At 59.1% G+C, this 230,686-nt stretch carries 205 protein-coding genes, 2 tRNA genes and 2 pseudogenes (1 of these 209 cut by a window edge); 73 read left to right on the forward strand and 136 right to left on the reverse strand.

Features of this window, described 5'->3' with window-relative positions; genetic code table 11:
• Positions 1-179: 179 nt before the first annotated feature.
• Together KI810_RS00005 and KI810_RS00010 are read right to left on the reverse strand one after the other, a co-directional pair.
• Positions 180-473, reverse strand: a complete 294-nt coding sequence (locus KI810_RS00005; protein WP_214173441.1) for an addiction module antidote protein — start codon at positions 471-473, stop codon at positions 180-182.
• A 9-nt stretch (positions 474-482) separates the two neighbouring features.
• Positions 483-773 (reverse strand): type II toxin-antitoxin system RelE/ParE family toxin, encoded by a 291-nt coding sequence (locus KI810_RS00010; RefSeq protein ID WP_214173442.1) that lies wholly within the window; start codon positions 771-773, stop codon positions 483-485.
• Between the two features lie 159 nt (positions 774-932).
• Between KI810_RS00010 and KI810_RS00015 the strand changes: the two genes are divergently transcribed.
• Complete coding sequence (locus tag KI810_RS00015) at positions 933-1,202, forward strand: BrnT family toxin (RefSeq protein ID WP_214173443.1); 270 nt, start codon at positions 933-935, stop codon at positions 1,200-1,202.
• Positions 1,186-1,491 carry a BrnA antitoxin family protein gene (locus KI810_RS00020; protein WP_214173444.1) on the forward strand — a complete coding sequence of 102 codons (306 nt, stop codon included), beginning with the start codon at positions 1,186-1,188 and terminating at the stop codon, positions 1,489-1,491. Before KI810_RS00015 ends, KI810_RS00020 begins: the two co-directional genes overlap by 17 nt.
• A 309-nt stretch (positions 1,492-1,800) precedes the next feature.
• On the opposite strand, the gene KI810_RS00025 is transcribed toward KI810_RS00020, so the two are convergent.
• Together KI810_RS00025 and KI810_RS00030 are read right to left on the reverse strand one after the other, a co-directional pair.
• A complete protein-coding gene (locus KI810_RS00025) occupies positions 1,801-2,178 on the reverse strand; it encodes a HEPN domain-containing protein (RefSeq protein WP_214173445.1) in 378 nt (125 codons plus the stop codon).
• Positions 2,175-2,507 carry a nucleotidyltransferase family protein gene (locus KI810_RS00030; protein WP_214173446.1) on the reverse strand — a complete coding sequence of 111 codons (333 nt, stop codon included), beginning with the start codon at positions 2,505-2,507 and terminating at the stop codon, positions 2,175-2,177. Before KI810_RS00030 ends, KI810_RS00025 begins: the two co-directional genes overlap by 4 nt.
• A gap of 316 nt (positions 2,508-2,823) precedes the next feature.
• Between KI810_RS00030 and KI810_RS00035 the strand changes: the two genes are divergently transcribed.
• Positions 2,824-4,971: a fibronectin type III domain-containing protein gene (locus tag KI810_RS00035; protein ID WP_214173447.1), complete on the forward strand. Its 2,148-nt coding sequence runs from the start codon at positions 2,824-2,826 to the stop codon at positions 4,969-4,971.
• On the opposite strand, the gene KI810_RS00040 is transcribed toward KI810_RS00035, so the two are convergent.
• From KI810_RS00040 to KI810_RS00130, 19 genes are all read right to left on the reverse strand, one after another.
• Positions 4,965-6,599 carry a B12-binding domain-containing radical SAM protein gene (locus KI810_RS00040; RefSeq protein WP_214173448.1) on the reverse strand — a complete coding sequence of 545 codons (1,635 nt, stop codon included), beginning with the start codon at positions 6,597-6,599 and terminating at the stop codon, positions 4,965-4,967. The two genes, KI810_RS00035 and KI810_RS00040, sit on opposite strands and share 7 nt — an antisense overlap.
• A 151-nt stretch (positions 6,600-6,750) precedes the next feature.
• Positions 6,751-7,506, reverse strand: a complete 756-nt coding sequence (locus KI810_RS00045) for a sulfite exporter TauE/SafE family protein (protein WP_214173449.1) — start codon at positions 7,504-7,506, stop codon at positions 6,751-6,753.
• A 79-nt stretch (positions 7,507-7,585) separates the two neighbouring features.
• Complete coding sequence (locus KI810_RS00050; RefSeq protein ID WP_214173450.1) at positions 7,586-8,398, reverse strand: 4Fe-4S dicluster domain-containing protein; 813 nt, start codon at positions 8,396-8,398, stop codon at positions 7,586-7,588.
• Positions 8,395-11,001, reverse strand: coding sequence for a molybdopterin-dependent oxidoreductase (locus KI810_RS00055; protein ID WP_214173451.1), 2,607 nt, complete (start codon positions 10,999-11,001; stop codon positions 8,395-8,397). Before KI810_RS00055 ends, KI810_RS00050 begins: the two co-directional genes overlap by 4 nt.
• 104 nt (positions 11,002-11,105) lie before the next feature.
• Entirely contained in the window at positions 11,106-11,864 is a 759-nt protein-coding gene (locus KI810_RS00060; RefSeq protein ID WP_214173452.1) for an IclR family transcriptional regulator, read from the reverse strand.
• 195 nt (positions 11,865-12,059) lie between these two features.
• The gene (locus KI810_RS00065; protein ID WP_214173453.1) at positions 12,060-13,259 is read right to left on the reverse strand and encodes an aminotransferase class V-fold PLP-dependent enzyme; all 1,200 of its coding nucleotides are present in this window, start codon (positions 13,257-13,259) and stop codon (positions 12,060-12,062) included.
• Between the two features lie 29 nt (positions 13,260-13,288).
• Positions 13,289-14,440 carry a sulfate reduction electron transfer complex DsrMKJOP subunit DsrP gene (gene dsrP, locus KI810_RS00070; RefSeq protein ID WP_214173454.1) on the reverse strand — a complete coding sequence of 384 codons (1,152 nt, stop codon included), beginning with the start codon at positions 14,438-14,440 and terminating at the stop codon, positions 13,289-13,291.
• A 126-nt stretch (positions 14,441-14,566) separates the two neighbouring features.
• Positions 14,567-15,331: a sulfate reduction electron transfer complex DsrMKJOP subunit DsrO gene (gene dsrO, locus KI810_RS00075; protein ID WP_214173455.1), complete on the reverse strand. Its 765-nt coding sequence runs from the start codon at positions 15,329-15,331 to the stop codon at positions 14,567-14,569.
• Complete coding sequence (gene dsrJ / locus KI810_RS00080; protein WP_214173456.1) at positions 15,328-15,753, reverse strand: sulfate reduction electron transfer complex DsrMKJOP subunit DsrJ; 426 nt, start codon at positions 15,751-15,753, stop codon at positions 15,328-15,330. The genes dsrO and dsrJ overlap by 4 nt, the downstream gene beginning before the upstream one ends.
• Positions 15,746-17,365 carry a sulfate reduction electron transfer complex DsrMKJOP subunit DsrK gene (gene dsrK / locus KI810_RS00085; RefSeq protein WP_214173457.1) on the reverse strand — a complete coding sequence of 540 codons (1,620 nt, stop codon included), beginning with the start codon at positions 17,363-17,365 and terminating at the stop codon, positions 15,746-15,748. Before dsrK ends, dsrJ begins: the two co-directional genes overlap by 8 nt.
• Entirely contained in the window at positions 17,358-18,356 is a 999-nt protein-coding gene (dsrM, locus tag KI810_RS00090) for a sulfate reduction electron transfer complex DsrMKJOP subunit DsrM (protein ID WP_214173458.1), read from the reverse strand. Before dsrM ends, dsrK begins: the two co-directional genes overlap by 8 nt.
• 2 nt (positions 18,357-18,358) lie before the next feature.
• Positions 18,359-18,814 carry an RsbRD N-terminal domain-containing protein gene (locus KI810_RS00095; protein WP_214173459.1) on the reverse strand — a complete coding sequence of 152 codons (456 nt, stop codon included), beginning with the start codon at positions 18,812-18,814 and terminating at the stop codon, positions 18,359-18,361.
• A 6-nt stretch (positions 18,815-18,820) separates the two neighbouring features.
• Positions 18,821-19,138, reverse strand: coding sequence for a TusE/DsrC/DsvC family sulfur relay protein (locus KI810_RS00100; protein ID WP_214173460.1), 318 nt, complete (start codon positions 19,136-19,138; stop codon positions 18,821-18,823).
• A gap of 128 nt (positions 19,139-19,266) precedes the next feature.
• Entirely contained in the window at positions 19,267-19,554 is a 288-nt protein-coding gene (locus tag KI810_RS00105) for a hypothetical protein (protein ID WP_214173461.1), read from the reverse strand.
• 153 nt (positions 19,555-19,707) lie between these two features.
• Positions 19,708-20,928 (reverse strand): multidrug effflux MFS transporter, encoded by a 1,221-nt coding sequence (locus KI810_RS00110; protein ID WP_214173462.1) that lies wholly within the window; start codon positions 20,926-20,928, stop codon positions 19,708-19,710.
• Between the two features lie 248 nt (positions 20,929-21,176).
• Positions 21,177-22,526, reverse strand: a complete 1,350-nt coding sequence (locus KI810_RS00115; protein WP_214173463.1) for a class II 3-deoxy-7-phosphoheptulonate synthase — start codon at positions 22,524-22,526, stop codon at positions 21,177-21,179.
• Between the two features lie 45 nt (positions 22,527-22,571).
• Positions 22,572-23,384 (reverse strand): cytidylate kinase family protein, encoded by an 813-nt coding sequence (locus KI810_RS00120; protein ID WP_214173464.1) that lies wholly within the window; start codon positions 23,382-23,384, stop codon positions 22,572-22,574.
• 2 nt (positions 23,385-23,386) lie between these two features.
• Positions 23,387-24,673: an L-lactate MFS transporter gene (locus tag KI810_RS00125; protein WP_214173465.1), complete on the reverse strand. Its 1,287-nt coding sequence runs from the start codon at positions 24,671-24,673 to the stop codon at positions 23,387-23,389.
• Between the two features lie 9 nt (positions 24,674-24,682).
• A complete protein-coding gene (locus tag KI810_RS00130; protein WP_214173466.1) occupies positions 24,683-25,843 on the reverse strand; it encodes a hypothetical protein in 1,161 nt (386 codons plus the stop codon).
• Between the two features lie 309 nt (positions 25,844-26,152).
• Here KI810_RS00130 and moaC point away from each other — a divergent pair, with 309 nt between their 5' ends.
• From moaC to KI810_RS00150, 4 genes are all read left to right on the forward strand, one after another.
• Complete coding sequence (gene moaC / locus KI810_RS00135) at positions 26,153-26,635, forward strand: cyclic pyranopterin monophosphate synthase MoaC (RefSeq protein ID WP_214173467.1); 483 nt, start codon at positions 26,153-26,155, stop codon at positions 26,633-26,635.
• A complete protein-coding gene (gene mobB, locus KI810_RS17645) occupies positions 26,632-27,654 on the forward strand; it encodes a molybdopterin-guanine dinucleotide biosynthesis protein B (protein WP_425513883.1) in 1,023 nt (340 codons plus the stop codon). Before moaC ends, mobB begins: the two co-directional genes overlap by 4 nt.
• Before the next feature lie 233 nt (positions 27,655-27,887).
• Positions 27,888-28,292, forward strand: a complete 405-nt coding sequence (locus KI810_RS00145) for a PaaI family thioesterase (protein ID WP_214173469.1) — start codon at positions 27,888-27,890, stop codon at positions 28,290-28,292.
• Positions 28,293-28,305: 13 nt separating this feature from the next.
• Complete coding sequence (locus KI810_RS00150; RefSeq protein WP_214173470.1) at positions 28,306-29,547, forward strand: MFS transporter; 1,242 nt, start codon at positions 28,306-28,308, stop codon at positions 29,545-29,547.
• A 133-nt stretch (positions 29,548-29,680) separates the two neighbouring features.
• On the opposite strand, the gene KI810_RS00155 is transcribed toward KI810_RS00150, so the two are convergent.
• Entirely contained in the window at positions 29,681-30,598 is a 918-nt protein-coding gene (locus KI810_RS00155; protein ID WP_214173471.1) for a DMT family transporter, read from the reverse strand.
• Between the two features lie 78 nt (positions 30,599-30,676).
• Positions 30,677-32,248, reverse strand: coding sequence for a citramalate synthase (cimA, locus tag KI810_RS00160; RefSeq protein ID WP_214173472.1), 1,572 nt, complete (start codon positions 32,246-32,248; stop codon positions 30,677-30,679).
• Between the two features lie 523 nt (positions 32,249-32,771).
• Here cimA and KI810_RS00165 point away from each other — a divergent pair.
• Complete coding sequence (locus KI810_RS00165) at positions 32,772-33,053, forward strand: integration host factor subunit alpha (protein WP_214173473.1); 282 nt, start codon at positions 32,772-32,774, stop codon at positions 33,051-33,053.
• A 71-nt stretch (positions 33,054-33,124) separates the two neighbouring features.
• Positions 33,125-35,068 carry a sensor histidine kinase gene (locus KI810_RS00170; RefSeq protein WP_214173475.1) on the forward strand — a complete coding sequence of 648 codons (1,944 nt, stop codon included), beginning with the start codon at positions 33,125-33,127 and terminating at the stop codon, positions 35,066-35,068.
• A 123-nt stretch (positions 35,069-35,191) separates the two neighbouring features.
• Here the strand turns inward: KI810_RS00170 and KI810_RS00175 are convergent, their stop codons facing one another.
• The 5 genes from KI810_RS00175 to KI810_RS00195 all read right to left on the reverse strand — a co-directional run bounded on the left by KI810_RS00175 (position 35,192) and on the right by KI810_RS00195 (position 42,072).
• A complete protein-coding gene (locus KI810_RS00175) occupies positions 35,192-36,439 on the reverse strand; it encodes a TolC family protein (RefSeq protein ID WP_343213446.1) in 1,248 nt (415 codons plus the stop codon).
• 215 nt (positions 36,440-36,654) lie between these two features.
• Entirely contained in the window at positions 36,655-39,759 is a 3,105-nt protein-coding gene (locus KI810_RS00180; protein ID WP_214173479.1) for an efflux RND transporter permease subunit, read from the reverse strand.
• A 74-nt stretch (positions 39,760-39,833) separates the two neighbouring features.
• Positions 39,834-40,271, reverse strand: a complete 438-nt coding sequence (locus tag KI810_RS00185; RefSeq protein WP_214173480.1) for a DMT family transporter — start codon at positions 40,269-40,271, stop codon at positions 39,834-39,836.
• Positions 40,272-40,297: 26 nt separating this feature from the next.
• Entirely contained in the window at positions 40,298-41,461 is a 1,164-nt protein-coding gene (locus KI810_RS00190; protein ID WP_214173481.1) for an efflux RND transporter periplasmic adaptor subunit, read from the reverse strand.
• Positions 41,458-42,072, reverse strand: coding sequence for a TetR/AcrR family transcriptional regulator (locus KI810_RS00195; protein WP_214173482.1), 615 nt, complete (start codon positions 42,070-42,072; stop codon positions 41,458-41,460). Before KI810_RS00195 ends, KI810_RS00190 begins: the two co-directional genes overlap by 4 nt.
• Before the next feature lie 197 nt (positions 42,073-42,269).
• Here KI810_RS00195 and def point away from each other — a divergent pair, with 197 nt between their 5' ends.
• Genes def through KI810_RS00215 form a run of 4 tightly spaced genes read left to right on the forward strand, consistent with a single transcriptional unit; the run spans position 42,270 to position 45,522 of the window.
• A complete protein-coding gene (gene def / locus KI810_RS00200; protein ID WP_214173483.1) occupies positions 42,270-42,776 on the forward strand; it encodes a peptide deformylase in 507 nt (168 codons plus the stop codon).
• Complete coding sequence (gene fmt / locus KI810_RS00205; RefSeq protein ID WP_214174661.1) at positions 42,776-43,729, forward strand: methionyl-tRNA formyltransferase; 954 nt, start codon at positions 42,776-42,778, stop codon at positions 43,727-43,729. The genes def and fmt overlap by 1 nt, the downstream gene beginning before the upstream one ends.
• A gap of 49 nt (positions 43,730-43,778) precedes the next feature.
• Positions 43,779-44,498, forward strand: a complete 720-nt coding sequence (locus tag KI810_RS00210) for a DUF116 domain-containing protein (protein WP_214174662.1) — start codon at positions 43,779-43,781, stop codon at positions 44,496-44,498.
• The gene (locus tag KI810_RS00215; RefSeq protein ID WP_214173484.1) at positions 44,491-45,522 is read left to right on the forward strand and encodes a polysaccharide deacetylase family protein; all 1,032 of its coding nucleotides are present in this window, start codon (positions 44,491-44,493) and stop codon (positions 45,520-45,522) included. The genes KI810_RS00210 and KI810_RS00215 overlap by 8 nt, the downstream gene beginning before the upstream one ends.
• Here the strand turns inward: KI810_RS00215 and KI810_RS00220 are convergent.
• Entirely contained in the window at positions 45,509-46,006 is a 498-nt protein-coding gene (locus KI810_RS00220; RefSeq protein ID WP_214173485.1) for a Mut7-C RNAse domain-containing protein, read from the reverse strand. The genes KI810_RS00215 and KI810_RS00220 overlap by 14 nt on opposite strands.
• A 99-nt stretch (positions 46,007-46,105) precedes the next feature.
• Between KI810_RS00220 and KI810_RS00225 the strand changes: the two genes are divergently transcribed.
• Both KI810_RS00225 and KI810_RS00230 read left to right on the forward strand, forming a co-directional pair.
• Positions 46,106-46,438, forward strand: a complete 333-nt coding sequence (locus tag KI810_RS00225; RefSeq protein WP_214173486.1) for a DUF3147 family protein — start codon at positions 46,106-46,108, stop codon at positions 46,436-46,438.
• On the forward strand, positions 46,435-47,328 hold the full coding sequence (locus KI810_RS00230) for an NlpC/P60 family protein (RefSeq protein ID WP_214173487.1): 894 nt from the start codon (positions 46,435-46,437) through the stop codon (positions 47,326-47,328). Before KI810_RS00225 ends, KI810_RS00230 begins: the two co-directional genes overlap by 4 nt.
• Positions 47,329-47,342: 14 nt before the next feature.
• On the opposite strand, the gene KI810_RS00235 is transcribed toward KI810_RS00230, so the two are convergent.
• Both KI810_RS00235 and merA read right to left on the reverse strand, forming a co-directional pair.
• The gene (locus tag KI810_RS00235) at positions 47,343-48,140 is read right to left on the reverse strand and encodes a hypothetical protein (RefSeq protein ID WP_214173488.1); all 798 of its coding nucleotides are present in this window, start codon (positions 48,138-48,140) and stop codon (positions 47,343-47,345) included.
• A gap of 84 nt (positions 48,141-48,224) precedes the next feature.
• A complete protein-coding gene (gene merA / locus KI810_RS00240; RefSeq protein ID WP_214173489.1) occupies positions 48,225-49,631 on the reverse strand; it encodes a mercury(II) reductase in 1,407 nt (468 codons plus the stop codon).
• Positions 49,632-49,693: 62 nt separating this feature from the next.
• Between merA and tkt the strand changes: the two genes are divergently transcribed.
• From tkt to KI810_RS00255, 3 genes are all read left to right on the forward strand, one after another.
• Positions 49,694-51,724, forward strand: a complete 2,031-nt coding sequence (gene tkt / locus KI810_RS00245; protein ID WP_214173490.1) for a transketolase — start codon at positions 49,694-49,696, stop codon at positions 51,722-51,724.
• A gap of 89 nt (positions 51,725-51,813) precedes the next feature.
• Positions 51,814-52,527, forward strand: coding sequence for a Crp/Fnr family transcriptional regulator (locus KI810_RS00250; protein ID WP_214173491.1), 714 nt, complete (start codon positions 51,814-51,816; stop codon positions 52,525-52,527).
• Between the two features lie 145 nt (positions 52,528-52,672).
• On the forward strand, positions 52,673-52,927 hold the full coding sequence (locus KI810_RS00255) for a hypothetical protein (RefSeq protein ID WP_214173492.1): 255 nt from the start codon (positions 52,673-52,675) through the stop codon (positions 52,925-52,927).
• A 76-nt stretch (positions 52,928-53,003) separates the two neighbouring features.
• Here the strand turns inward: KI810_RS00255 and KI810_RS00260 are convergent, their stop codons facing one another.
• From KI810_RS00260 to pcnB, 7 genes are all read right to left on the reverse strand, one after another.
• Positions 53,004-54,074, reverse strand: a complete 1,071-nt coding sequence (locus KI810_RS00260) for a zinc-ribbon domain-containing protein (protein WP_214173493.1) — start codon at positions 54,072-54,074, stop codon at positions 53,004-53,006.
• 84 nt (positions 54,075-54,158) lie between these two features.
• Positions 54,159-54,338 (reverse strand): Rho termination factor N-terminal domain-containing protein, encoded by a 180-nt coding sequence (locus KI810_RS00265; protein WP_214173494.1) that lies wholly within the window; start codon positions 54,336-54,338, stop codon positions 54,159-54,161.
• 139 nt (positions 54,339-54,477) lie between these two features.
• Positions 54,478-55,683: a diguanylate cyclase gene (locus tag KI810_RS00270; protein WP_343213447.1), complete on the reverse strand. Its 1,206-nt coding sequence runs from the start codon at positions 55,681-55,683 to the stop codon at positions 54,478-54,480.
• Positions 55,684-55,751: 68 nt separating this feature from the next.
• On the reverse strand, positions 55,752-56,951 hold the full coding sequence (locus KI810_RS00275; protein ID WP_214173495.1) for an HD-GYP domain-containing protein: 1,200 nt from the start codon (positions 56,949-56,951) through the stop codon (positions 55,752-55,754).
• Positions 56,948-59,146, reverse strand: coding sequence for a HEAT repeat domain-containing protein (locus KI810_RS00280; protein WP_214173496.1), 2,199 nt, complete (start codon positions 59,144-59,146; stop codon positions 56,948-56,950). Before KI810_RS00280 ends, KI810_RS00275 begins: the two co-directional genes overlap by 4 nt.
• A 217-nt stretch (positions 59,147-59,363) precedes the next feature.
• The gene (locus tag KI810_RS00285; protein WP_214173497.1) at positions 59,364-60,287 is read right to left on the reverse strand and encodes a PLP-dependent cysteine synthase family protein; all 924 of its coding nucleotides are present in this window, start codon (positions 60,285-60,287) and stop codon (positions 59,364-59,366) included.
• 24 nt (positions 60,288-60,311) lie between these two features.
• Entirely contained in the window at positions 60,312-61,694 is a 1,383-nt protein-coding gene (gene pcnB, locus KI810_RS00290; protein WP_214173498.1) for a polynucleotide adenylyltransferase PcnB, read from the reverse strand.
• A gap of 33 nt (positions 61,695-61,727) precedes the next feature.
• Between pcnB and KI810_RS00295 the strand changes: the two genes are divergently transcribed.
• From KI810_RS00295 to KI810_RS00325, 7 genes are all read left to right on the forward strand, one after another.
• The gene (locus KI810_RS00295) at positions 61,728-62,222 is read left to right on the forward strand and encodes a hypothetical protein (RefSeq protein WP_246525097.1); all 495 of its coding nucleotides are present in this window, start codon (positions 61,728-61,730) and stop codon (positions 62,220-62,222) included.
• Between the two features lie 76 nt (positions 62,223-62,298).
• On the forward strand, positions 62,299-62,661 hold the full coding sequence (locus KI810_RS00300; RefSeq protein ID WP_246525098.1) for a nitrous oxide-stimulated promoter family protein: 363 nt from the start codon (positions 62,299-62,301) through the stop codon (positions 62,659-62,661).
• Positions 62,662-62,673: 12 nt separating this feature from the next.
• The gene (locus KI810_RS00305) at positions 62,674-63,411 is read left to right on the forward strand and encodes an ATP-binding protein (protein WP_214173499.1); all 738 of its coding nucleotides are present in this window, start codon (positions 62,674-62,676) and stop codon (positions 63,409-63,411) included.
• Between the two features lie 148 nt (positions 63,412-63,559).
• Entirely contained in the window at positions 63,560-64,162 is a 603-nt protein-coding gene (locus KI810_RS00310; RefSeq protein WP_214173500.1) for a peroxiredoxin, read from the forward strand.
• 59 nt (positions 64,163-64,221) lie between these two features.
• A complete protein-coding gene (locus tag KI810_RS00315; RefSeq protein ID WP_246525099.1) occupies positions 64,222-66,462 on the forward strand; it encodes a DNA polymerase domain-containing protein in 2,241 nt (746 codons plus the stop codon).
• Positions 66,463-66,643: 181 nt separating this feature from the next.
• On the forward strand, positions 66,644-67,051 hold the full coding sequence (locus KI810_RS00320) for an exosortase system-associated protein, TIGR04073 family (protein WP_214173501.1): 408 nt from the start codon (positions 66,644-66,646) through the stop codon (positions 67,049-67,051).
• 1 nt (position 67,052) lies between these two features.
• A complete protein-coding gene (locus KI810_RS00325; RefSeq protein WP_246525100.1) occupies positions 67,053-67,439 on the forward strand; it encodes an exosortase system-associated protein, TIGR04073 family in 387 nt (128 codons plus the stop codon).
• A 103-nt stretch (positions 67,440-67,542) separates the two neighbouring features.
• Here KI810_RS00325 and KI810_RS00330 read toward each other — a convergent pair whose 3' ends face one another.
• Positions 67,543-67,791, reverse strand: coding sequence for a hypothetical protein (locus tag KI810_RS00330; RefSeq protein ID WP_214173502.1), 249 nt, complete (start codon positions 67,789-67,791; stop codon positions 67,543-67,545).
• Between the two features lie 342 nt (positions 67,792-68,133).
• Here KI810_RS00330 and KI810_RS00335 point away from each other — a divergent pair, with 342 nt between their 5' ends.
• The 12 genes from KI810_RS00335 to gpmI all read left to right on the forward strand — a co-directional run bounded on the left by KI810_RS00335 (position 68,134) and on the right by gpmI (position 80,528).
• Positions 68,134-70,647 carry a TIGR03960 family B12-binding radical SAM protein gene (locus KI810_RS00335; RefSeq protein ID WP_214173503.1) on the forward strand — a complete coding sequence of 838 codons (2,514 nt, stop codon included), beginning with the start codon at positions 68,134-68,136 and terminating at the stop codon, positions 70,645-70,647.
• A gap of 181 nt (positions 70,648-70,828) precedes the next feature.
• Positions 70,829-72,340 (forward strand): Rne/Rng family ribonuclease, encoded by a 1,512-nt coding sequence (locus KI810_RS00340; RefSeq protein WP_214173504.1) that lies wholly within the window; start codon positions 70,829-70,831, stop codon positions 72,338-72,340.
• A gap of 103 nt (positions 72,341-72,443) precedes the next feature.
• Positions 72,444-72,743, forward strand: a complete 300-nt coding sequence (locus tag KI810_RS00345; protein ID WP_214173505.1) for a Rieske (2Fe-2S) protein — start codon at positions 72,444-72,446, stop codon at positions 72,741-72,743.
• A 90-nt stretch (positions 72,744-72,833) separates the two neighbouring features.
• On the forward strand, positions 72,834-73,142 hold the full coding sequence (gene rplU / locus KI810_RS00350; protein ID WP_214173506.1) for a 50S ribosomal protein L21: 309 nt from the start codon (positions 72,834-72,836) through the stop codon (positions 73,140-73,142).
• 31 nt (positions 73,143-73,173) lie between these two features.
• Positions 73,174-73,431, forward strand: coding sequence for a 50S ribosomal protein L27 (rpmA, locus tag KI810_RS00355; protein WP_214173507.1), 258 nt, complete (start codon positions 73,174-73,176; stop codon positions 73,429-73,431).
• A gap of 108 nt (positions 73,432-73,539) precedes the next feature.
• Entirely contained in the window at positions 73,540-74,559 is a 1,020-nt protein-coding gene (gene obgE, locus KI810_RS00360) for a GTPase ObgE (protein ID WP_214173508.1), read from the forward strand.
• A gap of 121 nt (positions 74,560-74,680) precedes the next feature.
• Positions 74,681-75,802 (forward strand): glutamate 5-kinase, encoded by a 1,122-nt coding sequence (proB, locus tag KI810_RS00365; protein WP_214173509.1) that lies wholly within the window; start codon positions 74,681-74,683, stop codon positions 75,800-75,802.
• A 246-nt stretch (positions 75,803-76,048) separates the two neighbouring features.
• Complete coding sequence (locus tag KI810_RS00370) at positions 76,049-77,305, forward strand: glutamate-5-semialdehyde dehydrogenase (protein ID WP_214173510.1); 1,257 nt, start codon at positions 76,049-76,051, stop codon at positions 77,303-77,305.
• Positions 77,306-77,467: 162 nt separating this feature from the next.
• Positions 77,468-78,118 (forward strand): nicotinate-nucleotide adenylyltransferase, encoded by a 651-nt coding sequence (gene nadD, locus KI810_RS00375; RefSeq protein WP_214173511.1) that lies wholly within the window; start codon positions 77,468-77,470, stop codon positions 78,116-78,118.
• The gene (rsfS, locus tag KI810_RS00380; RefSeq protein ID WP_214173512.1) at positions 78,108-78,494 is read left to right on the forward strand and encodes a ribosome silencing factor; all 387 of its coding nucleotides are present in this window, start codon (positions 78,108-78,110) and stop codon (positions 78,492-78,494) included. The genes nadD and rsfS overlap by 11 nt, the downstream gene beginning before the upstream one ends.
• Entirely contained in the window at positions 78,491-78,952 is a 462-nt protein-coding gene (locus tag KI810_RS00385) for a 23S rRNA (pseudouridine(1915)-N(3))-methyltransferase RlmH (protein WP_214173513.1), read from the forward strand. Before rsfS ends, KI810_RS00385 begins: the two co-directional genes overlap by 4 nt.
• 37 nt (positions 78,953-78,989) lie before the next feature.
• A complete protein-coding gene (gene gpmI / locus KI810_RS00390) occupies positions 78,990-80,528 on the forward strand; it encodes a 2,3-bisphosphoglycerate-independent phosphoglycerate mutase (protein ID WP_214173514.1) in 1,539 nt (512 codons plus the stop codon).
• A gap of 103 nt (positions 80,529-80,631) precedes the next feature.
• On the opposite strand, the gene KI810_RS00395 is transcribed toward gpmI, so the two are convergent.
• From KI810_RS00395 to lon, 14 genes are all read right to left on the reverse strand, one after another.
• Positions 80,632-81,051: a TraR/DksA family transcriptional regulator gene (locus KI810_RS00395; RefSeq protein ID WP_214173515.1), complete on the reverse strand. Its 420-nt coding sequence runs from the start codon at positions 81,049-81,051 to the stop codon at positions 80,632-80,634.
• Between the two features lie 110 nt (positions 81,052-81,161).
• A complete protein-coding gene (gene rimO / locus KI810_RS00400) occupies positions 81,162-82,505 on the reverse strand; it encodes a 30S ribosomal protein S12 methylthiotransferase RimO (protein WP_214173516.1) in 1,344 nt (447 codons plus the stop codon).
• A 51-nt stretch (positions 82,506-82,556) separates the two neighbouring features.
• Positions 82,557-83,042: a YajQ family cyclic di-GMP-binding protein gene (locus KI810_RS00405; protein ID WP_214173517.1), complete on the reverse strand. Its 486-nt coding sequence runs from the start codon at positions 83,040-83,042 to the stop codon at positions 82,557-82,559.
• Between the two features lie 107 nt (positions 83,043-83,149).
• Positions 83,150-83,851: a LolA family protein gene (locus KI810_RS00410; protein WP_214173518.1), complete on the reverse strand. Its 702-nt coding sequence runs from the start codon at positions 83,849-83,851 to the stop codon at positions 83,150-83,152.
• Positions 83,852-83,965: 114 nt separating this feature from the next.
• Positions 83,966-84,757 carry a LolA family protein gene (locus KI810_RS00415; RefSeq protein WP_214173519.1) on the reverse strand — a complete coding sequence of 264 codons (792 nt, stop codon included), beginning with the start codon at positions 84,755-84,757 and terminating at the stop codon, positions 83,966-83,968.
• Between the two features lie 63 nt (positions 84,758-84,820).
• Positions 84,821-85,309: a chemotaxis protein CheD gene (locus KI810_RS00420; RefSeq protein WP_214173520.1), complete on the reverse strand. Its 489-nt coding sequence runs from the start codon at positions 85,307-85,309 to the stop codon at positions 84,821-84,823.
• Positions 85,302-85,919 (reverse strand): chemotaxis protein CheC, encoded by a 618-nt coding sequence (locus KI810_RS00425; protein WP_214173521.1) that lies wholly within the window; start codon positions 85,917-85,919, stop codon positions 85,302-85,304. Before KI810_RS00425 ends, KI810_RS00420 begins: the two co-directional genes overlap by 8 nt.
• 36 nt (positions 85,920-85,955) lie before the next feature.
• Entirely contained in the window at positions 85,956-87,590 is a 1,635-nt protein-coding gene (locus KI810_RS00430) for a chemotaxis protein CheA (RefSeq protein WP_214173522.1), read from the reverse strand.
• A gap of 3 nt (positions 87,591-87,593) precedes the next feature.
• Positions 87,594-87,959 carry a response regulator gene (locus tag KI810_RS00435; RefSeq protein WP_214173523.1) on the reverse strand — a complete coding sequence of 122 codons (366 nt, stop codon included), beginning with the start codon at positions 87,957-87,959 and terminating at the stop codon, positions 87,594-87,596.
• A gap of 58 nt (positions 87,960-88,017) precedes the next feature.
• Positions 88,018-88,437, reverse strand: coding sequence for a chemotaxis protein CheW (locus KI810_RS00440; RefSeq protein WP_214173524.1), 420 nt, complete (start codon positions 88,435-88,437; stop codon positions 88,018-88,020).
• A complete protein-coding gene (locus KI810_RS00445; RefSeq protein WP_214173525.1) occupies positions 88,434-89,714 on the reverse strand; it encodes a methyl-accepting chemotaxis protein in 1,281 nt (426 codons plus the stop codon). Before KI810_RS00445 ends, KI810_RS00440 begins: the two co-directional genes overlap by 4 nt.
• Before the next feature lie 37 nt (positions 89,715-89,751).
• Positions 89,752-90,612, reverse strand: a complete 861-nt coding sequence (locus KI810_RS00450; protein ID WP_214173526.1) for a CheR family methyltransferase — start codon at positions 90,610-90,612, stop codon at positions 89,752-89,754.
• Between the two features lie 42 nt (positions 90,613-90,654).
• Positions 90,655-91,680, reverse strand: coding sequence for a thiamine-phosphate kinase (gene thiL / locus KI810_RS00455; protein ID WP_214173527.1), 1,026 nt, complete (start codon positions 91,678-91,680; stop codon positions 90,655-90,657).
• Positions 91,677-94,118, reverse strand: coding sequence for an endopeptidase La (gene lon / locus KI810_RS00460; protein ID WP_425513884.1), 2,442 nt, complete (start codon positions 94,116-94,118; stop codon positions 91,677-91,679). The genes thiL and lon overlap by 4 nt, the downstream gene beginning before the upstream one ends.
• A 288-nt stretch (positions 94,119-94,406) precedes the next feature.
• On the opposite strand from lon, the gene KI810_RS00465 reads away from it, so the two are divergent.
• Entirely contained in the window at positions 94,407-96,323 is a 1,917-nt protein-coding gene (locus KI810_RS00465; protein ID WP_214173528.1) for a tetratricopeptide repeat protein, read from the forward strand.
• Positions 96,324-96,459: 136 nt separating this feature from the next.
• On the opposite strand, the gene KI810_RS00470 is transcribed toward KI810_RS00465, so the two are convergent.
• The 3 genes from KI810_RS00470 to mqnB form a co-directional block, all read right to left on the reverse strand.
• A complete protein-coding gene (locus KI810_RS00470; RefSeq protein WP_214173529.1) occupies positions 96,460-96,921 on the reverse strand; it encodes a septal ring lytic transglycosylase RlpA family protein in 462 nt (153 codons plus the stop codon).
• Between the two features lie 131 nt (positions 96,922-97,052).
• Complete coding sequence (locus KI810_RS00475; protein ID WP_214174669.1) at positions 97,053-97,907, reverse strand: 1,4-dihydroxy-6-naphtoate synthase; 855 nt, start codon at positions 97,905-97,907, stop codon at positions 97,053-97,055.
• 28 nt (positions 97,908-97,935) lie between these two features.
• On the reverse strand, positions 97,936-98,697 hold the full coding sequence (mqnB, locus tag KI810_RS00480; RefSeq protein ID WP_343213448.1) for a futalosine hydrolase: 762 nt from the start codon (positions 98,695-98,697) through the stop codon (positions 97,936-97,938).
• Between the two features lie 282 nt (positions 98,698-98,979).
• On the opposite strand from mqnB, the gene gspC reads away from it, so the two are divergent.
• The 16 genes from gspC (at position 98,980) to KI810_RS00560 (ending at position 113,902) form a co-directional block, all read left to right on the forward strand.
• Entirely contained in the window at positions 98,980-99,852 is an 873-nt protein-coding gene (gene gspC, locus KI810_RS00485; RefSeq protein ID WP_214173531.1) for a type II secretion system protein GspC, read from the forward strand.
• 120 nt (positions 99,853-99,972) lie between these two features.
• Positions 99,973-101,856, forward strand: a complete 1,884-nt coding sequence (gene gspD / locus KI810_RS00490) for a type II secretion system secretin GspD (RefSeq protein ID WP_214174670.1) — start codon at positions 99,973-99,975, stop codon at positions 101,854-101,856.
• On the forward strand, positions 101,853-103,415 hold the full coding sequence (gspE, locus tag KI810_RS00495) for a type II secretion system ATPase GspE (protein ID WP_214173532.1): 1,563 nt from the start codon (positions 101,853-101,855) through the stop codon (positions 103,413-103,415). Before gspD ends, gspE begins: the two co-directional genes overlap by 4 nt.
• Positions 103,396-104,607 carry a type II secretion system inner membrane protein GspF gene (gspF, locus tag KI810_RS00500; protein ID WP_214173533.1) on the forward strand — a complete coding sequence of 404 codons (1,212 nt, stop codon included), beginning with the start codon at positions 103,396-103,398 and terminating at the stop codon, positions 104,605-104,607. Before gspE ends, gspF begins: the two co-directional genes overlap by 20 nt.
• Before the next feature lie 94 nt (positions 104,608-104,701).
• Positions 104,702-105,145, forward strand: coding sequence for a type II secretion system major pseudopilin GspG (gene gspG / locus KI810_RS00505; protein ID WP_214173534.1), 444 nt, complete (start codon positions 104,702-104,704; stop codon positions 105,143-105,145).
• A 226-nt stretch (positions 105,146-105,371) separates the two neighbouring features.
• Positions 105,372-105,929, forward strand: coding sequence for a pilus assembly FimT family protein (locus KI810_RS00510; RefSeq protein WP_425513885.1), 558 nt, complete (start codon positions 105,372-105,374; stop codon positions 105,927-105,929).
• The gene (locus KI810_RS00515) at positions 105,926-106,282 is read left to right on the forward strand and encodes a type IV pilus modification PilV family protein (RefSeq protein WP_214173535.1); all 357 of its coding nucleotides are present in this window, start codon (positions 105,926-105,928) and stop codon (positions 106,280-106,282) included. Before KI810_RS00510 ends, KI810_RS00515 begins: the two co-directional genes overlap by 4 nt.
• A complete protein-coding gene (locus KI810_RS00520; RefSeq protein WP_246525101.1) occupies positions 106,279-106,947 on the forward strand; it encodes a type II secretion system protein GspJ in 669 nt (222 codons plus the stop codon). Before KI810_RS00515 ends, KI810_RS00520 begins: the two co-directional genes overlap by 4 nt.
• Positions 106,944-107,870 (forward strand): type II secretion system minor pseudopilin GspK, encoded by a 927-nt coding sequence (gene gspK / locus KI810_RS00525; RefSeq protein ID WP_214173536.1) that lies wholly within the window; start codon positions 106,944-106,946, stop codon positions 107,868-107,870. Before KI810_RS00520 ends, gspK begins: the two co-directional genes overlap by 4 nt.
• The gene (gspL, locus tag KI810_RS00530; protein ID WP_214173537.1) at positions 107,870-109,195 is read left to right on the forward strand and encodes a type II secretion system protein GspL; all 1,326 of its coding nucleotides are present in this window, start codon (positions 107,870-107,872) and stop codon (positions 109,193-109,195) included. Before gspK ends, gspL begins: the two co-directional genes overlap by 1 nt.
• Complete coding sequence (locus tag KI810_RS00535) at positions 109,192-109,740, forward strand: general secretion pathway protein GspM (protein WP_214173538.1); 549 nt, start codon at positions 109,192-109,194, stop codon at positions 109,738-109,740. The genes gspL and KI810_RS00535 overlap by 4 nt, the downstream gene beginning before the upstream one ends.
• Positions 109,737-110,573, forward strand: a complete 837-nt coding sequence (gspN, locus tag KI810_RS00540; protein WP_214173539.1) for a type II secretion system protein GspN — start codon at positions 109,737-109,739, stop codon at positions 110,571-110,573. Before KI810_RS00535 ends, gspN begins: the two co-directional genes overlap by 4 nt.
• Positions 110,574-110,702: 129 nt before the next feature.
• Complete coding sequence (locus tag KI810_RS00545; RefSeq protein ID WP_214173540.1) at positions 110,703-111,437, forward strand: amino acid ABC transporter ATP-binding protein; 735 nt, start codon at positions 110,703-110,705, stop codon at positions 111,435-111,437.
• A gap of 155 nt (positions 111,438-111,592) precedes the next feature.
• Entirely contained in the window at positions 111,593-112,417 is an 825-nt protein-coding gene (locus tag KI810_RS00550) for an ABC transporter substrate-binding protein (RefSeq protein ID WP_214173541.1), read from the forward strand.
• A 74-nt stretch (positions 112,418-112,491) separates the two neighbouring features.
• Positions 112,492-113,199, forward strand: coding sequence for an amino acid ABC transporter permease (locus KI810_RS00555; RefSeq protein WP_214173542.1), 708 nt, complete (start codon positions 112,492-112,494; stop codon positions 113,197-113,199).
• 1 nt (position 113,200) lies between these two features.
• Positions 113,201-113,902: an amino acid ABC transporter permease gene (locus KI810_RS00560; protein ID WP_214173543.1), complete on the forward strand. Its 702-nt coding sequence runs from the start codon at positions 113,201-113,203 to the stop codon at positions 113,900-113,902.
• Between the two features lie 130 nt (positions 113,903-114,032).
• Here the strand turns inward: KI810_RS00560 and KI810_RS00565 are convergent, their stop codons facing one another.
• Both KI810_RS00565 and KI810_RS00570 read right to left on the reverse strand, forming a co-directional pair.
• A complete protein-coding gene (locus tag KI810_RS00565) occupies positions 114,033-114,707 on the reverse strand; it encodes a M48 family metallopeptidase (protein WP_425513891.1) in 675 nt (224 codons plus the stop codon).
• Between the two features lie 94 nt (positions 114,708-114,801).
• Positions 114,802-115,122 carry a helix-turn-helix domain-containing protein gene (locus KI810_RS00570; protein ID WP_214173545.1) on the reverse strand — a complete coding sequence of 107 codons (321 nt, stop codon included), beginning with the start codon at positions 115,120-115,122 and terminating at the stop codon, positions 114,802-114,804.
• A gap of 251 nt (positions 115,123-115,373) precedes the next feature.
• Between KI810_RS00570 and KI810_RS00575 the strand changes: the two genes are divergently transcribed.
• The gene (locus KI810_RS00575; protein ID WP_214173546.1) at positions 115,374-115,733 is read left to right on the forward strand and encodes a hypothetical protein; all 360 of its coding nucleotides are present in this window, start codon (positions 115,374-115,376) and stop codon (positions 115,731-115,733) included.
• An 80-nt stretch (positions 115,734-115,813) separates the two neighbouring features.
• Here KI810_RS00575 and KI810_RS00580 read toward each other — a convergent pair whose 3' ends face one another.
• The 16 genes from KI810_RS00580 to KI810_RS00655 all read right to left on the reverse strand — a co-directional run bounded on the left by KI810_RS00580 (position 115,814) and on the right by KI810_RS00655 (position 145,260).
• Entirely contained in the window at positions 115,814-117,304 is a 1,491-nt protein-coding gene (locus tag KI810_RS00580) for a hypothetical protein (RefSeq protein WP_214173547.1), read from the reverse strand.
• Entirely contained in the window at positions 117,231-119,795 is a 2,565-nt protein-coding gene (locus tag KI810_RS00585; RefSeq protein WP_214173548.1) for a hypothetical protein, read from the reverse strand. The genes KI810_RS00580 and KI810_RS00585 overlap by 74 nt, the downstream gene beginning before the upstream one ends.
• Positions 119,796-120,011: 216 nt before the next feature.
• A complete protein-coding gene (locus KI810_RS00590) occupies positions 120,012-122,711 on the reverse strand; it encodes an ATP-dependent DNA helicase (RefSeq protein WP_214173549.1) in 2,700 nt (899 codons plus the stop codon).
• Positions 122,712-122,991: 280 nt separating this feature from the next.
• Complete coding sequence (locus tag KI810_RS00595) at positions 122,992-123,300, reverse strand: hypothetical protein (RefSeq protein WP_214173550.1); 309 nt, start codon at positions 123,298-123,300, stop codon at positions 122,992-122,994.
• Positions 123,301-123,318: 18 nt separating this feature from the next.
• A complete protein-coding gene (locus KI810_RS00600; protein ID WP_214173551.1) occupies positions 123,319-124,614 on the reverse strand; it encodes an McrC family protein in 1,296 nt (431 codons plus the stop codon).
• Positions 124,615-127,068 (reverse strand): McrB family protein, encoded by a 2,454-nt coding sequence (locus tag KI810_RS00605; RefSeq protein WP_214173552.1) that lies wholly within the window; start codon positions 127,066-127,068, stop codon positions 124,615-124,617.
• 21 nt (positions 127,069-127,089) lie between these two features.
• Positions 127,090-127,377 carry a hypothetical protein gene (locus tag KI810_RS00610; protein ID WP_214173553.1) on the reverse strand — a complete coding sequence of 96 codons (288 nt, stop codon included), beginning with the start codon at positions 127,375-127,377 and terminating at the stop codon, positions 127,090-127,092.
• Positions 127,378-127,392: 15 nt separating this feature from the next.
• A complete protein-coding gene (locus KI810_RS00615) occupies positions 127,393-129,306 on the reverse strand; it encodes an AAA family ATPase (RefSeq protein WP_214173554.1) in 1,914 nt (637 codons plus the stop codon).
• On the reverse strand, positions 129,303-133,403 hold the full coding sequence (locus tag KI810_RS00620; protein ID WP_214173555.1) for an Eco57I restriction-modification methylase domain-containing protein: 4,101 nt from the start codon (positions 133,401-133,403) through the stop codon (positions 129,303-129,305). Before KI810_RS00620 ends, KI810_RS00615 begins: the two co-directional genes overlap by 4 nt.
• Positions 133,404-133,424: 21 nt before the next feature.
• Positions 133,425-136,754 (reverse strand): helicase-related protein, encoded by a 3,330-nt coding sequence (locus KI810_RS00625; RefSeq protein WP_214173556.1) that lies wholly within the window; start codon positions 136,752-136,754, stop codon positions 133,425-133,427.
• 256 nt (positions 136,755-137,010) lie between these two features.
• On the reverse strand, positions 137,011-138,246 hold the full coding sequence (locus KI810_RS00630; RefSeq protein ID WP_214173557.1) for a M48 family metallopeptidase: 1,236 nt from the start codon (positions 138,244-138,246) through the stop codon (positions 137,011-137,013).
• A gap of 28 nt (positions 138,247-138,274) precedes the next feature.
• Positions 138,275-139,567 (reverse strand): tyrosine-type recombinase/integrase, encoded by a 1,293-nt coding sequence (locus tag KI810_RS00635; protein WP_214173558.1) that lies wholly within the window; start codon positions 139,565-139,567, stop codon positions 138,275-138,277.
• 89 nt (positions 139,568-139,656) lie between these two features.
• Positions 139,657-140,049 (reverse strand): hypothetical protein, encoded by a 393-nt coding sequence (locus KI810_RS00640; protein ID WP_214173559.1) that lies wholly within the window; start codon positions 140,047-140,049, stop codon positions 139,657-139,659.
• Positions 140,046-141,044 (reverse strand): hypothetical protein, encoded by a 999-nt coding sequence (locus KI810_RS00645; RefSeq protein ID WP_214173560.1) that lies wholly within the window; start codon positions 141,042-141,044, stop codon positions 140,046-140,048. The genes KI810_RS00640 and KI810_RS00645 overlap by 4 nt, the downstream gene beginning before the upstream one ends.
• Complete coding sequence (locus tag KI810_RS00650; protein ID WP_214173561.1) at positions 141,041-143,080, reverse strand: site-specific integrase; 2,040 nt, start codon at positions 143,078-143,080, stop codon at positions 141,041-141,043. The genes KI810_RS00645 and KI810_RS00650 overlap by 4 nt, the downstream gene beginning before the upstream one ends.
• A complete protein-coding gene (locus tag KI810_RS00655; RefSeq protein WP_214173562.1) occupies positions 143,077-145,260 on the reverse strand; it encodes a hypothetical protein in 2,184 nt (727 codons plus the stop codon). The genes KI810_RS00650 and KI810_RS00655 overlap by 4 nt, the downstream gene beginning before the upstream one ends.
• Before the next feature lie 174 nt (positions 145,261-145,434).
• Here KI810_RS00655 and KI810_RS00660 point away from each other — a divergent pair, with 174 nt between their 5' ends.
• Complete coding sequence (locus tag KI810_RS00660) at positions 145,435-146,199, forward strand: hypothetical protein (RefSeq protein ID WP_214173563.1); 765 nt, start codon at positions 145,435-145,437, stop codon at positions 146,197-146,199.
• A gap of 84 nt (positions 146,200-146,283) precedes the next feature.
• Here KI810_RS00660 and KI810_RS00665 read toward each other — a convergent pair whose 3' ends face one another.
• The 5 genes from KI810_RS00665 to KI810_RS00685 form a co-directional block, all read right to left on the reverse strand.
• The gene (locus tag KI810_RS00665) at positions 146,284-147,000 is read right to left on the reverse strand and encodes a M48 family metalloprotease (protein ID WP_214173564.1); all 717 of its coding nucleotides are present in this window, start codon (positions 146,998-147,000) and stop codon (positions 146,284-146,286) included.
• 145 nt (positions 147,001-147,145) lie between these two features.
• Positions 147,146-147,517, reverse strand: a complete 372-nt coding sequence (locus KI810_RS00670) for a hypothetical protein (RefSeq protein ID WP_214173565.1) — start codon at positions 147,515-147,517, stop codon at positions 147,146-147,148.
• A 453-nt stretch (positions 147,518-147,970) separates the two neighbouring features.
• A complete protein-coding gene (locus tag KI810_RS00675; RefSeq protein WP_214173566.1) occupies positions 147,971-149,332 on the reverse strand; it encodes a DEAD/DEAH box helicase in 1,362 nt (453 codons plus the stop codon).
• 306 nt (positions 149,333-149,638) lie between these two features.
• On the reverse strand, positions 149,639-150,811 hold the full coding sequence (locus KI810_RS00680) for a sensor histidine kinase (protein ID WP_214173567.1): 1,173 nt from the start codon (positions 150,809-150,811) through the stop codon (positions 149,639-149,641).
• A 101-nt stretch (positions 150,812-150,912) separates the two neighbouring features.
• Positions 150,913-151,710 (reverse strand): DNA-binding protein, encoded by a 798-nt coding sequence (locus KI810_RS00685; RefSeq protein WP_214173568.1) that lies wholly within the window; start codon positions 151,708-151,710, stop codon positions 150,913-150,915.
• A gap of 319 nt (positions 151,711-152,029) precedes the next feature.
• Between KI810_RS00685 and KI810_RS00690 the strand changes: the two genes are divergently transcribed.
• Positions 152,030-152,296, forward strand: coding sequence for a MerR family transcriptional regulator (locus tag KI810_RS00690; protein ID WP_214173569.1), 267 nt, complete (start codon positions 152,030-152,032; stop codon positions 152,294-152,296).
• A gap of 51 nt (positions 152,297-152,347) precedes the next feature.
• Here KI810_RS00690 and KI810_RS00695 read toward each other — a convergent pair whose 3' ends face one another.
• The 24 genes and pseudogenes from KI810_RS00695 to KI810_RS00810 all read right to left on the reverse strand — a co-directional run bounded on the left by KI810_RS00695 (position 152,348) and on the right by KI810_RS00810 (position 182,060).
• Positions 152,348-153,145, reverse strand: coding sequence for an NAD(+)--dinitrogen-reductase ADP-D-ribosyltransferase (locus KI810_RS00695; protein ID WP_214173570.1), 798 nt, complete (start codon positions 153,143-153,145; stop codon positions 152,348-152,350).
• 75 nt (positions 153,146-153,220) lie between these two features.
• Positions 153,221-153,550, reverse strand: a complete 330-nt coding sequence (locus KI810_RS00700; protein ID WP_214173571.1) for a NifB/NifX family molybdenum-iron cluster-binding protein — start codon at positions 153,548-153,550, stop codon at positions 153,221-153,223.
• Positions 153,551-153,634: 84 nt separating this feature from the next.
• The gene (fdxB, locus tag KI810_RS00705; RefSeq protein ID WP_214173572.1) at positions 153,635-153,898 is read right to left on the reverse strand and encodes a ferredoxin III, nif-specific; all 264 of its coding nucleotides are present in this window, start codon (positions 153,896-153,898) and stop codon (positions 153,635-153,637) included.
• A 71-nt stretch (positions 153,899-153,969) separates the two neighbouring features.
• Positions 153,970-154,359, reverse strand: a complete 390-nt coding sequence (gene nifX, locus KI810_RS00710; protein WP_214173573.1) for a nitrogen fixation protein NifX — start codon at positions 154,357-154,359, stop codon at positions 153,970-153,972.
• Positions 154,360-154,374: 15 nt separating this feature from the next.
• On the reverse strand, positions 154,375-157,131 hold the full coding sequence (locus KI810_RS00715) for a bifunctional nitrogenase iron-molybdenum cofactor biosynthesis protein NifEN (protein WP_214173574.1): 2,757 nt from the start codon (positions 157,129-157,131) through the stop codon (positions 154,375-154,377).
• A gap of 147 nt (positions 157,132-157,278) precedes the next feature.
• Entirely contained in the window at positions 157,279-158,742 is a 1,464-nt protein-coding gene (nifK, locus tag KI810_RS00720; protein WP_214173575.1) for a nitrogenase molybdenum-iron protein subunit beta, read from the reverse strand.
• 186 nt (positions 158,743-158,928) lie between these two features.
• The gene (gene nifD, locus KI810_RS00725) at positions 158,929-160,368 is read right to left on the reverse strand and encodes a nitrogenase molybdenum-iron protein alpha chain (RefSeq protein WP_214173576.1); all 1,440 of its coding nucleotides are present in this window, start codon (positions 160,366-160,368) and stop codon (positions 158,929-158,931) included.
• Between the two features lie 71 nt (positions 160,369-160,439).
• Positions 160,440-161,309, reverse strand: a complete 870-nt coding sequence (nifH, locus tag KI810_RS00730; protein ID WP_214173577.1) for a nitrogenase iron protein — start codon at positions 161,307-161,309, stop codon at positions 160,440-160,442.
• Positions 161,310-161,477: 168 nt separating this feature from the next.
• Positions 161,478-162,623, reverse strand: a complete 1,146-nt coding sequence (nifV, locus tag KI810_RS00735) for a homocitrate synthase (protein WP_214173578.1) — start codon at positions 162,621-162,623, stop codon at positions 161,478-161,480.
• 345 nt (positions 162,624-162,968) lie between these two features.
• A tRNA-Glu gene (locus tag KI810_RS00740) sits at positions 162,969-163,046 on the reverse strand.
• 1 nt (position 163,047) lies between these two features.
• Positions 163,048-163,123, reverse strand: a tRNA-Lys gene (locus tag KI810_RS00745).
• Positions 163,124-163,191: 68 nt separating this feature from the next.
• Positions 163,192-164,484: an adenylosuccinate synthase gene (locus tag KI810_RS00750; protein ID WP_214173579.1), complete on the reverse strand. Its 1,293-nt coding sequence runs from the start codon at positions 164,482-164,484 to the stop codon at positions 163,192-163,194.
• A gap of 19 nt (positions 164,485-164,503) precedes the next feature.
• A complete protein-coding gene (locus tag KI810_RS00755) occupies positions 164,504-165,820 on the reverse strand; it encodes an ATP phosphoribosyltransferase regulatory subunit (RefSeq protein ID WP_214173580.1) in 1,317 nt (438 codons plus the stop codon).
• 184 nt (positions 165,821-166,004) lie between these two features.
• Positions 166,005-167,543 (reverse strand): FG-GAP repeat domain-containing protein, encoded by a 1,539-nt coding sequence (locus KI810_RS00760; RefSeq protein ID WP_214173581.1) that lies wholly within the window; start codon positions 167,541-167,543, stop codon positions 166,005-166,007.
• A gap of 167 nt (positions 167,544-167,710) precedes the next feature.
• Entirely contained in the window at positions 167,711-167,980 is a 270-nt protein-coding gene (locus KI810_RS00765) for a coiled-coil domain-containing protein (protein ID WP_214173582.1), read from the reverse strand.
• Positions 167,981-168,096: 116 nt separating this feature from the next.
• Positions 168,097-169,458, reverse strand: coding sequence for a histidine kinase (locus KI810_RS00770; protein WP_246525102.1), 1,362 nt, complete (start codon positions 169,456-169,458; stop codon positions 168,097-168,099).
• 577 nt (positions 169,459-170,035) lie between these two features.
• Positions 170,036-170,440: a methylmalonyl-CoA epimerase gene (gene mce / locus KI810_RS00775; RefSeq protein WP_214173583.1), complete on the reverse strand. Its 405-nt coding sequence runs from the start codon at positions 170,438-170,440 to the stop codon at positions 170,036-170,038.
• Positions 170,441-170,684: 244 nt separating this feature from the next.
• Complete coding sequence (locus KI810_RS00780) at positions 170,685-172,337, reverse strand: acyl-CoA mutase large subunit family protein (protein ID WP_214173584.1); 1,653 nt, start codon at positions 172,335-172,337, stop codon at positions 170,685-170,687.
• Between the two features lie 82 nt (positions 172,338-172,419).
• Positions 172,420-175,321, reverse strand: a pseudogene (locus tag KI810_RS00785) (ATP-binding protein).
• A 39-nt stretch (positions 175,322-175,360) separates the two neighbouring features.
• Positions 175,361-177,085, reverse strand: a complete 1,725-nt coding sequence (locus KI810_RS00790) for an acyl-CoA carboxylase subunit beta (protein ID WP_214173585.1) — start codon at positions 177,083-177,085, stop codon at positions 175,361-175,363.
• A 145-nt stretch (positions 177,086-177,230) separates the two neighbouring features.
• Complete coding sequence (locus tag KI810_RS00795; protein WP_214173586.1) at positions 177,231-177,794, reverse strand: helix-turn-helix domain-containing protein; 564 nt, start codon at positions 177,792-177,794, stop codon at positions 177,231-177,233.
• A gap of 239 nt (positions 177,795-178,033) precedes the next feature.
• Complete coding sequence (locus KI810_RS00800; protein ID WP_214173587.1) at positions 178,034-179,296, reverse strand: (Fe-S)-binding protein; 1,263 nt, start codon at positions 179,294-179,296, stop codon at positions 178,034-178,036.
• Positions 179,297-179,371: 75 nt separating this feature from the next.
• A complete protein-coding gene (locus KI810_RS00805) occupies positions 179,372-180,751 on the reverse strand; it encodes an FAD-binding oxidoreductase (protein ID WP_214173588.1) in 1,380 nt (459 codons plus the stop codon).
• A 52-nt stretch (positions 180,752-180,803) separates the two neighbouring features.
• A complete protein-coding gene (locus tag KI810_RS00810; RefSeq protein ID WP_214173589.1) occupies positions 180,804-182,060 on the reverse strand; it encodes a lactate racemase domain-containing protein in 1,257 nt (418 codons plus the stop codon).
• Between the two features lie 212 nt (positions 182,061-182,272).
• Between KI810_RS00810 and KI810_RS00815 the strand changes: the two genes are divergently transcribed.
• Positions 182,273-184,309, forward strand: a complete 2,037-nt coding sequence (locus tag KI810_RS00815; protein ID WP_214173590.1) for a sodium-translocating pyrophosphatase — start codon at positions 182,273-182,275, stop codon at positions 184,307-184,309.
• A 197-nt stretch (positions 184,310-184,506) separates the two neighbouring features.
• Entirely contained in the window at positions 184,507-185,385 is an 879-nt protein-coding gene (locus KI810_RS00820; protein WP_214173591.1) for a hypothetical protein, read from the forward strand.
• A 75-nt stretch (positions 185,386-185,460) separates the two neighbouring features.
• Here KI810_RS00820 and glgA read toward each other — a convergent pair whose 3' ends face one another.
• From glgA to hypA, 7 genes are all read right to left on the reverse strand, one after another.
• Positions 185,461-186,948 (reverse strand): glycogen synthase GlgA, encoded by a 1,488-nt coding sequence (glgA, locus tag KI810_RS00825; protein ID WP_214173592.1) that lies wholly within the window; start codon positions 186,946-186,948, stop codon positions 185,461-185,463.
• Positions 186,949-187,119: 171 nt separating this feature from the next.
• Complete coding sequence (gene hypE, locus KI810_RS00830) at positions 187,120-188,130, reverse strand: hydrogenase expression/formation protein HypE (protein ID WP_214174674.1); 1,011 nt, start codon at positions 188,128-188,130, stop codon at positions 187,120-187,122.
• A 198-nt stretch (positions 188,131-188,328) separates the two neighbouring features.
• Positions 188,329-189,420 (reverse strand): hydrogenase formation protein HypD, encoded by a 1,092-nt coding sequence (hypD, locus tag KI810_RS00835; RefSeq protein WP_214173593.1) that lies wholly within the window; start codon positions 189,418-189,420, stop codon positions 188,329-188,331.
• Complete coding sequence (locus KI810_RS00840; protein WP_214173594.1) at positions 189,417-189,647, reverse strand: HypC/HybG/HupF family hydrogenase formation chaperone; 231 nt, start codon at positions 189,645-189,647, stop codon at positions 189,417-189,419. The genes hypD and KI810_RS00840 overlap by 4 nt, the downstream gene beginning before the upstream one ends.
• Before the next feature lie 128 nt (positions 189,648-189,775).
• The gene (gene hypF, locus KI810_RS00845; protein WP_343213449.1) at positions 189,776-192,253 is read right to left on the reverse strand and encodes a carbamoyltransferase HypF; all 2,478 of its coding nucleotides are present in this window, start codon (positions 192,251-192,253) and stop codon (positions 189,776-189,778) included.
• Positions 192,211-192,969, reverse strand: coding sequence for a hydrogenase nickel incorporation protein HypB (gene hypB / locus KI810_RS00850; protein WP_214173595.1), 759 nt, complete (start codon positions 192,967-192,969; stop codon positions 192,211-192,213). The genes hypF and hypB overlap by 43 nt, the downstream gene beginning before the upstream one ends.
• 3 nt (positions 192,970-192,972) lie before the next feature.
• Entirely contained in the window at positions 192,973-193,305 is a 333-nt protein-coding gene (gene hypA / locus KI810_RS00855; protein ID WP_214173596.1) for a hydrogenase maturation nickel metallochaperone HypA, read from the reverse strand.
• Positions 193,306-193,508: 203 nt separating this feature from the next.
• On the opposite strand from hypA, the gene KI810_RS00860 reads away from it, so the two are divergent.
• From KI810_RS00860 to KI810_RS00920, 13 genes are all read left to right on the forward strand, one after another.
• On the forward strand, positions 193,509-194,927 hold the full coding sequence (locus tag KI810_RS00860) for a sensor histidine kinase (RefSeq protein ID WP_214173597.1): 1,419 nt from the start codon (positions 193,509-193,511) through the stop codon (positions 194,925-194,927).
• A 151-nt stretch (positions 194,928-195,078) separates the two neighbouring features.
• Positions 195,079-196,443, forward strand: a complete 1,365-nt coding sequence (locus KI810_RS00865; protein ID WP_214173598.1) for a sigma-54-dependent transcriptional regulator — start codon at positions 195,079-195,081, stop codon at positions 196,441-196,443.
• 158 nt (positions 196,444-196,601) lie between these two features.
• The gene (locus KI810_RS00870) at positions 196,602-199,166 is read left to right on the forward strand and encodes a glycosyltransferase family 1 protein (RefSeq protein WP_214173599.1); all 2,565 of its coding nucleotides are present in this window, start codon (positions 196,602-196,604) and stop codon (positions 199,164-199,166) included.
• A gap of 86 nt (positions 199,167-199,252) precedes the next feature.
• Positions 199,253-200,503 carry a BamA/TamA family outer membrane protein gene (locus KI810_RS00875; RefSeq protein WP_246525103.1) on the forward strand — a complete coding sequence of 417 codons (1,251 nt, stop codon included), beginning with the start codon at positions 199,253-199,255 and terminating at the stop codon, positions 200,501-200,503.
• 54 nt (positions 200,504-200,557) lie between these two features.
• Entirely contained in the window at positions 200,558-201,562 is a 1,005-nt protein-coding gene (locus KI810_RS00880; RefSeq protein WP_214173600.1) for a methyltransferase, read from the forward strand.
• Positions 201,563-201,570: 8 nt separating this feature from the next.
• A complete protein-coding gene (locus KI810_RS00885; protein WP_214173601.1) occupies positions 201,571-202,170 on the forward strand; it encodes an arylesterase in 600 nt (199 codons plus the stop codon).
• Positions 202,170-202,949: an acyl-[acyl-carrier-protein] thioesterase gene (locus tag KI810_RS00890; protein WP_214173602.1), complete on the forward strand. Its 780-nt coding sequence runs from the start codon at positions 202,170-202,172 to the stop codon at positions 202,947-202,949. Before KI810_RS00885 ends, KI810_RS00890 begins: the two co-directional genes overlap by 1 nt.
• Positions 202,950-202,952: 3 nt before the next feature.
• Positions 202,953-203,744 (forward strand): M90 family metallopeptidase, encoded by a 792-nt coding sequence (locus KI810_RS00895; RefSeq protein WP_214173603.1) that lies wholly within the window; start codon positions 202,953-202,955, stop codon positions 203,742-203,744.
• Positions 203,741-204,394 carry a lactate utilization protein gene (locus KI810_RS00900; protein WP_214173604.1) on the forward strand — a complete coding sequence of 218 codons (654 nt, stop codon included), beginning with the start codon at positions 203,741-203,743 and terminating at the stop codon, positions 204,392-204,394. The genes KI810_RS00895 and KI810_RS00900 overlap by 4 nt, the downstream gene beginning before the upstream one ends.
• Positions 204,395-204,402: 8 nt before the next feature.
• Complete coding sequence (locus KI810_RS00905; protein WP_214173605.1) at positions 204,403-205,119, forward strand: ComF family protein; 717 nt, start codon at positions 204,403-204,405, stop codon at positions 205,117-205,119.
• Between the two features lie 81 nt (positions 205,120-205,200).
• Positions 205,201-205,467 (forward strand): cytochrome c3 family protein, encoded by a 267-nt coding sequence (locus tag KI810_RS00910; protein ID WP_214173606.1) that lies wholly within the window; start codon positions 205,201-205,203, stop codon positions 205,465-205,467.
• 86 nt (positions 205,468-205,553) lie between these two features.
• Complete coding sequence (locus KI810_RS00915) at positions 205,554-205,823, forward strand: cytochrome c3 family protein (RefSeq protein WP_214173607.1); 270 nt, start codon at positions 205,554-205,556, stop codon at positions 205,821-205,823.
• Positions 205,824-206,058: 235 nt separating this feature from the next.
• Positions 206,059-206,526, forward strand: coding sequence for a hypothetical protein (locus tag KI810_RS00920; protein ID WP_214173608.1), 468 nt, complete (start codon positions 206,059-206,061; stop codon positions 206,524-206,526).
• On the opposite strand, the gene KI810_RS00925 is transcribed toward KI810_RS00920, so the two are convergent.
• Together KI810_RS00925 and KI810_RS00930 are read right to left on the reverse strand one after the other, a co-directional pair.
• Entirely contained in the window at positions 206,498-209,023 is a 2,526-nt protein-coding gene (locus KI810_RS00925) for a helicase C-terminal domain-containing protein (protein WP_214173609.1), read from the reverse strand. The two genes, KI810_RS00920 and KI810_RS00925, sit on opposite strands and share 29 nt — an antisense overlap.
• Before the next feature lie 212 nt (positions 209,024-209,235).
• Positions 209,236-209,508 (reverse strand): cytochrome c7, encoded by a 273-nt coding sequence (locus tag KI810_RS00930; RefSeq protein ID WP_214173610.1) that lies wholly within the window; start codon positions 209,506-209,508, stop codon positions 209,236-209,238.
• Positions 209,509-209,689: 181 nt separating this feature from the next.
• Here KI810_RS00930 and KI810_RS00935 point away from each other — a divergent pair, with 181 nt between their 5' ends.
• Positions 209,690-210,607 carry a helix-turn-helix domain-containing protein gene (locus KI810_RS00935; RefSeq protein WP_343213450.1) on the forward strand — a complete coding sequence of 306 codons (918 nt, stop codon included), beginning with the start codon at positions 209,690-209,692 and terminating at the stop codon, positions 210,605-210,607.
• Between the two features lie 271 nt (positions 210,608-210,878).
• Here the strand turns inward: KI810_RS00935 and KI810_RS00940 are convergent, their stop codons facing one another.
• The 22 genes and pseudogenes from KI810_RS00940 to KI810_RS01045 form a co-directional block, all read right to left on the reverse strand.
• Positions 210,879-212,288 carry an NADH-quinone oxidoreductase subunit N gene (locus tag KI810_RS00940; protein WP_214173612.1) on the reverse strand — a complete coding sequence of 470 codons (1,410 nt, stop codon included), beginning with the start codon at positions 212,286-212,288 and terminating at the stop codon, positions 210,879-210,881.
• Positions 212,285-213,775 carry a complex I subunit 4 family protein gene (locus KI810_RS00945; protein WP_214173613.1) on the reverse strand — a complete coding sequence of 497 codons (1,491 nt, stop codon included), beginning with the start codon at positions 213,773-213,775 and terminating at the stop codon, positions 212,285-212,287. The genes KI810_RS00940 and KI810_RS00945 overlap by 4 nt, the downstream gene beginning before the upstream one ends.
• The gene (gene nuoL / locus KI810_RS00950; RefSeq protein ID WP_214173614.1) at positions 213,772-215,631 is read right to left on the reverse strand and encodes an NADH-quinone oxidoreductase subunit L; all 1,860 of its coding nucleotides are present in this window, start codon (positions 215,629-215,631) and stop codon (positions 213,772-213,774) included. The genes KI810_RS00945 and nuoL overlap by 4 nt, the downstream gene beginning before the upstream one ends.
• 121 nt (positions 215,632-215,752) lie before the next feature.
• Positions 215,753-216,061, reverse strand: coding sequence for an NADH-quinone oxidoreductase subunit NuoK (gene nuoK, locus KI810_RS00955; RefSeq protein ID WP_214173615.1), 309 nt, complete (start codon positions 216,059-216,061; stop codon positions 215,753-215,755).
• A gap of 83 nt (positions 216,062-216,144) precedes the next feature.
• A pseudogene (locus KI810_RS00960) lies at positions 216,145-216,627 on the reverse strand (NADH-quinone oxidoreductase subunit J family protein); the annotation flags it as partial.
• An 84-nt stretch (positions 216,628-216,711) separates the two neighbouring features.
• The gene (gene nuoI, locus KI810_RS00965) at positions 216,712-217,242 is read right to left on the reverse strand and encodes an NADH-quinone oxidoreductase subunit NuoI (protein WP_214173617.1); all 531 of its coding nucleotides are present in this window, start codon (positions 217,240-217,242) and stop codon (positions 216,712-216,714) included.
• Positions 217,243-217,310: 68 nt separating this feature from the next.
• Positions 217,311-217,781 (reverse strand): ankyrin repeat domain-containing protein, encoded by a 471-nt coding sequence (locus KI810_RS00970; protein ID WP_246525105.1) that lies wholly within the window; start codon positions 217,779-217,781, stop codon positions 217,311-217,313.
• Positions 217,782-217,832: 51 nt separating this feature from the next.
• Positions 217,833-218,825 (reverse strand): NADH-quinone oxidoreductase subunit NuoH, encoded by a 993-nt coding sequence (nuoH, locus tag KI810_RS00975; RefSeq protein ID WP_214173618.1) that lies wholly within the window; start codon positions 218,823-218,825, stop codon positions 217,833-217,835.
• A 55-nt stretch (positions 218,826-218,880) separates the two neighbouring features.
• Positions 218,881-220,173, reverse strand: a complete 1,293-nt coding sequence (locus KI810_RS00980; protein WP_214173619.1) for an NAD(P)/FAD-dependent oxidoreductase — start codon at positions 220,171-220,173, stop codon at positions 218,881-218,883.
• A gap of 22 nt (positions 220,174-220,195) precedes the next feature.
• The gene (gene nuoG / locus KI810_RS00985) at positions 220,196-222,121 is read right to left on the reverse strand and encodes an NADH-quinone oxidoreductase subunit NuoG (protein ID WP_214173620.1); all 1,926 of its coding nucleotides are present in this window, start codon (positions 222,119-222,121) and stop codon (positions 220,196-220,198) included.
• A gap of 9 nt (positions 222,122-222,130) precedes the next feature.
• On the reverse strand, positions 222,131-222,700 hold the full coding sequence (locus KI810_RS00990) for a zinc ribbon domain-containing protein (RefSeq protein ID WP_214173621.1): 570 nt from the start codon (positions 222,698-222,700) through the stop codon (positions 222,131-222,133).
• On the reverse strand, positions 222,700-223,971 hold the full coding sequence (nuoF, locus tag KI810_RS00995) for an NADH-quinone oxidoreductase subunit NuoF (RefSeq protein WP_214173622.1): 1,272 nt from the start codon (positions 223,969-223,971) through the stop codon (positions 222,700-222,702). Before nuoF ends, KI810_RS00990 begins: the two co-directional genes overlap by 1 nt.
• Before the next feature lie 113 nt (positions 223,972-224,084).
• A complete protein-coding gene (locus KI810_RS01000) occupies positions 224,085-224,423 on the reverse strand; it encodes a DUF488 domain-containing protein (protein WP_214173623.1) in 339 nt (112 codons plus the stop codon).
• 97 nt (positions 224,424-224,520) lie between these two features.
• Positions 224,521-224,829 (reverse strand): c-type cytochrome, encoded by a 309-nt coding sequence (locus KI810_RS01005; RefSeq protein WP_214173624.1) that lies wholly within the window; start codon positions 224,827-224,829, stop codon positions 224,521-224,523.
• A gap of 48 nt (positions 224,830-224,877) precedes the next feature.
• Positions 224,878-225,210, reverse strand: a complete 333-nt coding sequence (locus tag KI810_RS01010; RefSeq protein ID WP_214173625.1) for a c-type cytochrome — start codon at positions 225,208-225,210, stop codon at positions 224,878-224,880.
• A 36-nt stretch (positions 225,211-225,246) separates the two neighbouring features.
• Positions 225,247-225,723: an NADH-quinone oxidoreductase subunit NuoE gene (gene nuoE, locus KI810_RS01015; protein ID WP_214173626.1), complete on the reverse strand. Its 477-nt coding sequence runs from the start codon at positions 225,721-225,723 to the stop codon at positions 225,247-225,249.
• 183 nt (positions 225,724-225,906) lie between these two features.
• Entirely contained in the window at positions 225,907-228,282 is a 2,376-nt protein-coding gene (locus tag KI810_RS01020; protein ID WP_246525181.1) for an NADH-quinone oxidoreductase subunit B/C/D, read from the reverse strand.
• Positions 228,269-228,706: an NADH-quinone oxidoreductase subunit A gene (locus KI810_RS01025; RefSeq protein WP_214173628.1), complete on the reverse strand. Its 438-nt coding sequence runs from the start codon at positions 228,704-228,706 to the stop codon at positions 228,269-228,271. Before KI810_RS01025 ends, KI810_RS01020 begins: the two co-directional genes overlap by 14 nt.
• Positions 228,707-228,755: 49 nt before the next feature.
• Positions 228,756-229,217: a thioredoxin family protein gene (locus KI810_RS01030; RefSeq protein ID WP_214173629.1), complete on the reverse strand. Its 462-nt coding sequence runs from the start codon at positions 229,215-229,217 to the stop codon at positions 228,756-228,758.
• A 28-nt stretch (positions 229,218-229,245) separates the two neighbouring features.
• Positions 229,246-229,662, reverse strand: coding sequence for a bacteriohemerythrin (locus tag KI810_RS01035; protein WP_214173630.1), 417 nt, complete (start codon positions 229,660-229,662; stop codon positions 229,246-229,248).
• Between the two features lie 48 nt (positions 229,663-229,710).
• Positions 229,711-230,178 carry a peroxiredoxin gene (locus KI810_RS01040; RefSeq protein ID WP_214173631.1) on the reverse strand — a complete coding sequence of 156 codons (468 nt, stop codon included), beginning with the start codon at positions 230,176-230,178 and terminating at the stop codon, positions 229,711-229,713.
• A gap of 52 nt (positions 230,179-230,230) precedes the next feature.
• Positions 230,231-230,686: the 3' portion of a glutamate synthase-related protein gene (locus tag KI810_RS01045; protein ID WP_214173632.1), read on the reverse strand. It continues 4,077 nt past the right edge of the window; only the last 456 of its 4,533 coding nucleotides appear in the window; its start codon lies beyond the right edge, outside the window; its stop codon occupies positions 230,231-230,233.

Here is a 230,686-nt window from a genome sequence, read left to right on the forward strand (position 1 = left end):
GGGTCAGGTGTGCCTTGGGGTCAGGTGTGCCTTGGGGTCAGGTGTGCCTTGGGGTCAGGTGTGCCTTGGGGTCAGGTGTGCCTTGGGGTCAGGTCTTGAAATATAAGTTTTGGAATTCCGGAAAAAAAGCAAAAAAGGGGATAGATTTATTTTCTGTCCCCTTTGCTGCCCTCACTATATTATCGAACTTCTGCGTGCAGTTTGAGTCCCAGGGCCGAAACGATTTTTAAAATCGTATCAAAACTTGGTACTCGTTCACCTGAAAGCGCCTTGTAAAGGCTTTCGCGGGAGAGGCCAGCATCACGCGCCACTTGAGACATCCCCTTGGCGCGGGCAATATCGCCCAGGGCCTTGGCAATGAATGCGGCATCGCCATTAGCCTCTTCAATGGAGGCTTCTAAATAGGCAGCCATTTCTTCCGGAGTGCGGAGATGTTCGGCAACGTCATAGCGACTGGTAACTGTTTTAGGCATTTTCGACTCCTATAGGTTCTGTGCGAGCCCGATTGCTGTCTTGATATCCCGGGACTGGCTTCTCTTATCACCACCGGCCAACAGGATGATCAATTCGCTACCGCGCTGGATAAAGTAAACGCGATAACCGGGGCCATAGTTTATTCGCATTTCAGAGATGCCTTCACCAACCGGCTTAACGTCACCTGCGTTGCCTGATGCAAGGCGCTCAATCCTGACCAGGACACGTGCTTTAGCCTGGATATCACGCATGTTGTCAAGCCAGTTGGCAAAAAGTTCGGTTTTGCGAATTTCAACCATGGTTAAACTGTAGCCCAATGGCTACACCATGTCAAATATAAAGTCCAGAATAAACACTCCCTGCAGATCATTGAGAATCGAAAAGCGTAGAGGAAATGAAGGTACCGCTGAACTTATAAAAATTTTGACTTCACAAATTAATGTATATACAATAAATCTGTGGCATACGAATGGGACGACAACAAGCGGGAAGCAAACCTTGCTAAACATGGCGTTGATTTCGCGGATGCCCAATGGTTCGATTGGTCTTGCGCTTATATCAAGCCCGACACCCGCAAAAATTACGGTGAGCCCCGTTACGTAGCAGTCGGCCCCATAAAGGGACGACTCCATGTCATGATTTTCACCACACGAAGCAGTGCAATCCGGATCATCGGACTTCGCAAGGCAAACCCCCGCGAGGAAAAACATTATGAAGAAAAAGCCTGAACATAGTACCCGGAAAGAGTTGGACGATGTGCGCATCCCTGAACTTACCGCGAAGGACTTCGCGGAAATGCGCCCGGCATCGGAAGTGCTCCCCGCAATCGTTTGCGAAAAGGCAGCTGCCGAACTCTTAAAAACCCGTGGTCGCCCGAAAGCCGACCAGCCTAAAAAATCAGTCTCGATCCGTCTCGATTCCGAAATAATCGCCTTTTTCAAGGCTGGCGGCCGTGGCTGGCAGAGCCGCATAGATGCCGCTCTCAAGGAATGGGTGAAAGAGCACAAAGCGGCATGATTGTGGCGCCCCCCCTCGCCACAAAACAACAAAAAACGCCGTGCGCCCCTTGATTCCAAGGCTGCACGGCGTTTCCCATTCAGCTTCACTTCCCCCTTCCGCACCTATTGCAGAAACGACTCCACCGGCCGGTTGAGAAAGTGTTCGTGCTTGAGCTTCAGTGCCGCCACGGCGGCTTCCCGCTCCTCCCCCTCCCCCATCGTCATGATCCGGTTTATCTCCGCCACGAACCAAAGGAGGGACAGATTTATTTTCTGTCCCCCTATGCTTCCCTCACTATAAGATTGCTGTCTTGATATTGGTATGCTTTTACGCAGTGAGATGATTTCTGACGGCTTCAAGAAGTTCGCGGGCTTCGCGAATTGTCTGTCGTGCCTTTTCTTCGCTGACGGCATTAATTGCACCATAGTCGCCGGCGTTACGCAGATCAAAGGCATCGAGGATGTAGCGGTGAAAGCGGTTGTCGAAAATGCCGGCCTTGACGAACTCCTTGCCGAAAGCGGCAATAACCGCTGAATGTTTGGAAAAGGAGAGGTCTCGACTCAGCAGCAGTGCTTCGATAGTGTAAAACATGGCATAGTATGCCCGGCTTGCACCAAAGTCGATATAACTGTCCTTGACCAGCAATTCAGCCGCACCGATGCTCTGCTCCGCCTTTTCCAGCAATTCCCGGACCGAATCGGTCATATGCGAACCCCTTCCCGATGCGCGTTCAGAATAAGGGGGGTTTTCTTGGAGCCATACATCTCATAATCCATTGGAATGACCGAAACGACGGTGTCATATTTCAGGGAAAGATCATGGACTACGGGGAGATACTGGTCGCGCTCCGCTTCGGGGTCACTCACCCGGTCCAGCAGTACGAGAAGGTCGATATCCGACCCTTTTGTGTAGTCGCCACGGGCATACGAACCGAACAGAATGATGTCCTTCAGTCGTTGGGCATAAATCGCGTGTAAACGGGATTTGGTTTCCGCGAGGGCTTTTTCAATTTTTTTCGGTAACCGTTTTGCCATGTTGACCTTTGATTTTCAGCTCCTGCCGAAGTTGATTGCAAGTATAGCAGCCAGTCCGGTGAAAATCCAATAATTACTTATAGGTAACGGTTATCTTATTTTGTGAATATAAAACCTCTCTTCCCTTGCCCCCACAACCAATTTATTATTTTATTTTTATTTAAATTTTATAATTAATATGCTATGGTCTGCAAGCTTAAGAGGACCAAACCAACAACATCAACTAACTGTTATCATTATGTATAAAGCAAAGAACATGGCCACGCCAACCAAAACTTAGAAACTTAGAATCATTTACCACTTAAGGGGAACATTAATGAAGAATAAACATGGCGGTTCATTTAAATCAATGCTTCTGAAGTACGCCAAACAAGTTATTGTTTTATTCTTATCAGTTGTATTTGTTGCTTTCCCATTCACCAAGACAGCCGTCGGGGCAGCTGCCCCGACCGCACCAATGAACCTTACCGCAACGGTTGCATCGTCAAAGCAGATTAATTTGACCTGGCAGGATCATGCCACAAACGAGGCATCTTACTATGTTGAACGAGCTCCGGCTCCGGCGGGCCCATGGAAGGTCATTGCCACCCTCAGTACGAATGTCACAAGCTACCCCCATTCTGATCTCACCCAAAACACCACATATTATTACCGGGTTCGTTGCAAGGCGGGCAACAGCTATTCCGGATACTCCAACATAGCAAATGCAAAAACTGCAACACTTGCCCCGCCTACCACCCTCTCCGCTACCGTAGTCTCTGCAACAAAGATTGATCTCGCGTGGGCTGACAATACACCCTATGAAGCCAATTACTTCATCGAAAGAGCCACTTCATCCGGCGGACCGTATAAACAAGTTGGCTCCGTGGGTACAAATGTAACGACCTACTCCAATACCCGTCTTACCGACGGAACTTTCTACCATTACCGTGTAAGAGCATATGATGGCACCAACTACTCGGAATACAGTAACGTAGTTAACCAAACGATTCGTACAATCGCCTCCTCAGCAGGGCCATACGGTTCCATTTCCCCTTACGGTACAACCGCTGTAGACAATGGAGCATCTCAGACTTTTGTCTTGAATCCGAATAATGGATACCATGTCTTAGATGTACTTGTGGACGGCATATCAGTCGGAGCAATGAACTCGTACACATTTGTCAATGTGACGGCAAATCATACCATTGATGCAAGTTTTGCTATCAATCCCAATACTATTAACGCTAAAGCTATCGGCAATGGCACCATTACACCAAGCGGGGGCATCAGTGTCAATACAGGAGCATCCGCAACCTTTACCATGGCGCCAGATACAAACTATCATATCGACGATGTGTTGATAGACGTTGTATCGGTTGGGCCTGTCAGTACCTATACATTCAACGATGTGACTACAAATCATTCTATTGTTGCACGCTTTGCAATCAACACCTACACAATAACCACCACTTCAAATTCAAATGGTGCCATCTCACCATCAGGCACGGTAAGAGTCAATTCAGGAACTGACAAGACGTTCACCATAACACCAATTACAGGCTCTCGTGTCATAGATGTGCTGGTTGACGGCGTTTCGGTCGGGGCCATAAGCACGTATACCTTCAAAAACATCAACGCTAATCATACGATATCAGCCAGTTTCACGGCCTCAAGCGGTAATGACGACACAAACATTTATTGTCAAGGCTTCGGTAGTTACATGGTTGGACCGAGCAACTTCGGCAATGGAATTATTGTTCCACCAGCGGGCACAAATGCAGTCCTGATCACCTCCCCATCAAACGGATCAACCATAAACGGAACTAAAACCATCGTTAAAGGCGCAATGGATACGACGGTACCGATACTCGGCGTAATTGTTCAAGTTATTAACACATCGGGAACCATCAACTATCCCGCCGAGGTAAATGGGACGTATTTCGCGTCCGAAGTACAACTGCCGGTGGACAACAGTACAATCAAAGTTATCGTCACGGACCAGAATAATGTACAGAATCAGGATAGCGTCACGGTGAACGCTACGACGAAGTCGGACGGTGTTACTCTTCAGGCCTCACCTAATACCGGTATCCCGACCTTAAAAATTAACAACCAGGCCACGCATGATGTTTCCCTAACTTCCTCAACAGGTTCTATCGCAAATCCGGTTTCAAGTTATTCGTGGGATTTTGATGGAGCTGGCACTAATAGCCTGACATGTTTCAGTCACTCGACTATAAAGGCAAGCTATGAACAGCCGGGATTGTATCTCACGTCGATTACGGTTACCGATACGGTAGGGACTACGTATACCGATACGGTGATTGTAAATGTACTCGACAAGACGGCAATTGATGCTCACCTTCAAGCCAAGTGGGGTGGGATGAAAAATGCATTGACTACGGGGAATACCTCAGCAGCCCTGAACTATATCCATCCAGGGAGTCGGGAAAAATTCAATCGCGCATTCCGCACCTATTGAAGAAACGACTCCACCGGCCGGTTGAGAAAGTGTTCGTGCTTGAGCTTCAGTGCCGCCACGGCGGCTTCCCGCTCCTCCCCCTCCCCCATCGTCATGATCCGGTTTATCTCCGCCACCACCTCCCGGTCCAGGACGGTCCGTATCCGCTCGGCCAGGGCCTGCTTGTAATCGTAGAGGCCGGACTTCTCCCGCTGGTCGGTGGAGAACCGCACGGTATCGAGGATGAGGTCAACGAGAGCGGCGTTGTCCAGGAGGTCGGTCTCGTAGTTGAGCCACTGGTGCCAGGAGGGCTGGGAGAGCCCGCCCACGTACTCTTCCAGGTTTTTGTAGAGGAGCTTGTAGCCGTGCTTTTCCGGGTCGTCGAACGCCGGGGAGCCGGGATCGAGGACGATGGGGCCGACGATGGGGCCACCCAGCGGCACGTCGACCATGCCGGCCGCCTGGGAGGAGCGGTCGATGGCGGAGAGTTTCTCCCATATCTCCCAGGTCTTCTTCACGTCGTCGGCGGTCTCCCCCGCCAGCCCGACGGAGAAGAAGGTGGTGACGGGGAGGCGGTACTTGTGGCAGATCTCCACGGTTCTCAGCAGCTCTTCGTTGTCATAGGGACGCCCCAGCCGCCGGCGCACCTCGTCCGAGCCGGTGTCGGGGCAGAGGTGGATCACCACCTGCCGGCCGATCTTCGACGCCTCCCGGATGAACTCCTCGTCCGCCGGGACGAGCAGGTCGAGGGAGAGGCGCTCGATCTCTACCTTCTCCTTGGCGAGGCCGGAGAGGAGCTCCCGCCAGTACTTCCTCCCCCCCATGCGGGGGTCCTGGTAGAGGCCGATGAAGTGGACCCCCTGGTCGTTGAGCTTCTTGATGTCGGTGATGATCTTCGCCGGGCTCCGGAAGGCGGGCTTCCCCATCCCCAGGTGGGTCTTGTAGGTGTAGGCCGAGCCGCCGCAGATGGCGCAGTTGTAGATGCAGCCACGGCAGACCGTCAGGCTCCAGCGGGGGGGTGCGTTGGGGGGATAGACGGAGGTCCCGGGGTCCAGGAGGTCGAACCGGGTGAACTCGAACTCGTCCAGGTCGGTGCTGGCCGGCATGAGGGGGGTAACCCGCACCTCCCCCTCCCCGGTCCGGTAGGTCAGGTTGGGGGTGTCGGTGATCCGGCCGTGCTGCTCATAGGCCCGCACGAACTGCAGGAGCGCCTTCTCCCCCTCGGCCCGGATGACGGCATCGACGAAGTCGTACTTCCGGATGATCTCCTCGTGGAAGCGGGTGGCGGAGAGCCCCCCCATGACGATGACGGAGCCGGGGTGGAACTTCTTGCAGAGCCGCGCCACCTCCAGGGCTCCCTGGGCGTGCTGCTGGAAATGGAGGCCGATGGCGATGATGGGGGCGGACAGGTTGCGGAGATGCTCCTCGGCGTCGAAGGTGGGGCTCGCGACCATCCGGTCCCCCAGGTTGTCCACCTTGGCCCGGTAGCCGTGCCGGTCCAGGTACTCGGCCATGCTGAGCATGCCGATGGGGACCTTGTTGAACTGGACCTGCTCCACCGAGGCGCCGAGGGCGCCGGGGAAGAGGGGTTTCTTGCGGAAATCGAAGACCGCCGGGGGATGGATGATGATGACGTCGTGGCTGCTCATGGGGCGGGACTCCTTGCACGTTACTGGTAAAAGTGTTCTCTACTCGACATCCCCCCTCCTTCCTCCCCCCTCCGGGGGGAGAACTCCTCGCCCTCCCCCAGCGGGGGAGGGATGGGTGGGGGTGTTGCTAAAGCACCGCGGCCTTCATCCCCTAGAAGAGGAGCTTGATGGCAGCGACGATCGTCAACGCCTGCACGATGTTCACGAACAGCCGCTGGGGGATATGCCTGACGACCATGATCCCCGCCACCGCTCCCACGACGGTTGCCGGCAGGAGGGTGAGATTGAGGAGCAGGGAATCGTGGTTGATCAGGCCGAGATGCCAGCTGAACGGCACCTTGAAGCAGTTGACGACGAAAAAGTACCAGGCCCCCGTGCCGATGAATTCCTGCTTCGGCAGATCCATGGCAAGAAGGTAGAGGGCCATGATGGGGCCGGCGGCGTTGGCCATCATGGTGGCGATGCCGGCCGCAACCCCCATGAAGAAAGCAAAAAAACTCCCGTGGAGGCGGGAGATGGTTTCAGCGCCGCTGTCGCCGGAGCGCTCGCGCCACTTTGCCAGCACGAGCATGGCGAGGATCAGGGTGCCGATAAGGGGGCGGAGTTCCCCGTCGGTCACGATGGAGAGGAGCCAGTAGCCGATGACGATGCCGACGAACCCGTAGGGGAGGAGGCGGAGCAGATGGGACCACCGGGCATGCCGGCGATAGTAGGTCACGGCGAAGAGATCGCCGGCGATCAGCATCGGAAGGATGATTCCCGTGGACGCCTTCGCCGGGAGCACCAGCGCCGCCAGGGGGATGGCCAGCACGGCGATCCCCGGCAGCCCCGTCTTGGAAAAGCCGATGACGAGCGCTGCCAGCACAAGAACACCCCAGTCGGTCATGGTATGGGCGGGAAGAACCATATCAAAAAATCTCCCGCTGCCGCAACGAAAAAACCGGGGCACGCGGCCCCGGTTTTTTTCTTGGCGATCGGTCCGGCGATTACAACAGCCTCATGGCGATGTCGCCCAGGTTGACGTCCTTTGTCGCGTTGAAGGCCTCGAGGGTCTTCTTCGTCCCGTCCTTCTCGATGGTGAGCGTATAGAAATACTCGCCGTCGGGCAACTCTTTGAACCAGAAGTCGCCGAAGTTGTCGGTCTCCACCTGGAAGGTCTGGTCGCTGTACTTGTCCTTCAGGGTGCAGGTAGCGCCGATGACGACCTCCTTCTCCACCGGATCGTAGACCGTGCCGGCGACGAACTTCTTCGGCCGGTTCAGGTAGTAGACCCGCCCCTTGCACTTATCGGAGGTAAACTCCGCCTTGGCGATCTTCTCCTGGAGGTCCGACTCCTCGCCGAAGGTGAGCGCTCCGGTGGGGCAGTTGTCCACGCAGCGGGGGATGTCCCAGCCGTCGTCCAGCAGGTGGGCGCAGCCGGTGCACTTCTGGGCGAGGTTGAGGTCCTCGTTGAAATAGATGGCGTCGTGCAGGCAGTAGTCGGCGCAGAGCTTGCAGCCGGTGCATTTCGCCGGGTTGATGAGGATCATGCCGTCATCCCGCCGCGTGATGGCCTCGAACCTGCAGACCTTCATGCACTCGGGATCGTCGCAGTGCAGGCACATCTTGGGGGTATAGGATATCTTGCACTTGGGAACGGTCCCCCTCACCTCCTCGTGGACCTTGACCCAGAACTGGCCGGTGTCCGGCTGCGGCTTGGCGTACGGGGCCCAGTCGTTGGCCACATGCTCGTCCTTGCAGGCAATCTGGCAACAGTAACAGCCGTTGCACCGGGAAAGATCAACTATGAATGCTTTCATTTCACACCCTCCTTGACGACCCACGCGTCGAACCGAAGTCCCGCATCGGAATCATATTTTCTCTCGAATGCCGCGGGGTTTTCCCGTCTCCACTCTTCCCACTCCTGGGCCGTGACCCTTCCCACCTCGACCAGGTAGCCGCTGGTGGCCTGGCCGACGGCGTTCTTCGAGGTGACGCCGTCGGGGGAGATGGTGTTGATGGCGCCGCCGCGGTCCACCTTGCCGGGGATGATCGGGTCGATCCTGGCGCCGTGGTCGATGTAGGCGACCCCCGGCCGGAGCCGCTCGGTCACGTAGGCGCCACCCAGGACGATGCCGCGCTCGTTGAATATCTTGATGATGTCGCCGTTCTTGATCCCCCGCTTCTCCGCTTCCGACGTATGGATCCAGATCGGCTCGTACTTGTAGCCATCGTGGCCGGTAACCTTCATGGTCGGGGCCTCGCGGGTCCAGGTGATGTCGTCGCACTGGGAGTGCACCCGCCACCGGCCGTGGTTGGACATGAGGAGCAGCGGATAATCCTTGGTCCTCGGGCTCGACAGCCGCTCGTCGTGCATCTCGCTCTTTTCGATCCACTGCGGGCTGGGTGGCCGCTCCTTGTCGTCGGGGAAGTGCTTGGCAAGGCGCTCGGAGTAGAACTCCAGCTTCCGCGAGGGGGTTCCCAGGGGGCTTTTTTCCGGGTTTTCCGCAAACCGGCTGAAGCCGGCGGGATCGCTTTCCCAGTCCTCGGCGGCGGAGTAGAGATAATACCCCTTCTCCTTGAAATCCTCCCAGGTGGTCAGCTTGTCCAGGTTCATGTACTCGAACACCTTCTTCTGGATCTCCTCGGTGGTTGCCCCTTCGGAGACCTGCTGCTCATAGCCGAGCTTCTTGGCGATTTCGAGCACGATCTCGAAGTCGCTCTTGGACTCGCCCACCGGTTCCACCGCCTTGTGGCAGAGCATGACGTCGGCGAACTGGCCACCCTGCCGGATGTTGGTGACGATGTCCTCCACCTCCATGTGGGTGTTGGCCGGGAGGATGATGTCGGAGAAGAGGCAGTCGTTCTCGAGCCAGGGGTGCTGGGCAAGGATGCATTCCACCTCCGGACTCCGGAGCGCCTCCTCGGTCTCGTTGCCGCCGTTCCAGCAGGTGGTCCGGCAGGGGGTGTCGGTCCAGATCATCCGGATACGGGCACCGTCCTTCGTCGGGAGCGGGAACTCGTGCTCCTTGAACTGGGCGGCCACGGACGCCTCGATGGCGCCGGTACCCATGAACTTCAGCGGCTCTTCGGATTTGAGCGCCTTGTGGACGAGGGTCTTGGGAAGCACCGACTCCTGCCAGTTGGCGACCGACGACAGGACCGGCAGCGCGAGCCGCTCCATGATCTCCGGATTCCAGAAAGAGGTGCCGGTGAGCCCTTCCATGCGGGGCATGCCGAAATAGGAGAGCTGGTGCTGGTGGACCCCCGGTTTTCCCAGTCCCTGCATCCCCAGGAGACAGACTTCCAGACGTGCCGGTTCGTGGGACCAGGGGCCGCGGATGTAACCGCCGCCGAAGTAGTGGGCGATGGAGGTCACCTTGCGGGCGAATTCCCGCGCCAGCGCCTTGATGGTCCACTCGGGGACGCCGCACTTGGTGGAGGCCCACTCGGGGGTCTTGGGAACGCCGTCATCTTTCCCCATGACGTAATCGGAGAACTTGTCGAAACCGGTGACGTGGGTCTCCACGTACTCCTTGTCATAGGTCCCTTCGGCGATCCAGAGATAGGCGATCGCCAGCTGCAACGCCGCATCGGTGTTGGGGAGGACCGGGATCCACTTGTCGGCGTGGATCGCCGCGCCGTAGTTCAGGTCGGGGCAGATGTACACTTGCTTTATGCCGATGTCTTTCCAGAAGTACATGAGGCTGCTGCAGAACTGGCCGGTGAAGCCCCAGGGGGTCGTCTCCGGGTCGCATCCCCAGAAGAGCACCATCTCGGAATGCTCGGTGGAGTCCTTGACGATGTTGTGGGCCGGCCAGTACATCCCCTGCACCCCCTGGCCCCACACGTGCTTGGCTCCCCAGTACCACCCCTCCCAGCTGTCGGCGTTGCGGACCTGCAGGGTGAACCCACCCATGTGGTCGAGCAGGATGCCGGGCTGGCCGTGGGGAGTGTTGATGGTCTTGCACTCGCCGTGTCCATCCCCCTGCATGAGGATCGCGTTGACCCCGTACTTGGCATGAATCCGCTTTATCTCGTTGGCGATGATGGTGGTCACCTCATCCCACGAAATCCGCCGGTACTTGCTCTTGCCGCGGTTCTGGGGGTTTCTTTCGCCGTTCGGGTCCCAGTCGACCCGGATGAGCGGATACTTGATCCGGTTGGGTGAATAGACCCGCTTCTTGTAGGCCAGGGAGAAGGGGGACGGCATGGACTTCCAGGTCGGCTCCAGCGTCTTGCCGTTCTTCTCGAACTTCCAGGTCCGGATCGACTTCCGGTCGTACTTGTAGTCGAAGCGGAACGGCCGGACCCGCAGGATCTTCCCGTCCTTCACATCGACCATCCCCTCCGCGCCGCCGCCGTAGAATCCGCCGAGACCGAGGGATCTGAATACTGTTTTGTCCCCTTTTGTATCTGCCATCTGTTGTGGACCTCCTTCCTCGTTGTATGAACCATGTACCAGACTGCCGTAAAATTGCATAAAATATTACATGTAACTACTGCAGCGACACTTCATGGTCGTCATCACGTCGTATAGTATCCCATCTGCCGGGATATCTCCGCCGCCGTCCGCATCAGGTCGTCCGCCAGCGTATCCCTGTTCTTCCCCAGCAGGTTCGCCGGGGCATCGGAGAGGCTGATGCCACCGAGCACCCGCCGCGACCTGCTGAATACCGGCGCCCCGAAGGCGGCAAGTCCGGGGATCATCTCCTCGCTCGATATGGCGTAGCCCCGCTCCCGGGTCTGCTCGAAATCCGCGAGCAGCTCTTCCGCGGTCAGGATGGTCGCCCGCGCATGCCGGACGAACTCCAGGCCACCCAGGTACTTCTCTATCTCTTCCGGGGGGAGGAAGGGGAGGACCGCCTTCCCTATCCCCGAACAGTAGGCGGGAACCCGCGGACCCAGCTGGTGGGAGAGGGAGTCCTCCGATTTGGGGAGCGCCACCAGGGTTATGAGAATGGAACCGCTGTCCCATATCCCGACGCGGGCAACGAGGCCCGTGCGGCTGGCGAGCCCCTGGACCAGGCGGGACGACTTGGCATTGATATCCAGGTTCCCGGCATACACCATCCCCAGTTCGAACAGTTTCGAGCCGATGCCGTACTTGAGGGTCTCCGGGTCCTGCTGGAGGAACCCCTGCTTTTCCAGGGTCGTCACCAGCCCCCATGCCGTCGCCTTGTTCAAACCCAGGGCCGCGGCGATCTGGGTGACCCCGAGGGAGGGCTGGGACGAGGAGAAGAGGGAGATGATGTCGGTTGCCCGTTTTACGGACTGGATGGCCATGTATGACTATTCCATATCTTTTGTTATATTATCAAACTGTGACTATGATAATCGAACATGCGCGCCGTGTCAACAAAAAATAAATCACTGTTCTACATCATTGCGAAGCCCTGTCCCACGTGGCTGGATGCCCGACACCCTCCTTCCCCGGAAGCCAGGGGGAGGAGCAGTACCAACCGCTGTACCACGAATCCCCTAGGCGGCTCCCCGCCGCCGCCGTTCGGCTCCCCAGCGGCTGATGGCCTCGACGGCGTCGATGGCCACATCCACCTGTTCGGCGGTATTGAACGCCCCGATGGAGAAGCGGACCCCCCCATGGATGTCCACCGTCCCGAGCTGGGTGTGCACGAGGGGGGCGCAGTGCAGGCCGGTGCGGGTCGCGATGTTGTGGTCCACGTCCAGCAGCACCCCCACATCTCCCGCGTCCAGCCCGTCGATATTGATCATGAAGGTGGAGAGGTGGTTCTCCAGGCTGTCGCAGCAGTAGAAGCGCACCCCCTCGATCCGGCGCAGGCCTTCCACAAGCTTCTTCGCAAGCGCCATCTCCCGGGCGTGGATGTTTTCAACCCCCTGTTCGTCGAGCCAGTCCTGTCCCGCCCAGAGGGATGCCACCCCGAGCATGTTGGGGGTGCCGAACTCCATCCGCCAGGGGTACTCCTCCAAGTGATAGGGATAAATGGATTCCACCCCCGTCCCCCCGGCACGGGTCTGCCGCAGGTGGAGGTGCTTTCTGACGCAGAGGCCGCCGATGCCGGTCGTCCCCATGAGCGCCTTGTGCCCGGTGAACGCCAGCGCATCCACGTTCATCTCCTTCATGTCGATCGGGACGATACCCGCGGTCTGGGTCGTGTCGATGACAAAGGTCACCCCCCGCTCCCGGCAGATGCGGCCGATCTCCTTCACCGGCTGGATGGTGCCGATGACGTTGGAGCCGTGGTTGACGACAACGAGCTTCGTCGTGGGGCGGATCGCTTTCGCGATGTCGTCCGGGTCCACGAACCCCGCCCCGTCGAAGGGGATGAAGGTCGCCTCGACGCCGCCGTCCCGGACCAGGTGGTTGATGGGGCGGATCACGGAGTTGTGTTCGAGATTGGTGGTGATGACGTGATCCCCCCGCTCCAGCAGGCCGCCGATGATGAGGTTCAGGGCATCGGTGGCGTTGTAGCCGAAGCAGAGACGCTCGGGGGTATCCTCGTCCCCGCCGAAGAACCTGGTGAGGCGCAGGCGGAGACGGTCGAGGAGGGAGCCCGCCTCGATGGCGAGGTCGAACCCGCTCCGCCCCGGATTGACCCCCGTCGCCCGGTAGAACTCCATCATGAAGCTGTAGACATGCTCCGGCTTCGGCCACGAGGTGGCGGCATTATCGAAATAGATGAGGTCCTTTGGATGTTCCATGGCGTCCCTCCCCCGACGGCCCCTTGCCGTCAATTCGCTTCGCGCAGCGATACCGTAATCTTGTAGAAGATGGTCAGCAGCAGCGCCCCGATGCCCCACACCCCGGCCACGATTCCCCACTCCGGTGCCGTCGGTGCGTAGGAGGTCACCGCCCGGAGCGGCGACGGGACGAAACCGGCGACGATGAGCCCCATCCCCTTCTCCAGCCAGAGGGAAAGAAAGACCGCCAGGGACGCCAGCGCCAGCACCCGCTCGTTCCGCCGGAAGCGGGGAACCAGGAGCGCCAGGAGAGAGGCCAGCGCCAGCACCACCGACAGCCACATGACCGGCACCAGGCCGTTCTTCCCGTCGAGCCCGAAGAAGAGGTACTCGAACGGCTCGGCATGGTCCGGCATGCCGCTGTAGAGCGCCGTGAACAGTTCCAGGAAGAGGAAGAAGACATTCACCGTCATGGCATAGGCGACGATCACCCCCAGCCGGCGGATCGCCTCCTGACCGGCATCGAAGGAGGTGAGCCGCCGCAGCGCCAGGCAGAGCAGGATGAGGAGCGCCGGCCCCGAGGCGAATGCCGATGCCAGGAAGCGGGGGGCGAGAATTGCCGTGAACCAGAGGGGGCGCCCGGGGAGTCCGTTGTAGAGGAACGCCGTCACGGTGTGGATGCTGATCGCCCAGGGGATGGAGAGGATGATGACCGGCTTGATCCACGACGGAGCAGGGCGTCCTTTCTGCTCGGCGGAGAGCATGACCCAGGCGATGACCCCGTTGAGCAGCAGGTAGCCGGTGAGGGAGATCATGTCCCAGAACATCATGGAATGGGGAGTCGGATAGAGGAGCACGTTGAGGACCCGCGCCGGCTGCCCCATGTCCACGAAGATGAACAGCATGCACATGGTCACGGCCGCCACCGCCAGCAGTTCCCCCAGGATGGTGATCCTGGCGAACTGCTGCACGTTGTGGAGATAGTAGGGGAGCACCACCATCACCGCCGATGCGGCGACCCCGACGAAGAAGGTGAACTGGGCGATGTAGATCCCCCAGCTCACATCGCGGGAGAGGCCGGTTATCCCCAGGCCGTACGCAAGCTGCCGGAGGTAGCAGGTGAATCCGACGGCAATCAGTGCCAGGAGAAAGGCGATCCACCCCCAGTACCTGCCGCTCCCTTTCAGCGCTTTGTCAAGCATGATCGAGCTCCATTAAGCCGGGGACTATTGGACCGGATACATCCGGGTTACGCTTTAAAGAATGATCCGCTGTTATCCGGTTTTTTCCGCCTTTTCCGCGTACCATTCAGCTTTGCCTTTCCCGTCTCAGACCAGGTAGAAGATGGACGGCCCGCATCCCAGCTCAGGCTGGCGCTGTACGGCGTAGCGACCGCTCAGAAGCTGCCGGATGGGTGAATTGCCGTCGTTCAGATCGCCGAAAACCATGGCATTGCGCGGACACGCCTCCACGCACGCCGGCTGCTTGCCGTCGGCCAGGCGTTCCTCGCAGAAATTGCATTTTTCCACCACGCCGGCCGTGCGGGGGGGGAAGTCGGGATTGGGCGCGCCGAGGTGGGGGCGGGGATCGACGTAATTGAAGCTGCGCGAGCCGTAGGGACAGGCCGCCATGCAGTAACGGCAACCGATGCAGCGGTGGTAGTCCATCATCACCACGCCATCCCCCCGCTTCCAGGTGGCCTGGGTGGGGCAGACGCGGACGCAGGCAGGGTTGGTGCAGTGGTTGCACAGAACCGGGACGGTCTCCCCCAGGGCATGGCGCGTGTAATCGTTCTGCTGGAAGGGGAACACCTTGCCGTTCGGCTCGTTCCAGAGCCACTTCACTTCATGGGCCGGGTCGGGAAGCCGCGGGACGTTGTGTGACCGGTGACAGGCGCGGCTGCACAGGTCGCACCCCTTCTCCTCGCGGCACTTCTGCAGATCGATCGCCATCCCCCAGCGCTTCTTCCCGTTCTTCGCCTCGGCAGACTCCCTGTCGTTGGCAGAGCCGACGGCATGCACCAGTGTGCCGGCTCCCACCGCAACCGCGGAACCGGCCAGAACGCGCAGAAAATCCTTCCTCGTGAGCTTCATCGCATCTCTCCTGCGGCGGCGGCAGCCATTTTTGCCGGCTCTGCCGGCGGCGACGTGTGACATCCCCAGCAATTGGGGGCGGATACGCCTGCGTACTCATGGCAGCTGTCGCAGAACTTTTCCTTGCTGCCATGGCACTGGGTCAGACAGGTCCCGGTGAGGCTGACGTTGTATACCGTGCCGTCACGGGCGGTGTAGTGCCGCTCCTGCCTGCGCACCTTGCCGTCCCGCCACGCCACGAGGAGCTCCATGTGCGCTTCGCGCATGTAGGCGCGCGGCGCCACGCACTGCTTCTTGTCGACAACTGCCTTCACCTCCGGTCCCTTGGTGGAGCTCTGGGCCGCGACCCCCTTCCAGACGGGAAAGGTAACGAGCGCCACGAACAGGCAGAGTCCGCCATAGATCAACGGCCGGTCACCCATGGACCACCTCCGCCGGGGAAGTTTCGGGAACGGCAGCCTGGAGCGGCTCGCCCCGCAGGTTCGTCGTCCGCTCCTTCTCCCCCGTCATGACCAGCGCGTTCCCCAGAAGCTCGTGGACCCCGGCCACCTCCACCCCCGGCACCCAGTACTCCAGGAGGGTCGGCATGGTCGCCTTGTCGATGGCGCAGATGCAGGACAGGAGATTGACGCCGTGCTTCTCCCGGACATGCCGGACAGCATTGGCACGGGGGAAGCCGCCGCGCAGGCGCATCTCCAGGTTTTCGTCCGTCCCGAGCCCCGAACCGCTCCCGCAGCAGAAAGTCTGCTCCCGGATGGTATTCTCCGGCATTTCGTGGAAGTTGTTGCAGGCCCGTTTCAGGACGTAGCGCGGCTCCTCCAGGAGCCCCATCCCCCGGGCGGGATTGCAGGAGTCGTGGTAGGTGACCGACCACTTGTCATTCCGCTTCGGATCGAGCGTGATCTTGTCGTGGTAAAGGAGGTCGGCGGTGAATTCGCAGATGTGCACCATGCTGGTGGAACGCGCATTCTCGAACCGGGTCCCGGTGACCGGCGAGACCGGCGCCTCCAGGAAATCGGCGGGGCCGTTCATGGTCTCCATGTACTGGTGGAGCACCCGCCACATGTGGCCGCACTCCCCCCCCAGTATCCATTTCACCCCGAGGCGGCGGGCCTCGTCGTAGATCTTGGCGTTCAGGCGCTTCATCATCTCGTGGGACGTGAAGAGGCCGAAGTTCCCCCCCTCCGAGGCGTAGGCGCTGTAGGTGAAGTCGAGGCCGATCTCGTGGAAGAGGGACATGTAGCCGAGGAGGGTGTAGTAGTGGGGGGTGGCGAAAAAATCGGCGGACGGCATGACGAACAGGACTTCCGCCCCCTTCTTGCCGATGGGGATATCCACCCGGATGCCGGTGACCTCTTCCAGCTCGTCGGCGGCGAACTCCAGGCTGTCCTTGAAGGCATGGGGCTGGATGCCGAGGTGGTTCCCGACCCGGAAGCAGTCGGCCGCCGGTTTGGTAATCCAGTTGATATTGCAGCCGAGCAGGTTCAGCAGCTCCCGGCCGATCATGGTGATCTCCGCCGTGTCGATGCCGAAGGGGCAGAAGACGGAGCAGCGACGGCACTCGCTGCACTGGTAGAAGTAGTAGAACCACTCCTTGATCACCTCTTCCGTCAGTTCGCGGCCGCCGGCCAGGGAGCCGAAGACCCGCCCCGCAGGGGTGAAATAGCGGCGGTACACGGAGCGGATCAGTTCGGCCCGCACCATCGGCATGTTCTTCGGGTCGTTGGAGCCCAGGTAGTAATGGCACTTGTCGGCACAGGCGCCGCAGCGGACGCAGACATCCATGAACAGCTTGAAGGAACGGAACCTTTCCAGCCGTTCCGCCATCCCGTTGAGAATGATCTCCTTCCAGTCGGAAGGGAGTTTCCAGTCGGCATCCGCGGGGTTCCAGTCGCGGGGATTGGGGAGACCGAGCGCCTCTACGTACTTGGCACCTGCGCTGTGGCAGTAGGTCCCCTTGCGGAACTCGACCGCGGGATCCCGCCAGTCCGACCGGGGGGGCACCTGCTCGATCTTGTGGCGATTGTCAGTCATGTTTGGCCTCGTCGAGCGGGATTTCCGCCATCAGGAGCTTGTCCCGGAACTCCTCCTCCCACTCCGCGTAGGTGTGGGTCTTCACGGGATAATTCCACGGATTGACGTGCCGCTTCATCCGGCTGTTGTTGGCAAGGTTGCGCGTGGGGCTCAGAAACACCCCCCCCATGTGCACGAGCTTGCTGAACGGGAAATAGGCGGCCAGGGCGCTGACCATCAGCAGGTGGATCAGAAAGACGATCCCCACCCCATCCGGCACCACCGGCTGGAAGGTCGCCAGGCCGATGGCCAGCCGCTTCACCGCCACCACGTCCACCCTGGTCCCGTAGCGCATGAGAACGCCGGTGAGGGCGGTGCCGAGGAGGAGGAGAAGCGCGAAATAATCGGAGAACTGGGAGATGTAGCGGAGACGCAGGTCCCACAGCCGCCGGAGCAGCAGATACGCCAGGGCGCAGAGGACGACGACGTTGGAGAGGTAGAGTGCCGGGGCACCGATCTGGAAAAAGCTGTCCACCTTACCCATGAAGAGCACGAACGCCGGCACCGGCTGCACGAAAAGCCGCAGATGGCGAAGGAGGATGACCAGGAGCGACCAGTGGAACGCCAGGGCTCCCAGCCAGAGCCACTTGCTGTCGCCGAAGACGTAACGCTGGTCGTAGATTTCCGCACGATTGTTCCGGAACAGGGAGCGGAACAGCAGCACTTCGAGGGCCATCCGACCCACCGCGCCAAGGCCGGTGGAAGGATTGTCCAGGGGGGCACTTTTGATCCAGGGGAGCGATGTCTGCTGGCCGCAGGTGGTCGGGATGCGGAAGGGGACGGGAGAACGGGCCCAGCCGACGACCCGCCAGCAGAGCCCGCCAAGGAAAATGGCGAACGCCGCATAGGGAATGCCGACAAGCAGTATCCCCTTCCCGACCCCTGCCGCACTGGCCAGAAGGGGAACCGCTACCAGTGCCGCCATGATGATGAAAGAGGGTAATAGTCCCATGGTTACGACCCCATTCGCGCCATGGCTGCTGGTACCGACAGCGCGCGCCTGCTCTCGTTCAGCCGTATCTCGTACATTTTTTCGCGACAGCGCACATACTCGTCGAAGGCCATGAGTGCCAGCTGATCGACCTTCCGGCCAAGGGAGAGCGCATCATGCTCCGGCGCCAGTTCGCCCACAACCGACCGCAACGCGAAGACGAACTCCACCGCCTGGGTGGCCGTCAGCTCCTGTACCGCGCGCACCCGGATGATCGCCTCGAGTGCCGGCTTCGTTCGGGAGGGCTCCATGCCGCCGAGAAGCTCCCGAAGGAGAACCGCCAGGTTCTCCCTCAGGACATGCCCGACAGGATTGCGGAACTGGTCCCTTTCCGCGGTGAGAAACCGTACCGTTTCTCCGGGGTAGGCTTCCACCGCCCGCGCGAACCATCGCTCGAGTATGGCGTCTTCCGTACGCATCGTGTACTACACGCAGCCGGTAGGCTTGGGGAGCCCGGCAACCTTGCAGACCCCTTTGGCCGGGCCGGAGGGGAACATTTCGTAGATTTTCTGGAGCTCGAAGCCGGTCTCCTTGCACACCTTGCGCACCATAGGGGCGATGCCGTACTGAACGAAATACCAGCGGACGAAATTGATGAGCTTCCAGTGATCCTCGTTCAGCTCAGCAATATTTTCCGTCAGGGCAAAATCCTTGGCTACTTCTTCGGTCCAGAGCTCGGGCTCCTGCAGAAATCCTTCTTCATCCACCTCGTACGACCTGTCTTCCACCTTGTACTCTAACATGGCCATCCTCCTGTTACGTTTGTTGGCTGCACCGATCCATAAGTATCATAATGTCATACTGCTTATCACAATGTTATCCTATCAATAAAACATCGTGTCACTGTCTGGCTCAGGGCAAAAAAAAGCGCTCAGCTTTTTCCCTGCCGCTCCGACCGTGCGAGTTGTCGTGCTTCGCGACGGCGGCTGATGATATCCGTTACCCCCCTGGCACACGGCCTCACCCCTTTGCCATGGACGCCGAAATTGGCGCACTGGCCATGGCAGAGATAGCAGGCAGTGCTTATATCCTGCTCCTCGCAGGATGGCGCGCCGGTTCCGGCCTCCGCCGCTGCCTCTTCCCGCCTTATCAGGGGCTGCAGCGAAAACAGTCCGCCTTCGGCGCCGGACACTGCAACGTTAACCAGAACATCCGCCATCGTGTATCCCCTTTCTGTCAGGCCGCAATCGTATTACATTGTCATGCCGGATATTGTATTATCATATTAACGAAACAACTCGCTCTTGTCAACTAAAAAACTAATGCCGTTTTGTTTTGCCCGGTCGTCGCCGACTCCACCTGCCGTATCGTATCAGTTCTGCGCCTCGGATGCGCACACCGGCACCTTCGCCCGTCTCGCCTGATACACCTCCAGCAGGCCAAGGACAATGATCCCTGCTGTGCCGAATCCGGCCATGATACCGAGCATTCCTTTCACGGTCCCTGGCAGGAGGTACCCCGAAAGGGAGGCGCCGAAACTTGCCATGGTGAAATAGAGGAAGCCTATCACCGCGGATGCCGCCCCGGCATACTGGGGGAGAGGGACCATGGCAGCGGCAATGGCATTGGGGTTGGTCATTCCCAGGGCAAATGCATAGAGAGCGATCGCCAGGAGCAGGGCATAGAGGTTCACCTCCCACAGGGCGAACAGACCGATCATCACCGTGGCGACGACCGTTATCCCCCCCCCGACACGGACCAGCCTGACCGGGTTTATCCGAAGCGCCAGCGAGCGATTGAGGAGCGACCCGGCGAGCTGGCCAAGGGCGACAATGGCGAACATCCAGCTGAACCCCTGGGGCGAGATTCCCAGGGTGCGGATGAAGACCGTGGAGGAATCGGCGATGAAGACGAACAGTCCCCCGAAGATGAACGCGGCGACAAAGGCGTTGCCGACCATGATCGGTTCCCGCAGGACCAGCAGGTAGGAATGGAGGACCCCCACCCGCTTTTCGGTCGTCACCGGCCTGGTCTCCGGGATGATGAGCATCGCCAGGATCAACACCATCGCTCCCACCGTGGGAAGCAGGGCAAAGACCCCCCGCCAGCCGGTTATGCCGAGCAGCCATGCCCCGACGATGGGGGCGATGAGCATGGCCAGGGTGGTGACGACGGTCAGGATCGATTGCTTGGCGGCGGCGGCCTGGCGGTCATAGACATCACGGATAATGGCCCGGGCGATGACCGCGCCGGCGCAGGCGCTCAACCCCTGGAGAAACCTCATGGAGACGAGCACCTCTATCGACGGCGCCATGGCGCAGGCGATGCCGGTGATGACATAGCCCGTCAATCCACAGAGCAGGACCGGCCGGCGGCCGACACGGTCGGACAGCGGTCCGAGGAAGAGCTGCCCCCCCGCAAAGCCGAGCACGAAAAGCGACAGCGTCCATTGTGCTGCGGCATGACCTGCCGACAGCGCGGCGGTCATGGCCGGGAGGGTCGGTAGGCTCATGTCGATGGAGAGTGCCGCCAGGGCCGTGATCCCCCCCAGCAGGGAGGAAAAGGGGGCCGTACCGGTCTTGACCTTTACCATATGCCACCTGCCCGGGTCGCAGCGACGTTGAACAACGACGGATATTCCGGCAGCTTCATGAAATAGCTCCTTTTCGCACACCTGCCGTTATAAACTATTGCGTGTAATTTTACATGTAATTTTACATTTAGCAAGACATATTTTGGAGAGGGGGCATAGGATATGACTTATATGACTTATATGACTTATATGACTTATATGACTTATATGACCTATACGTCCCATAAGCCCCCTATCCCACCCGTGCCCTAGTTGCTCCCCCTGAACAAACCTGCCAGCTCGAACGCAAGCTCCACGCTCTGTTCGGCATTCAGCCGCGGATCGCAGGTGGTCTGGTAGTTCTGGCCGAGATGCTCGTCGAGCAGTTGCCGACCGCCGCCGGTGCACTCCGTCACGTTGTCCCCGGTCAGTTCCAGATGAACGCCCCCCGCGACGCTCCCTTCCGCATGGTGAACGTCGAAGAATTTCCGTATCTCTCCCAGGATGTCCCCGAAATTCCGGCTCTTCTGGCCGAAGTCGTTCTGGTACGTATTGCCGTGCATCGGATCGCAACTCCAGACCACCTTGAACCCTTCCCGCTGGATCTCCTTCACCAGGGGGGGGAGGAAGCGGCCGATTTTATCCGTACCGAAGCGGGTTATGAGCGTGAGCCGCCCCGGTTCGTTGGCAGGATTGAGAATGTGCACCAGCCGTTTGATGTCGTCGATCTCATGGGCGGGGCCGACCTTGATCCCGACGGGATTGCGGACTCCTCTCAGGAATTCCACGTGGGCGCCGTCGGCCTGCCGCGTCCGGTCGCCTATCCAGAGCATGTGGGCACTGCAGTCGTACCAGTCACCGGTGGTGGAGTCCCTGCGGGTCATGGCCTCTTCGTAGCCGAGGAGCAACGCCTCGTGGGAGGTGAACAGGGTCACCTGACCCATGATGGGATTATTGCTGTCGAGCCCGATGGCGGTCATGAAGTTGATGGTCTTCCCGATCTCCCGGGCTAGCTGTTCGTACTTCTCCACCGTGGGGAGAGCATCGAGGGATTGCCGATGCCATTCCCGCACGTGGTCAAGCGCTGCATACCCCCCCCGGGTGAATGCCCGGACGAGGTTGAGGGTGGCGGCCGCCCGGAAATACCCCTCCTGCATCCTGCGCGGATCGGGTGTCCTGGCCTCCGCCGTCGGCTCGGGGCTGTTGACCATGTCCCCCCGGTAGCTGGGAAGTTCCACGCCATCCACCAGTTCCGTGTCGGACGAACGGGGCTTGGCGTACTGGCCTGCCATCCTGCCGATCTTGACGACGCGTCGCTCCCCCGCGTAGGCGAGAACGACCGACATCTGCAGGATGACCTTCAGCATCTCCCTGATGGCAGGTCCGGTACAGCGGGAAAAGTCTTCCGCGCAGTCGCCGCACTGCAGCACGAAGGCTTTCCCTTCCCCCGCCTCCGCCAGCTGTTCGCGCAGCGTCCTTACTTCGCCGGCAAAAACCAGGGGAGGAAGTTCCGACATATCCCGCAGCACCTGCTCGTAGAGAGCAAGATCGGGCCATGCCGGCTGCTGCCGGGCTGGATACGAACGCCACGCCGATTTAGTCCATTCTTTCCCGCTCATCACCCGACCTCCTCTTTTCCGATTTTCACCCACCCACGGGCCACGTCACCAGTACCAGTGGGAACCGACCCCTACTTCGCACGTGACGTTGCCGACCCCCTTCACCCGCCGGGCCACGTCGGGAATCGCCCGCACCACGTGCTCGGAACCGGCGCTCCCCGTGATGATCACCCGGCCGTTCTTCGCCTCGACGCGCACGTCTGCCGATTGCGTCTCCGGGTTCAGATGCAGTTCCGCCCAGACCATGCTCTCCAGCAGCAGGTCGTCAAAGGCCTGCCTCGTGGCTTCGTCGGGGGTGAAACTTTCCAGGCCGGTCATCTGCAACAGGGTCTGCACCGCATCGTCAATGCGTATCCGCTCGATATTCAGGACGATGTCGTAGAGGGAAGGGTCCTGCCAGTCGACGCCGTACAGGTACCTCGACCAGTAGACGCTTTGCTTGTCCCGGCGCCTTATTCTGGCGACAGCCTGCTCGCGGGTCGCCCCATGCCGCCGCATGGCAGCTTCGATGCGGTACTCCATGCTGGCGATCACCCGGATCCGCAGGACATGGAAGACCCCCCCCAGCAGCAGGTGCCCAGCAAACCCATGATACACCAGATTGCCATCGTGGGACAGCTTTAGCAGCGCAGCCCTGATCACGTTGAGAATCGCCGTCCGTTTGCCGGATGACAGGCGGAGGATGCTGGGGGGTTTGATCAGTGCGGCATTGATCTCGGATTCAGGGACGCCGAAGTCCTTGGCCGCCGAGAATATGTTTTCCTGGCTGACACAGGGGTAACCGAGCTCCCCGGCAAGTTGTTCGGCAATGGTTTTCGCCCCGCTGTACGTACCCCGTGATATCGTCACTATCGCCATAGTCAGCCCCTTTCGCCGGCCGCCAGCTGCCTGCTCACCAGGGACATCAGCGCCGCAACCGCCAGCATCGCCATGATCAGGATGTACGACATGTCCTGATTCCCGGTCACATCCCTGATGAAGCCGTTCAGCAGCGGCATGACCAGACCGGCCAGGCCGAAGGCCGTGAACAGGCACCCGTAGTTGAGGCCGAAATAGCGGATCCCGAATTGATCCTTGCATGCTGCGGGAAAAATCGCAAGGTTTGCCCCGTAATTGAGCCCGACGCAGAAGAGAACCGCGAGAATGACGAGCCCGTTCCCCGTCGCCTGCTTTGACGCCCAGAAGAGTGCGCCGATCATCCCCCCCTGGAACAGAAATTCGGCGAAAAGGGTAAGGTGCCGGCCAATCCTGTCGGAAACCGCTCCGGCGATCACGCGGCCGACCGTATTGCCGAGGGCGAGCACCACAACCGCCAGGAACGCCAGTTCGCCCAGGGCCTGCCTGCCAAGGTCGGCGGCAACGCTGATGAATGTCAATCCGGCCGAAGCGCCCACGAAATACATCAGGTACATCAGCCAGAACTGCGGGGTCCGCACCATCCGCTGCCAGCCCGTTTCCTGCTGGGAGGACATTCTCCGGTCATGGGTGCCCGGCACGGCGGCAAACCCCAGGGGGGGGTTTTCTATGAACCAGAAAAGGGTTCCCACCACGAGCCAGATGAGCACCCCCAGGGAAATCATGGCCTGGGACACCCCCTGTTCGACCACCCCCGTGGCGGCGGTCACCGCGAACCGGTTGAGCAGCCAGGTGGTCAGGGGGGCGAGAAACACCGGCGCCAGTCCGCTCCCCGCCACGACAATGCCGACGACCAGCCCGGTATTCCGGGGGGGGAACCATTTCATTGCTGCAGGGGTCAGGGCGGAATAGCCGAACCCGACGCCGATGCCGGTGAATACCCCGAAACCGACGACATACGCAAGTTTCGAACCACCCCCCACCCCGGCGATAACGCACCCCAGGCCGGCGAGCACCCCCCCCAGAAGAACCACCCAGCGCGGCCCGAAGCGGTCCTGCAGACGGCCGGCCGGCACCATGACCAACGCGAACATGACGCACATGACCGAATAGGGGAGCGCCTTGTCGGCATTGGACCACCCCCAGGACGCGGGAATCCCGGCCTTGACGACACTCCAGCTGTACAGGATGCCGAACACGATCCCCATGGCAACTGCCGCCGCGACAACCAGCCACCCGCGAAACAGGGAAATGGTAATATGTGTGGGAGTGCGCTCCAGCAGCGAATTCATGGCTTACCCTCAGGGGCACCCCTGCCCGACCGCATGGTCATAGATCTTTTCCAGGTCCTTCATTCTTTCCAGAAGGTTCGTGGGACAGGTGACCGCATGCATCCATCGGTCGCACCACTTGCAGGTGCCACAACCGTTCAGCGTCTTTACGCAGGGGACCGACCCCTCGACGAAGGGCTCGATAAACCCCTCCAGCTCCTTGTTGTTGATCTTGAACCGGCACGGCTCCAGCTTCCTTCCGGCCGCAGCCTCCCACTCAGGCCGGACGGAGCCCGGCTTTTCGATGAACTCCCAGATGTCACCCTCATAGCTTCCGTACGCGTACGCCCTGCTCATGCGGAGGATCCAGTCGGAGCTTTCCGTTCTCCCGGCGAGCTTCATGAGGCTCGCCCCGGCATCGAAGAGATAGTGGATGTCTTCCGGCCGCACCCAGGGAGCCTTGAGCGAGTATACGGGGTTCTTCATCTTCGCCGTGGTGCAGAGTATCCGGCACAGGTCCGGCGCCTGGTAACCGCTCCCGAGCCGCGATGAATGGGCCGTATGCTCCTGGTGGTAGGCCTGGAGCGAACAGTCCGGGAGGCAGGCCTCATTCACCAGGACGATGATGGGATGCTGGGGGTATTTCCGGTGTATCTTCCTGATGAGTCCGACATTCCTGCTGTGCCGGTTGTCGAGCATGATCCTGTCGATATGGGTGTACTCGATAAGCTGCTTCACCCTTTCCACGGAATCCAGATGATTGTTCACGCTCGACGTGACAGGTATGCCGGGGAACCACTTCTTGAACTTCAGGCAGAGGAGCGTATTGGTCACCGTGAAGCTGTCCACCCCCGCGTCGACCAGCTTCTTCGCCTCCCCGTACAGCCGCTCCTGGAACGTGGCGTCCCATTCGTTCCCCCCCATGGTTATGGCGTTCCATATGTATTCGAATTTTATGTTGTGGCGGTGGGCCTCTTCTATGTAGGCTTCAAGGGGGAGCGTTCTTTCGTGGACCGTATTGGAGGTGCGCCCCGATCCCATCACCGAAAACTTGTCGGCCGCATAGACCTCCATGATCGGGTACAGCGTCCGGCTGGCGGCATTGATTTTCGCCATCTCCCCGAACAGGTCGATGTCCCAGTTAAAGGGGACCTTCAGCCCCTTTTTCTGCTGTTTCTGTCCCTTGATCATACCGCACTCCTTCCGCCCGCCGCAACTTTTAGTTGCAAAATACAACTATCATCCCCAAAAAAACATGTCGCGGATTCCCCTCCGCCACATGACATTTATAGTTGCATAATACAACTTGTTACGGTAAAGTCAAGGAGAATTCGCCGCAATCAAAACTCCGTTTTCGGGGTCCAAGCCCCACCAACGGACAGCGAATATTCAGCTGTCTTCACCAAGTGCTCGACATACGGGCAGATACTGGATAGTATTGCATGCAACAAAACATGTAAACGGTGTTTGAGCCGCTTACCTCACTTCAGGGAGACGCCTATGGAATTCAACCATTTCGACGAAGCAGGCCAGGCAATCATGGTCGACGTGAGTCACAAGCAACCCACCTTGCGGATTGCGGTCGCCGCCGCCACGGTGCACCTCTCCCCCCCCATCGTGACGGCCATCGAGGAGAAGCGGACCAGCAAGGGGGATGTGCTAGCCGTGGCCCGACTGGCAGGGATCGCGGCGGCCAAGAAAACCGCCGACCTCATCCCCCTCTCCCACCCCCTGGCCATCCATAACGTGGCGGTCAATTTCACCGTGGACCGGGACGCGGGACGCATCGGGATAACGGCGACGGTCAAGGCCCTGGAGCGGACCGGCGTCGAGATGGAGGCGATGACCGCAGCAGCGGTAACGGCGCTCACCGTCTACGACATGTGCAAGGGGACGGACAAGGGGATAACCATCGGCGACATCAGGCTCCTCCACAAGGAGGGGGGGAAGAGCGGCGTCTACCGGCGGGAGGAGACGCCATGAAAGCGGCCATTCTCATTCTGAGCGACAAGGGGTCACGGGGAGAGCGGGTGGACGGCAGCGGTCCGGCCCTGGAGGAATGGCTTACCGGGCGGGGGGCGACGATTGTCAAACGAGAAATGATCCCCGACGATGCCGGCTTGATCGAGAGGACCCTCCGGAAGTGGGCCGACAGCGGGACGGTGGATCTCCTCGTCACCTGCGGCGGAACCGGCCTCTCTCCGCGGGATGTCACCCCCGATGCAACCAGAAGGGTGCTGGACAGGGAGATACCCGGCCTGGGGGAGGAGATGCGCCGCGCCAGCGCCGCCATCACTCCCCACGCCCTGCTCTCCCGGGCGATAGCGGGAGTCCGGAAATCCGCCATGATCGTCAATCTCCCCGGCAGCCCCAAGGGGGCCATCGAGAACCTGGCCGCCATCTGGCCAGCCATCCCCCACGGCGTGGCCAAGCTGCAGGGGGACCCGGCCGACTGTGCCGATTCCCGCCCCGCCCACCACCATGCCGTTCCCGCCGTCTCCTTCGTCGCCCGCTCGGGGACAGGGAAGACCACCCTGCTGGAGAAGGTAATCCCCCTCCTGAAAGAGCGGGGCTGGCGGGTGGGGGTGGTCAAGCACGACGCCCACCGGTTCGACATCGACCACCCCGGCAAGGATTCCCACCGACTCACTGCCGCCGGCGCCGACACCATGCTCATCTGCTCGGCGGAGAAACTGGCGCTGGTCAAGCGGCACGAGGCCGCCCCCCCGATCCGGGAACTGCTCGCCACCTACTTCACCGACGTGGATATCGTCCTCACCGAAGGGTTCAAGCAGAGCGACCTCCCGAAGATCGAGGTGAACCGGAAGGAGCAGGGGGAAACCCTCATCTGCCGGGGAGAGACTCACGATCCGGCCCTCATCGCCGTCGCCAGCGATGGAGAGATGGAACTGGACGTTCCCCGCTTCGACATCGACGATGCACCGGGCATCGCCTCGTTCCTTGAGAAACAGTTCCTCCCCCGCCGTAACGGCGGGGAGTAGTGCACTCATTCATCCGGCAGTTGAGGTGGTCCGGAGAGAACGACTTTCCCTGAAGTTTTGTGGCTCTTTGCGAAACGGAGCGAACAGCAGCCGCATTGTCTGAACCCGCAAGGGTGAGTTTGCGGCTGCGGCGCAGTGAGCCTTAGAGCCACAGCTGAAGGGAAGCGGAGTGAACGGAGGACTTCTTCAACTGCCGAACTTGTTCATACAATTACCATGCAGAGAGGAAAACGATGGACCGACACCCCACCCCCGACAGCCTTGCACCCAACGGATTCCGCCAGACCATCGACCTCCGGACGACGGAACTGAACGCCGGTCACGCCGTCATGGAACTGACCATAGACCCCCGGCACATCAACAGCCAGGGGAGCATCCATGGCGGGGTCCTGGCGACCATGATCGACAACACGGGGGGGCTGGCGGGCTGTTACTGCCCCACGTCGAAGAACACCCGAAAGGCGGTGACCCTCTCCCTCACCACGAGCTTCCTCGCCCCCGTTTCTTCCGGAACCATCAGGGCGGTCGGGCGCAAACGCTCCGGTGGCCGGCGGATATTCGTCGCCACGGTGGAGATTACCGACGCACAGGGAACCCTCCTCGCCATCGGCGAAGCCACCTACCGGTACTTCGATTGAGACGGATGCCGACGTGACGGAAAGATGGAAAATATTCGCCACCCTGGCCGTCATGTTCCTGGTCGGCTTTTTTTACCGCATCTCCATGGCGGTGGTATCCCGCGACCTCGCCATGGACCTCGGACTTAGCGCGGCACAACTCGGCATCGTGTCGGGGATTTTTTTCTACGTTTTTGCCGTTGCCCAGATTCCCCTCGGACCGCTCATCGACCGGATCGGCGGCAGGCTGATGATCTCCGCCATGGGAATCGTCACCACGGCCGGATCGCTGGTCTTCGCCCTGGCCTCGGGGGAGCTCTCCGCCGCCGCAGGCCGGGCACTCCTCGGCCTGGGGACCGCCTGCGTGCTGATGGGCTCCCTGAAGATCTTCACCCACTGGTTTTCGCCCCGGGAATTCCCCAAGGTCTCGGGATTCATGATCGCCGCGGGGAACCTGGGGAGTGTCGCCGCCACCGCACCGCTCGCCTATGCTATCAGCATTTTCACCTGGCGCCCCACCTTTCTGGCCATGGCCCTCGTCCAGGCCCTGGTCACCCTGGCCGTATTCCTGTTCGTCCGCGACACGCCGACAGACGGCGCTAAGCCGTTTCCCCCGCTGCCGGACCAGGCAGAAGAAGATGACAGCACTGTTTTCGCGGTCTGGAAGTGCCTCATCTCCTCAACCGACTTCTGGATGACATCGCTCATCGCTTTCTTCTGGTACGCCAACTACATGGTGCTGATGGCACTCTGGGGTGGGCCCTACCTGATGGAAACCGTGGGACTGAGCCGTTCCCAGTCCGGCACGATATTGCTCTGCACATCGCTCGGCTACATCAGTGGCTCGCTTCTGGTGGGAAGGGCAGTCGACTGGTTCGGCGGCTCCCTGGAAAAGACCATCCTCTGCGGCCAGACCATCCTGCTCCTGGCCATGACCGCCATGCTGGGGCCGGCCGACCATGCCTCACGGCCTGTTCTGGCGGCCATTTTTTTCACGGTCGGCCTGGCCTCGGCGTCGGGAGTGATCATCTACCCCCTGGCGCGCAGGCTGGTCCCCTTCCGGTATGCGGCCACCGCCATGACCGGCGTGAATTTCTTTCTTCTCATGGGCGCCGCGGTGATGCAGCATGTCATGGGGCACTACATCCACTCGTTCCCCCGCGGCACCGCCGGCCATCCGCCGACCGCCTACCATGGCGCCTTTCTCATCCCCATCTGCGGCCTGGCCTGCACCCTCGTTCTCTTTTCGGTGCGACGGCTCAGGAAGGGGTTCTAGGTCCATAGCACCAGATGGGTACGGGGAAAATGGATTACGAAAAGAGTACGCCAACTACTCGATGCGTCTCTTCCCCCACCCAACCCTCCCCCTCCGGGGGAGGGCAACTCGTCAGGTTTCGTCTCAGTAAGACTCAGGAAGAATTTCGGCGGGAGAGGGTCGGCTTGCTCACCAGGGTCAGGCCGGCGAGAACCAGGAGCGCTCCCACGGCAAAGAAGAGGTCGATGGATTCGTGCAGCAGGAGCACGCCGAAGGAGACGCCGAACAGGGGGGCCAGGAAGAGGAAGATGGAAAGCTGGGAGGCGTTGTAGCGGCGCAGCAGGGAGAACCAGACAAGATAGACGGCAAAGGTGATCACGACACCCTGGAACAGCACGCTTCCCCACGCCAGGGGGGTCGAGACAAAGCTGGCCTGACCGGTAACTACGGCATAGCCGAGCAGCAGGAGGAAGGCGGCAATCAGTTGGTAGAGGAGGGTCTTGGTCGCCGGCGCGTCGGCCAGGCGGCTGCACCGTATGATCACCGTCGTGCTCGACCAGAAGATCCCGCCGAAGATGGCGAGAACATCCCCCCACAGGACACGCCCGTTGATGCCGGACTGAAATATCCCCCCCGCGAAGGCCGCCACGATGCCGCAGAACGCCAGGCAGATCCCCAGCCATTGATGGCGGCGGAGCCGTTCCGCCGGCAGGAACCGATGGAGCGCAAGGGCAGTGAAGATGGGAGCCGTATAGAGAAATACCGACATGTGCGATGCCGTGGTGAAGCGGAGCCCCTCCGCCACGAACATGAATTCTACCGAAAACATGGTGCCGAGCAGGAGGCCGGGGAGCAGCGTCCCGTCACGCAGGCTAAACCCTTCGCGCCGCCAGACAATGAGCATACCGATGAGGATGGCGCTCACGCCGGAACGAAGCGCTATCTGCAGGATAGGCGCCATGTCCGGTGCTGCCATCTTGATGACCACCTGGTGCAGGCCGAGGACAACGCAGAGCACGATCATGATTATCGTCCCGGCACTGTCCATTGGTCTGCGCGCTACGTCCGCCATCCGCTTCTCCCCGCCATGCCTTCACGTAGAAACGCCATCCGGTTCGAACTCCGGCAGCGCCCTTCGCCCTCCAGAACTTCAGGATTTGTCGTCACCGTGCAGCTTGTAATCGATGCTGTCGATGAGAGCCAGGTACGAAGCGTCGATGATGTTGTCCGACACCCCCACCGTTCCCCACCGCCCCTGCCGGTCTCCCGACTCTATCAGCACCCGCGTCGAAGAGGCCGTGCCGCTGCCGTTCGGCAGCACGCGCACCTTGTAATCATGCAGCTTCAGATCCTTGAGCTTCGGATAGAATTTTTCAAGTGCCTTGCGGATGGCGTTGTCGAGGGCGTTGACGGGACCGTTACCGAGGGCAGCCGTGTGTTCGGTCTTCCCCCCCACCTTGATCAGCACCGTCGCTTCTGATGACGGCCTCTGGTCGTCTGTCCGCTTCTCGTCAACGACCCGGAAACCGAGCACGGAGAAATAGTTCCGGTGGGTGCCGAGGGACTTTTTCATGAGCAGCTCGAAGGAGGCCTCGGCCCCCTCGAACTGGTATCCGCAATGCTCCATCTCCTTGATCTTCTCCAGGATCTCCTGGGTCACCGGGTCCTTGCTGTTGATGTCGATGTTGAACTCTTCCGCCTTGGCGAGGATGTTGGACTTCCCGGACAGGTCGGACACCAGGACCCGGGTGGCATTCCCCACCACTTCCGGCCTGATGTGCTCGTAGGTTTCCGTGTTGCGCAGGATGGCGCTCACGTGCACCCCCCCCTTGTGGGCAAAGGCTGAATTCCCCACGTAGGCCTGGTGCTTGTTCGGGGCGATGTTCGCCAGTTCGTACACGTACCGGGAGACCTCCCGCAGCCGGCGCAGTTGCTCGTCCGGGATGCATTCCTTCTTCAACTTGAGCCTGAGCCCCGGGATGATGGAGCAGAGGTTGGCATTCCCGCACCGCTCGCCGAAGCCGTTTATCGTCCCCTGGACATGCACCACCCCCTGCTTGACGGCATGCAGCGAGTTGGCGACGGCACACTCGCTGTCATTGTGGGTGTGGATTCCCAGGGGGGTCGTGATCTGTTTCTGGACCGCCTTGATGATCTCCGTGATCTCGTAAGGCATGTTGCCGCCGTTGGTGTCGCACAGGACGATACAGTCTGCCTTGGCCGCCTCCGCAGCCTGCAGGGTCTTGATGGCGTATGCGGGGTTCGCCTTGTATCCGTCGAAGAAATGCTCCGCATCGTAGATGACCTCGTCGACGTTCTCCTTCAGGAAGGCCAGGGAATCGTTGATGAGCTCCAGGTTCTCCTCCAGGGAGATGCGCAACGCCTCGCGGACATGGAAGTCCCACGTCTTGCCGAAGATGGTGATGACGTCCGGTTTCGCCGCCACCAGCGTCCTGATGTTGTGATCCTTGTCGGGGGTGACCTTCGCCCGGCGGGTGGAGCCGAAGGCCGCAATCTTCGCCTGGGACAACGTCTCCTTCTTTATCTCCTTGAAAAAGGCGATGTCCTTGGGGTTGCTTCCCGGCCATCCCCCCTCGATATAGTGAATCCCCAGCTCGTCCAGTTTGTGGGCAATGCTGATCTTGTCCTTCATCTGGAACGATACGTCCTCCCCCTGGGTCCCGTCCCGCAGCGTCGTGTCATAAATCTTTATGAGTTCCATGCACTCCCTCCTTTACCCAATGTGCCGCCACTATTTTCATGCAATTTTACATGTAATTTATATGCAGTAATCGTATTCTGTCAATTGATAATTTCACCACCGGGAATCATGCGAAGAATCCAATGCCCGGAAGAAGCGGTGCGTGATGCGGCATTCCGTCGCCATACCGCCATACAACGGAACCGATTGCTCCATACCACCACCTGAAAGCCCGCACCCTCCCCTTCTCCCGAAGCGGGTGGCTGCGTTATCCGCAACCCGAACCTGGCAGCCCCACGGCACGTGCCGCCACCGGTCTTCCCGACACACTATTCATGGGCTTTTATGGTTCCCCGCCTCCATCTTGACTGAGCATTTACCTCCCGGCACCACCATAGTCACCCCGAGCGGCAAGGATATTGCAAAAATCCTGCGGCCGCTTGAAAAAAAGCCGTTGAATTCCACTGTTTTAATACTGGTCTGCGATGATTTTTTATGATACGGACATCAGCATGCCGCTAATTAACCCTGACGAGGTATTTCCATGACCAAAGCCTGCATCGCCGAAAAAATCCACGTCACTACCGGTTTTTCCCTGAAAGAATCCGCCGACATGCTGGAAACGACCTTCAGCATCATCAAGAGCACCCTTGAGGCGGGCGAGAACATCAGAATCACCGGGTTCGGCAATTTCGAGGTGAAACAGAAGCATGACCGCCGGGGGAGAAACCCCCATACGGGCGAAACCATCAGGATCTCCGCCCGCAAGGTCCTGACGTTCAAACCGAGCACCATTCTGAGGCACGCCATCAACCGGCAGCCGTAAACCACCCGCGATCTTCACGCGCAACCCTTGCCGCAAAGCTGTCAGAAGGTGAAGGCTCAGGGATCCTGCATATGAAGCGTTTTTTCTCCTTACCCATACATATCCAGCTGGCCACCCTCGCACTGCTGCTGGCCCTCCCGACCATCGGCATCATCTTCTATTCGGGGCTGGATCAGCGCCAGGACGCCCTGAGTGGCGCGACGAAGAACATCCAGGAACTGGCCAACAATATCGGCCTCGCCCAGGACCAGTTCCTGAACAGCAACCAGCAGCTCCTGGAGACCGTGGCGCGACTCGACCGCGTCAAGAGCAGGGACCGGGAAAAGGTCCGGCAACTCCTGACCGAAATCTGCCAGCGCAATCCCCAGATCAAACACCTGGCGCTTGCCGACGCCAGCGGTAAAATCTGGACAGCAGCGCCCCCACTGAAGGAAAATGAGTCCATCGCCGACCAGCGGCAGTTCGTGAACGCCCTGGCAACGGGTCGCCTTTCTTCGGGAGAATTCCGGCCAGCGGCCGAAGGCAGTGATTTCACCCTCGACTTCGCACTCCCCATCAAGGACCAGAGCGGCACCATCATGTGGGTGTTCAATTTTGCCGTCGACCTGGGTGACTTCAGGAAGATACTCCTCAATACGGGACTCCCCGCCGCAACGTCGTACATCATACTTGACCACAAGGGGACCATCCTCTTCAGCGGCCGTGAACCCAAACTGGTGGGGAGGACCGACAAGAAGGAGTATTTTGCCCAGATGCAGGGCATCGAGGGGATCGGCTCGTTCCGGGGAATCGCCCATGACGGTCTGGAACGGCTCATTGTCTTCAGAAAGCAGCGCCTGGAACATGAAGCGACCCCCTACATGTACATCCGCACGGGGATACCCTACCGCGATGCGGTGGCCGAGGCGAACGGCGCCCTTATGCGCGACATCATAATCCTGGCCCCCTTTCTGGTCGTAACGTTCCTTATTGTCCTCTACCTTGGCCGGCGTTCCATCGTCGACCGGGTCACCACTTTGAAGAACACCGTCGACACCGTGGCCCAGGGGAACCTGGATGTCAGAATTGCCGACCATGTGGCGGGGGGGGAACTGGGGGAACTGGGTCAGGCTTTCGACACCATGGCGCGGAAACTGGCCGAGCGGGAGCACGAGCGGCAAGCGGCCCAGGATGAACTGGTTGCCAAGCAACGGCAGCTGGAGCAGCTGAACGCGACCCTGGAGCAGCGGGTTGCCGAAGAGGTGGAGAAAAACAACCGCAAGGAACGGATCATGTACCAGCAGGCCCGCCAGGCCTCCATGGGAGAGATGATCAACTTCATCGGCCACCAGTGGAGCCAGCCCCTGGCAACCATCGGGCTCCGTTTCCAGTACCTGCAGCAGGCGTACCACGACAAAGAGCTCACCCCCGAGATAGTCGACCGGGAAGTGAACGCCTGCCTGGACAAGCTCGACTACCTTGCCGACACCATTACGGACTTCCGGAACTTTTTCCGGCCGGAACGGGCTCCCTACCCGTTCGACCTTGAAAGGGCCGTGGAGAGGAGCATTTTCTTTGTCCAGTCATACTTCGCCCAGAATGCCATCGACCTCCGCTTCACGAACCTCGCCCCCGGCATCCTGGTTAACGGCTATCCCAACGAGTTCTCCCATGCGCTCCTGAACATCCTCTACAATGCCAAGGACGTCCTGCTGGAACGCGCCGTCGAGCAGCCATCCGTAGAGGTCTGCTGCCGGCGGGAGGGAAATGCAGCGGTCATAGTCGTGAACGACAACGGCGGAGGGATTACCGGCGATGCCGACAGGATATTCGAGCTCTACTTCACCTCCAAGAAGAAGGAAAAGGGAACCGGCATCGGGCTCTACATGTCGAAGATGATCATCGAGAAAAACATGGGGGGTAAAATCACGGTACGGAACACTCAGGCCGGGGCGGAGTTCGTCATCGAACTCCCGTCGGCAACATCCCTCCCCCAGGACGGAAAAGAGCAGACGGAAGGATCCCTGTCCTGCTGACGTGAGAGCGGGCCGCGGCGCGGGCAAACAACGTTGCAGCCGATTGCAAAAAAAGGCTTCACGGAACTCCCGTGAAGCCTTTTGTGCGTACGACGGCGAGAAACAACGAAAACCAGCCGTAAATCAGGGCACCGAGGCCGGAAGGCCCCCCTCGCCGAGAACCCCCGTCGTCCATTTCAGATTGACCAGGGCCGCCAGGTAATCCCGCCGGGCAAGGGCGAGGTTCCCCCTGGCCTGGTTGAGGTTCAGTTCGGCATCGTCGACTTCCAGCCGGATCTTCACCCCCAGTTCATATCCTTTCTCCGCCATGGTCAGGAGCCGCTCTGCCTGGGCCACCGTCCCGGTCAGGGCGGTGACGATCTCCTGCGCCTCCCGGACGTGGTTGAGGGCGTCGCGGATCTCCAGGGAGATGGCGTCGGTCTGCTTCGCCTCGTCGATCTCCAGGGCGTGCCGCTCACTTTCCGCCTGGGCCACCTTGCCGCGCGTCTTCAGACCATCGAAGAAGGGAAACGAAAGGTAGAGGCCGACGTTCCAATCCTGGCCGTCACCCCGGGCATCCCCCGCCTCCAGCCATCGCCGGCCGTATCCCCCCTTGATGTCAAGGCGGGGCTTGTCGTCGGCATTGGCGATGGTCACGAGCTCGCCGGCGATCTCCTTCTGGCGTCTCAGCTCCTCCAACTCCGGCCGACGCTTGCGGGCCACCGCCAGGGATTCTTCGTAGGAAGGAACCGTTTCCGGCGCAGCGTCCAGCCCTCCGGCCACCTCCACATCTTCCTCCAGGGCGAGGAGGAACCGGAGCCGGTCTTTGGTGCTCCGAAGCTGGTTTCCGGTCCGTATCAGGTCGGGACGGGCATTCTGCACCGAGACCTCCGCCGCCAGGACGTCGTAGTCGGTGGCGACGCCGGCCGCGTACTTGCGCCGGGCTTCCTCCAGATGGCGGCTCTTCTGCTCAAGGTTCTGCCGGGAGATGGCGTGCAGTTCCCGGGCCAGCAGTATGTCGTAGAAGGCGGTGGATATATCGCGGTGCGTCCCCTGCCTGGCCATGCGCAGACGCTCGTCGGCGGTCCGGAAGCCGATGTCGGCGGCGCGGATGGCTGCCCCCACCTTCCCCCAGGAGTAGACCACCTGGGAAAGCCCCAGTTCCCCCCCTCCCGTGTCCTGGCGGGTTGGGATGAAACCTCCCGTCAGGACTTTCTGGCTGTCATTCTGCTGCCGGGAAAGCTGACCGGTAAGGGTGAGCTGGGGAAGGGCCGCGGACCGTTCCTCCACGTACCTGCCCTGCACCTGACGGTAGAACTCCCGCGCCCTGAGGATATCCCGGTTGCGTTCAGCGGCAATCTCCAGTGCCTGGTCCAGGGTGAGGGTACGCACCTCGGCAGCGCGGGCAATTTGCGAAGAGCAGATTATGACCAGGAAAAGGGAGATGCACGTAACGCAGGGGCGCAGAGTCGCAGAGGAAATTCTGTAATACTGATATACGCTTTCCAGCAGGGCAATACCCGCGGTAAATTGTCCGGAGAACCCAGGGATATACTTTCTCTGCGTCTCTGCGTCTCTGCGTCTCTGCGTTGAAAAGCACGGAATTTTCATGCCACTTTCCCCTTCCCCCCGAACTTCCGCTTTACCCACCCCCCCAGGTCGTCCATGTAGGTGTACATGACCGGCACCACCAGGAGGGTCAGCAGCGTCGAGGTCAGGAGCCCCCCCACCACCGCCCTGGCCATGGGAGCGCGCCCTTCGCCGCCGGCACCGATCCCGAGAAAGAGCGGCAGCATGCCGAAGATCATGGCCAGGGAGGTCATGATGATCGGTCGCAGCCGCGTCCGCCCCGCCTGGATGATCGCCTCGCGCCGTGGCATGCCGTCCCGCCGCCTGAGCACCTTGGTGTAGTCAACCAGCAGGATGGCGTTCTTGGTCACCAGCCCCATCAGCATGATCAGGCCGATGAGCGCCATGATGTTCACCGTGTCGCCGGTCAGCTTGAGCATCCCCGCCATCCCGACGATGGAGAGAGGAAGGGACAGCATGATCGCCAGCGGCTCGAAGAACGATTCGAACTGGGCCGCCAGGATCAGATAGACGAAGATGATCGCCAGCAGCAGCGACTCAGCCATGTAACCGAAGGACTCGGCCATGTCCTCCGCCTCGCCCGACAGGTTGATGCCGTATCCCGGCGGCATGCTGATCCGTTGGGCCGCAGCCTCCACGTGCTTGACCGCCGTACCGATGGGGAGGTCGTCCAGGTTGGCGGATACCGTCACCTGGCGGGCCAGGTCGCGACGGTTGATTTCGGTCGGGCTGGCGGCGACACGGGTGCTGACCAGGCTTGCCAGGGGGACCAGCTTGCTCCCCCCCGGGGCGTCCGGCACCGAAATCTTCAGATCGGCGACCTGCCCCGGATTGCGGCGCAGGGACTCGGGCAGCCGCACCCGCACGTCGACCGCGTCCCCGTCCTCGTCCTCGTAGGTGGAGATCGCTTCCCCACCCACCAGGCGGGAGAGCGCCGCCACCACGTCATTGGTGGTGACCCCCGCGGAAAACGCCTTTTCCCGATCCACCTTCATCCGGTATTCGGGGATGTCATGCTCCAGGGTGACGGAAAGGTCGACGATCCCCGGCACCTTGTACAGCTCTTCCTTGAGCTTCTGTCCCAACTGCTTCAGGGTCGCCAGGTCGTCCCCCTTCAGGTTGACGTTGAGGGGCTTCTGGGCACCGCCGATCTGCCCCACCTCCTCGATGGAAAAGGTTATGCCGGCAATCCTCTGGAGGCGGCCCCGCACATCGCGCTGCAGCTCGAACTGGTTCCGCGTGCGCTTGTCGCGATCCTTCAGCTTGACGTAGAGCAGGCCGTCACGGACCGTCCCGCTGTCGCCGGCGCCGATGGTGGCATAGGTGTGGTCGATCTCCGGAATCTCCCCGACGGCAGCGAGCACGGCGCGGAGGCGGTCCTCGGTCTCGGCAAGGGCCGCGTCGGGTGAAGTCTTGAAGGATACCTGGAACTCTCCCTTGTCCTCCTTGGACATGAAGGAGGATTCCAGGGTGCCGAAGATGACGATCCCGCCGATGAACGCTGCGGCAGCCGTAAGCATCACCGTTTTGCGGTGGTCGAGGGCCCAGCCGATGGCGCGGCGATACCTGTCCGCAGTCAGGTCGAACCAGTCGTTGAACCGCTCCAGCCAGCGCGCCAGCCCCTTCCGTTTCCCCTGCAGGTGAATGGAAGGGTCGTGCCAGCGGGAAGACAGCATCGGGTCGAGAGTGAAGGAGACGAACAGCGACACCAGCACGGCAAAGGCGACGCTGATGCCGAACTGGAAGAAGAAGCGCCCCACGATGCCGCGCATGTAGGCCACCGGGATGAAGACGGCGACAATGGACATGGAGGTGGCGAAGACCGCCAGGCCAATCTCGCTGGTGCCGAAGCGGGACGCCTCCATGTGGTCCTTCCCCATCTCCAGGTGCCGGACGATGTTCTCCCGCACCACGATGGCGTCGTCGATCAGGAGGCCTATGGCCAGCGACAGCGCCATCAGGGTCATGACGTTGAGGGTCATCCCCATGGCGTTCATGATGATGAAGGCCGACACGACGGAAATGGGAAGGGTCACGCCGGTGATGACGGTTGAACGCCAGGAGTTGATGAAGCAGAAGACAATGAGCACCGTCAGGATGCCGCCGATGATCAGGGTCTCCTGCACGTCGGCCAGGGACTCGCGGGTCATGATGGTGCCGTCGCGCACCATGGTCAGGGTCACCCCCGGCGGCAGTTCCTGCTGGACCCTGGCCATGTTCTTCTTGACCGTGTCCACCAGCTCCACTTCGTTCCCCCCCGATTGCTTGTAGATGTCGAGACCGATGGCCGGCTGACCGTTGACCAGCGCCAGCTTGCGCCGCTCCTCCGTGCCGTCGGTCACGTTGGCAACTTCCCCCAGGGGGATGGGGCGTCCCCCCCGCTGGGCGACGGCCATGCGACGGTACTCCTCGGACCGGTCGGGCTTCCCTTCGATCCGCATGGGATATTCGGCGGTCCCCCTGGTCAGCCGCCCCAGGGGAGTATTGGTGTTCTCGGAACGGATACCTTCCACCACGTCGTTGACGCCAAGCCCCAGGCTGTCGAGCCGCACCGGGTCGATCTCCACGCTGATCTCGCGCTTCTGGCCGCCGACCATCTCCACCTTGCCGACCCCGGCCACGCTCTCGAACCGCTTCTTGATCCGCTTCTCCACCAGGGTCGTCAGTTCGCGGGGGGAGAGGGTGGTGGACTGCACCGCCAGGGCAGCCACCGGCGCGGCGTTGAAGTCGAGCTTCTGGATGATCGGCTCCTCGATCCCCTGGGGAAGAGTGCCGCGGATGGAGCCGATCTTGGCCCGCACCTCCTGCGCTGCATCGTTCACCTTCTGCTCCAGCTGGAACTGGATGGTTACCGTCGAAACCCCTTCACGGGAGGTGGAGAACACATGTTTCACCCCGGCGATCTGGTTCACCGATTCCTCGATCCGCTTGGATATCTCCCGCTCCACCGTCTCCGGCGAGGCGCCGGGGAAGGTGGTCACCACCGAGACCAGCGGAAACTCCACGTTGGGAAACATCTCGACGGCAAGACGCTTGTAGGAGAAGAGGCCAAGGGTGACAAGCGACAGGATCATCACCGCGGCGAAGATGGGGCGCTTTATGGAAAGATCGGAAAGAATCATGGCAAGCTCCGAAGAATGGGTTGACCGGCGGGATCTCTGCCACGCAGGTCACCGCTCCCTTCTGTAACGTGGTGCTACCTTCTGAAGACCAGTGCCGTTCCCGCCATGAGCAACGCTATGCCGAAGGCGCGCTTGCCGTCCAGTGGGATTTCCCGGAAACCGAACATCCCGAAGTGATCGAGCAGGGCCCCGGTGGCCAGCTGGGCCGCGATGACCGACGCCATGGCAGCCGTCGTGCCGATGCGCGGGACAGCGACAATCGTCATGGTGACGAAGAAGGCACCGAGCAGCCCGCCGCTCAGTTCCCACCAGGCAGCATGGCTTACCCCCCGCATGTCCCCTTTGCCGACCAGAAAGACCAGTATCAGCAACGCAGCCGCCCCCACCGTGAAGGAGATGCACGAACTCTCCAGAACGCCGGTCTTCTGGGCCAGCCGGCCGTTGATCGAGGGTTGGAATGCGACGGCAACCCCTCCGCAGAACATGAGAAAAAGCAGCAGTACCTGGTTCATCGCTCGAATCCTCCGAAATTACCTGACTATTTGCCCGCCGGGGCCGTCGTCACCCGGTCTCCATCCTTGAGGGCAAATCCGCCCCGCGTCACGTAGCGCTCGCCCCCTTTGAGTCCGGCTGCCACCTCCACCTGTTCGCCGGTCACCGCCCCGGTAGTGACGGCACGGAGTCGGGCCGTGTCCTGTTCCACCACGAACAGGTTGGCCTTCCGGGCCATGGTGTCCCACGCCGCCAACGCACTCCGGGGAACCTGGATGACCCCCGTGCGCGTACCGAGAAGGATTCTCCCCTTGACGAACAGTCCCCCCTTGAGAAGCTCAGCGTCGTTCCTGACCTCGGCGATGACCTTCAGGGAACGGTCCGCCGCGGAGAGCTCGGGGTTGACGAACATCACGCGGCCGGTGAAGGTCTTCCCCGGAATGGCGTCCACCGTGAATTCAAGGGGCTGGCCGACCTTCACCCGCGCCGAATCTGCGGAAGAGACGGTGACCGTCAGGTTGAGGATGCGATTGTCCACGATGCGAAACACCGGCTTGACGGCGGCGGCATCCCCCGCCAGGTCCCCCACGTTCACATCCCGCAGAGCGACCACCCCGTCCATGGGGGAGGTGACGAGCCCTTTCCGGAGCCGGACCCTGGCCTGGCGCACCTCCTCTTCGGCAACCCGGATCTGGGCCCGGGCCGCCTCCACCCTGGCAGAGGACGCCGCAACCTCGGTCCGTGCGTCGTCCACCGCCTGCTGGGTGGCAAGCCCCGACTCCTTCAGCTTGAGCATCCGTGCCTGTTCCCGCTCGGAGCGCGTCAATTGCACCTGGGCCTGGGCGAGGCCGGCCTTTGCCGATTCCACCCCCGCTTCCGCACGCTTCACCTGCGCTTCCGTCTCCCCCACGTCGATGCTGGCCAGGGGCTGCCCCTTCTTCACCCGCACCCATTCCGTCACGTACACCTGCTTGACGAGGCCGGGAATCTGGGTCTTCACGTCGGCCGAGAACTTCGGCTCCAGGCTCCCGGTCACCTCCAGCCCCTCAGCCAGGTCGGCACCCCCCGCCGCAGCGACTTCCACGGCAACCGGCTGCTTGACCGCCGTCCCTTCCCCACCCTTTTCCCCGCTCCTCTTCGTGCAGCCGCCGGCAATGGACGAGAAGGCCAGAGCTGCCGCGACGAACAGCATCGCCCCTGCATGTTTCATGGTTTCACCCCTTGGGAAAATCCGTCAAGGATCAGATTGAGTATCCGCACCAGCCCCTCCCGGTCGATGCGGGGGGGAGTGTGGCACAACTGCTCTTCCATGACGGTGTTGAGACAGGAGATAATGGCCCAGGTCGCATCCTTCTCGTTCACCGCCACCAGTTCCCCCGCGGCGATCCCGTCCCGCACGAAGCCGGCCAGTATCTCCAGCATCCGGTCGAACGGTTCCTCGTAGGGAAAGGGGGGCGCCCCCTGGGACGGGCCGAAATAGAGGGAATAGATGAGCCGCACCACCTGGACATGCTCCACGAAGCCGTCGAAGCACCCGGTACAGAAGGCTGTCAGGCGCTCCCGTGCCGACCCACGGCCGGTGGCAAGAAGATTGAGCCGTTCCGCGAACAGGGCATAGGTGCCGTTCATCAGTTCGAGATAGATCCCCTCTTTGCTCCCGAAGTAATAGTAGAGCACCGGCTTGGTAACGCCGGCAGCGGCCACGATCTCCCGGACCGACGTGGCTGCGTACCCCTTCCGGGTGAAGCTGTCCAACGCCGCAGCCAGGAGCCGCTGCCGCACCGCAGCATCGGCCCGTTCTTCCTTGATCTGCTGTCCCATGCTTCCTCCGCGGGTGTGTCCCCGAACCTGTTTACCTAACGGTAGGTACATCCTTGGAGTAAAAATGTCAAGGGGGAATATGTCTGCCGGAAAAGGTGGGAACCCGTGATGGAGGGGGACGCAGCGCGAGGAATGATTTGCTTTTTTCTCGGCAAGTTTATATATTGATACGATGCATTAATTTGAAAAGGCAGGCTATGATACGAACAATACTCCACTTTCCCGACCCGGAACTGAAGAAGAAGTCAACGCCGGTCACGGTGATCAACGACGCGACCCGCGCCCTGGTGCAGGACATGGCAGAGACCATGTACGCCGCTCCCGGCGTCGGCCTCGCCGCCCCCCAGATAGGGGTCCATCAGCGGGTCATCGTCATCGACGTCTCCCCCAAGGACGAGGAACCTGATCTCATCGTCGCCATCAATCCGGTCATTGTCCACGCCGACGGCGAATCCTACGAGGAGGAGGGGTGCCTCTCCGTCCCCAAGTATGCGGCCAACGTCCGCCGCCACGCCCGGGTGGTGGTGAAGGCACTGGACCTGGACGGCAACGAGGTCACCTACAAGGCTGACGAACTGCTGGCCATCGCCTTCCAGCATGAAATAGACCACCTGGACGGCATCCTGTTCGTAGACCACCTCTCCCCCCTCAAACGGGAGATATTCCGCAAGCGCTACCGCCGTTCCCGGGAAGAGGAAGAGTAATCATGCCCCTCCGCATCGTATTCATGGGGACGCCGGAGTTCGCCTGTCCAACCCTGCAGATGCTGTTCGACCGGGGTGAGGAGGTCATCGCCGTGGTCACCCAGCCCGATCGCCCCAAGGGGCGCGGCCAGAAGCTGACCCCGCCGCCGGTGAAGGTCCTTGCCGAACAGCACGGCGTGCCGGTACTGCAACCAGTGAAAGTACGCGCGCCGGAAGCCATCGCGGCAATCCAGGAGTTCCGCCCCGACCTCATCGTGGTGATCGCCTTCGGCCAGATTCTTCCCAAGGCGCTCCTGGACATCCCCCCCAAAGGATGCATCAACGTCCACGCCTCGCTCCTCCCCCGCTACCGCGGCGCCGCCCCCCTCAACTGGTGCATCGTCAACGGCGAGACCGAAACGGGGGTAACCACCATGCTCATGGACGTGGGGCTCGACACGGGGGACATGCTGGTGAAAAAGGCGATCCCCATCGACCCGAACGAGGACGCCCAGTCCCTCCACGACCGGCTCGCCGTGCTCGGCGCCGCGGCCATGGCGGAAACCCTCGACCTTCTGGCCGCCGGCCGGCTCGTCCCGGAAAAACAGGACGACAGCCTCACCAATTATGCCCCGATGATAAAAAAAGAGGATGGGCTCATCGATTGGGGTAAAGAGCCCCGGGTCATAAAGAACCTGGTACGGGGTTTTACCCCCTGGCCGGGCGCGTTCACGACCCTGGAGGACAAGGCCCTCAAGATCTGCCGGGTCCGGACCGGCGAGGGACACGGCGCACCCGGCACCGTTCTCAGGGCCGACAAAAGCGGGCTGGAGGTCGCCTGCGGCAACGGCAGTCTCTTCATCGAGGAACTGCAGCTGGAAGGGCGGAAGCGTCTCCCTGCTCAGGAATTCCTGGCCGGGATCAAAATAGCCGCGGGGACCGTCCTCGGCGCCGGGGAAATGCACCGTGGCTGACGCGAACAACACACCGGCACCGCCACGCAAACGGCTCTTCGTCGCCCTCATGGGGGTGACCTGCATCATCATCGTGGGGCTCATCTACCTCATGTGGTGGATACCGACCCGGGGCCTGGCCAACATCCACCCCAACCTCCCCCACATCGTCGGCATCGTCACCGCCATTCTCTCCGGCCTCGCCCTCTGCGGCACCGCCCTGCTGGTCCTGACCACCGCCCTGGGGAAAGACATCCTCTTCACCCGCTTCATGCGCCTGGTGGTGATCAAGTTCCTCCTGCCGGTGATCGAGGCGATGGGGAAACTCCTCGGCATCTCCAAGGACACCATCCGCCAGTCGTTCATCGCCATGAACAACAGCCTGGTCCAGTCCCAACGGCTGCTGGTGCCGGCAGACCGCATCCTCATCCTGCTCCCCCACTGCCTGCAGCTGTTCGACTGCGAGATCAAGGTGACCGGCGACATCAACAAGTGCGTCCGCTGCGGCCGCTGCGACATCATGGGACTGGCGGAACTGGCCAGGAAATACCAGGTGGACATATCCGTCGCCACGGGGGGGACCCTGGCCCGCAAGGTGATCATCGAAAAGCGCCCCAAACTTGTAGTGGCGGTCGCCTGCGAGCGGGACCTCACCTCGGGAATCAAGGACTGCTATCCCCTCCCGGTCATCGGGGTCCTCAACGACCGCCCCTTCGGCCCCTGCTTCAACACCAGGGTGGACACGGAAAAGATCGACGCCGCCATCGCGTCGGTGCTTACCTATGCCTGACAGGCTTCACCGCAGAGGGACGCACGTAAAACCGGAACAGGGCACAGGCGCGAAACGCCCCGGCAAGGGCGGATCGGCTCTCCTCCTCGCCCTCCTCCTCTCGGCATCGTTCTTCCTTATTCATGCTCCCGGGGCGACCGCCGCCACGATCACCGGTTACACCCCCATCTTTCGTACCGGACACGACCGGACCGGCACCCTCCAGATCGCCATCCGCCGGTTCCAGCAGAACGGCACTCCCCGGCTCCTCGTCGTCAACCCGGCGACCCTCGCCACCGCCACGGTAGCGGCGACGGAGATGGATTTTGGCAGGGAGATTCCTTCCGCCACCCTGCAGGAGACCCCCTACCTGAAGGCGCTGGTCCGCCACACCGCCCCGCCGTTCCTTCTTCAGAACCACGGCGCCCGCCATGCCGACCAGCCGGTTGACGGCCTGTTCCTGACGGTGGACATGTGCCCGTCGGTCCGCCCCTTCGAACGGGAATTCTTCGTCGCCGTGTCCCGGCTATCTCAGAAGAAGGAGGGGCCGGTACCGGTGGCCGTCGCCATGACTGGCCGCTGGCTTGAGCAACACCCGAAGGAGTTGGCCTGGCTGAAGGAGCAGGTGTCGGCCGGCCGGCTCGCCATCACCTGGGTCAACCACTCCCTCACCCACCCCTACGATCCACGGGTCCCCCTGGAACGGACTTTTCTCCTCACGCCGGGAACCGACCTGGAACGGGAAGCACTCGCCACCGAGGTGCTCCTCCTGGAAAACGGCCTCACCCCCGACCCGTACTTCCGTTTCCCCGGCCTGGTGGCCGACGGCGCGCTCATCCGGGAGCTTAAAGAGCTCGGCCTCATCCCCCTGGGGGCGGACGCCTGGCTCGCCAAGGGGGAAACGCCCCGGCCGGGGAGTTTCGTCCTCGTCCACGGCAACGGCAACGAGCCGCCGGGCATAAAAAAAGCCCTGGCGCTTTTCACGTCGGGCCATCTCCACCTCCTCCCGCTTTCCCGGGCCTTCACCACTGCTACTCCCCCCTGAACCGGCTATCCCGCCACCGCCACTCCCCCAGAAGTTTTTCCAGCTCCATCACCATTCCCTCCCGGTGGGTACCTCCCCAGTAGATACGGCCGCAGGCCAGACATTCCCGGAATTGCTCCCGGGTGTCATGGACATAGGGAGGCACCCGTTGCGCCACCTTCATCCGGTCCATATCCCGCAGCGGCTCGTTGCACTCCAGGCAGCGGGTGAGGAAACGTCGGAACGGGTCGATACCCAAGGCCGTGACAACCTGGCGCAGCTGGTCACGCCAGTGATCCCCCACGACGAACAGATGGTGCTCCCGGGCCCAGCGGCGGCGGATCAACAGGGTATCGCGGGTCAGGATCAGCCGCCCCTCCTCCCGCGCTCGTGCCACCAGTTCGGCATCGTCCAGCAGCGGCTTATAGGCGACGTCACAGCCGACAACCCTGAGCCAGCGGGCCAGCTTCCCGAGCATCGTATCGGCGAAAAATTTCTGCTCCATGGCTATCAGTATACCGCACCCGCCGTGTCGTTCCTTCCTTTCCCGGCCCTTTTCTGCTATAGTTCCGCCTGAAATCCCCGCACCATGCAGAGGTCCGCCATGCCCTTTCTCCTCAAGCTCCTCATCACCAACGCCGTCATCATCGGCTGCGCCCAGCTCGGCCGGAAGCTCCCCACCATGAGCGGCCTCATCGCCACCATGCCCCTCACGTCGCTTCTGGTGCTCCTCTGGCTCGCCGCCGACAACCCCGGCGACTACCGGCTCTTTTCCGCTTACACCCGCGGCGTCCTCTGGGGGATCATCCCGACCGTCCTCTTTTTCGTCGCGGTCTGGTTATGTTTCCGCCGCCAACTGACCCTCCCCTTCGCCCTCTCCGCCGGCTTCGGCGTCTGGCTGGCGGGTGCTGTTGTCCACCAGTGGCTGGTAAAATGAGATTACTACTATTTCTTACCCTTCTGCTGCTCTCACTCCCTGCCGGCATCTTCGCTGAAGCTCCTCACCCCCCCTACGCCGTCGCCCGCATCTCCACGCCGGTCCTCAACACCCCCGCCTTCGCCGCCGTCTTCGGCGGAAAAGACGGTGCCACCCTGAAGCTCGACCGCTGCGGCCAGATTCGGGAAGTGGAATTCATCGCGCTTCCCGGTACGGTCTTCCGTATCGAGGGGGAACTGCGCCAGGGAAAAGCCACCATCTACCGGGTGACGAGCGGCGACTACCCCTACCCGGCCAAAACCGGCTACTACATCGACAGCCGTTTTGTCACCACCATCATTGAGCGGCCGCCGGAGCGGCCCCGCTGGCTTCCCGACCGGCAGACCATTACCGACCGGCTCCTGGCCGCCGAAGGGAAGAGCTACGTCTGGGGGGGAAACGTAAGTGGCGGGGTTCCGGAAATACGGGAGCTTTACCCACCGGCGTCCGGTGTGCCACATTCCGCAGGGCTTGACCAGCAATGGGAACTCGCCGGGCTGGACTGCTCCGGCCTCCTCTACGAGGCAACCGGCGGCTTCACCCCCCGGAACACCAGCGCCCTGGTGCGCTATGGGACGGACATTCCCATTTCCGGGCTCACCGCCAGTGAAATTGCACGGAAGGTGGAGCCCCTCGATCTCATCGTCTGGGAGGGACATGTGCAGATCGTGCTGGACCGGGGTCGGCTCATTGAAAGCCGGCTGGAGTGCGGCGGCAAGGGGGGAGTGATTGTGAGGCCGCTTCGGGAGGCGCTGGCAGACCTCGTACGGCACCGGAAGCCGCTCGATGATTACGGCACCGGCAAGGGAAAGGGGTTCGTCCTACGGCGCTGGTTTCCGGCGGAGCCGTAACGGTAAACCGAGACCTACCAGTGACCGCGCCGCTTCAGTTCGTCCGTGACCAGTTTCTTCTGGGCAGGGGTGAGGCGGCGGGAGGCAATGATCCCCTGGAGGTCGTTGACGGAAAAGTGTGGGAGCAAGAGGTTGAACCAGACCGTCGGGGTGCGGGGATTCTTGAGGATGGCAAGCTGGAGATTGGGACGCCCCTTCCAGCGGGGATGGCGGGCAACCATGGAGATGGTCTCCGCCGTCGATTTGGAGCTGTTGAGAAATTGAAATATGACGGACTCCTTGAGCCGCGGGTTCTCCAGGCAAGGGTCCATGAGCCGCGAATCCCCTTCCCGGAGCAGGGCCTCCACCACGGTGGATGTCCCGCGCCGGGCCAACGTCAGCTTGTTGCCGAGGGGGGTCGTGGGGAGCCGCTGGATGATGGCCCGCTCGGCGGCCAGCTTCTGGTCGGGAGTCCCGCCTGCAAGGAAACAGATGTCAACCAGCTCGAACAGGTAGAGATGGGGAAGGAGAGCCAGGGTTATCTGTCCCGGCGTGCCGGGGTTATGCACCATGGCTACCTTCAGCTCGTGGCTTTCGGCAACGAGACGGTTTTTGTAGAGTGACTTGAGAAGGTCTTCCGACAGGTCCCGCCGCTTCAGCAGAGCCAGCAGGTGGTTGTTGTCCAGGCAGGGATTCTTGATCGCCGCCAGGAGCACCTCCATGGAAGAGTCCAGGAGCACCTCGTACAGCTCTTCCTTGCCGGCGGTCAGCGCCCGGTGGAGCTGACGTGACAAATTTGGGTCCAGGCTTGCAAATTTTGCGAGTCCTTCCATGGGAAAACCCCTTGCCGCAATCCTGACTGACTGTTCGTACCGGCCCGGGCACGGTTCATGTCGTGCGGCGATTTTCGGGGGTTTTCATTCTGCACAACAGGAAAGCAGGCTCACATCCCGGCCGAACCCCTGGGCGCAGAGCCGCAATCCCTCCCCCATTGACGGGTAAACATGCAAGCTGTTTGCCAGTTCGGCAACCGTCATCCGGAACCGGACTGCCAGGGCCGCCTCGTTGATGATATCCGCTCCGCGGTGGCATGCCAGATGGACACCCAGAATCCGCCCGGTTGCGGCATCGGCAACCAGCTTGATGATACCGGCCTTCTGCCCGGTGACATGGGCCTTGGGAATGGCGGAAACAGGAAGGATGTTGCTCATCACCTCGTAGCCCGCCTTGCGCGCGGTGGCCTCCGTGTGACCGACCAGCCCCACCTCCGGGTCGGTGAAGATCGCCATGGGGGTCGACAGGTGATCCAGGGTGCAGCCGCACCCCGGTTCGAACATGTCGTCAACCGCCACAACCCCCTCCCGCGCCCCCGCCGTCGCGATCATCATGCCGCCGGTCACGTCGCCGGCTGCCCATATACCGGGTGCCGAGGTCCGCAGACGTTCGTCGACCCGCACGAATCCCTTCGGCTCCAGTTCCACCCCCGCCCGGTCCAGGCCGATGCCGGCCGTGGCCGGCGCGGTCCCGACCGCTACGAGGAGCCGTTCGGCGGAGAACTCCACGGGCGACCCTCCCTGCTCGCACTGCACGAACGTCGCACCATCCCGGCGGGCCACCCCGCAAACCGTCACGTCCAGGACGATGTCCATCCCCTCACCGCGCAGCGCCTCCTGCACCGCCAGGGCCACGTCACCATCCACCGCCGGCAGGACCCGGGGCCCGTGTTCCAGTACCGTAACGCTGGTGCCGAGGCGCCGGTACATCTGCCCCATTTCCAGGGCGATGACCCCGCCGCCGATGATCACCAGCGACCGGGGAAGCTCCTTGAGGAGAAGGGCACTGCGGCTGGTGAGAAAATTCCCCTCCGTGAGGCCGGGAATGGCCGGAATGCGGGGGTAACCGCCGGTGGCGACCAGGAATCTCTCTCCCCTGATCCGCTGCCCCTCCACCTCTATCGCATGAGGGTCGAGAAATCGGCCAGTCCCCCTGAGCAGGGTCAGTCCCGGCACGTTGTGGAGGATGTCCAGATAGCGGGTCTGGCGGAGATGCCCGACCACCTGCTCCTTGTGGTCCGTGAGGCAGGCAAAGTCCACCCCCTCCTCCCGGAGGCCGAGCCCGACCCTTGCCCCGAGGCGGGCATCCTGATAGAATTGTGCGGCATGGATGAGGGTCTTGCTCGGTATGCATCCCCAGTTGATGCAGGTCCCCCCGAGCACTCCCTTTTCGATCATGAGCACCCGGGCGCCGCGGGACTGGGCCCGGAGCGCCGCGGCAAATGCGGTGGACCCCGAACCGAGGATTATCAGGTCGTATTCGTCAGTCATCGCTGTCTCCTGCTTCCAGTGTACCGTAACCATACCTTCTTCGCACCATGAAAGGAAAAACCATGGAAAATGGCACATTGACCGGCCGGGAAGCCCGGCTGGGCGCCGATACCCTGCGCATGCTGGCGGTAGATGCCGTGGAACGGGCCAATTCGGGGCACCCCGGCCTCCCCATGGGTGCCGCCGACTACGCCTTCATCCTCTGGCACAACCGGCTCCGCTTCAACCCGGCCGATCCGGCCTGGCCCGACCGGGACCGTTTCATCCTCTCGGCCGGGCACGGCTCCATGCTCCTCTATGGCCTGCTCCACCTGTTCGGCTTCGACCTCCCCCTGGATGAACTGAAAAACTTCCGCCAGTGGGGAAGCAGGACGCCGGGGCATCCCGAGTATGGCGTGACACCCGGCGTGGAGGTGACCACCGGGCCGCTGGGGCAGGGGTTCGCCAACGGGGTGGGAATGGCCCTGGCGGCAAAAATGGCAGCCGACCGCTTCAACGACACCACGTTTTCCCCCATCTCCCACCGGATTTACGCCCTGGTGAGCGACGGCGACCTGATGGAAGGAATCAGCCAGGAGGCGGCTTCCCTCGCCGGCCACCTGAAGATGGGAAACCTCATCTACCTCTACGACGACAATCGTATCACCATCGAGGGGAGCACCGATCTCGCCTTTTCCGAGGATGTGGCGGCACGCTTCATGGCCTGTGGCTGGCATGTCCAGAAAATCGATGGCCACGACGTCGCCCTGATCGACGCCGCCCTGGCCGCCGCCCGGGCGGAAGAGGAGCGCCCCTCCCTCATCATCGCCCGCACCCACATCGCCCAGGGGAGCCCCGGCAAGCACGACTCGGCTTCAGCCCACGGTTCCCCCCTCGGGACAGAGGAGGTGGCTGCCACCCGCCGGAACCTGGACTGGCCGGCCGACCCCTTCCACGTTCCGGACGAGGTCAGGGAGCTCTGCGCCCGGCGCCGTCAGGACCTTGAAACAATGTACGGAACATGGCAGAAGGGGTTCCGGGCCTGGCGGCGACGCAATCCGGAACGGGGGCGGCTCTGGGACAGCATGTGGCGACGCAAGCCGCCGGCTGACCTCATGCAGAGGCTCCTTTCCGCCGTCGGCGATGGGGATGGCGCCACCCGCGCCCTTTCCGGCAAGGTCATCCAGGCAGCGGCAGCGGCTTTACCGGAGCTGGTTGGCGGCTCGGCCGATCTGGAGCCCTCAACCAACAGCTGGATCAAGGGTTCGGAGGGGATCGCCGCCGGCGACTTCGGCGGCCGCAATATCCATTTCGGGGTGCGGGAGCACGCCATGGCCGCCATGATGAACGGCATGGCCCGCTACGGCTGTTTCATCCCCTTCGGCGCCACCTTCCTCGTCTTCTCCGACTACTGCCGCCCCGCCATCCGCCTCGCCGCCCTCATGGAGCAGCAGGCGATCTACCTCTTCACCCACGACTCCCTCTTCGTCGGCGAAGACGGCCCGACCCACCAGCCCGTGGAACAACTCTCCGCCCTCCGCCTCATCCCCAACCTGGCCGTCTTCCGGCCGGCCGACGGCGTGGAGACGGCACTGTCCTGGAGTGCTGCACTGCAGCGTACCACCGGCCCTTCGGCGCTCATTCTCACCCGCCAGAAACTCCCTTCCCTTGGGAGGGGACCAGCTTTCACCCCGGAGATGGTCCTGCGGGGGGGGTACGTGCTGGAAGCGGGTGGAGAAAAGCCGGATGTGGTCCTCCTCGCCAGCGGTTCGGAGGTTTCCCTTGCCGTGGCGGCAGCAGCCTCACTGCGGGAGCGGAAGATTGCCGTCCGTGTCGTTTCCGTCCCCTGCCTGGAGACCTTCCAGAAACAGCCCGCCAGTTACTGGAGGAAAGTAATTCCTGCCCGGGTCCCCCGGGTCGCCGTTGAGGCCGGTCGTGGAGAGCTCTGGTGGCGCCTGCTGGGATCCCGCGGCCTGTTCATCGGCATGGAAACCTTCGGCGCCTCGGCGCCGGCTGAGGTTCTGGCAGAAAAATACGGACTGACCCCCGCACAGGTTGCGGAGCGGGTTATACAGCACCTTCGGAACGGAAAGAAGAAACAGCATATTGCATAAAACCGTCGGTTGAGGTTATTCTGCACCTCACGTCCCTGCCATCGGCAGAGGTCTGCATCCCTTACCACTCACGGAGGAGAAACCCGCCAATGGACAACAAGGAAAGCCTGAAAAAATCCCTGCTCTTCTCCGGCCTGGACGACGGAAACCTGGAAGAGGTAGCGGCCATCGTCTCCCGCCGCAGTTTCGCCAAGGGGGAGACTCTTTTTGCCGAGGGGGACACCGCCAACGGCTTCTATCTCCTCGCCGCAGGCAGCATGAAGCTCTGCAAGGTCTCCCCCGACGGAAAGGAAAAGGTGCTCCACTTCGTCCATCCCGGCGAGACCTTCGCCGAGGCCGCCTTCTTCGGCGACGGCCGCTATCCCGCCGAGGCCCGGGCACTGGAAAAGGGTGAGGCCCTTTTTTTCCCCCGCGAAGCTTTCATGGGTCTTCTGGAGCGCAATCCCCGCTTTTCCCTCAACCTGATCGTTTCCCTGTCGCTGCTGCTCCGCCGCTTCGCCCGCCAGATCGAAGAGCTCTCCTTCGCCGAGGTCCCCGCCCGCCTGGCCACCTACCTGATCGAGCTGGCGGAACGGAAATCGACCTCGTTCCAGGGGAAGACCTATCTCGACCTGGACATGAAAAAGGGGGAGTTGGCATCCCGTCTCGGCACGGTCAGTGAGACACTTTCCCGCACCTTCAGGAAGCTCAAGGAGGAAGGGATTATCGACGTCGAAGGGAGCAGGGTGCTGATTCACCGCATGGATCGACTGCACGCCCTGGCCGGCAGACCGCCTGCCGCAAATGGGGCAAAGATGGGATGATTTAGGGAGCAGATTCTCCCGACCCCGTGGCACGAACTCAGAAACCATCCTGTTTTAAGCCCGTTACACGACTCAGGGAACTGGCACGCTCCCTGCTAGATGACAAATACGAGCAGCACCCATCAACCACGAAGAGAGGTTCACCATGAAAAAAGTTCTGTCCGCCATCGTTACCGCCCTCGTAGCAGTTTCCTTCGCCGGCCTGGTCTGCGCCGCAGAGCCCGCCCCGGCTGCTCCGGCCGCCCCGGCTGCCCTCCCCGCCGGCCACCCGCCGATCAAGAAGGAAGAGAAAAAAGCTGTAAAGAAAGCCAAGAAGGCCAAGAAAGCAGCGAAGAAAGCCGCTGAAACCCCGGCTGCTCCCGCTGTTCCGGCCACACCCGCTGCTCCGGCCGCGAAGTAATTCCGCTCTACCAGCAAAAAAGCCGCATCCTCACCGGATGCGGCTTTTTTTGTTCTGAAGCAGCGGTGGCGGCACTTCAGCTGGATGCGAAATGCCGCAGAAGCGCCATGCCGATTAGCCCGAAAAATGCCAGGTGGCCGAGCACCCCCACTCCCACCCAGATGTTCCTGTCGCTCCCCGTCGTCGGCACTTCCACCTCCCCCCGTATTTCACGCAGTTCCGCATAGATGAGGTAGTGGTAGATCATGCTGAACGGTATGAACAAGAGTGACAGGAACGACCCGGCGACCGGGATCATTCCCGCCGCCACCGAAATGAGCCAGAGCACGAATATCCGGAAGAATACGTCGAGCCAGCGCCCCTTCACGTACTCCTTGCTCTTGAGGAGTGCTGTCATCCCCCGTTCTCCCTCGGCCACCAGGACGAACTGGCCGAAAAAGAACCAGACGTAGAAGATTACCCCCGGAACGATGAAAAGGAGAAAACCACCACCGATGATGAACCCGGCGAGGGAATAGAGCCAGATGAACGAACCTAGCCGCTCCCACCCCTTTACCAGGGAATCCCGTATCCCCAGGGTCTCGTCAGCAACGGCGAAGACCAGGGCGGCCCCCCCCCAGTAGGCGGCGCAGAGGCCGACGATCCCGCCGGTAATACCGCCGCCGATCAAAAGGGGACCCCGTCCCTCCGGCATGACCAGGGATATGAGAAAGCCAACCCCGAGGAACAGGCCGACCGGAACGAGCACGCAGGCGATGATGACCAGGTAAAGGACGAGAAGTACCCCGATCCGGTTCTTGAAGACCTCCCACGTTTTAGCCAAGAGGTCGCCGAGCCCCGAGAGCTCCCGGCGGGAAGCGGACTTCCTGGCATGCGCCGTCTGCTGGGACTGGCCGGTGGCGGACGGGGAGGGTGAAACGGGCGGCGGGGTGGGGGGGACAGGCTCCGGTACCGCGCATGGTTCGCCTGGTGGAGAGGGGAGCACGGAGGCAGGTTCGGTTGTAGCTGCAACCGACGCCCTGGCTTCGAAAAAGAATGATTCTTTACAGCGGGGGCAGGTTACCCGGACCGTTCCTGCAGGAACGGTGTCTGCCGCTACCTCTTTAGAAAAGCCGCAGTGGGAACAGGTAATGGTGACGGTTGTCATGCGGGCTGACCTCGCGGGAAAATTTCGCATGACTTTACCACACTGGTCAGGCTTGGCAACCAGTTTCTCAGTCTGAGGTCCCGCCTAGCGGCAGTCCTCCCGCCAGAGGCAGGCACCCTGGCCGCACTGGTCCACCGTTCCGCTCTCGAAACAGGCAGGGTTCCCTTCCGCGGCCTGAATAGCCCTGATCAGGTCGGCTTTCTTCATCTTGCCCGCTTTTACCCCCCGCTTCCGGGCGATTTCCCTGATTTCGTCCAGCTTCATACATACCCTCCCACCCCGGTGATTGGCCCGTCTTTCCGTCTCCCGGAACAAGCAGGCTGTCAGGAGTATACTACGGTGGTTAAGATATTCAAATGTCATTTTATTTTTGCGCCGAAGCGGACGGCTGCCGGGACAGACGTCATCCGGCCTCCACCCTGTTCCGCCCCCCCTGCTTGGCCCGGTAGAGGGCCGCGTCCGCCCTTTTCAGGAGGGTTTCGCTCCCCCGGTCACCCGGTTTGGAGAGGGTCAAGCCGGCGCTCAGGGTGATAACGACATCCTTCTCCCCGTCTCCCATCGGTTCCTGGCTGACCACGGTCCGCAGCCGTTCCGCAAGATGCAGCGCCTCTTCGGCTGTCGTGCCGGGGGAGATGACGAGGAACTCCTCGCCGCCGATCCGCCCGATGGTGTCGTAGCGGCGCGTGGCCTCCTGCAGGCGCTTGGCCACGCGTTTGAGGACAAGGTCGCCGAAGGGGTGGCCATGGGTGTCGTTGATCCGTTTGAAATGGTCGATATCGAGGACGATGACGCAGAGGGGTTCCAGCAGCCGGCCGGCCCGTTCGAATTCCTCTTCGAGCCGCTTCATGATGTGTCGCCGGTTCCTGAGTCCGGTCAGTTCATCGGTGGAGGCGAGCTTCTTGAGCCGTTTCTGCACTTCGTCGAGCTTGATGACAAGCCGCCAGGTGAGAACATAGATGAGCGCCACCAGGAGACAGATTGTCAGTACCGCAGCGACAATAATGAGTATTTTGCTCGCGCGGGTTTCCCTGGCGAGGGTGGTCGCGGGGATGGTGATACTTATGGCCCCGATGACGTCTCCGACCTTGTATCCCTGGGTGGCGTGGCACTCAAGACAGTTCTGCTCCACAAAGAGCGGCTTCAGGTAACGGAATGAGGGGTTGTCCCCTTTTTGCAGACGATGCCACTCCCCCTCCCCCCGGGCAAACCGGTCGAACGCCGACGTTTCCAGCGTGTCCGGCGCGTTGGCAGGGTCGATGGGCTGGGGACTGACGATGCGGAATCTCACTCCGTCCTGCTCTACGCTACGACGGGATATCTCCTCGATCATGATGGCATGATTGCGGATGGTGAACGTCCGCCCCCCCTCCACCTGAACATCGGGGTTCACACCGAGTTGCCGGAGATAGACGTTGGAATCGACCCCGCGCCGCTTTTCCACGTAGACGCCGCCGTAGTCGTAGTTCCACATCTTGGTATGCTCGATCAGATCGGCATAGGTTGCCGCCTGCTCCCGCACCCGTTCGTACATCAGGGTGGTGGTGCGGGTGTAGAGCACTGCGAAGATACCGGTGACAATAAAGGCGACGAGCGCACCGAGGGTGATCACGAACAGCTTGGCATGTTCGAAATACTTGAACGGTTTGGGCCAGAGACGGAGTGAAAAGGGGGAGGATTTCAGGATGGGGCTCCTTCCTGCCGCGACGGATTGGCCGGGCTGGCCTGGCCATCAGTGAGCTGGCGCAGGACCTTGAGGAAATTCCTGGTCAGGAGCGGATGGAGTTCGCTCCCCGCCTGTTCCAGCATGATGGCGGAAACCTCTTCGAATTCCAGTACTCCCCGGTAGGCACGCTTACTGCGCAGGGCATCAAAGTAGTCGGATATCGTGGTCATCTGGCTGCAGAGGTTCTGCCGCCACCCGGGGGAGACGGCGGGATAGCCGGCGCCGTTGAATTTCATGTGGTGCTCGAAGGCGGTCACCACCGCCAACCGCGGCACACCCGGGGTATCGAGGAGGTATTGGGCACCCTTCAGGGGGTGCTCCCGGACCAGTTTCCACTCCTCGTCATCAAGGCGACCCGCCTTTTTAAGGATTTCTTCGGGGATGAACAGCTTGCCGATATCATGGAGCATGGCTGCTACCCCTATGTCGTGCAAGAGCGGGCCGTCGATGCCGAGTGCCATGGCCTGGCCAAGGTTGAGAATGCAGACATTGGTGGAATGGGTAAAGGTGTATTCATCCAGTGCCCGCAGCGGTGCAAGAGCCAGGAGCGGGTTCCCCACCTGCTGGAAGGCGTCCACGAATCCGGCCACGATCTCGGAAATACCGACCACGTGGAGCTTCTGGTGCCGGCGCACTCCCTGGTAGATGTCCATGAAACGGGCCAGTTCTTCAGCCGGGATCTCCGCCAGAGACGGGGCCGGACGTTCTCCGACCTCGTCCCACGTTGTCGCGTCATCAGCGAAGGGACTTGCGGTCAGAACCTCGAGCCGTCCCAACCGGACGTGCTCGGTGGAGCGGACCACCCCTCCGCCTCCCGTCTGCCTGGACAGACAGCCCACCAGAAGCTTCAGTTCCTGACGGGTAATCCCCCGAAGCAGCCGGAGGTGGCCGATGCCACGGCTTTTCAGGGCGCGGGAAAATCGGTTGACGTACATGTTGCTGTCGAGCGGGGTGCCGGCAAAGACCAGTTCCTCATCGACGAGGAGCAGGGCGACCTCCTCTCCATCCCCCATTGTCTCCAACAGGTCCGCCAGGGCCGTCTCGCAGAGACGCGCTACCTGCTGGTGCTCCAGATCATAGAGAGCTGCATTGGAAACCGCCGTCGTCAGATGACGGATACAGCGTTGCAGGCTTGCACGCCGGTCGCCGCTCATGCCCCCCTCCCCTTCAGACGATGCAGGACATCGGACGCCGCTTCGGCAAGCTCACGATTGTCCCCATTGCACAGTTCGTCAAGCAGGTAGCCAACCCAGGACGGGGGGTAATTCACCAGGGAATGCACAATTTTCACCTTGAGTTGGGCATGCTTCTGGGGATGGAAAAGATTGCGCGAACGGAGCAGCCCCACCAGTTCCGGCAGCGCGTCCACATGTCCCATCTCTCCGAGGGTCTTCACCACAGCGCACTTGAGCTCAAACTCATAATCGGCGATGCCTCCCTTCGCCAGGAACGCCAGGAGCTGGGCTACAACCTGCGGGTTGCGACTCTGTGCCGCCAACTGAACCCCCATAAGTCGCTGTTCACGATCTTTGCCGGCCAGATAGCCATGCAGGAGCCGATCGGATTCCGGATCCTGGTAATGGAGGAGGGTCTTGAGCAGTTCCTGGCGGACTTTGGGATGGGGATGGTGCGAGAGTCGCTTAATATGCCGTACCACCGTCGGGTCATCGATGTTGCGCAGAAGCACGAGGAGGTTTCGGACGAAATACCAGCGGCTGTCCCGTAACCGGGCCAGGGTGGCGTCCCTCGTAACAGTTCCCATCTTCTGCAGACAGTCCATGTAAAAATGGCGCAGGGACATGCGCTGTTCCTGCGCCAGAGCATCAAGAAGCGGCCCCGCAAAGGGAGCACCAACCCGCAAGATCAGCTGCCTGATCTCGTCATACTTGGCCTTTCCCCAGAAGGCAAGCCCCCGCACCACCTCGGCCACGAACTCAGGCCGGGCGAACACCGCCAGCACTTCGCTCGTAAGCGCTGTAACGCGCCTCTCCACCGTGGGGGGCAGACTCGTCAAGCGATCGTACATGGTCGCAAGGGAAGCGAAATCGCCCATTTCGAGAAAATAGCCTGAGAGGTCGAGGAGATTTCGCCGCAGTATATCCGGCTGGCAGTCCTCGGGGAGTTCTTTGAGGATTTCCAGGATCACGGCATTAACCTCGGTCTCAACACAGTGACTGGAAAGGGTCTCCTTCAACGCCGCGATTTCATCCTCTTCCAGGGCGGATATCCCATCGATGGCCACGATGGTACGAAGCGTCTCCTGGTATGCGGCGGGGAGAAACCGATCGCCGTCGTCCTCGCGGAAAATTACCGCCAGTTTGTCGCTCAGATCCTGATCAAGCGATACAGGCCGGTTTGTCACCTGACTCGGCATCCCCCCCTGGGGGGCATGCGCAGCCAGCTTCCCCACCAGATCCAGAAGGACCGGTGAAAGGGAAGAGTTGCTGGCACCGATCTGGTCCAGGGCGTCCAGCACAACCTCGGACGGAAAGCGTTGCACCAGTTCCTCGGCCAGGTCCTGGCGTCCCGGCAGGGCGCTGAAGGTACTGATGAGAAACTGACGGCGCAACTCCGGATTGAGGTGGCTGATGCAGGCGGTCAGCCTGTCGAGGGCCTCCCCATCGCCACTCCCCCCCGTTCCCCGCCGGTCCATGTTCCGCAGGAAATCGGTGACCGCCTGTTCGTAGCTGGCCATGCTCTTCCCCGGTTTCGATGCAAGCTGCCGGTTCAGGGCCTGGGCCATCATCTCCGGAGAGACGGCGTCCCACGCCACCGCCCGTTCCCCCCAGGGGGCGAGTGTCCCCTCCAGCAGACCGTGAATGAACTGTTCCCAAAGCTCTCCCGTCTCCCGCTCCATCGGGATCAGCATCTCTTCATCGGTGGCATGGAAGGAGCTGTAGTCAATTGCCCGGACCTGCAGGTGGGTGATGCCGGCGGCGGCAACCACGGCCTCTACCCCGCCCCGTCCCCGGACTTCTTCCTTTTTCAGGCAGAGTATTTCGTTGAAACGCTGCAACTCCTCCGGAAGCAACTCGCCGCTGAAGCTTATGGCCGCAATGCCATGACCGAAGAGGGCGCGAGCCAGGTCGCGGTAGAGGGGATTGTTTCTGTCGAGAAATCCGTCACCGATTAAGAGGGTATCGCGGGCGATGCCGATGGTGAGGACAGGCTGGATTTCGAGGAGTTGTCGCAGCAACCGCAGGACCTTGCCGACAGACGTCACGATAACGGGGTGATTGGATGGATAGGCGGTAACATGGCGACGGGAGATATTCAGCTCGCAGATAAAGTCCGACAGCAGCCTGGTATCCAGCCCCAGTTCAGATTTTTCCATGACATCGGTGGACACACAAGCCCCCGTCTCCATGAAGCGCCTTACTGCGCACGCACGATGCTGTAGTATTGTAGGTAAAATGCCATGGCAAAGAGCGGCGGCACAGCAAGAAGCGTAAGAGAAGGAGGAAGAGAAGGAGCCGCACTCCGGCTGTTACGTCGTGCCATCATTTTAGTATAGATGATGATACTTTACAAGCTTCGATGCGGTCGAAGAAAGGGCTGATGGTTGACTAGGGAGGACAGCAGCCGCAGACCGAGCGGAACAGGGTGGTGCTGAGATAGCGGTCTCCGCGGTCGGGAAGGATGGTGACGATGGTGCCGCTGTCGAGGTTTTTTGCCGCTTCGATGGCACCGGCTACGGCGGCGCCGCTCGACATGCCGACGAACAGTCCTTCCCGCCGGGCCAGTTCCCGGGCCATGGCAAAGGCCTCTTCGTCCACGACGGTGCATTTTCCGTGCAGGGTTGACGGCTGGTAGATCTCCGGGACGATAGCCTCCTCCATGTTCTTTAGCCCCTGAATCGCGTGCCCCAGGGGAGGTTCCACCCCGATCACCCTGACCCGCGGGTTGTGCCGGCGAAAGTATTCCGCCACCCCCATGAGGGTGCCAGTGGTTCCCATCCCCGCTACGAACAGGTCGATCTCGCCGTTGGTCTGCCGCTGGATCTCGGGACCGGTCGTTTCCACGTGGGCAAGGACGTTGCAGGGATTGGCGTACTGGTTGGGCATGTAGTAGCGGTCCGGTTCATCGGCAAGAATGCGGTGCGCCATCCGGATTGCCCCGTCCGTCGCCTCGCCGGCAGGAGAAAGGACCACCTCGGCGCCGTAGGCCTCCAGGACACTGCGCCGCTCCTGGCTCACGCAGGCAGGCATCACCAGCTTGACCCGGTACCCCTTGGACGTGCCGAGCATCGCCAGGGCGATCCCCGTATTGCCGGATGTCGGCTCCAGGATTATCTTCCCGCGGGACAGCGCCCCACTCTCCTCGGCCCGGGTCAGCATGTACAGAGCCGGCCGGTCTTTGATGGACCCGCCGGGGTTGTTACCCTCCAGCTTGGCCAGAATGCGGACCCGCGGGTTGGGCGAGAAGGAGGTCAGTTCGATGAGTGGCGTGTTGCCGATGGCGGCGGCGATGCTGAACGGCTTGTGGTTCATGGTGTACTCCCGTACATATATAGGTTACCGTGGTGCCGGTGCACCGGTACGCGGCTTGCGCCGCCTTCGCCGGCGGCGTTTCCCGGCCGGCGGGGCACCTTCGTGTGTGGCATCGACAGGGGGAAGTTCGACGACGTTCTCGCGGCTGTAGCGGTCCCACCATTGCCAGACATCCTCCCCCCCGTTCCCCATCTCCGCCTGGAGGCGAAGATAGGCCAGCGCAGCGGAGAATCCGGGGCGACCGAGAAACGACTGGGGCCGCTTTCCCGGCATTTTGCCAAACCGCTGCTGGTTGGAGAGAATATCGCGGACCTGCATGCCGATCCGGTTCGGCACAAGGACCGTCGGCGCCAGTTCGCCAAGCCAGCCGGCAACAGCCTGGTTCAACGCCTCCTGGGGAGAGGCTCCCCCCTGCCGGAACGCAGCCGCCGATTCTTCCAGATACTCGCCGAACACCAGGGCCAGGAACAGGGGCGGCGCCACAGCCTCCCCCTGCTGCACAAGAGCGTCAACGCTGTCAAGAGCGTGGCTCACCCGGGTATGGGGAAAACCGTCCGTCTCCGTGTCGAGCCAGGAACTGAAGCGGGGGAACAGGGGGGCAAACAGGCCGGTCTGGCGCAGCAACTGATAACTTTTCTCCCCTTCCCCGAGCAGGAACAGCTTGAGCATCTCCTCGAACAGACGGGGGGGAGCGGCACGGCTGATGGTCGGCGCCAGGTCAAGGATTGCCCGCCAGGTCTCCTGTTCCACATTGAGGCCAAGCATGGCGGCAAAGCGGACCGCTCGCAGCATCCGCACCGGGTCTTCGATGAAACGCACCGAAGGATCACCGATGGTCCGGATAACACCGGCTTCCAGGTCCGCCATCCCTCCGGCATAGTCGATAAGGGAAAAATCGGCGATGTTGTAGAAAAGGGCATTGACCGTAAAATCCCGGCGCAGGGCATCTTCCCGGGGATCCCCGAACACATTGTCCCGCAGCACCATCCCCTCGTCGCTCTTGAGGTGACGCGGCGGCCGGGGCGCAGGTTCGGCCTCGGGAGAAGGGGATGCCGCTTCCCCTCCCCCGGTAGTCTCCGTCGTATCGTCGTCAGCCTGCAGGGCGCGGAAGGTGGCCACCTCGATCAGTTCGTCCGGGAAATGGATGTGGGCCAGTCGGAAACGGCGGCCGACAAGGCGACAGTTGCGGAACAGCCGTTTGAGCTGGCCCGGCGTCGCGTCGGTCACCACGTCGAAATCCTTCGGCTCCCTCCCCAGGAGGAGGTCACGCACGCACCCCCCCACCAGGTAGGCGATAAACCCCTGGTCCCGCAGACGGTACAGGACCCGCAGGGCATTGGGACTCACCATGCTGCGGGAAATGGGATGGGCGGTCCGGGGAATGATTAGGGGAGTTATGGTTTCCATGGGAGCTTCATTACTACCATAGACGGTAGAGAAATGCAAAGAACCGTAGGTGATGACATCCATTCCTGCTATACTGGAACGATAGTATCCCCTGACGAGGTGCGGATGTTCGGCTGGTTCAAAGCAAAGAACGATCCCCCGCTGGTCTTTCCGGACAACGTGGCGGCCTTCGAGTACGCATGCTCCCACATGGATTACCCCCTCCTGCTCGGGTCGGTCATACCCGCCCTCGTGGAGGAAGAAGGAAGAACGGGCGCAGAGGGCGAGCGGTATTATCTGCTCCGGCTGGCAACCAGGGGGGGTGATCGGACCGTATGGGGCTGCACCCTCAAGGAAGCAACCGATTTCCCCAATGTGGGTGACCTGGTCGGTTTCCGTATCGTCACCATCGCCTCCGACCTCCCCGCCGACATGAACCTCATCGGCTACGTCGCCTGCCAGTTCGCGCCGGTGCTGGTGAAGGAAAAGGGGTGGCGCATCGCCCGGAATCTCACGCCGGCAGACATCAAGCCGGAACTCCATATGTGAACAGCCGGCAACCTGGCTCCTGCAACGAATGGCATTTTTTTGACCTGCGTCATGGGGAATCCCCCTTGATTCGGCTATGCTCGCTCCCATGGAACAGTTCACCCCCGATCAGAAAAAAGACCTGAAGGTGCTCGTCGACTTCGTCCGGATTTTTTGTGCAGCCAGACACGAGGGACAGGCGGCATTCCACATTCCGCCCGAACTTTCGGGGATGTTTCGCAAGGAAGTCGCACTCTGCCCCGATTGCGCGGCACTCCTCGATTACTCCCTTCTCAAGCGCCGCAACTGCCCCCTCGATCCGAAACCATCCTGCAAACACTGTAACATCCACTGCTACAGCAAGGAATACCGGGCTCGAATCCGCGAGATCATGGCCTTCTCCGGGCGGAGGATGATTATGAGGGGAAGGCTTGACTATCTCTGGCATTACTTCTTTTGAAAGGAATAACCCATGATCAGAAAAATTGTCCAGATCGACGCGGAAAAGTGTAACGGCTGCGGGGAGTGTGTCCCTGCCTGCGCCGAGGGGGCCATCAGGATCGAGAACGGCAAGGCGGTCCTCTCCGCCGACAACCTCTGTGACGGGCTCGGCGCCTGCCTGGGGGAGTGTCCCCAGGATGCTATCCACATCATAGAGAGGGAGGCGGATGAGTTCGACGAGGAGGCGGTGGCCCATCACCTGGCGCAGACCCTTCCCGAATCTGACCACACAACTCCTCCGCCCGCGCCTCAGCATGCTCCCCACGGCGGCTGCCCCGGCTCCCGGGCCATGACCCTGGAGCCACCCCCTTCAACCGCAAGCCCGACAGATACGGCAAGCCAGCCGAGCCAGCTCGGCCAGTGGCCGGTTCAGCTCCACCTGGTGCCGACCTCCGCCCCCTATTTCCAAAACGCCGACCTCCTCATCGCCGCGGACTGCGCTCCCTTCGCCTACGCCGGTTTCCATCGGGATTTCCTGGCGGGCAAGGCACTGGTGATCGGCTGCCCCAAGCTGGACGACAACAACTTCTATGAGGAAAAACTGGCCGAATTGTTCCGGGTCTCCAGCATCAAGAGCATCACCGTTCTCCGGATGGAAGTCCCCTGCTGCGGAGGCATCGTCATGGCGGCACGGCGTGCCCTGGCGGCAAGCGGCAAGGTTATCCCGTTCAAGGAGGTCACCATCGGCATCCGTGGCGAGGTGAAGTAGCAGCTCCGTACCGCACCATTTCCCCTGCAAAAGAGGCGCATACGACAAAAAGGACTTTTTTTATCTTTTTACATTGACAACCGTTCGTGGGGCTGTTAAGGTTTCCCTGCATCGCATTAACTCCCCCTGAGAAAGGAGATTCATCCCCATGAGCGTCTGTACCCTCGTAACCCAGGAAGCCCCTGACTTTATCGCCGACGCGGTGATGCCGGACAATACCTTCGGCCAGATCCAGCTCTCCAGCTTTCGCGGCAAATACACGGTTCTTTTCTTCTACCCCCTCGACTTCACCTTCGTCTGCCCGTCGGAGATCCTTGCCTTCAATCAGCGGTTGGCCGACTTCAAGGCGAAAAACTGCGAAGTAATCGGCGTTTCCGTCGACTCCAAGTTCACCCATCTGGCCTGGAAAAACACCAAGGTAGAGGACGGCGGGATCGGCAACATCCAGTATCCGCTGGTGGCGGACATCAAGAAAGAGATCGCCAGGGACTACGGCATCCTCTTCGGCGACGCGGTTGCCCTCCGGGGACTGTTCCTCATCGACACCAAGGGGATCGTCCGGCACGCCGTCATCAATGACCTGCCGCTGGGAAGGAGCGTCAACGAGGCGCTGCGGATGGTCGACGCCCTCCAGTTCGTGGAAACCCACGGTGACCAAGTCTGTCCCGCCAACTGGCAGGAGGGGGACGAGGCGATGAAACCGACGGCGGAAGGAGTGGCCAGCTACCTGGCCAAGCACGGCAAGAAATAATCAACCTTTGCGGTAAACGGCGCGGTTATTGACCGCGCCGTTTTTTATGCGGAAAGCGTATGGACGCCATGGACGCACCCCGATTCGAGGAGAGCACCCTTCTGTTCGGCCGGGACCGGACGGAGCGGGTCGTGGCGGCCGAACTGGCCGGCCGCTTCATCCGCCTTTTCACCCGTACCCCCGACGGCGTCTTTTTCCACGACGACCCCTTTCATCCCTTCATCATCCTTACCGGTGACCACCTTCTGTCGGGCTTTGCCGGTACAACGACCACCAGGGCACTGGCCGGCAGCGGTGAATTTCGTCACCTGGTCCTCTTCAACGATTGGCGCACCTGCCTGGACGCCCGGGATTACCTGGTCCGGACCACAGGCAAGAGCCCTTCGGCCACTGCCGCCCCCTACCTCTTCTTTTCGGACCCGATCCACCAGCACCTGCTCTTGACCGGCAAGACCCTCTTCAAGGGGATCGAGTTCCCGGAAATCAGACGGCTGGCCCTCGACATCGAGACCTGGTGCGCGCCGGGATTCGAGTTTTCCAACCCCCTGCGGGAAGAAGACCGGATCATTTCCATCGCAGCGCTCGACAGCGACGGGTATGAAGAGGTGCTGTCCGGCCACGATCTGGACGAGCCTGCCATGCTGGAACGTCTGAACCGGATAATCCGGGAGCGGGACCCGGACGTCATCGAAGGGCACAACATCTTCCGCTTCGACCTGGAGTACATCCGGGCCCGCGCCTCCCGCCACGGCATCAGGCTCGCGTGGGGGAGAGACGGAAGCGAACCGCGGGTTCACCCCTCCCGCTTCACCGTCGCCGAACGGATTGTCGATTACCCCCGCTGGAACATCTACGGCCGGCATGTCATCGACACCTACTTCCTCCTCCTCGTCTACGACGTGGGAAACAGGGAGCTGGAGAGCTACGGGCTCAAGGCAGCCGCACGCCATTTCGGGCTGGCACGCCCCGACCGGGTCTACCTGGAAGGGTCGGCTATCGCTCGCACCTTTTCTGAAAACCCGCAGGTTCTTGCGGATTACAACCTGGACGATGTCCGCGAGACCCTTGCCCTCTCCCGTCTTCTGGCCTATCCCTACTTCCTGCAGACCCGCATGTTCCCCTATTCCTACCAGAACTGCCCGATCCGCGGCAACGCGACCAAGATCAACGCGCTCTTTCTGCGCGAATACCTGCACCGGGAAACAGCCATCCCTCGCCCCTCAGGAGCTGGCGAACTTGAGGGGGGATACAACAATCTGTTCGTCACCGGTGTGGTGGGACCGGTTGCCCACTGCGATGTGGCATCCCTCTATCCGTCCATTCTCCTTGCCTACCGGTTGCAGCCTGACCGGGAGCACCTCGGCCTGTTCCTCCCCCTTCTTGACGAATTGCGGACCTTCCGGCTCCGGGCAAAGAAAATGGCCCGCGAAACCTCCGATCCTCACCGGCGGGACTACTACCAGGCTCTCCAGCAGGCCTTCAAGGTCCTCATAAACTCCTTCTACGGCTACCTCGGGACCACGATCCACAACTTTGCGGACATGGGGCTCGCGGCCGAGGTGACCCGGCGCGGACGGGAGATCATCAAGCAGATGCTCGCCTGGCTGGAAGCGGGAGGCGCCAGGCCGGTTGAAGTGGACACCGACGGCATCTACTTCATCCCTCCCGCGGGGGTGACGACCCCGGAAATGGCGGCTGAACTGATCGGGGAGCTTTCTGCTGCCCTCCCCCCCGGCATAGAAGTGGAAATGGACGGCTGGTACCGTGCCATGTTTTCCTACAAGATGAAAAACTATGCCCTGCTCGACGATGCCGGACGGATAACCATCAAGGGAAGCAGCCTGAAATCACGGGGAATCGAGAAGTACCTGCGGGATTTCACCGCCGAGGCGGTCCGGCTGCTCCTGCATGGTGAAGGGGTTCGTATCGATGAGGTCTACCGGGAATACCTACGGCAGCTGCGCGACCATGCCATACCTATTGACCGGCTGGCAAAGACCGAAACACTGACCGAGTCTCCGGCCAGTTACCGGCAGAAAGTGAACCTGGGGAAACGACTCCCCGCGGCAGCCTTCGAACTTGCCCTTTTGTCTGGGCGTGACTACCAGGCGGGAGATCAGGTCAGTTACTACGTCACCGGGCACGCGAAGGGAGTGACCGCCTACGAAAACTGTCGTCCCGCCGGCAGCTACGATCCAGCCCTTCCCGATGAAAACGTTGAATACTACAAGGAAAAATTGCGCCACCTCCACCGGAAGTTCACCCCGTTCATGCCAGCCGAAAAATCGCTGTTCGAGTGAAACAGGGTGAAATCCCGCCAGAGAAGGATTTTCGCTACACTGAAATGCCCCATGGCCGGAAAACCGAAGGCAAGCGGGCCTAAAAGATGCTACTGCACCGACACAAGCTTGCCACGTCCCATTAATTGTGTTAAAAGACAATTACATTCAATATGTTCGTGCTTGTGAAAGGAGATTTTATATGCGGATTCTCACCAGAGCGCTCCCCCTCCTGCTCATCCTCTGCATTGCCAGTCCGGTCCTGGCCCAGGATTCCCCGAAACCGGAAGCAATTGTGGACAAGATGGCCTTCAAATTCGTCCGCGGGGCAACAAATGTTGTAACGTCCATTGCTGAACTCCCTAAACAGACCTACCTGAATGTGCGGGACCGGGGACCTGTCGGTTACGTGGTCGGGCCCCTTGCGGGTATAGGCATGACGGTGTACAGGGCCGTGATGGGGGCAGCCGAGACGGTGTTCTTCATGGTCCCGCAACCGGGTTATTTCGACCCCATGGTCGATCCCGAGTATGTCTGGCAGGGATGGGAAGAGATGCGCAGCGAACCCATACATCAGGCCGACGCAGAACAGCCGGCGCCGGCAAAATGATATGAACCGGCATGCACTGAAAAAGATGGCCGGTGTAGCACTGTTGTGCGGGGGGCTCCTCTGTGGCCAGGCATTATCTGCCCGGGCCGACAACTTCCAGACCGTGGAGAGTTCCTCTCCCCAGCAAGTGGTCGGCAGCATGTCGGGCAAGATGGTACGGGGGATCACCAACGTTGCGACCGGCTGGCTGGAATTCCCCATGCAGATATACCTGACCTTCAAGAATGAGGGTGTCACGAAGGGACTGACCGTCGGCCCCCTGAAAGGGCTCGGGATGACTCTGGTCAGAACGGTGACCGGAGCAGCCGAAACCACGACCTTCTTCCTCGCCTATCCCGGTTTTTACGACCCCTATTTCGAGCCGGAGTTTGCCTGGGAAGAAGAGTGACCATCCCACGGGTTTCGACTCGGATAATCACCGTACCGAAACTGCAGACAAAAAAAAGCCGCATCCGAGGATGCGGCTTTTTTCGTGAGCGGTGTGGCTCGGATTACTTCGCAGCCGGAGCGGCAGGAGCAGCAGCCGGAGCGGCAGCTTCTTCTTTTTTCACGGCTTTCTTGGCTTTTTTCTTGGCTTTCTTGGCCGGCTTCTTCTCTTCTTTCTTCACTTCGGCAGCCGGAGCAGCAGCAGCGGCAGGGGCAGCAGCCGGAGCAGCCTTCGGGGCCTCAGAGGCGAACACTACGCCAGCGAAAGAAACGGCAACAAGAGCGGCAACGATGGTGGATAGAACTTTTTTCATTTGTACTTCCTCCTAAAGAAATGGTTTAATCGACTTAAAGCACTAGCCATGCCAACCTGTAAATATCCATATATTTTGCATAGTTACACAATCCTCCCCCCGTATAGCGTCACGCTGCCACACCCCACGGTACCGGAAAACATCCAATCTCTGCCTTATTTGCGGCATACACCAAGTCAGCGACATGGTCACGGCATCCTTGCTTGCTAAAAACGTTGAATTGTACTATGTTGGCAAACAGATAGGTCGTGGCGGCAGCCCCCGCCGGGACCTTTTTTTGTCGGAGCGGGTCCCGCGGCAAACACTTCACCACGCTCACGACAACCGTCCAGGAGTATTAACGTGCTGAATGACGACTTGCTTGAAATTGAAAAACCTGCCCGCTACATGGGGGGCGAAATGGGAGGGGTTCGCAAGGAACGGCCGGATATCCGCTTTGCCCTGGCCTTCCCCGATGTGTATGAAGTGGGAATGAGCCACCTGGGGTTGCAGATTCTCTACGGAATCCTGAACGGCGTCCCGTGGCTTGCCGCCGAACGAGCCTACGCCCCCTGGCCCGACCGGGAAGAGCAGCTCCGCACCGAAAAATCCCCCCTCGCCACCCTGGAAAGCGGCACGCCACTCGGAGCGACGGACATCATCGGCTTTACGCTCCAGTACGAGCTTTCCTACACCAATATCCTCAACATGCTGGAACTGGCCGATATCCCGCTGCTGGCCGCCGAGCGGGACACATCCTGGCCGCTCGTCATAGCAGGCGGCCCCTGTGCCGGAAATCCGGAACCTCTGGCCGATTTTTTCGACGCCTTCCTGCTGGGTGACGGAGAAGAGGCATCCCTTGAGATTGCGGAAGCCGTTCGCCGCTGGAAGCTCGATGGAAGCGACAACAAGGCGGCTCTTCTCGATGCGCTGTCGAAGATAGAGGGGGTGTATGTCCCCTCTTTTTTCACCGTCAGCTACGGGAAGAACGGACAGGTCGCGGCCATCGATCCCCTCAAGCAGGGCTATGACCGGGTAAAGCGGCGGATACTCTCCGATCTCGAAGCTGCCCCTTACCCCACCGCGCCGGTCATTCCCTTTCTGAAGACCGTCCATGACCGGGTAAGCCTGGAGATCGCCCGCGGCTGCACCCGCGGCTGCCGCTTCTGTCAGGCGGGCTATCTCTACCGGCCGGTGCGGGAGCGCTCCCCACGGCGGATACTGGAACTCGTCGAAGCGACCCTGCGCAACACCGGTTACGACGAGATTTCGCTCCTCTCCCTCTCCACGGGAGATTACGGCTGCATCGCGCCGCTCCTCAAGGAACTGATGGCAACGTATGCTGAGCAGCGGATTGCCGTCTCTTTTCCGTCGCTCCGGGTCGGCTCCCTCACCCAGGAACTGGTGGAGGAAGTGAAAAAAGTTCGCAAGACCGGCTTTACCCTCGCCCCGGAGGCGGGGAGCGAGCGGCTCCGGCTGGTGATAAACAAAGGGATAACGGAAGACGACCTGCTGCAGAACGCCGCGGAGGTCTACCGGGCCGGCTGGCGACTCATCAAGCTCTATTTCATGATCGGCCTTCCGACAGAAACCATGGACGACGTGCTCGGCATCGCCGAACTGGCAAAGAAAGTCAAGCAGCAGGGGAAACTGTCGGGCCACGGCGGCGAAGTCAACGTTGCGGTTTCCAGCTTCGTCCCCAAACCCCACACCCCCTTCCAGTGGGAACCCCAGATCAGCTACGAGGAGATCCTCACCAAGCAGGAATTCCTCCGGATGGAACTGAAAAGACGCAAGCTCAACTTCAAATGGCAGGATGCACCGCTGACCGTGATGGAAGGGGTCTTCGCCCGCGGCGACCGCCGCCTCGGCAAGGTGTTGCTGGAAGCCCGCCGCCTCGGCTGCCGCTTCGACGGCTGGGGCGAACATTTCAGCTTCCCCCGCTGGCAGGAGGCATTCAGAAACTGCGGCATCGACCCCCGCTTCTATCTCCGCCGCCGCGACCCGGCGGAAATCCTCCCCTGGGACCATCTGGAATGCGGTGTAGCGAAGGGATTCCTGCTGCGCGAACTCGCCAACGCCATGGCCGATGATGCCGCCTACACCCCCGACTGTCGTACCGGCGCCTGTACCGTCTGCGGGGTCTGCGACTTCGACAGGGTAGCAATGCGCTTGAATCCTCCGGGGACCTCGGAGGCGGGAACTCCCGAACCCCAGGAAACGCCAGTCCCGGCGGAAACGCCACCGACCCGTATCCGCATCCGCTTCAGCAAAACGGGCCCCATGCGTTTTTTGAGCCATCTTGAGATGCTGACCCTCTTCACCCGGGCCGTGGGGCGGAGCAGGGTGCCGATCCGCTACTCCCAGGGGTTTCACCCCCACCCAAAATTCTCCTTCGCCACCGCTCTGTCGGTGGGGGTGGAATCGTGGGCCGAGTATCTGGACATGGAACTGGCGGAGCCCTGGAGCGCCGACAAGGTGAAAGATGCTCTCAATTCGGTCCTCCCCGCGGGGGTTGAAATTCTCGAAAGTGCAGAAATCCCGTTGAACAGTACCTCCCTGTCGGTTATCATGGATAAGGTGCGCTACCGCGTCACCCTTCCCGGCGAACGAGACCTCGACCTGCCGGCACGGGTTGCATCCTTTCTCGCCCGGGAACATCACCCCTATCACCGGGAGAAAAAGGGGAAGAGCCAGGATTTCGATCTTCGTACGGAACTGCACGACCTCCGGACCACCGACGGCAAACTGGAGATGGTCGTCGGTCGCGGCAAGCCCCTGGAGTTCACCGCCGTCATCACCGGCCTCTCCCCGGAAGAACTGAAGGGGACGCGTATAGAAAAGCTGGAAGTTTTTTTCAACAATTCACCCTTTTGAATACTTTTTATCTATAACGCTTACAATTGAGAAACGTGGAGTTTTTTGCCTTGGCATGGCAGTCGAGGGAGCGCGCGAAGGCGTAGTACCCAAAAATCGGGTATAAACAGCGCTACGTCGCACAGGCGACCCCGAAGGCTTACGCAGCCACGATGAAAAAGCCGCGTTTCCGGGAGAACAGATGGGCAACGAACTGGTCATCAACACCGCCTCCCACGAAACCCGCATCGCCCTCATCGAGAACGGCACCATTGCCGAACTCTACATCGAGCGGAGCAGGGTCAAGGGGATCGTCGGCAACATTTACAAAGGGCGGGTCATACGGGTGCTTCCCGGCATGCAGGCTGCCTTCGTGGACATCGGCCTGGAAAAGGCAGCCTTCCTTTACGTCGCCGACGTTTTCGACGCCATGGACGAGTACGAGTCGTTCATGGACGGCAACGGCAAGAAGGAAGAGCAACCCGAAGGGGAAGAGCCGGTGCTTCACCCGCTTCACCCCATCGAGGAACTCCTTCAGGAAGGGCAGGAGCTCCTGGTCCAGATTTCCAAGGAGCCGATCGGCACAAAGGGGGCACGGATCACTGCCCACATCTCCCTTCCCGGACGGCACCTTGTCTACATGCCGACCGTTGACCATGTGGGCGTTTCCCGCCGCATCGAGGACGAGGTGGAACGGGAACGGCTCAAGGACGTCGTGGAGCGGATCAAGCCGGCGAGCGGCGGCTTCATCGTCCGTACCGTCTCCGAGGGGAAGAGTGAGGAGGACCTGGTTGCCGACCTGAACTACCTGACCAAGCTCTGGGGGGAGGTGGTCAAGAAGAACGAGAAGGCCCATGCTCCCAGCCTCATCCATTCCGACCTGGACGTAACCCAGAAGGTGGTACGGGATATCCTCACCGAAGCGGTTGACCGGATCGTGGTGGACTCCAAGCCGGAGTATGACCGGATCGTCCAGTTCATCACCACCTTCATGCCGAAGATGAAATACTCCATCGAACTCTACGACGAGGAAGAGCCGATCTTCGACCATTTCGGCCTTGAGGTTGAGATCAGCCGCGCCCTGGGACGCAAGGTCTGGCTGAAATCGGGCGGCTACATCATCATCGAGCAGACCGAAGCACTCACGGCCATCGACGTCAACACCGGCCGATTCGTGGGAAAGCACAACCTGGAAGACACCATCCTCAAGACCAACCTGGAGGCGGTCAAGGAGATTGCCTACCAGTTGCGCCTCAGGAACATCGGTGGGATCATCATCATCGACTTCATCGACATGGAGAAGGAGGTCAACCGGGACAAGGTATTCACCGCCTTGGAAGAGGCGCTGAAAAGCGACAAGTCCAAGACCAACATCCTCAAGATATCCGAACTGGGGCTGGTGGAGATGACCCGCAAGCGGGTGCGGGAGAGCATCGGCCGGATGCTCTGTGAGCCCTGTCCCTACTGCGAGGGACGCGGCTACGTAAAGTCCAAGACCACCGTCTGCCACGAGATATTCCGGGAGCTCAGGCGGGAGATGCTCGACATCCGCGGCACCAAGGTAATGCTCACCGTCCACCCCCAGGTGGCTGACCTCCTCTACGACGAAGAGCGGCGCGGCCTGGAAGAGCTGGAAAAGAAGTTCAAGAAGCGGATCACGGTACGGGCAAAGCCGGGCTTCCACCAGGAACAGTTCGAGATCGCCATAAGTTGAGGGAAAGGGTGGGGACGGGCTCGAGGAAAAATGAGTCCCGTCCCCACCCCTTGCACCTCTGCCAAGCACCGATTGGTGCCATAAAAGCCACAAGGAGGAACAGATGGTATTCGCCGCGAAAGTTTCCGAAGTCCCTCTCTGGGGGAAAAAGGTCGTCTCCGTGAACGGGCAGGAGATTCTCCTGGTCAACAGCAAAGGGACCATCTACGCCTGCGAAACCGAATGTCCCCACCAGGGGGCACCCCTCTCCGGGGCACTCCTCAAGGAGGCCGGCATCATCACCTGCCAGCGCCACGGTTACCGTTTCAACCTGCAGACCGGTGAATGCCAGGATTACCCGGAGTACACCCTGAAAACCTACCCCGTCCAGGTGGTAGGTGACGAAATCCACGTGGGAATATGATCCCCCTTGGAAAATTTGCCTTGACATGACAATGTATTTCCGCTATTTTTTAGCGCTCACGCTAAAAATCGGTAAAGGTGGTGAAGCTCAATGTACGCAGTAATTAAAACCGGAGGGAAGCAATACAAAGTTTCCGAAGGCGATCTGTTGAAGATCGAGAAGCTCGAGGGGGCCGTCGGTGACACCGTCGAACTCAGCGAAGTCCTGATGGTTGGCGGCGATACGGTCAAAATCGGAACACCGTTAGTGCCCAGCGCCTCTGTGGTCGGCAAGATCGTCGAGCAGGGGAAAGACAAGAAAATCCTTGTCTTCAAGTCGAAACGGAGAAAAAACTCCAGGAAACTTAACGGGCACCGTCAACCGAGAACCATTCTGAAGATCGAAAAGATTAACGCCTAAACAAGTTTTACCTGATCAAGGAGATAGCACCATGGCACACAAGAAAGCCGGCGGAAGTTCGCGTAACGGCCGCGATTCGGAAAGCAAACGCCTCGGCTGCAAGAAGTTCGGCGGCGAAGCCGTCACGGCTGGCAACATCATCTACCGTCAGCGCGGCACCCAGATTCATCCAGGGACCAACGTCGGATGTGGCAAGGATTACACCCTCTACGCCCTGATCGACGGCGTTGTCAAGTTCGAACGGCTCGGCCGGGACCGCAAGAAGGTTTCCGTCTACCCCGCAAACTAGGGAGCAAACCACAAACAACGCAAAAGCCTGGGACTGCAGAGTTCCGGGCTTTTGTTGTTTGAACGGAGAGGGAGCGACCAGCTTCCCTCTGAAAAAGCAAGGGACAACATGAGCTTCATCGACGAAGTAAAGATCCACCTGAAGTCCGGTGACGGCGGGGCCGGCTGCGTCTCCTTCCGGCGCGAAAAATTCATCCCCTACGGTGGCCCGGACGGCGGGGACGGCGGCAAGGGGGGAGACGTCATCATCCAGGCATCTTCCGGCCTTTCCACTCTCCTCGACCTGCGCCAGCGCCCCCACCAGAAGGCCAAACGGGGGGGGAACGGCATGGGGAAGGACCGTCATGGAGCATACGGAGACAGCCTGAAGATTCTGGTCCCCGTCGGCACCGTCATCAAGGATGCGGAGACCGACGAGATACTGGCCGACCTGACCGAGCCGGAGCAAACCGTCGTCCTTCTCAAGGGAGGCCGCGGCGGCCAGGGTAATGCCCGCTTCGCCACCTCCACCAACAAGGCCCCCAAATTCGCCCAGCCCGGCGAGCCGGGGGAAGAGCGCTGGGTCCGGCTGGAACTGAAACTCATGGCCGACGTGGGGCTCCTCGGTTTCCCGAGTGTGGGGAAATCGTCTTTCATCGCCAAGGTCTCCGCCGCCCGGCCGAAGATTGCGGACTACCCCTTCACCACTCTCGTCCCCAACCTGGGAGTGGTGGCATACAAGAATTACCGCTCCTTCGTCATCGCCGACATCCCCGGCCTCATTGAAGACGCCCATGCGGGGGCGGGACTCGGTCACCGCTTTCTCAAACACCTGGAACGGACCGGCCTGCTCCTTCACATCCTGGATATCTCCTGGATGCCGGAGCGAGACCCGATCCGGGAATACGAGGCACTCAACCGGGAACTGTCGCTCTTCAATCCCGAACTGGCGGAAAAGACGCAGATCATCGTCATCAACAAAATCGACCTCCCCCAGGTAGAGGAAAACCTTCCCCGGGTCCTTCCCTGGTTCACCGGGCAGGGACTCAAGGTTTTCCCCATTTCCACCGTCACCGGCCGGGGGATACAGGAACTGCTGGACGAGATCGCACGCAACCTCTGGGGTGAACCGGCCACCGAGGAGTGGTAACGTTTGCCATGCCCGGGCAAACATGATATGTACTTCCGTATCCTTCGTGACGGCGTCAACGGGGAGGCGGTACCACTGCAAAAAGCGCTCAGGTAGGGCATACCAGCGAAAACAGGCACGCATGCGCGAAGAAATTCTCCACAAGGTCAAACGACTCGTCATCAAGATCGGCAGCCGGGTTCTCACCTGCACCGACAACGGACTCGACCTGGCCACCATCGGTCGACTCGCTGCCGAGATCACCGCTCTGCGAAGGCGGGGTATCGAGGTCATCATGGTCTCCTCTGGTGCCGGTGCTGCAGGGCGCAAGGAGCTCGGCCTGGACGACCGCCCCCGGACCATCCCCCAGAAGCAGGCGGCGGCAGCCATCGGCCAGCCACGGCTCATGCGCGCCTACGAAGAGGCATTCGCCGCCCACGGCCACAAGGTTGCCCAGCTTCTCCTCACCCGGCACGACCTGATGGACCGTCAGCGCTTCCTCAACGCCCGCGCCACCCTCGACACCCTCCTGCACTTCGGCATCATCCCGATCATCAACGAGAACGACACCGTCGTGGTGGAGGAGATCAAGTTCGGCGACAATGACAACCTGTCGGCTCTGGTGACCAACCTGACCGAAGCCCAGCTCCTGGTGATCCTGACCGACATCGACGGCTTCTACGACGCCGACCCCCGGGAACACCCCGGAGCCCGGCTCGTACCGCTGGTACGCGCCATCACCAAGGAAGTGGAAAAAGCAGGGGGAGGCTCCAGTTCTACGGTCGGCACCGGCGGCATGGCAACCAAGCTGGCGGCAGCGAAAAAGGCGGGGCAGTTCGGCGTGGCTACGATCATGACCAACGGCATGACCCCCGGTAACCTCATCCGTGTCATGGACGGGGAAGAAGTGGGAACCCTCTTTCTGCCGGCCAGGACAGTGCTGAACCGGCGCAAGCACTGGATCGCCTATACCTTGCGGCCCCGTGGCAGGGTCATCGTCGATGAAGGGGCGCGCAAGGTTCTTGCCCAGCACGGTCGAAGCCTCCTCCCCTCCGGCATCGTCGAAGTCGAGGGAGAGTTCGAACGGGGAGCCTGCGTGCGGGTCTGCGGCCCGGACGGCACGGAGTTCGCCCGCGGCATCGTCGACTATGCGAGCCAGGAGCTTGCAAAGATCCTCGGCCACAAAAGCGGCGAGATAGAAACTATTCTCGGCTACCGGTACGGGGACGAGATCATCCACCGGGACAACCTGGTGGTACTGTAGCCGTACAAATAAAAAGCGAATAGCACACGGAAAAAGCAGAAACTGCGGATAAAGGCGGATTTTCAACATCAGTAGTCTCGTCAGCTGCCCGCGCAAAGGCCTTCTCCCTCTCTGCACGGAGTGACGCTGAGCAACCAAGATGGTTATCCGCTGTTATCCGGTTTTTTCCGCAGTTTCCGCGTTCCATTCGGGTTTGAGATTGTATCCTGTCCATTCAGACAATGAGGTTTTCAGGAGGTGGTTGCCGTGACCATTGCCGAACAGATCAGAAAAATCGCCCGTGACGCCCGCCAGGCCTCCCATGTGATGGCCCGCCTCTCTTCCGGCGCGAAAAACGGGCTGCTCCTCGCCATGGCCGACGCCCTCGTCGCCAGTACCTCCATGCTCGTGGAGGAAAACAGAAAGGACCTGACGGCTGGAGAACAAAAGGGGCTTTCCAGCGCCATGCTCGACCGGCTCATGCTGGACGAATCGCGGGTCAGGGCGATGGCAGACGGTCTTCGGGAAGTGGCGGCCCTCCCCGATCCGGTCGGGGAAGTGACCAGGATGTGGAAACGCCCCAACGACCTGCAGGTGGGCAAGATGCGTATCCCGCTGGGGGTCATCGGCATCATCTACGAGGCGCGCCCCAACGTCACCGCCGACGCGGCAGCCCTCTGTCTCAAGGCGGGGAACGGTGTGATACTGCGTGGCGGCTCAGAGGCGATCCACTCAAACCTGGCCATTGCCCGCATCCTCCAGGCCGAGATGGACAAGGCCGGCATCCCGACAGCAGCCCTCACCGTCGTTCCCTTTGCGGAGAGGGAGGGGGTGCTGGAACTGCTCAAGCAGGAGGAGTGCATCGACCTGATCATCCCCCGTGGCGGCGAAAGCCTCATCCGCTTCGTGGTAGAGCACTCCAAGATCCCGGTCATCAAGCATTACAAGGGGGTCTGCCATGTTTTCGTCGATGCCTCGGCCGACTTCGACATGGCGGAGCGGATCATCGTCAACGCCAAGACCCAGCGCCCCGGCGTCTGCAACGCCTTGGAGACAATCCTTATCCATAAGGACGTTGCCGAGACCTTCATCCCCCGCATCGCCGCGACCCTGACCGGCCTCAAGGTGGAGCTGCGGGGGGACGACTGCTTCCGACAGTTTGCCTCTCAGGCCAAGCCGGCAACGGAAGAGGACTGGCACGCAGAGTACCTGGAGCTGATCCTCGCAGCCCGGGTGGTGGACGATCTGGACGAGGCGATCGATCACATCAACCGGTACGGATCGCTTCACACCGAGGCGATCGTCACCCGGGACTACGCCACCTCCCAGCGCTTCATCCGGGAAGTGAACTCCAGCTGCGTACTGATCAACGCCTCCACCCGCTTCGCCGACGGCAACCAGTTGGGACTCGGCGCGGAAATCGGCATCTCCACCACCAAGCTCCATTCCTTCGGTCCCATGGGGCTGGAGGACCTGACGACAACGAAGTTCATCGTCTACGGCGACGGGCAGGTAAGAACTTAAAACAAACACGGTTTACCACTGAGGACACGGAGATTTACAGAGGGAACGCAGCACTGGCCAAATTTGTTGTGTAAGGCTGACTGCACACACAGTTTACTTCAAAATCATGCAGTCACTGAAGGTTCTCCGAGACCTCTGTGGTAAAGCTTTTTGCGGGTATTTATGAAAATCGGCATCATCGGCGGCACCTTCAATCCCATTCACCTGGCCCATCTGCGCATCGCCGAGGAGGTACGTGACAGCCTGGACCTGGTGCGGGTGGTATTCATCCCGGCGGCGTCGCCACCCCACAAGCCGCTGGCGGGAGAGATCCCTTTTGTGCATCGGGTGGCCATGGTGCGGCTGGCGGTACAGGACAACCCCGCCTTCAGCGTGTCGGAGGTGGAAGGTGAACGGGGGGGAAGGTCCTATTCCATCGACACCCTGCGAACCCTGCGGGCCGACCGCCCCGATGACGAATTCTTCTTCATCGTCGGCAGCGACTCCTTTCTGGAAATCGGCAGCTGGCATGAATTCGCCGCCATCTTCGCCTGCTGCAACCTGGTGGTTGTTGAACGCCCCGGTGCCGCCATTGCCGACCTGCAAGCAGTTCTCCCCGCCGCCGTTGCCGGGGAATTCCGCTACCTTCCCGCGGAGCACCGCCTTGTGCACCGCTCCGGCTACTCGGTTCACTACCTACGCGGGATTCCCTTCGATATATCCTCCAGCGCCATCCGGGAACGGGCACGGCAGGGACGTTCACTCAGATACCTCGTACCGGCAACGGTCGAGAATTACATAAAGGAACAGAGGTTGTACGCACATGAGTACTAAACAGATTCTCGAGGCCCGGGAACGAGCCATCAAATCCGCCGCCCTGGCACTCGACAAAAAAGCTCTCGACGTTCGGGTCCTGGAAATACGAACGCTTTCCTCCATCGCCGATTACCTGGTACTGGCATCCGGCCGTTCGGACAAGCAGGTCCAGGCCATCGCCGATTCGGTCCGGCAGGGGCTGAAGAAATTCGGCAAGGTTCTGGACATCGAGGGGGAGAAGGAAGGAAACTGGGTCGTGATCGATTACGGTGACGTGATCGTCCACATCTTTCAGGAGGAGCTGCGCCGCCGCTACGACCTGGACGAGCTCTGGAGCGCCGCACCGGAAGTGGAAATCCCCGCCGAATACCGCTGGGAAGACAAGGAACCGTGAAGATCAGAGTCGTCTGGGTCGGCAAGACCCAGGAGGCTTGGATAAAGACCGGCATCGAGGAATACGCCGGCCGCATCCGGCGCTATGCCCCCCTGGAAATTTCCGAGGCAAAAGAGGAAAAGGGGGCAATGCGTGAGGCGGGACGTGCGGCGGAGTGCGCCCGGCTCGCAAAGCTCCTGCCGAAAAACGCCTGCCTCGTCCTTCTGGACGAAGGGGGAGACGAACTGGACTCCCGCCAGTTGGCCACCTTCATCGAAAAGCAGCGCGACAGCGCCGTTCCCGAGTTGGTGTTCGCCATCGGCGGAGCCTACGGCTTCAGCGACGAGTTCCGCCGCCAGGCCCAACGCACCATTGCCCTGTCGCGCCTCACCTTCACCCACCAGATGGTGCGGCTTTTCCTGCTGGAACAGATTTACCGTGGATTCACCATTCTCAACAACGAACCGTACCACCACTGAACCGGTGAGGCGGGAAGTGAAGCGTGAGGAGTGACGTATGCCGAAAAAACAACCATTGCTGCTGATGATCCTCGATGGCTGGGGACTGAACCCGGACCCGGCGCACAACGCCATCGCCCAGGCCCGTACCCCGAATATGACCGGGCTCTGCCGGGAGTACCCCTGTACCGACATCGGCACGTCCGGCATGTCGGTGGGGCTCCCCGACGGCCAGATGGGAAACTCGGAAGTGGGACACCTGAACATCGGCGCCGGCCGCATCGTTTACCAGGACCTGACCCGCATCTCTAAGTCGATCAGCGACGGTGATTTTTTCAACAATCCGGTGCTCCTCGATTGCATCCGCAGAACTAAGGCCGCCGGTGGCCGGCTCCATCTGGCCGGCCTCGTCTCTGACGGAGGGGTCCATTCCCACAATTCCCATCTCTACGGGCTCCTGGAACTGGCCCGCCGCGAGGGGGTGGAGACATTCGTCCATTGCCTCATGGACGGCCGGGACACCCCCCCCAAGAGTGGTGCCGGCTTTCTCGCCCAGTTGGAAGCTGAAATAGAAAAAATCGGGGCGGGAAAGATCGCCACGGTTATCGGCCGCTACTACGCCATGGACCGGGACAACCGCTGGGAACGGGTTGAGCAGGCCTACAATGCCATCGTCCGCGGCATGGGTGAACAGCGGAAAAGCGCAGCGGACACCATGGCGGAGAGCTATGCCGCCGGCGTGACCGATGAGTTCGTGAAGCCGGCGGTGATCGTTGCCGGCGGTCAGCCCACCGGGACCGTCCGTGACGGTGACGGCTTCATCTTCTTCAACTTCCGCTCCGATCGGGCCCGGGAGATCACCCGGGCGCTGGCCCTGGACGACTGCCCGGGCTTTGCCCGGCAGGACCGGCCCCGGCTGGCCTCCTACGTCTGCATGACCGAGTACGACGCCACCTTCGGCCTCCCCATTGCCTTCGGTCCCGAGTCCCTCACCAACATCCTCGGTGAAGTACTGGGAACACAGGGGCTGACCCAGCTCCGGATTGCCGAAACGGAGAAATATGCCCATGTCACCTTCTTCTTCAACGGCGGGATAGAGGAACCTTTCCCCGGCGAGGAGCGCTGCCTCATCCCCTCCCCCAAGGAGGTCGCAACCTATGACCAGAAGCCGGAAATGAGTGCCTACCTTGTCACCGACGAACTGCTGAAGCGTCTCGATACGGGGAACTACGATGTCATTGTCCTCAACTTCGCCAATGCGGACATGGTGGGTCATACCGGCATCATGCCGGCCGCCATACGGGCCATCGAGACGGTCGATGACTGCGTCGGACGGCTGGTGGCAAAGGTGCGGGAGATGGGAGGCACCGCCATCATCACCGCGGATCACGGCAATGCAGAAGTCATGGTGGACGAAACCGGCGGCCCCCACACCGCCCACACGACCGATCGGGTGCCGCTCATTCTGGTGAATGACCGGTGCAAGGGGAAAACGTTGCGGCCCGGCATACTGGCCGACATCGCGCCGACCATGCTGCACCTCCTCGGCATCCCCCAGCCGAAGGAGATGACCGGGAAAAGCCTTCTTGCGGAGTAATTCCTCGACCTGACATGGTCACTGAGCACAAGAAAAGGCGGCCGCTGCATGCGGACCGCCTTTTATCTTTCTGGCAAAAAAGGGAGTTCAGCTCCTTTTCGTGTCAGGCCTCTTCTTCTTCCCCCAGGGCAATCTCCCGGTAGGCCCGCTCTTCCTCGAAACGCTTAGTCTGTGCCTGCTGCTTCTCGATGTCGGCCTTGCACTTGACGCAGTAGCGGGCAAAGGGCATGACCTTGAGCCGGCCGAGGGGAATCTCCTCCTCGCACTCCTCGCAGATACCGTACTCTCCGTCCTCGATCTTGAGAAGGGCCTCGTCGATGTTGTGGAGCTTTTCCCGCTCCCGGTCATTCAGCAGCAGACCCAGTTCCCGGTCCCGTTCCGATGAAGCCTGATCGTAGATATCTCCGCTCGGCTCACCGGCGGAGAGGCTGGAGCCGCTTTTGACCGCCTTGTTTATCTCCGTCAGCGTATCGTCCTTCATTCTCAGGAGGATCGCCTTCATCTCGTCCATCTTTTCAACCATTACACCCACGCTCCGTCTTGAAATGTCCCCCTTCGAGGCGTCGCAATAATACAGTAATTTCCCCTTTTGTCAAGGAAAAAGCCGGGAGGAGGAAACCCCGCGCCGCGGCTTTAGTCAACGATTTCCCCGATAAGATCGTAGTCCGAGGAATCGGTGATCCGCAGATTGACGATATCCCCCACATTGGCATTGCCGGCGGTGACATAGACCTGTCCGTCGATGTCGGGTGCCTGGCGGGCCGAGCGCCCCCTGAGAAGGAGTTCGGTCTCCTCGCTGTACCCTTCGATGATAACCTGCTCCACCGTATCGATCAGCTGGCGGTTGCGGCGGAAGGAGAGGCGTGCCTGGGCTCGCATCAGCTTCTTGTAGCGTTCCCGCTTGACCCGCTCCGAAACCTGCTCCGGCATCTCCGCCGCCGGCGTTCCCTCCTCCCTCGAGTAGCAGAACACCCCGAGCCGGTCGAACTGGGCCTCCTCCACGAACCGGAGGAGCTTCTTGAAATCGTCATCGGTCTCGCCGGGGAATCCGACGATGAGAGAGGTCCGCAGGGCGACGCCGGGGATCGCTTCCCGCAGCCGGGCGATGAGCGCCCGGATCTCCGCTTCCGAACTGCGGCGGTTCATCTTCTTGAGGATGGGGTCACTGATGTGCTGGAGGGGGATATCGAGGTAGTTGCAGACCTTGGCTTCGGTCCGGATGACCTCGATGAGACTCTCCCGTATGCCGTCGGGATAGGCATAGAGAAGCCTGATCCAGGCAAGCCCCTCGATCTTCGCCACTTCCCGGATGAGTTCCTCCAGGGTCGGCCGATCGGGCAGGTCCTGGCCGTATCCGGTTATATCCTGGGCAATCAGGTTGATTTCCTTCACCCCACCCGCCACCAGTGTGCGGGCTTCCTCAAGGAGCCGGGCCATGGGGCGGGAACGGAAAGAACCCCGCAGGGACGGAATGACACAGTAGGAGCAGCAGTTGGAGCACCCCTCGGCGATCTTCAGGTAGGCGGTGTACGCCGGAGACGACTTGAGGCGGGGAAGGTTCTCGTCGTAAAAGAGGTTGGGATCACCCACATAGCGGAGCTGCTCGTCGGTCCCCTCCTTTTCCGCGATGATCTCGGCGATGCGCGGGTAATCGCCGGTCCCGACGAAGATGTCCACCTCCGGAAGCTCTTGGGCCAGTTCCTCCTGGTAGCGCTGGGGGAGGCAGCCGGTGACGATGAGAAGCCGGCAGCGGGCATCGTGCTTCCGGTCGGCCAGGTCGAGGATGGTATCGATGCTCTCCTGCTTCGCCTCTTTAATGAACGAGCAGGTATTGACGATGATGATATCGGCGTCCCGTTCATCGGTCGTGATTTCGTACTTCTCGTTGGCCAGGTAGCCGAGCATCACTTCGGCATCCACCAGGTTCTTCGGGCAGCCGAGGCTGACCAGGCTTACTTTCTCTTTTGCTGTGCTCAATATGACCTCGTGGAAACAGTATAGTAGAGGCACCCGCGTGGGTGCCCGAATTTACGACCTGAAATTTATGAATTGCATCTCGATGCCCAGATCCTTCCCCTTCAGTATCCGGATGACCTCCTGCAGGTCGTCGATGTTCTTGCCGGTCACCCGCACCTGGTCGTCCTGGATCTGGCTCTGCACCTTGAGCTTGGTCTCCTTGATGACGGCGTTTAACTCCTTCCCCTTCTCTTTGGATATCCCCTGCTGGATGGTGATGACCTGCCGCACCATGCCGCCGGAGGCGGACTCCGCCTTTCCGTACTGGAGAGCCTTGACGGATATCCCCCGCTTGATGAATTTGGACTGGAGGATGTCAATGATCGACTTCAGACGGAAATCATCGTCCGCCAGCACCTTGATGCTCTCCTTTTCCTGGGTCACCTCGCACTTGCTCCCCTTGAAGTCGTAACGTTGGGCGATCTCCTTGACGGTCTGGTTGACCGCGTTATCCACCTCCTGCATATCCACCTTGGAAACAATGTCGAATGACGGCATCCCACAACCTCCTTAAATAAATCAGGTAGAGGTATTCGTTCGCTGTCGCTCACAGGTAAAGGTAATGAGAATCAATCAAAACGGTTTCTCTACCTTTACCTCTACCTTTACCTGTTCTTGATGACTTCCACTCCGGCGGGCACCTTGAAGGTGAAGCGGTTGCTCCCCACGCCACGATTCACCTTCACCCTGCTGTAGTCGATGGTGGTCTTGTTGCCGAGCTGGTCGTACACAACCGACGTGAGAATGGGAAACGGCATGTCCGGTTTGTGTTCCACCAGAAAACGATCCACTGCCGCAGCGGCGATGGTCAGCTGAAGCCTTGCAAGTCCCTGGCTCGGCTTCTTCGGCACGAGATCGAGGACATAGTTTCCTTTCCTGTCCCGACCATCGCCGGCAAAGCTGATGGTGAAATCGCGCGATACGCTCCCCATCCCTGCAAGATAGTTGAGCGCCACGCCGTTGCCTCCCTCGAACATGGCCGCCATCTCCATCACCATGACCTGCCTGTTGTCGGGGAGGTAGTACCAGACCGTCTTGCCGTTGGAGATGATCTGCTGCTTTGGCTTTGAGTAGTTGAAACGGAACATGGCGTTTGCTCCCGCCGGCTTCTTCAGGAACAGCTCGCCGCCACCCCGCTCCTCCCGCTTCATGGCGGCAATGGTGGTGCGCTGGGCGAAGTCGGCCTGCAGGTCGGCAAGGACACGGTACCCTTGCTCAAGGGTGTCGACCACATCCTTCAGTTCGGCGGCGGCAGCCCCTTGAATCATGACCGCCACCATCATCAGCGAAACAAGCAATCTCGGCATGTACGTTTTCATAATCCGTCCTGCGCCGGACCCGTCCGGCTGAATGTGCAAAGGCGACATGAATCATGTCGCCTTTGCGTGACCGCTGCAACCGGCGGCCGGACCCGTCCGGCCTTACCTGCCGGTTGGCGGGCGCACCACCTCAACCCCGGCGGGAACGGTAAAGGTGAACATGCCGTCCATCAGTCGCGAGTTCGCCCTGACATTACTGAATTCCATGATGGTCGTGTTCCCCTTGGGGTCGATCACGGTGGACGAAAGCAGGGGAAAGGCAAACTCGGGCCGGCGGGGATCGTTTATTATCCTGGTGATATCCCGGTTGTTCTGCACATAGGCGAGCACCGCCTCGCGATGAATCACGAGGTACATCTTTGCGATGGTGACGGAGGAACGGCGCGGCGTGAGCTCAAGAACATAGTTGCCCGCCATATCCTGCTGTTGGGAGGAAAAGACTGTCAGAAAATCCTTGGAAAACCGTCCCATCCCCTGGAGGAAATTGACCGGTTGGTTGCTGTACTGGCCGGCACTGAAGGGACCGAAGAAAAAGCTGACGTCGCTCTGGATCACCTGGCGGTTTTCCGGCAGGTACATCCACATGGTCCTGCCGTCACAGACGATTTCCTGGGTCAGGGGACGGAAGTAGTCGAAACGGAACATGAGCGGGCTGGAGGAGGTGGGTGGTTTGAGAAACATCTGCCCTTCGGCGCGCATTTCCCGCCGTGAGGACGCCAGGGTCGAACGCTGGAAGAAGTCCGCCGTCACATCGTTCAGAGAGCGGTACGATTTTTCCAGGGTATCGATGACATCGTTGAGCCCCACATTCACCCGAGGAAGGGTTGCGGCCTCGGCAAAACCGGTGCCCAGTGCCAGAAGCAGAGCTGCAGCTACCATGCAGAACCTTTTCATAAATGCCTCCTCCTGGGGAAGAACCCTATCCGGGCAACCAACGACAAGCGGCGCCACTCCGGGCTAAATGGTTTTGCTCGGTTTCTGCATGGCCTTAATGAGCATCAGTCCGCTGCTGACATGGAATTCGACGGTACGCCCGTAGTCTCCGCCCGTGTCCTCAGCCAAGAGCGGTATTCCGTGCCCGGCAAGGGTGTATTTGGCGGAATCGACGTTACGCTGGCCGATATCCCCCCGAAACGACCGGTATTGGGAGTCAAACATGCTGGCGCCGCCAGCTAATTTTGCCACAAGTCGTTCCTTGGCGCAACCACTTTTCACCAGCTCTTCAACCATGTAGTTTATGGCAAGATCAGTGAATTTGGCCGATTTAACGGGGGGCAGGGTCCCTTCGTGGCTGGTGGGAAGCAGGGTATGTGCCAGCGACCCCATGCGCAGTTCCGGGTCGTAGAGAGCGATACCGATGCAGGAACCGAGCCCGTACGTCATCAGAATGCCAGGAGCAGCGGCAAACCCGTACTCCGACAGCCCTATGATGGTCAACTCACCCATGGATAACACCAATTGACTTGAGTATGACCTGCAGGGAGGGAGGGTCGGGAAGGAGGAAAAAATGCCCCTTCACCTGTTCTCCCTCCTCGAAAAACTCGGTTTCCACCATGAGCGACAGGTCGCCGTCCGCCGCCAGGTCGACAAGGACATAATCTACCACCGCTCCCGCCATATCGAAGGAGAGCACCGGCACCGAGGGGATGAGCGTCATCTTCAGCATGGAACCAAGGGCATTCAGATAGGCCGACGCAAGGATGTTTCCCACTTCCTTGAGGGCGGAAACCTCCAGTTCGCTCAACAGCCCCCCCTTGGTGTTGTCCCGGCTGAGAAGCTTGTCCAGCATCCTGATGGCATTTTCCCGCCGGAAAATCATGAGGATATTGCCCCGGGCGCTGCCGAGCACCTGGAGGTAGATGCCGACCACCATCTTTTCCGCACCGCCGAGCAACTCGGGCACCTTGGAGATGTCGGTGATCAATACCTGCGGCACCTGCAAATGAACCGTTTTCCCGAGCAACTGCGAGAGCGCCGTGGCGGCATGTCCCATACCGATATTACTCACCTCGCGCAGCGCATCTATTTGAGCCTCACTCAGATTTGCAATCCTCATACGCATTCCTTTCGGGATCAGGACTCCGACGACTGTTTACAGAATATTGGCAACATCCAGGATGAAAACGACCTCACCGTTCCCGAGCACCGCCCCCCCCCCCAACCCTTTCATACTCGCCAGGGGGCGCCCCAGCGGCTTGACAAAGATCTCCTGCTGGCCGATAAATCCGTCCACCACGAGACCGACGCGACGCCCCTTCAGCTCACTCACAAAGAGGGAGAGCAGTTCACCGGCATGGCTGTGGGGAAGACCGAGAACCCGGTTAAGGCTCAGGAGCGGCAGCGGTTCGCCGTCGAAATCGAATACTTTCTGTTTCCCGCGACTGGAGATGAGATCACGCCTGAGCTCCACCGTTCGCTGAACACTGGTGACCGGAATCGCCACCGTAATCCGGGCAAGCCTCACCAGCAGGACATTGATGATGGCGATGGTAAGAGGAAGGCGAAGGATGAAGCTGCTCCCCTTGCCCAATTCCGACTCGATGGTCAGATTCCCGCCAAGCGCCTGGACGGTGGAGCGAACCGCATCCATCCCCACGCCACGCCCCGACACATCGGTCACTTCTCGGGCGGTCGAGAAGCCGGGGATACAGGTAAGCATGAACGCCTCCCGGGCCGACATGAGCCGGCCGGCCTCCGGGCTGACAAGTCTTTTCTCAATAGCCGTGGCAACCAGCCGGGCAGGGTCCATTCCCCTGCCGTCGTCCTCCACCACAACCACGACCTGGTCCTTTTCCCGGCGGGCAATAAGCCGGATTCTCCCTTGGAGGGGCTTTCCACACGCCCGGCGCTCGCCGGCCGACTCCAGGCCATGGTCTACGGCATTACGCAGAATATGCACGAGAGGATCCGAGAGCCCTTCCAGAATCCCCCTGTCCAGCTCGATCCCTTTTCCATCGACCTCGAAGACGATCTCTTTGCCGATCTTTTTCGCCAGGTCACGCACGACGCGGGGAAACCGGTCGGCGATCGTCGAGAATGGGACGAGGCGAACCAGCAGCACCTCGGTGTGCAGGTCACGCAATAGCCGGGAAAGCTCCACCGTCGCCTCGTCCAGCAGGGGCGAAGCCAGCTCTCTCCCAACGGTCATAAGCCGGTGCTTGTTCGTGATCAACTCGCCGGTAATGTTGATGAGGTGATCGAGCACCTCGGTCCGGACCCTTACCGTGGATGCGTCACCATACCGGTCCGGTTCCCCGTGGAGCGGGGTTGCCGACGATGGCTGTCCATGCCTGGCTGTTGGCGCAACTGCCGCATTGTCCCTTCCATCTGCCGCCGCGACCCCCTCCGCGCCAGGCCGGTAGGTGGCCAATCGCTGCACCAGATCTCCGATGTCTCTGACTGACTGCAGCTCATTCGCCACATCGGTGATCATCATCTCCAGCAGGTCCGCCCCCTCCAGGAGCAGATCGGCAATCCCCCCATCGAAGACCAGTTCCTCTTTCCGGACCCGATCCATGATATCTTCGATCCTGTGGGACAGTTCGGCAATCTCGCCGTATCCCATGGAGGCCGCCATCCCCTTGAGTGAATGGGCTGCCCGGAACAGGGCATCCACATCCGCCCGACTGCCGGTCTCCTGCTCCATCTTGACAATCAGTTCGCTGACCGCCCGGAGATGTTCCCGGGACTCGGAAATAAACAGATCCCGGTACGGGGACATATCCATGGATCAGGCTCCCGCCACCCGCTTGATGACCTCCTTGACCCGTTCCGGATTGAATGGTTTGAGGATGAAATCGCATGCACCGGCTTCATGGGCAGCATGTACGAGCGATTCCTGCCCGACCGCGCTGCACATGACAACGCAGGCGTTGGCATCGAGGACCCGGATCTCGCGCAGTGCCTCAATGCCGTTTTTGACCGGCATGACAATATCCATTGTGGTGACAGTTGGGCGGAACTCCCGGTATTTCCGCACCGCATCCACGCCGTCAACTGCCTCGGCGATGACCTCGTACCCCTCTTCCTCGAGGATGCCGCGCAGCATGTTGCGCATGAACAGCGAATCGTCAACCAGCAAAACCGTGAGTCCCATATTTCCTCCGGTGTCAATCCGGGCCGGCCAGCACTGGCCTGCCGCTCATCAGCCCGAATTATCGTTTGAGTTGCTCTTCTACCCTTTCCACAAGCCGGTCAAGAGCCAGAATCCTGATGGTGCCGGTGCCGCTCCGCACAACCCTGGCAATCAATCCATCGGCAGGGGGATCTGTCCCCGCCTCTTCTGCAACAAACCCCTCCACGCCGTCCACCCACAGCGCAAGATTGGCGATCCTGCGGTCAAGGACGAGGAACTTGCCCTCGACCACTGCCTCACCGCGAGCGAACAATCTGGCAAGATCGAGAACTGCGACCAAATTGCCATGGACGTTGACGACACCCCGGATAAACTCGGGCGCACGGGGTACCGGAACCGGCAGGGACGGATCCATGACCTCCAGCACATCCTGAAGAGAAAGGCCGTACCGCTCTCCCTGCAGAGTAAAGACGAGAAATCCGCGGGACGAGGCCTTCATAAGACCGGCGCTTCGTCCAGGTTTACCTTGAAGCGCTGCACGACCACCAGAAGCTCATCGGCCAGCTTGGCCATTTCCTGGGCAGCATGGGCCATCTCCTGCATGGCCGCCGACTGCTCTTCCGTCGCCGCGGATACCTGCTGGGTCGAGGCAGCATTGTCCTCGGCAACCCTGGCAATCTCATCCACCGCCCTGACCATCTTCTCGGCGCCGTCCGTCTGCATATGCGACAGATCGGCGATACTGTTCGCCTTATGCTCCGTTTCGATGACCGTCTCGAGAATCTCCCTGAAGGATGCAGCGGTAGTGTCGATGTTCTTTTTCCCGACGACAATCAGGCGGGAGCTTTCCACTATCGTTTCATGGACCCGGCCGCTCTCTTCCTTGAGCATGGAGATCAGTTCGACAATCTCGCCGGCATACTTGCTGGTACCGTCGGAAAGCTTACGTACCTCCTCGGCGACAACCGAAAATCCCTTGCCATATTCTCCCGCACGGGCCGCCTCGATGGACGCATTCAGTGCCAGCATGTTGGTCTGCCGGGCAATCTCGCCGATGAAATCGGCAATTTTGCCCACCTGCTGGAGCTTGCCGTTCAGGGCGATGAAGCGCCGCCCCATGGTCTCTGCATTGTCGAAAAACTCTTTCATCCTTGCCAGTGAATCACTGGCAAGCTCGTCACCACGCTGCGCGGTGATGCTGGTGTCACGGGCTGCCTGGGCCGCTTCCCGTGCACGCTTGGCCACCAGTTCAACGGAAACCGCTGTTTCGTGAATAAGGGCGGAGGTCTTGCCGACCATCTCCACCTGACTATCCGCCCCGCGGGATATCTGTTCCATCGCCTTGGCGACTTCTTCGGTGGAAGCGTTGATTTCGAGAGCCGATGAAGAGAGCGTACGCGCCGATTCGGTTACCCGCTCCGACGTTTCCTTAATGTGCCGGACCAGATCCCGCAGACTTTCCACCATCCGGTTGATGGAGCCCCCCAGGTCGTGGGTCTCATCGGGGAAACGGGATTCCTTCAGGGTTACATCCCGTGTCAGGTCTCCCTGGCTTATCGCCTCTGCCGACTGGGTGAGGCGGGAAATGTTGCGGGTAAAGCTTCGCGAAAATATCCAGCCAAGCACCAGCCCTATGGTAAGGGCCACCACATACGAGAACACATTGGTTATTTCAGGCGCATAACCAAGCTGACGCACCAGATCCGGGGCAAGGGCCACTGCCCCGACCACCATCACAAATCCCATGATGAACTTGTATCCTATGGGAACATACATAGATCAATCCTCTCTTTTCTCGGCAAAACTTCTTTCGTCACACTTTCCGGTATATCCGTTCAACCGGACAGATGGGCTGGAACCGGCTGCGAGCCCCCCCCACCAGTGTTTCCGACTTGCCGAGAATGAGCACCCCTCCCGGATGCAGCTTGTCGGCAAACCGGTGAAGAATCGCCTCCTGCTGTGAACGTTCGAAATAGATGAAAACGTTGCGGCAGAGAATCAGATCGCATTCCGGGAAGGAGTCCAGGTGGCCAAGATCTGCCTGGCGGAACTCTACAAGCGATTTGACCTCCGGAACCACCTGGTATCTGCCATCACGTTCTACGAAATATTCTCGACGCAACTCGTCAGAAACCTCTACCAGGCGTTCTTCACCGTAAATACCCTCACGCGCCATATCCAGAATGGCTGCATCCACATCGGTGGCAAGGATGGTGGCCCCAATCCTCTCCAATTCAGGCGCAAAGAAATGACTGAGGAGCAGTGACACCGAATAGGGCTCTTCACCGCTGGCACAGCCGACGCTCCAGACATGCAGCCCACCGGTTCCGTTTATTTCGGGGAGCGAAAAAAGAAAGGGGAAAATTTCCTGGCGCAGCTTTGTGAACATGGGGGGATTGCGGAAGAACTGACTGACATGGATGGTAAGCACCTTCAGCAGCCGGTCAATTTCCTCCTCGTCCTGCAACAGGAGGTTGCAGTACTCTTCGGCACCGATACAGTTTGTCGCCCGCACCCGGATAGCAATCCTGCGTTTTATGCACTTGTCCTTGTAACTGTCCAGGTTGATGCCACGGGCATTCTTCATTATCCGGCGGATAGCCTCGAATGCTTCCGGAGAAATGTCGGGAAAATTCTTGAGTTCCAGGTATGTTTGACTGGCAACCGATATCATGTGGGGAGAGCCGCACCATCCTTTGCAGATATGCCGTCAATGTCACGTCACTTCAGGAAGCCGGCTGGAGGCCGCGTCCCGCGTGATTCCGAAATGGTTATACCCCAGCCGTGCCGGGAAGTAGGGATTACCGGCAAGATCGGTCATCGAAACCCCTGCGCCGGCGATGATCTCCCCGATGACGGTTACCTGCACACCGCAGTCAGCCAGAACCGAACGGATCACCGCCTCCCGTTCCGGCGCGGCCGTGAAGAGGAGCTCGTAGTCCTCGCCTCCGGCAAGAGGAAGGACAAGGGGGTCGTTTCCGCCCGTGGCAAGATGATGCCGACACTCCGCGGAGAGGGGGAGCCGGGACAGGTCAAGTCGCGCGCCAACACCGGACAGATCAAGGACATGACAGAGGTCGGCCAGCAGCCCGTCGCTTACGTCGATCATGGCGTTTGCCAGGCCCGCTTCGGCAAGCCGGATACCGGCCGCTACCCGGGGAAGGGGATCAAGATGCCGTTCCACGGATCTCCCGGAGCGAACACCCTGCCTGAGGAGTTCCAGTCCGAGGGCCGAGTCTCCCAGGGTCCCCGTGACCAGCACCAGATCTCCGACGCGAGCCGTCGACCTGCGCACCACCAGGCCGGGACACTGCTCCCCCAGGGCAGTGACTGATATGACCAATCCTCCCCTAGATGCACAGGTATCTCCCCCCACCAGTGCAACCTGGAACTCGTCGGCCAGCGCAAGGAAGCCGCTGGTGAACGCATCGAGGAACTCCACGGGAAGAGCCGGCGGTATGGCCAGGGAAAGAAGTGCATGCCGCGGCTGCGCACCCATGGCAGCAAGATCGGAGAGATTCACCGCCAAGGACTTTCGCCCCAGGGTACGGGGGTCGGAAAGGGCAAGGTCAAAATGGACCCCTTCCACGAGCATATCCGACGTGGCAAGGGTTACCTTCCCCGCAGCCGGGGCCAGAATGGCCGCATCGTCGCCAATGCCGAGCACCACTCCAGTCCTTGCCTTGGCCTGACCGGCGAGCCGGTCGATAAAACCGAATTCGCCCAGCTCTTCAAGCTTCACGCAACCACACCCTTGCGTGGTTTTACCAGCACCCGCGGTGTTGGGACCTTACCCTTGACGGCCGGCGCTTTGCCGTGGCGGGGCGATGGCGGAGGGTAGGTTTCCAGCGCCACCCTGAGGACTTCGTCAATGGTCCTGGCAGTGACGACCTTCACCTTTTTCAGGATATGGCGGGGGACTTCTTCCAGGTCCTTTTTGTTCTGTTCCGGAATCACGACCGTCTTGACCCCGGCACGGATGGCGGCAAGCATCTTCTCCTTCAGCCCCCCGATGGGGAGAACCTTCCCCCGCAGGGTAATCTCGCCGGTCATGGCAACGTCTTTCCGGACGGGAATCTTCGTGAGGGCCGACACAAGGGCCGTGGCCATGGTGACCCCCGCCGACGGGCCATCCTTGGGGATGGCGCCGGCCGGGACGTGGACATGGATCTCCATGTTATGGAAGAAGTCAGTGGGAAGGTTGAGCTCCGTTTCCTTGGAACGGATGTAGGAAAGGGCCGCCTGCACCGATTCCTTCATGACATCGCCAAGCTGGCCCGTCAGGGTAAGCCCACCTTTCCCTTGCATGATGGTCGCCTCGACGAAGAGCACTTCCCCGCCGACGGGCGTCCAGGCGAGCCCCGTCACCACCCCCACCTCGTTGCGCTCCATTTCCTCTTCCCGGAGGAACTTGGGGGGGCCGAGGTATTTGGCCACGGTCGCCGCATTGACCGTGAAATGCCTCTTCTCACCCTCCGCGACCTTGCGGGCCACCTTGCGGCAGATGGAGCCGATCTCCCGTTCCAGGTTCCGCAACCCCGCTTCCCGGGTGTACTTGGCGATGATCGCCTTGATCGCCTCGTCGGAAATGGTGAGGGTCTGCTCCGTAATGCCGTTTTCCTTGATCTGGCGCGGCACCAGGTAGCGCTTGGCGATCTGCAGCTTTTCCTCCTCGGTGTAACCGGCAAGGTTGATCACTTCCATGCGGTCCTGCAGAGGCCCGGGGACCGGATCGATCTGGTTGGCCGTCGCGATGAACATGACATTGGAAAGGTTGTAGGGGAGGTTGATGTAGTGATCAGAAAAAGCGTGGTTCTGCTCCGGATCGAGTACCTCCAGAAGGGCGGACGACGGGTCACCGCGGAAATCGGCGCCGATCTTGTCCAGTTCGTCCAGCATGAAGACCGGGTTGTTGGCACCGGCCTGCTTGAGCCCCTGGACTATCCTCCCCGGCAGAGCCCCCACATAGGTACGGCGATGCCCCCGGATTTCCGCCTCGTCACGGACCCCTCCCAGAGAGATACGCACGAATTTACGTCCCATGGCGCGGGCGATGGACTTGCCGAGCGACGTCTTCCCCACCCCCGGCGGCCCGACGAAGCAGAGAATCGGCCCCTTCATCTTTTTCTTAAGCTTGCGCACCGCAAGGAACTCGAGAATCCGCTCCTTGACCTTATCCAGATAGAAATGATCCTCGTCGAGAATCTCCCTTGCCCGCTTGATATCCAGGGAATCCTTGGTCGACTTGCTCCAGGGGATCTCCACCATCCAGTCCAGGTAGGTCCGGAGCATCCCCGACTCTGCGGCATCCGGGTGCATCTGCTCCAAGCGCCCCAGCTGCTTGAGGGCTTCCTTTTCCACCGCCGGCGGCATCTTGGCCTGCTCGATCGCCTTGCGCAGCTCGGCGATCTCCTCGGCGCGGGCATCGGTCTCCCCCAGCTCCTGCTGTATCGCCCTCAGCTGCTCACGCAGGAAATACTCCCGCTGGCTTTTCCCCATTTCTTCTTTTGCGGCAGACTGGATGCGGGCCTGCATGCTGAGAAGTTCGTACTCTTTGTTGAGAAGCTCGTTAACGCGCCCCAGCCTCTCTATCGGGTCCGCGATCTCCAGCAGGCGCTGGGCATCCTCCACCTTGAGGCCGATATTGCTTGCCACAAGATCGGCAAGACTCCCCGGCTCCTGCATGTTTTCGACGATCACCATCACCTCGGGGGAAATTATCTTGCCAAGGGAAATGACCTTGCCGAGCTGCTCTTTGACCGTCCGCATGAGCGCTTCCGTCTCAAGGGAGTTCTCCGCGACTTGGGGATCGGCAATCCGTTCGATCCGTACCGAGTAGAACGGTTTCTCCGCAAGATATTCGGTAATCCGCCCTTTCGAAAGCCCTTGCACCAGGATTTTGACCCGACCGTCGGGAAGCTTCAGCATCCTCATGATCATGGCTACGGTCCCGGTGCTGTAAATCGTATCCGGCGTCGGTTCTTCCTCCCCCACCTCCCGCTGGGTGGCAAGAAAAATCAGGCGGTCCTGGGAAAGGGCGTGATCCACCGCAGCTATGGAGATTTCCCGCCCAACGAAGAGGGGAAGGATCATATAGGGGTAGACCACCACGTCCCGCACCGGCAACAGGGGCAGGACATCGGGTATCTTCAGTTCCTCGTTGTCCGGTTTGACTTCCATGACCAACTCCTTCATCTCCCGGGGTATCCCGGACCGTCGATGCATTCGGATTCAGCGTCCAATCCCGCTTTCAGAGCGGGTTGATTTACATGATTTAACCATCTTTGGGGCGAAAGTCAAGGTAATCTGGCCTTGGGGCGCGGAGAAATGCCGCTGTCAAGGGCGTCAGTCGCCTTAACCCGTGTAAACACCCGTAAAGAGCCAATCTGACCTCTTATGAATTGAACTTTGGGTCACTGCTGTGTATAATCCCCCAGCCTTTAAATCCTAGCGACCCATGAGGAACAGATGAGAATCTATCTGCTGCTGATTACCCTGCTCGTGTTCCCCCAGCTTGCCTGGGGATTCGACTGGGGATTCGGACCGACGGACAATTGTCGCCAGGCGCGGGAAATGCTGGCGGAACTTGCCAATACCAAAGAGAATGCAGCGCGGGTGGCGCTGGAAACCAGAATACTCAATCTCTGCCCCGACGGCGCCGTCGGCCATTTTGTGCAGGGTGTCCAGCAGGAATCGGGAGGCAATACCGACCGGGCTGTCCAGGAGTATCAGGAAGCACTCAGGGACGATCCGGCATTTTACCAGGCGAGCGGCAACCTGGGTCTTCTCTACCTGCAAAAGGGGATGCTCGACGAGGCGGCGCTCGAACTGACCAAGGCAGTGAAGGATGCGCCCGACCCCCGTTACCAACGGGGGCTGGCAAAGGTTTTCAGCGAACGCAAGCTCTATACCCTCGCCATCCACCACTATACCGAGGCTCTCAAGGGGTTCCCTTCAGACCCCTCTCTCCATGCCGGGCTGGCCGATGTCTACGTTGGCATGGGGCAGACAGACAACGCGGAAGATGCGTACTCAAAAGCGCTTGAGATAGATTCAGAGTACGAGCCGGCCCAACTTGGCCTGGCCAGGCTCCTGATCGAAAAGAACCAGCCCGATCGCGCCCTGGAAGTGCTGAAAAAAGCGGCAACCGCCAGTCCCCAAAACAAGGGAATTCACCGCCTTATGGCAGATGCCTACATGAAGAAGGGGGACCGGAAATCTGCGGAATACGAAGCCGTCCTGGGAGGGATAAGCAGCTCTGGCCAGTTCGACGAACACCTCCTCAAGGGAGATGAGTACTTCCAGGCGAAGAATTACGACAAGGCCGCCGTCGAGTACCTGGCCGCCATCAAGGAAAAACCGGAACGGCCGGCCGTCTTCCAGAAACTGGGTGACACCTATCAGGCTGCCAACCGGGATGACGACGCTGCATCCGCTTATCGGGAAGCGGTGCGCCTCAACGGAGGAAGCGCCCCGGTCCATTACAGCCTGGGCACCATCTTTGAAAAGAAGGGGCTCCTGGACGAAGCGGTCGTGGAGTACCGGCAGTCGCTCAAATACGACAACGACTTCGGCGATGCCCGACGGCGCCTGGCAGACATCTATTCCCTGAGGGGAAGTTTCCCCCAGGCCATCGAGCAGTATCAGGAACTCCTCAAGAACAGGAAGGACAACCCCCTCATCCACTTCAAACTGGCCCGCGTCTACGTAAAAACCAAGAATTACAAGGAGGCGGTCGCGGCATACGCGGAAGCGGTCCGGCTGGACGCGGAAAATCTGGAGGCCCACCGGGAACTGGCAGCCCTCTACAAACGGAACAACCAGATGGATGCGGCGGAAAAACAGTACCGTGAGGTGCTTCGCCTGAAAAAGGACGACGCCGACGCCCGCACCGCCCTTACCGCTATCTACGTCAAGAACAAAAACTACGACGAATTGGTCAAACTCCTCAAAGAAAGCGTGGAACTGGCGCCCAAGGACCCCAACGCCCACTACAAGCTGGGGATTATCTACGAATTCAAGAAAGAATATGAAAACGCCATCCCTGCCTACAAGGCCGCCATCGAGTTGAAGGCTGACCACGCCAAGGCCCTTAACGCCCTGGGACGGGTCTACATGAAGACCGGCAACATCCAGGAGGCAAAGGAAGCCTTGGAGGCAGCTAAAAAAGCCGATCCGGCCCTGGAGGAAACCGCGGTTCTCCTCAACAATATCCGGGACGAACTTTCGCCGGAACCCCGGCATAAGGGGAAAAAAGTTACCAAAGGGAAAAAAGGGAAGAAAGTTAAAGCCGGGCAGGCGACAAAAAAGGGCAAGAAGAAGAGCGGTGCAAAGGCCGGCACCCAAAAGACGGCCAAGAAGGGGGCCAAGAAGGCCAAGCAGTAGCTTGCTGCGCCATCAGCCCTCACCACGTCACGACAGGCCGGAGTCACTTCCGGCCTGTTTTTTTTATTCGGCAAATGCAAAGAGGCCGGGGATTCCCCCCGGCCTCTTCCGTTTCGCCCAAACATATAAAATTGTGTCAGCTCGATTCTTGTGTCCCGTCAGCCAGGACGATGATCCTGACCCGGGCGACCCCCTTGCCGAGAAATCCGAGCTCTCTGGCCGCCGCGCGGGACAGGTCGATGAACGGCCTGCTCCGCTTGCGGCAGCGGTCATTGACCGTAACCACGACCTCTTTATCGTTGGCGAGGTTTATAACCTTCACCCTGGTACCGTGGGGGAGATCCTGATGAGCTGCCGTCAGCTTTTCCGGATTGTAGCGTACCCCCGAATTGGTTCTTCTGCCGTTGTAGCGTTTGGCGTAGTAGGAAGCGATCCCTACCATCCCGTCACGTGCCCCTTCCGCCGGGGCGGTGATCTCTGCTTGGTTGCTGTCGGTTTTGGTTTCGTCAGCCTGCAGGGGAAGTGTGTGGACCATGAGGGCCAGCTGGCAGAGAAAAACAATCAACGCCAATCTGCCCCTCGGGTTCGGTGTTGCCATGCGCACCTCCTTCTTGGGCGAGGGGACCTTATAGCACAGACGAGTTACCCAGGTCAAGAAAAAGGGAGGGAAAACGGGCGTAATTTTTTATTTTTCAAGCAGTTACCGCATCTTAACGGAAACACACAGAGTTACGAGGGAAGGAAAATGCTGTGGGTGGACGGGGGGATGAGACCGGCCTTTTCGGCACGTCCCAGGAGGGTTTCTACGGCGGACTCCCCCTCGGGGCCGAGGGCAAGGGAGAAGGGATTGACGTAGAGGTCGATGTGGGCTGCGCACACCTCGTCGCTCAGTTCCTGGGAATGGGCGCGTACATAGCCATTGGCAGCTTCGGGATGATCGAAGGCGTATTGGACGCTTGACCGGAGCGCCCTTTCTACGGCAGTGACCACTTCTGTCCCGAGAGCACGACGCATCACGATCCCTCCCAGGGGGATGGGACAGCCCGAATCCCGCTCCCACCACTCCCCCAGGTCCAGAAGCCGGACCAGACCGTAATCGGCGAAGGTAAAGCGCGATTCGTGGATGATGACCCCCGCTGCGACCTCTCCCCGCCCGACGGCGCCCATGATCTCATGGAACGGCATGAAGACCAGGTTGTCGAGGGCCGGGTCGAACAGGCGGAGCAGGAGACAGGCGGTGGTATAACGGCCGGGAACGGCGATCGGCTTACCCCGCAGCGCTTCGGGGGAAAGCGGCTGCCGGGCGACCAGCAGGGGACCGCAGCCCCGGCCAAGGGCTCCGCCGGAACGGAGTACTACGTAGTCATCCCGGATGAAACCGAGGAGGTGATAGGATATCTTGCTGATATCGAGAGCCCTGGCCAGGACGAGGCGGTTGAGGGTCTCCACGTCTTCGAGTCGCTCCCGAAAGCGGTAGCCATCACATGCTACCACGCCATGAACCAGGGCATTGAAGATAAAGGTGTCGTTGGGACAGGGGGAAAAGCCCAAGGACAGCTCCCTGTCGCTCCCCGTACCGGCCACAGGGGAGGAAGCGGGTGACAGCGAATGGTCACTCACGGGACCCGGACTCCTTTATGGCAAGACTCTGAATGTATTTCAGGACGAACCGCTGGGCGTTCTCCACGGCGCGGGGGATGTTCCAGCGGGACAGGTCACGGTCCTCCACCGGGTTGCTGATCCCCCGCACCTCCAGGCAGTCGATGCCGTACATGAGCGACACATGGGCCACCGCCGCACCCTCCATGTTCTCGCAGAGGGCATCGAACCGGCCGGCAAGTTCCCTCCCGCGGGACGTGCTGCCGCTGCAGGTGGAGACGGTGACGAAGCGCCCCCGCTTGACGGGAATGCCGAGGGCTGCCGCCAGACGCATGGCCTTCTCGCTCGCCGAAAAAGAGAGGGGGAATTCGTTGAAATAGCGCCTCCCCTTCCGCTCCAGCAGGGGAATGCCGATGATGTCCAGAGGCTCCCAGCCGGCCGGGGTGAGCACACCGTCATCTCCGTAGGCCTCGACACTGGCAACCGCCAGATCGCCGACCGCGAGACCGCTCCCGTCATAGGCGCCGGCACAACCGGTATTGATGACGAGTTGCGGCCGGTAACGCTCCACCAGAAGGGTCAGGGTCGAAGCGGCATTGACCTTTCCCATGCCGGTTACCCCCAGCACCACCGATACACCGTCGATCGTTCCCGCGTGTACCTGGCGGAACTGCACGGAATCCTGCCGTCCCGGGCCGATTGCCCTGACCAGGTTGTCGATTTCCGGAAGGGTTGCGGCAATGACGAGTACCGGAGCGCCGTTTTTCGGTATCACTGTCTCCATGGTGGGGCGAATGGTAGCACAAGGGCCGCGATGAATTCAAGACCGGTCGTAAACGGCACCCCTTTCACTGCAAGGAAACCGTACCGGGACCTTGCATCTGCACCTCGCATGAAGCATACTTGGAGCAATTCCGTAGCAGAACCCTATCCTTCACAACCGGAACCACCAGGCCCCACCATCGCAAGCGGCGGCGGAGCCTTATTTCCGCTTGCATACAGAGGGGACATCTACTATATTTTCCTGGTTTCAATGACCTCGGCAAAGGGCAGTTGCATGCAGAAATGGGTCGTACCCCTTAACATCGCGCTCACGCTTCTCATCCTTTCGGTCGTTGCCCTGATCGCCTCCGATCTTGTCTCGTTCCGCCTTGGCAAACTGTTCCCCGGCGCCGCAAAAACTCCGGCAGTCGCCACCCTCCCCCCCCCTGCCGCCGAGGACCTCATGTCGTTTGCGCCGATTCTCACCAGGGGACTGTTCGGCAAGGCAACCCAGGGACAGCTTACCCCCGTCATCGCCACGTCACCCACGAAGCAGGCAGGCACCTCCCAGAGTGACCTGCTCCTCCTCGGCACCGCCCGCGGGTCGTTCCGGGAGACCTTCGCCCTTATCCAGAAGATATCCAGCAAGGAGGAGCGGGTTTTCCGGCTCGGCGACCAGGTGTTCGACATGGGACCACTGGTGGCAGTCCAGAAGGAAAGCGCCGAAATACTGGCCGGCGGCCAGAGGGTGAAGATCCTCACCCCGACGGCGGTGGCTGCCGAAGCCACTTCCAGCGCAAGCCAGCCCCCGGCGCAGGGGCGTGGTGGCCTCGCCACGCAAGTGGGGACCGGGAGCTACGTCATTGACCAGCGTGCCCTCAACGCGGCGCTTGACAATATCGGCCAGGCCATGACCGATGCCCGGCTTCTTCCGAGCATGAAGGACGGTAAGGTTGAAGGGTTCAGGGTCTCTGAAGTCCGGCAGGGGGGGATATTCAGCACCGTCGGGATGAGAAACGGCGACGTGCTCCTCCGGATCAACGATTTCCCCATCGATTCGCCGGAAAAGGCAATCCAGTCGCTGGCATCCCTCAAGGGGCAGAGCCGCATCAAGCTTGACCTGGTCCGGGACGGCCAGCCGACCTCGTTCAACTATGACATACGATGAAGAAGGCACGGGCAGGTTCCAAACCACCATTTTCATTCCATGTACCTCTTGTGGAGGCATCCATTGACTAGACATATTTTACGTTTCTTCCCCACGACTCTCCTTCTGCTTCTCCTGACAATGCCAGCGGCAGCCCATGCCAAGGGGGTCATACTGAACTTCAACGAGGTGGACATCTCCACCATGGCCAAGTTCATCAGCGATCTGACGGGGAAAAATTTCGTCATGGACGACCGGGTCAAGGGGAAGATATCGGTCTTCTCGCCGGCCAAGCTCTCCACCGACGAAGCGTTCAATGTCTTCACGTCGGTGCTGGAACTGAAGGGGTTCACCGTCGTCCAGGCGGGGAAGGTCTACAAGATCGTCCCCATTTCCGCTGCCAAGCAGTCGGGGATGAAGATACTCAGCGATCAGGAGCGGGGGGCGGTAAACGAAGCGTACGTCGCCCGGGTCATCTCCCTCGACAACATCTCCAGCCAGGAAGCGGTCGCCTTTCTCCAGCCGGTGGTTTCCAAGGACGGTTACATCTCCTCCTTCGGTCCGGCCAACATGCTGCTCGTGGTTGATTCTTCCCTCAACATCGAGAAGGTCCTCGGCATCCTGAAACTGATCGACACCAGCCAGCGCCGCGAAGGGGGAGAGGTGATCTTCCTCAAAAACGCGGCGGCCGACAACGCCGCCAGCGTGGCACGGGAATGGCTCGGCAACCGGGACAAGGCCACCACGCCTCGCACCCCGGGCCAGAGCGTGAGTTCGGGGATTGGCGGCACCATCATCCCGGACACCCGCCTGAACGCCCTCATCGTCTTCGGCAGCGACAAGGACAAGGAGGACATCAAGAAGCTCGTCGCCATGATCGACGTGGTCCCCCCCTCCTCCAGCAGCAAGGTCAACGTCTACTCCCTGGAAAATGCCGACGCCACCGAGGTGGCCAAGGTTCTGGACGGGGTGGTGAAGGGAGCGCCGGCAACCCCGGCCGCCGGTGCCACAGCGCCGGCCCAGCAGTCCCCCTTCGAGGGTGGAAAGATCACCATAACCCCCGACAAGGCAACCAACTCCCTCGTCATCATGGCCTCACCCAACGACTACCAGAACCTCCTCCAGGTGATCCAGAAGCTGGATAAGCGGCGGCGCCAGGTCTTCGTGCAGGCGCTCATCGCCGAGGTGTCATTGGACAAGCTGAAGGAGCTGGGGGTGCAGCTCGGCGCCACGGGCGGGGGAATCACCGGCAACACCGCCGCCGCCGGGGCATTTGACCCGTTCAATTTCATCGGCGCCACCGACCCGGCCCAGGCCCTCATCACCACCTTCCTGACGGGGGTTGCCGGAAACACCAATCTCCAGCTCGCCGGCAACCTCAAGGCGCTCTTTACCGACGGGACGGTGAACGTTCTCTCCACCCCCAATATCCTCACCTCGGACAACAAGGAGGCGGAGATCTTCGTCGGTGAAAACGTCCCCTTCCGGGGAAGCATTACCTACGGCTCGAGCAGTCAGATCGCCCCACAGCAGTCCATCGAGCGGAAAGACACCGGCATCACCCTCAAGATAACCCCCCAGATCAGCGAGGGGGAATACGTCAAGCTTGACATCTACCAGGAGATCTCCGCGGTCAAGGACGCTCTCAGCACCGGCGCTGCGGCCGACATCACCACCACCAAACGTTCGGCCAAGACCTCCGTTGTCGTCAAGGACAAGGAGACGGTGGTCATCGGCGGCCTGATCCAGGACCAGGAAACGGAGACCATCAAAAAGATCCCCCTCCTGGGTGACATCCCCCTCCTCGGCTGGCTTTTCAAGACCACGAGCAAGCAACGGAAAAAAACCAACCTGATGATCGTTCTCACCCCCCGCATCGTCAGGGGGGTGGAAGAGATGGCCGATATCGCGGCAGAGCAGAAGAAGCGTTTCAGTGATGCAACCACGGGAGACCGCTGGCTCGACATCAACGAACAGCTGCAACGGTACGGCAAGAAACCCGAGGAGACCCCACCGACGCAATGACCATGACCGCGGAACTGGAAAACCTTGCCGGCCGGCTCGGCCTCCCCTGCCAGGCGGAGATCGATGACAGCCAGGTGGATACGGCTCTGCTGAGCAGGCTCCCCCTTGCCTTCGCCCGCGCCAACCTCCTCCTTCCCCTCCACGAAGAAGAGGGGAGGCTCCTGGTGGCTATCGGCGACCCGGCAAACCTCCTCTCCCTGGACGAAATGCGGGGGCTGTTCGCCATGCCGACGGCTGCCGTGCTGGTGCCGCGGCAGGTGCTGCTGGACGCCATCAACCGCCTCTATTCCCGGCTCTCGGGATCGGCCCAGGAGGTTGTGGAAGAGTTGCAGGGGGAAGATCTCTCCACCATCGCCACCGAGCTGGCCGAGCCGAAGGACCTCATGGACCTCGCCGACGAGGCGCCGGTCATCAGGCTCCTCAACTCCATCCTCTTCCAGGCGGTGAAGGAGCGGGCCAGCGATATCCACATCGAGCCGTACGAACGGGAACTGGAGGTCCGTTTCCGGATCGACGGCATCCTCTACAAGATGCTCTCCCCCCCCAAGGTGGTCCAGGAGGCCCTCATCTCCCGGGTCAAGATCATGGCCTCCCTCAACATCGCCGAGAAACGCCTCCCCCAGGACGGACGGATACGGGTCATCGTCGCCGGGCGGGACGTGGACATCCGTGTCTCCATCATCCCCACCTTCTTCGGCGAGCGGGTGGTGCTCCGCCTCCTGGACAAGCAGAAGGGGATCATCTCCCTCTCCCACCTGGGGTTCTCGGATACGTCAGTCCAGACGTTCGAACGTCTCCTGAAGCGGACCAGCGGCATCATCCTCGTCACCGGTCCCACCGGCAGCGGCAAGTCCACCACCCTCTACGCCGCCCTCAACTACCTGAACTCCCCCGAGAAGAACATCATCACCATCGAGGACCCGGTGGAGTACCAGTTGAAGGGGGTCGGCCAGATCCAGGTAAACCCCAAGATCGATCTCACCTTCGCCAGCGGCCTCCGCTCCATCCTGCGCCAGGACCCGGACATCATCATGGTGGGGGAGATCCGGGACGCGGAGACGGCGGAAATAGCCATGCAGGCGTCCCTCACCGGCCACCTGGTCCTCTCCACCCTCCACACCAACGATTCGGCCACCGCGGTGTCACGGCTCATCGATATGGGAATCGAGCCGTTCATGGTCGCCTCCTCCCTGGCAGCGGTCATGGCCCAGCGGCTCGTCCGCAAGATCTGTCCCCACTGTCGCGAGGCGTACACACCGGACCGGCAGTACCCGGGGATCGAGCTGCCGTCGACCCTTTACCGGGGGAAGGGTTGCGACCTCTGTTTCGGCATCGGCATGGCGGGGCGGGTCGGCATCTACGAATCACTCCCCGTGGACGCGGAACTCTGCTCCATGATTATCCGCCGCTGCTCGGCGGGGGAGATCAAGGAATACGCCATCGGCAGGGGAATGAAGACCCTCCGGGACGACGGCATGGCCAAGGTTGCCGCCGGCATCACCACCATCGAGGAGGTCCTGCGGGTAACCCAGGAGGATTATGCCGACCTTCCGCTATAGCGCATTCAGGGCGGCAGGTTCCGAGGTGGCCGGCACCATCGATGCCGAAAATCTCCGGGATGCGCGGCTGCGGCTGAAGAACCAGGGACTCTACCCGAAGGAGCTTGTCCCCGATACCGGACTACCCGGCGATACGCAGCGGCGAAGCTGGCGACGACGGGTCAGTATCGCCGACCTCTCCCTCATGACCCGCAGGCTCGCCACCCTCATCGGGTCGGCAGTGCCGGTGTTCGAAGCGGTCACCACCCTCTACGAACAGGAGCGTCCGGGGGAGCTGAAGAACATCCTGAACCGGGTCCGTGACCGGCTGGCCGAAGGGTCCACCCTGGCCAAGGCTCTGGGGGGCGCACCCCACGTCTTCAGTGAAAGCTACATCAGCATGGTGGCAGCAGGCGAGGCGAGCGGGGCGCTGGAAACCGTCCTGGAGAAACTCGCCGGCTTCCAGGAAGACCAGGAAGCGGTGCGGAGCAAGGTGGTCACCTCCCTCGCCTACCCGATCCTGATGCTGGTGGTGGGGAGCGGTGTGATGCTGTTCCTCCTCGCCTTCGTGGTGCCGAAGATCATCACCGTCTTCCAGGAGAGCAAGGCAACCCTGCCGCTCATAACCATCATCCTCATCAAGGTGAGCACCCTGCTCCAGAAGGGATGGTGGCTCCTGGTACTGGCCGGCTGCGGCGCGGCTATCGGCTACGACCGGCTGCGGCGCAGGGAAAGCGTGCGACAGTGGCAGGACCGCTGGCTGCTCCGCCTTCCCCTCGTCGGCCCCCTCATGCAGCGGCTGATCCTCTCCCGCTTCGCCAAGGTGCTCGGGCTCCTTCTCGCCAGCGGCGTGCCGGTCATCCGGGCCATGGAGATCACCGGCGACGTAGTGGTCAACCGTGAGTACCGGGGGTGCCTGGCCCAGGTCCGGGAAGAACTGATCCAGGGGGGGACCCTGGCGGCCGGCCTCGGCAAGAACCCCCTTTTCCCCCCCCTGCTCGTCCACATGGTGGCGGTAGGGGAAAAGGGTGGTGAACTGGAACAGATGCTCGCCAAGGCCGGGGGCGCCTTCGAAAAGGAGTTCGACACCGCTGTCACCCGCTCCATGGCCCTGCTGGAGCCGCTTTTGGTACTGGGGATGGGTATCTGCGTCGGTTTCGTGGTCATCGCCGTGCTGCTCCCGATCTTCCAGCTCAATCAGCTGATCAAATAACGTTCAACGTCCCCGGTTAAAGGTTCGACGCTCACACCCTGACGGCCTGCAACCTTGAACGTTGAACGTTGAACCCGTCTGAGGAGGTCTTTTCATGAACAATGCATTACGCGATAACCGCGGCTTCACCCTCATCGAAATCATGGTGGTGATCGTCATTCTCGCCCTGCTGGCAGCCCTGGTCGGCCCCAAGATCATGGGGCGGAGCGACGACGCCAAGATATCCGTGGCCAAGAACCAGATCCGGCAGATCGAGAGCGCCCTCAAGCTCTACAAGCTGGACAATGGCGCTTACCCGACCACCGAGCAGGGGCTGGCGGCGCTCATTACCAAGCCGACCGTCGGGGTGATCCCGAAGAACTACAAGGCGGAGGGATACCTGGAGAGCAAGCAGGTTCCCCAGGATCCGTGGAAGACCGACTACGTCTATCTCTCGCCGGGTGAGCACGGCGACTACGACCTCTGTTCCCTGGGCGCCGACAGCGTCAAGGGGGGGGAAGGGAAGAACGCGGACATCTGCAGCTACGACATGAAATAGGGAACGCGCCTTTTCCGCAATCTCGGCGTTGGTCGTCGGAATTCCTTGTGACTCGGCCTGCGGCCGCCCCCTTCGGGGCGCCTTCGCGGTCCAATTTCGCAAGCGAAATTGTGCGGCGGATATTTCTCGTCTCCGCATCATCCCTCGACCGCCTTGACCTTGCGAAAAAATCGCGTTCCCGACCGGACCGTGTTTTATGTTCGAACACCTAGATCGTTGAGTTGTGGTGACAAAAACTCAAAATTCAAAATTCTTTAGGCCCGCAGTTTGGGTCAAAATTCAAAACTGCCGTTCCGGCGGTTTTACCCTCATCGAGCTGGCGGTTGTGCTGGCCATTCTCGCGACGGTTGCGCTCCTGGTATTCCCCCGGCTCCCGTCGACCGATGCCACCAACCTGCGCGGCTCGGCCCGAGCCCTGGCAGCAACGATCCGTTACACGGGAGACAAGGCGATCACCGCCAAGAGTGCCTACCGTCTCCGGGTCAACCTGACCGACAACAGGCTGGCGGTGATAAAGATGGTGAATGGCGAGGAGAGCACCGACTCCGACCCGTTTTTCAGCCGACAGATACTGGCTGACGGCATCAATGTCGAAGACATGACCATCCCCCGCCTCGGAAAAATCACCGCCGGCGAGGTGGCTGTCAACTTCGGCCCGGGAGGGCTTGAGGATTTTGCAGTCATTCACCTGAAGGGGAGCCGCGACAGTCATTTTACCGTGACCGCCTACCCCCAGAACGGCAAGGTCAAGGTCGAAGAAGGTTACCGGGAGGCGGGTCCATGAAGGGGTTCACCCTGCTGGAGGTGATGGTCGCCCTGGCAATCCTTGCAGGTGTCATACTGACGGTCATCACCTCCTACAACTATCACCTGGGGGTGGTGGTGCGGGACCGGCAGGAGACCGAGGCCATGCTGCTGGCCCGGGCCAAACTGGACGACCCCGACTTTCTGAAACAGAGGCAGACATCAGGGAACTTCGCCCCCCGGCATCCCGACGTAACCTGGAAGGTAGAAACGGCCTCCGCAGGCATTCCGGGGGTTGACCGGCTGACCTTTACGGTCGGCTGGGACGGGGATCGGCACAAACTGACCCTGACGAAATATCTGGAAAGTACCGCAGGGGCGCCGGGTTCATGACAAAGGCAACGACCGACGCGGTTCACGACATGAGGCGGAAGGAGAGGAGTGCGGGGTTCACCCTGCTGGAACTGCTGGTTGCCCTGTCGCTCCTCGTTATCCTGAGCACGGCTCTCTACGGCACCTTTTTTGCCCTGACACGGGGCCGGGATACGACGGCGGCCGGGATGGAAAACCGCCGTGAACTGCGCACTACCCTTGATCAGATACGGCGGGAGCTGTCAGGGACGTTCATCCGCGGGCCGGCAGCACCGGGGGAAAAACCGCTGGTATCGTTCGTGGTGGAAGACCGTGACTCTTTCGGCAGGCCAGCCTCGACCCTGACATTCACCACCATCGTCCCACCCCGGAGCGACGACCTCCCCACATCGGACCAGGTGACGGTACGCTACGGTGTTGAGGAGAAGGATAAACGGCTTGAGGTGACCCGTGAGGCCCGGGACCGTTACCTGGGCGGCACCCCCCTCCCCTACCCGCAGATGGAAGATGTGGAGGGTTTTCTGGTGGAGTGCTACGACGGCAACAAATGGGTCAGAACCTGGGACACCACGCCCGGCCTCAACGCAGGGCTGCCGAAGGCTATCCGGGTCACCATCCGGCTCAAAGAGGGGGACGGCACCACCGAATTCTCCACCATAGCCACGCCGCGGGTTACCAGCAGGTGAAGAGCGAAAAAGGGTTCGCCCTGGTCATAACCCTCGTGGTGAGTGCCCTGCTGGTGGCACTGGTCACCGAATTCGTCAGCGAAGTCTATGTGGACACCAGTTCGCGGCAGAATTTCGTCGATGGCCAGCAGGCAAGCCTTCTCGCCGAATCCGGCGTGGCCGGCGGGATCAAGGTGCTCCAGCTCACCATGGCAAACCAGGGATTCACCTCCCTCCTCGACCCGTGGGCGAAGCCGCTGAAGCTCGACGACGAGCAGGGCTCCGTGGAAGTGACCATCGAGGACGAGGCCGCCAAGATCAACCTCAACTCCATAGCCGGGTCGAACGGGACTTTCATCGACGCCTATTATCCCATAGCCACCCGCTTTCTGAAGAAAGCCGGCTTGTCGCCGGATCTGTGCGACGGCATTGCAGACTGGGTGGATACCAACGACGAACCAAAGCCTGCCGGAGGGGAAACGGCCTATTACCGCACGTTGCAATCACCCTATGGGGCAAAGAACGCATTTTTCGACACCCTGGACGAACTGCGGCTCGTCAAGGGGTTCGATGCCACGACCATGGAACGACTGCGCCCCTACATCACCGTTTTTGCCAATACCCTCCCGGGTTCACCGACACCGGTCAACATCAACACCGCCCCGCCGGAAGTGCTGGCAGCCCTGGACGAAGGTCTGAGCGATGACCTGGTGGGACGCATAACGGACTATCGGAAAACCACGCCGTTCAAATCACCGGCTGACATCCTCAAGGTCGCCGGTCTGGATAAAATCGGGATCGCGCTGCAGACCCGGATTCAGACCAGAAGCACCGTCTACCGCCTGGTCTCCCGCGGGCAGGTGCATGAAACCGCGAGGATAATCGAGGCGGTGGTGAGAATCGACGGCAACCAGACATCGATGCTCTACTGGAGAGAATACTGATGACGTACCTGATCGTACAGTTGACGAAGAGCGAAGTGCTCTGGGGGCGTTTCCAACGCCGACGCGGCGAACTGGCGTTCCTGGGGGGGGGACGCAATCCCCTCGCCGGCGACCCCTCTTTTGCCGACCTGCTGAAGGAGCTGGCCGGCAGCCGTCGTGAAGGGGAGAAGGTGGTTCTGTCTCTTCCCCCCTCCAGTCTCTTTCTGCGGGAGCTAGACCTCCCCCTTGCGGACCGGCGCAAGGCACGCCAGGTTCTCCCCCTGGAACTGAAGGGGGAAACGGCCATCGACACCGACGAACTGGTATTCGATGCCCTTCCCCTCGTCGACGGCAAGACCCTGGCTGTCTGGAGCAGGCGCACAGAGGTGGCCGACCTGATACGGACCATGACCGACGCCGGCCTCGAACCGGAAATGGTGAGCGCATCCGCTCTCCACTGGCCGGAACTGCTCACCCCGACCGACAACACCGAACCGCTGGCCATTACCGACGGCGAGGCGCTGGCCGTGGTTCAGGCCGGCCGGCTCCTGTCCTGCCGCCCCCTCGCCGAAGGCGACCCTGTTGCAGAAATCGGGAGGACCCTGGCTGCTCTGGAACTCGGCAAGGGGATAGCAGTGAAGGAAGTGCTCCTTCACGGCGACCTGGCCCGCCAGTCACTCCCCGCAACGGCGGCCGGCCTGACGTTCCGGCAACTTCCCCTCGCCGGCTCGCCGGCCCGGACATTCGCCGGCGACGCAGGTGCGGCCCGGGACCTCGCCTCCACCTATGCCGTCGCGGCAGCCTGTGGAACCGGCGGGGCGGTGAACTTCCGGAGTGGCGACCTGGCCTATACTGCCGGCAACGCGCTGGCCCGCCGCAAATTCAGGCTGACACTGGTCCTGGCGGCAATTCTCCTCGTCGCACTCATCGCCGAGACCGGTGTCCGCTACTACCTGGTGCAGCGTGACCTGAAATCACTCGACACCTCCATTCTCTCCATCTACCGGCAGGTGTTTCCGAACCGTAACAAGCCGGTGGATGCCGTCGGGGAGCTTAAGGGGGAGATCAGGCGTCTCTCCGGCAGTTCGACAACCGGCAACGTACTGGCCACACTGACCAAGGCTGCGGAGCTCAAGGGGGATGACGTCACCGGCATCTACGAGGCGGAAATCGACAATGGTCAGCTCCGGCTCAAGGGGGACGCCCGCTCCATCCAGGGGGTGAATGACTTCAAGGCCCGGGCCTCCACCGCCTTCAACGACGCGGAAGTGAGCGAGATAAAATCCAAACCGGACGGAACCGTCAGCTTCCTGTTCCGCGGCACGTTCAAGGAGGAAAAAAGGTGACCTATCTGCGCCTCCTGGCCGAACAGTACCGCAATCTGGACAGTACCACCCGCCTCCGCTGGGGGATCGGCATCGCCATCGTCCTTGCACTGGCCGTGCTTTTTTCCGCCGCCAACAGCCGCATCGCCCATCTCGCCAAGCTGCGGCTCGCCCGGGAAAAGGACGTAGCGGAAATGCTCATTCTCAGGCAGCGTTACCAGGTTGCCAACGCCGGCGCCCAGAAGCTGGCTAACCGCCTTGCCGCAACCCGTCCCGATGACTCCCCGGCCAAGCTCATCGAAGAGATCGGCATCAAGGGGAAGAACAGCCAGATCAAACCGGTCAAGGGGAACGAGCAGCCCGGCTACAGCGAGGACGCCGCCGAAGTCAAGCTGGACGGACTCACCGCCAACGAGACGGTCAACCTTCTCCACCGGCTGGAGAAGGGGAGCAAACCGGTCATCATCAGGAAGGCATTCATCAAGACCCGCTTCGATGATCCGGCGCGTCTTGACCTTACCCTCACCATCGCCCTCCTCAAGGCGGCCCCGACCGGTCAGCGATGAAAATGCGGCGCGGGCTCTCTATAGCAGTCGGTATCCCGGCGGCACTTTGCCTCCTCCTCGTCCTGACCATCTGTTTCACCCCCGCCCGGGAGCTGCAAGGGCTCGTCGTTCGGGGCCTGGCCAGCGAGGGATATACCTTTCGCTCCGCCAGCTTCGGCAAGGCATTCCCCCTTGGCCTCACCGCCCGCGCCATGGAGATCGGGGACGAGCGCGGCCCGCTTTTTCGAGCCGACACGGCAACGGTCCACCTTAAACTCCTGCCGCTCTTCCTGGGAGATATAAAGGTTGCCGTCCGGGCCCGTATCGGCAACGGGCAGATAGAAGGGGCATGGTCCCGCCGCAATGGTGGAGAGCTGCATGCCACCGATCTCCGGCTGGAAGATATCCCCTTCTTCCCCACCGCCACCGGTGCCACCGCCAAGGGGGTCATGCGGGTGGATGCAGATCTGCGGGGGAAGCTGAACGCACGCCGGGGCGAGATAAAGCTGGATGTCAAGGGAGCTGAGCTCGCCGGCATAAAGATCGGCGGCACCCCCCTCCCCGACGCCGGCTACCGTCAGGTCCAGGGGATGCTGAGAGTCGCCGGCAGCAAGGCAACCCTGGAGAGTTTCTCCCTGGAAGGCGAAGAACTCTACGTGCGGCTCAAGGGTGACATCCCCATCGTCTCCCCCCTGGCCAACGCCCCCCTCAACCTGACCCTGGAATTGATGCCGAAACCGGATTTCCTGGAGCGACAGAAGTTCGTCTTCCTCCTTCTTGCCAAGCACCTGACGTCGCCGGGACGCTACGAAATCCCGATCAAGGGTACCCTCTCCCGGCCGGCCCTCCCCTGATACCTCTTTTAGTAAATTTTTTAATTATAGAACGGCAGTTTGGCATTGATTTTTTTGCCGGTCTGGCTACAATTGCAGGGATTTTCCGCTCCCCTTCGGGCGGGCGGCTATTTTGCCAGGAGTAACGGAATGATCCAGTTTGCCGGTGTACACAAGTGGTTCAATCAACTCCACGTACTGAACGATATCAATCTCCGGATTACGCCGGGTGAGGTGCTGGTTGTCTGCGGACCGTCCGGTTCCGGCAAGTCGACCCTCATCCGTACCATCAATCAGCTGGAGCCGATAGACAAGGGGAAACTGGTCGTCGACGGCATGGATCTCCTGGACAAAAAGACCGATATCAACAAGCTGCGCGCTGAAATCGGCTTTGTGTTCCAGCAGTTCAACCTCTATCCCCACCTGTCCGTTCTCGGCAACATCACCCTGGCCCCCCTCAAGATCCGCAAGATGCCGAAGAAGGAGGCGGAGGAACAGGCCATGACGCTGCTGGCGCGGGTCGGGCTGGCCGAAAAGCGGGACGCCTACCCGTCCCAGCTTTCCGGGGGGCAGCAGCAGCGGGTGGCCATTGCCCGGGCTCTTGCCATGAAACCGAAGATCATGCTGTTCGACGAACCGACCTCGGCCCTGGACCCTGAGATGATCGGCGAGGTGCTGGCGGTCATGCAGGGTCTGGCGGGGACCGGCATCACCATGGTGGTGGTGACCCATGAAATGGGCTTTGCCCGGGAGGTCGCCCACCGGGTCGCCTTCATGGACCACGGAGTGGTGCTCGAGGAGGCGAAGCCGGAGGAGTTCTTCCGCAACCCGCAGCACGAGCGGGCACAGCAGTTCCTGAAGCAGCTCCTCTCCCCCATGCACTGACGGGAGGGAACGCGACTTTCACACTGGCTCTGCGTAAGCCTTGGGGGCTACACCTCCGCACTCACCCTTGGCGGCCTTGATCCAGCGCAAAATCCACGTTCCCCGTGTATCTCCATAAGGGGAAAGAGCAGGACAATTCAATTGAGGAGGGAACCATGAAGAAGCTTGCAACACTCGCACTGGCAATGGTACTGGCTGGCGTTCTCGGCAAGGCGGCACTGGCTGCCCCCCCCGCCGATACCCTGGCGGAGGTAAAGAAAAAAGGGGTGCTCGTGGCGGGAGTCAAGGACTCTCTCCCCCCCTTCGGCTACATCGATGAAAAAAGCCGCACCATCGTCGGCTATGACATCGATTTCATCAACGCCATCGCCAAGAAGCTCGGCGTCAAGGCCGAACTTAAACCAGTCACCTCGGCGAGCCGCATGCCCCAACTCCAGGAAGGTAACATCGACATCATTGCCGCCACCATGACCAAGAACCCGGAACGGGCCAAACAGATCGACTTCAGCCATACCTACTTCTTCACCGGTCAGAAATTCATCACCAAGAAGGGGGCCGTCCGCAGCCTGAAAGATCTGGAAGGGAAAAAGATCGGCACCGCCAAGGGTTCCACTTCGGAGCAGAACGTCAAGAAGGCTATCCCGAGTTCGACGGTTCTCTCCTTCGACGATTACCCCCAGGCGTTCCTGGCACTGCAACAGGGGAAGGTCGCTGCCGTCACCACCGACGAGGCGATCCTGGCCGGCATTCTCGCCAAGGCTCCCAACAAGGCACAGTTCGAGATCCCGAATCTCCAGATATCAGACGAACCCTACGGTCTCGGGATGCGCAAGGGTGACAAGAACTTCGTCGACTTCGTGAACAAGACCATCCTGGAGATGGAGAAGAGCGGCGAAGCGAAGAAGATCTTCGAAAAATGGTTCGGACCCACGACCCAGTTCCATCTGCAGCGGAATTTCAAGATAACAGCGGACAAATAACAGCAGGCGCAAGGCACTAGGCTCTAGGGGTAATCACCGTGCCCAGAGCCTAGTGCCCAGAGTCAGAGGTTTCCTTGCTCACGTATCAGTTCGACTGGTCGGTCGTCACGTCCGGCAAATATTTCGAATGGCTGGTGTCCGGCTTCATGGTCACCCTCAAGCTCTCCGTGGTCGGGATCATCCTGGCGTTCATCGTCGGACTCCTCATCGCGGTGATGCGCATGAGCCACTTCCGGCCGGTGCGCTGGTTCGCCCTGGCATACCTGGAGTTCTTCAGGAATACCCCGCTCCTCGTGCAGATATTCTTCTGGTACTTCGGCTCCTACAAGATCCTCCCCCAGGCGGTCAACGACTGGCTGAACAGCACGAATTTCGAATTCGCCGCCGCCGTCATCGCGCTCACCATCTACACCTCGGCCTTCATCGCCGAGGATATCCGCTCCGGCGTCCTTTCCATCCCCAAGGAGCAGATGGAGGCGGCCCGCAGTGCCGGTTTCTCGTACCTCCGTTCCATGCAGTACATCATCCTCCCCCAGGCGGTCCGGATTACCGTTCCCCCACTCGTGAACCAGTTCCTCAACCTGGCAAAGAACTCGTCCCTGGCCATGACCATCGGCGTCATGGAACTCACCTACCAGGCCCGCCAGGTGGAGAGTTACACGTTCAAGGGGTTCGAGGCGTTCACTGCGGCAACCATCGTCTACCTGGTGCTTTCCACAAGCATTACGGCACTGGTCCATCTCTACGACAAGCGGGTCCTGAACCCGAGCCGGGCGGTGTGACATGGACGCAATCTTCAATTTTCAGGTCATCACGGACAATTTCACCTATTTCATGATCGGCCGGTTCCCCCACGGGCCGCTCGGTGGTCTGGGACTCACCATCTATCTGGCCGTGGTGTCCTGCATCCTCTCCTTTTTCGGCGGCCTTGTACTGGGACTTTTGAGCCTGGTCCGCAACCCGTTCATCAGCTATCCCGTCAACCTGTTCATCAACGCAGTTCGCGGCCTGCCGCTGCTCATGGTCATCTTCTGGATGTACTTCCTCCTCCCTGCCCTCATGGGGCGCACCGTACCGGAAAGCCAGACCGTCATCATGGGGCTCACCCTCTTCACCTCCGCCTACATGTCCCAGATCGTCCGTGCCGGCATCGAGGGGATACCACCGGGGCAGACCGAAGCGGCCATCTCCACCGGTCTGAAGCACTGGCAGGTGATGCTCTACATCGTGCTTCCCCAGGGGCTGCGCAACATGATCCCCTCCTTCGTCAACCAGTTCGTCTCCCTCATCAAGGACACCTCCCTCGCCTTCATCGTCGGGGTTTCCGAACTGACCCACGTCGCCACCCAGGTCAACAACCGGACCATGGCCTACCCGACCGAGATATTCATCTTCATCGCGGTGCTCTACTTCTTCCTCTGCTATGCCTTCACCAGCCTCTCCCGCTGGCTGGAACAGCGGCTCGCCTGGCGCAAGGCCATCTGACCCCCTCTGACTGACATCAATCGACGCAAAGACGCAAAAACGCCAGAAAAAGAGCCGGAGGCGTGGTCCTCGCTCCTTATTGCGTCATCATACAGCCAGAATACGTACAGCTTGTTCACCGTTTGCGGGATTATGCGGATTGACGTTGATAATCGGCAGACGCCTGCAACCGCTTCACCCGCTCCACAACCGGAGGATGGGAATAGTAGAACCAGGCGAAGAGGGGATGGGGGTGGAGATTGGCGAGGTTTTCCGCGGACAGCTTGATAAGGGCGGAGGCGAGCGCCTCGGGATGGCCGGAGAGCTCCGTGGCGTAACGGTCCGCCTCCCGTTCGTGGCGGCGGGAGAGCCAGCTGGAGAAGGGGGTGAAGGGAAATGCGAGCATTGAGCCGAGAAAAGCGAGGATTGTCAACTGGGCCGCGAAGGAGCCCCCCTGCAGGCCGATGAGGCCGGGAAGTCCGCCCCAGCCCAGCAGCCACCACGCCGCGAAACAGGCCAGGAGTGCCCCCACCTCGGTCATCACCAGCTGCTTCCAGAGGTGCCCCTTCTTCCAGTGACCGATCTCGTGGGCGAGCACCGCCAGGATCTCCTGGTGGGTCATCTGCCGGATGAGGGTGTCATAGAGGACAATCCGCTTCACCCGGCCGATGCCGGTAAAATAGGCATTGGAATGCTGGCTCCGGCGCGATGCGTCCACCTGCATGACCCGACTCACCGTGAGTCCGGCCCGTTCTGCCATGACGCGGATTTCATCCTCCAGCCCCGCTTCCTTTATCGGCTCGAACTTTATATGGGCTAGGTTAATGGGTGTCTAAAAGTGCTCTTACGATACATGCATTTTGATTATACGTTGTAAATAATGGGTGTCTAAATAATTTCATTGCTTAGTAAAATTGAGCTTAAACCAAAAGAGCAATTAACACGCGCAGAATAGTTCTTTTCTGATTGAGATCAGCATGTTCAATCAGTTCAAAAATCCTCTTGTCGACCAAATCGCGTTCTTCAAGGTGCGAGTAATCAAAAAATAATCTGATGTCTTGATTCAATGCTGTGGCGATGCTTTCCAAGGTGTCGAGAGAAGGATAACCTTTACCAACTTCGATTCTGCTGAGATGCTTCGGATCAATTCCTACCTTTTCCGCTAACTCTTCCTGAGACATGCCACTTGTTTTTCGAATTTCCTTAATTCTCAACCCCAGCAATTGTTTGGTTGTTTTCATGGCGCCTCCTGGGCTGTACTATCCATTTATTTGGACCAGGAGAAAACCGTGTTAAAAGACGATAATTGGCTTAGAATTCTACGTTTTATGTGGTATACATCACACTAGAAGTAGAATTGATGGGTAATATGTCACATAAAAAGTAGAGTTGTGAGGCAGGGATGTATATACGGACAAGGGAAAGCTGGGAAGTGAAATCGGACTATCTCAATGGTCTTTTTGGCGAAGAGGATGTGAGAAGATACCCGTTCGTGGAACTGGGTCTGAATCTCAAATTATTCCATGTTGACGTCCATCATAAGCTGGATGATGACGGAATGTCATATTGCGACAGATGGATCTTTGCACAGTTGGAGGATATGTTCGAAGCTATTGAATCAGCTGCCCAAGCAGAAAAAATCACGATTAGCCTGCAAAGCAGGCGATGCGACAATCCCGACAATGAATACTCGATCAGCACCATCACAAAAATTATTAAGGGTGAAGACGCGAATGGTCAGGTATGTTATGTTTTCAAATGCCTTAACGGGAAATCATATATGCAACCATGCATCGATATACAGGAAGACCAAATCCTCAATCCTCGTGTCGTTTATTCTTTGAAGAGCTAACGGGGGCCTTATAAGGGTTGGGAATAATTCCTTCAGAAATCTGCAGCTCTCGAGTAATTCATGGTCCCCGGATTATCGATTCACCTGGAGTAAGAACTAGGTTTAGGAAAGCCGCCCCGGACAACAACCACGACAATTGAAATTGAGGACTGGCCGGTCTTATGAACAAAGACCTCAATATCATTTTCTACGACTCCGACGGGTGCAGATTTCGGTGAGGCTTCGAGTACGGACAACACACCAATTCGCTTCCCCAGCCCGATTGCATATGCAGCGGTTTGATCGAAGAATTTAGAGAAGTCCTTCGGAAACAGAACCTTGCTGTTCTCGACTTTCAATTCGATTGGGATGTCCCGAAATGTGAGATCTGTGATCCCGCCTGCTGCTTCAGGGTGACCTTGCAAGTGCTCACCAATATCGCTCCGGTTCCGGAGCATCTCAGTGGCTTTGTTTTGGAATTGCGACTCTGACGTACCAGTCTCGAACAAGCCTCCTTTCAGAGCTTGCGCAGCGATGTTGCCCAACCCACTAAGAACTATCATTGTGTTTGCAACATCATCTGAATGCAAGCCGGGGAAGGTTCTCAACTTGTTGCGAACACTGAGGAGGTGCCGATCAACATTTGAAAACCCAGTCAAAGGGTTTGAAGCAACATCACTTCCCTCCAAGAGCAGCCTCCGATGCCCTACGATTGCAACATCACGGCAATTGCTCGTGTCGTCGAACTCCGCCGCGTAAAGAAACTCGTATGGTCTTGAGCCGAATGAATGAGCAACCTCCAGAACCGCTCGACCGGTGCCAGTAAATATGAACGGACCTTCCCCCTCGGGTTTTTCGAACCTGAAACTTGGCAACCAGTTCTGCTCGCGAATGTCGATAGTTACAGGCGTCAACGAAAGGACGCTCGCACTCTTGGGCCAATTCGAAACCCTGACTTCTATTGTAAGGTCGTAAGACGTCCCAGGTTTAAGGTAGTTCCAGTGCTTGGCCGGCTCTCCATCGATGTCAAACTTCAAGAACGCTACGGTGGTTTCGAGTTTCTCGGCCTCTTCTGAACTTCCGTTAAAACCAGAAAAACGAAGTCCTCCAAAACCTCGATAAAGAAGATTGGCAAACAAGAGAAGCGGCAAGGTCCATCGTTTCATCTGATCTTGTATTGCGGTCAATTCGTCCAAGCTCTTGAGAGCTTCTACTTGACTCAGAAACGTGTTCAGTCGTTCATCGGCAGCAAAGCTCAAAGACTTGTCAACCTCTGATGCTTTTAGTTTCGCCGAACTCAAGAACCTTTGAGCATCTGGTTCCGCATTGCGTATGGCATGTTTCCACTCAGCCAAGAGAACAAAGATGGCAATAGCAGTGTGGTACGCGCGGTACTGATCCTCGACGTCACCTTGGCCGAACTCAGAGATTATTATCTCAAGTTCCAGGCAAGCTTTTTTTAGGCGCTCAAAGTCATCAGGCGAAGGCTTGAGTGCCCCCGCAAGACTTGCAGCAACCTCAATCCTCGAAGAAAAACCCCGACGGAAAATCTCGAAGTTTGGCTCGTTCCTCATTCTCTTTCTCCAGTTCATTCAGAAGGCTGCTCCATTCTTCGATCAACTCAACAAAATCCTCTCCGTTTTCAATTGCGCGTTCAATCTCGGAGGCCGTCGCGACCAAAGCGGCTTCAATTCGCCAATGCTCATTTCGGTCCTCTGCTGGGATGCTTGCCATCAACTCCCTGAAACAAGTGTTTGCAGCTGCATGGTTACCTGCCTTGGTCAACGCGGCAGCATAAAGAAGAGCCTCCACAAAGTCTTCCGGTTTGAATGGTCTGAGTGCTTCGAATGCCTTTCTGATGTCGCCTACACAATATTGAAGCTCATTGTGTGGGGCACTCAAGATCGCAGACGCGCAATCGTCGATAGAAATTGAGCGCGTATAGTCATCTTGTATTGACTTCAGAGCTACCTTTACGAATCCAGGAACGGTCTTAAAGCCGTAGTGCAGCCGATCAACGGCACGGTACAAGGCACTTCCCTCCAAGCAGAACAAGATACCCGAGAGCAGCTCTCCGAGCTTCCCTTTTCTTTCTTCAGGTGATAGGCAGAGAAACGCAAAAGCATCAATACAGTCGACAACGAAGTCCTCTTGCTTGCTTTCTTGAGAGTAGTAAACAATCAGGTTCCAGAGCCCGTGCTTGATAACGCTTCGTTTTTCTTCAGGAAATGATCTACGTCTCAAAGAATGGACGGCCGACTTATGAACCATGACATATGGGTCCATAAGCAAGACGGAAAATGCTTCAAAGAACAGATCGGGAAAGTTTTTCACCAAGTCGTATGGTACATCCTCCCATGCTTGTACAGCGCTGGCACGAACCAATGTGCTTTCGTCCATAAGTGCACGATACCAATCAGAAAGTACTAGCTTTAGACTCTCGACCCCGGTCAACAATTTTGACACATGAGCGATCATGTTCCCACGCATTTGCGTTTGAGCGTCGGGCAATTTCCGATAAAGTTCCAGGAACTGTCCAATTCCTTCTGGTCCCTTGGACTTTGCTCCGACTGCAGCCCATTCGATTAGCGCACCCTGCAAACTGTTAATGGCGGTGCGTTTGTTACTTCTCTCCATATGATCGAGCACATTGTCAGCCAGTACCAGAGGATGCTTAGCATCTACCTGATCATACTTTTCACTAAGAGTAGCAGCAGCGCCAATCAGATCATCAAAATGCTCAACTGCGAGCTGAGCAAACTCGTCCCATGAATGTCTGAAGAACTGTCCCGCATCATCCATGCTGTCTGGGCGTTCTACAGCAGCCCAAAGCAATCTTCTAAATGCTATCCTTTGTGCCGTTCCTATCTGTACCTTTTCCCGATACCGGTGATTCAGCACCGAGTCATAGGTTCCATGAGCTTCTTTTCTTCCTGTATCATTGTTGTCAGCGAGGAAAGATTGGATAATTTTGTCCGTTTCCTCAGGAAAACGTCCTAGGCACTTCGAGGCTGCTTCTCGAAGATAGTAAAGCACGCTGCTATCCCGTCGCTCACCCGGAAGCAGAGTTTTTCTGCGCATCAATTTGGCGAAGATGCTTCTAGCATGTCTTAAAAGCAGCTCGTCACTATCTGTCGCGAGTATGATCTCAACGGCGGCCCCTATGTTATTGGGGTCCGAATCACTTAAAAGTTCGTCGACCTCCGCACAAATCTCAACTTGCATTTTCTCAAAGAGGGAGTGGATTGGCGCAGCGTCAAGACTTGTTTGAGTGCTTCCTCCAAAATGCATTGTGGGAGGCGGCCCTATAGCCATCGACACAAAGCGATGTAGAACCTTTGTTAAGTCGCTTCGAGAAAGCTTTTCCGCATGTGATAGAACCACATCGATGGCTGCTGAAGATTTCTCATAATTACTTATCAGCCGCACTCCTACCAAGAGTTTTTCTTCTGGTTCTAACGGTGCCCTAAGCAAAGCCTTCGCGGCATGTTTAGAATACGGCAAGTACTCGTTCAACACTGCTGGCAAGAGGTGTTCGATCACTCTTCTGGTAAATGTCTCAGGGGCAAGGTTTGCAAGTTGCTCCAGACGCGGATCGTCACTTGCTATGTTTTCCTGATCAAGCTCATCCAACAGATCGAAAACGAAGGTTTCTCCCAGAGAAAGTTCGTATCGAAGTTTTGCCCTTTCTTGCCGTCTGTCGAACTGCTTCTGCTTTCTCCCCCTTTCTTCTTCTTCGCGCGCGCTCTTTCGCTTTTCGGCAGCTTTTTCCCTTGGGCCAACAAAATCCAAAATATTGGGAAATCCAACGGGAACTCGCTCCTTACACCCCTTGCAGTTATTCTGGTAGAAGTCATAAACGGCATCTTCCAGCAACCAACAATACATTGAATTTTTCTTGGAAAATTTGCATTGGACGCCCATGTGTCCAATTGGAAGGCCAGTTGCAGCTTCAATCATTCCCCTGCCAGGAGACCTTACGAACTCGGCGTGGAAACACCAATTGCTAAGCAACTTAGTTGCCTTTAGGTTGCGCTGACCCGCTTCTACTGCGTTCTTGTAGCTGTCTTCAAATTCATCCATTTTGACTACCCTTCAAGCGCAATTTCAGGAATACCAGCAAGTAATAGGGGGCAAGGCAGGTGTCAGGGGAAAGACTAGAGAGTCAGGGCTACACAATTCATTGGGGAAAACCGGGACAGATCTAATATCTGTCCCGGTTTTCCCTTGTGAGCCTAACGCCAGCCATGTCCTGTTAATGACAATTGCTATCCCTTAGGAAGTGGATGTCCCTTTAACTCATCCGCTGACCGGCGTAAGGCCACGACGGCTAGCGAGAAGAGCGACGTCCTTTGGGTTGGCGCTGCGGTGGAGGCGCTGTAGAACACCCTGCTGTGTCTCGGGCGTCCAGAAGATCCGCAGACGCTCACGTGCCCGAGTTACGGCTGTGTAGAAGATGTTGTGTGTAATGTCCTCTTCATTGGCATCGGTGATTACGATCTTGACGGAGTCATATTCGAGGCCCTGCGCTTTGTGGATCGACACGGCGTAGGCCACCTGGAATGGCACGGTGGTATTCAGTGAGTCGTCGTCCTCATCGCTGGTGTCGTACTCGTAGACGGAAAAGCGCACAGTCGAGCCACCCATCCATTCGAGCTCATCACCGACGACGTCGAACTCGCTGAGCGGTCGATCGAGCTCGACGTCGAACTGGATATGTCCAGGGACGTGCTCGATGCCGACGATTCGACCCTTCAGGTTGTTGTAGATCACCGGTCGGAACCGCTCGGTCTCGTGGAAGAGGACTGGGTCGCCGATCTTGTACGTGGACTCGCGCCAGGTGGTCGCCGTTCCGGGGTTGCTGCTCTGCAGGAATCGGTTGATGTTGTTGATGCCATAGAGGCCGTCGTAGTTCAGGCACAGGATAATCTCGTCCTGCCCTTGGGGTTCGAACAGCGTCTTGTCGAGCACGGTCGAGTACCCGTTCCGCGCCATCATCTCGGCGATGTCGTCTTCAATGGCTCGAACCTTGTTCCAGAAGGCCAAGAGTGATTGGTTCCTGGTTCTGAAGGGCGTCGTCAGCTCGAACACTGATGTGCTTGGGATGAATGAGCGAATGATTCCGAACCAGTTGCCGAACTGGATCGACTCGATCTGGTAGACGTCACCGACGAGTACGAGCAGCCTGAAGGAAGTCTTCTCCAGCACCTGGATCAGGTCTGCGTTGCTCACGGTACTGCACTCGTCGATGATGAGGAGGTCGTAAACCGGATCGGTGGTTCTCCTGTAGATCTGGCTGCTGATTGTTCGGAAGTCCGAGTTCTGCGCGGTTACCTTACGCTTAAGGTTGTCGACAGCTGGGTTGGTGTGCGCAAGGAAGAGCTTCTCCTTGTCGTTGAAGTAGTGCGCGATGTGGTTCACCATCGTTGACTTGCCAGTGCCAGCCGCCCCGTAAATCAGAGCGACTCGCGACTGGCTGAACAACTGCTTGAGCGCATCCTTCTTCGCCGGGTCGTCGATGCCACGAGGTGTTTCATCGAGCCAGCGTTCGACGGCTTGGGTGTAGCCAGCGATCCCGGACAATGCGTACTCCTGAAGCTTCTCGACGATGGAGACAGTGTCGTTCTCATACCCGCAGATGAAGACGTGCCCCTTGTCGAGCACGAGCCGGCGCTCCGTATGCTTGTAGTAGAGCTTGTTGTTGTAAGTGGAAATCAAGCCGTTGACGTCGCCGAATTCCTCAAGGTCGACCACGGGCGTGTAGAGTATTCCGTGACGCTCCACATTGTTCATCACGCGTCGAGCGAGCAGTTCGTGGTTCCGAGCGGTCGCGTCGAGGCTCTCGACGAGATCCCAGTACCGGGGGTTGTGTGCGGTCAGCGATGTACAGAACGGCATGGTGTCAAACGGAATGCAGCCGTACCAAAGCTTCATCCCGGAAAGACGGTCACAGCCGTCCCGGTAGTACTGTGGCTTGAGTATCTGGTTGTGCATCCGCAGCATGAGATATCGAAGGACGTTTTGACCCGGAGCGCCTGACCTCACGACGCGGCGCGCCTCATCCAGCACGGGGAAGATCTGCGGCTTGGCGACTCCAGCCGTACCTGCCGCTCTCACCGCCACGTACTTGTTGTCGGACATATCAAGTAGGTCGAGTAAGCTATCCGAGCCCGCTGTCAGGTCGTGCATCAGGTAACGATATTCTGTCGAGCTGGTCTGCACGCTCAAGGCGATGCCCAAAAGACGTGCGAAGTTGTTGAACTCGCACGGGCGGATCGAGACCTCCCATTTACGAATGATCGTGATCGGCATCGTCTGGCCAAGCACTTCGATCGAGTCCCGCTGGAGCGTTAACATGGCCGCGTACTTGTCAGTTATGTCGATGTTAGTGAAGGCGATGATGCGGTCGAACTTGCTTACCTTGTTGACGGCGCGGTAGAAGGTGACCTCGTAGTAGATGCGGCCGCCGACGAAGAATGGGCGCGTTTTGTGGATGTAGTACCGATCCCGAGTGCTGCTGTCCGGCGGAGTTGAACGGACCGCCCCAATTCTTGCGGCAATCTTCTCGTGGTACTCCCTCAGCGACGGATCGAGGTCGACCGGGAAGGCTTCGAGGTTCGCCAGCACTACGACCCCACAGTTGTCTTGAAGCAAGCTGCGGATGCGGTGCAGGTACTCGTAGTACTTGAGCATCAAACGCTCGGAAGCGTCCCCGTCCAGGGTATAGTGGGAAGCACTTTTCTGAATCAGTTTGTGAAACTTGCCGAGGAAGTTAAACCTTGCGTTGCTCTTGACGAAGGCGAGCGCCGGTTCTACCGCGGCGTAGTTGAATTCGGCATCGGGTGAGCCCATGTGGAGACGGACTGCAACTCCCTCGACTAGGTTCCGGAGCTGTGAGAGGACGTTCTGCGAGAGCAATGCCCGCTGGTCAGCGAGCAATTCAATATTCCGACAGATCGCCTCGTCAGCGCTCTGGATCTGCTTGCTGACCGTAATCATTAACTGTCAGGTCTCGCTTGATTAATGAAATTCATGGGTGTCCTTTTCTTGCTCATGGCTAGATTACGAAAAGAGATAACGAGTCCAAGCGAAACCGCAAAGCTTATCTCTCAGATTAACTAAGAGGCATCTTCGTCGTCATCGTTTTCATCACCGTCATCTCCCATCCAAGGAAAGATCCGGCGCGGGAAGATTTCTTCAGGGAATATCTCCGAAGGAAATGGACTATTATCACATGAACTTGGTTTCTTTTTGGGAGGATCGGTCATTAAAGAAGCCCCTATGCTGGAGTATAACCATACGATTTGAGCCTTATTCTCGCCTGATTCTTCTCTTCATCCGTGAAGAGTACAGAAAATTCTGGGCTAAGAACAACCGCCTCAACAGAAATATCCAGGCGCTTCAATTCCCATAATTTTGTGAACCCATCTGAGGGTTTGCTTGATGCTATCAGCCTTTTTGCAGCCTCAAGTCCACCATGTTCAGTAACCATCTTTAAAAAGTAAGTCGGTTTAAAATTGCATTCGTCCCTAGCCCGCTCGAAAACATTAATCATGGCCTTATGGAAAACTCTTTCCAATTCTTCCATAACCGTCCCCCAACCTGTTTAAGCTACCTTATCGGCTTTCAAAACTTTTCCTATCTCATCACGGAATGCCGGCCCGTCTGTTCTCAGGTCTCGATTCAGCTTTACAAATTCCACTCTGATCCTGTGGTTGCAGTAGTTTCCTTGGATGACGTAAGACTTTCGCGAAACACCATCAACATAAGGGAACAGGAGGATATTGTCTGGACATTCGTACCTGTGGGCATAGGCATAGAGCTGATAAATGTCAGCTTGTGATACTCCGTTCTTCGCATCCTCGGCATCGGAGAGCAGGTGCTTCCATTTGGTGTCGAGAATCAAGCATGATTTACCAGGCAACGACTCGATAATAAGGTCCGGCTTTAAACGGTATGAACCACAGGAATCACTCTCTCTCTTGAGCAGCCATTCCCTCCGACCAATAGCTTGGGCATGGATACATTCACGCGATAACCCGAGTTGATCCGCATAGCGATGGATATAGCGAGCGATGAACTCCTCAAAAAGTTGCTCCATGGGGAAGAGGAGAGAAAATGAGTTTTCTTTTCCCATAGTCCATGTCGGACTCATCCCTTTGAGCACCAGCAGCGAGAAATTTACGAGCGGCTGGAAACGCTCCGTGTTCCGGTTGTAGTGAACATCGGCAAAGTGGTGTTCGGCGACCTCCAGATCCGTTACCTCGTCAAGCAGGAAAAGGATTTCACGCAACTTCTTTTGTGCAGATGCAGCCTTGGAAATGAACAGGAGCCGGCGGCTTGCCGCCTTTAAAATCCTGTTGATCGGGGTATCGGAAATGAAATCATCGTACCGGCAATAGAGCCGTTCCCTATGCAGTGCGTTCATCGCGGCATGCTGCCTGAGCAAAAGCTTTCCCTTCAGGCAACGGAGATTTTCCTCCTGGGTCACGTAGGTGTGGTCGATCCCGCGTTTCAGCTCGGACAACGTACGCGCCGCAAAAAGCACGATAAGCTGTTCGAGAAGTGGCATCTTCTGGGTGCCGATGGTGGCAAGGTCCCGATCCTCGCCGACGATCTTGCGGGTCATGGAGAGCATGTACAGCAGGTTATGCTGCGCCCGCATCTTCCCGGGTTCGTCAGACTTGTCAATTTTCGGGAGGATCTCGATACTCCCACCCGGAACTGCAATGACACCGACGTAATTCCGAGCCCGAACAAACCTTCGGTCATACCAGTCAAAAATAGGCTCTCTCCCCGAACCACACCAGGTCTCGTCAAAACCTTGGATCCGAGAAAGAAGCTTCCTATTCTGCTCCGTGCGTGGGATACGCTCGTATTCGGTGACCTTGAGATACTGCATCTACCCTTCCTGACTATCCGCACTCTTGACAGCATGTGGCTGGTATATGGCCGTGAGGTAATACTTCAACTTTTCACCCGTGGCTTTGCTGAATTCAGGATTCACGTCGTAACGGCAGCAATCGTCGTAATCGAGATGGTCGAATCCAAGGATATCCTTTTCCAAGAGACCTTCAGCCTTGATCGCTGGATACTGGTTTTTGGTTACCCCGCCGTTGCCGTTGGTGCCGCAACCCAGTACCAGGCAAATCTTTTCCCAGTCGCCATAGAAATATTCCTGAAGCAGTGGAATGATGTTCTGCAGGAAAACATCCCTGAGACCCTCGAGTGTCGTGCAATTCAGGAAAAAAGAATGGCCAATCATATGGTCGCGATCATAGAGGAATTCGATGCGGCGATTGATCTTATCCAGGAGCGCCTTTACATTGACACCATCGATGGAGCCAATTTTTCTCTCAATCAAGTCCAAGTCCGGCATCATCTCCCTGAACTGGAAGCGACGCCGTAGGGCGATGTCGATAAAGGCAATTGAGCGATCGGCAGTATTCATCGTGCCGATGATGGAGAGGTTGGCGGGGACACCGAATTCTTCTTTCGAATACGGCATACGTGCCCGCATTCCCGTGCCGTCTGTCCTGACACGCTTGTCAGGCTCGATCAGGGTGATTAGCTCACCGAAAATTTTGCTGATGTTCCCCCGGTTTATCTCGTCGATAAAGATGGCATACTCGTTTGAAGGGTCCTTTTCCGCACGCTGACAGATTTTTTTGAATATCCCAGGCTCAATGCGGTATTGCACATCCCCCTCTCCAGTGTCTTCCATGATCGGACGTATCCCTTCGACAAACTCTTCATAGCCGTACGACTGATGAAAAGTGACAAACTCGTATCGCTTGATGGTCTCAGTTGTAGGAATTTTCTCGGAATTATTCTTGAGTTCCACAATTTCAGGCGCTAGGTCCTGAAGGAGTTCATCTTTTACTGACCAGGTCGAATCAGCATCTTTCCAAAAGAAGGGTGGATCAAGCTTCTTTTGATAATTTACATGTGGGCAGGCTTGAACTGTATGGCTTTGCAAGGTCGCCCACAGCCGGGCATTCGGGCTCTGAATATTCGTTTGCGCCAACTTTGCCTGTACAAGAGGATGAGGCAGCAGATCAGGGACTCTCGTCGGCCCCATAGCTAATACTGCAGCACCGACAACTTGCCACCATGGCTTATCTGCCACCAGTCGAGCTAGATAGCTTTCTTCGGTTTCCCCTGCACTGTTGGTCGTATAGTCTTTGAAGTATTGGGTGAGGTGGTAGGTCTTGCCGGTTCCTGGGGGGCCGTATAAAATGAGATTTTCAGCTATTGTATTCATTTTAGATGGTTTTACGGGGATATAAGTCTCATCGCTTTCAGAAATCTTCCCCACTGGCTCTTCTCCTTCATTTCCTGCAAGCTCTGAAAGAGTTAGATTGAAATAGGGTTTAAGAATTTTATTTTCAAATAACTCTAATTCATCATATGGGACAAGCTTACAGGTTGATCGATAATTTGGAGTCCATCCTTTCTGAACATCGCTATATGACTTATCCCCATCAGATGTCTTGATAATAGAATACTCTCGTTGTAGCCATCCCTCATCTTTAGCAGATTGTTCAGCTTTTGATTTTATCTTTCCAAGAAGTTGGATATAATTCCCATGACAAAGATAAAAGATATCATTTTCAAGCATTTTTTTATAAAAAGCATCACCTTGCCCTTTTGCTGTGTCTGAATGCACTACAACCAGTTTTTTATGTAAGAGTTCAACTCGTTCTTCTTGGCTGAATTCATTATCACCATGCGAGATTTTCCAGACTCTAAGCCGTTTGATCCAGTGATCCCATATATCATCCCCGTAACGCAGGATAGCCTGTCCTTCAGGCTTTTTTGCAAGTAGTTGCGAATATACATAGCTGAAAGGCTTATCAGCGGCTGTGGCATCTTTCAGATAATAAACCAAGGGCTCATTTAAAAAGACATTAACAATTTTTGGATTGTTTCTGTCCTGGTAATGGAAGGCAATTTTCCACTTATAGGCATCACCCAGATCAACTCCGTCAATTGCCGCCAGGTCGCCCCGTTGTGCCGCTTCGATAATTGTGACGATAAGACTTCGCACATGCTCAAAAGCTTTTTCAGCCGTTTCCCCGTACTTAGAGTACCAAGCGTATTTTGAATCGTACGAGCGCCCCCGTCCGCTTTCTTTTACTTCACTACTGCCTCGTTCGTACACTCCGAATTTGAAGGAAGAGCCACCCCAGATGCTGCCCATCTGATCAAGACGCTTTTCTATCCAGTAGATGAAAGTGTCTTTGTTGCCAACGTTGGTGTATTCGGCAAGAGACATCACCTTCACGCGTTCAAGTGGCCATGTGCTCAGAAACTCATCCCAGATCTTATTTGCAGTCTCTGCGTCAAGATTCATGTTCATAACTCCTTACGGATATTATTGAATTCGACTTTTGGCAATCCGTTTTTCCTCTTCGGTGAAGAGCTCCGAGTATTCAGGAAGCAGCACATGGGCTTCGACGGTGAGGTGCTTGCAGTTGCACATGATGAGATGGATCAGCCCTTCGTAGGACTTGTCGTTATGCAGTAACTCCTTCGCCGTTGCTACTCCGCCCTTGCTCTTGAGCATGATCAGGAAGCGTTTAGCGTCATAGCCACATTCTTCTTTTGCCCTCCTGTAAATCTCATACATGGCAAGTTCGAAACGGTTCTCCAACTCAGGCATTAGCAATTCTCCCTTTCAAGTGAACGCCGCCAGACGAGTTTGGACAGTCTCTGGGGGTGGGGTCCGTAACACGTTCCATGCAGCATCCAGAGTAGGCTTGTCAAAAGTGTTCACCAAGGCATAGTTCCAGTCATCAAGAAAGATTGAACGTTGGGCTTCAATGTCTGCAATCAAGGGTGCGGCTACAGCTGCGTTGACACGGTTCATTGCCTCTTTAGCACTCTCCCACAGCTCGGCAAGGGTAAACTTTGTCCAGTCATCCCTGAAAGTTACCTTGCCGTCATATCTTTTCAGCAGGCCCCGAAGATCAACCTCGAATGTTGTACGGAGCCAACATGCTGCATCCAGGAGCTCTTCGCTTGTTGGAGTCGGCTTTTGCAGGAGGTCAAATGTGTTTTTTGCAAAGTTGGTAGTCCCATCCGCAAAATCCAGCTTTTTTACTGCCTGAATAGCAGCATCGACCTCGCCGGGTGCTAGAGTAACAGGGTGGAAGTGTGCAAGAGGGTTAAGGACTCCTGAGCGGAAGAGCTTGATGCGCTGCAGAGTAAAGAGCGACTTGGGCATTTTCCCGTCCCACAGGAGGCGACGCTCGATCCCTAGCAGAAAATGGTCGGTATTCAAATGACGGCCCTCAAGATCGTAGGGCACTTGAATCTTACGTTTACTACAATACGATTTGAGCTTCACTTCAAACGCTGCGCGAGCATGAAGAGCTGCAGTTCTCAAATCATGCTTGACGTTAAGATGTTCTTCTGCCAGCAACAAAAAGTGTTCAGCTAATTTTTCGGTTTGGGGTTTGAGCACCGGGGCGTCAAAAACGAAAGTCCCTTCTTTTACCTTCTGTCTATGCATCTCATAAACTGTCCACTGAGTCGGATTCATCAACGCGAGTTGGGCCATTTCAAACCAGACGTGATCATGCGTCAGCAAAATCACCTGGTAGTCTGCAAACCTTTCTTCGAGAATCCTGAGAACCGGCAAGCGGTTTGAAAGATCCAGTCCGATAAGCACATCATCAAGGACAAGCAGTTTTGTGGGAGTAGCTACGCTTGCAGGTGGCCGAGGATTGCTGAGGATTGCACCGGCAAGATAAAGAGATATTGCTAACGCTGAAAGCCTAGCCTCGTTAAGGAAGGTATTCCAGTCCGGAATCTGAACACCGTTTAGTTCTACCTCAAAATCAAGAAACTTATTTTTAAAACCCCAATCTCTGGAATAATGCGGAGTACAATCATAGTGAACAGTTGGAACATCCAGACGAATTTCCAGCCCAGCCCCAGTGAAATATCTAAGTATTTCCGTTACAGCTCTCTGTACATCTGGCAATATTCCGCTAAATCCATCGTTAAACTCCTTTTCTGCTGCGGCCAATTGTCGAAGTTGATTACGGGTACGTCTTTTGGGCTTACTCCCGCGAAAATCAGCCCAGAGTTGTGATAGCGATCTTACCCTTCCGCCAGTCCCGACAATGGGAACATTAGCTAGGAGCGTGGTTACAGCCAGTTCAAACAATTTTTCTCTGACATCAGCCACGTTGAAGTTTGTTTGAAGCAGCGAGCGGTACTCAAGCAAAGAAGCACGACGCGCTGTATCTACCCAACGTTCTCGGGTAGCCTGGGGTAATGTTCGGTCTCCATGTGGCCGAGATCCAAGGCAATGCCACACATGCAGTGTACCGTCTGAAAGCTCCAATGATACATGACCATCTATGCAAGATTTATCCGGGCCTGCAGAGAATATGTTGCGGTGCTTATGAAACGGCTGTGCTTTTGGATCAAGGTTTAAGAACTCTACCAGAGCCTTATAAAGGGACGATTTGCCACTACCGTTTTCGCCATAGAGAAGCAGGTTTTTCCCGCCAGCCAAATCGAATACTTCCGGCGCAGGAAACCCACGAAAGTCTTTTAGTTCAATTTTGGAAATTTTCATTCCTGCCCCTCGATGATCCGCACAATCTCCAGAGACCCAAGGTTAAATAGCGCCCCCCGCAAGGGGTGATCGGTATGGTAAATCGTCTCGAATAACTTGCGGAGTCGATCAAGGCGCTCGGATTCAGGCAGGGTATCCAGTTTCGGGAAATTAGCCTGGGCTACGAGGTCGAAGATATGAAGTTTGCTGGAGTGTAGTTCCTCAGGGAAGTAAAGCTCGTACACCAGCCCATTAAGTATTTGCTCGAAATAACCCAGCATCAAAGATTCGCGCGCGGTCTTCTTGTCAGGACAGTTTGTAAAAGTTTTATTTAGCCAGAGGAGGTAGTCTACAAGCCGAGTAATTAATCCTTCCTGCTCGGTACTTGCGCTTGCTATTGGCAGCTGAGACAAGAACTGCCGGTTAGCAGAACGGAAACCTCCTCTGAATGGAGCGCTTACATGGGGAAAGAACCAACGTAATACTGAAGAATTAAGAAGTGCCTGAAGATATTGTAAAGATCGACTGGCAAATTGCGGTTTCCAAGTGACGCCACCAACGTCAACATTGTCTAGGAAATGGTTGCCTAACAGGTCAGCCCCAGCATGAAGATGGTCCACAAGTCTGGGGACACAGATTTTAGGCACTGACTGGCGGTTCATATTCTTTAGATAGATGTAACCGTGCCAATCATTATCACGTAACCGACCATCTTCGCGGTCTTCCAATCTGGCTCGATTTTTCTCCAAGTACTCTGCAGTAAATGGAAATTTCTTTCTAAGATTGGCTAAAGGGATTATGGATACTTTTTCTCCAACAGCATAAGGAAAGAGAATGTATTGCCTACTTGGCAATGGGGCATAACTTCCTACATCCGTCCCGCTAACTAGAGGAAAAACTAAATCGTCTTCCAAAATTACTTCTTGACCAAGAGCTTTTGATTTAAATCGAGACTTCCCATTTTCGCATCCAATTAGATCAAATATAAAAACGTCATCGGCACTTGTTTGAAGTCCAACAAAAATGTCAGCCACATCAGAAAGCTTCTGCGGCATCGATTGAAGACGCTCAAAAACGTTTGCCCCTTGCCCAACCGTAAAGTTCCACTCTGCCGGACTGATAGACCCAGCAGGAAATGATCCTTCAGTTCCTTGAAAGGTGCGCAACCACTCCTCATAATTATCAGAGCGAACGAAAAGACATGTCTCCGCCCCTGATTTATCAAGGAATAAGAGGCAGACATAATTTGTTGCACCGGGAAAGACCTGTTGATCGCCAAAATGAACAATGTGTCGCAGATAGCGACCTTTAGCGATAAGGGCGCGTAACTGTTCGCCATACTGCGCATTAAAAAACTTATGCGGAAGAATATAGGCAAGGTGTCCGGAAGGTTTCAGGAAATACAATCCCGCTTCGACGAAAACTACATAAAGATCGTAATTCCCCTTTTTGGCTGAGTCATAATGTGCCTTGTAATACTCGACAAGCTTCGGGTCCTGCTGTTTTAACGTCTGTAATCGAACATAGGGCGGATTGCCGATAAGAACATCGAACCCACTCTCAATGTAGCTTGACGGCGTCAGCTCCATCTGCCCCGAAGTTTCATTGATAAGCGCTAGCTTACCAAGGAGTGTGGCCGGAGATCCGCCATCTACCTTTACTTTCCCTATAGGGAGACCAAACATCCATTCAGAATCGAAGAACGGCGCAGGGTGGTTCTGGTCGTATGGATTCCAGGCGGCAAGCATGCGGGCAGTGGTTGGGTCCCAGCCGGATTGTTGAAGAAGCCGTGCGATATCGGCCCGTAGTTGGGCGTCGCGCTCCCGGCATCTGGCTTTGCGGGCCGGGGTACGGGCATTAAAATGGTCGTGCCGGATCATTTCAAGTTGCTGCCGGAGGGGACGTATCTCGCTTTCGAAAAGCTCCATCTGGCTACCGGGCTTGTCTATTGAAATGAGCGAATCAGCAGCAACGATTTTGGTCTCCAGGTTGGGTAGGGGACGCACTCCCATATTGGGTGCCTGCTGATTTACATGCTGATCGACGATAAGGGCAATAAAGAAACGGAGCTTGGCAATCTGTACTGCAATGGGCTGTATATCGACTCCATAAATGCAGTTTTCGATAAGGTAGAGTTTCCGGGCGAAGTCGAGTGCATGGAACCGGGTATCGAAAGAGTGGCGGATATCTTCGATGCGGGCTTCGCACTGTTCCACCTCTTCCCGCTGGGCTGCGGCCTCACGCAGGATATCGCAATACCGTTCGGCTTCGGACAGCCGGTCGCGCTTCCAACTTTCGTTGTTGGGATCGAGCTTCTGCAACAGATCAACTAGCCGATGAAGCGCACCCATGGGGAAGGCACCGGAACCACAGGCAGGATCAAGGATCTTGACGCGCCCAATGGCGGCAATAAGGAAAGCGGTTTCGGCAGGAGTGAAAGGATTGTGGAAATGCTCAGGCTGGGAGGTGAAAAGCTTCTTTAAAATCTCGCGATATTCGGTAGCTGTTCGGCGATTATTTGCCGACATGCCGTTAACAAGTTGGGTTTCAAGATAGGCTGACAGTGAGTCGTCAACCATGTAACTGACGATTTCACGCGGTGTATAGAAAGCACCGAGAGCTTTCCGGGCGGTGCTCCTGGTGTCTTCATTGTACGAAGCGAGAAGGTTTTCGAAAACTTTGCCCAACAATTCCGGATCGAGAGCAATCTCCTCTTCCAGGGGAGTGTTCTCCTCGACGGTAAATTTGTAGCGGCTTAGGATTTCGATAAGACCGCGAACTTTCTCCCGCCTGCGGCGATTGTCGTCATAGACCGTGCTTAGGTCAACCTCGCGCTCTTCGCCGAAAAAGAGTTCATTCGGCAAGCTGATGCAGTTATCCTTGCGTTCGGAAAAACCATCAAGAAACACCATCGGATCGCTGAACTGGTCGTCAAGGCATTCGAACAGCCCGCCATTGACAAAGGGGATATGATCACGCAATAGCAATTCGATACGGCTGAAGTCGTTGACCAGGTCCTGATACCGCCACAAATTGGTAACGCCACGATTGCCATCTCGTGTGCCCTGATACTTCTTGCGCCAGTCACGTTTATCTTGTTCCTGATTCAGGGTAGCGAAAAAGAGATTTTGCAGGAACACGCAGTAGTAGGAACCGGCTTTGGGGGAAAAATCCTTGAGAAGTTCTTTTGCCGTGCGGTGGCGGAACATATCCCGAGGGATAAGCCGTTTCTCCTGCAGAAACCAACAGAAGATAAGGCGGGTCAGAAGGCGGATGAAGAAAATGGACCTTTGTTTGTCCCGCTCTTTCATATCCGCAATTTCCTCAATGCTGCGAGGCAAGACAACCTCATCATGATTGAGTGCCCAGAAATACCAGTTGGCAACCTCTCGATAGAAACGCTCGTTTAGGGCATAGCTACCCAGCCGTTTTTCCCATGCCTGATGCAAACCGACAAAGTTGTGGAAGCGGTATTCGTCGTGGAGTGTACCGAGAGACAGGTCAGTAAGAATCTCGACATGCGCCCGGAGCGGATCGGCAAAGAAAATGTCTTTGATGAGAGTTATTTTTTCCAGCACATCACGATCCGACGCTTTCTTGTGCAGACGCCGATTGATAACCCCAAGGGTCAGGGTGTCGCCATGGCGGAACAGAACCAAGGCCGGCATGGGAAGCGGCTTGTTAATCAGCCTGACAAGCCGGGAAAGGGAGGTGCGGGTTCGAGGCGTGCTGTCGGAAAGTTCAACAACGAAAACCAAGTAACTTTCGATGCGTGCCCCGTCAACTGCCGTACTTGAATCGAAAAGATCACCCTGACTAAGGCCAAGCGCTGAACCTACTTCCATATCCGTGAGCTGGTAAAGAAAGTGCAAGCTTTTGCACCCGTTTGTCAGTTCCTGATGGTCTTTTTCCGTCAGAGGATGTGTAGGATTCGCGCTCTTCACCCAGCCGATAAAATCCGCAGGGGTGGCGATCTTCAGCACCCGCTCGTCACGCTGGCTGTTGTAACCCAGGGTGTCGAACAATGTGCGAGCAGCTTGCGGCAGGGGCTCTGCAGCAAAGGCGGCAAGTGCCGTCTGGATCTGTTCTTTTAACTCAATTGCTGTTGACGGTGGCATCTATCTCTTCCTCTATTGCGGCTACATGATAACCAGCCAGGTAATCAGTTCAAATTCACCAGTATCAGCTGCTGGTGTTTCTGCAGCTGTCGGCAACATGCCGCCACGACTAGAGAGCAAGGCTACTGCAGCGCGACGCTGGAAAGTATGCTGGATTGAAGCAAGGGCTTTCTGGATCAGGACGTCGTAATGACTCATGTCCGAGCCTTCGCAGGTGCCGGCATTGAACTGTTCGCACAACTTCCCTATGGCGCTCTCTTCCCCAGCGGCAACACTGCGCAGGAGCAGGAGCGACTCCTTCGGTTGGGCGAAAGAATAACGCACCGTGCCATCGTCATGGACGTAGACAAGGTAATGGGGTGACAACGGGTTGATGTTACCCGAATCTGTCGGGCGTTGGGTCGATGCTGCTAAAGTTGCCGCATTGTGTCGCAAGCAGAAGATGACACCGGGTTTGCAGGCCGGAATATCCGGTTTGGGCGCCACCACGGCATACAATCCCGTGTCGGCCTCTTGCAGCTCTGCCTTGCGGGACTCGATATACTGCAACAGATCAAGGCGAAATTCGTCCAGAGAAAAGTCGGTCAGTGAGACACTGTCGTCAAAGTCCTCTAGGTCCAGAATTTCATTCTTCAATCGCTTGAGTTGCCGGTCTCGGAACAGGAGGTCTTCCTTGATGAGCTCCTCAAGTTGGCCAGGATCGAGCAAATTGTCGGTCTGGGTGGCGGATATATCCACCAGCGCCATTCGGGCTTCCACGCGATGCTTGACGTTGAGGTAGCGATCAAGGTCGGCAACTGGCCAAAAGTTAACCAGCCGGACTTCGCTGTTTCTTGAACCTATCCGGTCTATTCGACCAAAACGCTGAATGATCCTGACCGGGTTCCAGTGGATATCGTAGTTGACTAACTTGTCGCAATCCTGAAGGTTCTGACCTTCGGAGATACAATCCGTGGCAATAAGCAGGTCAATCTCTTCATCCTGAGGAAAGCGGGGCTGCTCGACACGGGACTTGGACAACGGCGAAAAGTTAGTCAGGATATCGTCATAATCGATGTTGCCCAAAGATGTCTTGTTGCCGCCGTCACCAACCACAAGGGCAGTATGGATACCCAGGCTTTGCCGCGCCCAGGGAGAAATCTGTTCATAGAGGTATCGGGCTGTGTCAGCAAAAGCTGTGAATATGAGTATCTTCCGGTTCGGTTTGCCTTCAAGGTTTGTTGTCGGCTCAGTGATTTTCTCTTCAATCAGCACACGTAAAGCAGCTAGCTTACCATCCCTCTCTGGCTTCACCGCATTGGTTTTTTCCAGAAGAAACTGAAGCTGCACACGATCCTGCCGGACCTCTTTCAACCACTCGGGGAGCTTCAGATGTCCGAGGTGAATGCGCCGTTTACCGCCGATAGTGAACTCTTCAGTGTCAAAATCAGGGTCTTCAAATTGGTCGGGGGTTAGCAAGTCGTAGTCAATCTCGGGATTGTCCTCGACATGCTTTTCAAAGGCATTAATGCGTTCTTCCAGCTGGTCTATTTTGTCTATGGTACGTTTCAGGGTAAGCCGGAAGGAATCGATGGAACTTTCCAGGCGCTTGAGGAAGTTAACCTTCATCATCGCAACCAGTATCTTTTCACGCCCTTCCTGGGTAAACCCGCCAAGGATCTTGTCCTGATATCGTTCACGCACTTCAACGGGTAGATCGTCCCGCAACTTGGCAGTCGGGTGATATAAGGCGAGGTTGAGTGCGCTGATTTCCTGGTCGAGTTGCTCGAAGGAAAGAAACTTCTGCTGAAGATCGATGGAGGGGTGAAGCGAACGCGGGGCTGTGCGGCGAGGGAAACCGCCGAGACGCTTCATCTCGTCCTTGTAGTAACTGGCAATCTGGCTGCGGGAGCGGGCAATACTGAGACCATCCAGCATCTTGAAGAAGTCTCCGCCTAGTGCCGCCAGAAGATCTCGGGTTTTCCTCTCCGCAATCGGTTTTTTGGCCCATTGGGTAAAATGGGTCTGGGCTTTGCGGCTGGTTTCACGGATTGATTCAATGCCTAATTTATCCATAAATGCGGCGTCCGGTTTTGAATCCCGTGCCACATCACCACCGGCAATAAAAGAAATCTGGTTGCGCAGGTCGGATAACTGGTTGTTAACCGGTGTTGCAGAAAGTAACAATACCTTGGTGCGAACTCCGGAAGATATGATGTCTTCCATAAGGCGCTGGTAACGGGTTCGTCTTTTCCCATCCTGTGTAATACTGTTGTTTCTGAAGTTGTGTGATTCATCAATCACCACCAAATCATAATTGCCCCAGTTCAAGTCATGAAGGTCAATACCTTCTACCTCTCCCTTTACGCGGGAAAGGTCGGTATGGGAAAGCACGTCATAACGGAAACGATCCGCCAGAAAAGGGTTAAGTGTGCTGTTGGCGCGATAAACAGTCCAGTTGCGGCGGAGCTTCTTGGGACAGAGCACCAGCACACGCTCGTTTTTCAATTCAAAGAACTTGATTACCGCCAGGGCGGTAAAGGTTTTGCCGAGACCGACGCTATCAGCAAGGATACAACCGTTATTGGCAAGAATCTTGTTGATGGCGGCCTTGGCTCCGTCTTTCTGAAACGAGAAGAGCTTCTGCCAGATATGGGTATCCGGAAGGGCAGCGCGGCGGAGGGATTCGTCAATATCGCGAGTCCCATCAAGATAGTCACGAAAGAGATTGAAAAGGGTCAGGTAATAGATGAACTGCGGGGAGTGATCGTCATATAACTGGGACAGATAATTAAGAACGTCACCCTTTACATCCGCCACAAGATCCTTGTTATTCCAGATCTCATCAAACCACTGCTTAAGCTCATCTCGGTCGCGGTCATCGGCAACTTCAAGATTCAGTTCGATATTCGGGTTAATCCCATAACCAAGTCCGCTGACGGTGAAGTTAGAACTGCCAACCAGGGCTTTTTTTCGGCCATCGTCATCAATGTGGTACATTTTGCCGTGTAACAAATTAGCCTGCTTGATGGACCTGATATCAACCTTATCACTGATCCAGTCAGAGCATTCCTTGGCCAGGCACTTTTGCTGGAGCTGGTTTCCGAGGTCAAGCTTGTCGTCCTTTAACTTGAACGCCTTCTTCTCTGTTCTATCAGGATCTAAACTCTTAACAAAGCTGGGCTCTCCAAAGAGAAAATTGAGATGGTCAATCTTGTGAAGGTGCTCCTTCAACTTGTCATAGGCATAGATGGTGAAGTAAGCGGATACTATAGAGAGTGTAGAGTTGTCCTTGATACACTCCTTCAGAAAGTCGCCCACCTTGCCACGCGAGCGATTGTCTTTAATGGCTGACTGAAGTGTATTACCCATTTAAGAGCACTCCTTATCAAAATCAAAAACCGCCTTGCCATCAAAAATGAGAGGCATAGGCGGTTTAGTTTCATCTATGTTTACACGGGTGGAGCCTAACATTCATTATCTCCATAACATAGCAAAATTACGCTATTTTAATACATCTTTTCTGCCTCCATGTCAATGACAAAGGGCCACCAACTCTGAATTGTGAAACGAATGCCGGCGCCCTGTGCCGTTTCGCACGCACGTAAGGCAATCATCGGCTTGCAAATCAAATTTGATTGAGATCCCGCACACGCTCTACCACCGGCGGGTGCGAATAGTAAAACTTCGCGTATAAAGGGTGCGGATGGAGGTTAGAAAGATTTTCTGTCGATAGCTTCACAAGGGCAGACGCAAGCGCCTTCGAATTACCGGTAACATCGACGGCAAAGCGGTCGGCCTCACGTTCATGCCGTCGAGATAACCATGCCTGAATTGGCGTGAGAGGGAACATCACCAGCGAGCCTATAAAACCAAGGATCACCATCTTGGCAGGAAGTGAAATTTCTGCGGGAAGGCCAAGCAATCCAGGCAGTCCCGGCCAGTTCAGGAGATAAAAGGCAATCCACGCTCCAGCCAGCCCCATAATCTCCACAGCAAGCAATCGTTTCCAGATGTGCCCCTTTTTCCAGTGACCGATCTCATGGGCAAGCACCGCAACTATCTCACCGTGTGTCATCTGTTTAAGCAGAGTGTCGTACAGCACGATGCGCTTGACCTTGCCGATGCCGGTGAAGTAGGCATTCGAGTGCTGGCTGCGCCGAGATGCATCCATCTGCATTACTCGCCCGACCTTCAACCCAACCTTTTCCATCAATACGCGGATTTCATCCTCCAGCCCCTCTTCTCTAATTGGCTCGAATTTATTAAACAAGGGCTCAAGAAAATACGGAGAGATGAACATCATAAAGAGGCTGAAGACGGCCATCAATGCCCACACCCACACCCACCAATGCGCAGGGCTCCATTGTACGAGCCAGAACGCTGCCGAAACCAACATCATCAGTATGGTTGAAGCGATTGCCTGCGACTTGAGGAAATCGGTAAACCAGAGGCCTGGCGTCATGGTGTTAAATCCATAGCGAGCCTCAATACGAAAGGTTCCGTAAAGGTCGAAAGGAATACCAAATAGTTCCTCAGCCCATGTCAGAATGAGGAAAAAAAGGGCAGCAGAGAGGATGAAAGAATCAGAGAGACCGTGGATAAATTGATCGTAAGTTGCTATCAAACCGCCAAAAAGAAACAGCATGAGCAAGAGGTTGTCGAACAGGGAATCCCACAGGCTGAGGCGGCTGCTGTCGATAGTATAGGATGTGGTTTTGCGGAGAGTAGCCTCATCAACGACGCTTTCAAAACCTTCGGGGATCGAAGCCCCATAACGCTTGAGATGACTGATGTTCAGGTGTCGTAGCCAATATGTGAATAAGGTTACAGCAACATAACACAGGAATAGTACTGACTTCATATATAACGGCTCCGAGAAACAATATGATTTATGTTAAAGTAGCGCTGGACTGCATGTTGGGCACAAGTTCGCCAACAAGCCTGGAAGTAGTATCAAAATACTCGTCGAGAACTTTGATCACTGAACCCTCGAAGTCAAGCACCTGAATCAGATCCACATAAAATTTGTATGTGGTGCCAACATCGGCATGGCCCATCATCTGGCGCAGTTCCTCGTCAATATGTGGCTGATATGCATTATTGCCTAACATACCACTCTTCTGCAGTCTATCGTAAATAAAGTAAGTCGCAAAATGATGTCGAAGCATCCTGGCCGTGAAACGATGACCTGAGTAATGTTCGCACTTACCTACTTTGCTGAAGTGGCTCTGAATCATGTCGTAGGTTACAATGTATCCTTTCTGAGACAAGAAGAGGTACTGATTGCTGGGGTTTTTGCCATGTTTTTTGTAGAAAAGTCTGGCTCGTCTGATCCTTTCGGGCATCCAACAACAGCAGATCAACTCCCATAATGAGCCGGGAAATCTTATGCTTCGCACCTTGCCCTTAGATTCGAACTCGTAATTGATTGTTGGCGGTATAACGGCACCTTTCGTTTCATACGGATGAAGTCCTCTATTGGGTTCGTCAATTTTACCGCGATACGGCAGCTGGAGCAGATCTTTGGGCCTGAGTCCTGTCGATGCAATAATTACAGCGATGATTACATAGACAAAATCACCGAGTAAAGGGATGGCCTCCGTCAGCTGCTCTCTGGTAACGACAGCATCTCTTTTATTTTCTATTGCCGTCATTGCCTCTGGACCAATGTTCATAGCGATCTTATCTCGCTTAACACTGGTGCCCCACATTCCGACGTTAGGCAGCTTGAAGGTTACCGATTTAACATCAAAGTCCCAATAATGTTCGTAACCTTGTTTGCGGGCCCAATCGTAGAAGTCCTGTAGGCAGTATATATAGTACTTAAGGGTACGTTGCTTCAGTCGATTCTTGTTATTTGGCGGTTGCACCAGATAATTGGCATATTCATACATAATGTCTTCATCAACAAGCCGCCAATTCTTTGCACCAATAGTTTTTCCGGATACGTCCTTTGCAACATCCAGCCAACGGAGAAAGCGCTCCAAAATCCAGGAATATGTTTTTATCGTTTCGGGACTTGTTTTTCCATGTCTCATAGTTGTGAATCGCCGGCGAATGAGAGCAAGAACCCACCCTGTAGGCTCATCTATGACCTCATAGTCATCGGTCATGAAAATCGGTACCCTATCCATTTTATACTTCGGGTTCTGTTCAAACGCATTAGTTCTAAACGTCCTCATGCCTTCTCCTCGAAATGCTAACTTGTTAATACATCTAAAGGGATACAGGCGTTCACTGTTTAGAGTTTTTTCACACTAACGCATGACTCTTAAGATCCTTTCGCAACTGCCTCTATCTGCTGCTGATAGGTATTTAGCTCATCTCTAGCCTGCGAAAGCGCCTCAATTAGAACAGAAAGGTCTGTCTCTATCTCTTCGACTTTGATTCCATCTCGACGTCCATTTGAAAGGGGGGTGCCGCCAAGCACACCCTTACTCCGCAGCCTGCTTTCAAGAACAATAAGATGTTCTTTGACTACAGGGTTTTGACGCAAAACACTCCTGCTGAATCCGCATGCTGCCAGCACTTTCGATCTGGAAATCTTTTTACCGTCTAGTGTCACATACTCAGACCAGCTATTCTCTTGGTCAGTCCGAGCAATGAAGTCCCTAAAAACATCGGCATTGGCCTTGCCCTTGTCTCTGCCTGAGCAACCAATCATGTATTTACTCCGAAGAGCTCTATAGCATTAAAACCTTCAGTAAGAGAGACTTCCTCAAACCTCTCTCCGATTTGCTTGATCAATTCTTCACTGACCAGGTAATTGCGCTTCTTTCTGTTGCTGTCAGCATTTCGCTTAAGGCACTCCTCGATTCCGGTCATCACTCGTATGCACACAATCCTGCAATTGGGAGCAATGCTCCTTATCCTGCCAAGGAAAAGTTGGCGAATATCTCGCGTGTGCCCCGTACCATCAATATAAAGTGGTCTGGATATCGGCATTCGCCTGTGGTCGCGGATGATGTTTGATTTGCCGGCAGCGAAGTTGCCACATAGCAGGTACACAATTCCCGGACCCGTTTCGGGATCGGCAAAGAGATGGTCCAGCATGTTCATTGCTTCAAGATTGTGCCGAAAAAGGTCATCATACTCAAGAGAGGGCCGGTTATCCTGATAGATGTTGATGGTTGAGGCAGGCGGCTGAAAAGAGGCTATAGCGGCGCCAGCCCCTGCGGTTGCCTTTAACTCTCGATTTTGGTTCTTCAAGCTTTCAACCATTTTCTTAAGTTCTTCGACTTGCGCGGCAAGGTGCGCTTGCTTTTTCCTAGTGTTTGGAGCTTCGTCAGCGATCTCCTTGTAAGTGTGCACCTGCTCTACGAGCTTAATTATCGCCCGCACCGAATCTAACCTAAACTCCTCAAGGTCCTTCAAGGCTTTGTTCACATCGTCTTTGAGTTTATGCAGTCTCAGTGATTCCTTCGAGCTCTCTGAGATCTTTACAACACCAACAGTGACGTCTGGTGAAGCTTTCCCCTTGACAGTGTCTCTGAATTTTACCCAGTCCGGCTTTTGTTGATTAATAGTCGAACGGGCTATACCGGCATTTTCTGCGATCGCAGTAATAGTCGGCTTTTCGCCTTTGAGACGTAAATCATTATACGCAGCGTACGCATTATCGAGCAGTTTGTCGTGGGTTTTCACAGTATTCTTGCTCATACTGCCACCACGTAGAAATCTGGGTAGGTTGCGGCCACTTCTTGGCGGCCAAGTATCTCTTCAAGCCTCATCAATCCGTCAGTTACGAATCTTTGAGAAAACTTACGCTGTTTTTCACTGCAATTTTCGTTTTGCATAAGCTGTCGATGGAAGCGGATATCATTTGACAAATGTGGTACAGATTTTTCGGTAAAAATGGCATTCTCGCAGCTGACGACATTACATGTGCATGAGTTGGGCGTAAAGTTAATAAGCGGCTGGCCTCGGTCTGTACAGATAACCCCAAGCACACACCGGTGCAGCAACCTCTCGCCGCACTCCAGTAGCGAGTCTATATACTGATTGAGTGACTCGCCGTTATCGTTGAGCTGCGAATAATAGGTATCTTCAGAAGCTTTCAAAATCTCTGCAGAATGAACACCGCCAATCTTGTGACACAGAGCCGCCTGATATACCTCCTTAAATAGCTCTTTTTCCTGTTCCTTGAGAGTTTCTTTCAGCTCCTCATCCATCCCGGGCAGTTCAACTATGTATTTCAGTGTCATCGCCAGACTACTGTGTGAGAAAAGACGCTTTATCAAAATGAGATTTTCTGGATTATGATAGACGGCAAACATGGCCAATGATTTTCGAAACTGGTGGGTTGTGGGGGAACTTGATAGTTCGAGCGGCTTACAGAACTTCCTGATAATTCCATTATCAGAGATAGCAATTGGAATTCTGCCGAACCCCAGCAAAATTCTGACCGCCAACAGGTCAGTATTTGCAGCAAGGCGGGCTTTTTCGGTTAGTCGTTCGAGTATCTGGTATGCCTTAGCACCGATTTCAGGAAAGGGAATGGTAACAAGTTCCCCAACCCCACCTATAGAACCTTTGAATACCTCAAATGTTAATGCATAGTTCTTGTTTGATCCGGCTATAGGCCTGACCTTTCCGGCTTTAAGATTCACAAGCTCACTAACCCGCATACCGGTAACGAGTAGGATAATTATTCTGCATGCCGTGCGTAGATTCATTATGAGAACGCGAAAGTGTTTGTAAATTTCCTGTCGATCGATTTTGCAATAAGGGTCAATCTGTTCGACATCAATGTCCAGTTCGCCGGCAAGCCTAAGTATATCTGCCCGCTTCTGTTTCAGTAATTCATGGCAACTGCCTTTTGCGAATTCCCTGTGCAAAGGCCAATCTGGATGCGAAACAATAGCTTTTGCAATTGCGTACTGCGAGTCTTTGCTCACCTCGGACGTCAGTCTGAAAGAATCGACTTCCCAGAGCCCAGTTTCATTCCTTTCTCTGAGAGCATTGATAGTTTTCGGCCACGAAAATCCTAGCGCATTTTTGTCCTTTCCCGTCATGTAAAGCCAGTAGACATGATCATAAGCGTAAAGTATATCTTCGGCCTGCTCCTCAATGATTTTTATACAGTAAGGGACCAATACGGCGAGATCTTCAAGCGGCACTGGCAAAATCGAACCCTCTTCAGCCTGCTTCTGTCGCAGGGTACTTGAGGAGAGGTATTTAAGTTCGTCCTCATCAAATTCAACGCAAAACGCAGGTGGGAGCATTCCGGCTACTGAATGCTCATGCCATATCCGAGCGCTCTCTACGAGCTGTTTCTTCCTGTTTGCAGTCGGCGCACACTCTACCGCCTCTTCAATATCATCCAACGAAACGGCCATACCACCTGAAAATGACCCGTTCGCGGTATCAACAAACACATCCATTTCGTAGAGAAATTTTGCCAATACCATCAAAGAAGACTGAATGCCACGCGACGATGCCAACGTTGTGATACGGGATAATATCGCGTTTTGAGGTAAATGATGATACGTGAGTGCTTTGACAAACAACATGAGCGGCCAGCACTCGTCATCAGTTAACTTTACTCCGCCACCTAATTTTTTATCAAAGGAGAGGTCGTTTACATCTCCGATACGATTCATTCTTGAAAAACACCACATGTCATCAGAAAATGATGAAAATCCCGATACCCTTATGCTTTCCCACTGTTCAAAGGGTGTCTCAATGGATATCATGCACTCACCCTCATAATCTTGGGCAGCAGAACGTCACCTCTACTTGCCGCTAGTCGCGCCTCGTCGACCGACTGGCGGTCACTCCACCTGTCGAGAATGGCCTGCCATGCATCACATTCATCACCATAGTTGGCTATCCACTCTGATGACGGAATATCATTCTTCAATTCCTCAAGGTCCATTAAGCGCCTGGCGATGAATGGAAGAGTTTCGGCAAACACGACTGCTTGGCTACAAAGACAACACTTGTTAAAAAAGCTGCATTCTTGGTTTCTAAGGAAATCTCTGTATCCAGGCCATGTAGGATTTTTTGAGTCTGTGCACGCCAATATGTAGGTGTCGCTTTCGGGTGACATAAGTCGCGTTATGATCTGTTCTTCCAGCCCGGTTTCATCTGCCAATGCCTTGGTCAATCTTCTGCGTTCGACTTCTGAGGTAGCCCTGTTTATAGCATCGCGAAGATCTTTTAAGGTTTTAGACTCTACCACGCGAAGATTAAAATTACTGATATTGTCAATATAGAGATTTTGAATCTCAATGATGCGCTCATCAAAGATATCGTTACTTGAGTTATCAGAGAGATAATACTTGTCAGTTGTGCTCATGTTCTTATGCTTCAATGCACGCGTTATCTCCTGCACATTATGACCATACCGTTGCAGAAGGGTCGCATACCCATTACGAATACGGCGGTGATTTATTCCGCCACCTTTTGTCTCAACAATGCCCATTTCAAGTAAACTATGCCGCTCAATGAATCGTCGACTTGTATTACAAAGTTTTGTTATTACATCATGAAAGTTGTTTAAGACTTCTATCGTGGTTCCAGGCATGGCTTTGAAGACTACTGGCAAATATTGCCATAAACTGCCGTGGTTGTAATGTGGGCTGGATTTATACCGAGTGACGATTGACTCTACATATTGAAGAATCCCATATATACCAAAGCTACCATTTCGCATACACAGGATGGATTGAGTATCTTTTGTCCGTCCCTTATAGGAGTGCAGCATCACATACTTGTGAGGTTCATGCAGGCTCGGTGATGTGTGTTTGTCAAGGTCGTCACTGAAATTTACTACTGTTTCCAAGTTCAAACCTGAATAGATCAGTACATGGAGCAAAAAGGGATAAAGTGTGCATGGAGTAAAATGCATTGCGGCATGCAGCAATTCTTGACCTTGGCGAAATCTTAAAATATTGAATCGGGCAGGAAGATTATTCACACAGTATTTGAGGTACTGACCGACTCGATATCGCGATGATGTCCTTTGGCTCCAACGGTTCAACCTAGGCTCAACGCATTTATTCGGATTGAAAAAGCCTTCAGCTTCCCTCGCTGTCATGTTCAAAGGGTAGTCAGGATAATCGAGTTTGACTGCGGCAAGCGTCATGAGCAGAAACCTTTCAGCGACTTCTTCATTGACAGCACCCTTCGGCGGCGGTGGGCTATCGACAGTAATCCTTTCGCAATTATTGTCTATCGATTCATAGAATGAATGCAGTTTCTTGACCGCAGCAATATCAATAATGCAAGCATTTCGGAGAGCTGACATTTGAGCAATATTCAAACCTTGTGTACCCTCAGTCCTGCCATTAGAACTTATTCCTCGAACAGACTTGAACAATCTGCTGCCAACCGCCTGCTCACGGTGGTAGCGCTTAACGAGGGCATAGACCAATCGCTTTATACTGGCGAGGCGGAGCCGATTTACATGCCTTTTAGGAAAGACGTATAAGAGATAGATCCTGAAAGCATCATGAGTTAAAGTAGTAATGTCTGCAACACAGGTTATGGCTTTATCGTGAGGGAAATTCTTGTCATTCAGAAATTCAACGAATTCAATTATGGTATACCTACTGTTCGATGGAGGTCCGCATGATTGCAAAGGGTCTGCGATCAGCTGCATGCCGTGAACAAGCTGTTCAATAATCAATTTGCTGCAAGGATACCGCATATGCAGTTCTGTAAAATCGTATCGTAAAGTGTGCTTTTTCCCCTTGTCAGTTGACTCCAGCAACAGCAATTGCGGCACTTCTCTCGGAAATATAGCTCGCGCTGCAGCACGAGTCTTTGCCCCAGCCTCGTCAAGTTGAAGACCTACCTCACTCTGAGTTTCAAGTAGTTTCAGAGTTTTATCTCTCTTGCTATCAGTATATCTATCCAGATTCTTTGCCATTATCACTTCGTCTCTTCTCAATTCATGTGAAGCGTGTGGATAAGAATAACAAGCTCAAATATAGCAAAATGCAATTTTTGCTTGCTGAAATTGGTCTCCCGATCTTGCACCTAAAACAATACCTTGCAATGTTGGTAATTTCGGTTTTAATACAGTGCATCAGGAGCCAATATTATGGAAAATATATGTGTTGGGCTTTCAGTTGAAATGGTTCGGCTAGAAAATCTAAGTCGTCTCAGACGGATGACTTTAGCTCAGAATGGACTAAAACTCATAACTACCAATTGGTCCGTTGATTCTGACTTTGAACTATTTTACAGCAACGTAACATTAAATTTTAATACTGGCACAATGTGGAATATACGCAAATATACCAAATCATTTTTTAATCATTTAGAATTACTATCTAATATATATAATGTCAGTATAAACGAAGTTGCTAGACGTGCTATGGCTGCATATTTATACTATTTAGGACATACATATGTTATGAATGCCAAAAATGCCAAAAATTTAACTTATTGTGACAATAATAATATCAAGAAGGTCAGTGTCAAATTCAATGATATTGTTTTGGAGAGAGCTAGTGAATTATCACACAGATTAGGAATCCATGATATTGCTCGTCATGGATTAGACTTTATGGCAAGAATGGGTGTCCCCGAATCTGCAAACCTAGTTGCAGCCGCGGCTCGCGGCGATTTAAAAGTCACATTTTGCTTTAACCGTGAAAATAGGAAGAAAATTGACGTACTGCTGGATAGCAGCAACATACCAAAAAACAAGACCTATCACGCAACCGCTGCCGCCATACTTCGTATCGCCGTTGTTAGTTACCTTGATTACGTCCAAAAAAGGCTAACGGAATTTGAGTTTCGGGACCCGTCAATCCCGGTACATAATAAACTCCTCTCGGAAATTCTATTGAAAACCTTTTGAGAGTTAATGCAAAAATAGACATTTTCGAGTCGCAATTTACTAAAAAGTGCGAATCGAGACTTGTACAATGTGTGGACAAAATGATTAGAGGGTAGAAATGGACAAATTTGGTAGGGATGATGCTTTGAGCGCTTTATAGTCGAGCAGAGAAGGCCTCTCACTCATTGACTGTCCAGATTTACTAAACGGTATAAACCACATGTTGAAAAGTGGCTCGATGACGTAGGGAGAGAGGTACATGAGAAACAGGGAAACGATGGCAAAAAACCCCCAGACCCAGAGCCACCACCACGCCGGGCTCCAGCGGACCAGGACCAGCGCCCCCGCAGACAGCCCGCAGAGCAGGATTATGGTGATGGCTGTCCCTTTCAAAAGATCGGCTAACCAGAGACGAAGGGTGCTGGTGTTGAATCCGTAGCGGGCTTCGAGCCGGAAGGTCCGGTAGAGATCGAAGGGAATGTCGAGCAGGGTCTGGACGAGGGTTATCAGGAGGAAGAAGAGGACCCCGCCGGCAACGAACGAAGGGACAAGGGAGGCGACCCAGCGGTCGTAGAGGGGAAGCACCCCCCCGAACAGGAAGAGGAGCAGGAAGAGGTTATCATAGAGCGATTCCAGCAGCCCGACCCGACTCTGGTCCAGGGTATAGGCGACGGTCCGGCGCAACGTCTCGCCATCGAGGATCTCCTCGAAGCCGGAAGGAATCTGGTTGCCGTGGGCACGCAGATGCCGCAGGTTGAGGGTACGGAGGAGGTAACCACAGGCGGTGATCAACAGAAAGACACTCAGGAGGAAGACAGTCATGGCCGGCATCATACACGAAACGGCCTACGGCGCAAAGAGTGATTGTACGGGTTGATTGGGCAGAGCGGCAGGGGTGGGGGACAACGTTACGACTTCAGATGGGGAAAGGCATTCATGCGACCACAGGTCGTTTGCTGCAACGCGCTTAATCCGAGTCGTTGCTCCGGTTCTCCCGCGCCTCCACGAGCAACGCGGTTATTTTCTGGGCAAAGAGCGATTCAACGAGGGCCAGCATCAGCGAGACGGCTGCATAGACTGCCGTGACCTGTGACAGCCTTGGCGACACCTCAACAAGAGAGGTCCCTCCAACGACATTCGCCATCACGAGGGCAAGGACGGCAAAACTGAAATGCCGCTGCATCCAGAGCTTTTTGTCAGCCAGCAACACCAGGAGCGGCTCCCTCTCCCCTCCCTCCAGATGGTTCTGGAACGACAGCCAGTCGCCATAGATCCGCGGAAACGACAGGGAGAGCAGAATGACTGTTATCACGAGCATCATGGCCGACAAAAAATCCATGGCAACCTCCGGAACTTGCACACGTCATCGTTCTGTCCCCAAACTGCATAACAAAAGCCAGTTTTGCCACTCATTAAAATTATAATCCACTAAAACATAAAGTGCTGCAATTACGACGTGTTGGACAATTAAACATAATTCATATTAATATATGTTTAGGTCCGACTGAGTTCCCGGGTATTTGATCGGTACTATTGCGCCAAATAACTGTTAACCAGCAGGGTCCGCGCAATCGTCAACTGGCGAAACTACATGTATTATCACTTCATTATGCTTATTCAGCAAAATAACTGGAAATTCAATAGATACGTTAAATAGCCAAATAAGTAGTTGCAGTTCAGACAAGAACTCCATACGCCAACCGAAAACAGCCAACTTCGTAGTGTAGTAAATAAAAGAGCCCCCTTCCGAATGGGAGGGGGCTCTTGTGTGTCACGTCAGCTTGTGCGTGGGCTAGATGACCCGCCGGCCAGAACGGCCGGAACTGCTGCCCCGGTGCTCCACCACGACCGGCGCCTGTTCGCGGCGCGGGGCACCCCATTTTTTGATGCGGGATTTGCCGGCAGCCTCACCCTTTCCCTGCTCGCTACGCTGTCCGCCTGCGGAGAACTTGCCCGGCTTCCGGCCAGGACCGCGCGAATCGCTGCGGGGGCCATTGCCGGTCCGGGCGCGCAGGGGCCGGGTCGGTTCAAGGCCGGGAATTACGTGCTGGGGGAGTGACTTGCCGATGAAGCGCTCGATCTTCTCCAGGTAGTGGATTTCGTTGAGTGATGCAAAGGAGATGGCGATGCCGCTGGCGCCTGCCCGGCCGGTGCGGCCGATGCGATGGACGTAGTCTTCGGCGAATTTTGGCAGATCGAAGTTGATGACATGACTGATACCATTGACGTCAAGCCCCCGCGCCGCCACATCAGTGGCGATCAGCAACCGGACCTTGCCCCGCTTCATGTTGGTGATAGTGCGATTGCGAGCCCCCTGAGTCATGTCGCCATGAAGGGCGGCAACGGAATGTCCCTGGGCATGGAGTTCGCAGGCCAGCTGATCGGCTGCAACCTTGGTGGCGGAGAAGATGATCGCCCGGGTCAGGTCCACATCGGAGATGAGATGCTGGAGCAGGCGGTTCTTGTGCTGCAGACTGTCAGCCACGTGGAGCCGCTGCTCGATGGTATCGTGGGTGATCTGCTTCGGAGCGATCTCGATCCGCACCGGCTCGCGCAAAAGGCGCTGGGCCAGGCCTGCCATGGTCTTGTCCATGGTTGCCGTGAAGAGGAGGGTCTGACGGTCGGCGGGGGCGGCGGCGGCAATCCGGTCAACGTCCTCGCTGAAACCCATGTCGAGCATCCGGTCCGCCTCGTCGAGCACCAGCACCTCAAGACGGTTCAGGTTAATGCTCCCCCGCTCCAGGTGGTCGATGAGCCGACCCGGCGTTGCCACCACGATGTCGAGTGGCTGGGAGAGAAGGCGGAGCTGCTCACGATAGGGCATCCCGCCGAGGATGGCAGCGCTTCTGACGCGCATGAACTTGCCGTAGGTGCGGACCGCATCGGTAACCTGATTGGCCAGTTCGCGGGTCGGCGTCAGCACCAGTATCCGGGGCCCACGCCCCTTAAGCAAAGACGGCTCGGACAGGCGATTGAGGGCAGGGAGCACGAAGGCCGCCGTTTTGCCAGTACCCGTCTGAGCAGTGGCCATGAGGTCATGACCGGCAAGGGCCTTGGGAATGGCCTGCTCCTGGATCGGAGTGGGCTCGGTGTAACCGCAGGAGGTGATGGCCTTGAGAATGGCGGAAGAAAGCTGCAGATCTGCAAACGACATGGATATCCTTTTCATTGGCTGGCGGAGGCATGCGAGGGCCGTGGGACCAAACGGATGATCCACAGACGTAAACGGCGACAACACAGGGACGACCGACTTTGATTCATCGTCGCCAACCGTGTATCGTACGCTGTTTCAGGAGAGAGAGGCCGAAAACAGAGAGGGGGGTTAGTGAGCGATGCAGCAGGGGCGGCATGGTGACTGCAAGCCGCCGGGCTGGAACAAGCAAGCTTTGTACTATAGATGTATTTTTTTACGATTGCAAGCTTTTTATTCTTGAGGTGCCGCCGAAACGCCCAGTCCTGCTCATCGGGACAGGGAATGCTCCTTCGGAAGGGTGAGGCAAAAGACAGTACCATCGGGCTCGTGGCTGGAAAAATGCACCTTCCCTCCCAGGTAGCGCTCGCCGAACAGCTTGATGCTGTACGTGCCGATCCCGCGCCCCACCTCGGCCTTGGTACTGAAAGAACGCTGGAATATCTGCAGCTGCGTCTCCCGGGGGATGACTCCAGGGTTATGCACACAGAGCGATATGGTAGAAGGTCCCGTCTCCGCGGAAATCGTCACGGTCTCCCCCGCTTCGGTCGCCTCCAGCGCATTCTTCACCATATTGCCGAGAATCCTTCGCAGGATAGCCCTGTCACTGACGATGTGACATTCCGGCACCGCTCCGAGCAGCAGACTCCTCCCCGATGCAATGTCATGGTTGACATAGAGGGCCTGGATCTCACGCAACAGCTCCGGCACCGACAGGGCCTTGAGGGTCGGGCGAAACTCCCCTTTTTCCGCCGCCACCAGTGCCTGCTGGTGGGTTATCTCATCCACCAGTTGCTGCGCCAGGTTCACCATCCAGTGACGGTATTCCCCATCCTGCTCGGGGGTGAGGATGTCCCCCCGGGCAAGAACTTCGGCGAGGCCTCGAATGCCGCCGGCAGTATTGATGATGTCATGGAAAAAGACCCGTTCCAGCACATCGCGCCGCTTATCGGCGCTGATGTCCCGCATCGAAAATACGGTCAACCGCATGTCCCCGACCTGCACGGGAGTCGCCGTCACCTCCAGGTCGAGGCTGGCGGCCCTCTCGGCATCCATGGTAATCCGGCACTCCTGGGTCGAGGAATGAGCCTGCTGCTGGCTATGAAGAATTGCCATTACCGCGCCGCAACCGGCACAATGTTTCCCCGTCCCGCACCCCCCCGGACCGTCTCCCGCATGGATGCAGTTGATCGCTTCTCCTGGCCGCTTGCCGATCAAGGCATCCGGGTCGTCTATGCCGAAGGCGGCCAACAGCCGGCCATTGACCGCCAGCACCTGCCGCTCCTCGTTGAGAACAACGCCATAGGCAGGCATCGTTTCCAGGATAAGCGAGATGGTCTCTTCCACGAGTATCCTGGACCGGGCACTCTGCACCTCTTCAGGGAGAGCCCTCCGTACCGGAGCAAACGGAATTGCTGCCGTTTCGTCAGCAGTAATATGCATCTACAGCTCCTGTCATGCTTCTTCCGGGAGTTCCCCGGAGTGGCCCAGGCGTTCCGGCGCTCCGCCGGCAGGAAGAAGAAAACGTCGCTACGGAAAACCGACTATTTCTGAATTTTCGCCTCTTCCACAATGACATCGTACTTGTAGCCGCTGCCAAAATCCTTGTCCTTGTAAAGGGTCCCCTGCATGGTCACCACATCCCCCACGGCAGGCAGGTCCTGGGAAGTAACCACAAGGTTGTTGGTCCCCTTTTTCTGGCTACCGCTACCGTCCTGCAGATGGATCCAGTTTTTCCCCATGATGCCGCCCGAAACCTTGACGACCTTTCCCCGCACCACAACCTTCTTCCTGTCCAGTTTCGCCTTGTTCTTGTAGATATCGCCTACGGTATACGCATTGGCACCGGCAGCTTTCTCCACCTTGACCGTCCCAGCCTGTGCGACTATCGCCCCTTTACTCCCGGGAGATTTCTCGCCGGCATCCAGATCAGCGTCCTGCTTGTCCAGCGGGCTGTTGCAGAAAACAATCCGGTCGAAGCTCCGCTTGAGGGTCTTGCTGGTGAAGTTCCCCATCTCCGTACCCGACGGGCAGCTCACCTCCTGGCCGACCTTTACGCGGGTTTCCGGCACTGCGACCCAGGTCTTCTTCCCGCTGCTCTCCAGATTGATGTAGGTATATCCGCCGCTGTTCATGGTTTCGACGATCTTCCCCGAAACGGCGCCATCCCCTTTGCCTTCCGGAGCGGGGTTACCCGCCTGCGGAGGTGCAACGGGCGTCTGTCCGGCGGTAGCCGGATGTGGGGTTGTTGTCCCGGTCGACATATTGCCGTCGGCCGCTCCCCCCAGAGTGGGCAGGACCAGCATCCAGGCAATAGCGCTAGATTGTACGAACTTTTTCATTGCATGACTCCCGTAAAAACAATGTGATGTAGTGCCGCCACCATCGTTGATGTGGCCTTACGAGACTACCTTTTTTTCAATAAATGTACAAGCATGATTGGCGTATGACGAGCCGCTTTGCCTCCTGATGTCACGGGAAGAGTCCATCCGGAATTGTGTAATGGGACGTATGCTCTTCCCCTGGACACCACTGGTGATTAATCAGGCAGCGAAACGGGCAAAACCGACGTCGCGACAGCCGAAAGCCCCTCTCCATGCGGATTCGGGCGACTGGCATGTTCCGTGTATGGAGTCCATGGCATGACAAAGGGAGGCTACTATGGAACGAATGATTGATGGGGTATCATACCTGACGGTTGACGAAGCGGCGGACCTGCTTGCAACAACACCGACCCGGCTGCTGATGCTGATGAGGGGAAAATGTATCAGCGGCATGCGCGCTGAAGGGGAATGGCTGGTTGCTGCCGATTCGCTCACCGGCTGGGCCGCCAGCGGACACGTCGTGAAGCTGGGGAAGGGTTGCGCCGGCTGCAGCTCCTCGGCAGAGGGGTGCGCGTGCCCGGGCGACGAGGCGGACCGGCAGTAACCAGTCTGAACGGGAAGCGCCCTTACCGCGATAAAGCGATTACTGCTCCCATCAAACGGTGCACATGACCCGCCGCACCCGATACTCCCCGCCGATCACCAGAAACTCCCCCTCACCCTTCAGGATACTGTTGGGGAGGAGACCGTTGAAGAAGAAAACCTTGACCAGCGGCGCCCTGATCTCCCAGACGGTATCGCCGAACTCCCAGGCCCGTTCCTCGTCCGAGGTGAACGACACCAGGTTGTTCAGCCGGACGATCTGCAGCCGTCTCCCCTCATGTTCCAAGAGCTCGTAATCATCGGCGTCGTTGGTGCCACGGTAAAGGGTTATGTGCCCGCCGGCCGGGTAGAGGCTGGCGAGTTCAAACTGGCAGTATTCGTAGAGGAGATCGAGCTGGGAGTTGATGGCGTTGGTACGGGCGCTTCCCTTCATCCGGTCGTAGGCGAACAGCTGGTATTCCTCGCTCAGGATGCCGGGAATCCGCACCTTGTGAAACGTCGGCGGCAGGCCGAGCCGGCTTTCCACCCACCCCTTGAGCACGGCCCCCTCGACGGAGTTGGCGTCCATCATCCACCCCCGGAGAAAGCGGAGATAGCTGTTCCTGATGCTCTTGCGAGCGGGCGCCGTTCCCTGGCATTCCCACTGATGGAGCTGGAACTTGACCGACATGTAGTCGTTGAAGATTTCGGCCCGCTGCTCCAGGTTGGGGATGGAAACCAGCTTCTCGAACAGAAAGCGGTTCGCCTGACGCACTCCCTGAATTTCCAGCGGTTGCGGGTGATCGTTGAAGTGGCGCGAGGCAATGACCCACGGGGGAAGGTTACACAGGTTGAATGGGGAAGTGGTCATGGGCCATCACCTCGTTGTGATCACGTAGGCACATCTGTGCGGCCCCCCTTATCGTGTAGATCCGGGAGCCTTCTCCTACAGAACTCTGGACAGTTCAAGCAGCGTCTTTCTGATGGACCCGTCGGCCACGAACGTGTCGAGGCCGAGCCGCTCCATCTCCAGCTGTGGCCCCTGGCCGATCTGGGCGCAGACCAGCGCCCGGCACCCCTTCAGGGCATCGGCGATCTCCTTGAGGATGGGGGCGCGCAGGGGATGATCCTGGTCATAGGTGCAGTAGCGCTGCACCTTCCGTTCATCCACCAGCTTCGCGTCACTTCCCTCGACCTCATAAATCAGGAACCGTTCGGCATGGCCGAAATGCTGGTTGATCTCTTTTCCATCTTTTGAGGCAACTGCGATAAGCATGGAATACCTCCTTTAACAGGGACCGGGGACCGGGGACCGGAGAAAATCTTCCAGAATACCGGTCCCTGGTCCCCGGTTCCGGCTTTACAATACCACCGGTTCGAAGGTGAAGCACTTCTTCGAACACGTCCTTCCGCATGCCTGGCAGCCGATGCAGTTGCCGGGGTTCTCCACTTTCATGAACATCTTTGCCGAATCATCTTCGTCCAGCTCCTCGAACGCCAGCACGTCATGGACGCAGACCTTGAAACAGCGGCCGCAGCCGATACAGGTTTCCTCATCGATCGCCACGATGAACTGGGGAGTGTACTCGGTCTTGTCTCGTCTCAATCCGGTAATGTACGCCATGGTTCTATCCTCCGTTGTTAGTGGGGGCGGAAGGCGGGTCCGTAAAACAGCCCGTGCTCCCGGACACCCGTTTAATCTTCTTCGTCAAACGCCGGGGTGGTACCCTTATGCATCGCCTTCCGCAGCCAGGGCGGCGGGTTCCCCTTCAGCACTTCCTGCAGCTTGCCGACGATTTCGGCCACCGGCACCTCGGTGGTGGTCTTCATCGGATGGATTTTCTGCGCCACCAGCTTTGCCGCCGCCGGTCCGCCGATTGCCATGGTATAGACGATGGCGCAGCCGCCGAGGATATTCGCCCGCGCGGCGATCTTGTCCTCTTCGTCCTGGCCATGCACTCCCACCTTGAGCACCTCCTGAAAACTCGCCTCCTCCGGCCCGACCTCCCAGATGTGAAACTCCGTCGACATGCCGAAGTGCTGGTCTATCATCTCGCCGGTCGTGCTGGTAAATGCAATTCTCATGATCTCATCCACCTTTCAGTTGTGCGCCAGTTTCTGCGCTTCTTTGGCATTGGCCTGGAACATGGTTGCCAGTTCGAAAACCAGGTTCATGGTCCCCTGGTACCCCACCCACATTTTCTGGTGGGCGCCGAGGCGGTCGAACACCGGCAGGCCGGTGCGCAGATGGCTCTTTATCCCAAGCCGGGCAGCTGCCTGCCGGCCGTTGCTGTTGGCCACCAACAGGTCGGCGCCCTGTGCGACATCCTCCAGGTCCTCCAGGTCGCCGACGAAGAGGTTGTCAACCGGCAGCTGATCCAGCCCCCTGGTCCGGGTAGCGGCAATGGCGGCCTGGATATGGCAGCCGAGACCGGCAAGGAAGGTGGTCATCCCCTTCAGGTGGTCCGCCTCCAGGGCCAGGGCGACCTTCTTCAGGCCGAACTGGTAGTGACAGTCGACCATGGCATCCATCAGACGGCTCCGCCAGCGGCGGAAGCGTTCCGGTACCGGCCTGCCGGAGATGGCGGCAAGAACCGTCATCAGCAGGTCGCACTCGGCCAGGCCCGTGATGGAGGTAAAACCGTAGGCCGGGATGGCGAATTTGTTCTGCAGCTCCCCCGCAGCATCGGCCAGGGAATCGCCAAAGTAGAGGGTCGCCGCGCTCCGCCCCGCCAGGCGGATACGCTCGACCGGTATGCCACCCACGGAGAGGGCCGAGACGGTTTCGTCGATGTGCCCGTCAAGTGCGTTGGATATGTCCGGAATCACCAGCGGATCGAGCCCGAAGGACTCGCAGCTCTCCTTGATCTCCTCTACCTCGGCAGGAGTCAGCTGGCAGCCGGGGATAATGGTGACCTGATTGGCTATAGTCTCGCCCCCCTCGGGAATGGCGGAAACGATCGCCGTCACCGCCGCTGCGTATCCTTCCTGCATGGAGCCACAGTAGTCGGGGGTCGATGCCCAGATTACCGGCACCCCGTCGTGCTCCGGATGCTCCTGACGGAACTGGACGATGGCGCTCCGCACGTCGTCCCCCATAGTCTCGGTGAGCCCCGAGGTCATGACCCCGACCACCCGGGGCCTGAATTTTTCCATGACCCGGCCAAGCCCCTTCTTCAGGTTCTCCCAGCCGCCGAAGATGGCGGTATCCTCGCTCATGCTCGTGGAGTTGAGCGCGATGGACTCCTTGAAGTGCCGGGAGAGCTGCAGGCGGATGAAGGTTGAACATCCCTGGGCACCATGGAGGAGCCCGAGCATCTGGTCGATCCCCAGGTAGGCCAGGGTGGCCCCCAGGGCCGGCGAGTTCTTCTGCGGGTTCACCGTGGCGTTCTTGGCCGGCACCTTGACCCGCGAGTTTTTCGTATCCTCCCCATCGAGCCGCGCCGCCAGCCCTGCCGCCCGGGAAACATCCCCTTCCAGTGCGTCTTCGCCTTTTTCCCACGGCGCCTTGCCGTTGAGCACCGGCCAGATGGGGTTATTCACCGTCAGGTCCAGCTGCTTCGCAAAGGTGACCATCCCCTCGTATCCCGCGTAGGGGTGGGAACGGCCATGGTTGATGTCGAGAAACGGCGTCCTGGTCTTCAGCGCCAGGAACTTGGTCTTGCCTCCGGCAACGATAAGGTCAGGCATCTTGTCGTACATGACCAACAGGAGTCCCGCGGTGCTGGTATCCTCGATGATCCGGGCATCCTGGTGCATCAGCGCCTTCATCCGATAGAAATCTTCCAGGGTCGAATTCTGGGTGCCGGCGGCGAGGATCTCCACTCCCAGCTCGGCCAGGGCATTGACCATGGACCAGGTCTTGACTCCGCCGGTGAAGAGTACCGCCCGCTTTCCGGCCAACCGTGCCTTGTAGGGTGCAAGCCGTTCCCGGCAGCGGGTCTCTTCCTCTTCCAGCAACTTCTCCACCCGATCCTGCATCACCCGCTTTTCCAGCCCGCCGACGGTGTTGTCCAGTTCCCGGGCGATGTCCCGCAGCGCCTTGGCGGTGTCGGTCATGCCGTAGAACGACTCCTCCAGATAGGGCATGCCGTAGGTCTTCTGCATCTTCTTGGCAAGATTGGTGAGGCTTTTGGAGCAGATGATCACGTTCAGTTTGGCCCGGTGGGCGTAGCGCAGCTCCTCGAACCTGGCATCGCCGCTGAAGCAGGAGAGCACGCGGATGCCGAGCTTGTCGAAAAGCGGCAGCATCCCCCACAGGTCGCCGGCGATGTTGTACTCGCCGATCAGGTTGATATCGTAGTCGGTGGTACATGCCGGCTCGGCAGTGCCAATGACATGCTTGAACAGCACTTCGCCCGCTAGGCGGTTGCCGATGTTCTTGTCGCCGATGAAGCCGGGGGTGTTGACCGGGATGACCGGGATGGATACCTTCTGTGCCGCCGCCCTGCAGACCGTTTCGATGTCGTCGCCGGTCATGGCGGTCACGCAGGTTGCATAGACGAAAATCGCCTTCGCCTCGGGATAGCGCCCCACCAGTTCCTGGATGGCCCTGTAGAGCTTCTTTTCGCCGCCGAAGATCACGTCGTTCTGCAGCATTTCGGTGGTAAAGCCGCGACGGTAGAGCTGGCAATCGCTGGAGCGGGCCCCCCGGTTGTCCCAGGAGTTGCCGGCACAGGCAATGGGGCCGTGCACCAGGTGGATGACATCGGTAATCGGCATCAGCACCACGCGGGCGCCGTCATAGGCACAGGAGCGTTCGGTCCCCTCTCCCGGCTCCGATTTCTTGCAGAATTTGGGGGCGCCGGCGTCGTGGGTGTCACAGTCGGTTGTATCGTACCAGTCGGGTTTCGCCATGGGGCACCTCGATTCGGTTCAGGGAAAAAGTGGATTACATGGGACATCGCTGCCGCCATGTAATCCCATTGAAGGAGGTACTGCTTTGCTGCAGCATGGGGAGCGACCCAGACTACATCTTGAAAATCATAGTGCGCGGCGCGGAGGTTACCGCATCATCTCGAAGTAGCGCTCCTCGCAGGTTTCATCCCTGACTTCGATGAACTTGTTGCAGATCGTCGTCATCATGTTGATCACCCCTTGGTAGCCGACCAGCGGGTAGCGGTGCAGGTTGACCCGGTCGAAGTTCGGGAAGCCGAAGCGGAAGAGCGGGATGTTGGCGTCACGGGCCGCGAATTTCCCGTGGGTGTCGCCGATCATGGCATCGACCGGATCCGTCATGAGGAGGCTCCGCATGTGCCAGAGGTCCTTGTTGATGTAGATCTTGCCATCCTTACCGTCCTGGGAAGAGTCGAGCAGCGCCTGCAACTCTTTCTCCACCTTCTTGGTCCCCTTGCTGCAGAGGATGTGATACGGCCTGGCCCCCACCTCCAGGAGAAAGGAGACGTAGCCCATCAGGTAATCTGGGTCGCCGTAGAGGGCGAATTTCTTGCCGTGGATGTACTGGTGGGCGTCGGTTATGGCATCCACCGCCCGACCGCGCTCAGCCTTCAGGGACTCGGGAACCGGCTTGCCGAACAGTTCGGAAAGTTTCAGCAGCAGGGCATCGGTCTTCACAACGCCGAAGGGGATCGGCAGGGAGACATGTTTGCCGGAGAAATTGTCCTTGATCCAGGTAAAGGTCTTGGCGGTGGCGTAGGGGCCGAGGGTCAGGGTCGCCTTGCCGTTAACGGAATCCGCCGCCTCGTCCAGGCTGGTTCCGCCGGGGTAGGTACGGTAGGTGCCGTCCAGCGGGGAATCGAAGGTCTCGGAGATATCGGCCAGCAGGGTGTAGGGAATACCGAACTCTTTCAGTATCCGCTTGTACTCCCGGTAGTTGCCGGTATTGGCGTCAAAGCCGGGGATCAGGTTGAGCTTGCCGGTGCAGCGTCCCTCGACCTGTTTCCCTTCGGTGAGGGTCTGGAGGATGGAGAGGAGCATGGCATCGTAGCCGTGGATGTGTGAGCCGTTGAAACTCGGGGTGTTGGCGAAGGGAAGGGGGAAGTCCGCCGGGACACACTCCTTGTTCTTGGCATTCTTGATAAAGGCGGTCAGGTCGTCACCGATGATCTCCGGCATGCAGGAGGTGAAGATCGCCATCATCTTCGGCTTGTACATGGTGTAGGCGTTTTCCAGGGCCTCGTGGAGGTTGTTCTGGCCACCGAACACCGCGCCGTCCTCGGTCATGGAATCGGACACCGCCGGCGCCGGCTCGCGGAAGTGGCGGTTCAGGGTGGAGCGGTAGTAGGAAGCGCACCCCTGGGAGCCGTGGACGAAGGGGAGCGTCCCCTCGAAACCGTGGGCAGCCAGTTCGGCCCCCAGTGGCTGGCAGGCATGGGGAGGGTTGATCACCAGCGCCTGGCGGGCGAAGTTCTTCTCCTTGTACTCCTCGGTATTGATCCATTCCGCTACCCGCTTCACCTCATCTTCGGGTATCTCGGTTACATATTTCACCGCAGCATCTGCGCTCATGGGAAACTCCTTCCGGTTGCGGACCAATCTGTCCAGCAACTGAATATGTTTTTGGGTTGAACCTACCGGCGTCCAATTTTTTAGTCAGGTCGGTGGCGCCAAGGAAGAGCACGGAGGCGTGGCAGCGCCACGCCGCACAAGCGATGACGAAGGCAACCCCGAGCTGGCAAAAAAGTGGGCGACGTTTTAAAATGGTGACTTGACCAACTTCCAGGTCGGGCTGTTCACCGCCATATCCACATCCCGGGCAAAGATCGGGAAGCCGTTGTAGGCGTGGTACGGTCCGGAATAATCCCAGCTGTGCATCTGGCGGAAGGGAACGCCCATCTTCTGGAACAGGTACTTTTCCTTGATGCCGCTCCCCACCAGGTCGGGGCGGAGCGTGTTGACGAACTCCTCCAGTTCGTATTCGGATGCGTCATCGTAGATGACCGTCGCTTCCGGCATCTCCACCGAAGTCCGCTCGTAATCGTCGCCGTGGGCGAATTCGTAGCCGGAACCGACCACCACCATCCCCAGATCGGCATAGGCATTGACCGTGTGCCGGGGACGCAGGCCGCCGACGTAGAGCATGACCTTCTTCCCTTCCAGGCGCGGACGGTACTCGTCGATCACCGCCTGCATGAGCGGGTCGTACTTGGCGATCACCCGCTCCACGTTCTCCTTGATCCTGTCGTCGAAACGCCCCGCAATGGCCCGCAAGCTCTCCCTGATCTTGGTCGGGCCGAAGAAGTTGAACTCCAGCCAGGGGATGCCATATTTCTCTTCCATCACCCGGCACATGTAGTTCATGGAGCGGTAGCAGTGGATGATGTTCAGTTTCACCTTATGGGTGGCGGCGATTTTTTCCAGTTCGCCGTCGCCGGTCCAGACCGCCTTGACGTTGAGGCCGATCTCTTCCAGAAGTGGTTTCACCGACCAGACGTCGCCGCCGATGTTGTAGTCGCCGATGAGGGCGATGTCGTAGGGGGTCTCGGGTTCTGCGAATTCCCGCGTACCGATGATGTGATCGCGGATCGTGTCGTTGGAGATGTGGTGGCCGAGCGACTGGGAAACGCCGCGGAACCCTTCACAGTTGCAGGGTATGATTGGCAGGTCCAGTTCTTTTGCGGACTGCTTTGCCACCGAGTTGATATCGTCGCCGATCAGGCCGACCGGGCACTCGGAGAGGACCGAAATACCCTTCGCCAGCGGGAACAGTTCGTGGGCCTCGACCAGCAGCTGCTTCAGCTTCTTGTCGCCGCCGTAGACGATGTCCTTTTCCTGGAAGTCGGAGGTGAACTGCATGGCGAACTGGTTGACCCCGTTGATGCCGGTCATCAGGTTGCGACGCGTCCCCCAGGAGTACCAGCCGCAGCCGACCGGGCCGTGGGAAACATGGACCATGTCGCGGATCGGCCCCCAGACCACCCCTTTGGCGCCGGCATAGGCACAGCCGCGGGCACTCATGACACCGGGCACCGTTTTCCGGTTGGATTTCACGCAGGCACTCACGCCGTCGTTGGGGGCCAGATGGGGAGCCCGTTTCTTCTTCGCCTTCTCGGGATACACCTCCAGGGCCTTGTCTATCATCTCCTGGGTAGATTCCTTGGTTATACCTTCTACTTTCTTTATTTCACTGGACATAATTCGCTCCTTGGATTTCTTATAGGCTTCATAGGGCCTATAGGTCGTAAGGACCTATGAAGCCGAAGTTCTCATCTCGCCGCAGCTTCAGCTACGCCGACGATGGTCTCATCCTCCGCCTCCATGATGCCGAACTCCATGAGAAGGTCTTCCAGCTCTTCCATCTCCAGCGGCGTCGGCACCACCAGCATCTTGTTATCGGCAATTTTCCGGGCAAGGGTCCGATACTCCTCAGCCTGGGGATGCTCGGGGGAGTATTCGATAACGGTCATCCTGCGCAGTTCGGCGCGCTGCACCTGGTTGTCCCGGGGAACGAAGTGGATCATCTGGGTGCCGAGCTTCTTGGCCAGGGCGTCGATCAGCTCATACTCCTTGTCGGTCTTCCTGGCATTGCAGATCAGACCGCCGAGTCTGACTTTGCCGGAGGAGGCGTACTTGAGGATACCCTTGGCTATGTTGTTGGCGGCGTACATAGCCATCATCTCGCCGGAACAGACGATGTAGATCTCTTCCGCTTTCCCTTCGCGGATCGGCATGGCGAAACCGCCGCAGACAACGTCGCCGAGAACGTCGTAGAAGACGAAATCCAGGTCAGGGGTATAGGCGCCATTCTCTTCCAGGAAGTTGATGGCGGTAATGACGCCACGGCCTGCGCAGCCGACTCCCGGCTCGGGGCCGCCGGACTCGACGCACTTGACGTCGCCGTAGCCAACCTTCAGCACGTCTTCCAGTTCCAGATCCTCAACGGTGCCCAGTTCGCGCACCAGATCCATAACCGTTGACTGTGCCTTGGCGTGAAGAATGAGGCGGGTGGAGTCCGCCTTCGGGTCACAGCCGACTATCATGACTTTTTTGCCCATGGAGGCCAGGCCGGCCACCGTGTTCTGGGTTGTGGTTGATTTGCCGATGCCGCCTTTGCCGTAAATCGCGATCTGTCTCATTGTCCTGCTCCTTTCGTCCACCAATCCGTGGACCGCACGTGAATTTTCGAGGCACCCAAAGATGCCCCCAGTGTGTATTGGCGGCGCCTTTGCCGGTGAAGTCTGCTCCCGAAATTCGGTGGGAAGCCTTTGTGTCCCCTCTGCGAAGAGAGATTCAATTATGATGCGTCAAACCGCGAGCGGAAAGGTATCCGTACCGGCATGGAGGCGGGAAAGATCGCGGTCACTGAGCGCTCTCTTGTTGTGCTGGGCGATGGCACGAACGCGGAAAAGAAGCCGCTCTGCCTCGTCGCGTGCAACCGTGATCCCCATCTTCCGGTATCGCTCGATCAGGCCATGCACCCCCGAGTGCTTCCCCACCACGATATGCCGTGACAGTCCCACGTCTTCCGGGTCGAACCCTTCATAATTCCGGGGATTCTTGAGCACGCCATCGGCATGAAGCCCCGACTCATGTGAAAAGACCTTTTCCCCCACAACTGCCTTCCAGTCGGGCACCGGTCGATGGGAGGCGCGGCCGACCAGGCGGGAAATTTCCCGAAAACGGTGGGTGTCGATTCCCGGATCGATGCCGCATGCGAGCTTGAGCCCCATCACCACCTCTTCCAGCGCGGCATTGCCGGCCCGTTCCCCCAGTCCGTTGACCGTCGTGTTGACGAAGCGGGCGCCTCCCTTTATTCCCGCGATGGCGTTGGCGGTCGCCATACCCAGATCGTTATGGGTGTGCACTTCAAGCGCGAGCTCCGGTATCTCCTGCCGAAGGGCTCTCACTTTTTCGTACATGGCAAACGGGTCGAGGATCCCCAGGGTGTCGCAGAAGCGGAAGCGGTCGGCACCATGTTCCCGGGCGATGTGCATCAGTTCCATGAGAAACTCCATGTCGGCGCGGCTGGCATCCTCTCCTCCGACCGACACGTAGAGACCATGCTTCTTGGCAAAATCGAGGGAGGCTACCAGCTGTTCCTTGACCCACTCCCGGTTCTTGCGCAGTTTGTGTTCGATCATGATATCCGACACCGACAGCGAAATGTCCACCGCCCCCACGCCGCAGGCCAGGCTCGCTTCGATGTCGGCCTTGACTGCCCGGTTCCAGGTGATCAGCCGCGCGTTGAGCCCGAGATCAACCAATGCCCGGATCGAACTCTGCTCTTCAGCACCCATCGCCGGAATGCCGCATTCCAGTTCCTGGACCCCCATACCATCCAGCATCCGGGCGATGGCAATTTTCTCTGCTCTGCTGAACACCACACCTGCTGTCTGCTCGCCGTCCCGCAAGGTCGTATCGTCGATGATGATGTCAGTTCCCATATCCATGGACTTCTCCAATCGCACACAAAAAAACGCCCAAGGGATCATTCCCAAGGGCGCCATTGCCATTTGCGAGGTTCTTACCAACCACTAAAGCACAAGCTGTGCCACACCACATACCGCTGTATTTACAGGGAAAAATTCGTTGCGCGGGGAATTATGCCTATTTTGTCAGCAATAAATGCAGCACCGTGCCGGAAATTTCGCCTATACTACCCGGCGGATGAATAGTGACTCCAAAATCGGCAGCCTGTGCTGAAACTGTGCGGCGGGAAATCGGGCAGGAAGAGCGACGTGACGACCGAAGAACAAAAAAGCCCTTCCAAGGTAACTTGGAAGGGCTGCATTTTGTGGCGTCCCCTACCGGATTTGAACCGGTGTCGCCGCCGTGAAAGGGCGGTGTCCTGGGCCGGGCTAGACGAAGGGGACATGGTGAGCCGCGTTGGGATCGAACCAACGACCACCTGATTAAAAGTCAGGTGCTCTACCAACTGAGCTAGCGGCTCGTTGCGACAAGAATAAGCTTTATACTACATTACGTTTCCATGGTCAAGATTTTTTTTGCCTTGCATTTTTAGTCGAACGGATTGTGCAGGATGATGGTTTCATCCCGCCGCGGGCCGACCGAAACCATGACGATCGGGCAACCCGACAGTTGCTCAAGCCGCTTTACGTAGTTCCGGGCGTTCTCCGGCAGGTCGGCGAAGTTTCGGATCTTGCTGATGTCCGTCTGCCATCCCGGCAACTCCTCGTACACCGGCCGGCATTTTTCGAACAGATCGAGGTTGGACGGCAGTTCGTCGAGGATTTCACCGTTACAGGAGTAGGCGGTACAGACCCTGATCGTGGCAAATTCATCGAGCACGTCGAGCTTGGTCAGGGCGATGCCGGTCAGCCCGTTGACCCGCACCGCATATTTTGCCACCAGGGCATCGAACCAGCCGCACCGGCGGGGACGACCGGTGGTGGCGCCGAATTCGTGGCCGGTGGCACGAAGCTGTTCGCCGGTGGCGTCCAGGAGTTCGGTCGGAAACGGTCCGCTGCCGACCCGCGTGATATACGCCTTGGAAATGCCGATGATCTCGTGGATGTCCCGCGGGCTCACCCCTGTCCCGGTACAGGCACCTCCGGCACAGGTGGATGACGAGGTGACAAAGGGATAGGTCCCATGATCCACGTCGAGCATGGTTCCCTGGGCACCTTCGAACAGGATCTTTTTACCTTCCCGCACATCCCGGTGGAGCACCAGGGTGGTGTCGGCGACATAACGGCGGAGAATGTCCGCATAACCGTTGTACTGCTCGAAAATCTCCTCAAAGGTGAGGGGCGACTCTCCCAGCATCTTTTCCAGGATGAAGTTCTTCTCGGGCAGCTGCTCTTTCAGCTTGCGCGCGAACTGATCCTTGTTGATGAGGTCCATGAGCCGGATGCCGCGGCGGCCGATCTTGTCCTCGTAGGTCGGCCCGATCCCCCGACCCGTGGTGCCGATCTTCTTGTCCCCGCTCTGCGCCTCCCGGGCGATGTCGATCCGCTTGTGGTAAGGCATGATGACATGGAGCGATTCGCTGAGGAGCAGACAACTGTCGTCCTGAAGACGGCCTGCGGCCTTGAGGTTGGTGATCTCCCGGATGAAGACTTCCGGGTCGAGAACAACGCCGTTGCCGATGATGCACCGCTTGCCGGCATGGAGGACCCCCGACGGAATGAGGTGGAGAACGACCTTTTCTTCCCCGACCACCAAGGTGTGACCGGCGTTGTTCCCCCCCTGATACCGCACCACGTCGTCGGCAAACTCAGTGTATATGTCAACGACCTTTCCTTTTCCTTCATCGCCCCACTGGGCGCCTACCACCACGACATTCGCCATTGCCCTCTCCTTGTCAGGACTACTTAGTCGATTCTTGGTCAAAATCCAGGACCAGTTCCGTGCGGAACAGGTCCGATTTCTTTATCTTGAGCCCTTTGCCATCCGCCACCCGGACGATGAATACCTCGTCTGCGGCACAGTCATCCCCCCCCAGCACCAGCATGCGGAGAATGTTCATCCGCCGGGCGTAGGCCAGGGAATCCTGGAAACCTCGCCGGATGATATCCCGGGCGGTGGAAAACCCCTTGCTCCGCAGCGCCTGGGCAATCTCCAGCGCCTCGCGGCGATCTTCCTTCAGATTGAAAAGCAGAAAGTCGCGATTCGTGCTCGCTTGAACGTCTGGCCGTCTCTCCAGGGCATCGAGGAGAGAAAGGATGTTGAATGCAAAGCCCGTGGCCGGGGCGGACATTCCATAGTTTGCCGTCAGAGTGTCATAGCGGCCGCCACCGCAGACCGCCTCTCCCAGACCTGCCACAAATCCTTCAAAGGTCAGACCGGTGTGGTAGTCGAGTCCGCGAATCTCCCCGAGATCGATGGTGAGATGCTCGGTCACGCCGTGGATGTCCAGGATATCAAGCACCTGGGAGATATTGTCGAGAGCCCGGAGGGACCGGTCATTGGTCGCGACCCTGGCGGCCGCGTCGAGCACGTCCCGTCCGCCGAAAAGTCGCGGCAGCGCCGCCAGCGCTTCCTTGCTCCGGTCGTCGAGTGGTTCGGCATCCAGCAGTTCGCGAACGGCTGAAGCATCCTTCTTGCTGATCGCCTGCTGCAGGCGCCTCCCGGCAGTTGCCGATAGCCCCGCAGCCGCCATGATCCCGCGGAAAAACTCAAGCTGGCCTATATCGACCTTGAAGTCGTCGAAACCCAATCCCTGCAGCACCTCGACCGCCATGGCAATCATTTCCGCATCCGCTTCGGGTGAATCGAGGCCGATCAGTTCGACACCAGCCTGGAATATTTCCCTGCTCCGGCCCGACTGGAGTTCTGCGTGACGCAGTACCCGGCCGTTATAGCAAAGGCGGTGGGGAAGGGGGTACCCCTGCATGCGCGTGGCGACCATCCGGGCAACCTGGGGTGTTATATCCGGCGGAATGGCGAGGAGGCGGCCGGTATGCCGGTCGTCGAAGCGGAAGGTCTTTTCCTTCAGCTCCTCTCCCAGGCCAAGGGCCATGACATCCTGGAATTCGAGGAGGGGAGGAATGATACGCCGGAATCCCCACAGCTCGAACACCCGGCGGATCTTCGCTTCAATGTAACCGATCTTCCCCGCCTTCTCGGGCAGGAAATCGGTCACCCCTTTGGGCAACGGGGCTTCTATGGTGGTGGGATTGAGCACTTCGACGCATCTTTCCGAGGGGAATGTCTTCTGTCCGGCGAACGGTCACGATGCCACCGGATCGCCGCAAAACGCCTGAAATGCTAGCAATATACCGTTGGAAAGTCAATGATTAAATCCCCCAACGGAAACGGGGATGCCCTTGCGGACACCCCCGTTAAACCGGACGGAATGACTGACCAGCCTACTCCACTTTCTTGATGTAGAGCGCGCTCGCCCCTGTGTCCAGAAGCCCCGCCTTCTTGACGACTTCCAACAGAACGAGTTCCTTCCGCGCTTCGTCAAAGACGAAATCAGCCAGGTAATTCTGGCTCTGGCGAGTCCGCCATCTCTCTTCCAGCGAAGAGCCATCCCACGCAAATGCAACCATCGCGCTCTTCCCGTAGGACCTGCTGTTCCCCACTACCCAGAAGCCGCCGTTCTGCGGCACGACTATTTCCCCATTTCCGGTAACCACGATCCGCTGCTGGAGAAATATCCAGCGCATGGGATCGCCGGTCGTCCTGAAACTGCTCAGATCGGGCCGCTGGAAATAGAGTTCGGACCCTCCATACTTGTCGCTGCTCCGCCACAACTCGTCCCGGGACGGGGAATAGACCAGCAGGTAGCCGTCGGGATGGAGCACCACGAAATTGGTTTTCCCCCCCCGGTCCTTGAACTGGTTGAAGTTGTAGAGAAAGGCAAACCGGGGGAGCTTTAGGGGGTTCTTCATCTCATAGCGGTCGCCGCTTTTGACAAGTTCATACACATCGCCATAGAAATCCGCGTCGCTCGACATCTGCTGCACGTAAATCTTCTTGTTTCCCCCTGCCAGCGCCATTCCCCGCATGAAGTACGGAAGGTTGTCGGCAATCTTTTTCAGGCCGTTGCCATCAGCAACGTAGACCCGGGAAACGAGTGACTCGCCGCTCAGCACCGTAAGGTAGACCTCCTGCAGGCCATCGCCGTCCAGGTCGGCCGTGTCTACCCCGAGAACCTTCTCTTCCCCGCCGGTTTTCACCTCGGCCAGAAGTTTCAACCCCTCACCCATCCGGTAGTAGTACAGCGCCCGGGGCCCGGCCACGAAGACCTCCCGATCTCCATTATCCAGGGTTTTCCCCATGGCGATGCCACTCATGGCACCGGTCAGCCGCTGGCTTACCCATCCCCCACCCGCCGATTTGGCAACCGGCGTCGCCCGTATAATGTCCGACTGCGGGGCTCCATCGGCAGCTTTCGCCGCGGTTGACGGCTTTACGATGTCGGTGGGCCGGACGATGTCAGTCGGAGGGGCCATAACCGGTACGGCTGCAGCGCCTGCCTCAGCAACCGGCTGGGAAGAACCTATCAGCGCGTATCTCCTGGCAATGCCATCGGACAGCCCCTGCGCCAGCTTGCTGATGGTGGCGATCAACTCATCCTGACTTTCGCCCTGGACAAAGGCGCGGGTAACCACCTCCCCTTTACTGTTTCTTGCAACGGCGTCGATGCTGAACACCTTGCCGATTTGCAGGTAACTTCCACTGACGATCACCTCCGCCCCGGCATTGCTGTCGATGGTGGTGACCGAATCGGAGGCAAGCCTCGAGGTAAGAAGGGTCTGCAGGATGCCCTTCAGTTCATCCTTGTTCTGCCCGCCCGTAACGGTAAATTCACCGACATAGGCCTTTATCGGGGCGGCCTCGCCGACAGGTACGCATATGTACGACAGAAGCAGGATCAGGCATGCTACGAACTTTCTCATGGCAACTCCTTGCAGGTGGTTTCACGGGTAGAGCGATTATGGCAAAGGGTTTGCAGCTTGTCAAAGCATTTGCGGAGGCCGGACCATCGCGTCGCCTCACCGGTCCTCCTTCCCCATAAAAAAAGGGGAGAGTCGCCTCTCCCCTTCATAAACAGTATGCACACAGATTACTTGGTCTGCAGCGCGTCAAGCATGGCTTCCGCTTCTTTCAGTTTGTCCTGAAGCTTCTTCAGCTCGTCGGCGGAATAGACCTTGGTACCCTTCTTGATTTCGGCGTTCAGCTTCTTCATCTTCTTCTGAAGAGTGTCAACCTCCATCATGCAGTTCTTGGAAGCGAGCAGGCACTGGTCCTTCTCTTCCTTCGTCATCTGGGCAAAAGCCGGCACCGTCGCCGACATCATGAATGCTGCCATCACCATAACCGCAACTTTTTTCATAGCCTAACCTCCGTTCACGGAATTGATACCTGATAATTAAGTAGACCAGCTTTTAACACCTTGTCAATCGGGAGAATCGTGCGTCGGAGTTCCCCCCGACGCACGATTCCCGTCATTTAAAAGGTGTAGTTCACCTGCACTTTGGCGGTGTAGGGGTTCTCCGGCCACGAGCCAGTCGTTACCGGCTTGTAGTAGTTACCGAGGAACATGTAACCGGCCTGTACGGAGGTAGTCATGTTGTCGAACAGCTTGTAGCCGACCTCGGTGTTAACTTCGGTACCGAGGAAGTCGCCGCCCCTGTTGGCGCCATTGGTGTCCCGCGAAATGGCGGCCGCACCAACGTTGCTGAACACGAAGAACTTGTCGATGGCCAGGTCATACCCGACGAAGCCGCCGTAAATACCCTGACGGTTGTTGTTCAGGTTCTGCACGATGGCGCGGTCGGAGTTCATGTTGTACTTGTTGCGGAGCAGAATCTGCATTTCGGCAGCGTAGAAGGCGTGAGCAGCCTGGTTGACCGTGCGGTCCGCGACGGTCTGGAAGTCGTTACGGACGCTCGACGAGCTGGACTTGTCGCCGGAGATGTACAGGGCGTTGGTGCGCAGCGTACCAGGGCCAGCCTTAAGCTTGGCACCCACGTTACCGGCAAAGGCACTGACTTTCTGGGAGTTGCCAATAGCTGCTGCGCTACCCAGTTTCCCGGTCTGATAGAGGACGAAGCCGTCGATGGTAGCAGGCCCGACCTTGGCTTCGGCGTTCACACCGAACATGTTGATGGCGGTACGGTCCTGGGTCTGACGGAGAACGTCACTGTAGAGGAGGTACCAGTCAGCACCGAGCTTCACGTCCTTGGTGACGTTGAACTTGGCGTTCAGGTTCACCAGGTCGCGGGTCAGGTAGCCGGGAGTCGTATTGGTGACCGTTCCTTCCAGGTAGGAGCCGCCCGTCACGGCATCGTCAAACCGGAAGAAAGCACCACCGAGGGAGCCGAAGCCCGTTTTGGCCTTGGCCACCACGCCAGCGGCGTCGTTATTGAAGATGATCCCTTTGTAGCCGTCGTCGAAGCCCTGGATACCGAGCTTTACGTTCACGGGGGTGGAGGGGATGTTGAAGTCAAGGTAGACGTTCTTGGTTTCCAGGTTCGTCGTGTCAGCGCCGATGCCACCACCTTGACCGCGACCGGTGGCGTAGGAATTGTCGCCCCAGCGGGAGTCGATCTCGAAGTGGGTCACCAGTTTCAGATCGTCGTTGGCCTTGGCAATGTACATGAGGCGTGCCCGCTGCTCGAAGTAGCTCTTGGTGCGGGGATTGTTGATCGGTGTAACTGCCCCGGCACCGCCATCGTTAAAGTTCTCAATGAACCCCCGCAGCCTGAACAGGCCGTGGAACTCGTTTTCCAGTGCCAGCGCCGGTACCGCCGTTGCGACAGTCAGGGCCGATGCTGCGGCGACAGCCAAAAGTCTCTTTTTCATACTCATCTGTTACCTCCTTCGTTGTTGATTAACAATCAAAATTAAAATTCAATCGCATGCTGCAGTCACGTGCTGTTTACCTTCGGAGTATCACCACCTTTCAGTTTTCAAATTGCCGATCTGCTCGGGTCTGATTAATTCCCCCTCCAAAAGAAAAGCCCCGTCCCGCTTCCCGACATTACGGGCAGACGAAACAGGGCTCTGGACACTTTTGTCCCACGGAACGCAAGACGCGGCTCTTTCCGTTGTACTTCCTGTTTGTGTTCATACGTGTAAGGTTCATTCTTATCCTTGCCCGATGAAGCTGGGTTAATATAACCCCTTGACTGATGGTTGTCAACAGTTGAAGCAACCTGTGACACCTGAGTGCGACCATATCCACATTGCCAGCAACGCAACATACTCTTTTAACAGGGCTTTTGCGCTGTCGGTAAAGCGTATTTGCACAAACGATGTTTTAAAATTTATGAAACAATATAGTGACATTCAAACAAAAGTCAAGAAAAAATTTCCCTCCATTGCCCGGCAGTATCCATGTATTCCCGACAGGACAGGCCGTTAACTGCCGGGCGATCTCCCCGAATCAGTGGTCCATTTGACAGAGCTCGGTAAGAACGCCGTTACTGCTCTTGGGGTGTATGAAGGCTATCCGGGCGCCGTGGGCACCATTCCGGGGAACGGTGTCGATCATGCGGGCGCCATCCGTCACGAGCTTCCCGATGGCAGCCTCGATATCCGCCACTTCGTAGGCGACATGGTGGATTCCCGGGCCGTTTTTCGCCAGAAACCCGGCAAGGGGGCTGTCATCACCCGTCGGCTCCAGAAGTTCGATCTTCGACTCCCCGACCTGGAAAAAGGCGACGCGGACCTTCTGCTCTGCCACCTCCTCGACACCTTTGAATGCCATGCCGAGGATGTCCTGATAAAATGGGATCGCTTCGTCGAGGGACCGGACCGCCACGCCGATATGGTTTATTTTTTCGAGCATCGTGAACCTCGTTACCATAAACGTTGACTGCTTAAACCGTGTTACAAAACAAACTGTTTTCTGCAACGTTTCCGCTTGCAGACCGGTACTTTGTAATTCTTATTCGTTACGTCTAACCCCTCTAAATCTCCCCTTATCTAAGAGGAGATTTCAAGACATCCCCCTTTAGGCAAGTAGAGATTTCAAAGCTTCCCCCCTTAGGTAAGGGGGGACTGAGGGGGGTTAGATTCGGATGTTACAGAGACTAGAGCACCACCGTTTCCTTGTGGGTTCCGAATACGTCGCGAAAGACGTTGGCAATCTCGCCCAGGGTTGCATAGGCCTTGACTGCCGTGAGGATGTGCGGCATGAGGTTGTCGGTCCCCCTGGCGGCCGCTTCAAGATTTTTCAGCGCGCCCTGTACCGTGGCCTGGTCCCGCTGCGCCTTCATGGCGGCAAGGGACTTTTTCTGGGATATTTCTACCTCTTCCTTCACTTTCAGCAGGCCGCTGGGAGGGGGTTCCGCAACCGTAAACTTATTGACCCCGACTATGACCAGGTCATCGGTCTCGATCCCGCGCTGGTAGGCGTAGGCGGAGTCCTGGATCTCCTTTTGCTGGAAGCCGCGGGAAATGGCTTCCACGGCGCCACCCAGCTTGTCGATCTTCTCGATGTAGTCCATGGCAGCCTTCTCGATCTGGTCCGTCAGGGATTCAACGAGGAACGATCCGGCCAGGGGGTCGATGGAGTCGGCCACCCCCGATTCGTAGGCGATGACCTGCTGGGTGCGGAGGGCGATCCGGACCGAATCCTCCGTGGGGAGGGCAAGTGCTTCGTCGCGGGAGTTGGTGTGGAGCGACTGGGTGCCGCCGAGGACTGCCGCAAGTGCCTGGATGGTGACCCGCATGATGTTGTTGTCCGGCTGCTGGGCGGTGAGGGTACAGCCCGCCGTCTGGGTATGGAAGCGGAGCATCAGGGACTTGGGGTCCTTGGCCTTGAAGCGCTCCTTCATGATGCGGGCCCACATGCGGCGGGCGGCACGGAACTTGGCCACCTCCTCCAGCAGGTTGTTGTGGGCGTTGAAGAAGAATGCGAGGCGGGGCGCGAATTCGTCCACATCCAGCCCCGCCTTGATAGCCGCCTCAACGTAGGCGATCCCGTCACCAAGGGTGAATGCCACCTCCTGCACCGCACTGGAACCGGCCTCGCGGATGTGGTAGCCGGAGATGGAGATGGTGTTCCACTTGGGGACATGGTCTTTGCAGTAGGCAAAGATGTCGGTGATGATCCGCATCGACTCTTTGGGGGGGTAGATGTAAGTGCCCCGGGCCATGTACTCCTTGAGGATGTCGTTCTGGATGGTGCCGGAAATCTTGTCCGCCGGCACCCCCTGTTTTTCCGCCACCGCTATGTACATGGCGAGCAGGATGGCCGCCGTGGAGTTGATGGTCATGGAGGTGGAAACCTTGTCGAGGGGAATACCGTCGAAAAGGATTTCCATGTCCGCCAGGGAATCGATGGCGACCCCCACCTTCCCGACTTCTCCCAGGCTCATGGAGGCGTCGGAGTCATACCCCATCTGGGTGGGAAGGTCGAATGCCACCGACAGGCCGGTCTGACCCGCTGAAAGCAGGTACTTGTACCGCTCGTTGGATTCCTTCGCTGTGCCGAACCCGGCGTACTGGCGCATGGTCCAGAAACGGCCGCGGTACATGGTCGGTTGTACACCGCGGGTAAAGGGATACTGGCCGGGGAAACCAAGCTGCTCTTCGTAACCGGGCAGTTCGAAATCCGGCGTGAAGCAGCGTTCCATTTCAATATTGGACGTTGTGGCAAACGCCTTTTTCCGTTCCGGGGACTTGGCCAGTCCCTTCTCTGCCCTTTCCTGCCACGCTTTCTTGCTCTCCTGGATGCTCATGATTTCACTCTCCATATAGCAGATGTAGGGGCGACCAGCCGGTCGCCCCTACGGTTGTTGTCACTTCATTTCAGTGTCAAGCCTAGAGTACCGCCTTGAGATACTCCATGGTCCGCTCCCGTTTTGCCTTTTCGACCACCTTGGCATCCACTTCGACGAACTTCTCGTCCGGAGTGATCTTGAAGAGCGGCTGCCCTTTCTGCACGATGGTGCCGTCTCCCCCCTCCATCAGGATCTTGTCGATGGTGCCGGAGAACGGAGCCCGAATGGTGTTGAACATCTTCATGACCTCGATGATGTACAGGGGCTGGTCCTTTTCGAAGTGCATCCCTTCGGTAACAAAGGGGGGAAGGCCCGGCGCTTCCTGGCCATAGTACATGCCGCCGCAGACCGCCACGATTTCGTCGGCCTTGGTGGCCGGTGGCGGGACGAGGATCTTTTTCATCCGGGCCTGGAGGTCCAGGTCGGTGAGATAATCGGGGATCACTACTTCCAGGTCATCCTGCACACACATATCCCAGAAGTTGGTATTGCCACCGATCAGGAACAGCATGCCCAACAGTTCCATGCCACATTCGTATCCATAATGTGCCGAGCGGATCCGGTCCCACGTCTCGGCATCAAACCCTCCCTGCGGCTTCTCCTTATTCAGCATTTCATTGAGTTTGAAGTACTCGTCCCGCTCAAAACCGAATTTTTCCCGCAGGGTACGGTAGAAGTGCAGCGACTGCTGGAGCAGCTCGTTGTCGTGATCCCAGATGATTTCCGCCGCCGGTTTGTGGGGGCGATAGCTCATGTGCAGGTATTCATAGGTCTCGTTCAACACCCCGAGCGGGTTACGCAGCCAGACCACTTTCCCCTTGTCGATGCGGAAGTTCTTGGTGTTCATGGAAAGCCAGCCGGAGAGCAGATGGGGATCGTCCAGCAGCCGCTCCATGGGCCGCGTGATCAGGGTCCCCTTGCGATCCAGAATGGCCGAGATATTTTTCAGCTCCCTGGCGCACAGGTCCGGCTGGTCGGCATACTGGTCGGAAACCAGTTTGGCGTAGTGCTTTTTCATCTGGATGAAGGCATAGACCACATCCAGCCTGTTTGCCTCTTCCTTGAGAGTGCCCACCAGGGTCAGGTAAGGGACAACGAAGCGGGTGGTGGGCTTGGCATTGACGTTGCGCCCCAGGAACCAGTTGACGAGGCCATAGTGGAACTCCAGGTTGGTAGCCAGGGAACTCCCCCGCAGGGTGGTGCTGCGCAGCACTTCGGAAAGACGCTCGTAGCTGCGCAGGCGGTCCTCCCCCTTGGTGAGCAGCAGGGCGATGTTGGAGTCATAGGCACCGGCAACCTTGTATTTCATGAACAGGCCGGTGTCGGGATTCAGCATGCTGATTCCCTGGTCGTCACGCACCTCACCCTTGATCGGCTTGGACCAGTAACGGATCATGCCGCCGGCATGGGGGGACAGGGAGGCGTCGGTAGCGTTCAGTCGGGCCTCAACCGAGGCATTGAAACGGACCACCCGCTCCGGCTTGGGGAGCCGCTTCTTGTGACGGGCCAGAAGGGCCATGGCCTCGACCAGTGACTCGACGATGAAGAAATCGTTCTTGTCCTTGGGATTGGTGAACTTGAGGGAATAACAGAGTTCGGTCACCCGGTGCTCCACCTGGATACGGGTATTGACCTCCATGAAGTAGTGCCGGTCGCGGTCCACGATGCACTCGAAAGTGGAGGCGGAATCAAGCCCGACCGCTTCCCCGAACCGTGCCGACTCATCTTCCATCCGCTTGAGGACCTTCAGGTCACTTTCGAGCGCCTTGACCTCTTCCTTCCTGCCGGCGGCCTTGGCCCTTTCGATGGCGGCCATCAGCCCTTCCTGGGTGACGGAGACCTCCAGCAGCTTCTGTTCGTGCATCTGCAGGGAGCAGTCGCGCCCCCCCAGAGAAACGCACCATTCACCGTTCCCCAGGAGCTGTATCTCGTTGTGGCGGGTCTGCTCGATGTTCAGTTCGATCAGGACGTTTTTGTTGTCGCCAACGCCGTTGGCTTTCACTTCGTTGAGAACCTCGCGCACAAGGGTCGGGGCTTCGGCGGCGGCCTTGGCGATCAATTTCTCGTCGGCATTCTTGGCAGCCAGAAGTGACGCCCCCAGAATACGCTGTCCCTTCCCCCCCCCCGCCACCGATGGCCTTCAGCCGGAAACGGCTTTTGGGGTGTTTGCGGAACAGCTCGGCCACTTCAATCTGCACCTGGGCACAGAGCTCCTCGATACTGTAGAGATCGATCCCCTTGGCATAGGAGGCCATAAGGATATGATCGGCCAGGGTCTCCAGGGGAAGCTTGGTGTCTTTCAACACCTTGCTGTCACATGACAGCTCTTCGGCCTTGACCAGTGCCAGCAGCTGCTCCCGCGTGGGATGCTTTTTCAGCAGGGTGCGGGCCGTGACGTTATCCACACCCGGGGTGACGCTGACATTCACTGACAGGGCGGTCCGCTTGGCCTCGTCCTTTTTGCCGGCCCGGGCCTGGGTGGCGGCGCAGGGGCCGATGAAGGAAAGCCCGGCCGCTTCGATGGCCGCTACGAACTCCTCATCCTCGGCCATGAAACCATAACCGGCGAAGATGGAATCATAACCGTTATCCTTGGCGATCTGGATGATCTGGTTGATTCGCTCCACCCGCTCTTCCTTGCTGGCGCCGGTGTAGTCGGGCACCCGGTGGACGCGGCGGGAGTCGGTCAACTGGCGCAGTTCGGGGGCCAGGGCGTTGGGGTAGACAATGGAGTCCTTTTCGGAAAGGAGTATCCCGAAATGGGAAATCCCCATTTCATGGTAGACGTCCATCGCCTCCTTGCGGATAGGCCCGCGGCAGACGATCAGCGGCTTCAGGTCTTCGCAGGAGAAGGAACGCACCCACTCGGAGGTGGATTTGGCGAGGCGGCGCTCCCGGTGGATCAACGGGTTGTGCATGTAGTAATCGGCGGCTTGTGGCATGGGTAAGTATCTCCAATTCGTCGAATTAGTTAAGAGCAATTAGTGGAACTCGCGCTGGATCGCCTGCATCGGCCCCGGCTTGTAATGCCTGAGCAGGAAGTTCATGTTTTCACCCAGCACCTTGCGCAGGTCGGTGGGCATGACCAGCGACGATATGGAGCCCAGCGCCAGGCCTTCCTTCGGATTCATCAGCTCTTTTTCATAGCGCATGTTAAGGGCGGCTTCCTCGATCTTCAGCCACTCCGCGACATCCTTTTCTGCGTCCTTCCTGGCCTCGCCGGGATCCATCCCCGCCGCAACCCGCTCCTGGGTCCCCAACTTGACCCGCTCGGCAGCCGCACCACGGACCTTGCGCAACTCGTCCTTGTACACAAACTCCTTGCCCGCAGGCCCCATGACCGCCAGGCGGGTGGTGGGAAGTGCCAGCACCAGGTCGGCCCCGGTCGGATAGTTGTTATAGGAGGCGTATGCTCCGCCGTAAGCATTCCGGATGATGAGCAGGATGCGGGGGGTCCGGATGTCGACGATGGAATCCAGCATGGCACGGCCAGCCTGGACGATACCGCGGGACTCCTGCTCGCGGCCCGGCAGGAAGCCGGTGGTGTCTTCCATGAAAATGATCGGGATATTGTAGATGTTGCAGAACCGGTTGAAACGGGCGATCTTGTAGGCGGAATCCACCGATATCTGGCCGGAGGAAACCGCGCTGTTGTTGGCCACAAAGCCGACCACGTTGCCACCCAGCCGGCCAAAGGCGGTCACCGCCTCACGGGCACGATCGGGCTGAAGCTCAAAATAGTCACCATGATCGCAGATCTGCTGAATCATGATCGATACGTCAAAGGGAGTATTGAAGCCGGTCGGCGAATTGAAGGCTTTCTTCAGCAGGGTATTGATCTCCCAGGTCTTGCGGTCAAGGGGGTCGCTGGTCTTCTGGAAGGGGGCCATGACGCTGTTGTTGTCGGGGATGTAATTCAGGAGCTGTATGGCGGCGCGCAGGGCACCCACCTCGTCCTCCACCGTCAGGTCGGCAACACCGGAAGCACCGTGGACCTTGGGACCACCCAGATCTTCGGGGGTAACGTCCTCGCCCAGGACCGACTTCACCACGCCCGGTCCGGTCAGGCCGAAGAAGGTGTCGTTGGGCTGGATGACGAAGCTCCCCTGGCGGGGGAGGTAGGATCCGCCGCCGGCGTTGAAACCGAACATACACATGATGGAAGGGACCACGCCGCTGATCTTGCGCAGCGCTGTAAACGCCTCGGCATAACCGTCAAGGCCACCCACCCCTGCCGGAACGAAAGCACCGGCCGAGTCGTTCATGCCGATGACCGGGATCCCTTTTTGGCCAGCCATCTGGAAGAGCAGTGCCAGCTTGCGGCCGTTGGTGGCGTCGATGGAGCCGGCCCGCACCGTAAAGTCGTGCCCGTAGAGGGCCACATCACGGCCGTTGATAGAGAGAATCCCGGTAACCAGCGAGGCGCCGTCCAGGTTCTTGCCCCAGTTCTGGAAGAGGATGTTGGGCTCTTTCTCGGTGAGCACCCGGATCCGCTCCCAGACGGTCATCCGCTTCTTGAAGTGCTGCTTTTCGATCTGGGCGATGCTGACCGACTTGATAGGACGCTCGATCAGGTCATGCCCTTCCTTCATCGCCTCCTCGTAGCCACCCTTTTTCCCGGGGATTTCTCCCGGAATGGTGAAATCAACGACTTTCTCGGGCGCAAAGGGGTTCTTCAATGATGCTTGTATCGCTTTTTTAGACATCTCAGCCATCCTTCCGGTACGTGGGATAAATAACGCCAAATCAGTGTAAAGGCTCTGTATTACCGACAATCCGAAGCTTCCAGGGGGGTGAACCTGAGGGTCTCAACGTGGGAATGTCAAACGTCAAACCGTAGGTAATCGTTTACTATCGTGTAACGACGGCCAGCACCTGCACCTCCGAACCATCCCTGGAAAGGAGCCGGTGCTTCATGGATGAGTCGAAATAGACGCAGTCCCCTTCCCCAAGCGTGACGCGTTCGTCATCAAGGAGCAGTTCCGCCTCCCCTTTCATGATAAAGAGGAACTCTTCGCCATCATGGCTGTAGGTATTCTCCTCGGTGGTCTTTTCCGTCACCGTAAGGAGGAACGGTTCCATCTTCTTGTTCTGCTTGCGAAACGAAAGGGACTCGTAGGAATAACCCTGGCTGGTCCCGGCGCGGGAAATCACGCGAGGGATGACCTTCCGCTCACCCCGGCGTACCACTTCGTAGCGGCACTCTTCCTCGTCCTCGTTGAAGAAAAGCCCGATCTTGACGTCAAAAAACTTGGCGATCTTGGACAGGGTGGCAATGGGAGGAGAGACGTTATTGTTCTCTATCTGCGAGATCAGGGCCGGCGAAAAACCGGTTTCCCGTGCCACCGCCTGGAGGGTCATTTTCTTTGCCAGCCGGAGTTTCTTGATCTTGGCGCCGATATTGTAATCGGTCATTTACGCTCCACGTATAAACGATAAAATAAAACTAGTTTCTATTTTACCCGGCAATAGATAAACTATTTTAACTTCTAATGTCAATAAAATTTTTTTACCGAACATAAATTCCGCAGAGCAAAACGCGCTGTTTTTACGGAGTATTTTAACGCTATTGTACGGCTGTTACCCCCATGCGCATAGGGGGTGCGGCGGAAAACAAAACAGCTTGTCAAATTTACGTGGGGTACGCAGCAGTGCTAGCGGAGCTTGCGGGCCAGTATTTCCAGAGTATGCATCACCCTGGTCCGCGCACCGGCCTGCTTGAGTCCATCGGATAACTGCATCATGCAGCCGGGACAGCCGGTAACCACCGCCTCTGCACCCGTATTCAGTATGGCTTCGCTCTTGCCGGCATTGATCCTGAGGGACGTGTCATAGTGGTAAACGTTAAAGGTCCCCCCCAGGCCACAGCACTTGTCGGCACCCTCCATCTCGGCCAGTTCCACCCCTGGCGTCCCCTTGAGGAGTTCCCGTGGCTGTCGCGTGATGCCCCGCGTGCGCAGGTGGCACGGGTCGTGGTAGGTTATGGTAAGGGATTCACCGGCGCCGGTCTCCGCAGGGTGCAGGCCGAGCTGCTGAAGGAGTTGGGCAGCATCGACGGTCTTCTCGGCAATGGCCTTGAGTCGCGCCATGAGTTCGGGACTCCGTTTCCCCACCACAAGGGGATAGAATTTGTGGAGCGCCCCGCCGCAGGTGGCGCAGGCGGTCATGATGTAGTCGGCCTCGTATTTCTCCAGGGCCGTCAGGTTCTTCTCCGCCAGCTCCCGCACCGTCGCCAGGTCTCCTCCCGACATCCCCGGCAGGCCGCAGCACTGCTGATCCTTCGGGATGATGACCGTGCACCCCAGGTGCCGGAAGAGAGCCAGTGCCGCCTCCCCCACCTCGGTATAGACGAAGTTGGTCATGCAGCCGACGAAAAAGACGATGCGGGGCTTCCCCAGCTCTCCCTGGATTACCTCGGGATGACGGTCAAGGAACGGTTTCTTTGCCAGTTGGGGTATATGACGCTTTCCCCCCACGAAGGGAAGGGGAAAGCGAAGCCGCAGGCCAGACGTGGCCGGGACCTTGCGGAAGAAGAGGGGTCCCAGGATGGCAGCCGCCATGGCTCCGAAGTTCATCAGCTTGCGGTTCCCGATGACCCGCCCCACCGCCTTGTGGAAGGTGGTAAGCCCCCGCTTTTGAGCCAGCGCCTCCCGGGCCGCGATGACGATCTCGTCGGTGGGGACCTCGTTGGGACACTTCTCGACGCAGCTGCCGCAGAGGAGACACTTGGACATGGCCAGGTAGGTCTGGTCATCCAGGGTGATGTCCTCTTTCATCAGGTGCTGGGCCAGGGCCACCTTCCCCCGGGCCGCCGCCGGTTCCCGCTGCCAGGCGGCGAACGCCGGGCAGTGGGCTCGGCAGGCACCGCACTTCACGCACTTCTTCAGCTCTTTTTCTACATGTTTCAACGGGTCCAAAATATGAAACCTTTCCTCTTGATTTGTGACCTATAGGACCTATGGGACATACAGGTCCTATAGGTCAGTCTGTCATCACACCGGAAACATCTTGCCGGGATTGAGTATATTATTGGGATCCAGCGCCTTCTTGATCGCCTGCATGGTCGCGATCTGTGCCGGAGACAGCTCCAGCGGAATGAACGGCTGCTTGGAAAGGCCCACGCCGTGCTCCCCCGACATGGTTCCCCCCAGGTCGAGGGCGGCCCTGAAGACATCGGCGATCGCCCCGTGGGCCTTCTCCTCCATCCCCGGCACCGCCTTGTCGATCATGATGTTGACGTGGATATTGCCGTCCCCCGCATGGCCGAAATTGACGATGGGGATGTCGTATTTCTGCTGGATCTGCTCGATGCGCCTGATGACGTCGGGGACCTTGCTCCGGGGAACGACGATATCCTCATTGTACTTGTCCGGGTTCACGTCGCGCAGGGACGGGGAAACGAGCCGCCGCACCTTCCAGAGCGCCTCGGACTCGGCAGCGTCCTTCGCAACCTTGAACTCCACGAGCCCCAGGGGTTTGATCACCTCGTGGATCTTTGCTGCCTGCTTTTCTATGAGCTCCCGGTCGCCGTCCACCTCGATGAGGAGTACCGCCCGGGCCTCGGCCGGCAATCCCAGGTTGAACCGCCGGTCGACACACTGGAGAGTGGCGTGGTCCATGAACTCCAGGGTCGTGGGGATGATCTTGTTGCCGATGATGGTGGAAACCGCCCGGGCAGCGCCGTCGATGGAGTCGAAGGTGGTGAGCATGGTCTTCTTCGCCTCCGGATAGGGGAGGAGCTTGAAGATGATCTTGGTGACAACCCCCAGCGTCCCCTCGGAACCGACGAGGAGGCGGGTGAGGTCATACCCCACGACCCCCTTGTAGGTTTCGCCGCCGGTCCGGATAATCTCCCCCGTGGGAAGGACCACCTCCAGCCCCATGACGAAGTCGCGGGTGACGCCGTACTTGACCGCGCGGGGGCCGCCGGCATTCTCGGATACGTTCCCCCCCAGGGTGGAAAACTTGAGGGAAGCGGGGTCGGGGGGGTAGAAGAGGCCGAGCTTCTCCACCTCCTGCTGGAAGTGCTCCGTCACCACCCCCGGCTCCACCTCGGCAAGGAGATTCTCCTGGTCGATGCGGAGGATCCGGTTGAGACGGGTGGTAACGAGAACGATCCCCCCCCCCTTGGGGAGTGCTCCTCCGGAGAAACCGCTCCCCGCACCGCGGGGGAAGACCGGGATGCGCTCCCCGTTGGCCAGTTTGAGGACCCGGGAGATTTCCTCTGCGTTCCCCGGGTAGACCACCGCGTCGGGAAGAAACTCCATCTGGGTGGCGTCGTAGGAATTGCAGATGAGGTCCTGGGTTTCGGTGGCGATATTCTCTGCACCGACGATTTCTTTCAACCTCTGGATGATAGGTTCATCAAGCATGCGCGTCTCTTTCTGATTAATTGATGGTAGGGGCGTGGTTCCCCTTTTGCCCCTACGAAATCACCGGCAGGACCGTTCCCCCTTCGGGAATGACATACGCCGTATAGTCCCGGGGCAGCATCGTCGCCGCCTTGGCAAGCGCTTCGTCTAGTGACGCCGCAGGGGACATCCCCATGGTCTGCACCTCTTCCGGAGGAAGGCTGGAGACGAGGATGACCCGGTAACGCTGCGCCTTGTACAGGGTGGAATAGGCCGTCTGGCCGTTGATCTCGTAGTGACGCCTGAGTGCCGCCTCGAACTCCGGCAGTTCCCGGTGACGGAACCAGTCGAAGAAGGTGGCATTGCCGTACCCGTCCCGACACTCGGCCAGGAGGACGAGAACTCCCCCCTCCCGCAGCGCCTGGCACCCGTATTCCATGGACTTGTGTGCCTGGATGAAATTGATGTCTTTGGGAAACCCGCCGCAGGAGACAACTACCAGGTCGGCCGATGCGGCGAGACGGCAGGTGAAATGCTCTGCATAGTAACGGCAACCGGCCGCGAAGGCCTCCCGCCAGTCACCGGCAAAGGCGGCGACAATCCGCTTGTCGGGGGAAAGTACCGTGTTGAAGATGAAATCGGGGGACACCAGGGCGCACGCCTCGTCCATAGCTTGATGGACCGGGTTCCCCTCCAGATTGCCGGTTGTCGCACGGAGGTTCTTGCCGTTCCCCTCCCCCGGATTGAGCACGGCGAAGTGGCTGGCCATGCACGCCTGCCTGCTCGCTACGCCAGGCAAAATGGCCTTCCGGCCACCGCTGAAACCGGCGAAATAATGAAAGCCGATGGTGCCGGTAAGGATCACCCGGTCCGCCTCGGTGATGCGCCGGTTGATCTCGACTCCGACCCCGTTGCCGGTTTTCCCCAGATAGACCAGCTTCCCCGGGTCGTCGCAGTCGTGGTCCGTGATACGGATCCTGCCGTAAAGTGCGCCCGCTATCTTTTTATGTTCGGCGTCGGTCTGCTTCCGGTGGATACCAAGGGCGATGACGATCTCGATGTCGCTCTCCTTGATGCCGGCCCGTTTGAGACGTTCGACAAGGAGCGGCAGGTATATCTCGCTCCCGGTATAGCGGGTTATGTCCGACGTAACGATCACCACCCGCTCGCCCCGCTGGAACAGTGCCAGATGCTCTTCGCACGCATCCAGCGCGGCGCTCACCAATGGTTCCGGTCCCGTCGCCGGCTCCGACACCTCTGCGCGTATGACCTCTGACAGGCCTTTGACCACGCCGCAGTCAAAGGCTGTATCTCCATATTTCAATAGCATGATGTGCCCATAATAACCCCTGGACGACAAGAGCGCAAGATGTAAGACGTCATCGGCGTCCGCACAGGATGTTGTTTCGCGGGATATTTTTCTTCGGCTGAGCCCCTACTTTAGTATTGACAATCATCCGAGTTTACTCGTAGAATTCTGCGTTTTTACTCATCCGTAACCACGCCTTTCAGAGGCACAACTATACACAGGAGGATGTTTCAATGGAACAGTATGCAGTGCTCTTCGCCCTGGTCTGCGCCGCGGCTGCCGTCGCTTACGGACTGATCTCGGCCCAGTGGATCCTGGGGCTTCCCCAGGGGAATGAGCGGATGAAGCAGATCGCCGCAGCGATCCAGGAAGGTGCCGGCGCCTACATGAAACGCCAGTACACGATCATCGCCGTGGTTGGCACCATCATGTTCGTGGCACTTTTTGCCACTCTCGGCTACAAGACCGCCATCGGCTTTGCCATCGGCGCCATCTTTTCCGGTCTGACAGGTTTTATCGGCATGTTCGTTTCGGTCCGGGCCAATGTGCGAACCACCGAAGCGGCAAAATCGGGTATCGTCAAGGCCCTGAACGTCGCCTTCAAAGGTGGTGCCATCACCGGCATGCTGGTAGTCGGCCTTGGCCTTCTCGGCGTTGCCGGCTACTACCTGGTCCTGCAGAAACTCATGCCGGGCGCCCCGGTCAAGGATGTGGTCAGCCAGCTGGTCGGTCTCGGCTTCGGGGGTTCCCTCATCTCCATCTTCGCCCGTCTCGGCGGCGGCATCTTCACCAAGGGGGCCGACGTGGGTGCCGACCTGGTGGGTAAGGTCGAGGCCGGCATTCCCGAGGACGACCCGCGCAACCCGGCGGTCATCGCCGACAACGTGGGGGACAACGTGGGCGACTGTGCCGGCATGGCTGCCGACCTGTTCGAGACCTATGCCGTTACCCTGATCGCCGCCATGCTCCTGGGGGCCATAACGTTCAACAACTTCGCCGGCGCCGTCAGCTACCCGCTGATCCTCGGCGGTATCTCCATCGTCGCCTCCATCATCGGTACCTACTTTGTCAAGCTCGGTGCAAGCCAGAAGATCATGGGCGCCCTTTACAAGGGCTTGATCGCATCAGGTGTCATCGCCTGCATCGCCTTCTACTTCGTCACCGTGATCATGTTCCCGGCCGGCAACCCCACCGGATACTCCGCTACCAATATCTTCATCTCAGCCATCGTCGGCCTGGTGGTGACCGGCGCCATCTTCTGGATCACCGAATACTATACCGCCACTGAGTACGGGCCGGTGCGGCATATCGCCGAAGCTTCCACCACTGGTCACGGCACCAACGTCATCGCCGGTCTCGGGGTCTCCATGAAGTCCACCGCCCTGCCGGTGATCGTCATAGCCGCCGGCATCATCGTTTCCTTCAACGCTGCTGGCGTCTACGGTATTGCCATCGCCGCCGTCTCCATGCTCTCCCTCACCGGCATCGTTGTCGCCATGGACGCCTACGGTCCGATCACCGACAACGCCGGCGGCATTGCCGAGATGGCCGAACTGGACGACTCGGTCCGCGCCGTCACCGATCCACTCGACGCCGTGGGGAACACCACCAAGGCGGTCACCAAGGGGTACGCCATCGGCTCCGCCGGTCTGGCCGCGGTCATACTCTTCACCTCCTATGTGCAGGAACTGACCATCGCCAACAAGACTTTCGACCTGTCCGACCCCTACATCATCGTCGGCCTCTTCATCGGCGGCATGCTCCCCTACTACTTTGCCGCCCTCTGCATGGAAGCGGTGGGCAAAGCGGGTGGAGCCGTGGTCGTCGAGGTCCGGCGTCAGTTTCGCGAGATCAAGGGAATCATGGAAGGGACCGGCAAGCCGGACTATGCGTCCTGCGTCGATATCGTCACCAAGACCGCTCTGAAAGAGATGGTCATCCCTGGACTTATTCCCATCGTCGCACCGGTCATCGTCGGCTTCACCCTCGGCCCCAAGGCTCTGGGAGGCGTCATCGTCGGCACCATCGTTACCGGCATTTTCGTCGCCATCTCCATGACCACCGGTGGTGGCGCCTGGGATAACGCCAAGAAGTACATCGAGGATGGTCACTTTGGTGGCAAGGGGGGCGATGCCCACAAAGCCGCCGTTACCGGCGACACCGTCGGCGACCCCTACAAGGACACCGCCGGCCCGGCGGTCAACCCGATGATCAAGATCATCAACATCGTATCGCTGCTCATCGTTCCCCTTCTCAACCGGATGGGGTAGAGCGGTACGCCCTGCAACAAAAGAGTGGCGGCCTCCAGGCCGCCACTCTTTTTTCGGTCAGCATTCGCTGTATCCGCAACGCATTTCACAAATCTGTGGCAATCATCCCGGAAACCTGTTAAACATTAGCACTGGCTAACCATAATAATCCCAACTGAAGGACCGTCGTTCGTTTGTCCTTTCCCCCGGAGGAACCCGTGCCTGGCATTCACGACAACATTCAGCGGGCAGTCGTCGCGCTGCTCTTCACCCTGGTCTGTCTTGCCGGTCCCCTGTCACCGGTGGCACGGGCACAGGGGGACCAGTTCCTCGTCAGCGCCTTCACCCCACCCTTCCCCATCAAGAGCATCGACGTCGAACCGTTCAACCGGAATGACAGTCTGGTGAAAATAGTCACACTGCATACCGTCAAGGGGGGGATGCTCGAAGAGTATTCAAGCCTTCTCCTCTCCCGCGGAATAACCATCTACGGCCCCACCTTCTACGGACCCTTCGATGGCAACCGCTCTACGGTGGATGCCACCATCACCATGACCCGGAAGGTCCCGGGCAACCCGGACGCCGTGGACCTGTCCACCAGTGCAGTGAAAACCGTCGCGGGGAACAGGCCGGTCCCCCCCCTTTTCGTCAATGAAAAAGAATTGATTATCCCTGTCGAAGGGGATTTTGGCCGAAAGTGGCAGCGCCTGACCATCATGCCGGACCGCGAGCCTGCCGGTGGGGAGCCGATGGTAGGGCGTTTTCCCGGGGCTAAACTGCGCCAGGTGGAAACACCCGCGGAGGGGCAGGGAAGCCGGAAGCGGCTGGTTTACGCGACGCGCGCCCCCTTCACCGACGTTCGGGATTACTATCTGAAGCGCCTCAAAGATCTCCACCCCATCGTCACCGTCACCGGCAATCCTGCCGCCCCCCCCACCCCGAGCGAGCTGTTCGGCATCAGGACCCTCGCCCGTCAGGTCACGGTAGCGGGCTACACCTACCGCAACCGGGTAATGTACTATACGGAGGTGACCCTCAAGCAGGGAGGGGATCCGAACCTGGCCGACTATGTGGAGATAGAAGTGCTGGAAAACTGAGACGGGAGGCGACTCCCATCGGGCGGAGCAAGCGCTGCCCCTGAGGAAATTGCTCCCCCGCGCAGCGCTGCCTGTTTATATACCTGCTGTTCTCCCCCGCCTGGCCATCGCTTTTACGTAGAGTTCTTCATAGCCGCGTGCCGCTTCATCCCAGGTGAAGCGGCATGCCATGGCATTCCTCACGAGCGCCTCCATGGCATCCTTGCGATGGTACCAGGTGTGAACGGCCCAGCCGAGGGTGTCGAACAGCGCACCGGCATTGAGGTCCCAAAACTTGAAGCCGGTTCCGGCGAGAGAGCGTTCGTCGAAGTTCTCCACGCTGTCGTCGAGACCGCCGGTGGCCCGAACGATGGGGAGAGTGCCATAGCGGAGGCTGTACATCTGGTTCAGGCCGCACGGCTCGAAGGCGGAGGGCATGAGGAAAAAATCGGCCCCCGCCTCGATCCGGTGGGCAAGGGGGTTGTCGTAGCCGATGATGCAGCGGAATGTGTCGGGGTACGCGGCCTGGATGTCGCCGAAGTAGAAATGGGCCCACGGCTCGCCGGCACCGAGCATGACGAACTGAAGATCGAGTCCCAGGATGCGGGGGATCGCTTCAGCCAGGACATCGATCCCCTTCTGTTTGACGAGCCGTGACACCATGCCGATGAGGGGGACGTCATCCCGCACCGGAAGCCCCACAGCCCGTTGCAGCTCCCGCTTGCAGACGGCCTTGCCTGACAGGTCATCCGCAGAATAGGGTACCGGGATGAGGGGGTCGCTCTCCGGGCTCCATTCGCCGTAATCCACCCCGTTGAGGATACCGGAAAGATCCGCAGCCCGTTCCCGCACCACCCCCTCCAGCCCCCACCCGTACTCCGGCGTCTGGATCTCCCGGGCGTACCCCTCGCTCACGGTATTGATGAGGGTGGCGTGGTAGAGTCCCCCCTTGAGCAGGTTGACCTGGTTGTCCTTTTCCAGCCCGAGGAAGGTGAAGTGCTCCCAGCCGACACCGAGCACCTCCATCGCCCCCTCGTAAAACGTTCCCTGGTGCTGCATGTTGTGGATGGTAAGGAGCGATGCGGCCGCTCCCACATACGGATCGGTGCGGTAGAGGGTGTTGAGGAGGACCGGAATCGCCGCCGTATGCCAGTCGTGGGCGTGGACCACGTCGGGTCGGAAGTCGAGCATCTTGCAGAGTTCCAGGGCAGCCTTGGAGAGAAAGATGAAGCGGTTGTCGTTGTCCAGGTACCCCTCGTTGTCAACCTCGTACAGTCCGCCACCACGACCATAAAGCTGTTCATGCTCCAGGAAATAGACCGGCACGTCGCTGTCCGGAAGGCGCCCCTCGTAGACGCCGCAGTACATATCGCCGATGATCCCCATGGGGACCACGAGCACGCCGGGAAGGAGCTTCAGTCCGTACCGTTCCCGGTCAACCTTGTAGTAGCGGGGCATCACCACCCGCACGTCATGGCCGCGGGCGGCCAGTGCCCGGGGAAGCGCACCGACCACATCTGCCAGCCCCCCTTCCTTGGCAAACGGCACCGCCTCGGAGGCGGCCATCAGAATGTTGAGTCCCATGCAGAACCTCGTCAGGGCACAAATAGCGATAAACCTGAAAAAACATTTTACCACAGAGGTCACGGAGGAAAACTACAACCTCTCTCCACGGGTCTCTTATAATCAATAAGCCTATTTCCTCAATGATTTCTCTGTGTCCTCTGTGGTCAGGGCTTTGTTGTTGTTTGGACTTCAGCAGATCCGGGGCAGTTGCTCCCCCGCCAGCATCTCCACCCCTCGCATTCCCCCCACGGCAGTCTCCAGCTGCACCCGGCCGTCGGAAGCCCCAGTCACCTCGCCGATGATGGCCGCATCCCGGCCGAGGGGGTGCTGGCACATCCGGTCAAGGGCGGCATCGGCCCTCTCTGGCGCGACGATGGCCAGGAGCTTCCCTTCGTTGGCCACGTAGAGCGGATCGAGGCCGAGGATGGAGCAGACCCCCTTGACGCCGTTCTTCAGCGGCAGGGATTCCTCCCGCAGGGTAACGGTCACGCCGGACTGGATGGCGATCTCCTTGAGGGTGGTCGCCACCCCGCCGCGGGTCGGATCCCGCAGCACACGGAGGGCATCCCCCTCCTTCAGCAGCTCCGCCACCAGGCCATTGAGGGCAGCGCAGTCGCTCTCGATGTCAGTGGACAGCTCCAGTCCCTCCCGGGCCGCCAGCACCGCGATGCCGTGGTCGCCGATGGTGCCGTTGATGATCACCCGGTCCCCGACCCGGGCCTTGCAGCCGTTGATCTCCACCCCGTTTTCCACCACCCCGACCCCCGAGGTATTGATGAAGAGCCGGTCCGCCTTCCCCCGGGGGACCACCTTGGTGTCGCCGGTGACGATGGCGATCCCCGCACCGTCGGCAGCCTCCCGCATGGACGCAAGAATCGCGGCAAGTTCCCGGCGGCTCATCCCCTCCTCCAGGATCAGGCCGACGCTCATGAAGAGGGGGCGTGCCCCCATCATGGCCAGGTCGTTCACCGTCCCGTTCACCGCCAGGGTGCCGATGTTGCCCCCCGGGAAGAAGATCGGGTCCACCACGTAGGAATCGGTGGTAAAGGCAAGCCGTTGGCCGTTGTGCTCCACCACCGCCGCATCGTTCTGTCCCGCCACCGAAACTCCCGACAGGGTCGGGATGATCAGCTCGTCCAGCAGCTGATGGGAGAGCTTCCCGCCACTGCCGTGGCCCAATAAAATGAGGTCCTTATCCATCATTAACTCTCCAGAAGGAATTGCTTGAACCAAGCAAGGGCATTTTTAACAGGGATAATCAGGATATTCAGGATTAAAGGCGTTCAGATTCAAAAACAAAAAAATAGGTTTCGGTTTTATCCTGTTTATCCTGAACATCCCTGTTAAATAGATTTTCAGGTTTTACTCCGTGCCTCTGTGCCTCTGCGGCAGATTTATCTATCTTCCATATTTGTATGCCGCCGCGCATGTCCCTTCTGACGACACCATACACGCCCCCACCGGCGCCTCGGGGGTGCAGGTTGTGGCGAAGAGCGGGCAGTCGAAGGGGCTCACCTTCCCCTTGAGAATCTCCCCGCAGAGGCAGCCCCGGTGTTCCCGCAGCGCTTCTACCGCCACGGGGATGGCCCGTTCCGCGTCGTAGCGGGCGTAGGGCTCGGCAATCCTGAGGCCGCTGCCGGGGATCACCCCGATGCCGCGCCAGGCAACGTCGCAGGGAGTGAATACCCGGGTCAGCACCGCCTGGGCCCGCACATTTCCTTCCGCAGTCACCACCCGCCGGTACTGGTTTTCCACCCGGCTTTCTCCTGCCAGCACCTGCCGGACCAGCATCTCCACTCCCTGCATCACGTCGGTCGACTCGAAGCCGGTCACCACGCAGGGAATCCCCTGTTTTTCGGCCAGGGGACGGTAGGCATTGGCGCCGATGATGGCGCTCACGTGGGCCGGGCAGAGGTAGCCATCGATCCGGAGTTCCGGATCGTCGGCCAGGATCTGCATCGGTACCGGGATGGTCTTGTGGGCGGTCAGGACGAAATAGTTGGCGAGCCCCTGCTGTTCCGCCGCCAGGATGCTCCCCGCTATGGTCGGGGCGGTGGTTTCAAAGCCGACCCCGAGGAAGATAACCCGCAGTTGGGGGTTTCTGGCCGCCAGGGCGACGGCGTCCAGGGGGGAATAGACAATGCGGATATCCGCTCCCCGGGCCCGCTCCTCCATGAGGGAGGTACTGGAGCCGGGGACCCGGACCATGTCGCCGAAGGTGGCGATGATCGTGCCGGGGAGGCGGGCCAGGGCGATGGCACGGTCGACGTAGCCGTTGGGGGTGACGCAGACCGGGCAGCCGGGGCCGGAGATGAGCCGCACCTCCGCCGGCAGAAGTGAGCGGATGCCGTACTGGTAGATGGCCATGGTGTGGGTGCCGCAAATCTCCATGAAGGTCATGGGGGTGGTCCGTCCCTCAACCAGCCCCCTGATCCGCTCCGCAAAGCCGAGGACCACCTGGCGGTCGCGGAATTCGTCCAGATAATTCATCGCATATCCTCGGGCTTGAACACTTCCCGCATCATCTCCAGCGTCTCTCGGGCCTCGTCCTCATCCAGTTTCGAGATAGCAAAGCCGGCATGGACGATGACATAATCCCCCACCCGCAGCTCATCCGCCATGAGCATGAGGCTCGCCTCCCGCTTCACCCCGTCGATCTCGGCCACCGCATCGGTGCCGTCAATGCTGATGATACGCATCGGAACCCCTACACACATACAAAATCTCCCTTTAAAATGAATGGTACGCGGAAGAAGCGAAAAATACCGATAAAAGCAGATCACTCAAAACAAACGTTTATTGCTGTTTAATCCGCCTTTTTCGCCGTTATCCGCGTCCCAAGATGTTACACGTCACTCCATCCAGCTATGACCGCCTGCCCGAGAGCCAGCCCCCCGTCATTGGGGGGGACGAGGCGGTGGGTGCAGACGTCGAATCCCCGCGCAGCCAGCAGCTCCACCATCTCCTCGCTCAGGAGCTTGTTCTGGAACACACCGCCGGAAAGGGCGACACGACTGACTCCCGATGCATCCCTTACCCGTTCACACACTTCTACTGCCGCCAGGGCAATGGTGGCATGGAACCGCCGCGCCAGGTCGGCCACCGGCACGCCGGCCAGGAGTTCCTCGGTCATTGCCGCAAACAGGGGGGCAAAATCCAGCACCAGCCGACCATCCTCCGTCGTGATGGCAAAGGGGAACGGCGCACCCGGCGCACCCTCTTCGGCCAGAGCTTCCAACTCAATGGCCGCCTGCCCCTCGTAGCTGATCCGGGAGCGGACCCCGAGGATGGCGGCGGCGGCATCGAAAAGACGGCCGCAGCTTGAGGTTGGTGGCGAATTGATCCCCCGCTCCAGCATCCGGAGGAGGATGCCCCGTTCCGTTTCCCCCACTTCCGCCAGGCAGGGAAGGGGGAGGGAAAAGAGCTTCGCGCCGTATGTCCGGTGCAGCCAGGCGGCGGCCATCCGGAACGGCTCCCGTACCGCCGTATCGCCCCCCGGAAGGGGGACATACCGGAAATGCCCGGCCCTCTTGAATTCCCGATAGTCACCGAGCAGGAACTCCCCTCCCCAGATGGCGCCGTCCGTGCCGTAGCCGGTGCCATCGAAGATCACGCCGATGGTTTCCCCCTCCAGGCCGTTTTCCGCCATGCAGGCGGCGAGATGGGCATGGTGATGCTGCACCGCCAGGACGGGAAGACCGGTAATGCTCCCTGCGTAGGCCGTAGACATATAGTCGGGGTGGAGATCGTGGGCCACCATCTCCGGCTGCACGTCCAGGAGCCGTTGCAGGTGGGCGACAGACTCATCCAGTGATGCGAGGGTAGCAGCGTTCTGCAGGTCGCCGATATGCTGGCTGAGGAATGCCTGGTCCCCCCTGGTGAGGCAGACGGCGGCCTTCAGTTCGGCACCCACCGCCAGAACGTTCTTTTGCGCGACGGGGAGAAGTATCCCGCGGGGAACGTACCCCCGGGAGCGGCGCAGAAAGAGGGGGTTCCCCCGGAAAAGCCGCAGCACCGAATCATCCACCCGGGTGTGGATCTCCCGGTCGTGGCACAGGAAGGCATCGGCGATGCCGGCAAGCCGGTTCCGCGCCTCCTCGTCCCGGAAGGCGATCGGCTCGTCGGTCACGTTGCCGCTCGTCATGACCAGGGCATCGAAGGTGTCCCGCAGGAGGAGATGGTGGAGGGGAGTGGCGGGGAGCATCACCCCGAAATAGCCGTTGGCGGGTGCAACCGACGGAGCGATTGCATGTCCTTCCCTCTTCCTGAGGAGCACGATGGGACGCTCGGTGCCGCTCAACAGGCGGGCCTCGGTATCGTCGACCTGGGCAAAGCCGGCAATGGCCGCCAGGTTGGAGGCCATGAGGGCGAACGGTTTCTCGTCCCGCTGCTTGCGCCGGCGCAGCTCCCGCACCCCCTCCTCGTTGCCGGCGTCCACCGCCAGGTGGTAGCCACCGACCCCCTTGACCGCCAGGATGCCCCCTTCCCGAAGCAAACGGACCGCTTCGTCGAGCGGATCGCCTGCGATCTCCCCTTCCGCTGCCCCGGTGAGGCGGAGGCGGGGGCCGCAGACCGGACAGGCGTTGGGCTGGGCATGGAACCGACGACTGGCGGGATCGTCGTATTCGGCCCGGCAGGCGGGACACATGGCAAAGGGGGCCATGGTGGTAAAGGGGCGGTCGTAGGGGGTGCCGGTGATGATGGAGTAGCGGGGACCGCAGTTGGTACAGGTGATGAAGGGATAGCGGTAGCGCCGGTCGGCGGGATCGAACAGTTCTGCCAGGCAATCGGGGCAGACGTCGCAGTCGGGGGAGATCATGGCCCGGCTCTCGCCGCCGTCACTGGCGAGGATGGCAAACCCCGCCCCCCCCATCGGAGCCAGTTCCGTGCAACTGAGCGCGGATATTACTGCCAGTGGCGGCGCTTCCGGGGTGATCTCCGCCAGAAACCGCTCCAGGTCAGCCGGTTCTCCTTCCGACTCGACCAGAACGCCGCGACCGGTGTTGCGCACCCATCCTCGCAGGCGATGCCGGGCGGCAAGCCGGTAGATGAAGGGGCGAAACCCCACCCCTTGCACGATCCCTTCTATTTCCAACCGTATCCGTTTGATGGTGTATGCCTTATCTGTGAGGAGAGCGCGTCCCGTGAAGCGAATGTGTCCGAGTGTCAGCCGCTGTAGGCGAAATTGAGCGAAGCCGGCCAATCGGCCGGCGCGAGATGAGCCATACAGCGGCGGCATGAGGAGACGCTGAGCGGAACGGGGCGCTCTCTCCTCATGACTTACCTCGACTTCCCCGCACGCTCCCGCAGCCAGCCGTACCACGCCTCCATCCCCTCACCGCTCCGGCTGGAAACCTCGAAGATAGTGATGGCCGGGTTGACCCGGCGGGCCATTTCCCGGCACTTTGCCACGTCGAAATCCACGTGGGGAAGGAGGTCCACCTTGTTGAGAAGCATGACATCGGCCGCATGGAACATCTGGGGGTACTTGAGGGGCTTGTCCTCCCCCTCGGTGACGGAGAGGACCACCACCTTGTGGTGCTCACCCAGGTCGAAGGAGGCGGGACAGACCAGGTTCCCCACATTCTCGATAAAGAGGAGGTCCAGGCTGTCCAGGTCGAAATGATCGGCGGCATGGCCGACCATGTGGGCATCCAGATGGCAGCCGGCACCGGTGTTGATCTGCCGCACCGGAACCCCGGCTGCCGCGATCCTCCGGGCATCGTTGTCGGTCTGCTGGTCACCCTCGATGACAGCGCTCCGGATTTCTCCCGCCAGGTCCCGCAGGGTCCGCTCCAGGATGGTGGTCTTGCCGGAACCAGGGGAGCTGACCAGGTTCAGGACGAACACTCCCTGGTCCGCAAAGAGTTGCCGGTTCCCCTCGGCGAAGCGGCGGTTCTTCGCCAGCAGGTCGGTCTCAACCGCGATCTTCGTGCCGACATGGGGTCGGGGGTCCCCTTCGTGGTGATGATGGTGATGCCCCTCCCCGTGGTCGTGGTCATGATGTTCGTCGGGGCCGCAGCCGCACGTGGTACACATAAGCTACTCTACCTCCAGTTCCTTGACCCGCAGTTCCTCGCCGGAAATGACGGCATGGCTGAAGCCACCGCAGGACGGGCAGGGGTCGAAATAAGTGCCGAGGGGAAATTCAGCCCCGCAGTCGTGACACACTCCACGGGCCGGGATCCGTTCGATGACGAGGCGCGCCCCTTCAAGCAGGGTCCCCCGGCTGCAGGCGTCGAAGCAGAACTCGACGGCATCGGGCACCACGCCGGAAAGGCCGCCGATCTCCAGCACCACGACGGTGACCCGTTTCCCCTCCCCGTGCTGAAGACAGATATCGACGATGCTCTGGGTCAGGGAAAGTTCGTGCAACGGATACTCCACCGAAAGGTAAAATGGTCAAACCGCTTTAGAAAGTCCATAGTAGCAAATCCCTCCGGACAAGAGCAAGTTGTATACGCGTGGCGGCCGTTAAAATCATGGAGGGAGGAACTCCTTGTTTTCGCCCGTATCGCTGGTGTATAATTTCGCGAATTATCGCCACCCTTCATGCCGGTGCGAAAAAAGGACGTTGAATGAAACTCAACACCAAACTGGTGATCATCATGATGTCGCTCCTGGTCATCGCCATTCTGACCCTGTTCGCGATGAACCAGTACAGCCAGAACGACCTGGTCCACGAGATCCAGGAAAGTTCCACCGAAGTCTCCAAGGCGATCCAGCTCTCCGTGGAAGACCTGACCTCCGAGGCGGACGACCAGTCGTCGCGGTTGACGGAATACCTGAAGGGGGCACGGGACAAGGGCATCCACGAGATCAACATCATCGACAACGAAGGGGAGATCATCAACTCTTCCGACCCGGCAAAGGTCGGGAAAAAACGGGAAATTCGAAAGCTGGAAAAGGGGCTCCGGGCCTCCTCCCTTCGGGGCGTTGCCGGCTCCTCCTCCATGCGCCCCTACGACCTGGTGGTCCCGGTCATTGTTGGTGACGAACAGCTCGGCTACGTCCAGATCAACCTCCTCCTCGACAACATCAGCACCATCCAGCACGCAAACTTCCTCCGCCGACTGGTCGCCACCTCTCTGGTCTTCATGCTCGGCATCTTCCTCACCTTTTACCTGGCCCGCCGCTATACACGGCCGATCCACCGGCTGGCGGAGAACGTCAAACGGGTTTCCGCCGGCGACCTGTCGGTCACCTTTCCGGTGGAGACCCGCGATGAAATCGGCGACCTGGCGGAGAGCTTTAACGAAATGGTGGGAAAACTCCGTGAAAGGGAAGCCCTTGAAAAGCGGCTCTACGAGGCGGAACACCTTTCCAAGGTTGGACAGCTGGCATCGGGCATAGCCCACGAGATACGCAACCCCCTCAACTACATCAGCCTGGCCATTGACCACCTGAAAAGCGACATTCTGTCCGACTGCTCGGAACAGCGCCGCAAGGAGGCGGAAACCCTTACCGACAAGATCAAGGAAGAAGTCCGTCGGGCCAACTATATGGTGCTCAACTTCATGAACTACGGCCGCCCCCTCAAGCTCCGCATCACCACCTTCGCCTACCCGCACCTGGTAGAAAAGGTGGTGCCGCTCCTGAGGGAAAAGCTCGATGAGCAGAAAATAGCAATCGTCACGGACATGCCCGACGATCTCCCCCCCATGCAGGCGGATCAGGAATTGCTGCGCAACTGCCTGTTCAATTTCGTCACCAACGCAGGCCAGGCCATGCACGATGGCGGCCGGATCACCCTGGGCGCACGTTACGACGGAGAGCGAAACGTTTTCCTCCTCACCTGCACCGATCAGGGAAAAGGGATCGCGCCGGAGGAACTGGACAAGATATTCCAGCCCTACTTTACCACGAAAGAAGCCGGAATCGGCCTCGGACTTGCCATTACCGAGCGGATTGTCAAGGAACATGGCGGGGAGATCACCGTCGCAAGCAGCTTGGGGGAGGGGACCACCTTCACCATGGTCCTGCCGCAGAAAGTCTAGGTAGAGGTAGGGGTAGAGAAAAAACTATCATTTGCTCCTCGAAATTCAACAGAAAACAGGCACGGTAGCGGGTACAGGCAGGAAAAAACATGAATCTTCCGTTTTTTCTTTACCTTTACCTCTACCTTTACCTGTCTCCCAAGGAGACACTATGTCGGGCAGCATTCTGGTGGTGGACGACGAAAAGGGGCAGCGGGAGATCCTCCAGATGATCCTTTCCCGGGAAGGATACCGGGTTACGGCCGTATCCGGGGGAAAAGAGGCCATGGCCAGGCTGGGCGAAGCAGAATTCGACCTCCTGCTGACCGACCTGAAGATGCAGGGGATGTCTGGCATGGAGCTCATGGAACAGGCTCTGGCCGCCAACCAGCGGCAGTGCGTGGTTATCATGACCGCCCATGGCACGATCGACTCCGCCGTAGAGGCGATGAAGAAGGGGGCCTTCGACTACCTGGAGAAGCCGATCGAGCGGGAAGATCTCCTCCTCACCCTGCAGCGGGCCTTCGAGCACATCGGACTCCTCCGGGAAAACCAGGTGCTCCACCGGAAACTGGCCGAAACCATGACGGTCCCGAACATGATCGGCGAGCACCCGAAGATCAGGGAGGTTTTCCGTATCATCAACAAGATCGCTCCCACTGCATCCACCGTTCTCGTCTACGGCGAATCGGGAACCGGCAAGGAACTGGTCGCCCGCGCCATCCACGACGGCAGCCCCCGCAAGGGAAAACCATTCTTCGCCATCAACTGCGCCGCCATTCCCGACACCCTCATCGAATCGGAGCTGTTCGGCCATGAAAAAGGCTCCTTTACCGGCGCGGGCAGCCGGGAAATCGGCATCTTCGAAGCGGCCGACGGCGGGACCGTCTTTCTTGACGAAATTGGCGAGATGGGCACGGGCATGCAGGCAAAGCTGCTCCGCGCCATCCAGGAGAAGGAAATCCGCCGGGTGGGGGGAAAAGCCAACGTCCCGGTGGATGTGCGGATCATTTCCGCCACCAACAAGGACCTTGAAGTGGAAATCAAGCGGGGACAGTTCCGGGAAGACCTCTTCTACCGTCTCAACGTCATCCGCATCAGCCTTCCTCCCCTGCGGGAGCGGGGGAGCGATATTGCCGCCCTGGCCGAATTTTTCGTCCGGAAGTACAGTTCCGTCGCGGGTATCCCCCTGAAGGGAATTGCCAAACCGGCCCTGAAACTCCTCCTCAACTATGGCTGGCCCGGCAACGTCCGCCAGCTTGAATCGGTCATCGAGCGCGGGGTGCTGATGGCGGAGAGCGATTACATCGAATTGGAAGACCTGCCGGCCGAAATCCGCGAGGATGGCACGCCGGGAGCCCGGCTCCCCTTCGAATTCCCCGCCGAAGGGATATCCATCGAGAACCTGGAAAGGGATCTCATCGTCAAGGCGATGGACCGCGCCGGATGGGTCATCAGCAAGGCGGCACCCCTCCTCGGCATGAGCTACAAGACGCTCCAGTACCGCCTGGAGAAGTTCGGCATCGAAAAACCGTAGCCTTCCGATTCTTGTGAACGGTGCCCCATCTGGTATCATGGAAGAGCGGTAACCCATGGCACCGTTACCCCGGCAATGTGCAGAGACAGGGCATGCTGCGTCCTTGCAGGCCCCGTACAAATCCCGTTTCGACTTTCGCATAATGAAGGAGTTGTTCCATGGATTTCACCAAAATGCTCCACCGTTTCACGGTGGTCCCCTCCCTGCCGGATGAACTGGCGGCACTCCACCGTATCGCCTACAACCTCTGCTGGACCTGGGAGCCCGAGGCGATCGAGCTCTTCAAGCGCCTCGACCAGGAACTCTGGAAAGAGACCCGCCACAACCCGGTGGAAATGCTCGGCATCCTCCAGCAGGCCACCCTGGAAAACCTCAAGCACGACGACGGATTCATGTCCCACCTGGCAAGGGTTGAAGAGAAAATCAACGACTATCTCTCCGCCAGAACATGGTACGAGAGGCTGAACAAGGGGAACAAGGGGATACAGTTCGCCTATTTTTCCATGGAATTCGGTATCCACGAATCTCTCCCCATTTACTCCGGCGGTCTCGGCATCCTGGCAGGCGACCATCTGAAATCGGCCAGCGACCTGGGGATTCCCCTCTGCGGCGTCGGGCTTCTCTACCGGCAGGGGTATTTCCGTCAATACCTGAACATCGAGGGGTGGCAGCAGGAATATTATCCGGAGAACGACTTCTACAACCTCCCCCTCCACCAGGAAAGGGACAAAGAGGGGAATCCCGTCAGCTTCGACCTGGATCTGGCGGGACGGCGGGTCCGGGTTCACATCTGGCGAGTCCAGGTCGGCCGGGTCCCCCTCTACCTTCTCGATACCAATCTGGACGAAAACGCGCCGGAAGACCGGGAAATCACCACCCGCCTCTACGGCGGCGACCAGGACATGCGCATCCGCCAGGAAATACTCCTTGGCATCGGCGGGGTACGGGCATTGCGCGCCCTCGGCATCGACCCCCAGGTCTGCCACATGAACGAAGGACACGCCGCGTTCCTCGCCCTGGAGCGGATCCGGCTCATCATGGAAGGACTGAAGCTCAAATTCAGCGAAGCGCGGGAAGCGGTCAAGGCGGGCAACGTATTTACCACCCATACGCCGGTAGAAGCGGGAATCGACCACTTCCCGGCCGACCTGCTGGAAAAGTACCTGGGTCGCTATTACCGGAGCATGGGACTTTCCCGCGACGAATTTCTCGGCCTGGGCCGGCAGAACCCCAAGAATCCCTATGAAAACTTCTGCATGGCGGTACTGGCCCTCAAGCTGGCCGACTTCAGCAACGGGGTGAGCGAACTCCATGGCGACGTTTCACGCAAGATGTGGAAAAACATCTGGCCCGAACTCCCCGAGGAGCAGCTCCCCCTCACCTCCGTTACCAACGGCGTCCACATGAAAACCTGGCTGGCAACGGAAAAGGCCGGGCTTCTCATCCGTTATCTGGGGACCCGCTGGCTCGAAGACTCCACCGACCACAACCTGTGGCGCAAGGTGAACCGCATCCCCGATGCCGAGCTGTGGCGGACCCACAATCGCTGCCGCGAAAAGCTGGTGGATTTCTCCCGTCGGCGGCTCAAGGAGCAACTCACCAAGGTGGGGGCTACGGCCAAGGAGATTGTCGTGGCGGACGAGGTGTTCGACCCGGACATCCTCACCATCGGCTTTGCGCGCCGCTTTGCCACCTACAAGCGCGGCACCCTGCTGCTGCGGGACCTGGACCGGCTGGAGCGGCTACTCAACGATCCGACCCGTCCGGTACAGATCATCTTCGCCGGCAAGGCCCACCCGGCTGACCACCAGGGGAAGGAACTCATCCGCGAAATTATCCAGCTTTCCCACCAGGAAAGGTTCCGGCACCGCATCGTCTTCATCGAGGACTACGACATGGCGGTGGCACGCCATCTGGTGCAAGGGGTCGACGTGTGGCTCAATACTCCCCGCCGTCCCATGGAAGCAAGTGGCACGAGCGGCATGAAGGTTGCCTTCAACGGCGGACTCAACATGAGCATCCTCGACGGCTGGTGGTGCGAAGGATACAAGGGGAACAACGGCTGGGCCATCGGCAGTGGCGAGGTCTACGACGACATCGAGTACCAGAACGAAGTGGAAAGCAGGGCCATGTATGACCTCCTGGAAAAGGAGATCGTGCCCCTCTTTTACGATCGGGGGGTGGATGGCATCCCTCGGGGCTGGACCGCCTGCATGAAGGCATCCCTGCAAACCCTCTGTCCGATATTCTCCACCGACCGCATGGTATGCGAGTACACCGAGCGTTTCTATCTGCCCGCCAGAAGGCAGTCCCAGCTTCTTGAAAACGGCGAATTTGCCCTCTCCATCGACCTGGCGGCCTGGAAGGAGAAAGTGCACCGGCACTGGCACCAGGTAAAGATCAACGAAGTCGAAGCGGACGGGACACAGGAGGTGAGCGTCGGCGACCGCATTCCGGTCAGCACCACCATCAGCTGCGGCGAAATTCCCATCGAAGAGATGTCCGTTGATGCCTACTTCGGCGTCCTCGATTCCCGCGGCGCCATCGTCGGCGGCGAACTCATCCCCCTGGAAACGGTTACCCCCCTCGGGCACGGCAATTACCGGTTAAGCGGCGAGATGGAGTGCCGGTTTTGCGGTCGCCACGGGTTCCTGGTCCGGGTCATGCCGAAACACCCCACATTCGGATCTGTCTACGAACCGGGGCTCCTGGTCTGGGGATAGGCACCGTCAGGTTTTGGTTGAACTGAAAGGGGAAAAGGGGTATCCTTCCTTCGCTTTTTACCCCGTGATATTCGAGAGATGGCTGAATGTGCTGTAACTTCGCGATGCGTATAACCCTGTGCGTGCTGCTCGCGGGCCTCTCGGCCTGCACCAGCATGGTTCCCCGCAAGGATATCCCCTACCCTCTGAGCAACCGGGAATCCGGCGACCCGGTTAAGGTCGTCAGCATTCCCCTGCCGATTATCGCTTCGAGTCCCAACGAGGGGGTCACCTCCGGCGCCCTGACCGCATTTCTCATTCACGACAAGCAGGACGAAATAAATACCCTCCTGGCCCCCCAGGTAAACTACAACCCCAACTTCGGCACCACCGCCACCCTCTACGGAGCGTTCTATCCGACCCCGGAACTGTTCTGGGAATTCAACCTCTCCAAATCGACCAAGGTCAACGACGACGTGGAGGTACGGTTCCGCGACACCACCTTTTTCAACAACAAACTGGAACTGAACGGCTTCGCCTTCTACTCAACCGACGGTTCCGCCCGTTTCTTCGGCTTCCAGTCCAGCAGCCCCAAAGAGGGGGAAACCAATTACGCCGACCAGGAGTTCGGGTTCAACGTGAGCGCCGGATACAAAATCGGCAAATTCTACCAGCTGGTTTTCGGTGAGCGCCTCAAGGGGGTCAATGTCATGCGGGGGGCAATCCCTTCCCTCCCCTTCATCCGCGACCGTTACACCCCCAACGATGTACCCGGCATCGACGGCTTTACCGCCCATGCCCAGAGGCTCGCTTTTGTCTACAGCACCCTCAACTCCCCCCACATGCCGACCTTCGGCGGCTACGCAAAAGTTTCGGTAGAAAACAGCCTGAAAGTCCTCGGCAGCACTGCCGACTATCGCCACTACGAGGTGGAGACCAAGGGGTTTGTCCCCCTCGATGACGCCCGCTACGTCACCGCCTTCCGCCTCGCCTACAACCAGACCCTCGGTTCCAGCGTCCCCTTCCTGGAGCGGAGTATCCTGGGAGGGGAGACCACCCTGCGGGGGTACGGCCGCAACCGCTTCATCGACAACAGCTACTTTCTCCTCAACCTGGAGGAAAGAATTCGCCTGTTCCGCTGGGAGGTCTTCGGCGTCACCGCCGACTGGGAAATGGCCCCGTTCGTCGACCTTGGGTCGGTCATGAAGTCACTCGCCGAATTCAAATCCGGCAGTTTCGAATTCAATCCCGGCCTCGGTGTCCGGGCGGTTGTCCGCCCCAACCTCATCGGCCGGGTCGATGTGGGATGGGGCAATGACGGGCCGGCGGTCTTCGTCGGGCTCGGCTATCCGTTCTGATCGGACAGCGGCGTTCCAATACCCCGCTGGAGCAGACGACACAAGGAGAATGCCATGGGAAACAAGACCTGGACCGTTCCTGACCTGTTGCAGTTCGCGGGGGGGTACTGGGAGATCTGCACCCTTCACGCCGGGGTGAAGCTGAATATTTTCACCCCCCTGGCCGAGGGAGAGGCAACAGCGCCAATGCTGGCCTCCCGCCTGCAGCTCGACCCCCGGGGGGTTGCCATGCTCCTGAACGCCCTGGCGGCCATGGGGCTCGTCGAAAAGCGGGGGGAAAGCTACGCCGCCACCCCCTTCACCGCCGAGTACCTGACGAAATCCTCCCCCGCCTACCTGGGCCATATCGTCATGCACCACCATCACCTCATGGAAAGCTGGACCCACCTTGACAAGGCAGTGGCCAGCGGCGGTCCGGTACGGGAGCGGGTCTCCCACGCTGCGGACGAAGAGGCCCGGGAGAGCTTCGAGATGGGAATGTTCAACCTGGCCATGCAGATGGCCCCCCGCATCGTCCCCCGCATCGATCTCACTGGCCGCCGGCGACTCCTCGACCTGGGTGGGGGCCCCGGCACCTACGCCATCCATTTCTGCCTCCAGAACCCGGATATCACGGCAGTGGTAGTCGACCTCCCCACCACCCGCCCCTTCGCGGAAAAAACCATTGCCCGCTTCGGCCTGTCCGACCGGATAACCTTTGCCGACGGTGACTTCATCGCCCGGGAAATCGAAGGGCGCTACGACGTCGCCTGGCTCTCCCACATCCTCCACGGCGAAGGTCCTGAGGGATGTGCGGTAATGCTCGGAAGAGCCGTGGCCGCCCTGGAGCCGGGGGGGCTTCTCCTGGTACAGGAATTCATCCTGGACGACACCCGTGCCGCTCCGCTCTTCCCCGCCCTTTTCTCCCTCAACATGCTCGTGGGGACCCCCCATGGGCAGTCCTATTCCGAGGGGGAACTGAAGGCGATGCTGACCGCCGCTGGCCTCGCGGATGTGCGGCGTATTCCCCTTGAGCTTCCCAACGGTGCCGGAGTCATGGCCGGAACGGTGCGGGGTTAGGGGGAACGATGCGCATTCTTGCCGCCCTTGTGGTTCTGGTCTTCCTGGCCGGCTGCCCTTCCCGCCCCAAGGTTCCCCCCATCCCGCCAGGCGGGGTGGTGCTCGCCTTCGGAGACAGCATCACCCACGGCACCGGAGCCACGCCGGAAGAAAGCTATCCGACGGTTCTGGCCCGGGAAATAGGCTTCCGGGTAGTGAACGCCGGGGTGCCGGGAGAGGTTACCGCCGAGGGTCTGGCCAGGCTTCCCGAGGTGCTCGACCGGGAGAGGCCGGCACTCATGATTCTCTGCCTCGGCGGGAACGACATCATCCGCCACCTGGACAGCCGGCAGACGGCCGGCAATCTGCGCGCCATGATCCGGATGGCACGGGAACGGGGGGTCTCCGTGATCCTCGTCGGGGTACCCTCCTTCGGTCTTTCCATGGACCCGCCTCCTTACTACGGCGAGATTGCCGGTGAGTTCGGCATCCCCTACGACGGCAAATCCCTTCCCCGCATACTGGGAACCCGTTCCCTCAAGGCAGACACTATCCATCCCAATGGCACCGGCTACCGGCAGCTGGCCATGGCCCTGACCCGGCTTCTCCACAAAAGCGGCGCATTCTGATGAACGATCCTGCCGACCTCATCTACGAGAAACAGTTCCGGGTCCGCACCTACGAAGTCGACCTGGCGCGAAAGCTCCGCCCGACGGCGCTTCTCAATTACCTGCAGGACGCGGCGGGGGATCATGCCCGCCAGTTGGGTGTCGCGGTTGGCGATCTCATGCGCCACAACCTTACCTGGGTCCTCTCCCGCTACCATCTGCGGTTGGTTGGTGATGCGGGGACCGGAGCAGTGGTCCGTATCCGGACCTGGCCCTCCAGCAGGGAGGGTCTTTTTTCCTGCCGCGAGTTCGAAGTGATGGGAGCCGACGGCACGCCGCTGGCGCTGGCTACCAGCTCCTGGGCGGTGGTTGACCTGGCGACCCGAAAGCCGGTGCGTCTCGCCGACCATCTTCCCGATTATCCCCTCCTGCCACGGCGGGTCATGGACGACGATTTCGGGCCGCTCCCCCGGCTGAAGGATACGGTGAGCGAGATGACGTTCCGGGTGCGGAGATCCGACCTCGACCTGAACCGCCACGTGAATAACGTGGTCTATGCCGAGTGGGCGCTGGAGACCGTCCCTCCCCAGGTGGCAGACGGGGGGTTCCGTCTGGCGGAGCTGGAGATTGCCTTCCGGGCGGAGGCGCTTTACGGCGACTGGGTCATGTCCCGTTGCGCCCCGGTGGGAGAGGAGACATCTCCCCGTTTCGTTCACCAGCTGGTGAACGAGCAGGACGGCCGGGAACTGACACGGCTCGTCAGCCGCTGGCACCCTGCCATCGCCGACCAGGATACGTGACCCATGCTCCTCATCACCGCTTCACGCCGCAAACGCCTTCGGAGACAGCCGTTCCCCCCCGACTGGGAACGGATACTGGATCATGGGGTCCCCCTCTATGACTTGCTCCCCGCCGCCGACCGGGAGGAACTCAAGGGGCACATCCAGGTATTCCTTGCGGAGAAGCAGTTCGAAGGCGCAGGGGGACTCGCCATGACCGACAGGATCCGGGTGACCATCGCTGCCCAGGCCTGCCTGCTGCTGCTTCATCGGGAGACCGATTACTATCCAGGTCTCTCCTCCATCGTCGTCTATCCGGATGAGTACCTGGCCCCCTTCGAGGAAATGGACGAGGCGGGTGTGGTGACAACGGGGACCGACCGGCGCAGCGGCGAGTCGTGGGAACAGGGAACCCTCGTACTCTCCTGGCAAGACGTGCAGATGGCCGGGGTGGACGGTGAGGGCGCCTACAACGTGGTGCTCCACGAGTTCGCCCACCAGCTGGATGCCGAGGACGGCATAACCGACGGGACACCATTTTTCCCACGACGTGCCGCGGAGAAACACTGGCTGCGAACCCTGGAAGCAGCATACGGGCGGTTCAAGGAAGAGGCCGGCAGGGGAAGGACGCACGTGCTCGACCCCTACGGCGCCGAGAGCCCGGCGGAGTTCTTTGCCGTGGCGACGGAGGCGTTCTTCGAAAACCCCCGGGGACTCAAAGAGCACCATCTGGATCTCTACGAGGAACTGGGCCGTTACTACCGGCAGGACCCGGCGTCCTGGCCGGCAATTATTTCAAACGGAGGCGAATCATGACTCAGACCCGGGAACTGGTGGCATGGACCCACCAGCAGAAGTGCGAAAAAGCGGTTGAATCCCTCGGCAAGAACGGCTTTGCTGCCGTCTACGCTCCCACCGCATCGGCGGCGCGGGAGTATATCCTGAAGGAAGCGGCTGCAGCCAACACCATCGGCTTCGGCGGTTCGATGTCGGTGGTGGACCTGCAGGTGATCGAGGAGCTCAGGGGCCAGGAAAAGGAACTTCTCATCCATGGCGTTCCGGGGCTTTCCCTGGAGGAAAGGCTCGCCATCATGCGCCGCCAGCTCACCTGCGACCTCTTCCTCACCGGCAGCAACGCCGTGACCCTTTCCGGCATCCTCGTCAACATCGACGGTGTCGGCAACCGGGTCGGCTCCATGTTCTTCGGTCCCCGCCAAGTGATCGTGGTGGCTGGCCGGAACAAGCTGGTGGACGGCGATGTCAGCGCAGCCATCAAGCGGGTGAAGGACTGGGCCTCCCCTCCCAACGCCAAGCGCCTCAACTACAACACCCCCTGCGCCAAGACCGGTTTCTGCTCCGACTGCAACTCACCGGACCGGATCTGCCGCGTCACCACCGTCATCGAGCGGAAGCCGCGGCTGACCGACGTGCGGGTAGTGGTGGTAAACGAAGACCTGGGCCTCTGAGCCGGGGGATGCTGCGGGCTTTTCTCGACATCCTCTTCCCACCCCTCTGCCACGTATGCCGCTCTTTCATCCCGGCAGCCGGCCCGCTTCACATCTGCTCCGGCTGCCGGGATGCCATATCCCCCATCTCCTCCCCCCTGTGCGACCTCTGCGGAACCCCTTTCGGAACCATTGGCGGCTCCGATCACCGCTGCGGAGCCTGCTCCCTCTCTCCCCCCCGCTTTGACGCCGCCCGGGCCGCCACCCTGTTTGACGGCCCTGTCCGTGACATGATCCACCGCTTCAAATATGACCGGCGGGTGCAACTTGCCCGGCCCCTCGGGTTGCTTGCCGCCGAAACCCTCGCCTCTTGGGCCGCTGCTGCTGCCGCCGACCTGGTGGTGCCGGTGCCGCTCCATGTCCGACGCCTTCGACAGCGGGGGTTCAACCAGGCTATCCTGCTCGGACAGGTTGTGGCCGGGCAATGGCACCTGCCCCTCGACCGCACCTGCCTGCGCCGCATCCGCTGGACCGAACCCCAGGTTAACCTTGCTGCAGCGGAGCGAGCAGCCAATGTACGCGGGGCGTTTGCCGTCACAGCTCCGGCCCGGGTGGCAGGAAGGCGGATTATCCTGGTGGACGACGTCTTTACAACGGGGAGTACGGTGGCCGAATGTGCCCGGGTGTTGAAAGGCGCGGGCGCGGGGGAAGTACTGGTGGTTACCGTGGCCAGGGCCGTGGCATGAGCGAAGGGTAAACGCTTGACAAGTTTTCATTACGAGAATACATTAAGCCTGCGTTAACAATTCCCGTGCGGAGGCGGATCCATGATGAGAATTCTGGCTGGTGCAGTGATGATTGCATGCGTCGCGACGGCAGCGGTGGCTGCCGATACGGTGGTCATGCAGGCAAAAAACGGAAATGTCACCTTCAACCATGCTGCACACAATGCCCGCCTTGAATGCAAGGTCTGCCATGGCGGGGGGAAACCTGGCAGGATCGACATCACCAAGGCCACGGCCCACAAGCTCTGTAAAGGTTGCCATGAGACGAAGCAGGGTCCGACCAAGTGCGGGGATTGCCATCGCAAATAGTCGGGAATCCGAAAACGGCTTGACAAATTGCCGTTACAAATCTAAACTTCACGGGCTTTAATAAAAATCGACTCAGGAGGCAGGGTATGAAAAGAATTCTGGCTGGTGTACTGATGGTCGCTTTTGCTGCAACGATGGCTGCGGCTGCCGATACGGTGACCATGAAGGCGAAGAATGGCGACGTCACGTTCAACCACAAGGCCCACAGCGCAACTATCGCATGCAAAGAGTGTCACGGTGAAGCGGCTCCCGGCAAGCTGACCCTCGGCAAGGATGCTGCCCACAAGCTCTGCAAGGGATGCCATGATGCGAAGAAGCAGGGACCTGTGAAGTGCGGTGAATGCCACAAGAAATAATGATGGCTTCGTCACACATCTCGATGAAGGGGTGGTCGAAAGACCGCCCCTTTTTTCGTGCACCAAATTGATAAAACGAGATGAAACGGCAGCTTCCAGGGTTCCAGGGGAGCTCGACCTTTCTTTGAAGCCGTTGCGGAGGAAGCTGCATTCTTTGCTTGTAAAACGCTATTTGATTTGTTATGGTATGCCCTGCATACAGTTGAAATAACATCTTGTTAATTCTGGAGAAACCATGGCAAAAAGCTTTGATTTTAAACGGTTGCGGCGATTGACCACCATTTACCTGGTGGTGCAGGTGTTCCTCGTGATTCTCCTCGTCTACATGGCGATGAATTTCCAGACCGGCCTGCAGACTGAAGGGCGTCCCCAGCGTTTCCTCCACAGCGTCGTCGTTACCCTGATCATCCAGCTTGCCCTGTTCTACCCTCTCAACAAGCTTGCCGCCCGCGATGCCGAGCGGGAGGTGGATTCCTGCGCCATCGGCCTTTCCGTGGAGGAGCAGAAGGGTCTCCGGAGCAAGCGGATCATCGGCGACAGCATCAAGACCGCCATCTTCATCTTCTTCATCACCTTCATATTGAAGGCGCCCCAGGACCTGTTCATCCTGAGCATCATCTACTTCTCGTTCATCCTGACGATCCTTTCCTACTTCCAGTGCTACAACTTCGCCGCTAAGCGCCTGATGCGGGAGAAGGGGTGAAAAACGCCGCCATGCGGGCCAGCACCTCATCCCGTTTCTCCCTGGCCGGTTCCACCCCGGCGAGTGCCTGGAGGAAGTAGCGTCCGTAATTCTTGGAGAGCACCCGGCTGTCCAGGATCAGCACCGCCCCCCGATCGTCCCGGCTCCGGATGAGCCGCCCGAAACCCTGCTTGAACTTGATAACCGCCTGGGGGACCGTGTACTCGATGAACGGGTCCCCCCCCGTCCGGGTGATATGTTCGGCACGCGCCTCCAGGATCGGCTCGGTCGGGACCCGGAAGGGGAGCCGGGTGATCACCACCAGCTCCAGCGCCCTCCCCTGCACGTCCACCCCCTCCCAGAATGAATCGGTACCGAACAGCACCGCGTTCTTCTCCTTTTTGAAGCGGGAGAGGAGAAGATGCCGGTTGAGCTCCCCCTGCCGGAGCGGTGTCAACCCCCGGGCCGCAAGGGGCTTGAACAGCCTTCCATGAACCCGGCTCAGCAGGTCGTAGGAGGTAAAAAGAACGAAGGCACGCCCCTGGGATACGGTCAGCGCCTCCAGCAGGACCTCACCCAGGGCCGCTTCGAAGGCGGGAGAAGTCGGCTCCGGCAGGTCGGCGGGGATACCGACGAAGGCCTGGCGCCCGTAATCGAAGGGAGAGGCCAGGAGCAGTTCCGTGACCCGCTCCCGGGGAAGGAGGTTGATGCCGGTGCGTCGCTCCAGGTAGTCGAACTTCTCCCCCACCGCCAGGGTGGCGGAGGTCACAACCACCGTCCGGAATTTGTCCAGCACCACCTTTTTAAGGGACTCGGCCACCTCCAGGGGGGAGGAACAGAGACGCACCATCATCCCCCGCTGCCCACGGCTCACCTCGAACCAGCGGCAGACCCCCTCCTCCCGCCCCGCGAAAAAAAGGAGCTGCTCCACCACCCCTTCCAGTCGCCCCGTTACCCCTTTCAGGTCGATGAGACTCCCCGCGAGCTTGTCCGCTGCCTTGTCCGGGAGCTTCCCGCATGCCTTGAGGAATCCCCGCAGGACCGCCGTGTAGTCGGCCAACTCCCGGGCCAGTTCCCGGACCCGGTCTTCCGTCTCCTGCCAGAAGGGGGTGGCGTAGAGTGACGGGGTGATCCGGAGCTTCTGTTCACCGACCTTGTCGCCGGTCCGTTTCAGGTGCGTGAGGAGGGCGAGGCCGATGGCGTCCAGGGTACCGGATGCCCGCTCCACCAGGGTGGTGCGACGGGGGATGAGGCGGCTTTCCAGAATGGCGGCGATCTCCATGTAGAGGTCGTCCAGCGCCTCCGGGATTTCCCGGGAGAGTTGCAGGGAAAGCTGGGGAAGAAGCCCGCGCTGTGGCTTGCGGGGATGCTGAAGCTTGCCGAACAGCTTCACGAGCCCATGACGGGTTACCTGGTTCGAGAGATAACTCGTCGCCACATCCTCCAGGTGGTGCCCTTCATCGACGATGAGCCGTTCGAAGGGAGGGAGGATGGCCGTGGAGGAATAGCCGATCTCCTGGCGCACCGCCACGTCGGCCATGAGGAGGGAATGGTTGACCACGAGGAGGTCGGCGCTGGAGGCCGCCCGACGGGCTGTATAGAAGAAACAGCGGGCATAGTGGGGGCATTTGACCCGGCCGCACTGGTCCGCCTCGCAGCAGAGCTCCTCCCAGGTCTCATCCCGGGGGATGAAGGTAAGGTCGCTCCGGCAGCCGTCCCGGGTCACCTCGCTCCAGGCCAGGAGAGCATCCAGTTCCTCGGCCGCCTCGTCCTTGAAGAGGGCCGGCTCGCTCTTGACCGTCGCCAGTTTCCGGAGACAGAGGTAGTTACTTCGCCCCTTGACGAGGACGGCTTTGAACTCCAGGCCGCCGTGGCTCTGGAGAAAGGGAATGTCCTTGCGGGTGAGCTGTTCCTGAAGGTTGATCGTATTGGTGGAGATGACCACCCGCTCCTTGTTGCGGGTTGCCCAGAGAGCGGCGGGGAGGAGATAGGCGAGGGATTTGCCGGTGCCGGTCCCCGCCTCGATTACCGCCACCTTCTCCCTGTTGAAGGCTTCGGCAACCGCAAAGGCCATCCGGGTCTGCTCTTCCCGGTATTCGTAACCGGGGAGGCCGGCAGCAAGGGGTCCGTCAGGGGCATAGAACCGCTCCACCTCAGGAAAGGCGAGATGCTCCACCGCCTTGCGGGCAAAGGGGGCCACCGCCTGATAGCAGCGTTCGGCCCGGTTGTCGATGATGTAGAACCCGACCCCCTGGTTACCCAGGATGGAGGCGATCTCCAGATCGGCCTGGGAGGGGGTGAGCTGCCCGGTGGGATGGTTGTGGATGACCACGTCGCCGAAGGAGGTGGCGATCATGATGGCGGCCACGGCATCCCGGTTACCCCGGGCAAGCGGTTCCACCTCGATCACCTGCCGGGCCTCATCGGTCCGGCCGAGGAAGAAGACCTCGTTCCCGCCGGCGTCGTCAATCGCCTCCCGGAGCTGAAGGATGGCATTATCGGAAAAATAGCGCTTCATGAGGGGATGAAGATACTATCTTTGCCCCCCCGTCGCAACAGAAAAGGGGTGGTCCATCGACCACCCCTTCCTCAGCATTCAGCCACTTCCTGAAACGAGCAATTTTTCGTCCTGTCAAGGAAATCAAGCGATTGCGCGGAGGCGTACATCAGTACGCCGCACAAGCAATTGCGCCGATTGACGCAGAGAGGGGGGAAAAGGGCCGTTTCAGATTATTTTTTGTGGCATTCCCCGCACTTCGTCGGCCCCTGCTTCTTCGTCTCATGACAACCCTTGCAAAGCTTGTGGGCAGTGTCCTTGCTGAATCCCTCGATCTTTCCCGGCCCCTTTTCGTGACAGGCCTTGCAGTCCTTGAGGACTTCCTGGTGTTTCTTGTGGGGGAAGGTGATGTTGCCGTTTTTGGCCGGCAGGGTGATGGTGTCGGCGGCGAGGGCCAGGCCGGCACTGAACAGGGTGAGTGCTGCTGCTGCGATGATTCGTTTCATGATTGCTTCCTTTCCTGTTTAAAATGTTTGGATGAGCCATCCGTTGGGATAAAAAATACCATGCTTTTCCCGTTCCCGCCACCGACATCGGGTTATTTGCCACCCGATGTCGGGTTCCGGCCGGACATGCAGACATGAAAAAAATGAAGGAATCCGCCAGATTTCTGCTAAAATGTTGACCATGGACGAAAACACCGACAAGCCGGAAAAAAACGTCTTCCAGGCCGTTGCCGTCGACGGAAGCAGCGTCAGGAACATCCGGGAGACGAAAAAATTGACTCAGCTCTACGTGGCGAACGTTGTCGGGGTGACAACCGACACCATTTCACGATGGGAAAACAACCGCTACCCCACCATAAAACGGGACAACGCGGAAAAACTCGCCGCCGCCCTCGAGGTTTCCCTCGACGAGATCCTGCGCCGGGAGGAAGAGCCACCCCCCGCCGAGGAGCCCCTTCCACCGCCATCGATCCGCCGACACCACTGGCTGCTGCTCATCCTGCTGGGAGTGACGGTCCTGGTGGCAACCCTCCTTTTGTCACGCCCTATTGCAACGGCGCCGTCGGCGGTCCGCTGGCTTCCCACCTTCGGCGCACCGGGAGAGATCATCCCGGTCCAGGTCAAGGTGATGCACCGGGATCCGGGTACAGGCGGGATCATCGTCAGGGTCCAGCTTCCCGCCGGCTGGCAGCTGGTGAACGCCTCTCCCCGGCCGGCGACGGGGCAACCGTCGGGCGGCGAAGTGAAATGGCTTCTCCCCGGCGGCAGCGATACATCTACCATCTCCTGCACGGTCCGGATTCCCCGGGATGCCCCCCTCGACTCGGCGGCATCGTTTGCCGGCAAGGTGGTGCTGCAGAGCGGTGACTCGACCCGGACGGAGAACATTGGCGGCACCGGCAAGGTCACGGTCAACGGTCGGCACTGGGCAGACAGCAACGGCGATGGCCGGATCGACGACAACGAAATCATGCCCGCCTACTACCTGACCGAGGAGATGAAGGGGCTCGGCCTCGACTGGCAGACCATCGAGGCGATCTGGAGCGGCAAGGGATACACATGGGACAAAACGAGGCGGGAGTTCGTGGTTATCCCATAACATAGAGGAACAAGAGAAACATCACGAGGCGGGGAGCGATCCCCGCCTTTTCTTTTGGGATAGCGGAAATGTTTCCACGGAAAAGGAGGGAGGAGCCTCGTCCGTTCGGTCGAGCCCTCCGCTGCGGACCTGGACCGGATCTTTTCTGATTGGCTGTGATGTTGCTTTTGGCTCACTTTCACCTATGATACGTCCGGCGGGTGTCCGCTGCCGCTCGGTCTTTTCCCTTCACTCCCGAGCCCCCCTCCCTCCATTTGAAACGGGTTATTGATCAAAAAAGTGCGGCCTCGATGATCGCCATGAGCGGCCCGGGGTAGATACCAAGCAGCATGATGACGAGGGATGCAACGACAAGGGGGACGATCTCGACGGAAGTCGGCCGGTTGGCGGTTATCTCTGCCGTGACGGAATGGAGATAGAGATTGACCACCACCCGCAGGTAGAAGTAGACGGAGACCACGGCGGTGAGGATGCCGAGTACGGCAAGCAGCGGTTCACCCCCCCGGAGGGCGGCGGCGAAGATGAAAAATTTCCCCATGAACCCGCCAGTGGGAGGAATCCCCGCCAGGGCGAAGAGGGCAAGGGCAAGAACACCGGCAGTGAACGGCCGCCCATAGCCGAGACCACGGTACTCCTCGATGGTCTCCAGGTCGTCCCTGCCGCTCAGGGAGGCGACGGCGCCGAAGGCGACCAGGTTCATGGCGGTGTAGAGCACGACGTAGAAGGCCGCCGCCCCGTACCCCTCCCTGCTGCCGGTGAGGAGCGCCAGGGTGACGTATCCCATCTGGGCGATGGAGGAATAGGCCAGGAGCCGCTTGATGCTCTGCTGGCGGAGCGCCGCCAGGTTCCCCACCGTCATGGACAAAAGGGCGAGCCACCAGAGCGGACCATGGAGGGCCGGGATAAGGCCAGCCGGGCGGAGTAAAGTGATAAGAAAGAGGACGGCCGCCCCCTTGGAGCCGGTGGAGAGGAAGGCGACCACCGGCGGCGGTCCCCCCTGGTAGACGTCGGGAGTCCAGAGGTGGGCGGGGACGAGGGACATCTTGAAGGCTGCCCCCGCCAGGATGAGCCCCCACCCTGCAAGGGCCAGGGGGACGCCGGCAATGCCCCGCGCCGCACCTGCCATGGCCGGAACAATTTCCAGCGTGCCGGTGGCGGCGTAGATGAGGGCGATGCCGAAGGCGATGAATGCAGCGGAGATTGCCCCCAGCAGCAGGTACTTGAGCCCCGCCTCGGCCCCCCTGTCGCTCCCTTTATCCATGGCGACCAGGATGTAGAAGGCAAAGGTAAGCGCCTCCAGGCCGAGGAAGAGGGTGAGGAGGGTGCTGGCGGCGGCGAGCACTGACATGCCGAACAGCGCGAAGAGGATGGTGGCCGGGTACTCCTCCCCCCGGATGCCCCGCCGCTCGTTGAAATCGTGGGAGAGGAGGAGGGTGACAGACGCGGCCAAGGCAAAGACGACCGTGAAGAGACGGGCGAGCGGCGTCAGGGCCACTCCCAGTTGGGGGAGAGCTGCAACAGCAGGAACCTGCAGTGCCCAGAGTGCAGCGCCCAGACAGGTCGCCACCGCCACCCCGGTCAGGTAGCGCCCCGGCACGACAGCCCCCAGCAGGAGCACCAGCACGCTGCCGCAGGCGATGAGCAGAAGCGGCATAATTGTCCAGAGATCAGCGACGGTCATGGAGCTACCCCCGTCAGCAATGCCACCGGCACCTTGAGCAGGTCGAGGAGCGGCGCGGGGTGGACCCCCAGGTAGATGGCTATCAGTGCCAGTGCCGCCAGGACCGACCCTTCCCGAATTGTAAGGTCGGGAATGGCCAGGGGACGGCGCTCTTCGACGAACAACACCTGCTGCACCAGGCGGACCGTGTAGATGAGCGGCAGCACAATGCCGATGAAGCCGATCACCACAGCCAGGGGGGTGACCCGGAAGGCCCCGGCCAGGATGAGGAATTCCCCCACAAAATTGTTGAGCCCCGGCAGTCCCGCCGACGCCATGGAGAAGAGGAGGAAGAAGAAGGCGAGCATGGGGGCCTTCCCCCACACCCCGCCGTAGGCGGCGATCTCCCGCGTATCGGTCCGTTCGTCCAGCATCCCCACCAGGGCGAATAGGGCGCCGGTGGTTATGCCGTGGTTCACCATCTGGAGGACGGCACCGGAGAGCGCCACGGGGGACCAGACGGCGATTCCGAGCGCCACGAACCCCATGTGGCCGACGCTGGAGTAAGCGACGAGCCGCTTCATGTCCTCCTGGGCGTAGGCAACCCAGGAGCCGTAGACGATGCCGATGACGGCCAGTGTGATAAGGAGCGGGGTGACCGCCTTCGCCGCCGTGGGGAAGAGGGGGTAGCCGAAGCGGATCAGCCCGTAGGCGCCGGTCTTCAGGAGCAGCCCCGCCAGAATAACGCTCCCGGCAGTGGGTGCGTCGGTATGGGCGTCGGGGAGCCAGGTGTGGAGTGGAAAGACGGGCACCTTGATGGCGAAGGCGAGGAGGAAGGCGGCAAAAAGCCAGAGTGAGATGCCGGGGTCGATGCCGGTACCGATCAATTGATGGAGGGCGAAGGTGTAGTTTCCTCCCTGGTTACCATGGAGGAGGTAGATGCCGATAATGGCAAGCAGCATGAGGAGCGAACCGGCCATGGTGTAGATGAAAAACTTGACCGCCGAGTAGATGCGCCGGCCGTGCCCCCAGATGCCGATGAGGAAGAACATGGGGATCAGCATCACCTCCCAGAAGAGGTAGAAGAGGAACAGGTCCAGCGCAAGAAAGACCCCCACGATGCCGCTCTCCATGACGAGGAGCATGAGGTAGTGGAGCGGCACCCGCTCCCTGATCCCCCGCCAGGAAACGAGCATGGCGAGCAGCGTGACGAAGGCGGTGAGGACCGTCATGAGGAGGCTGATGCCGTCCATCCCCAGGGTGTAGCTGATGCCGAACCGCCCGATCCAGGTGTAATCCTCCCAGAGAAAATACCCCGCCGGCGCTCCCTGCGCCGCCTGCATCCCCGAGGCGGCAAACAGGAGCCACCCCGCCAGAGCCAGTTCCACCAAGGCGCAGCAAAGTGCGAACCCCTTCGCCCACCGGTCCCGCCGCCAGAAGGGAAGCAGGGCAAATGCTCCCGCCAAGGGGAGGAAGACGAGGATTGTGAGAATAGGATATGCCATCACCACACCACCCACGCCAGCCACCCCAGGATCAACGCCAGCCCGGCAGCGAAGCTCGTGATGTAGAGCGACACCCGGCCGTTGGTCCAGCTGCCGAGCCCCTGGCCGGTCCTGCCGAGACCGTCGGCCAGCCGATCGAGGGAATCGTCGATGACCCCTTCGTCCACCCGTGTCCAGAGGAAGCGGGAGAGCGCCTCGTAGGGGCGGATGAAGAGAATGCGGTAGAGGTTATCCAGATACCAGCCGTTGAGGAGGAACGCCGTCACGCCGGTCGGCTCCGCCTCGGCTTCCACCAGCCGCTCGGCGCGCCGGGCTCCGCCGTACCGATACCGGGCAAGGGAGAGACCAGTCAGGGCCACAAGGGCGGCTATTCCCTGGAGAACCAGCTCCTCGCCGTGGGAAACCTTCACCCCGGCCGTCGCCAGAAATTCCCCGAGCCACCCCTTCCCCAGATACTCCGGCAGGTTGAGGATACCGCCGAAAAGCCCGAGCAGGGCAAGGGGGACGAGCATCCACTCCATGACCCGCGGCAGGGTGTGGGGATGCGCCCCTTCCCCCCCGAAAACCAGGTAGACCATCCGGAAGGTATAGATGGATGTCAGGAGCGCGGTGAGGAGTCCCAGCAGGTAGAGCCCGCCGTAGAGGCCACCCCCTTTCTCCCACACCGCCAGGAGGATGGCGTCCTTGCTGAAGAAACCGCCGGTGAGTGGAATGCCGGCAAGACAGATAGCACCGGCCAGGAACGGCCAGAAGGTGCGCGGCAGGGTCGTTCGCAGCCCCCCCATCCGGAAGATGTCCTGTTCGTGGTGGAGGGCGGTGATGACGCAGCCGGCGCCAAGGAAGAGGAGCGCCTTGAAGAATGCATGGACCAGCAGGTGGAAGGTGGCGGCGGTGATGGCGCCGCAGCCGACCCCGAGCACCATGTAACCGATCTGGCTGATGGTGGAGTACGCGAGCACCCGTTTCAGGTCCCGCTGGGCCAGGGCACAGGTGGCGGCGTAGAAGGCGGTGAGGCCGCCGGTAAGGGCGATGGCCGCCTGGACCGTGGCCGATGTGCCGATGAGAGGGAACATCCGGGCGAGGAGGTAGACCCCGGCGGTGACCATGGTGGCGGCGTGGATCAGGGCCGAGACCGGGGTCGGGCCGGCCATGGCGTCGGGGAGCCAGACGGTGAGGGGAAGCTGGGCCGATTTCCCCATGGCCCCGGCGAGAAACAGCAGCCCCAGGGCGGTGACGACCCCGACCGGCATGAGGAACCCCATCTGGTTGATCTGGCTGATAGAGACGGTCTGGAAGAGCTGGAAGCACCAGACGATGGCGATGCCGAAGGCGGTGTCGCCGATCCGCGTCACGATGAACGCCTTGCGGCCGGCGGTGGCGTTCTTCTCCTCCCGGTACCAGAAGCCGATGAGGGCGTAGGAGCAGAAGCCGACCCCCTCCCACCCCAGGTAGAGGAGCGGCAGATTTTCCGCCAGAACGAGCACGAGCATGGCAAAGACGAACAGGTTGAGGAGGGCGAAGAAGCGGGCGTAGGACGGGTCATCCGCCATGTAGCCGACGGCGTAGAGGTGGATCAGGCCGCAGACGAAGGTGATCATCAGCACCATCACCAGGGAGAGGGAGTCGAGGTAGAGGGTGATGGGCGCCCGGAAATCGAAAGCCGCCAGCCAGGAGGCAAGCTCCACCGTCTCCGGCCCCCGGTAGGCGGCAAAGGCCAGAAGCGCGCAGACAAACGCCCCCCACACCATCCCGCAGGCAAGGGTCTCCGTCAGGCGGCGCGGGAGCTTCCGGCCGACAATGGCATTGATGGTGCCACCCAAAAGCGGCAGCAAAAGTATGAGGGCAAGGTAGAGTTTCATGTCAAAGCTATTAACCACAGAAGACACGGAGGTTCATGAAGGAAAACAAAAACGGGTTCTTGTCTTTGAATATGGTTTTCCTCATGCCTTTTCTCCGTGTCCTCTGTGGTAAAAATTGCTTTCAACCTTTCATCTCGTTGAACTCATCCACATTCACCGTCTTCTTCCGCCGGTGCAGGTAGACCACCAGCGCCAGGGCGAGGGAGACCTCGGCTGAGGTCATGGCCATGATCATGAGGGCGAACACCTGGCCATCGGCCATTCCCCAGTGTCCCGCACCGCCGACAAAAGCGAGCATGGCGGCGTTGAGCATGATCTCGATGCCGATGAGGAGCATGATGACGTTCGACCGCCAGACCAGGACGCAGACGAGCCCCAGGGCGAAAAGGACGGCTGCGAGGATGAGCACGTGGACCAGGGGGACGATCATACTGTCTCCTCCTCACGTGCAGCACCCCCCTCACCCGGTCTTCGGCCACCCTCTCCCTCAGGGAGAGGGGCTGGGGGTGAGGGTCTCCGCCTCCCCAGGTAGAATGCTCCGACAAGCGCAAACAGCAGCTGCATGGAGATGATCTCCACGGCGATGCCGTACTTCTGGAACAGGGCGCGGCCGAATTCCCGCACGCCGATGACGGAAACGCCCGCCGTCATCGCCGCCGGGCGGCTTGCAGCCAGGACGACGACCGCACCGGCGATGACCGCTCCCAGGACGAGCGCCGGCCACCAGTCCCCCATGCCGGGACGGGCGGCCTTTTCCGGGTGCCCCAGGTCGAGCATCATGATGACGAAGAGGAACAGCACCATGATGGCGCCGGCGTAGATGATCACCTCGAACACCGCCACCAGCGGCGCGCCCAGCAGGTAGAAGACCACCGCCAGGGCGAAGAAGGAGGTGACCAGGTAGACGATGGCATGCACCGCATGCTTCTCCGTGATGGCGAAGAGGGTGGCGATGACCGCCACGGCGGCCAGTATGTAGAAGAGGGTCGCTTCCATGAAGCTCCTGGGGACTAGGTACTAGGCTCTAGGCAATAGGTTGACACCCTGATGCCCAGAGCCCAGCGCCGAGTGCCGGAAGTTTTACGGCAGTAAACTTTTCACATCCACGGTTGGCTCCTCGCCGGGATTTCCCCCCCGCGGGTTCACCACGCCGATACCGGCATGCCGGTAGAAATTATACGCGGAATCCTTGCCGCAGCTGTCGATAAGGAGGTCTTCCTTCTCGTAGACCAACTCCATGATGTCCCGTGTGCAGATCTCGTAGTCGGGTGTCATCTGGATCGCCATGGTGGGGCAGGCCTCGGCGCAGAGACCGCAGAAGATGCAGCGGGAAAAATTGATCCGGAACCAGGCGGCATAGCGGCGTCCGTTTTCTCCCTCGACGGCCTGCATGGAGATGCAGTCCACGGGACAGGCGGCGGAGCAGAGGTAGCAGGCGACGCAGCGCTCCCCCCCGTCCGGATCGCGGGTCAGCACGATGCGGGCACGGTAGCGGGGAAAAGGGGTCCGTTTTTCTTCGGGATACTGGATCGTGACGGGACGACGGAAGATGTGCTTCCAGGTGGTCCAGAAGCCGGTGCCGAGAGCTTTGATGTCGGTGAGGAGAGGCATGGGGGACGCTCCGTGCTTGACGCAAAAAGGGGCGGGATGCCCGCCCCTTTCCGGAACATGTTGCGCTATTATGCGGTTGCTTCTTTCGCCCGTTGTGCTTTCTTCAAGAGGGCAAGGGCAAGGGGGTGATCGTTGTTTTCGGCATAGGTCATGGCGGTGGTACCTGCCAGAGTCTTGGCGTTGACATCGGCCCCGTTGTTGACGAGGGCCTGGACAGTATGGTTGCATCCGTAAATCGCGGCAAGCATCAGGGGGGTATGCCAGTCCCGGTCACGGGCGTTCAGGTCGGCGCCGCTGGCCATGAGGAGGTTCACCACCTCCACCTTGCCGTTGGCCGCTGCGTAGTGGAGGGCCGTCTTTCCTTTGGAACTCTTCGCGTCCACCTCGGCCCCGCGGTGGAGCAGGTCCTTGACAGCGTCCACGTCTCCTTCCTTTGCCGCATCCATCAGAGGTGTGTGTCCGTTCTTGTTGACCACATTGACGTTCTGCATAGCACTGTCCCCCTTTCTGTTCATGCTGCCCGTTGCGATCTCTGTCATAGCCCCCTCCTTCTTATGGTGACATCTTCAGCACAAGATGGGTAAACCGGTTCAACGGAGCATCAGCCACCAGCCGGTAACAAGTATATTGAGCAATGCCAGGGGCGTCAACACTTTCCAACCAAAATGCATTAATTGGTCGTATCTCAGCCGGGGCAGGGTACCGCGCATCCAGATGAAGAAGAAGGCGAAAGCGAGTACTTTCAGGGAAAACCAGGCGACGGGGGGGAGAACGGGGCCGTGCCAGCCGCCGAGAAAGAGGGTTGTCGCCAGCCCCCCCAACACGATGATGTTGATGTACTCGCCGACGAAAAAGAGGCCGAAGCGCATCCCCGAATACTCGGTATGGAAGCCGGCCACCAGTTCCCCCTCCGCTTCCGGGATGTCGAAGGGGACCCGCTTGCACTCGGCGGCGATGCTGACGAGGAAAATGACGAAGGCAACCGGCTGATAGAGGATGAACCAGCCTCCGGCCTGGGCGTTGACGATGTCGGTGAGGCGGAAGGAGCGGGCGAGCATCACCACCGGCACGAGGGAGAGCCCCATGGAGAGCTCGTAGGAGATAAGCTGGGCCAGGCCGCGGATGGAACCGAGGAGGGCATACTTGGAGTTGGAGGCCCAGCCGCCGATAGCCACGCCGTAGACGGCGATGGAGGAGAGCGCCATGAAGAAGAGGAGCCCCACGTTCAGGTCGCTCACCACCATTGGTATCTCCCGCTCCAGAAGATGGAGGGGAGCCCCGAAGGGGATGACGGCGAAGATGAGGATGGCCGGAATGGCCGCCATGGCGGGGGCCAGGTAGAAGAGCCACTTATCGGCACCCGCCGGCCGGACGTCCTCCTTGGCAAGCATCTTGATCAGGTCGGCCAGCGGCTGGAGGAGCCCCAGCGGCCCGACCCGGTTCGGCCCCTTCCGGTCCTGAATCCAGGCGAGGATGCGCCGTTCGGCATAGACCAGGTACGCGGCCAGGGTGAGGATAACGAAGAAGACCAGGCCGAGCTTGACGGCAATGATGGCTATGTCGGCGGCAAGGGTTTGTGTCATGGCAGTTTTCACTCCGCTTCAGTTCCGCGCATGGCCGGTTATGGCAAGACGGATGCTATCGGCCGTCGCCCGAGCGTCCCCGTTTGTAGAGGCGCCAGTCCGGCTGGGTGATGAGGCGGGCCCCCCGCTTGAAGGTGAGGTAGGACCATCCCCACTGCAGAACCACCATCAATCGGTTGGCAAAGCCGGTAAGGTAGTAGATGTGCACCAGAAGCCATGCCAGCCAGGCGATGAATCCGGTGAACCTCATTTTCCGGAACTGGCCGACCGCCTTGCTCCTGCCGATGGCCGCCATCATCCCCTTGTCCAGGTAGCTGAACTCCCGCCGCGGTCTGCCCGCCAGGTCGCGCAGGATGTTGCGGGCGGCGGAGCGCCCCTGCTGGAGCGCCACCGGCGCCAGGCCGGGGTAGGGATTCCCCTCTTCATCGAGGCAGTGGGCCTGGTCCCCAACCACGAACACCTCCGGATACCCCCTGATGTTCAGGGTCCGCTCCACGTGGACCCTCCCCTGGGGGTCGAGGGGGACGCCAAGCCCCCTTCCCAGCGGGGACGCCTCGACCCCGGCTGCCCAGATGACCGTTGCTGCCGGCACCGACTTCTCGCACGCCTCGATGCCGTTGGCATCCACGGAAGTAACCAGGCAGGAGGTCCAGACCTGCACTCCGAGCCTTGCCAGGGAACGGGATGCGTTATCCGCCAGGGGCTCGGCGAAGGCCCCGAGGATCCGTGCCCCCCCTTCGACTAGGATGACCTGGCTCATGCGGGGATCGATGGAGCGGAAATCGTGGGCGAGGGTGAAACGGCTCATCTCGGCGATCGCCCCCGCCAGTTCCACGCCGGTCGGCCCTCCCCCCACGACGACGAAGGTGAGCAGCTGCCGGCGGCGCTCCGGGTCGTCGGTGCACTTCTCCGCCTCCTCGAAGGCGGTAAGGACCCGGCGGCGGATCTCCGTCGCCTGTTCCAGGGTCTTGAGACCGGGGGCGTGGGGTTCCCACTCGTCCCGGCCGAAATAGGCATGCTGCGTACCGCAGGCCAGTATCAGGTAATCGTAGGGGAGGGGGTCGTCCCGGGTCACGACCTGCCGTCGGGGGAGGTCGATGGTGACAACCTCGTCGAGCAGCACCCGGACATTGCGGTAGCGCGCCAGCATGCTCCGGATGGGGGAGGCAATGTCCGACGGATTGAGTCCGGCCATGGCCACCTGGTAGAGAAGCGGCTGAAAGAGGTGGTAATTGCGGCTGTCGAGCAGCGTTACCTCCACCCCTTGCACGTTGCCGAGCACCTTGGCGGCATTCAGTCCGGCAAATCCCCCGCCGACGATGACGACCCTGCAGACCGGCTCTGTCATGACCTTTTGCCTCCCCTGCCGGTTACATCACCCGAACCCCCTCCCCTTCCGGGTCGAGGTTACGTAACCCTTCCCACCGGCCGCTTAACGGCTCTTCAACCTTCTCCCCCCCCAGCCGTTCGATGAGCGCGGCGATCACCCGCCAGGCGGGAAGCGCTTCCCCCCCCGGCGGCGTGCTGCGATGCACGCGGGGGGGGTGAAACGGTGCCGGCTTGTGAGCGGAGGCATGATAACGCTCCGGGAGCCCCTTGATGGGGAGCCCCGCGTGCATCGTCCGCCTGAACCGCTGGGCTCGCCCCTCGTTGTTGACGAAGGTCCCGTCCATCTCTACCCAGGCCGTGGTGGGGAGGACGATCTGGGCCTTGCGGACGGCGACGGTCGGGAGCCAGTCGGCGGCAACCACGAAGGGAACACTGGCCAGCAGTTCCTCCGGGATGTCCCCCTCCAAGGCGATGATCCCCTTGACCCTCCCCGTCGCCACCCCTTCCGCCAGGGAGCCGGCACCGTGCTCCCGGGAGAGGAGCGTGGCGGCGAAGGCGTTGGGGCCGGGAAGGGTGTAGGTGAGCTTCGTCCCGGCGGCTGCGGCAGCCTCAATGGTGGCCATCTCCGCCGTGGCGGTCCCGCAGATGACCACCGGCTGCTGGAACCGGTCGAACGGCACGTCCGCCAGCGCCTCCAGCGGGGTGACCTCCACGTCGAGCGCCTTTGCCACTCCCTCCCCGTAGTCACTCCCAACCATGAAGAGCCGAGCCCCCTTCCGCCACGCCTGGCGTACGGCCAGCGCCAGCATCGGCCCCTCAGCCAGAAGGTCGCACGCCATGATCACGACGGCATCGGCGCTCCGCACATCGGCCTGGGAAGCGGCATTCTCCTCCGTCAGCAGGCTGACCGCCGCGGCCACCCGATCCCCCTCCCCTGCGTCGGCAAAGTAGGAGAGGACCCCGGCATCGGCGCATGCCGCAAGAATCGGCAGGAGCACGCTCCCCTCGAGCGCAAGCCGGGAAGAACCGACCACCGCTACGCTCCCCTCCCCATGGAGGTCGAGGAGTTCGCCGAGGCGGAGAACCAGGGCATCCAGCGCTTCATCCCACCCCGTTTCCTGGCCGTCCACCAGCGGCACCCGCGGCCGTTCCGGGTCGTTCACCGCCCCGTTGGCGAACCGCCCCCGGTCGCAGATGAAATGACCGTTCACGGCGTCGTTGGGGCGGGCCATGGTCTTGAGCAGTTCCCGGTAGCGGGCGGCAGGTACCGTGTTGCAGCCGAGGGAGCAGTGGGGGCAGACCGACGGGGCCAGGTCGTAGTCCCAGTAACGGGCCCGGAAGCGGGCGGTCTTGTCGGTGAAGACCCCCGTGGGGCAGATGTCCACCAGATTGCCTGCGAAGGAGGATTCCAGCTCCCCCTCGACAAACCGGCCGAAGTAGACCCGCCGGGCACTCCCCATGACCCCGAAGTCGCGACCGCCGGCATATTCCTGGTAGAAGCGGGCACAGCGGTAACACTGGATGCAGCGGTTCATCTCGTGCTCGATGTGGGGACCGAGATACTGGTTGACGTGGGTCCGCTTCTTCCCCCCGTATCGGCGGATGCCGTGCCCCCCCGCGATGGTGTAGTCCTGGAGCAGACACTCCCCCCCCTCGTCACAGACCGGGCAGTCGTGGGGATGATTGAGCATGAGCCACTCGATGACATTGCGGCGCATCGCCCGGGCATCGGCATCGGTGGTGGAGACCACCATCCCCCCCTGGGCCGGGAGCATGCACGACATCTGGATCCCCTTCACCGGCCCGTCGAGACACTTCACCGCACAGACCCGGCATGCCCCCACGCTCCCCAAGGCTGGGTGATAGCAGAAATGGGGAATCCATATCCCCATCCGCTTCGCCGCCTCCAGAACGGTGGTGCCGGCAGGCACTTCAACTTCGATGTTGTCGATGGTCAACTTCGGCATAGAGCTTTCTTAGAGGATGATCACCCGGGGAGCCTCCCCCTTGTCGTACTGCAGGGCCATGACCAGGCTTCCCCAGCCAAGGGTCAGGATAATGCCGACCCCGAAAAGCAGCGCCCCCACCGCGATGAAGATACCGCCGATGAGCACCGCCAGGAGCCACCCCACCAGATCCGCCTGGATCTGCTGAAGGCTCCAGCGGAAGGCATCCATGAACTTCATCTTCCGGTCGATGATCCCGTACATGCCGGGGGCCACCACCACCGACAGGGCGAATCCCGCCAGCTGGCCAAGGAGCGGCAGGTGGTTCAGGGCAAACTGGGCGACGATGACAAGCAGCAGGTAGACGAGGAGGTCGCCGAAACAGTCCCAGGCGCGGAAGAGGTCGCCAACTTCCGCCTTCTCTCCCCGGGCTATTTTCAGGATCGCCCGGGTGTAGCCGGCAACGAATCCCACGTTGGCAACCGGTATCCAGACGACACAGATGAAGACGAGTGAGATGATGAGAAGGTTGCTGAAGCTGCCCGTCCAGAGGCGTGTCGCCCGGTTGACGAGCCCGCCGAAATCATCGTTTTCCGCCATTACATGCTCCTTTTGAACGGGCACCGCCCCAGCGTTATGTGCTCCCGGATTTCATCCTCGAACAGCCGCAACAGCCCCTCCACCGGCCCCATGGCGCCCGGCGCCAGGGGACAGAAGGCGTAGTTGAGATACTGCACATGCTCCCGGAGCATGCCGATATGTTCCTCCGCACCACGCCCCGCCTCGATCTCCTCCAGTATCCAGCGCACGTAGGGAAGCCCTTCCCGGCAGGGGGTGCACCAGCCGCATGACTCCCGGGCATAGAAGGAGATGAGGTTCAGGGTTGCCGCCACCATGCAGGTCGCCGTGTCGAAGACCACGACCCCGCCGGTCCCCAGTCGCGAGCCGGCCTTGGCCACCGCGTCGAAATCCATGGGGACGTTGAACTGCTCGGCGGTGAAGAAGGGGGTTGATGCCCCACCGGGGATGCACGCCTTGAACTCCCGCCCCGGCAGCATCCCGCCGCAGGGACCGTCAATGATCTCCCCCAGGGTGATGCCGAGGGGAAGCTCGAAACAGGCGGTGTTCCGGACATGGCCGCTGATGCAGAAAAGCTTGGTGCCCGACGCCTCGGGGATGCGCGCCAGCCCCTTGAACCAAGCCGGTCCGTGGGCGACTATGGCGGGGATGTTGGCCAGGGTCTCCACGTTGTTCACCACCGTCGGCCCACCCCAGAGCCCCTTCACCGCCGGAAAGGGGGGCTTGGCACGGGGGTTGGCCCGCCTTCCCTCCAGGGCGTTCATGAGGGCGGTCTCCTCGCCGCAGATGTAGCGGCCGGCGGAAACGTGGACGTCGATGTCGCAGGAAAAGCCGCTCCCCAGGATGTTCTCCCCCAGCAGCCCCGCATCCTTCGCCTCGGCGATGGCCCGCCGGAGGTTGGCCGCCGCCGTCTCGTAGCCGCGCCGGATGAAGATAAAGGCATTACGGACGCCGATGGCGTAGGATGCCAGTACCATCCCCTCCACGAGAGAATAGGGGTTCGCCTCCAGGAGCACCCGGTCCTTGTAGGTCCCCGGCTCCATCTCGTCGCAGTTGCAGATGAGCCAGCGGGGGCCGGGAAGGTCGCGGGGGACGAAGGACCATTTCTTCCCCGTCGGGAAACCGGCCCCACCCCGGCCGCGCAGGTTGGCGTCGATCACCAGTTGCTGCACGTCATCGGGAGAGAGCTCGCGGAGTGCCTTCCGGAGAGCGTCGAAGCCCCCCTCGCCGGCATATTCGGCGAAGGTGACCGCCCGGCCGGGGCGGTTATGGCGGAAAAGCACCTGTTCCATCAAATCCTTTTCTTTTACCACAGAGGTCACGGAGAAAACCGAAGGGAATCAAAATCATTTACTTTGGTTTTAACTCATAAAAGATTTTGTTTTTCTCTCCGTGCCCTCTGTGGTTAATCAAGCAGTTCTTTCAGCACCATCGCGTTGTTGTGCTCTTCATCCTTCGCCCCGTAGAGGAGGGTGACGGTCCCCTTTTTCGCCGTGACGCGGAGCGTTGCCAATGTTTCGGCGTGGGATTGCAGCTCGGCACGGTACCGTTCCCGGAATTCCTCCCACTTCGCCGGGTCATGGCCAAACCATTTCCGCAGCTCATCGCTCGGCGCGATCTCTTTCAGCCAGTCGTCGAGCCGCACCGCGTCCTTCGCAATCCCCCGCGGCCAGAGGCGGTCCACCAGCACCCGCCGCCCGTCTTCCGACGCTGGTGGGTCGTAGATGCGTTTGATCCTGATCATGGTGACGGCACCCCGTAGTTACTGAATCCACGGGATGCCCGTTCCCCATGGATTCGCGTTCAGGGCACCCGCGAGGGGTGCCCTACAGTCGACGATTCTACTTGAAGGCCTTCAGGATGTATTCCGCCACCGCCTTGGCATCTTTTTCAGGCAGCGCCTTGGCATCGAACTTGGTCATGCCGGGGCCGGGATTGCGCATGTACTTGACCAGAGCCTTGGTGGTATTCAGCTTGTTGGCGGCCAGGTCCTTGCCGCTGAGGGTCTTTTCCTTCTTCATGATGTTGCCGCCGTTCGGATGGCAGGCCATGCATTTCGCCTTGAAGACATCTTCGCCCGACGCGAATGCCGTTGCGGCAAACAGGGTGACTGTGGCGAGGGCCGCTGCTACGGTAGTGAAACGTTTCATCTCGTACCTCCTCTGGTTGGTTTTCGGTGCAGATGCACCGGCTATGGCTTACTTGAATGTCTTGAGAACATAGTCAGCGATCGCCCTGGCTTCCTTGTCCGACACGGTCTTTTTGTCGAATGCCGTCATCCCGGGGCCCGGCTTGCGCATCGTGGCGATGATATCCTTGGCCGTCTTGATGCCGTTCGCCTCCCGATCCTTCTTGCTGAGGGTCTTGGCCGGATTAACGATGTTGCCCCCGCCCTTGTGGCAGACCGCGCAGTGCTCCTCGAACTCCTTCTTGCCGTCGATCTTCTGCCCTTTCTTCGTGTCCGCGTAACAGGTGGTGGCGAAGGCCGTCAGTGCAAGCATGCAGGCAGCGGTCAGTACTCGTTTTTTCATGTCGTCGTCCTTTCTGGTGTTGCCGGTTGATACCGGTCAAGTGATGCCCCCGCGCTCCCGCGCGAGGATTTCGTCGATGCTGTCGGCAGTCAGCCGACCGTACAGGGTGTCACCGACCATCATGGTCGGTCCCTCGCCGCAATTGCCGAGACAGCAGCAGGGAAGCAGGGTGAAGATGCCGTCCCCGGTAGTCTCCCCCGGCTCCACGCCGAGACGCCGGCCGACGTGGGCCAGCATGGTCTCCCCCCCCACCGCCCAGCAGGAGATGGAGTCGCAGACATGGATCACCCGCTTCCCCACCGGCCGGCGGTAGATCATCTCGTAGAAGGTGGCCAGCTCTTCCACCTGGAGCTCAGTGAGCCCCAGGAGCTCCGCCGCCTCCCCGACCGCCTCATCGGTGAACCAGCCATAGTGCCGCTGCAGCTCCTTCATCACATCCACCGCCGCCTCGCGGCTGGTGACGGCATGGGCGACGCGGGACTGGAGCTCGGTTTTCAGTTTTTCCGGCATCATTTCAGAACCTCAGAATCAACAATTCAACGCGGAAGGCCGCAGATTTGTCAGGATTGGCGCGGATTACAATTCATTGTTGACGACATGTTCGATTTACAGTATTCGGTGATTTCGTAGATAAATTCTGTTGTCATCCGCGATGATCCGTTTTCATCCGTGTCCATCCGCGTTGAATTCCCTTGCTTACCTGTCCAAATCAGCCAGCACAAAGTCTATCGACCCGATGATCGCCAGAAAGTCCGCCACGAGCCACCCCCTGCTCATGAGGGGGAGGGCCTGGATGTGGGGGAAGCTGGGAGTCTTGATCCGGACCCGGTACGGGACGTTGAGGCCGTCGGAGACGACGAAGTAGCCGTTTTCCCCCTTGGGGGCCTCGATGGCATGGTAGCACTCCCCGGCCGGCGGCGCCATCCCCCGCGTCGAGTTGACGAAGTGGTGGATGAGGGACTCGATGTCGTTGAGGGTGTCCCGCTTCCGGGGGAGGACGAAGCGGTAATCGTCGGTGATCCAGCGGCCGTCGGGCATGTCGTCGAGGCACTGCCGGACGATGCGGAGCGACTGGTGGATCTCTCCCATCCGGACCCGGTAGCGGGCCCAGCAGTCCCCCCCTTCGGCCGTCACCACGTCGAAGTCGAACCGCTCGTAACCGGCATAGGGAATTTTCCGCCGCAGGTCCCACTCCACCCCGCAGGCCCGCAGGTTGGGTCCGGAAAGCCCCCACTCCATGGCTTCCGCAGCGGTTATCTTCCCCACTCCCTTGAGTCGGGCGGTGAAAATCGGATTTTCCTTCAAAAGATCCTCGTATTCCTTGAGCCTTGACGGCATCCAGGCGAGGAGCTCCCGCACCGGTCCTTCCCATCCGTCGGGGAGGTCCTCGGCCACGCCGCCGATCCGGAACCAGGCCGGGTGCATCCGGCCGCCGGTGATCTGCTCCACGATGTCGAATATCTTTTCCCGGTCGGTAAAGGTGTAGAAGACCGGGGTCATGGCCCCCACGTCGGCGGCGAAGGTACCGAGCCAGACCAGGTGGCTGGCGATGCGGAACAGTTCCGCCAGCATGACCCGGATGGTAACGGCCCGGTCGGGGACGGTGATGCCGCAGAGTTTCTCCACGCTCGTCACGTAGGCCAGGTTATTCTGCACCCCCGCCAGGTAGTCGATTCGGTCGGTGTAGGGGATGAACTGGTTCCAGTGCTGCCGTTCGCCGATTTTCTCCGCCCCCCGGTGATGGAAACCGATGTCCGTATCCATGTCGACGATCTCCTCGCCGTCCAGCTTCAGGACGAAGCGGATGATGCCGTGGGTGCCGGGATGCTGGGGACCCAGGTTCAGGACCAGGTGCTCCTCGTCGATCCGCTCGAAGAAGTCGGCGGCGGGCAGGGGCTGGCGGCGGCGGGCGTCGTCGACGGTGTAGGGAGGCATCTCCGTGGCCCGAAACGGGTGCTCCTTCCGGAGGGGATGCCCCTCCCAGTCGGGGGGCATGAGGATGCGCCGCGGGTCGGGGTGGCCGGCAAAGCGGATGCCGAACATGTCGAAGACCTCCCGCTCATACCAGTTGGCGGCGGGAAAGACGGGAGTGGCGCTGGGGAGCTCGGGGGCATCACCCTTGAGCCCGGTCTTGATCCGGATATGGCCGGGGGTGTCGAAGCAGAGGAGGTGGTAGTTGAGGGTGAAGTCGGGAAACCGCTCCCGCTCCCGGCGGCACGACTCGTCCACGGCAGCCAGGTCCTCAAGGCGGCGGAAGGGGTTGGTGCCGCGGTTTTTCAGAAACTTCAGCACCTCCGGGACCAGTTCCGCCGGAGCCCGGTAGGTAAGCATATCGGTGGCGTTCCCGTCCAGGGCCACCCGTCCTTCGAAAGCACGCTCCAGCTCACCGGCCAGGCCGAAATCGGGCAAGGGATGCTTCGGCGCGGGGGGGCGCCACATCTCGTCGGAACGGGGCATCCAGAACCGGGGGTGCTGCACCGACGTGCCACGAATTGCGGTCCCCTCCATGCCGGGGCCGCGGGTATCGCGAGACTTGGTCACCCCATCCACCAGGATCGGCGCCGTGGTCCCCTGGGTCCCCCCCGGAAGGTGGAGCACCGGCCGGGCCGGCCGTTCGCCCCGTCTGATCTTTTCCTGGAGGAGCATGAGCCCCTGGAGGAACGCCTCGGGGCGGGGGGGGCAGCCGGGGACGTACACATCCACGGGGAGGATCTGGTTCACCCCCTGCACCACGCTGTAGACGTCGTACATACCGCCGGAGTTGGCGCAGCTACCCATGGAGATGACCCAGCGGGGCTCGGCCATCTGCTCGTAGAGGCGGAGTATGGAGGGGGCCATCTTCTTGAACACTGTTCCGGCGATCACCATAAGGTCCGCCTCCCGGGGGGTGCCGCGCAGCACCTCGGCCCCGAAGCGGGAAATGTCGTAGCGGGAGGTGAAGGAGGTCATCATCTCGACAAAACAGCAGGAGAGGCCGAAGAACATCGGCCAGAGGGAGTTGGCCCGCCCCCAGTTGATGAGATCGTCCAGGCGGGTGAGAAGGATATTGTCGGGGGTTTCAGTTTCCATCAGTATCCTTGAACCGCTCGCGCGATGGGCCCCAATCTAAACCACCTTTTATCCAGAGCCAGATCAGCCCCAGAAGGAGTACCACGATAAAAAAGGAGATATGGATGAGGCCGGGGAACCCCAGCTTGTCCCAGGCCACGGCCCAGGCGAAGATAAAGACCGCCTCCACGTCGAAGACGATGAAGAAGATGGCAACCAGGTAGAAGGGAACCGGGTAGGCGAGCCGGGCGGTGCCGGTGGGGATGACCCCCGATTCGTACGCCATGGCCTTGACGTCGCCGCGCCGTCGGGCACCGAGCCACCAGGCGGCCAGGAGGAGCACCCCGATGAGGAGCACCGCCACGGCCGTGTAGGCGACAAGGGGCACCAGCTCCCCCTGGAGAGGAGAAACGGATTGCACCCCAAAGGTGGTTGGCGGTTCTGACATCGGTCTCCTCTGCACATGACCTTACTGGCCGCGTAGCGGCATCTGCCTGTCAATGTTCCTGGCGGACCACCCGCCTGAACCAGGCAATGAGGGAGTTTTTGTCGCGGGAGCCGCTAAAGGAATCGAGCACCCTCCCCTGCCGGATGATGAGGAGGGCCGGTATCCCCCTGATGCCGAACCGTTGGGCAAGCCGGGGGTTTTCCTCCGTATTGACCTGCACGACGGCTGTCTGTCCGGCCAGTCCCCTGGCCACCTCTCGCACCACCGGTGCGAAGTCGCGGCAGTGCGGTCACCAGGGGGCCCAGAACTCGGCCAGCACCGGAACCGGATAGGCGTTTACGAACGGGTCGAAACTCTGGTCGGTGAGGGTGACCGGCGCCGTATGGAGGGGGGGCAAGGGGACACGGCAGTTGCCACATCTCCCCGCTTCCCCTTCACGGCTTGCCGGGACCCGGTTGGCGGTGCCGCACCGGGGGCAGGCCACAATATAAGTAGTGATGTCGGTCGTCATGCTCCACCCTTCCGCCGATTCCCCGTGCTCACAGCCTGGACCCGGCCCTGGCGGCGAGGTGTTCGCCGATCTGCCGATCCATCTTGGAGATGTGGTTGATGAGCCAGTCCACCATCATGTGGTTGGTCTGGAGTATGACGGGGAGCGAGGCGCCGTCCGTGGCCAGCTGCTGCTTCAGATCGTTGAGCCGGGAGACGAACTGCTGGTGCTGTCGCCGGTGCTCCGTGTACCCCGGGAAGTTGCTGTTGACCTGTATCCGCTCCTCGTCGCGGAAGTGGGTCCGTACGTAGTCGCCGAGAAAATCCAGCAGGCGGGCGATCTCCTTCTGCCCCTGGCCGCTGTCACAGGCCTTCAGCAGTTCGTCGAAACGGCGGAACAGTTCCTGGTGCTGCCTGTCAATTTCCGCCACGTTTATGGCAAGTTCCGGTCGCCATGCTACTCCCATGGTAAAGGTATCTCCTTCTCACGTGGTATGTATCAATCAAGCGTGTGTTTACTTTTGCTGCTGCAGAAAGTCAAGGACCGCCGCCGGATGGTCCTCGGCCTTGGCCACCTTCGGCCAGTGCCTGACGACCTTCCCATCCGGGCCGATGACGACCGTGGAGCGGATGATGCCGGTGGTCTTCTTGCCGTACATCACTTTTTCACCGAATGCGCCGTAAGTCGCCATCATCTTCGCTTCGGGGTCGGAGAGAAGGACGAAGGGGAGGTTGAAGTCGGCGATGAACTTGTCGTGGGATTTGAGGCTGTCCTTGCTGACACCGAGCACCACCGCATCCAGACTGGTCAGGGATTGATGATGGTCCCGGAAGCCGCATGCCTCCTTGGTGCACCCCGGCGTATTGTCGCGGGGATAGAAATAGATGATGACGGTCCTGCCGACGTACTCCTTCAACGAATGCATCCTGCCGTCGCTCCCGGCCAGTTCGAAGGCCGGTGCCGGCTTCCCTTCCAGTGACATCGCTTTCTCCTCTTCAGTGTGGTGGACTTCCGCCCGACAAGTGTACCACAGATTACTCCGTTATCAGCCGGGGAGGTACGTCACCCGCGACCGGCACGATCTTCACGAAGCGGGTGCGGCAGCGGGCAACGGCATCCTCCACCCAGTCCGCCTCCTCTTCCTGGTGGGAGTGGAGGAGTTCCCGGTGGTAGATGAGGAGAAGTTCCTCGACCTGGGTGATATCATCCTCCTCAAGGTCGCGGACCTCCACCGACGCTCCCCGGGCAATCCGGCGCCGGAGGGCATCGCGGGTCATCCCCAGCTCTTCGTCCAGGTGACAGTAAACGGTGCCACCGGTCATGCCGGAGCAGAGCCATGGCCCCGGGTCCCCCAGCACCACCGCCCGGCCGGCGGTCATGTATTCGAAGGCAAACCCCTTGATGTTGGCCTGCCCGGCCAGGTTGCCGGCGGTGTCGTTACGGGGGCCGCGGAGCCGTCCGCCGATCACCACGTCCGCCCCGGAGAGGCG

Origin of the sequence: Geomobilimonas luticola (assembly GCF_018476905.1) — a bacterium.
GTDB lineage: Bacteria > Desulfobacterota > Desulfuromonadia > Geobacterales > Geobacteraceae > Geomobilimonas > Geomobilimonas luticola.

Bases quoted from the DNA above. Each gene is read 5' to 3' on its own strand.
- KI810_RS00450 (WP_214173526.1), bottom strand. From the start codon at position 90,612: ATGATATCGGTTGCCAGTCAAACATACCTGGAACTCAAGAATTTTCCC.
- KI810_RS00185 (WP_214173480.1), bottom strand. From the start codon at position 40,271: ATGAACCAGGTACTGCTGCTTTTTCTCATGTTCTGCGGAGGGGTTGCC.
- hypB (WP_214173595.1), bottom strand. From the start codon at position 192,969: ATGTGTACCACGTGCGGCTGCGGCCCCGACGAACATCATGACCACGAC.
- KI810_RS00920 (WP_214173608.1), top strand. From the start codon at position 206,059: ATGGCAAAAAGCTTTGATTTTAAACGGTTGCGGCGATTGACCACCATT.
- KI810_RS00880 (WP_214173600.1), top strand. From the start codon at position 200,558: ATGGGAAACAAGACCTGGACCGTTCCTGACCTGTTGCAGTTCGCGGGG.
- KI810_RS00180 (WP_214173479.1), bottom strand. From the start codon at position 39,759: ATGATTCTTTCCGATCTTTCCATAAAGCGCCCCATCTTCGCCGCGGTG.
- KI810_RS00055 (WP_214173451.1), bottom strand. From the start codon at position 11,001: ATGGCAGATACAAAAGGGGACAAAACAGTATTCAGATCCCTCGGTCTC.
- nuoE (WP_214173626.1), bottom strand. From the start codon at position 225,723: ATGATGCCGGAAAAACTGAAAACCGAGCTCCAGTCCCGCGTCGCCCAT.
- KI810_RS00045 (WP_214173449.1), bottom strand. From the start codon at position 7,506: ATGGTTCTTCCCGCCCATACCATGACCGACTGGGGTGTTCTTGTGCTG.
- KI810_RS00895 (WP_214173603.1), top strand. From the start codon at position 202,953: ATGCTCCTCATCACCGCTTCACGCCGCAAACGCCTTCGGAGACAGCCG.
- KI810_RS00930 (WP_214173610.1), bottom strand. From the start codon at position 209,508: ATGAAACGAATCATCGCAGCAGCAGCACTCACCCTGTTCAGTGCCGGC.
- KI810_RS00430 (WP_214173522.1), bottom strand. From the start codon at position 87,590: ATGGATATGTCCCCGTACCGGGATCTGTTTATTTCCGAGTCCCGGGAA.
- KI810_RS00760 (WP_214173581.1), bottom strand. From the start codon at position 167,543: ATGAGAAAGTTCGTAGCATGCCTGATCCTGCTTCTGTCGTACATATGC.
- KI810_RS00640 (WP_214173559.1), bottom strand. From the start codon at position 140,049: ATGATTGGTTGCTCAGGCAGAGACAAGGGCAAGGCCAATGCCGATGTT.
- KI810_RS00690 (WP_214173569.1), top strand. From the start codon at position 152,030: ATGGAACGAATGATTGATGGGGTATCATACCTGACGGTTGACGAAGCG.
- KI810_RS00255 (WP_214173492.1), top strand. From the start codon at position 52,673: ATGAAAAAAGTTCTGTCCGCCATCGTTACCGCCCTCGTAGCAGTTTCC.
- KI810_RS00545 (WP_214173540.1), top strand. From the start codon at position 110,703: ATGATCCAGTTTGCCGGTGTACACAAGTGGTTCAATCAACTCCACGTA.
- KI810_RS00095 (WP_214173459.1), bottom strand. From the start codon at position 18,814: ATGCGTACGGAAGACGCCATACTCGAGCGATGGTTCGCGCGGGCGGTG.
- KI810_RS01005 (WP_214173624.1), bottom strand. From the start codon at position 224,829: ATGAAACGTTTCACTACCGTAGCAGCGGCCCTCGCCACAGTCACCCTG.
- KI810_RS00415 (WP_214173519.1), bottom strand. From the start codon at position 84,757: ATGAAAAGGTTCTGCATGGTAGCTGCAGCTCTGCTTCTGGCACTGGGC.
- KI810_RS00905 (WP_214173605.1), top strand. From the start codon at position 204,403: ATGCTGCGGGCTTTTCTCGACATCCTCTTCCCACCCCTCTGCCACGTA.
- KI810_RS00645 (WP_214173560.1), bottom strand. From the start codon at position 141,044: ATGAGCAAGAATACTGTGAAAACCCACGACAAACTGCTCGATAATGCG.
- KI810_RS00635 (WP_214173558.1), bottom strand. From the start codon at position 139,567: ATGAGGACGTTTAGAACTAATGCGTTTGAACAGAACCCGAAGTATAAA.
- KI810_RS00345 (WP_214173505.1), top strand. From the start codon at position 72,444: ATGGTATTCGCCGCGAAAGTTTCCGAAGTCCCTCTCTGGGGGAAAAAG.
- KI810_RS00610 (WP_214173553.1), bottom strand. From the start codon at position 127,377: ATGCCTGAGTTGGAGAACCGTTTCGAACTTGCCATGTATGAGATTTAC.
- rpmA (WP_214173507.1), top strand. From the start codon at position 73,174: ATGGCACACAAGAAAGCCGGCGGAAGTTCGCGTAACGGCCGCGATTCG.
- KI810_RS00315 (WP_246525099.1), top strand. From the start codon at position 64,222: ATGGACGCCATGGACGCACCCCGATTCGAGGAGAGCACCCTTCTGTTC.
- nuoG (WP_214173620.1), bottom strand. From the start codon at position 222,121: ATGCCGAAGTTGACCATCGACAACATCGAAGTTGAAGTGCCTGCCGGC.
- gspD (WP_214174670.1), top strand. From the start codon at position 99,973: ATGCCAGCGGCAGCCCATGCCAAGGGGGTCATACTGAACTTCAACGAG.
- KI810_RS00330 (WP_214173502.1), bottom strand. From the start codon at position 67,791: ATGAAAAAAGTTCTATCCACCATCGTTGCCGCTCTTGTTGCCGTTTCT.
- KI810_RS00105 (WP_214173461.1), bottom strand. From the start codon at position 19,554: ATGGCGGATGTTCTGGTTAACGTTGCAGTGTCCGGCGCCGAAGGCGGA.
- KI810_RS00220 (WP_214173485.1), bottom strand. From the start codon at position 46,006: ATGGAGCAGAAATTTTTCGCCGATACGATGCTCGGGAAGCTGGCCCGC.
- pcnB (WP_214173498.1), bottom strand. From the start codon at position 61,694: ATGGAAACCATAACTCCCCTAATCATTCCCCGGACCGCCCATCCCATT.
- lon (WP_425513884.1), bottom strand. From the start codon at position 94,118: ATGGAAGTCAAACCGGACAACGAGGAACTGAAGATACCCGATGTCCTG.
- dsrM (WP_214173458.1), bottom strand. From the start codon at position 18,356: ATGGGACTATTACCCTCTTTCATCATCATGGCGGCACTGGTAGCGGTT.
- KI810_RS00440 (WP_214173524.1), bottom strand. From the start codon at position 88,437: ATGAAGGCCTCGTCCCGCGGATTTCTCGTCTTTACTCTGCAGGGAGAG.
- KI810_RS00005 (WP_214173441.1), bottom strand. From the start codon at position 473: ATGCCTAAAACAGTTACCAGTCGCTATGACGTTGCCGAACATCTCCGC.
- cimA (WP_214173472.1), bottom strand. From the start codon at position 32,248: ATGGAACTCATAAAGATTTATGACACGACGCTGCGGGACGGGACCCAG.
- KI810_RS00130 (WP_214173466.1), bottom strand. From the start codon at position 25,843: ATGATCAAGGGACAGAAACAGCAGAAAAAGGGGCTGAAGGTCCCCTTT.
- KI810_RS00655 (WP_214173562.1), bottom strand. From the start codon at position 145,260: ATGGCAAAGAATCTGGATAGATATACTGATAGCAAGAGAGATAAAACT.
- KI810_RS00915 (WP_214173607.1), top strand. From the start codon at position 205,554: ATGAAAAGAATTCTGGCTGGTGTACTGATGGTCGCTTTTGCTGCAACG.
- KI810_RS00940 (WP_214173612.1), bottom strand. From the start codon at position 212,288: ATGACCGTCGCTGATCTCTGGACAATTATGCCGCTTCTGCTCATCGCC.
- KI810_RS00665 (WP_214173564.1), bottom strand. From the start codon at position 147,000: ATGACTGTCTTCCTCCTGAGTGTCTTTCTGTTGATCACCGCCTGTGGT.
- KI810_RS00815 (WP_214173590.1), top strand. From the start codon at position 182,273: ATGGAACAGTATGCAGTGCTCTTCGCCCTGGTCTGCGCCGCGGCTGCC.
- gpmI (WP_214173514.1), top strand. From the start codon at position 78,990: ATGCCGAAAAAACAACCATTGCTGCTGATGATCCTCGATGGCTGGGGA.
- KI810_RS00885 (WP_214173601.1), top strand. From the start codon at position 201,571: ATGCGCATTCTTGCCGCCCTTGTGGTTCTGGTCTTCCTGGCCGGCTGC.
- KI810_RS00340 (WP_214173504.1), top strand. From the start codon at position 70,829: ATGGGCAACGAACTGGTCATCAACACCGCCTCCCACGAAACCCGCATC.
- nifX (WP_214173573.1), bottom strand. From the start codon at position 154,359: ATGAGAATTGCATTTACCAGCACGACCGGCGAGATGATAGACCAGCAC.
- KI810_RS00925 (WP_214173609.1), bottom strand. From the start codon at position 209,023: ATGAAGCGCTATTTTTCCGATAATGCCATCCTTCAGCTCCGGGAGGCG.
- nifK (WP_214173575.1), bottom strand. From the start codon at position 158,742: ATGAGCGCAGATGCTGCGGTGAAATATGTAACCGAGATACCCGAAGAT.
- KI810_RS00650 (WP_214173561.1), bottom strand. From the start codon at position 143,080: ATGATATCCATTGAGACACCCTTTGAACAGTGGGAAAGCATAAGGGTA.
- nuoK (WP_214173615.1), bottom strand. From the start codon at position 216,061: ATGATCGTCCCCCTGGTCCACGTGCTCATCCTCGCAGCCGTCCTTTTC.
- dsrO (WP_214173455.1), bottom strand. From the start codon at position 15,331: ATGAAGCTCACGAGGAAGGATTTTCTGCGCGTTCTGGCCGGTTCCGCG.
- KI810_RS00680 (WP_214173567.1), bottom strand. From the start codon at position 150,811: ATGCATATTACTGCTGACGAAACGGCAGCAATTCCGTTTGCTCCGGTA.
- KI810_RS00685 (WP_214173568.1), bottom strand. From the start codon at position 151,710: ATGAAAAAGTTCGTACAATCTAGCGCTATTGCCTGGATGCTGGTCCTG.
- KI810_RS00410 (WP_214173518.1), bottom strand. From the start codon at position 83,851: ATGCCGAGATTGCTTGTTTCGCTGATGATGGTGGCGGTCATGATTCAA.
- KI810_RS00715 (WP_214173574.1), bottom strand. From the start codon at position 157,131: ATGGCGAAACCCGACTGGTACGATACAACCGACTGTGACACCCACGAC.
- nuoF (WP_214173622.1), bottom strand. From the start codon at position 223,971: ATGGAACAGGTGCTTTTCCGCCATAACCGCCCCGGCCGGGCGGTCACC.
- KI810_RS00900 (WP_214173604.1), top strand. From the start codon at position 203,741: ATGACTCAGACCCGGGAACTGGTGGCATGGACCCACCAGCAGAAGTGC.
- gspE (WP_214173532.1), top strand. From the start codon at position 101,853: ATGACCATGACCGCGGAACTGGAAAACCTTGCCGGCCGGCTCGGCCTC.
- KI810_RS00990 (WP_214173621.1), bottom strand. From the start codon at position 222,700: ATGGCGGAAAACGATGATTTCGGCGGGCTCGTCAACCGGGCGACACGC.
- hypD (WP_214173593.1), bottom strand. From the start codon at position 189,420: ATGAATTATCTGGACGAATTCCGCGACCGCCAGGTGGTCCTCGGCTTT.
- KI810_RS00305 (WP_214173499.1), top strand. From the start codon at position 62,674: ATGATCAGAAAAATTGTCCAGATCGACGCGGAAAAGTGTAACGGCTGC.
- KI810_RS00060 (WP_214173452.1), bottom strand. From the start codon at position 11,864: ATGGCCATCCAGTCCGTAAAACGGGCAACCGACATCATCTCCCTCTTC.
- KI810_RS00145 (WP_214173469.1), top strand. From the start codon at position 27,888: ATGGACCGACACCCCACCCCCGACAGCCTTGCACCCAACGGATTCCGC.
- KI810_RS00970 (WP_246525105.1), bottom strand. From the start codon at position 217,781: ATGACAGAGATCGCAACGGGCAGCATGAACAGAAAGGGGGACAGTGCT.
- KI810_RS00465 (WP_214173528.1), top strand. From the start codon at position 94,407: ATGAGAATCTATCTGCTGCTGATTACCCTGCTCGTGTTCCCCCAGCTT.
- KI810_RS00875 (WP_246525103.1), top strand. From the start codon at position 199,253: ATGTGCTGTAACTTCGCGATGCGTATAACCCTGTGCGTGCTGCTCGCG.
- gspN (WP_214173539.1), top strand. From the start codon at position 109,737: ATGAAAATGCGGCGCGGGCTCTCTATAGCAGTCGGTATCCCGGCGGCA.
- KI810_RS00810 (WP_214173589.1), bottom strand. From the start codon at position 182,060: ATGCTATTGAAATATGGAGATACAGCCTTTGACTGCGGCGTGGTCAAA.
- nuoL (WP_214173614.1), bottom strand. From the start codon at position 215,631: ATGAAACTCTACCTTGCCCTCATACTTTTGCTGCCGCTTTTGGGTGGC.
- KI810_RS00560 (WP_214173543.1), top strand. From the start codon at position 113,201: ATGGACGCAATCTTCAATTTTCAGGTCATCACGGACAATTTCACCTAT.
- KI810_RS00100 (WP_214173460.1), bottom strand. From the start codon at position 19,138: ATGTTAGAGTACAAGGTGGAAGACAGGTCGTACGAGGTGGATGAAGAA.
- KI810_RS01040 (WP_214173631.1), bottom strand. From the start codon at position 230,178: ATGTCACTGGAAGGGAAGCCGGCACCGGCCTTCGAACTGGCCGGGAGC.
- glgA (WP_214173592.1), bottom strand. From the start codon at position 186,948: ATGGGACTCAACATTCTGATGGCCGCCTCCGAGGCGGTGCCGTTTGCC.
- KI810_RS00065 (WP_214173453.1), bottom strand. From the start codon at position 13,259: ATGGAACATCCAAAGGACCTCATCTATTTCGATAATGCCGCCACCTCG.
- KI810_RS00630 (WP_214173557.1), bottom strand. From the start codon at position 138,246: ATGAAGTCAGTACTATTCCTGTGTTATGTTGCTGTAACCTTATTCACA.
- KI810_RS00910 (WP_214173606.1), top strand. From the start codon at position 205,201: ATGATGAGAATTCTGGCTGGTGCAGTGATGATTGCATGCGTCGCGACG.
- KI810_RS00790 (WP_214173585.1), bottom strand. From the start codon at position 177,085: ATGTCTAAAAAAGCGATACAAGCATCATTGAAGAACCCCTTTGCGCCC.
- KI810_RS00520 (WP_246525101.1), top strand. From the start codon at position 106,279: ATGACAAAGGCAACGACCGACGCGGTTCACGACATGAGGCGGAAGGAG.
- KI810_RS00195 (WP_214173482.1), bottom strand. From the start codon at position 42,072: ATGGGACAGCAGATCAAGGAAGAACGGGCCGATGCTGCGGTGCGGCAG.
- KI810_RS00320 (WP_214173501.1), top strand. From the start codon at position 66,644: ATGCGGATTCTCACCAGAGCGCTCCCCCTCCTGCTCATCCTCTGCATT.
- KI810_RS00840 (WP_214173594.1), bottom strand. From the start codon at position 189,647: ATGTGTGTAGGGGTTCCGATGCGTATCATCAGCATTGACGGCACCGAT.
- KI810_RS00860 (WP_214173597.1), top strand. From the start codon at position 193,509: ATGAAACTCAACACCAAACTGGTGATCATCATGATGTCGCTCCTGGTC.
- KI810_RS00295 (WP_246525097.1), top strand. From the start codon at position 61,728: ATGCAAAGAACCGTAGGTGATGACATCCATTCCTGCTATACTGGAACG.
- obgE (WP_214173508.1), top strand. From the start codon at position 73,540: ATGAGCTTCATCGACGAAGTAAAGATCCACCTGAAGTCCGGTGACGGC.
- KI810_RS00110 (WP_214173462.1), bottom strand. From the start codon at position 20,928: ATGGTAAAGGTCAAGACCGGTACGGCCCCCTTTTCCTCCCTGCTGGGG.
- KI810_RS00625 (WP_214173556.1), bottom strand. From the start codon at position 136,754: ATGGGTAATACACTTCAGTCAGCCATTAAAGACAATCGCTCGCGTGGC.
- KI810_RS00325 (WP_246525100.1), top strand. From the start codon at position 67,053: ATGAACCGGCATGCACTGAAAAAGATGGCCGGTGTAGCACTGTTGTGC.
- KI810_RS00750 (WP_214173579.1), bottom strand. From the start codon at position 164,484: ATGGCGAATGTCGTGGTGGTAGGCGCCCAGTGGGGCGATGAAGGAAAA.
- KI810_RS00865 (WP_214173598.1), top strand. From the start codon at position 195,079: ATGTCGGGCAGCATTCTGGTGGTGGACGACGAAAAGGGGCAGCGGGAG.
- KI810_RS00570 (WP_214173545.1), bottom strand. From the start codon at position 115,122: ATGAAAACAACCAAACAATTGCTGGGGTTGAGAATTAAGGAAATTCGA.
- hypE (WP_214174674.1), bottom strand. From the start codon at position 188,130: ATGGATAAGGACCTCATTTTATTGGGCCACGGCAGTGGCGGGAAGCTC.
- KI810_RS00550 (WP_214173541.1), top strand. From the start codon at position 111,593: ATGAAGAAGCTTGCAACACTCGCACTGGCAATGGTACTGGCTGGCGTT.
- KI810_RS00260 (WP_214173493.1), bottom strand. From the start codon at position 54,074: ATGACAACCGTCACCATTACCTGTTCCCACTGCGGCTTTTCTAAAGAG.
- KI810_RS00695 (WP_214173570.1), bottom strand. From the start codon at position 153,145: ATGACCACTTCCCCATTCAACCTGTGTAACCTTCCCCCGTGGGTCATT.
- KI810_RS00030 (WP_214173446.1), bottom strand. From the start codon at position 2,507: ATGGCAAAACGGTTACCGAAAAAAATTGAAAAAGCCCTCGCGGAAACC.
- def (WP_214173483.1), top strand. From the start codon at position 42,270: ATGATACGAACAATACTCCACTTTCCCGACCCGGAACTGAAGAAGAAG.
- rplU (WP_214173506.1), top strand. From the start codon at position 72,834: ATGTACGCAGTAATTAAAACCGGAGGGAAGCAATACAAAGTTTCCGAA.
- KI810_RS00300 (WP_246525098.1), top strand. From the start codon at position 62,299: ATGCTCGCTCCCATGGAACAGTTCACCCCCGATCAGAAAAAAGACCTG.
- KI810_RS00870 (WP_214173599.1), top strand. From the start codon at position 196,602: ATGGATTTCACCAAAATGCTCCACCGTTTCACGGTGGTCCCCTCCCTG.
- KI810_RS01035 (WP_214173630.1), bottom strand. From the start codon at position 229,662: ATGGGAGTAGCATGGCGACCGGAACTTGCCATAAACGTGGCGGAAATT.
- KI810_RS00670 (WP_214173565.1), bottom strand. From the start codon at position 147,517: ATGGATTTTTTGTCGGCCATGATGCTCGTGATAACAGTCATTCTGCTC.
- dsrK (WP_214173457.1), bottom strand. From the start codon at position 17,365: ATGACTGACAATCGCCACAAGATCGAGCAGGTGCCCCCCCGGTCGGAC.
- KI810_RS00115 (WP_214173463.1), bottom strand. From the start codon at position 22,526: ATGAGCGGGAAAGAATGGACTAAATCGGCGTGGCGTTCGTATCCAGCC.
- KI810_RS00795 (WP_214173586.1), bottom strand. From the start codon at position 177,794: ATGACCGATTACAATATCGGCGCCAAGATCAAGAAACTCCGGCTGGCA.
- KI810_RS00445 (WP_214173525.1), bottom strand. From the start codon at position 89,714: ATGTATGTTCCCATAGGATACAAGTTCATCATGGGATTTGTGATGGTG.
- KI810_RS00125 (WP_214173465.1), bottom strand. From the start codon at position 24,673: ATGAATTCGCTGCTGGAGCGCACTCCCACACATATTACCATTTCCCTG.
- nuoI (WP_214173617.1), bottom strand. From the start codon at position 217,242: ATGCCTCTCCTCACCGACATCAAAGCTCTCGGCACCGGCTTCTGGACC.
- nifV (WP_214173578.1), bottom strand. From the start codon at position 162,623: ATGGATATGGGAACTGACATCATCATCGACGATACGACCTTGCGGGAC.
- KI810_RS00980 (WP_214173619.1), bottom strand. From the start codon at position 220,173: ATGACAGAGCCGGTCTGCAGGGTCGTCATCGTCGGCGGGGGATTTGCC.
- KI810_RS00225 (WP_214173486.1), top strand. From the start codon at position 46,106: ATGCCCTTTCTCCTCAAGCTCCTCATCACCAACGCCGTCATCATCGGC.
- KI810_RS00595 (WP_214173550.1), bottom strand. From the start codon at position 123,300: ATGGAAGAATTGGAAAGAGTTTTCCATAAGGCCATGATTAATGTTTTC.
- KI810_RS00420 (WP_214173520.1), bottom strand. From the start codon at position 85,309: ATGGGTGAGTTGACCATCATAGGGCTGTCGGAGTACGGGTTTGCCGCT.
- dsrP (WP_214173454.1), bottom strand. From the start codon at position 14,440: ATGCTTGACAAAGCGCTGAAAGGGAGCGGCAGGTACTGGGGGTGGATC.
- KI810_RS00425 (WP_214173521.1), bottom strand. From the start codon at position 85,919: ATGAGGATTGCAAATCTGAGTGAGGCTCAAATAGATGCGCTGCGCGAG.
- KI810_RS00765 (WP_214173582.1), bottom strand. From the start codon at position 167,980: ATGAAAAAAGTTGCGGTTATGGTGATGGCAGCATTCATGATGTCGGCG.
- rsfS (WP_214173512.1), top strand. From the start codon at position 78,108: ATGAGTACTAAACAGATTCTCGAGGCCCGGGAACGAGCCATCAAATCC.
- KI810_RS00275 (WP_214173495.1), bottom strand. From the start codon at position 56,951: ATGAGCGGCGACCGGCGTGCAAGCCTGCAACGCTGTATCCGTCATCTG.
- nuoH (WP_214173618.1), bottom strand. From the start codon at position 218,825: ATGACACAAACCCTTGCCGCCGACATAGCCATCATTGCCGTCAAGCTC.
- KI810_RS00890 (WP_214173602.1), top strand. From the start codon at position 202,170: ATGAACGATCCTGCCGACCTCATCTACGAGAAACAGTTCCGGGTCCGC.
- KI810_RS00035 (WP_214173447.1), top strand. From the start codon at position 2,824: ATGAAGAATAAACATGGCGGTTCATTTAAATCAATGCTTCTGAAGTAC.
- nadD (WP_214173511.1), top strand. From the start codon at position 77,468: ATGAAAATCGGCATCATCGGCGGCACCTTCAATCCCATTCACCTGGCC.
- KI810_RS01025 (WP_214173628.1), bottom strand. From the start codon at position 228,706: ATGTCAGAACCGCCAACCACCTTTGGGGTGCAATCCGTTTCTCCTCTC.
- KI810_RS00050 (WP_214173450.1), bottom strand. From the start codon at position 8,398: ATGAAAGCATTCATAGTTGATCTTTCCCGGTGCAACGGCTGTTACTGT.
- KI810_RS00170 (WP_214173475.1), top strand. From the start codon at position 33,125: ATGAAGCGTTTTTTCTCCTTACCCATACATATCCAGCTGGCCACCCTC.
- KI810_RS00210 (WP_214174662.1), top strand. From the start codon at position 43,779: ATGGGGGTGACCTGCATCATCATCGTGGGGCTCATCTACCTCATGTGG.
- KI810_RS00515 (WP_214173535.1), top strand. From the start codon at position 105,926: ATGAAGGGGTTCACCCTGCTGGAGGTGATGGTCGCCCTGGCAATCCTT.
- merA (WP_214173489.1), bottom strand. From the start codon at position 49,631: ATGACTGACGAATACGACCTGATAATCCTCGGTTCGGGGTCCACCGCA.
- gspL (WP_214173537.1), top strand. From the start codon at position 107,870: ATGACGTACCTGATCGTACAGTTGACGAAGAGCGAAGTGCTCTGGGGG.
- KI810_RS00020 (WP_214173444.1), top strand. From the start codon at position 1,186: ATGAAGAAAAAGCCTGAACATAGTACCCGGAAAGAGTTGGACGATGTG.
- KI810_RS00120 (WP_214173464.1), bottom strand. From the start codon at position 23,384: ATGGCGATAGTGACGATATCACGGGGTACGTACAGCGGGGCGAAAACC.
- moaC (WP_214173467.1), top strand. From the start codon at position 26,153: ATGGAATTCAACCATTTCGACGAAGCAGGCCAGGCAATCATGGTCGAC.
- mobB (WP_425513883.1), top strand. From the start codon at position 26,632: ATGAAAGCGGCCATTCTCATTCTGAGCGACAAGGGGTCACGGGGAGAG.
- KI810_RS00935 (WP_343213450.1), top strand. From the start codon at position 209,690: ATGGACGAAAACACCGACAAGCCGGAAAAAAACGTCTTCCAGGCCGTT.
- KI810_RS00235 (WP_214173488.1), bottom strand. From the start codon at position 48,140: ATGGAAGGACTCGCAAAATTTGCAAGCCTGGACCCAAATTTGTCACGT.
- KI810_RS00675 (WP_214173566.1), bottom strand. From the start codon at position 149,332: ATGTCGTTTGCAGATCTGCAGCTTTCTTCCGCCATTCTCAAGGCCATC.
- KI810_RS00470 (WP_214173529.1), bottom strand. From the start codon at position 96,921: ATGGCAACACCGAACCCGAGGGGCAGATTGGCGTTGATTGTTTTTCTC.
- KI810_RS00600 (WP_214173551.1), bottom strand. From the start codon at position 124,614: ATGCAGTATCTCAAGGTCACCGAATACGAGCGTATCCCACGCACGGAG.
- KI810_RS00165 (WP_214173473.1), top strand. From the start codon at position 32,772: ATGACCAAAGCCTGCATCGCCGAAAAAATCCACGTCACTACCGGTTTT.
- KI810_RS00620 (WP_214173555.1), bottom strand. From the start codon at position 133,403: ATGCCACCGTCAACAGCAATTGAGTTAAAAGAACAGATCCAGACGGCA.
- KI810_RS00155 (WP_214173471.1), bottom strand. From the start codon at position 30,598: ATGGCGGACGTAGCGCGCAGACCAATGGACAGTGCCGGGACGATAATC.
- KI810_RS00585 (WP_214173548.1), bottom strand. From the start codon at position 119,795: ATGGATGAATTTGAAGACAGCTACAAGAACGCAGTAGAAGCGGGTCAG.
- gspF (WP_214173533.1), top strand. From the start codon at position 103,396: ATGCCGACCTTCCGCTATAGCGCATTCAGGGCGGCAGGTTCCGAGGTG.
- KI810_RS00780 (WP_214173584.1), bottom strand. From the start codon at position 172,337: ATGAGCATCCAGGAGAGCAAGAAAGCGTGGCAGGAAAGGGCAGAGAAG.
- KI810_RS00040 (WP_214173448.1), bottom strand. From the start codon at position 6,599: ATGAGCAGCCACGACGTCATCATCATCCATCCCCCGGCGGTCTTCGAT.
- KI810_RS00285 (WP_214173497.1), bottom strand. From the start codon at position 60,287: ATGAACCACAAGCCGTTCAGCATCGCCGCCGCCATCGGCAACACGCCA.
- gspG (WP_214173534.1), top strand. From the start codon at position 104,702: ATGAACAATGCATTACGCGATAACCGCGGCTTCACCCTCATCGAAATC.
- KI810_RS00190 (WP_214173481.1), bottom strand. From the start codon at position 41,461: ATGAAACATGCAGGGGCGATGCTGTTCGTCGCGGCAGCTCTGGCCTTC.
- KI810_RS00605 (WP_214173552.1), bottom strand. From the start codon at position 127,068: ATGAATCTTGACGCAGAGACTGCAAATAAGATCTGGGATGAGTTTCTG.
- mce (WP_214173583.1), bottom strand. From the start codon at position 170,440: ATGCTCGAAAAAATAAACCATATCGGCGTGGCGGTCCGGTCCCTCGAC.
- gspC (WP_214173531.1), top strand. From the start codon at position 98,980: ATGCAGAAATGGGTCGTACCCCTTAACATCGCGCTCACGCTTCTCATC.
- KI810_RS00010 (WP_214173442.1), bottom strand. From the start codon at position 773: ATGGTTGAAATTCGCAAAACCGAACTTTTTGCCAACTGGCTTGACAAC.
- KI810_RS00660 (WP_214173563.1), top strand. From the start codon at position 145,435: ATGGAAAATATATGTGTTGGGCTTTCAGTTGAAATGGTTCGGCTAGAA.
- KI810_RS00770 (WP_246525102.1), bottom strand. From the start codon at position 169,458: ATGAGTATGAAAAAGAGACTTTTGGCTGTCGCCGCAGCATCGGCCCTG.
- KI810_RS01000 (WP_214173623.1), bottom strand. From the start codon at position 224,423: ATGATCAGGATCAAACGCATCTACGACCCACCAGCGTCGGAAGACGGG.
- nifD (WP_214173576.1), bottom strand. From the start codon at position 160,368: ATGTCCAGTGAAATAAAGAAAGTAGAAGGTATAACCAAGGAATCTACC.
- dsrJ (WP_214173456.1), bottom strand. From the start codon at position 15,753: ATGGGTGACCGGCCGTTGATCTATGGCGGACTCTGCCTGTTCGTGGCG.
- KI810_RS00025 (WP_214173445.1), bottom strand. From the start codon at position 2,178: ATGACCGATTCGGTCCGGGAATTGCTGGAAAAGGCGGAGCAGAGCATC.
- KI810_RS00215 (WP_214173484.1), top strand. From the start codon at position 44,491: ATGCCTGACAGGCTTCACCGCAGAGGGACGCACGTAAAACCGGAACAG.
- proB (WP_214173509.1), top strand. From the start codon at position 74,681: ATGCGCGAAGAAATTCTCCACAAGGTCAAACGACTCGTCATCAAGATC.
- KI810_RS00310 (WP_214173500.1), top strand. From the start codon at position 63,560: ATGAGCGTCTGTACCCTCGTAACCCAGGAAGCCCCTGACTTTATCGCC.
- KI810_RS00615 (WP_214173554.1), bottom strand. From the start codon at position 129,306: ATGAAAATTTCCAAAATTGAACTAAAAGACTTTCGTGGGTTTCCTGCG.
- KI810_RS00405 (WP_214173517.1), bottom strand. From the start codon at position 83,042: ATGCCGTCATTCGACATTGTTTCCAAGGTGGATATGCAGGAGGTGGAT.
- KI810_RS00250 (WP_214173491.1), top strand. From the start codon at position 51,814: ATGGACAACAAGGAAAGCCTGAAAAAATCCCTGCTCTTCTCCGGCCTG.
- KI810_RS00580 (WP_214173547.1), bottom strand. From the start codon at position 117,304: ATGAACTGGAGAAAGAGAATGAGGAACGAGCCAAACTTCGAGATTTTC.
- KI810_RS00230 (WP_214173487.1), top strand. From the start codon at position 46,435: ATGAGATTACTACTATTTCTTACCCTTCTGCTGCTCTCACTCCCTGCC.
- KI810_RS00805 (WP_214173588.1), bottom strand. From the start codon at position 180,751: ATGCTTGATGAACCTATCATCCAGAGGTTGAAAGAAATCGTCGGTGCA.
- nifH (WP_214173577.1), bottom strand. From the start codon at position 161,309: ATGAGACAGATCGCGATTTACGGCAAAGGCGGCATCGGCAAATCAACC.
- fdxB (WP_214173572.1), bottom strand. From the start codon at position 153,898: ATGGCGTACATTACCGGATTGAGACGAGACAAGACCGAGTACACTCCC.
- KI810_RS00395 (WP_214173515.1), bottom strand. From the start codon at position 81,051: ATGGTTGAAAAGATGGACGAGATGAAGGCGATCCTCCTGAGAATGAAG.
- KI810_RS00435 (WP_214173523.1), bottom strand. From the start codon at position 87,959: ATGGGACTCACGGTTTTGCTGGTTGACGATTCGCTGTTCATGCGCAAC.
- KI810_RS00590 (WP_214173549.1), bottom strand. From the start codon at position 122,711: ATGATTACGGTCAGCAAGCAGATCCAGAGCGCTGACGAGGCGATCTGT.
- KI810_RS01010 (WP_214173625.1), bottom strand. From the start codon at position 225,210: ATGAAAAAACGAGTACTGACCGCTGCCTGCATGCTTGCACTGACGGCC.
- tkt (WP_214173490.1), top strand. From the start codon at position 49,694: ATGGAAAATGGCACATTGACCGGCCGGGAAGCCCGGCTGGGCGCCGAT.
- KI810_RS00700 (WP_214173571.1), bottom strand. From the start codon at position 153,550: ATGCTTATCGCAGTTGCCTCAAAAGATGGAAAAGAGATCAACCAGCAT.
- KI810_RS00265 (WP_214173494.1), bottom strand. From the start codon at position 54,338: ATGAAGCTGGACGAAATCAGGGAAATCGCCCGGAAGCGGGGGGTAAAA.